The sequence below is a fragment of the Amycolatopsis sp. NBC_00348 genome, assembly GCF_036114655.1.
Lineage (GTDB): Bacteria > Actinomycetota > Actinomycetes > Mycobacteriales > Pseudonocardiaceae > Amycolatopsis.
The window spans coordinates 341,100-562,675 of record NZ_CP107994.1 but is presented as its reverse complement, the minus strand read 5'-3'; the positions used below and the strand labels follow the sequence as shown (position 1 = coordinate 562,675).

Below are 221,576 nucleotides of genomic sequence, written 5' to 3'. Positions count from 1 at the left end.
TCGACGAGGCCCGTGAGCTCGGGCTCCGGCGGCTGTTCGTGCTGACCTTCGAGACCGGCTTCTTCGCCGGCCACGGTTTCGTGGAGATCGACGGCACCCCGGTGTCGCACGAGGTCTACGAGGAGATGCGGCGCTCGCACGACACCGGCGTCGCCGAGTTCCTCGACCTGCCGTATGTCAAGCCCAACACCCTGGGCAATTCACGCATGTTGCTCCAGCTCTGAGGGAAATTCACCGAACATCCTCCTTTCGGGCGGTGACGGCGGGACAAAGCGCACTCGAAGCTGGTCGGGCAAATCGTCCACTTGATCAGCAAGGGAACGCACACGATGCGCACGACACTCCGGAACCTGGGGGCCACCATGACGGTGGCCGTGACTGTCGGCTTGGGGGCCCTGCTGGGCACCGGCACCGCCGCGGCCGTCGACATCCCGACGGTCACCGACCAGTACCTCTTCCACACCTCGCTGTCCGGCTTCGAGTCCACCCGGGCGCAGAAGCCCTACAACGGCCAGCTCGACTGGTCGTCCGACGGCTGCTCGTGGTCGCCGGACACCCCGTTCGGCTTCCAGTTCCTGCCGGGCTGCCACCGGCACGACTTCGGGTACCGCAACTACAAGAAGCAGGGCCGGTTCACCTCGGCGAACCGCCTGAAGATCGACGACAACCTCTACAGCGACCTGAAGAGCGTCTGCGGGTCGAACGTGGTGTGCAAGGGCGCGGCCTGGACGTACTACCAGGCCGTCCGCAAGTTCGGCGGCTGAGCCGGTGGTCTGACCGCCTTCCTGGCCCGGACTGTCGCGGTCCGGGCCAGGATGGGGGCATGGAGATCGATCACCTGCTCAGCACCACCCGCGCCGTCCGCCGCAAGCTCGACCTCGATCGCCCGGTCGAGGCGGCGGTCCTCGAGGAGTGCCTGAACCTCGCGCTGCAGGCACCGACCCCGGGCAACGCCCAGGCGTGGCGCTGGCTCGTGGTGCGCGACCAGCGGGTGAAGGACCGGCTCGGCGGGCTGTTCCGCGAGGTCGGCGCGGCCTACCTGGCGGACCGCGAGGCGGGCGACGCCGCCACCCGGCGGGGCCTGGCGTCCGGGCAGCACCTGATCGACGTCATCGAGCGGGTGCCGGTGTTCGTCATCCCCTGCCTCAAGGGCCGCCCGAGCGGCGAGAACGCGACGGACGCGGCCTTCTACGGCGGCATCTTCCCGGCGGTCTGGAACTTCCAGCTGGCCCTGCGCTCCCGCGGCCTCGGCTCGACGCTCACGACGTACCACCTGTCCCGCGAGACGGCGGCCGCCGAGATCCTCGGCGTCCCGGCCGGCTTCACCCAGGTCGGCCTGCTGCCGGTGGCGTACACGACGGTCCCGGACTTCAAACCGGCCGCGCGCGTCCCGCTGGCCGAGGTCGCCTACCTGGACCACTGGGGCGCGCCGCTCAGCTGATCCGGACCGTCGCCTCACCGGCGTCCTGGCTCACCGACACCAGCTCGACGCGGCTCGCGGCGAAGCTCGTCGCCTGCGGGCCCGTGCGCGGGCCGGTGTGCAGCTCGGCCGTGGTGCTCTCGCCGCGGCCCGGCTCGCTCAGCAGGAAGGCCACCGAGGCCTCGCCCTGCCAGAAGCACTGCATGCCGGGGCGGCACCGGGAGTCCGAGACCAGGCGGGTGTACCGCACGGTCAGGTCCCGCCCCTGCACGGCGGCCTCCTGGCCGAGCCGCAGGGTGACGTCCCGGCCGAGCGCGGTCCCGACGGTCGAGGGAGCCGACGCCGCCGGCGTGGACGCGGGTGCGGCCTGCCCGGAGGCGACCGAACTCCCGGCGCTCACCGCGACGACGGCGAAAGCGAACAGTCCGGCTGCGAATCGCTGTGTGTCCACGTGCTCAGGACGGAACGGGCCCGGCCGCGGGTTGCACCGGCGCTAGCTCATCTCGTCGACGAGCCGGCCCACCTGGGTGGACGGGTTGCGGGCGTGTCCGGCGTCAGGGTGCCGAGCTCGCTCGACCGCCTTGTCGACGCCATGGGCGAAGTCATCGAATCGCAGTGCCGACTTGTGGTAACCGGGAACGTGCCGCCGCAGCCTCTTCTCGACGTCGCTGTAACAGGTCAGCGGAGCTGCGCATGCCTCGAAGTGGAGCAACAGCCAGTATTCGAAGCAGGGGTTCGAGATGGCCAGGTTCACCTGAAGGCGCCGAGCGGTGGCCGCTGTCCGGTCCAGGTCGAACTCATCCACGTCGACTACGCACCAGACGGCGTCGTACGTACCTTGAGCGCGGCGCCGAAGCTCCGCTCCGTACTTCACGACCGTTTCAGGATCCGCCGGCTTGGCTTTGATCTTGATCGTGACGGCCGGATTTCGCCGAGCCCGCTTGAGTCCGTCGAAATACGCCGGTTCGGTCGCCTTCGCACCACAAACGACCAGGAGGGACGAGCGTTGCTCACGGAACGCCGGACGGCGTCGCCCGGTGTTTTCGCGCCGGCTCATCGGTCCTGCACAGCCTCGGAGAAGTCCCCCAGGACGGGCACCGCCCCGTAGCTGCCCGCTAGGTAACGCCGTTCGGTGTTCTGGTCTTTCCGCGGCTTGAAGTCCGTAAGGGGGTAGAGGTCGCTTTTGCCTTCGGCGTCCCGGTCGACGAACCAGATCTGGTCCCGTTCGAGCACCTGCTCGCCGAGCATGGTGCCGAGCAGGCTGGTGTCATGCGTGGTGAAGATCAGCTGAGCACCCTTGGCGTTGATCTCACTGTCCTGGAAGAGACCGACCAGCTTCGCGGTCAGCAACGGGTGGAGGCTGGCGTCGATTTCATCGACCAAGAGGAGCCGCCCGGCGTCCAGCGTGCTCAATACCAAAGGCAGGAGGCCGACCCAGTTGCGCGTTCCCGACGACTCGTCGTCGAAGTCGAACGGCTCACGACCGGCCCCGTGAAGGAGTTTGACCTCCAGGCCGAAACTCTCGCCGGCCAGCCGGCGACTGTGCGAGTCCTGCCGCTCCTTCACGATCATGTCCACGATCCCGACATCGGCAACTCCGAGCAGGGAGACCATCCGCTGCCGATGCTCGGGGTTGCGTCGCAGGTAATCACCGACTACGTACTGACTGTAATCCGGATCGGGTTGTCGGCCACCGACACCACTCGCCAGGACGCCGGTCGAGAACCACCGGTACGCGGGCATCAGGGCACCGAGTTCGAGGCGGTCGCACACGCTCAGGAGCAGCGCGGTCGGACGGATCAGTTCTTCGAGGAGTTCCAGCTTCTGCCTGAGATCAGCCATGGTGCTGCCGAATTTGATCGTGGCCCGATCACGCTCGAAGATGACCCGCTTGCGCTTCTCCGGGTACGAGTACAGCCACTCTTCGAGGATCTCGTGCTCCTGCAGAATGAAGCCGTAGGTGTACGGAACACCTTCCGCGATCAGCTCGAAGACGAACGTCGAAGGCCGCCGCTCCATGCCCGGATCGAGCCGGAACGGGTCTTGCACGGCCACGATGTCGTGCCGACCGGCTTCGTTCGACACGTGGACGTTCATCACCGCCCGCTTCACGAAGGTGATCCCTTTGAACAAGTTGGACTTGCCCGAGGCATTCGCGCCGTAGATGGCGGCTACCGGCACCGCCGGACGCTCGTCACCGGGCGCGGCGGGCATGAGCAGGAGCTCTCGCTCGTCGCGGAACGAGCGGTGGTTGCCCAAACGGAAGCTCCGCAACATCCCGACCGCCTCCTTCGTGGTGCTTCGAGCCGTTCTGTACCAGTAAACCGTACAGAACGGCTCGAAGCATCAACCAGGGGCTTACTCGTCGTCCGGGTCGGCCGGGACCGGGTCGCCGCCGCGGATCATGAACAGGACCGACTCCAGCTCCTCCGGCTTGATCAGCACGTCGCGGGCCTTCGAGCCCTCCGACGGGCCGACCACGCCGCGGCTCTCCAGCAGGTCCATCAGCCGGCCGGCCTTGGCGAACCCGACCCGCAGCTTGCGCTGCAGCATCGACGTCGAGCCGAACTGCGAGGTGACGATCAGCTCGGTCGCCTGGATCAGCACGTCGAGGTCGTCGCCGATGTCGGCGTCGATCTCCTTCTTCTCGCCGGCCTTCTGCGCGGTGACGCCGTCCTGGTAGTCCGGCTGCGCCTGCTCCTTGGCGTAGTTGACGACCGCGGAGATCTCTTCGTCCCCGACGAACGCGCCCTGGATGCGGACCGGCTTGCCGGCGCCCATCGGCAGGTAGAGCGCGTCGCCCATGCCGATCAGCTTCTCCGCGCCCGGCTGGTCGAGGATGACCCGCGAGTCCGTCAGCGACGACGTCGCGAACGCGAGCCGCGACGGCACGTTGGTCTTGATCAGGCCGGTGACGACGTCGACCGACGGCCGCTGCGTGGCCAGGACCAGGTGGATCCCGGCGGCGCGCGCCTTCTGCGTGATCCGGACGATGGCGTCCTCGACGTCACGCGGGGCGGTCATCATCAGGTCGGCGAGCTCGTCGACGATCGCCATGATGTACGGGTACGGCCGGTACTCGCGCTCGGACCCGGGCGGCGCCGTGATCTCGCCGGACTTCACCTTCTTGTTGTAGTCGTCGATGTGGCGGACCTTGTTGACCTGCATGTCCTGGTAGCGCTGCTCCATCTCCTCCACCAGCCAGGCCAGCGCGGCGGCGGCCTTCTTCGGCTGGGTGATGATGGGCGTGATCAGGTGCGGGATGCCCTCGTACGGCGTCAGCTCGACCATCTTCGGGTCGATCAGGATCATCCGGCACTCGTCGGGCGTCGCCCGCGCGAGCAGCGAGACGAGCATCGAGTTGACGAAGCTCGACTTACCGGAACCGGTGGAACCGGCGACCAGCAGGTGAGGCATCTTCGTGAGGTTCGCGGTGACGAAGTGGCCCTCGATGTCCTTGCCGAGGCCGATCACCATCGGGTGGTTGTCCTTGACGGTGGTCGGCGCGCGCAGGACGTCACCCAGGCGGACCATCTCGCGGTCGGAGTTCGGCACCTCGATGCCGACCGCGGACTTGCCGGGGATCGGCGCCAGCAGCCGGACGTTGTCCGTGGCCACGGCGTAGGCGATGTTCTTGGTCAGCGCGGTGATCTTCTCGACCTTGACGCCCGGGCCGAGCTCGACCTCGTACCGGGTGACCGTCGGGCCGCGGGTGAAGCCGGTGACCTGCGCGTCGATGCTGAACTGCTCCAGGACGCCGGTGATCGCCTCGATCATGGCGTCGTTGGCCTTGCTGCGGGACTTCGGCGCGTCGCCGAGCTTCAGCAGGTCCGGCGGCGGCAGCTTGTAGTCGCCCTCCACCGTCCGGGTGACCGCCATCGCGGGCTCGGGGGCCTTCTTCGGCTTCTTTTCGGGCACCTCCGCCGCCGGCGGTTTGGGCAGCGCCTTCGGCGGCTTGATCGGCGTCGGCATCTCGGCGAGGGCGGCCTCGATGTCGAGCTGCTCGGGGTTCGCGTCGGCGGCCTGCCGGCGGCGGGACGGCTTGCGCAGCCGCGCGGCCTTCGGATCGGCCTCGGTGACGTCGTCTTCGTCGGTCGCGAAGATGGAGCCCTCGTCGCCCTCGGCGAGGTCTTCTTCGTCGAGACCCCAGTTGCGCAGGCGGTGCGGGATCTCGCGCACGGGCGTGCCGGTGAACACGAGGATGCCGAAGACGAGGGCGAGGATCAGCAGCGGCACGGCGACCCAGGTGGTGACGCCCATGGTCAGCAGCCCGCCGGAGAAGGCGCCGACGATACCGCCGGCGTACATCCGGCCGTCGTTGGTGCCCGGGAGCGCGGTGAAGATGTGCAGCATCCCGAGCACGGACAGCACGACCATGATGGTCCCGACGACCATCCGCGGCCGCGTCTCCGGATGCGGTTCGGACCGCATCAGGGCGACGGCGATGACCACGAGCACCAGCGGCAGTGTCACGGCCCCGGCGCCCAGCACGGTCCGAGTCGCGATCTCCACACCCGCACCGATCGGCCCGGCGGCCCGCCACCAGACCCCGACGGCGGCGATGATGGCGAGCGCGATCAGCCCGAGCGCGAGCCCGTCACGACGGTGCTCGGCCTCGAGTTCCCGGGTGCGCCCGACGGTGCGGGCCAGCGTCCCGATGCCCCGGGCCAGCAGGTTCCAGGTCCCCCGGACACCCTTGCCGAAGACACCGGGAGTCTTCCGCCGAGGAGCCGGCTTGCGAGCGGCCGGCTTCCGGGAGGTCCGGGTGCTCCGGGTGGCGCCGGAACTCGGCTTCGCCGGAGTACGGGGCTTGCGCGCCGCTGCTCCCTTCGCGCCGCTTCCCGTACTTCGCTTCCTCGTCGCCGACCCAGCCATGCTCCAACGGTAACCGCCGACGCCGTTTCGTCACATGCGCCACTCTCAGCGCATCGTGAACTTCTGCCTCACGGCGGGCGCGGTGGGGCCATTCGGGTGAGTGGGATGGGGTTGGTGGCGGTGTTGTCGGGCCGGTGGGGCGGGGTTTCCGGGTTGGGTGCGCGCGAGCGGCCCTTTCGCGCCGGGTCTCCGGGATTGGGGCGGCGCGAACGGCCCTTTCGTGCGGGGGTGTCTGGGGTTGGGCGCGCGAACGGCTCCTTTCGCGCCCGGTTTCCGAGGTTGGACGGCGCGAACGGCCCTTTCGTGCCCAACATCCGCCGGGCTGCGGCGCTGCGAACGGCCCTTTCGCACCCTTGACCAGGGGTGGCAGCGGCGCGAACGGGCCGGTCGCGACGACACCCGCTGCCCAACCGTCACGAACGGACCGTTCGTGACCAGTTGGGCGCGAACGGTCCGCTCGCAACACGCGCCCCGCGTCACGAATGGACCGTTGGTGACACAGGTCAGGGCCTCGGCGGCGCGAACGGACCGCTCGTGTCGCACTTCAGCAGGCCGAGGCAGCACGAAAGGGCCATTCGCGCCGCTCGCCTCCGGCCTCAACCGGTGTGAAAGGGCCGTTCGTGCCGCACGCACCTCCCCGACCTGCGCGAACGGACCATTCGCGCATCCACCTGGCCGACTGAGTCGCGAAAGGGCCGTTCGCGGCGCACAACCCGCGAGCGCAACCGTACGAACGGCCCGTTCGCGCCCGAACCGTCGCCAACGGACCCTTCGCCCCCACCCGACCGGCCGACCCGACCGGCCGGCCGGCCGGTCGGTCGGTCGGTCGGTCGATCCCGGTCAAGAACGTCACCGACGGCCCGTTCGTGACGCAGCCGAGCAGCCATCCGGGTGAAATCCGGCGTCTGCCATGCTCTGCGCATGTTCGCGCTGCGCACCGACGACTCGTCCCGCCGTGCCCCGGCCATCTGGCGGACCATGCTGAACATCGACCGCGGGCTGGTGAACCTCGTCGGGCGGCTGACCGTGTCCGGCCGGGTTCCGGCGCAGCTTCGGGGGCGGCCGTTGCTGATGGCCGCCAACCACATCGGTGTGTTCGATGCCTTCGTCCTGATGGCCGCGTGCAAGCGGATCGGGATCAACCCGCGTTTCATGCTGGCCGGCGGCATCCTGGACGCGCCCGTCATCGGGCCGGCGCTGCGGGTCAGCGGGCACCTGCGCGTGGACCGCAAGCACGCCGGCACCGCCGTCGGGCAGTTCGCCGAGGCCGTCGAGGCGATGAAGACCACCCGTGAGCCGATCATCGTCTACCCCGAAGGCCGGATCAGCCACGACCCGGGCCTGTGGCCGGAGCGCGGCAAGACCGGTGCCGCCCGCTTGGCGCTGGCCGCGGGCGTCCCCGTGATCCCGATCAGCCAGTGGGGCGCGCACGAGGCCGTCTACTGGGGCACCGAGACCGTCAACGGCCCGGCCGACCTGCTCCCGCTGGCCCGCTCCGGGCTCAGCGCGCCGCTGCGCCGGCCGAAGTTCCGGGTGCACTTCGGCGACCCCGTCGACCTGGCGGACGTCGAGCCGGAACGCCCCGGCGCCGGCGTGCGGGCGCACGCGAAGATCATGCAGGCGATCACCGACGGCCTGATCCCGCTGCGCACCGGCGAGCTCGACCGGCCGCGCTTCCACGACCCGACGCGGCCGACCGACACCGTCAGCCCGTGGAAGCCCCGGTAGCCGCGGTAGGCCCCAGTAGCACCGCCAGCCGCCGTCCGGATTCTGGGACACGTGACCATCAGCCCCTAGAGTCGGCGGACGTGAGCACACGGATACTCGTCGTCTACTACAGCGCGACCGGGAACACCGCCGCCCTCGCCGAGTCCCTCGCCTCGGGGGCCAAGGAGACCGGGGCCGAGGTGCGGGTGCGGACCGTGCCGGAGACGGTGCCGCCGGCCGCGATCGCCACCAACCCCCGCTGGCAGACCTGGGTCGACTCCGGCCCGCACCACGACCTCGCCACGCTCGACGACCTCCTGTGGGCCGACGGCCTCGCAGTGGGCAGCCCGACCCGCTTCGGCGGCCCGGCCGCCCAGCTCAAGTCCTATTTGGACAGCACGGGTGGCCTGTGGGCGCAGGGAAAGCTCGCGGACAAGGTCGCGACGTCGTTCACCACGGCGTCGACCGCGCACGGCGGCCTCGAGTCGACGCTGCTGGCGATCAACAACGTCTTCTACCACTGGGGCGCGATCGTCGTGCCGCTCGGCTACACCGACCCGCACCTGAAGGAGTCCGGCAACCCGTACGGCGGCTCGTTCGTCTCGCGCAAGTCGGCCGCGCCGGACGACCTCGCGCTCGGCGCGCTGCGCCTCCAGGGGCGGCGGCTGGCCACGATCACGACGCATGTCGCGACCGGCCTCAAGCAGCCGGAGTAACCGGGAAAACTCTTTTGGTGGTGACGCCCGCGGCCCCTAGAGTCGCGAGGGTGACCACCGAACTGCCCGTCGTCGCGCCGCCGCGGGTCACCTCCCGCGCCCGCGGGACCACGCTCGTCCTGCTCGCCGCGCTGTTCTTCAGCACGTCGGGCACGCTGGGCAAGTCGGCGATGTCCGCCGGCGTCACCCCGGAACAGGTCGCCGCGGCGCGGATCACGCTCGCCGGGGTCGTGCTGCTCGCCGGCGTGGCGCTGTTCGCGCCGCGGAAGCTGAAGGTGCGCCGGGAGCACCTCCCGGTGCTGCTCGGGTACGGCCTGCTCGGCGTGGCCGGTGTGCAGCTGCTGTACTTCGTCGCCGCCGGCCGGATCCCGGTCGGCATCGCGATCCTGCTGGAGTTCGTCTCGCCGGTGCTCATCGCGCTGTGGGTCCGGTTCGTGCGGCGCCACCGGCTGCCGCGGGCCGTCTGGGGCGGCATCGCCCTCGCGATGGCCGGGCTCGCGATGGTCGCGCAGGTCTGGCAGGGCGTGACGCTGGACGTCACCGGCCTGCTCGCCGGCGTCGGCGCGGCCCTCTGCTCGGCCGGGTACTTCCTGCTCGGCGAGCGCGCGGTGGCCGACATCGACCCGCTGGGCCTGGTCACCTGGGGCATGGTGCTCGGCGCGGTCGCGGTGTGCGTCGTCGCGCCGCCGTGGACGTGGCCGGTGCGCCTGCTCGACGTCGACGTCGAGTTCGGGGCCTGGCACCCGCCCGTGTGGCTGCTGCTGACCCTGCTGGTCCTGGTGGCGACGGTGCTCGCCTACGTCTTCGGCATCTCGTCGCTGCGGCACCTGCCGGCGTCGGTGGCGAGCGTGCTCGGGCTGGTCGAACCGGTGATCACGACGGTCGCGGCGTGGCTGCTGCTGGGCGAGGAGCTCGCCTGGCCGCAGCTGCTCGGCGCGGCGATCCTGCTGGCCGGCGCCTACGTCGTGCAACGCAACTCGGAGATCCTCACGGCCTGACAGTGTCCACTGTGGAGGGTCAGCCGCCGCCGGCTATGCGGCTCAAGGCTCCGAAGAACACTTCCGTGATCTTCGTCGGGTCGGTGGCCACGAACGCGCTGCCGCCCGTGGCTTTCGTGATGTCGTCCAGCTCCGTCTTGTCCGCGTCCGGGCCGACGCCGACGCCGATCAGCGGGATCGGGCGTCTCGCGTCCTGCAGTTTTCCCAGCTCCGTCAGCAGGTCCGCGCGGTTGATGCCCTTCGGGTCCTCGTTGCGGCCGTCCGTCACGACGATCACCAGGTTCAGCCGGCCGGGCTCCCACTCGCGACGCGCGGTGCGGTAGGTCTCCAGCACGCTGTCGTAGAGGCCCGTCCCGCCGTCGGCGGTGGCCTTCAGCTGGTTCAGCTTGTCGAGCGCGCCGCTGGCCAGGTGCTGGGCGACCGGCGCCATCGGGAGGATCTCGCGGTAGTCCTTGTCGCCGTCCAAGCGGGTCGAGAACTCCAGCATCCGCAGCTGGGTCGTCGGCTTGAACAGGTGCAATGCCTTCGCCGTGGCCTCGGTGGTCAGCTGCATCCGGTTCAGGCCGGTGCCCGGCACCTGCGCGTTCATCGAACCGGAGACGTCGAGCAGCACCTGCACCCGCGCGCTCAGGTTGATGCCGGCCCACTGGTTGAGCAGGTAGTCGACGTCAACGGCGTCCGGCATGCCGAGCGTCCGGAAGCCCGTCGGTGACACGCGCGGGTCGTCCGCGTGCCCGCGGAGCGCCTGGCCGCCCGCGGCGCGCAGGCCCGTCTTCGCGATGGCGTCGCCGCCCGAGCCGTTGAGCATCGCCTCGCGCAGCTTGTCGACGATCGGGCGCTGCTCCGGCGTGATCCCGCCCAGCTCGGCGAACGGGTAGTCCAGCGTGGGCACCGCGGCCGAGTAGACGGCGACCAGCGGCGACGCCGCGTCCTCGACGTTGTGGCGCAGCAAGGAGTTCTCCGACACCGGGAACGCCGTCACCGAGCCCGTGCCGGCGCCGTCGCTCGACCCCGGCAGCCGCGCGATGAGGTCGTTCCCCTCGCCGAGCGTGTTCGTCGAGAACCGCCGCAGTTGTGCGACGTACGCCGCCGCGGCGTCGGGGTTCGACCGCACGGTGGCCCGGATCCCGAACAGGGCCGCCGCGCCGACGGCGTCACGCGCCGGGTCGGGCATGCCGGTGACGATCCCCGCCGCGTCCGGCGCGAGGACGTCGGCCCAGCTCAAGGTGCGCGACGGCCAGCCGAGGCCCTTCGCCGCCGCTTCCGCGACCGCCAGCACCACCGGCGAGCTGGCCACCGACGCGCCGGTCTCCGGGACGTCGGCGGCGCCGAGCTGGTGGGCGCGGCGCAGCGCGAGGGTGGAGTCGGGCACCCAGACCTGCGGTCGCGGGGTGCCGTCGGACATCGCGAGCCGTTCGGCGGCCAGCGTCGCCTCACGGGTCTGGACCTCGATGGAATCGCAGCCGAGGTCGAGGCCCTGGACGACCAGCGACAGCGCGGGCGCGATGTCCGGGGACGCGGTGACCAGGACCTTCGCCGGGTGCTCGCAGGCCGGCGCGGATCGCACCACCGAGACGGTCACCCAGGCCGCGGCACCGAGGACGACCACGAGCCCGGTCGCCAGGGCGGGCACGAGCAAGCGGCGTCGTCGCCCGTCCGGCGAATGACGTCCCATCGGCGCGGCCTCTCTTCCCGAGGCGGGTGAGACTCAAGGCTAGTCCGCAGTCCACTGGCCGCACGTGGTCCGGACGGGCTAAGAAACGCAGAACGCCTTCGCACTCCCGGAGGAGGCGAAGGCGTTCTGCGTACTTTCGAAGGGTCTAGACCGGGATGACCGTCGGGACGATCATCGGACGGCGGCGGTAGGTGTCGGCCACCCAGCGGCCGACCACGCGGCGGACCGCCTGGGCGATGCGGTGGGTGTCGGTGATGCCCTCGGCCTCCGTGCGCGCCAGCTCCATCTCCACCAGCGGCACGACGGCGGCGAGCGCCTTCGGGTCGTCGGAGAAGCCGCGGCCGGACACCGTCGGGGCGCTGACCGGGCGGCCGGTGGCGGATTCGATCGCGACGCTGATCGAGATGAACCCGCCTTCGCCCAGCACCAGCCGGTCGGACAGGGTCGACTCGCCGACGTCGCCGACCGAGAGGCCGTCGACGTAGACGTGCCCGACCTCGACCCGGCCGGTGCGGGAGGCCTTGCCGTCGACCAGGTCGACGACCACGCCGTCTTCGGCGATCACCACGTTGTCCGCCGCGACGCCGGTGCGGATCGCCAGCTCGGCGTTGGCCTTCAGGTGCTTCCACTCGCCGTGGACCGGCATCACGTTGCTCGGCCGGACCGCGTTGTACAGGTACAGCAGCTCGCCCGCCGACGCGTGGCCGGAGACGTGCACCTTGGCGTTGCCCTGGTGCACGACGTTCGCGCCGAGCCGGGTCAGGCCGTTGACCACGCCGAACACCGCGGTCTCGTTGCCCGGGATCATCGAGCTGGCCAGCACGACGGTGTCACCCGCGCGGATCGAGATCTGCCGGTGCTCGCCGCGCGCCATCCGCGACAGCGCCGAGAGCGGCTCGCCCTGGGACCCGGTGGAGACGAACAGGACCTTGCTCTCCGGCAGGCCGCTCGCCTGGTCGAGGTCGACCAGCAGGCCGTCCGGCACGTTGAGCAGGCCCAGGTCGGCGGCGATGCCCATGTTGCGGACCATCGACCGGCCGACGAACGCGATCCGGCGGCCGTGCCGCTGCGCGGCGTCGAGCACCTGCTGGACGCGGTGCACGTGGCTGGCGAAGCAGGCCACGATGACCCGCTGGCCGACGCGGCGGACGACGTCGTCGAGGACCGGGCCGATGTCGCGCTCGGGCATCACGAACCCGGGGACCTCGGCGTTGGTCGAGTCGACGCAGAACAGGTCGACGCCCTCGTCGCCGAGCCGCGAGAAGCCGGCCAGGTCGGTGAGGCGCCCGTCGAGCGGGAGCTGGTCGAGCTTGATGTCACCGGTGTGCAGGACGACACCCGCCGGGGTGCGGATGGCGACGGCCAGCGCGTCCGGGATCGAGTGGTTCACCGCGAAGAACTCGAGGTTGAACACGCCGACGTCGCGGCGCTCCCCCTCGCGGACCTCGATCAGCTTCGGCCGCTGCCGGTGCTCCTTGGCCTTGGCCGCGAGCAGGGCGTTGGTGAACCTCGAGCCGTAGATCGGCAGGTCCGGCCGCAGGCGCAGGAGGAACGGGACGGCACCGATGTGGTCCTCGTGCCCGTGGGTGAGCACCAGTCCTTCGATGTCGTCGAGGCGGTCCTCGATCGCGCGGAAGTCGGGCAGGATCAGGTCGACGCCGGGCTGGTCGTCTTCGGGGAAGAGCACCCCGCAGTCGACGATGAGCAGCCGGCCGGCGAACTCGAAGACGGTCATGTTGCGCCCGACCTCGCCGATACCGCCCAGCGCGACAACGCGCAGGGCCCCGGCGGGCAGTTCGGGCGGGGCGTTGGTGGGGCCTGGACCTGGGGGAAGTGAGCTCACCGAGGCAGGGTCCCAACGCTGGTGTGCGAGGTCGGCGCCACGTAGGCGGCCCTCGAGTCTGCTTGTGCCACCCGCTCACCATGCCAGTCCTGGGCCGCCGTGTCGCCCAGCGGCACGCCGCCCTGGGCCAGATCGGCGGCGATCAGGGCGGTTTGCTCGGCGGTGGCGGCCACGATCGGGAGCCGCGGCTCGCCGATGTCGAAGCCCCGCAGCTTCAGCGCGGCCTTGCTGAACGCGACCCCGCCGACCCGCGACATCGCGCGCAGCACCGGCAGCATGCCGCGGTGGTTGGTGCGCGCGGTGGACGTGTCGCCGTTCTCGTAGGCGTCGATCATCGCGCGGATCCGGCCCGCGACGACGTGACCGATCACACTCACCACGCCGGTGCCGCCGACGGAGATCCAGGGCAGGTTCAGCCCGTCGTCGCCCGAGTAGTAGGCGAGGTGGGTGTTGGCGATGACCTCGGAGCCGGCGATCAGGTCGCCCTTGGCGTCCTTGACCGCGACGATCCGCGAGTGCTCGGCCAGCCGCAGCAGCGTGTCGACCTCGATCGGGACGACCGAGCGCGGCGGGATGTCGTAGAGCATCACCGGCAGGCCGGTGCTGTCGGCGACGGTGGTGAAGTGCGCGTACAGCCCGGCTTGGCTGGGGCGTGAGTAGTACGGGGTGACGACCAGCAGCCCGTGCGCGCCCGCCGCTTCGGCCAGCTTGGCCTGCTCGATGCTGTGCGCGGTGTTGTTGGTGCCCGCGCCGGCCACGACGGTCGCGCGGTCGCCGACGGCCTCGACCACGGCGCGGACGAGTTCCTGCTTCTCCGCGTCGGTCGTGGTCGGGCTCTCGCCGGTGGTGCCGTTGATGACGAGGCCGTCGTTGCCCAGCTCCACGAGGTGCTCGGCCAGCTCCTGCGCCCGCTTCAGGTCCAGCGCGCCGTCGGCGTCGAAGGGGGTGGCCATCGCGGTGAGCACGCGCCCGAACGGCCGTCCGGGCGCGGCGGTTGGTGGGTTGGACATGCTGAGACGGTACCTCCTCCCCCCGACGAAAACCGCGCCGACCTGGTCGGGTGCGGGAAAGTGCGGAGGATTTCCGGGGTCCGGCCGTTCGTCCCGGAACTTCTACTTGACCTTGGTCACGATCGGCGCGGTGATCGGGCCGCCGTCGGCCTTGGTGAGGACGCAGTAGAAGTCGCGGCTGGGTTCCTCGCCCTTCACCGGCGTGCCCGTCCACTCGGCCGCGGTGGGCACGAGCGCGCGGTAGGTGAGGCCGGTGCGCTTGGCCTCCGGCACGATCGAGGAGCGGAACGCCGTCGCGCAGGCGGCTTCGGCGCTCGCCTTCACCGCGTCCAGGCCGGGGTAGGCGGCCACCGCGACGTCCTCGGTGTTCCAGTTCTCGACCGACAGCAGGCCGCCGATCTCGTAGACCTCCAGCGAGTGGCTCTTGTCGCACTCGGACTTGTTGTCGTCCTCGCTGATGATCGCGCCGTCCTGCACCGGGGCGTTGAAGCACCGGTAGTAGCTGCCGATGGCCGCGCGGATCTGGCCACCGATGCCGTAGGTCATCGTCGGCTGCTTCTGCGCGTCGACCGCGGGCTTCTCGAAGGCCTTGCCGGCGAAGAACCCGCCGACCAGGGCGGCCACCACGAGCACCGCGGCGAGCGCGATCCACAGCCCGCGCAGGTTCTTCTTCGGCGGCTGCGGCGCCATCCGGGTCGGCGGGCCGCCCTGCAGCATCGCCGTGCCGCCCGGCGGGGTCGGCCGCGCGCCCTGGGCCGTGGCCAGCAGGTTCTGGGCCTGGGCCGTGGTCAGCCGGGCCTCCGGCTTGGCGACCAGCAGCCCGAGGATCACCGCGGCGATCGGGCCGTGGCCGCGGGTCAGGTACGGGATCTCGGTCATGATCGCGTGCAGCGTCGCCGCCGTGGTCGCCCGCTCGAACGGCATCGTGCCCTCGACGGCGTAGAACAGCGTCGCGCCGAGCGACCACAGGTCGGACTCGGGCATGGCTTCCCGGCCTTCGACGCGCTCCGGCGCCATGAACGCGGGCGAGCCGACGATCATCCCGCTGGTGGTCAGGCGCGGGTCGTCGATGGCGTGGGCGATGCCGAAGTCCGTCAGCTTCACCCGGCCGTCCGGCGCGACCAGGATGTTCGCCGGCTTGACGTCGCGGTGCACGATCCCGGCCTTGTGCGCGGCCTGCAGCGCGGTGAGCACGCGCTCCCCCAGCTGCGCGGCCTGCGCCGCGTGCATCGGGCCGCGCTGGCGCACGAGGTCGGCCAGCGACGGCGCCTCGACGAGCTCCATCACGATGAACGTGGTGCCGCCGTCGGTGACGACGTCGTAGACCGTGACGATCGACGGGTCGTTGAGCCGGCCGCCGGTGCGCACCTCGCGCAGCGCGCGCTCGGAGAAGACGGCGGCGGACTCGGCGTCGGGCAGCCGCAGCTCCTTGACCGCCACCTGGCGGCCGATCACCTGGTCCTGGGCCCGCCACACGACGCCCATGCCGCCCCGCCCGAGCTCGCCGAGCAGGACGTAACGGCCCGCGACAACCCGCTGACCAGGCGTGGCGGGCGCCCGCGGCGGGTACGGACGGGTCTGTTCGTCGGTCACGGTGCTCCTTCAGGCGGCGGTCGCGCAGATGCTAGTCGGACCGCCGCGGAGCGCCTCGGGTTCCGCGCAATTCGTGACTCAGCGAGCCGGGGCGTACCTTTCGCCGTGGTACGGGATCCAGCGGTAGCCCGGGGCGAAGTCGCTGAAGTCGGACCGCCGACCGGTCGCGAACCAGATGTCCTCGCTGACCACGAGACCGGGCACGAGCGTCAGGTCCTGGGCCATGAGCTGGTCGTAGCTGCGGAGTTCGTCGGTCTTCGGACCGGCGAGGGCGTAGCGGTAGACCGGCGGCGCGGTCCGGAGCTGCCAGTAGAGCCGGCGCCCGGCCGCGGTGACGGCCGTCGCGTCCTCGTCGGACTCGACGCCGCGCTCGCCCACCCCCTCGGGTGCCACTCCGCACCACCAGCCGCCGTTGGCGGTGAAGATGCGCGAAGGCCAGCCCTCGAAGTGGCGCGCGAGATCCCGGGCGTGGGTCTCACGCCCCCCGCATTCGGCGTTGAGGGCGAAGATCCAGGCCATGGTCGCGGCCTCCCTGCTCGTGGGGTGTCAGCCGGTGAAGGTCAAGTAGATCAACACCAGGTTCAACGCGATGATGACCGCCGCGATCAGCGACGCCGCCACCGTTGTCAGGCGATGGTTGGCGTCCGCGCCCATCAGCTCGCGGTCGGCCGTCAGGCGGATCAGCGGTACCAGTGCGAACGGGATCCCGAACGACAGCACCACCTGCGAGACGACCAGCGCCGCGCTCGGGTCGGCACCGAGCGCGAGCACCACGATAGCCGGGGTGAGCGTGACCAGGCGGCGCAGGACCAGCGGAACCCGCTTGTGGAGCAGGCCCTGCATGATCATCGCACCCGCGTACGCCCCGACGGACGTCGACGCGAGGCCGGATGCGAGCAGGCCGATCGCGAACATCAGCGCGATGCCGGGGCCGAGGGCGTGGGCGACGGCGCCGTGCGCGCCCTCGATGCTGTCGACCCCCTCCTGGCCCTGCAGGTTCGTGGCCGCGAGCAGCAGCATGCCGAGGTTGACCGCGCCGGCCAGGAGCATCGCCAGGCCGACGTCGGCGCGGGTGGCGCGCAGCAGCCGGCGGCGGCTGCCGGCGTCCGCCCGGCCGTGGCGGTCGCGGACCAGGCCGGAGTGCAGGTAGACGGCGTGCGGCATGACCGTCGCGCCGAGCATCGCGGCGGCGATCAGCACGCTGCCGGAGCCCTCGAAGCGCGGGACCAGCCCGCCGAGCGTGCCCGACGCCGACGGCGGCTCGACGAACAGGCTGGCCAGGAAGCCGATCGCGATGACCAGCAGCAGGCCGGTGACGACGCGCTCGAACGTCCGCTGGCCGCCGCGGTCCTGCACGGCCAGCAGCGTCAGCGACACCGCGCCGGTGATCAGGCCGCCCACGACGAGCGGCAGGTCGAACAGCAGGTTGAGCGCGATGGCGCCGCCGACGACCTCGGCCAGGTCGGTGGCGATGGCGACGACCTCGGCCTGCAGCCAGTACCCGATCCGGGCCGGGCGGGACAGCCGGGCGCGCAGGGCCTCCGGCAGGGACATCCCGCTGACCAGGCCGAGCTTCGCGGACAGGTACTGGACGAGCACGGCCATCAGGTTCGCGACGACGATCACCCAGACCAGCAGGTAGCCGTAGCGGGCGCCGGCGCTGATGTTGGCCGCGACGTTCCCGGGGTCGACGTAGGCGATCGCCGCGACGAACGCCGGGCCGAGCAGGGCCGAGCCCGTGCGCAGGCGCGACACCAGTTTCGGCCGGGCGGCCTCGGTCACAGCCATGGCGCCTGCCTCTCGAACCGGATGTCGGGGACCCAAAACCGAAGTTTAGGCATGCCGAACTTTGCCTGACAAGGGTGATCGCTCCCACCTCGGTCACCCCCGGGTACCCCGAAAAGCCGTGAAGGCCTCCTTACCGGCCCTAAGAGCCGGTAAGGAGGCCTTCACGGACAACGAGTCAGGGGTGGGCGACCTCGTGGCCGGACTCGCGCAGCGCCTTGACGGCGTGGTCGAGCTCGGTCGCGCGGACCAGGATGTGGTCGGTGTCGAACGTGGACATCGAGAACAGCGCGACACCGGCCGCGGCCAGCTCCGAGGCCAGCGCGGCGATGATGCCGGTGAGGGTGAACTCGAGCGGGCCGCGGACCGACAGCAGCCGCCAGCCGTCCTCCGCGGCCGAGCTGCCGGCCGGTTCGCGCCCGGCCGGGCAGATCACCGACAGTTCTTCGGGCGTCCGGGTCACCGAGACGAACGCGGGTTCGCCGGGAGCGAGCAGCTCCGCCGGCACCGGGGCGTCCGCGGGCAGCCGGACGACGGCGTACTCGCCGGGCCGGACGTCGATCGCGAGGCGTTTCATCAGCCTTCGAGGACCTTCGGGCTCGTGGCGATCTCGGTGCCGTCGGGCAGCGTCGAGATGGTGAAGTCCGCGAAGATGTTCGCCGCGGCCTTCTGCAGCTGCCGCAGGCACTCCACGGCCAGCTCGCGGATCTCGACGTCGGCGTGCTCGGTGGCGCGCATCGCGACGAAGTGGCGCCACGCGCGGTAGTTCCCGGTGACGACGATGCGGGTCTCGGTCGCGTTCGGCAGCACGGCGCGCGCGGCCTGGCGGGCCTGCTTGCGGCGCAGGGTCGCGCTCGGCACGTCGGCGAACTTCTCCTCGAGCCCGGCGAGCAGCTCGGTGTAGGCGTCGACGCTCGCCTGGGCCGCGGCGAGGAACTTCTCATGCAGCGCCGGGTCGTTCGCGATCACCTCGGGCTCGACGAAGGCCGCGTTGCGCTCGGGCACGTACCGCTGTGACAGCTGCGAGTACGAGAAGTGGCGGTGGCGGATCAGCTCGTGGGTCAGCGATCGCGAGATGCCGCTGATGTAGAAGCTGACGGAACCGTGCTCCAGCACCGAAAGGTGGCCGACGTCGATGATGTGCTCGATGTAGCCGGCGTTGGTCGCGGTGACCGGGTTCGGCTTCTTCCACGACTGGTAGCAGGCGCGCCCGGCGAACTCGGCGAGCGCCTGGCCGCCGTCCGCGTCGGTCGACCACGGCACGTCCTCAGGCGGGAAGAACTCCGTCTTCGCGATCAGCTGCACCTTGGGTGACACGGTTTCGGCCACGTCCGCACTCCTTCTCCCGGCCCTACTCCACGACTCCAGCGCAGCCTAACCGCGTGAGGGCGGCCACTCCCGGGCGACACATGACACCAGCCTTGACACCGCGATCGCCTTGACCGATGTCAGAAGTGACGTCATAGTGGTGTCATGGACCTGACGCCGTACATCGCCAACCTCCGCGAGGACCTCGCGAACACGGCCTCCGCCGGGGATGAGCACACCCGGCGTGCGGCCGCCCTGCTGTCGGCCGCGCTCGAACCGGCGGTCCGCCTGACGCTGATGAACGCGCTCGCGGACCTCGCCGCCGAGGTCACCGCCAGCCTACCCGGCCAAGTCGTCGACGTCCGGCTCGACGGCCGGGACGTCCGCGTGGTCGTCACCGGCGCCGCGGAGGAACCGGCACCACGGGCGACACCACGTGACACCACACCACCACCACCGATCGACACCGGTGACATCACGCGCATCACGCTGCGGCTGGTCGACCAGATCAAGGGCCAGGCCGAGCGGGCCGCGCAGGCGCAGGGCGTCTCGCTGAACACCTTCGTCTCCCAGGCGGTCCAGGGCGCGCTGGGCCACGGCGGGCTGGGCGGCAGCGGCCTCGGCGGGCTGGGCGGCGGGCGCAAGCACCACTCCAAGAGCGACCAGAGCGGCTCCCGCCTGCACGGCTGGGTCGAGGGCTGAGGGGAAACGACCATGAGCGAAGAGCAGACGACACCGAACGAGACACCGCCCGCCTCGGAGGTTCCGGCCGACGAGACTCCCACCGAGCAGGCTTCCGCTGAAGAAACCCACGCCGAAGAGGCCCGCACCGACGAGACCACGGCCGACGGCTTGGTGCGCGTCCAGGAGTTCGAGGCCGGCGGGCCGCTCGAGCTGGACGTCGCCGTGACGATCGGGCGCGTGGAGCTGGTGCTGGACCGCGAGTCCGGCGCCCGCGTCGAGCTGCGGCACGACCAGGGCGAGCAGCAGCCGTGGGTGGAGGGCGTCAACAACCTGCTGTCCTGGGTCGGCGAGCGCTTCGGCGACCAGCTGGGCGTCGACCCGACGGCCTCCCCCGCCGAAGCGGTCAAGCAGAGCCGGATCGAGAAGCTGGGGAACCGCCTGGTCGTCCAGGCGCCGAAGGCCTGGCAGCTGCGCAACGTCGCGCTGTCGGTGACCGTGCACGCGCCGGCGGGTTCGCACGTCGAGGTGCGGGCGGGCGCGGCGGACGTCACCGTCGCCGGCTCGGCCGGGCGCGTCGACGTGCTGACCGGCTCCGGCGAGGTGAAGCTCGACCGGGCCGACGGCGCGGCGACCGTGCGCACCGGCAGCGGCGCCATCAAGCTCGGCCCGACACTCGGCGGCCTGCAGCTGCGCAGCGGCAGCGGCAACGTCGAGGCGACGTCCCTGGCCGGCTCGGCGACCCTGGCGACCGGCACGGGCGACGTCTGGCTGGGCGCGGTGACCGGCGAGGTGATGGCCCGCACTGGCAGCGGCGACCTCTCGGTGGCCGACGCCGGCGCCGGCACGCTCGACCTGATCACCGGCTCCGGTGAGGTCCGCATCGGCATCCGCGGCGGCACGACCGCCGAGGTCGACCTGACCTCCAGCGGCGGCCGCGTCTCCAGCGAGCTGGACGTCGCCGGCGCCGCCCCCGCGGGCGGCGTGACGCTGAAGGTCCGCGCCCGCACGGGCTCCGGCAACGCCGTGGTGACGCGCGCGGCCGGCTGAATGAGGGGGTGACGGGCCGTTCCCGGTGGGGGTACCGGGAACGGCCCGTTCTTCACGTCCGGGTGCCAGGATGGCGGCATGACGGTGGAGACCGAGCGCGCGGTGTACCGGGCGCGGCTGCGCGGGTGCCTGCTGGGCGGCGCGATCGGTGACGCGCTGGGCAACCCGGTCGAGTTCCAGGCCCTCGCGGCGATCCGGCGGCCGGTCGGCCTCGTGGCGAACGCCGAGGGCGTCGCGGAGATCACCGACGACACGCAGATGACGCTGTTCAGCCTCGAAGGCTTCCACCGCGGCTGGGTCCGCGCGCAGGCGAAAGGCATCGGCGGCGCGATGGCGCAGCTGGTGCACGACGCGTACCTTCGCTGGCTCGACACGCAGGAGCACCCGGCACCGCCGCCCGCGGAAGGCCGGCGGCACCGGGCCGGGCAGCTGCGGCTGGAGCCGTGGCTCTACGCGCGGCGAGCGCCGGGTTCGGCGTGCCTCTCCGGCCTTCGCGCGGCCTACACCCCGGACACCTACGCCGAGCCGGACGGCCGGCCGGGTCCGGTGAACCCGGACTCGAAGGGCTGCGGCACGGTGATGCGCTCGGCGCCGTTCGGGTTCGCCGGCGACGCGCGGCACGCCTACGTCGTCGCGGCGAACTGCGCGCGGATCACCCACGGCCACCCGACCGGCTACCACGCGGCGGGCGCGTTCGCGGCGATGATCGCGTACCTGCTCGAAGGCGAGTCCCTGGAAGCGGCGGTGCTGCGGTCGATGCGGCTGCTCGCGCGCTACCCGGCGCACGAGGAGACGCTGGCCGCGTTGCGTCAGGCATTGGATCTGGCCTTTTCGGGCGATCCCTCGCCCGAGAAGGTCGAGTCCCTCGGCGGTGGCTGGGTGGCCGAAGAGGCGCTGGCGATCGCCGTCTACGCGGCGCTGGCACCGGTGAGCGTCCCGGACGCGCACCCGGAGACGACGTTCCGCGCCCGGCTCCGGCTGGCCGTCACGCACTCCGGCGACAGCGACTCGACGGGGTCGATCTGCGGGAACCTGCTCGGCGCATGGCACGGCGACGACGTGCTGCCGTGGGACTGGGTGTCCCTTGTGGAGGGTCGCGCGACGATCGCGCGGCTGGCGGACGACTTCGCGACGGAATCGGCGCAGACGCGCGGGTACTAGGCGAGGAACCCCGCGACCTCCAGCCGGTGCAGCTCGCTCACCACAGCGGCCGGCTTCGATGCTGCGCAGCAGGTTCATGGCTCACACTGCTCCGGCCGCGCGGATCGCACGCCACCGCAACCCCGCTCACCCAGCTCAAGCTTCGAACCCGCGCCGCTGGCCGGACGAATCCAGCTCCACTGAAGCCCACGCAGCTCCAGCCGCGCGCCACCACAACCCCGCCCACCGCCAGGCCGAGCGGATCGGCCACCAAGACCGCCGCGCCCTCGGCGCCCCCGGATCCCGATCAGCCGCCGGGCTCGCCCACCACCCCGGCCGGTCCGATGCGCGGGTTCAGCCCCGGCCGGACCGGGACAGGCCGGCCGGCATCAGCGCACCAGCTTCGCCAGTGCCGGGGCCAGGTCTCCTCGGGCGCCCACCGCCACTCCCGACAGGCCCAGCCACTCCGCCATGTGCCTCAGTTCCGCCGCCAGCTCCGGGAGCAGCCGCGCCAGGTCTGCGCCCTCCTCGGCGAAGGCGCCCTGGACGCGCAGGACGCCCGTCGCGCGGTCGGACTTCAGGTCCACCCTGGCCGCCAGCTCGCCGTCCAGCAGGAACGGGAACACGTAATACCCGTACACCCGCTTCGGCTCCGGGACGTAGATCTCGATGCGGTAGCGGAACCCGAACAGCCGCTCCGTGCGGGCGCGTTCCCAGATCAGCGGGTCGAACGGGCACAGCAGCGCGCGGCCGGTGACCGCTCGGGGGGTCCGCGCCTCGAAGTGCCGGTACGCCGGGGCCTTCCAGCCCCGGACCGCCACCGGCTCCAGCACGCCGGACTCGACCAGCTCCGCCACCGCCTGGCGCGCCGGAGCTGGGCCGAGGCGGTAGTAGTCGCGCAGGTCCGTCTCCGTCGCGACGCCCAACGCGCGCGCCGAACGCTCGATCAGGCCGCGCGCTCCCTCGTCGGCCGATACCGAGACGGCCAGGATCTCCGGTGGGACCACCCGCTCCGTCAGGTCGTACAGCCGCTCGAACGACCGGCGCGTGCCCGTGGTCAGCTGGCCGACGCCGAAGAGGTACTCGCAGACGCGCTTGACCTCCGAGCGCTCCCACCACGACCCCGGGCCGCGCCGCTGCGCGTCCGCCTCCACCTGGCGCTCGATGCCGCCCGCGCCGATCGGGCCCAGCTCCTTGACCACCGACAGGATCTCGTCGACCAGGCCCGGCGACTTCTCGATCAGCGGCCCGTAGTGCTTCCACCAGCCGTCCCGCTTCGCGCCCGACCGGATCAGCGGCCAGTCCTCGACCGGCAGCAGGCTCGCCTCGTGCGCCCACGTCTCCACCAGCAGCCGCGGCTGCTTCGCCGAGTGCGACCACGCCGCGCTGTCCAGCAGCGCGGGGTCGTAGGAACCCAGGCGCGAGAACACCGGCATGTAGTGCGCCCGGACCGCGACGTTCACCGAGTCCAGCTGCAGCAGCTGGACGCGCGAAAGCACGCGTTTCAGGTGCCGCCGCGACGGCACACCGGAGGGACGCGGGTCGGCGAAGCCCTGCGCGGCCAGGAACGTCTTCCGGGCCGTCGCGACACTGATCGTCTGCATGATGACGTCATCGTGCCAGCCACCACCGACAGTTTTCGGCGACCCGATAGATTCGGGTCCATGAGCGACGCCGCCGTCCGCCCCGCCGACCTGTCCGACGCCGCGGAGATCGCCCGCATCCAGCGCGAGACCTGGCACGCCGCCTACGAAGACCTCCTGGGCAAGCAGGCCCTGGCCGAGCTGGACGGCACCGACCTGGTCGGCACCTGGACCGAGGCCATCGACTACCCGGACAGCCAGGTCTACGTCGCCACCGAAGGCGAGTTCACCGTCGGGTTCTGCGTCGCCGGCCTGGCCCCGGACGTCGAGGTCGCCGCGGCCGACGGGTCCCTGCCCGCGGACGCCGACGTCACCGGGCTGATCGCCAACCTGCTCGTCGAGCCGCGCTGGGGACGGCGCGGGCACGCCGGGCGGCTACTCGGGACCGCCGCGGCGGGGCTGCGGGCCGACGGCGCCGTGCGCGGCATCGCCTGGGTCGGCCAAGGAGACCACGCCTCGCTCGGCTTCTACCGCCGGGCCGGCTGGAATCCCGACGGCACGGTCCGCACCCTCGACACCGGCGAGCGCATGCTGCGCGAGGTCCGGCTCACCGGAACCCTCGAGCTCTCCCTCGTCTGAGTCCCGGAAGAGCACCCACCGCATCACGGCGTACATGAAGACGCCCTCGCCGGCGCCCGCCAGCACCCGCGCGAGGTGGTATTCGACGCCGAGCGCGCTCAGTCCCGCGCCCACACCCAGCAGGAACACCGCGTAATTGACGGCGATCGCCCCGATGTAAAGCACGAGCTGGATTCCGACGGCGGCGTGGGAATGGAAGTTGAACGTCCGGTTCAGCACGAAGCTGACCACGAACGCGCAGCCGTACGCCAGCGTGATGCCGAGCCACACCGGCCAGCCCAGCAGCCCGTGGAAAACGGTCAGCAGGCCCAGGTCGAGGCCGAAGGTGAAGCCGTTGATCAGGCAGAAGCCGAGAAACGTCGGTGCCACGATCCGCGACAGACCCCAGGGGAGAAACCGCACGACGGTCCGGCACAGGGCGCCGAATCGGTCAGCGGGCGTACGAGGTTGCTCGGCGGCCACGCCGTCAGCGTTCCAGCGGGAGGTGGCCGGAAACGGTCCGGCAGGTGATCTTCTGGTGCGGACCACCGGCCGAAGAGTAGGGCCAACCCCAGTGCGCGGAGATTTCGAACTGATAACTTGGAAGACCGGGAGCAAATCAGGAGGTGACACGATGAGCTGGATCCTGCTGACGCTGGGCGTCGCGTTCGGTTCGGCCCTCGTGCCGCTGATCAACGCCGAGGTGTTCCTGATCGGGCTGTGCGCGAGTCACCCGGGCCTGCACTGGCTGTGGCTCGGCGCGGCCGTCGCGGTGGGCCAGATCGCCGGGAAGACGCTCTACTACCTGGCCGCGCGCGGCACCATCAAGCTACCGAAACCACTGCACGACCGGCTGCACCGCGAGCGCCCGATGACGGCCCGCAAGGTGCGCTGGGAGCTGCGGACGAAGAAGATCCGCGCGCGGGTCGACGCGCTGCGCGAGCGCTGCCACCGCCACCCGCACTGGATGGCCGGCACGTACGGCGTGAGCTCCCTGGTCGGCCTGCCGCCGTTCATGGCGACGAGCGTCCTGGCGGGGCTGGTCCGGATGCGCCTGGCGACGTTCCTGACGGCCGGCCTGACCGGACGTTGGATCCGCTTCAGCCTGATCGCCGCCGCACCCGCCGTGTTCGCGGGCTGGATGCACCACTGACGCCTGCCCGGCCGCGAGTGAAATCCGCGTGAGGCGATGCATCTTTCCTAGGGAAAGTGACGGCTCACGGGCGGCGCAGCGCAGCTTTCCTGGGGAAAGTGATGGGTCAGTGGTCGGCGGCTTCCAGCTCGAGGGCCTTCTTCATCGTCTCGCGGGCCCGGCGGCGGTCGCCCGCGATGTCGTAGGCGTACGCGAGCTTGTACCAGGCGCGCCAGTTCTCCTGATCGGCCTGGACCTCGGCGCGGCGCTGGTCGAACCAGGCGTCGGCCGCGTCGCGGTCGACCCGGCCCGACGGGCGGCGGGGCAGGTCGGAGACGTCCGGGAGCTCGCCCTCGCTGTCCAGCCGGCGGGACAGCCGCTGGATCTGCAGGCCGTTGCGCCAGGTCACCACGACGATCCAGACGCCCAGGATCGGCAGCAGCAGCACGCCGATCCCGAGCGCGATGCCCAGGCCGGTGCCCGACGCGAACAGCGCGAACGCCCGGTCCGCGAGCAGGACCAGGTAGACGACCAGCGCCGCCGTCATCAGCAGCGCGACGTTGCGCGCCTTCACAGCTCGAGCACGTTCTCCAGGCCGACCGTCAGGCCGGGGCGCGTGAGCACCGTGCGCACGCCGAGCAGCACGCCCGGCATGAACGACGTCCGGTCCAGGGAGTCGTGGCGGATGGTCAGGGTCTCCCCCTCGCCGCCGAACAGGATCTCCTCGTGCGCGACGAGCCCCGGCAGCCGGACCGAGTGGACGCGGACGTCCTCGACCGTGGCGCCGCGGGCACCGTCCAGTTCGGACGTCGTCGCGTCCGGGCCCGGCGTCACGCCGGCCTCCGCGCGCGCCGCGGCGATCATCCGGGCGGTGTGCGCGGCGGTGCCCGAGGGCGCGTCGGCCTTGCGGTTGTGGTGCAGCTCGATGATCTCGGCCGAGGCGTAGAACTTCGCCGCCTGCGCCGCGAAGCGCATCGCCAGCACCGCGCCCAGCGCGAAGTTCGGCGCGATCAGCACACCCAGCGACGGCTTCGGTTCGAGCAGGCCGCGCAGCGACGCGAGCCGCTCCTCGCTGAAGCCGGTGGTGCCGACGACCGCGTGGATGTCGTGCGCCACCAGGTACTTCAGGTTGTCCATCACGGCGTCGGGGTGGGTGAAGTCGACGACGACCTGGGCCTCGGCCAGCGCCGCGAAGTCGTCACCGTCGTCCAAAGCGGCGACGACCTTCATGTCTTCGGCGCCTTCGACGGCCTTCACCACCGTCGCGCCCATCCGGCCGCGCGCGCCGAGCACACCGACGTTGATGGTCATGAAGCGATCACCTCGTGCAAGTCATCGGGCAGGTCGTCGGCGTGAGCGTACGGCCCGACGACCGCCGCCGCCGTGACCCCGCCCGGCCGTGCGAACAAAGTGCGAGCGAGGGCACACACCTCGTCGGTGGTGACGGCGTCGATGCGCGCGATCGTGTCGTCGACGCCCAGGTAGTGGGCGTAGTTGAGCTCGTTCTTGCCGATCCGCGACATCCGCGACGACGTGTCCTCCAGGCCCAGCACGATCCCGCCGCGCAGCTGGCCCTTGGCGCGGGCCACCTCGGCGTCGGTCAGGCCGTCGACGCCGACCTTGTCGAGGACCTCGCGGATCACGCCCGCGACGTCGCCGAGTTTCTCCGGCTGGCAGCCCGCGTAGACGGACATGTGACCGGTGTCGGAGTAGCTCGCGACGGACGAGTACACCTGGTAGGCCAGGCCACGCTGTTCGCGGATCTCCTGGAACAGCCGCGAGCTCATGCCGCCGCCGAGCGCCGCGTTGAGCACCGACAAGGCGAACCGGCGTTCGTCGTGACGCGACAGCGACCGCAGGCCGAGCATGACGTGCGCCTGCTCGGTGTCGTCGGTGTGCAGGGCCAGCTTCGGCACGGTCTTGATCCGCGCCCGGCCCTCGCGCGGCGCCACCGGCGTGGCGTCGCCCGCCAACCGGTCGCGAAGAGCCTTGCGCACCAGGCGAAGCACCTGGTTGTGGTCGACGTTCCCGGCCACCGCCAGCACCATCCGCGGCAGTGTGTAGCGGCGCTTGTAGAACCCGCGCAACGCGGCCGGCGACATCTCGATGATCGACTTCTCGGTGCCGAGCACCGGGCGGCCGAGCACGTGGTCGCCGAGGATCGCGCTGACGAACGTCTCGTGCAGCAGGTCTTCCGGGTCGTCGTCGCGCATCGAGATCTCTTCGAGGACGACGCTGCGTTCCATGTCCATGTCGCGGTCGGTGCAGAGCGCGTCGAACACGACGTCGGTGACCAGGTCCACGGCCAGCGGCAGGTCCGCGTCGAGCACCTGCGCGTAGTAGCAGGTGTGCTCCTTCGCGGTGAAGGCGTTGAACTCGCCGCCGACCGCGTCGATCTCCTCGGCGATCTGCTTGGCGTCGCGGTGCGCGGTTCCCTTGAACAGCAGGTGTTCGAGGTAGTGCGCGGCCCCGGCGACGGCGACCGGCTCGTCGCGCGAGCCGATGCCGACCCACAGCCCGACCGTCGCCGAGCGGGACGCCGGCACGTGCTCGGTGATCACGCGCAGGCCACCGGGCAGAACGCTGCGCTTGACGACCGCACCGTCCGGAGTGGACTCCAGCGTGCGGGTGGTGCCGACGGGCTGCTCGTGCCCGGAAACCTGCCGTGCCATGGGTTCCTTACTCACGATGCCGTGAAGGCCCCCTGCCGCCGACGGTCGTGAGTGGTAATGAGGGTTAGAACCCGCATTACCACTCACGACCCGCACCGAGCGGATCAGGAGGCCTTCACGCTGACTGGTTCTGCTTAGGCGTCGGCCTTCTCGGCGTCGGCGTCTGCGGCGGGAGTGGCGGCCGGGGCCTCCTCCTCCTGGACGACGATCAGGCTGATCTTGCCGCGGTTGTCGATGTCGGCGATCTCGACGCGGAGCTTGTCGCCCACGTTGACGACGTCCTCGACCTTGGCGATCCGCTTGCCGTTGCCCAGCTTGGAGATGTGCACCAAGCCGTCCTTGCCCGGCAGCAGCGAGACGAACGCGCCGAACGCGGCCGTCTTCACCACGGTGCCGAGGAAGCGCTCCCCGACCTTGGGCAGCTGCGGGTTGGCGATGGCGTTGATCAGGTCGATCGCCGCCTCCGCCGACGGGCCGTCGGCCGCGCCCACGTAGATCGTGCCGTCGTCCTCGATGGAGATGTCGGCACCGGTCTGCTCGGTGATCGAGTTGATCATCTTGCCCTTCGGGCCGATGACCTCGCCGATCTTGTCCACCGGGATCTTCACGCTGGTGACGCGCGGCGAGTACGGGCTCATCTCGTCCGGGCCGTCGATCGCCTCGGCGATGACCTCCAGGATGGTGAGACGGGCGTCCTTCGCCTGCTTCAGCGCGGCGGCGAGCACCTCGGAGGGGATGCCGTCGAGCTTGGTGTCCAGCTGCAGGGCGGTGATGATGTCCTTGGTGCCGGCGACCTTGAAGTCCATGTCGCCCATGGCGTCCTCGGCCCCGAGGATGTCGGTCAGCGCGACGTAGCGCGTCTCGCCGTCGACCTCGTCGGAGATGAGGCCCATCGCGATGCCCGCGACCGGCGCCTTCAGCGGCACACCGGCGTTGTACAGGCCCATGGTGGACGCGCAGACCGAGCCCATCGAAGTCGAGCCGTTGGAGCCCAGCGCCTCGGAGACCTGGCGGATCGCGTACGGGAACTCGTCACGCTTCGGCAGCACCGGGACCAGGGCGCGCTCGGCGAGCATGCCGTGGCCGATCTCGCGCCGCTTCGGCGAACCGACGCGGCCGGTCTCGCCGGTGGAGAACGGCGGGAAGTTGTAGTGGTGCATGTAGCGCTTGTGCGTCTCCGGGGACAGCGAGTCGATCTGCTGCTCCAGGCGAAGCATGTTCAGCGTGGTGACGCCCAGGATCTGCGTTTCTCCACGCTCGAAGAGTGCCGAACCGTGGGCCCGCGGGATCACGGCGACCTCGGCCGAGAGCGACCGGATGTCGGTCAGGCCACGGCCGTCCATGCGGATCTTGTCCGTGAGGACGCGCTTGCGCATGACCTTCTTGGACAGCGCCTTGAACGCGGCGCCGATCTCCTTCTCGCGGCCCTCGAAGGCTTCGCCCTCGTTGATGCCGACCTTCTCCAGCACGGCGGCCTTGACCTGGTCGGTCGCGGCGTCGCGGTCCTGCTTGCCGGCGATCTGCAGCGCGTTCGCCAGGTCGTCGGTCGCGATCGCGGCGACGGCGTCGAAGGCGTCCTGCTCGTAGGCCAGGAAGACCGGGAACTCGCCGGTCGGCTTGGCGGCCACGTCGGCCAGCTTCTGCTGGGCTTCGCACAGCACCTTGATGAACGGCTTGGACGCTTCGAGACCCTGCGCGACCGAGACCTCGTCCGGCGCCTTGCCGCCGTCGGCGATCAGGTCGAGCGTGTTCTCGGTGCCCTCGGCCTCGACCATCATGATCGCGACGTCGTCACCGACGATGCGGCCGGCGACGACCATGTTGAAGGTGGCCTTCGCGAGCTGCGACCAGGTCGGGAACGCGACCCACTGGTCCTCGATCAGGGCGACGCGCACGCCGCCGACCGGGCCCGAGAACGGCAGGCCGGCGATCTGGGTCGACGCCGACGCGGCGTTGATGGCCAGCACGTCGTACGGGTCGTCCGGGTTCAGGCTCTGGACCGTGATGACGACCTGGATCTCGTTGCGCAGACCGTCGGTGAACGATGGGCGCAGCGGCCGGTCGATCAGGCGGCAGGTCAGGATCGCGTCGGTCGAGGGGCGGCCCTCGCGGCGGAAGAACGCGCCGGGGATGCGGCCGGCCGCGTACATGCGCTCCTCGACGTCCACCGTCAGGGGGAAGAAGTCGAAGTGGTCCTTCGGGTGCTTCGACGCGGTCGTCGCCGAGAGCAGCATGGTCTCTTCGTCGAGGTACGCGACGACGGCGCCGGCGGCCTGCTTGGCCAGGCGGCCCGTCTCGAAGCGGACGGTGCGGGTGCCGAAACGGCCGTTGTCGATCACGGCTTCTGCTTCGTGCACGGTGACTCCGGTGGAGTCGGTCATAGGGTGTTTCTCCTCTTTAGTTCCTTCGTACGACGCGAGTCTCCCACCCTGGGACCCGTTTCGCTCAAGGACGCTCGAGGAGTGATGCCGGTCTTCGATCGAAGTCCCCGGGACTCTTCCCGGGAACCACTACCGAGGACCGGCGGACGGTTCCCCGTGCGCGCTCGCGCCGTTGTTCTCTTAAACCGAAGGGGAGCGACCGGCGGCCACTCCCCTTCGGGTTCAAGCTATCGGCGCAGGCCGAGGCGCTGGATCAGCGCACGGTAACGCTCGATGTCCACCTTCATCACGTAGTTCAGCAGCCGGCGGCGACGGCCGACCAGCAGCAGGAGCCCGCGACGCGAGTGGTGGTCGTGCTTGTGAGCCTTGAGGTGCTCGGTGAGGCCGACGATCCGCTTGGTCAGCAGCGCGACCTGGGCCTCGGGGGATCCCGTGTCCGAGTCGTGCACGCCGTACTCGGCCAGGATCGACTTCTTCTCTTCGGTGGACAGCGCCACTTGTATAACTCCTCGAGATGATCAGTGCCGTGCGGCCCCGGTCGCGGAATGAACGCCGGGAAGTCGGTCACGGCCGCCACGGACTGCAGCCGGACCCGATCATTGACGTTACCATTCTGGCCGCGTGTCACTCTGAGCAGGGCCTTCAGGCGCCCTTCAGCTCGAACTCGCGGGCCACCCGGTAGCGGGTTCCGCCCGGTTCGCGCTCGCTGGTCATCAGCGCCACGCGCGTGGCCTGCCAGTTCCGGCTCGTGAAACCGGCCAGCCGAGCTGTCCAACGCTCGGCGAGCCCGGGTTCTTCCCGGGGGAACCGCGCCAGCGTCAGGTGGGCCCGGTACGGCCTCGCCTCGGCGTCGGCGCCCGCGGCGTGCGCGAGCGGCGTCAGCTCCGATCCGGCGACAGTCAACCACAGCACCCCGGGGAACGTCGCGGCCTTTTCCAGCCGGACGTCGACGGCGCGGCGGCCGGCCAGCCGGTCCGCGAGCCACGCTCCCCGGGTGCCGGCGTCGTCCCGGCCGTAGTAGGCGAGCGTGACGTGCCACCTCTCCGGTGGCTCCCAGGCCAGTCCGTCACCTGGGTCGCCCAGGGCCCCGGCGACCGCGTCGACGACGTCGCCGGGCGGGAGCAGGGCGCTGAACAGGGCCGGCATCAGCCGCCGTGACCGGCCCGGCGGAGCAGGTCGGCGATCGCCGGGAAGTCGTCGTCGAGCCGCTTGGCGGCCTCGCCGAGGTCCTCGTCCTCGGCCAGGTCGCGCAGGTAGGCCAGGACGGCCTGGTCCTCGTTGACCACCGGGATGTTGTCGCGCCCGACGGTGGGCCGGGAGTCACGGACGTCCTCCATCGCGGCCAGCATCGCGTCGCGGTTGCCGGCGGCGACCTCGGGGACCAGGATCTTGCGTTCGAGCATGATCATCCTGGCCAGCACGACCGGGTTGCCGATCTTCGCGCGCCGCCCGCTCATCACCTGGCTGAGCATGGGGGCGCTGATGCCGAGGACCTCGGCCAGGAACGCCTGCGAAACGTCGAAGGCGACGACGAGCCGGCGCACGCGGTCGCCCAGGGGCTCCCCGTACCACTCGCGCTGCAGCGCGATGTTCCGCTGGACGATCTTGTGGTCCTCCACCAGTTCCGCTCCCCTAAACCGCTTCTTCGCCCGCTCAGTCTGCACGCACACTGTCCGTGAGCATCTTGCCATCACGATCACGTCCGTGAACGCGAAATCCCCCTTTTCGCCCCGGTCGAGGCGCTACCCCGCGTCCGGGAGGGCCTTTCTGGTCTCGACGACGTCCTCGTCGATCTGGGCGACCAGCCCGGCCGAGTCGGCGAACCGCACCTGGTCGCGCAGCCGGGTGCCGAAGTCGATCGCGACGTGCTGGCCGTAGAAGTCCTCGTCGACGTCGAGGACGAACGCCTCGACGGTCCGCTCGCGCCCGGAGAACGTCGGGTTGGTGCCCACCGAGACCGCGGCGCGCAGCCGGCGCGACGGGTCGGCCGAGCGGGTGAACCAGGCGCTGTAGACGCCGTCGGCCGGGACGGCGGCGAACCGCGGGGTCGACAGGTTCGCCGTCGGGTAGCCGAGCTCGTGGCCCCGGCCGTCGCCGCGCACGACGATGCCTTCGAGCCGGTGCGGGCGGCCGAGCGCCTCGGCGGCGGCCACGACGTCCCCGGCGTCGATGCAGGAGCGGACGTACGTGCTCGAGAACGTGATGGCCGACTGGTCCTCTTCGGACAGTTCCTTGCCCTGCAGTTCGGCGCCGTAGGCGGCGAAGCCGAAGCGGCGGCCGAGGGTGCGCAGCAGCTCGACGGTGCCGGCGGCCTTGGCCCCGAAGGTGAAGTTGTCGCCGACGATCACCGCGGCCGCGTGCAGCCGGTCGACCAGCACCTCGTGCACGAACTCCTCCGGCTGCAGCCGGGACAGCTCCAAGGTGAACGGCAGCACGCAGAAGACGTCGACGCCGAGGCCTTCGACGAGCTCCGCCTTGCGCCGCAACGTGGTCAGCTGCGCCGGGTGGCTCCCCGGGCGCAGCACCTCCGACGGGTGCGGGTCGAACGTCAGCACCACGCTCGGCACGTCGCGCTCCGCGGCCGCGGCCACGGTCCGGTTGATCAGCTCCTGGTGCCCGCGGTGCACGCCGTCGAACACGCCGATGGTGACCACGCACCGTCCCCAGCCGCCGGGAAGGTCCCCCAGCCCACGCCACCGCAGCACGTCACACTCCCGTCTTCTCGGACCACCCTAGGCGGGCAGCAACACGACCACTGCTCGGGACACGCCTTCTTCGTCGGCGGCCAGCGCCAGCACCTTGCCGTCGGGGCCGAACAGGCCGTAGGTGCCCTCGACCCCGGCCGCCGGGATCCGCTGGCCGTGGCGGACCGCCTTGGCCGTCGCGGCGTCGAGGTCGCGCCGCGGGAAGGCGGCGGCGACGGCGGCGTCGAGGTCCAGGCTCAGCTCGGGCGCCTCTTCCAGCTGGTCCAGCGTGCGCGCCTTCGCGAGCGAGAACGGGCCGACCGTGGTGCGCCGCAGTGCCATCAGGTGACCGCCGACGCCGAGGTCGGCGCCCAGGTCGCGGGCCAGCGCGCGGACGTAGGTGCCCGACGAGCACTCGACGACGGCGTCGACCTCGACGTGGTCGTCCTCGTGGCGGATGCCCAGGACGTCGAAGCGGTAGATCGTGACCGGGCGCGGCGGGATGACGACCTCCTCCCCCGCGCGGACCCGGGCGTAGGCGCGCTTGCCGTCGATCTTGACGGCGCTGACAGCGCTGGGCACCTGCTGGATGGGGCCGGTGAGCTTCGCGATCCCGGCGGCGATCGCCGCGTCGGTGACGCCGCCGGTCTCCGCGGTGGTGAGGATCTCGCCCTCGGCGTCGTCGGTCGTGGTGCTGCTGCCCAGCGACAGCGTCGCGAGGTAGGTCTTGCGGTCGAGCGCCAGGTGGCCGAGCAGCTTGGTGGCGCGCTCGATGCCGAGCACCAGCACGCCGGTCGCCATCGGGTCGAGCGTGCCGGCGTGCCCGACCTTGCGGGTGCCCATGATCCGGCGGGCGCGGGCGACGACGTCGTGCGACGTCATCCCGGCGGGCTTGTCGACGATCAGGAGACCGGGCGGCGGGGCGGGACGGCGGGGCGGTTTGGGGCTCGACACGCGGCAAACCCTAGCGGCCGCTGATCGTCGGCCGATCGGGTGCGTTCGGGCGGCGCGATCGGCGTCCCCGGTAGGGCAGCCGGGTGCTTGAGCGGCGGCGCGGCACAGGGCCAGGATGAGGGGCGTGGCGAAGATCGAAGTCCGGCCCGCGAGGGCCGCCGAGTTCGAAGCCGTCGCCGGGCTGCGGTGGCGGTGGGTCGCCGAGCGGGACGGCCTGCCCGGCGCCGCGCGCGCCGGGTTCGTGCGGGAGTTCGCCGCCTGGGCGCGGGACCACACGGCCAGCCACCGGTGCCTGGTCGTGGTGCGCGAGGACCAGGTGATCGGGATGGCGTTCCTGGCGATCACCGCGCGCGTGCCGACGCCGACGGCGTTCACCCGGGCGGCCGGCGACGTGCAGAGCGTGTACGTCTCGCCGGAGGCGCGCGACGGCGGTCTCGGCGGCCTGCTCATCAACGCGATCCTGCGCCTGGCCGCGGATCTCGGGCTCGAGCGCGTCACCGTGCACTCGTCGAAACGCGCCGTGCCGGCCTACGAGCGGCGCGGGTTCGCCGTGGCCCGGCACCTCATGCAGGCCGAGGTGCCGCCGGGCCGGTCAAGCGGCCACGATCGGCGTCTCCGGTAGGGCGGCGTCCCAGCGGCGGCGGGTGATCCGGACCGGGATCTCCTCGCCGCGGGCCGCGGCGAGGAACAGGTGGGTGCGGGTGCGGCGCCACCACACGAGCATCCGGGACGTCCCGACCGCCAGGAGCACCACGATCGCCAGCAGCGACCACCGGAAGTTCCCGCCGGTCCACTGCAGCAGCACGCCGACCGCGAGCGCGGCGATCGTCGTCGCCACGAAGCCGCCGACGTTGACCACGCCGGTCGCCGTGCCGACGCGGCTGAGCGGGTTGTAGTCGCGGGCCAGCGCGAAGCCGATCATCGACGCCGGGCCGCCGAGCGCGAGGAAGGCGAACGCGGGCACCAGCAGCCCCACCGGGACCTGACCGGGCCAGCTCAGCAGCACCGCCCACAGCACCGCGGCGCCGCCGATGTAGCCGCCGACCAGCGGCATCCGCAGCTCCGGGCGGCGGCCGATCAGGCCGCCGAGCAGCGGGCCGCCGGCCATCGAGCCGAAGACGAACACCGTGAGCAGCGCGCTCGCGGCGGCCTTCGACTGCCCCTGGCCCTGCACCAGCCACGGCACGCCCCACAGCAGCGTCAGCGCGTTCGGCGCGAACATCGTGCTGAAGTGCACCCAGAACCCCAGGCGTGTCCCCGGCGTCCGCCACGCCTCGGCGACCTGGTGCCCGAGCTCGCGCGGGCGGACGGCTTCGCGGACCGGCACCTCGACGCCGGCCGGGACGTCGCGCACCCGCAGCGTCACGACCAGGGTGTAGAGCACGGTCAGCGCGCCGACCGCGAGGAAGGTGGGCGTCCAGCCGGCGCTGTCGAGGACGAGGGACAGCGGGACGGTGGCCGCGAGGTTGCCGATGTAGCCGACGGCCGCGGTGAACGACGTCAGCAGCGCGTACTGGCGGCCCGGGAAGTGGGCCGCGACCAGGCGCAGCACGCTGACGAAGGTGAGCGCGTCGCCGAGGCCCAGCACACCGCGGGCGAGCAGGCCGAGGCCGTAGGAGTGCGCGACGCCGAGCAGGATCTGGCCGGCCCCGAGGATCAGCACGGCGACGGTGAGCACGCGGCGCGGGCCGTAGCGGTCGACCAGGACGCCGGTCGGGATCTGCATCGCGGCGTAGACGCCGACCTGCAGCACGGTGAACGTGCCGAGCGCGGCCGCGCCGACGCCGAAGCGCTCGGCCGCCTGCAGCCCGGCGACGCCGAAGGAGGTGCGGTGGAACACCGCGAGCAGGTAGACGGTGACGGCGGCGGACCAGATGAGCCAGGACCGGGCGGTGGCGCGGCCGGTGGCGGGCGGCACGGGGACCTCCAGTGACTAGGGGCTTTCGGTACGGGACGCCCGCACTGCCGTCCCCACTACTTGTAGCGCCTGAGCAACGGCGAAACCTAGCCGTTACCCCGGTGGCGTTCACCACAGGTCACGGGCGTCACACCCGCTGGGCGGGTATCACGCGGGGCGGATCGCGCCGGTCACCGCCCAGGTGCCCGAGCGCCAGCGGACCAGCACCGCCACCAGGCGCAGGACCATGAAGAGCGAGAGCCCGGTCCAGATGCCGGTGAGGCCCCAGCCGAAGCCGAGGGACGCCCAGATCAGCGGGAGGAACCCCAGGGCCGCGCTGCCGAGCGTCGCGTTGCGGAGGAACGCCGCGTCGCCCGCGCCCAGCAGCACGCCGTCCAGGGCGAACACCACGCCCGCGATCGGTTGCAGAGCCACGAAGAACCACCACGCGTGCGGGACTTCGGCCAGCACGCCCGGGTCGGCCGTGAACGCGCGCGGCAGCACCCACGACAGAGCCGCGAACAGCACGCCCAGGACGCACCCCATCAGCAGCCCGTAGCGCGTGATCTGCGTGGCGACGCCGCGCGCCTGCCGGGCCGAGCCCGCGCCGAGGGCGGCCCCGACCAGGGATTGCGCCGCGATCGCGACCGAGTCCAGGATCAGCGAGAGGAACACCCACAGCTGCAGCACCACCTGGTGCGCGCCGACCGCCTCGGTCGACGTCCGGGCCGCGACGGCCGCCGCCGAGACGAAGCACAGCTGGAACCCGAGGCTGCGCAGCACCAGGTCGCGGCCGAGGCTCAGCTGGGCGCGCATCACCCGGAAGTCGGGCCGCAGCCCGGCCTTCTCCTTCACCAGCGCGGCGAAGAACAGCGAGGCGGAGATCACCTGCGCGACGACGTTCGCGATCGCCGAGCCCTCCAGGCCGAGCCCGGCCCCGTAGACGAGCACCGGGCACAGCACGGCCGAGATCCCGTTGCCCGCCAGCACGTACCGCAGCGGCCGGACGGCGTCCTGCACCCCGCGCATCCAGCCGTTGCCGGCCATGGTGACCAGGATCAGCGGCGCCCCGAACAACGCGATCCGCAGCCACGACACGGCCGCGCTCGTGATCTCGTCGCTGCCCGAGAGCACCCGCGCGATCGGCCAGGCCAGCAGCTGCCCGGCGACCAGCACGAAGAGCCCGACGAACAGCGCCAGCCACGTCGCCTGGACGCCTTCGCGGACGGCGTCGGCCCGGCGGCCGGCCCCGTGCAGGCGGGCGGTGCGCGAGGTCGTGCCGTAGGACAGGAACGTCAGCTGGCTCGACACCTGGGACAGCACGACGCCGCCGAGCGCGAGCCCGGCCAGCGACAGCGCGTCGAGGTGGCCGACGACCGCCGTGTCGACCAGCACGTACAGCGGCTCGGCGGCCAGCACGCCCAGCGCCGGCACGGCCAGCCCCAGGACCCGCTTCGCCGGGACCCGCTCGTTCTCCGCCACGTTCACCACGAACCGGACTCTAACCGCCGGCACCGACAGTTTCCGGTCGGCGGGAATCGCGACCCTAGAGCAGCGGCGCCCGTTCCAGCGCGGCGCGCAGGCCGGCCAGGACGTCTTCGGCGGGACCCGCGATCGTGCACCCCGCGGCCTGCCGGTGCCCGCCGCCGCCGAACTCCGCGGCCACCGCGGAGACGTCGATCCCGATGGAGCGCAACGAGATCTGCCACTGGCCGGGGTTCGCCGGGTCCTGCTTGAGCACCGCCGCGACGGCGGCCTCGCGCACCGAGCGGACGACGTCGATGACCGACTCGACCTCCTCGGCCCGCACCGTGCTCGCGGCGTCGACGCCGACGATCGTGTGCACGAAACCCTTGCCCTGCGCGGCTTCCGGCTCGAGCTCGGCGTCCGCCAGCACCGAGGACAGCATCGGCAGCCACGCGAACGGCCGCTCGTCGACGATCCGCCGCACCACGGCCTCGGGGTCGACGCCCGCCGCCAGCAGCCGCGCCGCCATCCGGTGCGTCTCCGGGCTCGCCCGGCGGAACCCGCTGGTGTCGGTGACGATCCCGGCGTAGAGCCCGCGCGCGATCGGCTCGTCCGGCTCGACGCCCAGCGCGTCCAGGACCCGGAACACCAGGATCGCGCTGGCCTCGGCGCTCTCGTCGACGACGTGGTGGGTGCCGTAGAACGTGTTGGTCGCGTGGTGGTCGATCACCAGCACCTGCCCGGCCGCCTCGACGCGCCCGGCGAGCCGGCCCAGCCGCTGCGGCACCGGCGTGTCGACGCACACCAGCAGCGCCTCGGTCGGGGGCAGGTCGTCCGGGTGGGTGAGCAGGCCGTCCTCGTCGAGCCAGCGGAGCGTCTCGGGGGCCTCGTCGGGCTCGCCGAAGGACACGCGCACCCGGGCGCCGCGCTGGAGCAGGGCCCGGCCGAGGGCGAGCGCGCTGCCCAGCGCGTCCGCGTCGGGGCGGACGTGCCCGAGCACCGTCACGTCGGTGGCCGTCGCGAGCAGTGCGGCCGCGGCCTCGATGTCCTGCGCCAAAGTGGAGGTCACGGTGCGTCACGCTACGCTCTGCGGGATGTCCGAGTACGTGATCCTGGTCCACCCGTCCGCCAACCGGGTCTACGCCGCCTCCTCCCCCGCGCTGCTGCGCGCCGAGCTGGCGGTGTTCGGCACGGCCCTGGCGGCCGAGCTGTCCGGCATCGAGGACGTCGAGCTCGGCGGCGTCGGCTACGTCCGCTTCACCAGCTCCGCGCCGCTCGGCGAGCGCGACCTCGCGCTGCTGTCGAACCTGTCGTCGTTGTACGCGCTGTTCGAGCTGGACGGCGACGTGCTGCGCCCGGTGAAGGTGACGCCGCTCGCGAAGGCCGACTCGGACCTGCTGACCATCCAGAAGTACGCGGGCAAGACCAACGAGTCGTTCACCAAGCTGCTGCTGAACATCACGCTGCTGGCCACCGCGGACCCCGCCTCGGACAGGCCGCGCTACCTCCTCGACCCGCTGTGCGGCCGCGGCACCACGCTCAACCACGCGATCATGTACGGCCTGCACGCCACCGGCCTGGACGTCGACGCCAAGGACTTCGAGGCGTACGAGGCGTTCATCAAGACGTGGCTGCGGAACAAGCGCGTGAAGCACACCGCCGAGTCGGGCGTGCTGCGCCGCAACAAGGCCCGGCTCGGGCGCCGTCTCGACATCGAGTACGCGTTCACCAAAGAGGACTACAAGGCGGGCGAAACCCGCAAGCTCGTGTACTTCAACGCGGACACGCTGACGACGGACGAGGTCCTGCGCGCGAACTCCGCCGACGTGATCGTCACGGACGCCCCGTACGGCGTCCAGCACGGCAGCCACCGCGACACGGGCCTGCAGCGCAGCCCGCGCGACCTGCTGGCCGCGGCGATCCCGGTGTGGACCCGCGTCCTCAAGCCCGGCGGCGCGCTCGGCATCTCCTGGAACACCACCGTGCTGCCGCGCGAAGAGCTGGTCGCGATCCTGGAGAAGGCCGGCCTCGACGTCCGCGAAGGCGGGCCGTATGAAGAGTTCGCCCACCGGGTGGACCAAGCCATCCTGCGCGACCTCGTCGTAGCCGCCAAGCCCGCTTCCTGAAAGCCGCCGTCCAGGATCTGGAACCGGACGGCGGCTCGTTGACCCGGCTCGGCCCGGGTTCCTAAAGTCGACGACGTCAACGGAAAGCGCCCCCTCGTCGGGGCAGGCGCTTTTCCTCCTCGTTCTTTTCCCCGAACAGGTGTCGTCATGCCCGAATCCGTCTGGGTCGCCCAGTCAGATCCGCGGGTCCGGCCGTTGCTCGCCGACCTGGCCCGTGAATATTCGACGCGTTACCACCGCGTGCTCGCCGACGTCCATTTCGAACTGCGGGAATACCCGGCGGAGCATTTCGCGCCGCCGAATGGCGGATTGCTGGTGCTGCTCCACGACCAGCGCGCCGTCGCGGGCGGGGCGTTCCAGCGCTACGACGACGACACCGCCGAGCTCAAGCGGATCTGGACGGACCGCGCGCACCGCGGCCACGGGCTCGGCCGCCGCGTCGTCGCCGAGCTGGAGGCCGAGATCGCGCTCCGCGGGTACCGCCGGATCCACCTGACCACCGGCCCGAGCCAGCCCGAGGCCCGGGCGCTCTACCTGGCCACCGGGTACACGCCGCACTTCGACGTCGACGCCGTGCCGGTCACCCGGCTGCGGTTCTCGAAAGCGCTTCCCGCGCCCGTGGGATCGCGGTGACCAGCGACGTCGGCACCCGGCCCGCACCGCTGACGGCGCCGGAAGAGTCGCTGAAGATCGTGCCCGCGCGGCACCCGCTGACCTGGGTGGCCGCCGCGATCGTCGCGGTGCTGGTCGCGATGGCGGGCCACGCGCTGGTGACCAACACGGCGTTCGACTGGCCGACCTTCTCGAAGTACCTGTTCCAGAAATCGGTGCTCGACGCCGTGCTGCTCACCCTGGAACTGACGGCGTTCGGCGTGGTCGCCGGATTCCTGCTCGGCACCGTGCTCGCGCTCATGCGCATTTCCCGGAATCCGCTGCTGCGCGCGGTCGCCTGGACCTACACGTGGATCTTCCGGTCCGTCCCGCTCATTCTCCAGCTGCTGTTCTGGTACAACCTCGCGATCCTCTACAACGAGATCTCCTTCGGCGTCCCGTTCGGGCCGTCGTTCGTCTCGGTCGGCACGATGAGCCTCATCCCGCCGTTCCTCGCGGCCGGGCTAGGGCTCGCGCTGCACCAGGGCGCGTACGCCTCGGAGATCGTCCGCGCCGGGTTCCTCTCGGTGGACGCCGGCCAGCGCGAGGCCGCCGCGGCGCTCGGCATCCCGGCCGGGCGGCAGTTCCGCCGGATCGTGCTGCCGCAGGCGATGCGCACGATCGTGCCGACCGCCGCCAACGAGATCGTCGGCCTGCTGAAGGCCACCTCGCAGGTCTACGTGATGGCGTTGCCGGAGCTGTTCTACCAGGTCCAGGTCATCTACACCCGCAGCGGCCGGGTCATCCCGCTGCTGCTGGTGGCCACCTTCTGGTACCTGGCGCTGACGTCGGTGCTCTCGGTCGCCCAGTTCTACGTCGAGCGCTACTACGCCCGCGGGGCGCTCCGCACGTTGCCGCCGACCCCGCTGCAGCGCCTGCGCGCGGTCTGGGGGCGGGCATGAGCGCGGAGTTCATGGTGGACGTCCGGGGCGTGCACAAGAGTTTCGGCCCGCTGACCGTGCTCGACGGCGTCGATCTCCAGGTGCGCCAAGGCGAAGTGACCGTCCTGTTGGGACCGTCGGGATCCGGCAAGTCGACGCTGCTGCGGCTGATCAACCACCTGGAGCGGGCCGACCGCGGGTTCATCAGCGTCGGCGGCGAGCTCATGGGCTACCGCCGGGCCGGCGACCGGCTCCACGAGCTCAAGGAACGCGAGATCCTCAAGCAGCGCACCCGGATCGGGTTCGTCTTCCAGAACTTCAACCTGTTCGGCCACCTGACCGTGCTGGAGAACGTCGTCGAGGCGCCGATCTCGGCGCAACGCCGGCCGCGCGGCGAGGCCGAGGTCCGCGCCCGGGAGCTGCTGGACCGGGTCGGCCTCGCCGACAAGGCGGGCCAGTACCCGCGCCGGCTCTCCGGCGGCCAGCAGCAGCGCGTCGCGATCGCGCGGGCGCTGGCCCTAGAACCGGACGTCCTGCTGTTCGACGAACCGACGTCGGCGCTGGACCCCGAGCTCGTCGGCGAGGTCCTCGCGGTCATCCGGGACCTCGCGAAAGCGGGGACGACGATGGTCGTCGTCACCCACGAACTGGGCTTCGCCCGCGAAGTCGCCGACACCGTCGTGTTCCTCGACGCCGGCCGCGTCGTCGAACAGGGCTCGCCCGAAGCCGTCCTCGACCACCCCCAGCACGCCCGCACCCGGGCCTTCGTGGAGAAAGTCCTTTGATGAAAACGATGAAACTGCGCGTCCTCCTGCTCGCGTCGGCCTTCGCGCTCACCGCGTGCGGCAGTCCCGAAGCGGCCACGGAACCGGCGGCCCAGCCCGGCGGCGTCAACATCACCGCGAACCAGAACCGCGTCCACGCCGACAAGGTGGACGCGATCGCCGCGCTCGTCCCGGCGGCGATCCGGGCCCGCGGCACGCTGGTCGTCGGCACCACCGGCAACGGCACGCCGCCGCTGTCGTTCCGCGCGGACGACGACAAGACGGTCATCGGCGTCGAGCCGGACGTCGCGTCGCTCGTCGCCGACGTCCTCGGGCTGAAGCTCGACCTGCAGGCGACGTCGTGGGAGAACCTGTTCCTCTCCGTCGACAACGGCCAGTACGACAGCGGGTTCTCGAACATCACCGTGACCGAGGAGCGCAAGGACAAGTACGACTTCGCGACCTACCGCAAGGACACCATCGCCTTCGAGGTGCGCAACGACAAGAACACCACGGTGCGGGAGGCGAAGGACATCGCCGGGCTCACCATCGGGGTCGGCGCCGGGACGAACCAGGAGCAGATCCTGCTGCGCTGGGACCAGCAGAACAAGTCCGCCGGGCTGGCCCCGGTGAAGTTCCAGTACTACCAGGCGACCTCGGACTACTACCTGGCGCTGCAGTCGGGCCGGATCGACGCCTACGTCGGGCCCAACCCGACCTCGGCCTACCACGTGGCCGTCGAGGGCAAGACGAAGATCGTCGGCTCGGTGTCCGGCGGCGGCACGATCGAGGCCGACATCGCGGCGATGACCAAGAAGGGCAACGGCCTCGTGAACGCCCTGCAGCAGGCGCTGGACACGGTGATCAAGAACGGCCGGTACGCCGAGGTCCTCAAGCGCTGGAACCTGACGTCGGAAGGGCTGCCGGCGTCGGAGATCAACCCGCAGGGGCTGCCCCGCAAGTGACCCGGGTGCCGCGGGCCCGTCGCCGCTCGGGCCCGCGGCACCGGTCAGGAATGGTTCAGGACTGCGTTACTTCGCCCGGCTTCGCGGTGATGGCTTTTCCGTTGCTCTCCGGGGAAGCCGCGGGCGCGGGGGCCGGCGAGGCGCTCAGCCCGCGCTTCACCGAGTCCAGGATGGACAGTCCCTGGCCGACGAGGCCCGCGGCCATCTCGCCCAGGCCGTCGGCGCCGTTGAGGATGTTGACGTTCGCGCCGGCCAGGCCGCGCCCGGCCTCCTTGACGATCAGCGGCAGCTGGTCGATGAGCATCCGGTCGAGCGCGACGCGGTTGTTCGACGCCGCCGCTTCCGCCTGCACGCGCATCTTCTCGGCGTCGGCCACGGCCAGGATGCGGATCCGCTCGGCCTCCGCGTCGGCCGGCTTGATGACTTCGGCCACCAGCTGCTGCTGGCGCAGCTCGGCCTCGCGCTCGGCCAGCACGGTCCGCGCGTCGATGACCTCCTGCTGCGCCTTCGCCTGCGCGAGCGGCCCCGCCTGAGCCGCCTCGGCCTGCGCCGCCTCGACCTCGGCGCGGTACTGCGCCTGCACGATCGACGTCTGCCGGACGTACGCCGCCTGGGTCCGCTGCGACTCCTGCTCGGCCTCCGCCGCCCTCTTGTTCGCCACGGCCTGGGCGATCTGGGCGTCCCGCTGGATGGCGGCGTTGTGCGGCGCGGCCATCGCGGCGATGTAGCCGAGCTTCATGTCGTCGATCGACTGGATCTGCAGCGCGTCGACCGAAAGGCCGATCTTCGCCATTTCCACCGCCGAGCCGTCCAGCACCTCGGTGGCCAGCTTCTGCCGCTCGGTGATGATCTCCTCGACCGTCATCGACCCGATGATCGAGCGCAGGTGGCCGGAGAAGATCCGGCCGGTCAGCACGGACATCTGGTCCTGGTCGGAGAGGAACCGCTGGCCGGCGTTGACGATGCTTTCGGTGTCGTTGCCGACCTTGAACGCGATCACCGCCCGCACGGTCAGGGCGATGGCCTGTTTCGTCACGCACACTTCGGTCACTTCGGCTTCACACATCGAAAGCGTCAGGAACCGGACTTTCCGGAACACCGGCATGACAAAAGCGCCGTGCCCCGTGACGACCCGGAACGGCGACGCGCCCTTGCTGCTCTTGCCGCCCGAAATGAGCATCGCCTCGTTGGGGGCCGGCACGCGATAACCGAACATCGACTGTCCTTAGACGAACACTAGGAAGTGGTTTCCGGCGCGGGTTCCGCGGAGCTTTCCGGGACGTCCCACGCCACGACGTCGACCGTGCGCCGGCCGCGGGTTTCGACGACCAGCACGGTCGTCCCCTTCGGCAGCGCCGTGTCGGACCAGGCCAGGAAGGTTTCCAGCCCGCCCCGGATCCGGATCAGCACCTCCCCGGGACCGTGCGGCCCGCGGGTGCCGACGAGGAGGACCCCGGTGCGGCCCGACGGGGTCAGATCGGAGTGCATGTACCGACCTCCCTCGTCTGCCCGCCTCGGCGCGGACCGAGCCCGCTCACCCCATTGTGCTCCCGGTGGCCCCCGGGCGTGGGCTGTGCGAGGTTCCGATCGGGAAGCGGCGCCGGCGGCTACACTCACCAACCGTGACGGTGGAGGAGCGCCCCCTGCGCGCGGACGCCCGGCGCAACCGCGAGGCGCTGGTCGCGGCCGCGCGGGCGGTGTTCGGCGCCAAGGGCGTCGACGCCCCGCTGGACGAGATCGCCCGCCGCGCCGAGGTCGCGATCGGCACGCTCTACAACCGCTTCCCGACCCGCGCCGACCTCGTCGAAGCCGCGTTCCTGCCGACGCTGGAAGAAGCGCAGGCGATCAGCGACGAGGCCCTCGCGTGCGCGGACCCGTGGGACGGCTTCGTGCTCTACCTCGAGCGCTCGGTGCGGATGCAGGTGACCGACCGCGGCTTCACCGAGGTGTGCTCGCGGACGTTCGACCCGGCCTCGGGTCTCGAAAAAGCCAAGCGCGCCAACGGTTCCCGGATGGACCGGATCGTCAAGCGGGCGCAGGACGCCGGCGCGCTGCGGCCGGACTTCCGCACGATGGACCTCGCCGTGGTGTTCGCGGCGGCGACGGCGACCCCGGACTGGCGGCGCGGGCTCGCCCTGGTCCTCGACGGCCTGCGGGCCCCGGCCGCCCACCCGCTGCCGTGACCGGCTGGCTCGCGGACACCCGCACGTCGTACGACACCGTGGCGTCGAGCTACGCCGGCATCGTGCGCGACGCCGTCACGACCCAGCCGTACCTGCGGGCGGCGCTCGCGCTGTTCGCCGCGCGGGCCGACGGCCCGGTCGTGGACGTCGGCTGCGGCCCGGGGCACTTCACCGCCCACCTGGTGTCCCTCGGCGTCGACGCGTCCGGCGTCGACCTCTCGCCGTCGATGATCGAGCTGGCCCGCGCGGCCTACGCGGGCGTCGGGTTCGAGGTGGGCTCGATGACGGACCTGCCCCGCCCGGACGCCTCCGTCGCGGGGGTGCTGGCGTTCTGGTCACTGATCCACGTCCCGGACGACGCGGTTCCCGGCGTGCTGGGCCACTTCCACCGGGTGCTGCGCCCGGGTGGCCGGCTGGTGATCGGCTACCACGTCGGCGACTCGGCCACGCTGAAGACCCAGGGCTACGGCGGCCACCCGATGAAGGTCCACGTTCACCGCCGGCGCCCGGAACGAGTGGGCGCGCTCGTTCGCGACGCGGGGTTCGAGATCGAGGCGGAGTGGCTGCTGGACCCCGATGATGACGTTCCGCAAGCGATCCTGTTCGCTCGGCGGCCGCCTTTGCGGTGACGTGATCGAGCGGGCATGCTGACTGCGTGACCGGCAAATCGGACGCGCGCCTGCGCGAACTCGTGCTGCTGCGCCGCGTCCGCGACCGGATCGACCGGGACTACGCACAGCCGCTGGACGTCGAGGCGCTGGCGCGCGGCGTCCACCTCTCGACGGGCCACCTGAGCCGGGAGTTCCGCGCCGCCTTCGGCGAGTCGCCCTACAGCTACCTGATGACCCGGCGCATCGAGCGGGCCATGACCCTGCTGCGGCGGGGTGATCTCTCGGTGACGGAGGTCTGCTTCGCGGTCGGCTGCTCGTCGCTCGGGACGTTCAGCACGCGGTTCTCCGAGCTGGTCGGCATCTCGCCGAGCGCCTACAAGCGCCTGGCGGCCGGCGACGGCGAGGGCATCCCGACCTGCCTGGCCAAGCAGGTCATGCGGCCGATCAGGAATCGAGAAGCGACGCCCACCCGCTCGCACCTATCGTGAGCAGCATGAACCTCATCATCCAGCACACGTTCCTCCCCGCCGAAGACCCGGAGAAGTCGCTCGCGTTCTACCGCGACGCGCTGGGTTTCGAGGTGCGCAACGACGTGGGGTACGGGGACATGCGCTGGATCACGGTCGGCCCGGCCGACCAGCCGCACACGTCGATCGTGCTGCACCCGCCGGCCGCCGACCCGGGCCTGACCGACGACGAGCGCCGCACGATCGCCGAGCTGATGGCCAAGGGCAGCTACGCGTCGATCGTGCCCGCGTCCTCGGACCTGGCGGGCACGTTCGACCAGGTCCAGGCGAGCGGCGCCGACGTCGTCCAGGAGCCGATGGACCAGCCCTACGGCGTCCGCGACTGCGCGTTCCGCGACCCGGCGGGCAACATGGTCCGCATCAGCCAGCTGGGGTGATCCGCCGCCCGGCGAACTCGAGCACGTCGGGCAGGACACCGCGCCAGTAGGCGTCTTCGTGCTTCCCCGGCGAAAACCGCGCCACGGCCGGCGAGACCGCGTTCACCAGCTTGCGGTCGGCGCCCAGGAACGGGTCGGACTCGCCGCACCACACACCCAGGTTCGCGCCCCGGATGTCGGCCGGGTGCAGCAGCGGTTCCTCCGCGCGCCAGCCGGCCTCGTCGGCGAACACCTTGCGGGCGCGGGCGTCCGGCCAGCTGACGAACAGGGCCGCGCTCGCCACGGCCGTCGCCTTCAGGTCCGGGTGGGCGCGGGCGAAGCGGAGGGCGCCGAAGCCGCCCATCGAGATGCCGAACACCGCCGCGGGCGCCTTGAGGTCGCGCTGGGTGAGCCAGGTGGGGAGTTCGTCGGACAGCATCCGCTGCGGGTCGTCGTTCTTCCCGACGTTCACCCAGTAGTGGTCACCGTCGGGGGCGGCGATCGCGAACGGCGGGACACCCGCGTGCACGGCCTTGGTCAGCGCCTCGGGGACGCCGAGATCGAGGAACGTCCGGGCGCGGGCGCCACGGCCGTGCAGGGCCAGGCACACCGGCAGGCCCGAGGCCGGGACACCGTCGGGGGTGATCAGGACCAGCTCGACGTCGGTGCCGCGGGCCGCGGAGTGCATCCGCTGCACGGTGACGGGCGCGCTCAGTGGCGTCGGGCCGGTCGGGGGTGACGTCGCGGGCGGGCCGGGCGGCGGGCCGGAGGGGGCCGACGAGCAGCCCGCCAGCAGCGCGAGTGCACTGCCGGCGAGCAGGCCGCGACGGGAGAGCACCGGGTCAGCCCCGGCTCTCCTCCGCCGCCGGCTCGTCTTCGTCCTCGGTTTCGCGGGGGGCCTTGTACGGGTCGGGTTCGCCCGCGTGCTGGGCTCCCGCCGACCGCCGGGCGACCTCCGCGTCGGCCTCACGGGCCTTTTCGAGCAGGGCCTCGATGCGCTTCGACTCTTCGGGGATCGTGTCGGCCACGAACGTCAGGGTCGGGGTGTAGCGCACCCCGGTGCCCTGCCCGACCATCGTGCGGAGCATGCCGCGCGCCGATTCGAGCGCGGCGGCGGCACCGGCGAAGTCCGGCGGGATGTCCAGCTTTTCGCCGAGCACCGTGTAGTACACCGTGGCGTCGTGCAGGTCGCCGGTGACCTTCGTGTCCGTGACGGTCACGTAGTCCAGCCGGGAGTCCTTGACCTCGTGCTCGATCGCGGACGCCACGATCTGCGAGATCCGCTTGGCGAGCTTGCGGGCCCGAGCAGGATCAGCCATGTCTTTCTCCTCGAGAAAATCAGTCGTCTGGGCCGAGCAGCCGGCGGTGGGCGGAGAGCAGTTCGAACTCCGGCCTGCTCGCCACGTAGCGCTCGCACGAGTCGAGCACGTCACGGACGTGCTCGCCACCTTCGGCGACCACGGCCACCCCGATGAGGGTCCGCCGGTGCAGGTCGGTGTGACCGGCTTCGGCCACCGACACGGCGAAGCGCTTGCGCACCTCGGCCAGCACCGGCCGGACCACGGATCGCTTCTGCTTCAGCGAATGGACGTCGCCGAGCAGGATGTCGAGCTCAAGAGCTCCGACGTACATAGGCAAGTGAGGTGGTGTTGTAGGGATGGGGAAGCGAAAGCCCCGGGGTGCAGCCGAAACCGCACCCCGGGACCGGACGCCTTACGCGCGGGGCTTCTCGCGCTGCTCGTACGTCTCGATCGAGTCGCCGACCTTGAGGTCGCCGTACGAACCGAGCGTCAGACCGCACTCGTAGCCCTCGCGGACCTCGACCACGTCGTCCTTGAACCGCCGCAGCGAGCTGACCGGCAGGTTCTCCGCGACGACAGTGCCGTCGCGCAGCAGCCGGGCGCGCGCGTTGCGCCGGATCTCGCCGGACATGACCAGGCAACCCGCGATCGTGCCGATCTTGGAGGACTTGAAGACCTCGCGAACCTCCGCGCGGCCCAGCTCGACCTCTTCGTACTCGGGCTTGAGCATGCCCTTGAGGGCCTGCTCGATCTCGTCGATCGCCTGGTAGATGACCGTGTAGTACCGGACGTCGACGCCCTCGCGGGTGGCCCGCTCGGTCGCCTTGCCCTGGGCGCGGACGTTGAACCCGAGGACGATCGCGTCGGACGCGGTCGCCAGGTCGATGTCCGACTCGGTCACGCCACCGACACCGCGGTGCACCACGTTCAGCTCGACGTCGTCGCCGACGTCCAGCTGCAGCAGCGATGCCTCGAGGGCCTCGACGGTACCCGAGTTGTCACCCTTGATGATCAGGTTGAGGCTGTTCGTCTCCTTCAAGGCGGAGTCGAGGTCCTCGAGGCTGACCCGCTTGCGGCGCGACGCGTTGAGCGCGTTGCGCGTACGAGCGGAACGGCGCTCGGCGATCTGCCGGGCGACGCGGTCCTCGTCGACCACCAGGAAGGTGTCGCCCGCACCCGGCACCGAGGTGAACCCGATGACCTGGACGGGACGCGACGGCAGCGCCTCGGTGACGTCGACGTTGTGCTCGTCGACCATCCGGCGGACGCGGCCGTAGGCGTCACCCGCCACGACCGAGTCACCGACGCGCAGCGTGCCGCGCTGGACCAGGACGGTGGCCACCGGGCCGCGGCCGCGGTCGAGGTGCGCCTCGATCGCGACACCCTGGGCCTCCATGTCCGGGTTGGCCCGGAGGTCCAGAGCGGCGTCGGCGGTCAGCAGGATCGCCTCGAGCAGACCGTCGATGTTGATGTTCTGCCGCGCGGAGATCTCGACGAACATCGTGTCGCCGCCGTACTCCTCGGCCACGAGGTTGTACTCGGTCAGCTGCTGCCGGATCTTGTCCGGGTTCGCGCCTTCCTTGTCGATCTTGTTGATCGCGACCACGATCGGGGCCTTGGCGGCCTGCGCGTGGTTGATCGCCTCGACCGTCTGCGGCATCACACCGTCGTCGGCCGCCACCACGATCACCGCGATGTCGGTCGAGTTGGCACCACGGGCACGCATGGCGGTGAACGCCTCGTGGCCCGGGGTGTCGATGAAGGTGATCAGGCGCGGGTTGCCTTCGAGCTCGGTCTCGATCTGGTACGCACCGATGTGCTGCGTGATGCCGCCGGCCTCGCTCTCGCGGACCTTCGTCTTCCGGATCGTGTCGAGCAGCCGGGTCTTACCGTGGTCGACGTGACCCATGATGGTCACGACCGGCGGCCTGACCTGCAGATCCTCTTCGCCACCCGCGTCGTCGCCGTAGGTGATGTCGAAGGTCTCCAGCAGCTCGCGGTCCTCCTCCTCGGGGCTGACGACCTGAACGTGGTAGTTCATTTCGCCGCCGAGCAGCTCGAGGATGTCGTCCGACACGGACTGCGTCGCGGTGACCATCTCGCCGAGGTGGAAGAGCACCTGCACCAGCGAAGCCGGGTTGGCGTCGATCTTCTCGGCGAAGTCGGTCAGCGAAGCGCCACGCGGCAGCCGGATCGTCTCGCCCTGCCCCTTGGGCAAGCGGACGCCGCCGACGCTGGGCGCCTGCATGTTGTCCATGTACTCCTGGCGCTTCTGCCGCTTCGACTTGCGACCCTTGCGCGAGGGACCACCCGGACGCCCGAAGGCACCCGCCGTGCCGCCACGGCCACCGGGGCCACCACGGCCGCCGCCACCGCGGAAACCGCCGCCGCCACCGGCCGGGGCACCGGCACCGGGGCCGCCGCCACCGGGACGGAAACCACCGCCGCCACCGCCGCCGCCACCGGGACGGAAGCCGCCACCGGCGCCGCCGCCGCCACCGGGGCCGCCGCGGAAACCGCCGCCGCCGCCACCGGGACCGCCACGAGCGCCGCCGCCGGGGCCGCCACGGGCACCGCCACCGGGACCACCGCGAGCGCCGCCACCGGGACCGGCCGGGCGCTGCGTGCGGCCCGGCATCATGCCGGGGTTCGGCCGCGGGGGCATGTTGCCCGGGCTCGGCCGGTTGCCACCGGCGCCGCCACCGGGACGCGGAGCCGGACGGTCACCGCCGCCACCGGTCCCACCGGGACGCGGCGGGCGGGTGTCGCCGCCCTGGCCGCCGCCACCGGGCCGCGGGCCCTGCGGGCGCGGCGGGGCGCCGGAACCGACACCGAACGGGTTGTTGCCGACCCGCGGGGTGCGCGGACCGGGCTTGGGACCGCCGGGCTTGGGGCCCTGCGGCTTCGGCGGGACGACCGAACCGGTGTTGCCCTGCGGAGCGGGCGCGGCCGGGGTCTCCTGCTTGGGGGGTGCGGCCGGCGCTTCGGCCTTCGCGGCCGGGACCTGCTCCACCGGAGCGGGCGCGGCCGGCTGCTGACGCGGGCCGGGCCGGGGGCCGGGACCGGCCGGGCGGTTGCCCGGTGCGGCGGCCGGCTTCGAGGCCGGGGCCTGCTGCTGCGGGGCCGCCGCGGGGGCGGCCTGCACGACGGGTGCCTGCTGCTGGGGAGCGGGCGTCGCGGGCTTCGGCGCGGGAGCGCCCGGCTTGGCGGCCGGGGGTCCCGGGCGCGCCGACGGACCGGGGGTCGGGCCGGGCTTCTTGGCGCCCTTGGGCGCATACGCGTCGCGCAACCGGCGGGCGACGGGCGCCTCGACCGTGGACGACGCGGATTTGACGAATTCGCCCTGTTCCTTCAACTTGGCGAGCACGTCCTTGCTGGTGATGCCGAGCTCCTTAGCGAGCTCGTGTACGCGGGCCTTGCCTGGCACAGCTCTCCTCATCTAGGGGAGGCCAGGCGGGGAACCCGCTGACCTCGTCCTTATTGTCTCGCGTTCATGGCTTCAGCTTCACGGCTGACTCATGACGGGTCGACCTGCTTCCTTCGTTCCTCGCGGAGCCGGGGACGTCCCGGCTTCGTGATGCGTGGCGTGCTCGACGTACCCGCGGACCTCCCGGACGTCGAGCGCTCCCGGGGCCCGCAAGGCCCTCGGGAAAGCCCGCCGCCGTTCGGCTTTGGCCAGACAGTCCGCGTCGGGGTGCAACCACGCCCCCCGACCCGGGAGCCGACGACGTCCGTCGACGACCACCCGTCCGGCCACCGCGACCACGCGCAGCAGCTCACCGATCAAGGCCCGCCGCTTGCAACCGACACAAGTCCGCACCGGGGATTCTCGGTGGGGCTGGCGCTCGGCTACCCGCCGCGGGCTTCGAACCACTCCGGAGTCTACCGCTTCGACCTTCACTCAGCCGAACCGGTTGTCGCGGCGGGCCGCGACGGACCGGCGTGGTCTTGATCACCCTCGTCGTCCACCGGCGCGGCATCGCTGCGGATGTCGATCCGCCAGCCGGTCAGACGGGCGGCGAGGCGGGCGTTCTGGCCCTCCTTGCCGATCGCCAGCGACAGCTGGAAGTCCGGCACCACGACGCGGGCGGTCTTGCCCCGCTCGTCCATGACCCGTACGGAAACAACCTTCGCCGGGGACAGGGCATTCCCCACGAACCGGGCCGGGTCCTCCGAGTAGTCGATGATGTCGATCTTCTCGCCGGCCAGCTCGCTCATCACGTTGCGCACGCGCGCGCCGACCGGGCCGATGCAGGCGCCCTTGGCGTTCACGCCCGCCACGGTGGACTTCACCGCGATCTTCGTGCGGTGTCCCGGCTCGCGCGCCACGGCGGCGATCTCGACGGTCCCGTCGGCGATCTCCGGGACCTCCAGCGCGAACAGCTTGCGCACGAGGTTGGGGTGCGAGCGCGAGAGCGTGATCTGCGGGCCGCGGTTGCCGCGCGCGACGGTGACCACGTACGCCTTGATCCGGCTGCCGTGCTCGTAGGACTCCCCGGCCACCTGCTCCGCCGACGGCAGCACGCCCTCGGTGTCACCCACCTGGACCACGACCATGCCGCGCGCGTTGGCGCGGGCGTCGCGCTGGATGACGCCGGCGACGATCTCGCCCTCCTTGGTGGAGAACTCGCCGAAGGTCTTCTCGTGCTCGGCGTCACGCAGCCGCTGCAGGATGACCTGGCGCGCGGTGGTGGCGGCGATCCGGCCGAACCCCTCGGGGGTGTCGTCCCACTCCTCGTCGGTCTCGCCGTCGTGGGTCAGCGTGCGCGCGAGCACGCGCACCAGGCCGGACTTGTGGTCGATGTCGATGCGGGCGTGCGGCTGGTGCCCTTCGGTGTGCTTGTACGCGGTGAGCAAGGCCGTCTCGATGGCCTCGATCACCGTTTCGAAGGGGATGTCCTTGTCCCGTTCGATCGCCCTCAGTGCGGCGATGTCGACGTTCACTTCGACCCCTTCTCCGTTTTCTCGGTCTCGGCCTGACCGGCGCCGGTCAGGCCGGACGCGTCGTCGTCGAGCAGTTTCAGATCCTCGGCGGGCGGCTGCTTGAACTCGATCTCGACGACCGCCTTCGCCACCTGGGCGTAGCGGACGTCGCGGAGCTCGCCGTCGGCGAGGAGGCGAGCGGCGTCCGCGCCCGCGTGACCGACCCGGCCCACGAAGGCGTCACCTTCGACCGGGGTGACCTTGACCAAGCGGAACCGCGCGCGCCGCCAGTGCCGCTGCTGGGTCAGCGGGCGCTCGATGCCCGGCGAGGTGACCTCCAGCGTGTACGCGCTCGCGAGCACGTGCTCGTTCTCGTCGAGCGCCGCCGCCACCTTGCGGCTGACCTCGGCGACCTCGTCCAGCCCGATGCCGTCGTCGGAGTCGACGACGACCTTGACCAGCTGCCGCCGGCCGGCCTGCTGGACCTCGAACGAATCGAGGTCGAAACCCGCGGCGGTGACGGCTTCGGCCACGATCGGCTGAAGCCGGCTGGCGAGTTCTCCTGGCACGTGGGGCTCTCCTCGGTCGGGGTGGGGGTTGGGGAACGGGTCGGTGGTGGACCAGCTTATCCGGTCGCCTTGTCACCACGCGCGAGCGGCGGGCCCGCCCCGGGGCCTGGCAGGATGGGCCGACGTGACCGGAAGACCGACCGAGCTGACCCGCCGTGCCGCCCTCCGCTTCGGGGCGGTGGCCGCTTTGGCCGTGCCGCTGGCCGCCTGCGGGCCCGGCTACGACGAAAGCCCCGACCCGCTGCAGCCGCTCCTGGCCGCCGCCGACGCGGACGCCGCGGCGGCGCGTGCCCTGGCCAAGGGCAAGGACGCCGACGCCGCCGGCCAGCTCGCCGACGCGCGCGCGGCGCACGCGGCCGCCCTGAAGTCCGAAGTGGACCGCCTGAACCGGCCGAAACCGTCGTCCTCGGCGACGCCGCCGGCCGCGGCGGCGCTGGGCGACCTGAAGGAGCGGCTGGCCACCGCGCGCAAGCAGGCCGAGGACCTCGTCGGCGGCCTGCCGCGCTACCGCGCCGGGATGGTCGCGGCGATCGCCGCGGGCTGCGCGGCGCTGCAGCGCATCACCCCGGCGCTGGGCCCGGGCGAGGACGCCCCCGCCGCGGCCGCCCCGCCCGGCGGCGTCCCCGCCGAAGCCGTCGACCCGCTGCAGCAGGCGCTCGCCGCCGAGCACGCCGCGGTCTGGGTCTACGGCCTGGTCGGCGCGTTCCTCCCGGCAGACTTCGGGGAGGCGGAGAAGGGCGGCGTCGCGGAACACGCGCTGCGTCGCGACCTGCTGCAGACGATGCTCGCCGGCGCCGGGGCGACCCCGGTCGCGCCGGAGGCCGCGTACAACCCGAAGAAGCCGGTGACCGACACGGCGTCGGCCGCGCTGGTCGTCGCGACGGCGGAGGCCGACTGCGCGTCGGCGTGGCTGGCCGTGGTGAACCACACCGACGACGCCGGCCTGCGCAAGACGGCGCTGCACGCGCTGGTGGCGGCTTCGCGGCGCGGGACGCCGTGGCGTTCCGAGGCCGGCGAGAAGCCGGTGGCGGTGGCCATGCCCGGCCAGGCGAGCTGACCCGGTAAAGCCGTGAAGGCCTCCTTACCGGCTCTTATGGCCGGTAAGGAGGCCTTCACGGCTTTCGAGCGGGGCTCAGCCGAAGTCGGCCGACAGGCGCAGCGCGTCCTCGGCGATCTTGTCGATCAGCGCCTTGTCCTGGTGCTTGTCGTAGAAGTCGCCCAGCACGATCGTCACGTTCGTGCCCTCGACGCGGGACGCGTACGCCGCGTCGGCGCCGCTCACGCTCGGGGTGCCGGCGCCGGCGAACGTCTTGTCCCGGACCAGGTCGGTGACGTTGCCGGTGCCGTCCTGCTCGGTCAGCGCCTTCAGCGCCTTCGCCTTCGTCGAGTCCGGCAATCCCACCAGCACCACCGACACCAGCGCCTTCGCGCCGCCCGACTCCGTCGTGTACAGCGCGCGGACCAGCGACTGGCACGGGCTGTCCTGGAAGAAGTCCTTGGTCTTGCCGTAGGACTTCGCGACGCAGTCGGTGGAGCGCACCGGCCCGGCGACGGGCGTGAACGTGTACTTCCCGGTGCTGTGGGCCGGCGGCTGCGCCGTCGGCTCGTCCGGCGTCGAGTCGTGCCGGATCAGGAACCAGAGCAGCCCGGAGATCACGGCGATCGCGACCAGCCCGGCGCCCCTGAGTGCCAGGGTCCGGGTGTCACGCTTCGGTGGGCCGGGCACGGGCGGGCGGGGCTGCGGGGGAACCGCGCCCAGCGGGGCCGTGTCGGACGGGCCTGGGGTGAAATGCGCACCAACCACGACGCCATACGGTAGTTCACGCCCGCTGAGCTGTTCACTCGAATGCGTGTAAGACGCGTTCGACGTCGTCAGCGGTGTTGTAGAGGTGGAAGCCGACCCGCACCTTGCCGTTGCGCAACCCGGAGACGATCCCGGCCGCGGCCACCCGTCCGGGGTCGGCCTCGAGCGACACGATCGCACTCCCCCGCGGCGGCCGGCCGAGCTTCTCCAGCAGCGTGTCGGCCAGGCCGATGTCGTGGGCCGCGACCTGCGCGAGGTCGAGCCCGCCGAGGTACTCCAGCGCGGCGGCCGCACCCACCTGGGCCAGCCAGACGGGTGAGAGGTCGAACGCGCGGGCGTCGCCGGCCAGCCGCAGCGGGAGGCCGTAGACGGTGGCCCACGGGTCCTCCCCCGCGTACCAGTTGGCCGCGACCGCGCGAGTGCGGTCCTGGGCGTCCGGGCGCACCGCCAGCCACGCGCAGCCGCGCGGCGCGAGCAGCCACTTGTAGCCCGCCGCGACCACCCAGTCGGCCCAGGCGACGTCCAAGGGCAGCCAGCCCGCGGCCTGGGTCGCGTCGAGCAGCACCGCCGCGCCGGCGGCCTCGGCCGCGGCCCGCAGCGCGGGGAGGTCGGCGATCCGGCCGTCGGCGGACTGGACGACGCTCACCGCGACGACGTCGTGCCCCTCGACCCGCGCGGCGAGGTCGTCGAGCGGCACCTCGGTGACGGTGACGCCCGGGTTCGCCGCGAACGGGAAGGTCACGCTGGTGAAGTCGCCCTCGGCGGCGAGCACGCGGGTGCCGGCGGGCAGCGCGGCGGCGACGTTGGCGATCAGCTGCGAGGCCGACGCGCCGATGGCGACGCGCCCGGCGTCGACCCCGAGCAGCCGGGCGAACCCGGCCCGCGACCGCGCGACGGCCTCGTCGAAGTCCGCCGGCCGGCTCGCGCCGGTCCGCCAGTTCTCGACCGACCCGGCCACGGCCGCGGCGACCGGCGCGGGCGGGATGCCCATGCTCGGCGTGTTCAGGTACCCGGACGGGACGGCGAAGTCGGCTCCGAAGGCGTGCATGCCTCCGAGCCAAGCAGATCCGGAACTCACAGGAACGCGGTGACGTCGGCGTAGGACGGCGGGGTGAGGGGAAGATCACGGCCGTCGCGCACCGCGAGCGCCGTCTCGGCCGCCGCGGCCAGGGCCATCCGGTAGGGCAGCGAGCCCAGGCTGACCCGCGCGACGCCCAGCTCCGCCAGCCCGGCCAGGGTGACCTTGCCGGGCAGGAACAGCAGGTTGAGCGGGACCCCGACGGCGACGATCCGCTCGACGTCGGCCGGCGCGGCGAGACCGGGCACGAAGACGCCGTCCGCGCCCGCCGCGACGTACGCCCGCGCCCGCGTCTCGGCTTCGGCCACCGAGCGGTCACCCGCCCAGTGGGTGTCGGTGCGGGCGTTGACGAACAGCCGCGGCGCCCGCTCCTTCACGGCCGCGACCAGGGCGGCCTGGACGTCGACCGGGGCGAGGGAGCCGTCGGCGCGGCCGTCCTCGAGGTTGACGCCGACCGCGCCCGCCGCGGCGAGCTCTTCGGCCAGGTCGGCGACGGCGGCCGGGTCCGCGCTGAAGCCGTCGGCGATGTCGACGCTGACCAGCGCGTCGAGCCGGGCCAGCCGGGCGGCCAGCGCGACGGTCGCGTCTCGCGTCGACGGCGCGCCGTCGGGCTCCCCCGCCGCCGCGGACACACCGAGGCTGGTCGTCCCGAGCGCGCGGAACCCCTGCGCGACGAGGTGGGCGCCGACGCCGAACTCCCAGGCGTTCGGCAGCAGGAGCGGGGTACCGGGGACGTGCAGCGCACGGAATTCGTCCATGCCCCGAACCTAGGTCCGCAACACTTCGGCCGCCGCCGAAGCCGTGTCGACCCTCCAATCACGCGTGTCGGCTCCCGAATCACGCGTGTCGGCTCCCTGATCACGTGTGTCGGCTCCCTGATCACGTGTGTCGGCTCCCTGATCACGTGTGTCGGCTCCCTGATCACGTGTGTCGGCCGTTCGATCACACCCCTCGAGTGATCGAACGGCCGACACGCGTGACTGGGAGGTCGACTCGCGTGATTGCCGGGTCGACACGCGTGATCAGGGGGTCGACACGGCGTCAGCCGCTGCTGCCGGACGAGGCCGCCGCCGAGATCGCCGCGGCGCGGGCCGCCTTCAGCTCGCGGACCACCTTGCGCAGTGCGGGGACCGCCGCTCCCGCGCGCTCCTCCAGCTCCGCGAGCCGGGCCTTGTGGTGGCGGGCGTCGCGGCGCGAGACGACCGTGCGCAGCTCCACCGCCGCGGCCAGCGACGTCAGCGCCGCCGCGCCCGGGTCGACCCGCGACGCCGGTTCGCGGCCCCGCAGGGCGGCCGCCACGACCTCGTGCAGCCGGGCCGCTTCCGCGCGGTCGCGGACCACCGGGCGGCGGCGCGGGAACAACCCCAGCACGTGCGACGTCTTCAGCGTGATCGTGCCCGCCGCGTCGAGCTGGGCCTCCAGGGACTGGAGCGTGGCCCGGGCGTCGCGGCGGACCCAGCCGCGCCACTTGCGGTGCGGGTCCGCGGCGAGGTCGCCCAGCAGGTCGTCGAGCACGAGGTGGCCGGTGCCGGCCGCGCCGGTGACCACGGGCCGCCCGTCGCCGTCGACGACCAGCCCGCGCAGGACCAGGTCCGTCAACGCCGCCGCGCGCACCAGCAGCGCGACCCCCTGCCGGCGCGGCAGCCGGTCGCGGCCGGTGTCACACGCGAGCAGGTAAGCCTGGGCGGGCAAGGACAAAGTGCTCATCATTTCCTCTCACTGCCGTTTCAGCTGGGGCCAGATCCGCGACCACGGCGCGTTCCGGCCGTCGTAGAGCCACAGCAGCCCGTCGACCACCTGGGTCTCGTGCGCGAAGCGGGGCCGCAGCAGCGCCGGGTCGAACCCGGCGAACAGCACCGCGTCGGCCGACTCCGGCGGCGGCCCGAAGTACCAGTACGCCCGGTGTCCACTGTAGACGGTGCGGATACCGTACGGCGCCCCGTAGAACTCGGTCACCGCCGCGAACGGGTAGATCTCGGCGTACACCGCCGTCCGGGCCCGGGTCGCCGGCGGCAGCGCGGCGTACGTCTGCCCGATCACCTTCGCCAGCTCCTGCTGCGGCAGCTCCCCCTGCGCGAAAGCGCTGCCGAGCGAGAACGGCCCGACCGACGTCCGCGCCGAAGCCGGCCACACCGGCAGCGCGACCAGCGTGACGACGGCCGAGAGCACGAACACCGGCCACGCCACGACCTTCCACCACCGCACCAGGTTCCGCCGGGTCAGCTCGGTCGCGGCGGCCGCGAACGGAACGGCGTAGCAGCCCATCAGGTAGTAGGACCGCCCCTGCGTCGCGACCACGGCCAGCGCCACGAGGACCAGCGCGACGCCGAGGTACCGGTACGGCCGCAGCTCCGCCGACCGCAGCAGCCGCCAGACGCCGTAGAGCAGGGCCACCACGCCGACCCCGATGCCGGCGCCGAGCAGCCCGTCGCGCACCCACGGGCCGTAGCCCGGGAACTCCGCGGCGACGACGTCACTCATGTGGGTGTAGGGCCAGCCGTGGGTCGCCTGCCAGATCAGCGTCGGCACCGTGACCACGGCGGCGATCGCCGCGCCCAGCCAGAGCTTCGGGCGCCGGAGCAGGTCCCGCGGCCCGACCACCAGCGCGGCGAGCAGCACCGCCGCCCACAGGGCCGGGATCAGGAACTTCGTCTCCAGCGACACCGCCGTGACGACGCCGGCCCAGACGAGCAGGCCGTCGCGGCGGGTGCGGGTCCAGCGGACGAGCAGCCAGGCCACGACCGTCCACAGGAACGGGTCCAGCACGTAGGTCCCGATCCAGTGGCTGACGATCACGATGCCGGACGTCGCGTAGCAGGCAGCCGCCATCGCCTGCGCGCCGCGCCCGCCGCCGAACTCCCGCGCGATCAGCGCCGTGACGACCACCCCGGCGGCCGCGGCGAGCGTCATCGGCAGCCGCAACACGACGAGGGAGTCCGGCGCGAGCCAGTCCATCGCCGCCGCCAGCGCCGGGATGAGCGGTGGCTGGTCGAAATACCCCCAGCTCAGGTGATTTCGACCGGCCACCAGGAAGTAGAGCTCGTCGAACCCGCCGGCGTAGCGCCCGCTGGTCAGCAGCAGCGCGAGCCCGGCGACGCCGGCGATCGCCAGCACCGGGGCGCGGGCGAACACCACGCTCGTCGTCTGTCGCGTTTGGACGGTCACCACGGTTGCCTCCCTCGCTGTGGTCCGCCCACTCCACCGGATCGGGGACGCGGGCGAAACGGGGCAAGGAAGGTGATCACGGCGACGAAAGTTGCGGCCCGCGGACCGGTGCGCAACTTTGGTTGCGCATCCGGCGCAGCGGCCTCCGCGAGCGGTTACCGTGGCCGCGTGACCAGCACCAGGCGGCCGTGGTGGCCGAGCCGCGCCGACGTCTTCTGGCTGTTCGTGGCGGCGTTCGCGTTCGCGGGCCTGAACGTCCTGCTCTACGCGCTGGGCGAGGTCACGACCGGGCCGCTCGGCCCGACCGCCGGGCTGGCGCTGCAGCTGGTCTGCGACTTCTCCCTGGTGCTGGTGTTCCGGTTCCCGCGGCAGGTCGCCTGGTTCGTCGTCGCGGCGGCGGGCCTGATGCTGGCGTCCGACCTGTTCACCCCCGGCCTGCTCGTGCCGGTGCGCCAGCTCGCCCTGACGACGGTGCCGACCATCAGCCCGGTCCTGCTGTCGCAGCTGCCGCGGCTGCTGGACCGGCGGACCGTCCTCTGGCTGGCCGGGATCCTCACGCTGATCGCCGCGCGGCCGTGGGTGCCGAGCTGGAGCACCACGCCGTTCGCCCTGCTCAGCACCACGCTGCCGGCGATGCTCGGGCTCTACGGCGAGGCGCGGCGCCAGCTGCTGCGGTCGCTGCGGGACCGCGCGGAACGCGCCGAGCGCGAGCAGCACCTGCTCGCCGAGCAGGCCCGTGCGGAGGAACGGCGGCGGCTGGCGGGCGAGATGCACGACGTCGTCACGCACCGGCTCAGCCTGATGGTGCTGCACGCGGGGGCGCTCGGCGTGACGTCGCACGAGGAGCCGGTGCGGGCGGCGGCCGAGGACATCCGCCGCGAAGGCGTCTTCGCGCTGGACGAGCTGCGCGACCTCGTCGGCGTGCTGCGCAACGGCTCCGAGCTGAGCCCGCGGACGCTCGGCCAAGAGCAGCCCGGCGATCCGGCCCGGCTGGTCGAGGAGTCCCGCTCGGTCGGCATCGAGACGGCGTTCGCGGTGGACGGCGACCCGGCGCAGGTGTCGCCGACCGTCGCGCGGACCGCGTACCGGCTGGTGCAGGAGGCGCTGACGAACGTCCGCAAGCACGCGCCGGGCGCGTCGGTGACGGTGTCGCTGCGCTACCACCCGGGCGGCCTCGACGTCTCGGTCGCCAGCACCGCGGCCGGGCAGCGGCTCGATCCGGCCCTGGCGGCCAGCGGTTCCGGGGCCGGGCTGGCCGGGCTGCGGCAGCGCGTCGAACTCGTCGGCGGGCGGTTCGACGCGGGCCCGGTGCGCGGCGGCGGGTTCCGGGTCGGTGCGATACTGCCCGCTTACGTCCCGACGGCGGAAGGCACGCAGAGTGATCCCGGTGCTCGTGGTCGATGACGAGCCGATGGTGTGCGCGCACCTGCGCACGATCCTCGGTTCGGCCGACGACATCGACGTCGTGGCCCAGGCCGCCGACGGCGCCGAAGCCGTCGAGGCCGTGGTCCGGCACCGGCCGCGGGTCGTGCTGATGGACCTGCGCATGCCGGGCGTCGACGGCCTGACGGCGATCGCCCGGATCGCAGCGCTCCCGGATCCGCCGGCGGTGGTCGCGCTGACGACGTTCGACGCGGACACGTACGTGATCCGCGCGCTGCGCGCGGGCGCGGCGGGCTTCCTGGTGAAGTCGACGCCGCCGGAAGACCTGATCGGCCTGGTCCGCGTCGCGGCGGACGGCCACACGGTGCTCTCGCCGTCGGCGGCCCGCCGCCTGGTGGCACTGTCGTCGGACAGCCGCGAACGCGGTGACGACGCCCGCCGCCGGACGTCCGGCCTCACGGACCGGGAGCGGGATGTCCTGGCGTGCTTGGGCGAAGGACTGTCCAATGCGGACATCGCGACCCGGCTGCACCTCGCCGAGGCGACGGTGAAGAGCTACGTGTCACGGATGCTCGTGAAGCTGGACTGCACGAACCGGACCCAGGCGGGCCTGCTGGCCCACGAAGCGGGTCTGGTCGCCCGCTGAAGCGCCACTTTCGCCAGGAAAGTGACGCGACCTCACACGAAACTCACGCCACTTTCGCCGTGAAAGATGCGCGGCCTCACGCCGATTTCACACCGGCCACAGCAACGGGACCGCGCGCCACACCGCCCAGGTGATGAGGGCGAACCACGCGGCGATCCACACGAAACCGGGGATCCCCGTGCTCCGGGCCAGCATGGCGGCGTCGTCCTCTTGACCGCCGAAGCCGTCCTGGAACCGGTTGGAGACGATCGCGCGCAGCCCGCCGATCTCACTGGTCAGCAACAGCCACGCTTCGGCGTACGCGACGCCGTTCTTCAGCCAGGGCGGCGCCCAGCGCAACGCGCCGAACACGATCGCCCCGACCGCGACGACCACCACGAAGGTGAGCACGTCCCGGGTGAACAGCAGGAGGAACACCATCGCGGCCAGGGTCAGGGTGAGCACGGCGGGGACGAGCCCGCGGTGCAGCAGGGCCGCCGCGCCCAGCCCGGCCAGCGGCGGCATCGCGTAGCCGGCGGCGATGGTCAGGATCGCGGCGAGCGCCGACGGCTCCCGGCTCCAGGTACCGCCGGATTCCGGGCTGTCGATGGCGACACGGAGGACGCCGCCGCCGGTCAGGATGCTCACCAGCGCGTGGCCGCCTTCGTGGAAGAGCGTGCCGAGGAAGTTGGCCCGGTAGAAGACACTCCGCCGGCCGTCGGCGGGCACCGCGAACGCCGTCACCACGACCGCGGCGGCCACCAGCGCGGTGATCCCGACGAGTTCCGGCCCCGGCGGCGGCAGGGTTTCGTTGAGCACGGCAAAAGCGGACGCCATGGATTCCCTCCCCGGAGCCGTGGAGCCGTCCTCCACAGTGTCACCGGGGCCGCGGGCCAGGCGGTATCCCCGCCGGGAATTGTCCTTGAGCTGTCCAGCGTCACGCGGACGCGGGTGTGTGCTCCGCGTCGTAGGCGTCGCGGGCGTCCTGGACCGACGTCATGTGCCGGCGGGCCCACCGGTCCAGCATCTCCAGCGGCTCGGAAAGGTTGCGCCCCAGCGACGTCAGCTCGTACTCGACCTTCGGCGGGATGACCGCGTACGCCGTGCGGGTGAGGATGCCGTCGCGGACCAGGCTGCGCAGGGTCTGCGTCAGGACCTTCTGGGAGATGCCGTCCACGCGGCGGGCGATCTCGGTGAACCGCAGCGGGCCGTCGGTGAGCGCGCCGACGATGAGGACCGTCCACTGGTCGCCGATGCGGTCGAGCAGCTGGCGGGTCGGGCAGTCGCGGTCGTACGGGTCCGGGTGCACAGCGCGTCTCCTCACTTTCCCAAAGAGAGTAACACGCGATTCAGGCGGTGGGAGCCATCAACGTGGCGAAGAGGATCCGCAGGTGGCGGCGCCCGCGTTCCCAGCGCGCGTCCAGCTCGCCCTGGTCGCGGGTGGCCCAGCTGGCGATGAGGATGCCGCGCACGACGTCCATCGCGGTGTACACCGCGTGCAGGAACTCGTGGTGCCCCGCGTGCTCCGGCAGCAGGGCCTTGCCGAACTCGACCAGGCTGGACGTCGCGATCGGCTCGACCACGGCCATCTGGCGGCGCAGCTCGGCGTCGGTCCGCGACGCGACCCACAGCTCCACCGTCGCCGAGAACACCGGCCCCTGGTGCATCTCCCACATCAGCTGCAGCGCGTCGCCGACCGGGTCGGTGGACGCGCGCAGCCGGTCCAGTTCGGCCATCGCGACCTCGGTGCGTTTCGCCGCCAGGTGCCGGATCGCCGAGGTGACCAGGTCGGCCTTCGTCGGGAAGTGGTGCACCTGCGCGCCGCGCGTGACGCCGGCGCGGTCGGCGACGCGGGTGGTCGTCGTGCCCGCGTAGCCGTACTCGACCAGGCAGTCGATCGTCGCGTCGAGCAGCCGGACGCGCATCGCCGCGCTGCGCTCCTCCTGGGTGCGGCCGGTCGATCCCCGTCGTGGCGCTGACATATGCCCACTTTATGGGGCGACGCGTGCCTCGGTCGCGGCGACCAGCCCGGCGACCACCCGCTTGATGAACACGCCCAGGATCCGCCGGTAGAACCAGCCGGTGCCGGGGATCTTCGCGGTGAACGTCGAATGCCAGTGGATCTCGGTGCCGCCGTCGGCCGGCGACAGGTCGACGTAGGCGACGTAGTCCCGCAGCGGCAGGCCGTGCTCCAGCGCGTAACCGAACCGGCGGCCGGGCTCCAGCGCGACGATCCGCTCGTACGAGCGGGTGCGGCCGGTGCGGAACAGCCGGACCGCGCCGAGCCCTTCCGGCTCCCCTTCCCCCTCGCTGACCAGCTCGAACGACTCCAGCGGCGACCACGTCGGCCAGCTCGCGCCGTCGCGGAGGAGGGCGTAGACGGTGCCGGCCGACGCGGACGTCCGGCCACGGACGGAAATGCTCTGTACCATTTGGTACGTGTACCATCTGGTACATGATCGACACAAGCCCGCGCGCCAAGCTGCTGGACGCGGCGATCGACCACATCGCCCACCACGGCGGCGCGAGCAAGAGCCTGCGCGCCCTCGCCGCCGGCCTCGGCACCAGCCACCGCATGCTCATCTACCACTTCGGCTCGAAGGAAGGCCTGCTCACGGCCGTCGCGCGCGAGGTCGAGGCCCGGCAGCGCACGGCCCTGGCCGACGTCGGCGAGGGCCGCGAGTTCTGGCGGCGGCTGACCGACGAGGACCTGCGCGCCAACGAGAAGCTCTTCTTCCAGCTCTACGGCCAGGCCCTCGGCGGCACCCCGGGCACGACCGAGTTCCTGGACGGCGTCGTCGACGACTGGCTCGGCCCGATCGAGGCCCTGCTCGCGCACTACGGCGTCCCCGAGGCCGACCGGCCGGCGCACGCCCGGCTCGGCCTCGCCGTCACCCGCGGCCTGCTGCTGGACCTCGTCACGACCGGCGACCGCGAGGCCGTCGACGCCGCGATGGAGCTTTTCCTGGCGGCGTACCAGAAGTGATACTGGCGCCATGCGGCTGACACTGGGGTTCCTGCTCGCGCTGGTCACGACGGCGGTCCTCGCGCCCGCGGCGGCGGCCGAAACCGGCCCGGTCCGCGCGACGGCGTGGGTCGAAACCGGCGCCGACCTCGACCACGACGGCAGGCCCGACCGCGTCGCCGCCGACGTCGTCCGGCCCGCCGGGCGCGAGCGCGTCCCGGTGATCCTCGACGTCAGCCCGTACTTCGCGTGCTGCGGCCGCGGCAACGAGTCCCAGAAGAAAACGTTTGCGCCGGACGGCACCCCCGAGCAGTTCCCGCTGTTCCTCGACAACTACTTCGTGCCGCGCGGGTACGCGGTGGTGCTGGCCGACGTCGGCGGCACGAACCGCTCGTCCGGCTGCTTCGACGACGTCGCCGACGGCAACGCCGTCGTGAACTGGCTCAACGGCCGGGCGAAGGCCTTCGACGCGCCCGACGGCGGCCGCCCGGTGACGGCGGACTGGGCCACCGGGGACGTCGGCGCGATCGGCAAGTCCCAGGACGGTGCCACCGCGATCGGCATGGCCGCGTCCGGGATCCCCGGGCTGAAGACGATCGTGCCGATCGAAGGCGTCGCCGACAACTACGCCCAGCTCGTCGCGAACGGCGCGCCCTTGGCGACGCCGGACAACACCGGGTCGGCCTTCACCTACAACGACCGCGCGGCGCGGTTGTGTCAGCCGTTCGAGGCGGACGTCAAGGCGCGCATGGGCACGGACGGTGACTACAACGCCTATTGGCAGAGCGTGAACTACGTCCCGCAGGCCGGGCGGGTGCGCGCGAGCGTGCTGATCGCGCAGGGGTTCGGGGACAGCGTCGTCGGCCCGGACCAGTTCGCCGCCTACTGGGCCGCGCTCGGCCGGGCGGGAGTGCCGCGCCAGGCGTGGCTGAGCCAGGCCGGCCACGTCGACCCGTTCGACCTGCAGCGGGCGCGGTGGGTGGACACGCTGGGCCGCTGGTTCGACCGCTGGCTGCGGGGCGTCCGCAACGGCGTCGAGCACGAGCCCGCCGTGCACCTGGAAACCACGCCGGACCGGTGGACGGACGTCCGGGCCTGGCCGCCCGCGACCGCCGCCACGACGTTCCGGCCGGCGGCCGACGGCACGCTCGGCCGGCGTGGTTCCGGCACGGCCACAGTCGTCGACGATCCGGCGGTCGGCCGCGAGCAGTGGGCGGCCGGGACGTCGGCCGCGCGGTTCACCGGCGCTCCCCTGACGGCGCCGGTACGGCTGGCCGGGACGCCGTCGGTGACGATCACCGCGTCGTCGGACAAGCCCGCCGCGCGGCTCGGCGTCGCGCTCGTCGACTACGGCCCCGCGGACGTGCGGAACACCGCGAACTACGGCAGCGGGATCAAGACCCTGACCACCCGGTCGTGCTGGGGCGTGAGCCGGCCCGGTGACAGCGCGTGCTTCCTGGACACCGCCACCGACCTCGTTCACGTCGACCACCAGATCGTCGCCACCGGCTGGGCCGACCTCGGGCACCACGCGTCGCTGCGCCACGGCGAGCCGCTCGTGCCGGGGCGGGCGTACCCGATGACGTTCACGCTGAGCGGCCTCGATCACGTCGTCCCGGCCGGGCACCGGCTCGGGCTGCTGCTCGGCGGCACCGACGGGCAGCTGTTCGACCCGGCGCTGCCGGTGCTGGGCGACACCCTGACGTTCGACCTCGCGCGGACGTCGATCACCGTGGGCCTTACACAGCCCGAACATGAGGCGCACGCCGCCCGAACACCGGCCCGCCAGAGTTCTCCTCGTACCCGGAAACCTTCCTGAGGGAGACACCATGCGCGGACCCATCTGGACGCGGCGGCTGGCACTGGCGGGCGCCGGGAGCGCGGCCTGCCTGCTGGCGCTGGCGCCGCTGGCCTCGGCCCAGACGACGTCCCCGGCGCCGGTCGCGCCGATCACGCTCAGCCCCGAGGAGTCGCAGCAGGTCTGCGGCGACTGGGTGCCGAAGCTGCAGAAGCGGGCCGACAACCTGGAGAAGCGGATCAACGGCGGCGCCGAGGTCGCCGGCTCGGTCGCCAACCTCAAGGCCCGCGCCCAAGACCAGCGCACGGCGGGGCACAACGATCGCGCCACCAAGCTCGACGAGCGCGCCACCAAGCGGCAGGGCAAGGTCGGCGAGCTGAACACGGCGAAGCAGAAGCTCGACGCCTTCGCGTCCGCCCACTGCAAGCCCGCGGCCCCGGCGCCGACCAAGTGAGGGCGGCGAGGATCGCGGCCGCGGTCGGGGCGGCCGCGCTCATCACGCTCGGCTGCTCGGCCTGCCGCGACAACCTGATGGGCTCGCCCGGCTCCGGGACTTCCCCGGCGTCGTCCGAGCTGAGCGGCATCGAGTCGACGCTCAACGGCGTCGAGTCCGACATGAACGACGACGGCTCCCCCTGACCGGCTAGCGTCTCCCCGGGGGCGACGGCGGAGACGGGAGCAGCAATGGGGTCACCGGGGCGCGGCCTCGTCCTCGTGGTCGAGGACGAGGCCGCGATCGCCGAGCTGGCGGCGCTCTACCTCAAGCGGGACGGCTTCGGCGTGCACGTCGAGGCGGACGGCGGCCGCGCGCTCGACGCCGTCCGGCGGCTCAAGCCGGTGGCGATCGTGCTCGACATCGGACTGTCCGGAATGGACGGTATCGAGATCTGCAAGACGCTGCGCGCGGCCGGCGACTGGACGCCGGTGCTGTTCGTCACCGCCCGCGACGACGAGCTGGATCGCTTGCTGGGCCTGGAGATCGGCGCCGACGACTACCTGACCAAGCCGTTCAGCCCGCGTGAGCTGGCCGCCCGGGTCCGGACCGTGCTGCGACGCGCGTCCGGCGCGGCGCCGGCCCCCTCGGCGTTCACCGTCGGCGCGGCGCGCGTCGACCTCACGAGCCGCCGCGCCTGGGCCGGCGAGACGGAGATTTCCCTGACGTCCACGGAGTTCGACCTGCTCACGCACCTGCTCCGGCACCCGGGGCAGGTGCTTTCGCGCGACCAGCTGCTCAGCGCCGTCTGGGGCTACGCCGCCGCGGCGGGCACGCGCACGGTCGACGTCCACGTCGCGCAGCTGCGGGCGAAACTCGGCGCGGCCAGTCCGATCAGGACGGTCCGCGGCATCGGCTACGCGGCGGACCCGGCGTGAGGTACCGCGGGACGCTCGCCGGGCGGATCACGCTCGTCTGCCTCGCCGTCGCCGGGATCGCGGTGATCGTGGCCGGGTTCGTGGCGGCACGGCTGATCCGGACCACGGCGGACAACGTGCTGCAGTCGTCGCTGTCCGCGCAGGCCGACGTCGTCGCGTCGCAGCTCGACGAAAGCGGCATCGGCAACCGGCTCGGCGTCGGCAAGGTCGCCGACGTCGTCCGCGGCCAGGGCATCTCGGTCGTGGTGCGGCGCGCGGGCGGCCAGGCCGTCGGGGACGCCGTGTCGGTGCAGGCGGCGGCGAAGGCGGGACTCGGCGCCGCGCACTCGGAGCGGGTGCTGGTCGCGGGCGCGCAGTACCTGGTGGAGACGCGGGCGGTCGGGACGCGCGGGGCGGCGTTCGCGCTGGTCCTGCCGGCGCGCAACGCGGAGACGACGCAGCGCGCGCTGGTCCGGAACATCGCGTTCGCGCTGGGGATCGGGCTGCTGGTGGCGGCCGCGGCCGGGTTCGTGTCCGGCCGGCTGCTGGGCCGTCCGCTGCGCCGGGCGGCCGCGGCCGCGGGGTCGTTGCGGGCCGGCCGGCGGGACGTCCGGGTGCCGGTCGAGGGACCGCGGGAGGTCGCGGAGGTGGCGGGTTCGCTGAACTCGCTGGCCGACGCGCTCGCCCACAGCGAGGCGCGGCAGCGGGACTTCCTGCTGTCGGTGTCGCACGAGCTGCGGACGCCGTTGACGGCGGTGACGGGCTTCGCCGAGGCGATCGCGGACGGCGTCGCGTCGGGCGACGACGCCCAGCGCGCCGGGCAGACGATCCAGCGCGAGGCCGCGCGGCTGGAACGCCTGGTCACGGACCTGCTGGAGCTGGCCCGGCTGGGCGCCGACGAGTTCAGGTTGGACGTCACGACCCTGGACCTGGGCGCGCTGCTGCGCGACTGCGCCGAGGTCTGGCAGCTGCGGTGCGCCCGAGAAAACGTACAGCTGTCCATTACAGCGCCGTCTTCCCCGGTCCCGGTGCGGGCCGACGCCCGGCGCCTGCACCAGGTCGTCGACGGCCTGGCGGAGAACGCCCTCCGAGTCACCCCCTCAGGCGCCCCCATGGTCTTCTCGCTGTCTTTGTCCGGCCCCAACGCCCAGCTTTCCGTCCGCGACGGCGGCCCGGGCTTGGCCCCGGAGGACTACCCGGTCGCCTTCGAGCGCGGCGTGCTGAACGCCCGCTACCGCGACCGCCGCCCGGTCGGCTCGGGCATCGGCCTGGCCTTGGTCCACGCCCTGGTCACCCGCATGGGCGGAGACCTGACAGCCGGCCCGGCCCCCGAAGGCGGCGCCGCGTTCACCATCACCCTCCCCCTGGCCGGCCCCGTCTGACCCGACCCTCCAAGTACGCGAGATCCGCCTTCAATCACGTGAGTCGCGCGCTCGATCACGCGAGATCCGCGTCCAAGCACGCGAGATCCGCGTCAGGACGGCGGTGCCAGCTGGGCCGCGCGGTCGGTCACGTCCATCACGGCCCAGTGCTCGACGACCCGGCCGTCGCGGACGCGGATCATGTCCATGCTGGTCACGGCGTAACTGCGGCCGGTCGAGAGCTGCGTTCCCGTGCTCGTGTAGCGGTTGACCGAGAACTCGCCGTCGGCGACGTTGCGCTCGACCCGCACGCCCACGTCGCGGAAGTCGGCGAAGAACTCGCCGTCCAGCATGGCTTCCCACTTCGCGCGCCAGGCGTCGATGCCGTGGTGGTCACCGCCCGCGCCGCCGCGGTGGTCGACCACGTCCGGGTCGATGTAGCGCAGGCCTTCGGCGACGCTCTCGGCCGTGAACGGCGTCAGCGCGATCAGCCGGCGGTGGACTTCGGCGGCGTCCATGGACACTCCTTAAATGGGGACTTCCCCGGTTAGGGTTCGGCTACGCTAACCGGGGATATCCCCACTTGGCAAGGGAGCAGCATGACGGCACGGGCCCGCAGGTCGGACGCGCGGGACAACCAGGCGCTGCTGCTCGCCGCCGCGAAAGACGTCTTCGCCGAGGACGGGCCGGACACGCCGCTCGACCGCGTCGCCCGCCGCGCCGGCGTCGGCAACGCGACGATGTACCGGCACTTCCCCAACCGGCGCGAACTGGTCGTCGCGGTGTACGCCGACGAAGTCGCGGAGCTGCGAAGCCGCGCGGACCTCGACGCGGACGAGCCCGGCGAAGCGCTCTTCGCGTGGCTCGGGCTGTTCGTCGAGCACGTCCGGACGAAGCGCGCCCTCGCGCTGTCGCTCGCCGATCCCGTGGGCGAGCACGAGAGCCTGTTCGCCGGCTGGCACGCCGCGATGAACACGACCGCCGCCGCCCTGCTCGGCCGCGCCCGCGCCGCCGGCGCCGTCGCCCCCGACGTCACCGAGCTGGACCTCCTCCTGCTCGCGACCGGCATCGCCCTCTCCGGCGGCGACCCCGCCCGGCTGCTCGCCTTGGTCCGCCGCGGCGCATCGGCCGACTGAACGCGTACCGGGACGGCGAACTCGCGTACCTGGACAGTCGGTTCGCGTACCCAGACGGTCGGCTCGCGTGCCTGGAGGGTCGGCTCGCGTGATCCGACGCGTGACTCGCGTGATCCGACGCGGAACTCGCGTGATCGGGGGCGGAACTCGCGTGATTGGGCGCGTGACTCGTGTGATTGGAGGGGGATCTCGTGTGGTTGGGGGCGTGGCACGTGATGGGAGGGGTGGCGGCGTGGGTCGTTAGGGTCTGGGGATGGAGATGCTGCACCTGCGCTACTTCGTCGCGGTCGCCGAGGAGCTGAACTTCTCGGCCGCGGCTCGGAAGCTGCACATGGCCGCGTCCCCGTTGAGCCAGCGGATCAAGGACCTCGAACACGAACTGGGCCAGCAGCTGTTCGACCGCAGCACCCACCACGTCACGCTCACCGCCGCCGGGACCGCCCTGCTGCCGCTCGCGCGGGACGTCCTCGAGCAGGTCGGCGCGATCCCCTGGAAACTGAAGGAGGCGACGCGGCCGCAGCGCAGCACCGTCTTCCTCGGCATGCCCGCCGGGGTGCACCCGGACCTGCGGGACCGCGTCAACGCCCTCGCCGAGCTGGTCAAGGCGCGCTACGAGGTCAAGCGCTGGCCCGGCACCACCGCCGACCTCGTGCAGGGCGTGCACGACGGGAAGCTCGCGCTCACCCTCGCCCGGCTGCCGGTCACCGATCCGGCCCTGGAGCAGCTGCCGGTGATGTCGGAGCGGCTCGGCGCGGTCGTCCCGGCCGACATGTTCGCCGGGCGGGACTCGGTGACGCTGGCCGAGCTGGCCGAATTCCCGTACGTCGCCTCACCCGGGGACATCACGCCCGCGTACTTCGACCAGCTCGACCACCAGTTGAGTGAATTGGGCGTCAAGAACCGCATTCGCCTCACCAACACCGGTTACGGCGGAACGTCCGAAATCATTTCCAGCGGCGAGGCCTTTTCCATTTCCATGCTGGACGACCGGAGCCCGATGCACGGTTACCGCCTCGACAACGTCATCGTGCTGCCGTTCACCGACTTCCGGCCCCAGCTGGACACCGGCCTGCTCTGGCGCCGCGACCGCGCCGACGGCGACCTGCGGGAACTCGTCGAAGCCGCGACAGACGTCTTCAAGGAACCGATCGCCACCTAAACCACAATGGTATGATCGCCGCGGTCACACCATTGTGCGCATCATGATCATTCCCTTTCATCGCCATCGCGCCTAGCTTCGTAAGTAGAGCAACGAAGCAAGGCGCGAAAGGACGAATGATGACGGACATCACCCCGACCGCCGCCGGCCCGCTGGACGGCGTGCGCGTGATCGACCTCTCGACCGTGGTCATGGGCCCGTACGCGGCCCAGATCCTCGGTGACCTGGGCGCCGACGTGATCAAGATCGAGTCCCCCGCGGACACCGTGCGGGTGGGCCAGTACCGCACCACGCCGGGCATGACCCCGCTGAACCTGAACGTCAACCGCAACAAGCGCAGCGTGGCCCTCAACTTGAAGGACGACGCCGAGCGCGAGCAGGCCCTGAAGCTGATCGACACGGCCGACATCCTGATCACCAACATGCGCCCCGGCGCGCTGGCCCGCCTGGGGCTGAACTACGCCGACGTCGCCGAACGCAACCCCCGCCTGGTCTACGCCCACGCGCAGGGCTTCCGCGGCGACTCCGCGCAGGCCGGCAACGCCGCCTACGACGAGACCGTGCAGGCCTCCTCCGGCCTGGTCGACGTCGCGAACCGCGCCCTGGGCAAGCCCGTCTACCTGCCGACGATCATCGGCGACAAGGTGTCGTCGCTGACCATCGCCTACAGCGTGCTCGCCGCGCTGGTCCACCGCGACAGGACCGGCCAGGGCCAGCAGATCGAGATCCCGATGACGGACACGCTGCTCGCGTTCAACCTGGTCGAGCACCTCGCCGGGCACACCTACGAGCCGGCCGAGGGCCCCACCGGCTTCGCGCTGTCGATGACGAAGGGCCACGCCGCGGTCCCCACCAAGGACGGCCTCGCCTGCGTGATCCCCTACAACCCCAAGAACTTCCGCGACTTCTTCGCCGCGGCGGGCCGGCCGGAGCTGGCCGCGGACCCGCGCGTCAACGGCGAGGCCATCGACCGCGCCGACAACGAGTGGCTGACCCGGCAGATCGCCGCGTGCGCCCCGGCGCTGACCACCGAGGAGTGGGCCGAGGTCTGCGCGAAGCACAGCATCCCGATGGCGCCGGTGCTGGAGCTGGACCGGGCGCACGAGGACCCGTACGTCCGCGACGGCCACCTGCTCGACGCCGTCGAGCACCCGAGCGAGGGCACCATCCGCACGGTCGGCATCCCGGTGAAGTTCTCCGCGACGCCCGGCTCGATCCGCCGCCTGGCCCCGCTGGCCGGCCAGGACACCGCCGACGTCCTCGCGGAACTCTGAGAAAGAAGCAGGACCATGACCGAAGTACGCACCGAGCGGATCGGCAGCACCCTGCTGATCACCATCGACCGGCCGCAGGCCCGCAACGCGGTCAACGCCGCCGTCGCCGCCGGGCTGGCCGCCGCGCTGGACGAGCTGGAAGCCGACCCGGCGCTGCGGGCGGGTGTCCTCACCGGCGCCGAGAACACCTTCAGCGCCGGCATGGACCTCAAGGCCGCGTTGAAGGGCGAGTCGCCGGAGATCCCGGGACGCGGGTTCGGCGGCCTCACCGAGGCCGAGCTGACCAAGCCGCTGATCGCCGCCGTCGAAGGGTTCGCCATGGGCGGCGGGTTCGAACTGGCCCTGGGCTGCGACCTGATCGTCGCCAGTGAGGACAGCCGCCTCGGCCTGCCCGAGGTCAAGCGCGGGCTGATCGCCGCCGGCGGTGGCGTGATCCGGCTGCCGAAGCGGATCCCGCACCACCTGGCGATGGAGTTCCTGCTCACCGGCGAGCCCGTCACCGGCCGCCGCGCGGGCGAGCTGGGCCTGGTCAACCGTGTGACGCCGAGCGGGGACGCCGCCGCCGTCGCGCTGCAGCTGGCCGAGAAGCTGGCGGAGAACGCGCCGCTGGCGCTCGCCGCCGTCAAGAAGATCATGCGAGCCGCGGATCCCGCGGCCGTGCAGGGCGAAGAAATCAAGAAACTGATGCAGTCCGCCGACGTCCGCGAGGGCATGACCGCCTTCGCCGAGCGCCGCGCTCCGAAGTGGACCGGTGAGTGACATGAAGATCGACGAAGTCCGCAAGCACGTGACGACTCCCCTGACCGCCCCGGCGTTCGCGCCCGTGGTCCCGAGGTTCACCAATCGCGAGTACCTGAACATCGTCTACCGGACCGACGCCGACGCCCTGCGCGCCGTCGTGCCCGAGCCGCTTCAGGTCGAAGAACCGTTGGTGCGCTTCGAGGTCATGAAGATGGGCGACGTCTCCGGTTACGGCCCGTACACCGAGTCCGGCCAGGCGATCGAGGTCAGCTTCGACGGCGAGCGCGGCGAGTACCTGCACGCGATGTACCTCGACAACTTCCCGGCGACGGCGTCCGGGCGCGAGGTGAGCGCGTACCCGAAGACCGTCGGCAGCCCGAGTCTGTATGTCGACAACGGCGTTCTCGTGGGCACGTTGGACTACGGGACGCTCCGGGTGGCGACCGCGACCATGGGCTACAAGCACCACGAGCTGGACGTCCGCGAAGCGGAGAAGCAGATCACCGTCCCGACGTTCATGCTCAAGACCGTCCCGGACTACGACGGCACGCCGCGCGTGCAGGAGCTGGTCCGCACCGAGATCACCGACGTCGTGGTCAAGCAGGCCTACACCGGTCCCGCGCGGCTGCAGCTGTTCCAGCACGTCCTGGCCCCGCTGGCCGACCTGCCCGTGCTGGAGGTCGTGTCCGCCAGCCACATCCTCACCGACCTGACGCTCGCTCCGGTCAAGCCGGTCTTCGACTACCTCAAGGGAGCCCAATCATGAAGAACGCGGCAATCATCGGCGCCGGCACCATCGGCCTGTCCTGGACGGCGCTGTTCGCCCACCACGGCCTGACCGTCCGCGTCAGCGACCCGCGCCCCGACCTCGCCGACGCCATCACCGACGCACTCGAGACGTTCGCACCGCACCTCGGCACGACCGCCGGCGAACTGGCGAGCCGGGTGCACATCGCCGCCGACGTCGCCGAAGCCGTGAAGGACGCGGATGTCGTGCAGGAGAACGGACCCGAGAACGTCGAGTTCAAAAAGGACCTGTTCGCGACGCTCGTGAAGGAGGCCCCGCAGCACGCGTTGCTGCTGAGCTCGTCGAGCGCCATCCCCTCGACGGCGTTCACCGGTGACCTGGGAGACGCGTCCAGGGTCCTCATCGGACACCCGTTCAACCCGCCGCACCTGCTCCCGCTGGTCGAGGTCGTCCCCGGCGAGCGCACCAGCGACGAATCCGTGCAGCAGGCCGTCGATTTCTACACCTTCCTCGGCCGGACGCCGGTCGTCGAACACCAGGAAGTGCCCGGCTTCGTCGGCAACCGGCTGCAGAACGCGCTGAGCCGCGAGGCGATCTACCTCGTCGAGCAGGGCGTCGTGACGCCGGAGGACCTCGACAAGGTGATCACGAATTCGCTCGGCATCCGCTGGGCCACGGTCGGGCCGTTCCTCGGCTCGCACCTGGGCGGCGGCCCCGGCGGTTACCGGCACATGTCCGAGCACATCGGCAAGTCGATGAAGCAGATGTGGGCCGGGCTGGGCAACCCCAGCCAGAGTCCCGAAGAGCAGGAACGGCTGATCGAAGCCGTCGAAAAGGCTTACGGCTCCTCCACGTACTCGGAGCTTTCCGAGACGCGCGACCGCAAGCAGCTCGCAGTGTTGAAAGCAGTGGAGGAGAACTGACATGGAACCGCTCAAGGACAAGCTGACCGCCGACTTCTACGACTTCGAGGCGCTGCTGCCGGACGACGAGCGCAAGCTGCTCGTGAGTGCGCGCGAGTTCATGCAGAACGACGTCAAGCCGCTGGTGAACGAGAACTGGGAGAAGGGCACCTTCCCGAAGGAACTGATCGGGATGTTCCGCGAGAGCGGTCTCGCGGGCCTGCCCTACGAGGGTTACGGCGCGCACAAGCCCGCGGTCAGCCACCTGCTCACCGGCATGATGGCGATGGAGATGAGCCGCACGGACGCGTCGGTCGCGACGTTCTTCGGTGTCCACAACGGACTCGCGATGTACTCGATCTACTCCGGCGGCAGCCAGGAGCAGCGTGACCGCTGGCTCCCCGAGATGGCCGCGATGGACAAGATCGGCGCGTTCGCGATGACCGAGCCGCTCGGCGGATCGGACGTCGCGGGCGGCATGCGCACGACAGCCAAGCGGGACGGCGACGCCTGGATCCTCAACGGCGCCAAGAAGTGGATCGGCAACGCGACCTTCGCCGACTACATCGTCGTGTGGGCGCGCGACGTCGACGACAACCACGTCAAGGGGTTTGTCGTCGAGAAGGACATGCCGGGCTTCGTGGCGGAGAAGATCGAGGGCAAGATCGCGTTCCGGATCGTCGAGAACGCCGAGATCACCCTGACCGACGTCCGCGTGCCGGAGGCGAACCGCCTGCAGGGCATCAACTCCTTCCGCGACGTCGCGGAGATCCTGCGCGCCACCCGCGGCGGCGTCGCGTGGCAGGCGCTCGGCGTGGCGATCGGCGCCTACGAAGCCGCGCTCGCCTACGCGCAGGAGCGGCAGCAGTTCGGCCGGCCGATCGCCCGCTTCCAGCTGGTGCAGGACCTGCTCGTGAAGAGCCTCGGGAACATCACGGCGTCGTGGGGCATGCTCGTGCAGCTGGCCCGCCTGCAGGACGCCGGGATCTTCAAGGACGAGCACTCGTCGCTGGCCAAGGCGTTCGTGACGTCGCGGATGCGCGAGGTCGTCGCCTGGAGCCGCGAGATCTTCGGCGGCAACGGGATCGTGCTCGGCTACGACGTCGCGCGCTTCTTCGCCGACGCCGAGGCGATCTACTCCTTCGAGGGCACGCGTGAGATGAACACCCTGATCGTCGGCAAGGCGATCACCGGGCAGTCCGCGTTCGTCTGATCGCTCAGTTCACGCAGCCGGCGGCCGTCGAGGTCGCCGGCTGCTTCGTGCTGCCCGAGGTGTCCGGCGTCTTGCCCGGGTCCGGCGTCGACGTGCCGGTCGCGGCCACCGGCTTGACGCCGCCCGCCACCTCGTCACCGGACGCCTGCACCGCCGGCGTGCTGATCGCCGTGCGGACGAACTGCTGGACCTGGCCCGGGTCGACCTTCACCGCGTCGCCGTCGGACGGCGTCGCCAGCGAGAGGCTCTGCACCGGGATCGTGGCGAAGCCGATCGCGCCCGACGTCATCCCCCGCAGCTGCTGCGCGAAGCTCAGGACGTCCCACCCCTTGTCCAGGACGACCGAGCCCTGCACCGCGCTGACCAGCGCGTTCAGCTTCGACGGGCTGGTGAACGTGCCGGCGTTGAGGACGGTCTTCGCCATCGCGGACAGGAACGCCTGCTGCCGCGCGATCCGGTCGAGGTCGCCGTTGAGCAGCCCGTGGCGCTGCCGGACGAACGCGAGCGCCTGGGCGCCGGACAGCGTCTGCGGCCCGGCCGGGAAGTCCGCGCCGGAGTAGGTGTCGTGCACCGGCGCCTTGAGGCAGACCTCGACGCCGCCGACGGCCTGCGACAGCGCGTCGAACCCGGCGAGGTTGATCGACGCGTAGTGGTTGACGGTCAGGCCGGTGAACTTCTCGACGGTCTGGATCGCGGTCTTCGCGCCGGCCTCGTTCGCCGCCACCTCCAGCTGCGCGCCCGAGAGGCCCTGGGCGCGCAACCCGGACATCGCGGCGTTCTTGCCGCGGCTGTAGGCCGAGTTGATCTTGTGCTTGCCGTAGCCGCCCGCGATGTCCACATAGGAGTCACGCGGGATCGAGATCGCGGTCGCCGCGGCGCCGCCGGCCGGGATGTGCACCACGATCATCGTGTCCGTGGTGTCCCCGCCGTCGTCGCCGCTGCCCGCGTGCAGGGCGTCGAGAACGCTCTGCGGCAACGGGTTGCCGTACGCGTCGGTGCGGGCGTCGATCCCGACGAGCAGGATGTTCTGGGCGATCTTCAGCGGTTCGCCATTTGCGACAGTGTCACCGTCGATCTGCGCGGCGGGTGGGATGACGTTCGCCGTGACGATGCCGTCGTCCAGCTTGCTCAGCTGCGACCACGCGTACCCGGTGGCCGCGAGCACCAGCGTCGACACGACGCCGAGCGCGACTCGGCCGCCGATGCGGCGCCCCCGGGACGACAACAGCACGACAAGTTTCCCCTTGCTTCCCTCGATGGAACCCCTGTGTTCGAGGATCACCGCGTTAGCTGGGAATTACCTGAGAAACTTGTTGAAAGCTTGTGACGCTGCCCGAACGGCCGAGCAAAGCCGGGCCCATCGGCCGATTTCGCGACGCACCGTGCCGGAGCGCGCACGGGAATGGGCTGTGGCGGCCGACACACGCGTCCCGGCTAGCGGGTCACCGCGGCATCCGGCGCCAGATCGCGCGCGGCAGCAAGCGCATCGCGAAGAAGACCGGACGGAGTACGCCGGGCACCCAGACGACCCCGCGGCCGCGGCGCAGCGCGGCGACGGTCGCGTCGGCGACCTGGTCCGGCGTGCTCGAGAACGGCGCCGGCGCCATGCCCTCGGTCATCCGCCCGATCACGAAGCCCGGGCGGACCAGCAGCAGGTGGACGCCGGAGCCGTGCAGCGCGTCGGCGAGGCCGCTCGCGAAGCCGTCGAGACCGGCCTTCGCCGAGCCGTAGACGTAGTTCGCGCGGCGCACCCGCACCCCGGCCACCGAGGAGAACACGACGAGCCGGCCGCGGCCCTGCGCGCGCAGGAGGTTCGCGGCGTGGGTCAGGACGCCGACCTGGGCGACGTAGTCGGTGTGGACGATCGCCGCGGCGTGGGCGGCGTCGGACTCGGCCCGCTCCTGGTCGCCGAGGATGCCGAAGGCGAGCACGACGACGTCCAGCGGCCCGTGGTCGGCCGCGACCTTCTCCAGGAATGCGCCGTGCGCGGCGAGGTCGTCGGCGTCGAAGTCCGCGGTTTCGACGGTTTCGGCGCCGGCTTCACGCAGCGCGGCGACCTCCCCGGCGAGGTCCGCGCCCGGCCGCGCAGCCAGGACGAACCGTCGCGCGTCCCCGCTGACCAGGCGTTTCGCCACGGCCAGCCCGATCTCACTGCGTCCGCCGAGCACCAGCACCGTTCCACTCACCCCGGCAGTCTCCCAGCCGCGGCCGCCGCCTGCGGAGGCAGGTCGGTGCACGAAATGCAACTTTGCATGACGTGCAAGTTCCGCTACCGTGGTCGACGTGCCCCCACCACCCGGCCTGCGTGAGCGCAAGAAGTACGAGACGCACCGCGCGCTGGCCGTCGCCGCCGTCGAGCTCGTCGCCGAGCGCGGCCTCGACGCGGTCACGGTGGAGGACATCGCCGCGACGGCCGGCGTCTCGGTCCGCACCTTCTTCAACTACTTCGCGTCCAAAGAGGACGCCGTCGTGATCGCCTACCCGGACCACCTCGAACGCACCGAACGCGCCATCGGGCGGTTCCTCGCGCAGCCGGCCGGAGTGTCCACTTTGGACGCGCTGGTCACCGTCATGCGCGAGGAGGTCGCCGACGTCGGGGCGAACCCGCGGGAGTGGCTGGCGCGGATGACCGCGGTGAAGCAGAACCCGGCCCTGTTCCACCGGGCCGTGACGATGAACGCCCAGCAGGCCGAGCCGCTGACCGCGGCGATCGCCCGGCGTGCCGGCTGCGACCCGGGCGACCTGTACCCCTCGCTGCTGCTGGCCGTGGTCGGCGGCGCGATGAACGCCGCGATGCTGCGGTGGCGCGAACGAGGCGGCGAAGAGACCGTCTCGGCCCTGTTCGACGAGGCCGTGGCGAGCATCGCCGCCGGCCTGCCCGACCCGCAGCGGACCCGCTGACCCGGTCCGCGTCCGACACCCAGGGGGGGACACCCGTGTCCACGACCGCCGACCCGCCGCAGACGACGACGTCCGGCCCGATGAACCGCAGACAGGTGCTCGAAGCCATGTCCGGGCTGATGATGGGCATCTTCGTGGCCATCCTCGCCTCGACCGTGGTGGCCAACGCGCTGCCGCGGATCGTCAGCGAGCTGGGCGGCTCGCAGTCGTCCTACACGTGGGTGGTCACCACCGAGCTGCTGGCGATGACGGCCACGGTTCCGTTGTGGGGCAAGCTTTCCGACCTCTACAACAAGAAGCTGCTGATCCAGGCCTCGCTGGCGCTGTTCGTGGTCGGCTCGCTCGTGGCCGGGTTCGCCGGCAACATCGAGGTGCTGATCGCCAGCCGCGTCGCCCAGGGCATCGGCGGCGGCGGGCTCACCGCGCTCGCGCAGGTGATCATGGCGGCCATCGTCTCCCCGCGCGAGCTGGGCAAGTTCTCCGGGATCTTCGGCGGCGTCTTCGCCGTCGGCACCGTCGCCGGCCCGCTGATCGGCGGCGTCATGGTCGACACGTCGTGGCTCGGCTGGCGCTGGTGCTTCTTCCTCGGCGTCCCGTTCGCCGTCGCCGCGATCCTGTTGCTGCAGCGGACGTTGAAGCTGCCGACGGTCCGCCGGGACGTCAAGGTCGACTACCTCGGAGCGTTCCTGATCATGGCCGGGGTGTCGACGCTGCTGGTCTGGTCGTCGCTGGCCGGGCACCAGTTCGCCTGGGGCTCCTGGCCGACCGCCGTGCTGGTGACCACCGGCCTGGTCGTGCTGGCGCTGGCGGTGTTCGTCGAGTCGCGGGTGCGCGAGCCGATCCTGCCGCTGGGCCTGTTCCGCAACCGCACGATCACCCTGACGACGGTGGCCAGCTTCCTGGTCGGTGTCGCGATGTTCGGCGGCACGGTGTTCCTGTCGCAGTACTTCCAGCTGGCGCTGGGCAAGTCGCCGACGGTGGCCGGGCTGATGAGCCTGCCGATGATCTTCGGCCTGCTGATCTCCTCGACGGTGTCGGGCCAGCTGATCAGCCGGACCGGCAAGTGGAAGGCGCACCTGGTCATCGGCGCGATCCTGCTGGCGGCCGGGCTCGGGCTGCTCGGCACGATCGACGCGCACACGAGCGTGGTCGTGCTCAGCCTGTTCATGCTGGTGCTCGGCACCGGCGTCGGCATGCTGATGCAGAACCTGGTGCTGGTGGCCCAGAACGACGTCCCCGCGCACGACCTCGGCGCGGCGACGTCCACGCTGTCGTTCTTCCGCAGCCTGGGCGGCTCGATCGGGGTGAGCGCGCTGGGCGCGGTGCTGGCCGACCGGGTGACGTCCTTGATCACCGCGGGCCTCGGCCCGCTGCCGGGCGGCGGCAGTTCGGAGACGGTGCCGAACCTGGCCACGCTGCCGGAGCCGGTGGCCAAGGTGATCCGCGAGGCCTACGGCACGGCGACCAGCGACCTGTTCCTGATCGCGGCACCGATCGCGCTGCTGGTGGTCGTCGCGGTGGCGTTCCTCAAGCACCTGCCCCTCAAGACCCAGAGCGGCCTGGAACGGCTGGCGGACGAGGAGACCGCGGCGGTTTAGCTCGGCGGCGCGAATCCTCGGTCTCTGACCTGCGGTGCGCTAGCGTGCCGGGGATGAGCGGGGACTTCGAGCGCGTCGTCGAGCGGCACCGGCGGGAGATCCAGGTGCACTGCTACCGGATGCTCGGCTCGCTCGGGGATGCCGAAGACCTGACGCAGGAGACCTTCCTGCGGGCGTGGAAGGGCCGCGACGGGTTCGAGGGGCGCGCGAGCGTGCGCACCTGGCTCTACCGGATCGCGACGAACGCCTGTCTCGACGCGCTCGCCCGGCGGCCGCGGCGGGTGCTGCCCGATCAGCTGGGGCCGTCCGGGGAGCCGGACGGGCCGCTCGCCGCCGTCGACCAGCCGTGGCTCGAGCCCTGCCCGGACCGGCTGCTCGACCTCGAGACACCGGACGCCGTCGTGGTCGAGCGGGAGACGATCGAGCTGGCCTACCTCGCCGCCGTGCAGTACCTGCCGCCGCGGCAGCGGGCGGTGCTCGTGCTGCGCGATGTGCTCGGCTGGTCGGCGAAGGAGACGGCGTCGCTGCTGGAGACGAGCGTCGCGTCGGCGAACAGCGCGCTGCAGCGGGCCCGCACGACGCTGCGTGAGCGGCTGCCCGCGCGCCGTTCCGAGTGGACCGCGGGTGATCCGACGGCGGCGGAGGCCGCGCTGCTCAAGCGGTTCATCGCCGCGTACGAGCAGGGTGACCCGAGCGCTGTGGCGAAGCTGCTGCACGAGGACGCCCAGGCCGTCATGCCGCCGTACCCGCTGTGGTTCGCCTCGCGCGCCGCGATCGTCCGGGCGCTGTCGCTCAGCATGGACCCGGCGGCGCCGACGTGCATTGGCCGGTTCCGGATGCTGCCGATCCGCGCCAACCGCCAGCCCGCGGTGGCCACCTACCTGCGACGCCCGGGCGAGGACGGCTACCGCTGGTTCGGCGTGACGCTCCTGACGATCGAACGCGGCCTGGTGGCGGCGATGGCGGCGTTCGAGCCGCCGTCGGCGGAGCCGTGGGGCCTGCCGGACGTCTGGCCCGCGGACGGCACGCCCCCGCCGCACTGAGCACGCACGCGGGTCCGGCGTGATCGAAGCCGTGACCCGCGTGATCGACGCCGTGACTCACGTGAGTGAAGGCGTGACTCGCGTGAGTGAGGACGGGACTCGCGGGATGCGGAAAGTACTCGGAAACGCGGCCGATAACACTCGAAGAATGCGTCACCCACATCAGGCAATGGAAATGCCCGGGTGGGTGATTCCACAAGGGTCACCCACCCGGGCACACACACGCCCGGAATTCGTTCTCCGGTTTCGGTGTTTCGCTCCAGGCCGCCGGGAAGAGGTCACCGGGCGGCGGTCACGCCACTCGGTCCCGCTGGGGCGCCGTGCGCACCAGCCGGCGGCGTTCGACCGCGGTGGTGCCGCCGAAGACGCCGTGGTCCAGGCCGTTGTCCAGCGCGTAGCCGAGGCACTCGGCGCGTACCGGGCAGCGACCGCACACCGCCTTCGCGTGGGACGTCTGCCGGGCGCCCGGACCGACCTCGGAGATCGGGAAGAACAGTTCCGGGTCCTCGTCCTTGCAGGCCGCGAGTTCCGCCCAGCCCGTCATCGTGGCTTCCATTTCCTTCGTTCACCTCCCTAGCTCTACTTGTTTCCCATTGTCGTGACGCGTCAACCGACTTGACCGCCGCGGGCGCGCAAGCGTATCCGCCTGGGTCAAGGGGTTTTGGCGTCGGTCCCCGGCTCACCCTCCGGGCAACCAAGACTGCAACACGTGAGAGTACGCCTTTCTTCCGGGGATCTCGATGTCGATCACGTCACCCGATCGACGGCATCGGTCTCGGCGCGTCCCCTTGCGCGACCACGCGCGGACCTGGTCGCCGACGCCGGGTTTGCCGGTCCGGCAAGGATTCCCGGCTCGGCCGCGGCGGACCGCGCACCGGGACGCGCGGTCGCCGGCCGGTGACCGGAAGTCACCGTTCGCGGGTGCGTCTCCGGCGCGAACCGGGACGCGTGGCCAGTTGCCCTTGGCTTCGCTCTCCGTGGCTCATCCCGCCCGGGTACCCAAGATCGTCGAGCCAACCCATCACTTTGCGTGACCCGGACGGCGTACCGCATTACTCCTACCGAGGAGTCGTGGCCGAATCGTTACACGTAGCGGTCACCTCACCGCACTTGTTCCTGTGGAGGCGAGGGGTGGTGAGGCGGCCGTGTGCGGTCGAGACGAGTTCGACGCGTTCTTCCGCGCCGATTTCCCGCCACTCGTGGCGTTCCTGTGCAAGGCCGGGTTCGAGGTCGAAACCGCGCGTGACGTCGCCGCCGAGGCGATGCTGCACGCGCTGGAGGCGTGGCCGACCATCGAGGAGCCGCGGGCCTGGGTCCGCCGCGTCGCCGGCCGGCTGCTCGACGCGCCGGGGGAAGCGCGCGTCGACTGGGCACCGGTCGCCGACCCGCGGGACGACGAGAAGCTGGCCGCTCTGGTGGAGCAGCACGGCGACCTCATCGAGCTGCTCGCGACGCTCCCCGGCCGGCAGCGGACGGTCCTCGCGTGGTCGCTCGACGGGTTCACCCCGGCGGAGATCGCGCAGGCGCTCCGGGTCGACCCGGCGACCGTCCGGTCCAACCTCCGCCACGTACGGGAACGCCTCCGGCGTCACCGGGCCGCACCACCCGACGATCAGCGGGACAGGGGAAGGTGAGCTGAAATGCCGGCAACCGAGTACGGGGATCGCGCGATCACCGAGCAGCTGCGGGAGTCCAACGCCGCGCTGCACGACTCGCTGCGCGTCGGCCTCGACGTGGAGGGCACTCTGCTGCGGGTGCGCGGCCGCGCGCTCGTGCGGGAGATCGCCGCGGCGCAACCCGCCGGGGACTTCCCGGACCACTGGCGCCGGCACGACGAGCCGGTCGCCGCCGCGATCGCCGGCGACGACGCCGCGACCGCGCGGCTGCTCGCCACGATCCGGCCGCTGGTGGTGCGCTACTGCCGGGCCCGCGTCGGGCGCACCGAGCGGACCTTCGCCTCGGCCGACGACGTCGCCCAGGAGGTCTGCCTCGCCGTGCTCACCGCGCTGCCGTCCTACCGCGACCAGGGCCGCCCGTTCCTGGCGTTCGTCTACGGCATCGCCCAGCACAAGGTCGCCGACGCGCACCGCGCCGCGGCCCGCAACCGGACCGACCCGGTGGCCGAGGTGCCCGACGGCGTCGCCGACACCGCCGGCCCGGAGCAGCGGGCCCTGCAGTTCGAGCTCAACGAGCGGCTCACCCGGCTGATGGAGATCCTGCCCGAGAAGCAGCGCGAGATCGTCGTGCTGCGGGTGGTCGTGGGGCTGTCCGCGGAGGAGACGGCGGGGGCGGTCGGCTCGACCCCGGGCGCGGTCCGCGTCGCCCAGCACCGGGCGCTGGCCCGGCTGCGGCGGCTGCTGAACGGCGACGAAGCGTGATCAGTCGGGTTTCCTGGGTCCGACCCGGTCCAGCACGAACTCCGCCAGCGCCGCGGCGGGTTCCTCCATCGACTCCCGCGCCAGCAGCATGAACTCGATGTCGCCGGGCTCGGGCAGGCCGTCGAGCTCGACGAGGTCGGCCGGGACGAGGCTGCGCGCGTGCAGGGTGACGCCGAGCCCGGCCGCCGCCGCGGCCCGCAGGCCGGTGAGGCTCGAGGTCTGGCACGCCGCCCGCCACTCCAGGCCGGCGCGTTCGAGGCACTCCACGGCGAGCTGCCGGGTGATCGACGGCATCGGGTACTGCACCAGCGGCACCGGCTGGCCCGGCTCCAGCACCGTCGCGGCCGAGCCGATCCACACGAGCGGTTCGCGCCACAGCAGCCGGCCGTGGTGCGCGCCCGGACGGCGTTTCCCGAGGACCAGGTCCAGCTGCCCGGCCCGCAGCCGCTGCGCCAGGACGTCCGAGAGCTCGACGGTCAGCTCGACGTCGACCAGCGGGTGACTGCGGCGCAGCCGGTGCAGGATCTCCGGCAGCTCGCCGAGCGCGAAGTCCTCGGACACCCCGAACCGGACGCGTCCGCGCAGCCCGGCGCCGCGGAAGTGCCGCTGCGCGCGCTCTTCGGTGTCCACGATGGTCTGCGCGAACCCCACCATCGCCTGCCCGCGCGCGGTGAGCTCGACCGTGTGGGTGTCGCGGGCGAACAGCAGCCCGCCGGCGTCCTTCTCGAGCCGGCGGACGTGCTGGCTGACCGTCGGCTGGCCGACGCCGAGCCGGCGCGCGGCCGCCGTGAAGCTGCGCGTCTCGGCGACGGCGAGGAACGACCGGCACAGCCGTGGGTCCAGCACCGGCCCACTCTATCGCGATCGGCGATAACAGTCAGTCCGGTCATCGGGGTTCACAATGAGCGGCGCGCGTCCGAGAATGGTCGTGGAAGGAGATCCATGTCCCGCTTGCGTCTCGACCCGTTCATCGTCGCCATCCTCGCCACCGTCGGCGTCGCCACGCTGCTGCCCGCTTCGGGCGCCGTGGCCAGTGGGTTCAGCACCGCCACGACGGTCGCCGTCGGGCTGCTGTTCTTCCTCTACGGCGCCCGGCTGTCCACGCAGGAGGCCCTCGAAGGCCTGCGGCACTGGCGGCTGCACTCGGTCGTGCTCGCCTCGACGTTCGTGCTGTTCCCGCTGCTCGGCCTGGCCGTCACGCTGCTGCCGTCGTCGGTGCTGCCCGGGCAGCTCGCCGCCGGCGTGCTGTTCCTGGCCGTGCTGCCCTCGACGGTGCAGTCCTCGATCGCGTTCACCTCGATCGCGCGGGGCAACGTCGCGGCCGCGATCTGCAGCGCGTCGCTGTCCAACCTGGCCGGCATCGTGCTGACGCCGATCCTGGTGGCGCTGCTGCTGTCCGGGGACGGCGCGGGCGTCGACGGCTCGGCCGTGCTCGGGATCGTGCTGCAGCTGCTCGCGCCGTTCGTCGCCGGGCAGCTGGCGCGGCGCTGGATCGGCGACTGGATCACGCGGAACTCCGCGCCGCTGAAGCTGTTCGACCGCGGCTCGATCCTGCTGGTCGTCTACACGGCGTTCAGCGCGGGCATGACCGAGGGCATCTGGCACCGCCTCGACGCCGGTCACCTGCTGGTGCTCGCGGCGGTCTGCGTCGTCGTGCTCGCGGCGGTGCTGACGGCGACCGGGTGGGGCGCGAAGGTGCTCGGGTTCGCCCGCGCCGACCGGATCACCATCGTCTTCTGCGGGTCGAAGAAGAGCCTGGCGAGCGGCCTGCCGATGGCGACGGTGCTGTTCGGGCACGCGCAGGTCGGGCTGATCGTGCTGCCGCTGATGCTGTTCCACCAGCTGCAGCTGATCGTCTGCGCGACGATGGCGCGCCGCTACGCCCGGGACGCTTCGGACGCCGAGGAGCTCGTCGCCGCCTGAGCGATGAGTTTTCCGGACCGCGCCGGTCAGTAGAGGTGAACCTCCACCGAAAGGCACGTCCATGGCCAAGCTGCTCTACCACATCACGATGTCCCTCGACGGCTTCGTCGCCGGGCCCGCCGACGACATGTCCTGGCTCGCGGGGCAGGCCACCGGGCCGAACCCGGTCGTCGAGCGGCTGCTCGGCGAGATCGGGGCGGTCCTGCTGGGCCACCGCACCTACGCCCCGGCGACGTCGGCCGAGGGCGAGGTCTACGGCGGCCGCTGGCAGGGCCCGAAGTTCGTGCTCACGCGCGACGACCCGGCGACGGCCCAGCCGGGCTTCACCTTTGTCGAGGACCTCGGGGCCGCCGTCGCGACGGCGTCGAAGGCCGCCGGTGACGGTTACATCGCGCTGCTCGGCCCGACGCTGGCCCGGCGGTGCCTGGACGCCGGGTTGCTCGACGAGGTGCTGGTGCACGTGGTGCCGGTCCTGCTCGGCGACGGCGTCCGGCTGTTCGAGCACCCGGGCGGCACGCAGGTGCGGCTCGACCCGATCGAGCTGAGCCACGCGGGGCGGATCAGCACCGTCTGGTGCCGGGTCGCCTGACGCTCCACTGTGGACGGTCCCGCTCAGCGGAAACCCGGTGACACAGGATCACCGCGAGCCCTACTGTTGATGTTCGTCGTGCGGGGGAGGCACGATCCGGGGGCTTCTTCGTGCTGCCCGGCTCCCTCGCGCGCATCCGGCGACGAGGGGACTCCGATGACAGGCACGAAACTCCGAAGAAGAGCCACCGTGGTGACCGCGCTCGGCGCGCTCGCCCTGGTCGCACCGCCGGCGCAGGCCGCCGAAACCGCCGTTCCCTGCGACGCGGCCGCGCTGGTCCAGGCGGTCGCCGCGGCGAGCGCCACCCCCGACGCGGACACGCTGTCGCTGGCACCGGGTTGCGACTACGCGCTCACCGCCGTGGCGGACACCGCCTGGGCGGCGGGGCTGCCGTCCGTCCGCGGGAAGCTCACCGTCCAGGGCAACCACGCGACGATCCGCCGGGCCACCGGCGCGCCGCAGTTCCGGCTCATCGCCAACTGGGGCGACCTGACCCTCACCGACGTCACGCTCACCGGCGGCCACGCGCCCGACGGCGTCGGCGCCGGCAGCGACGGGCGCGGGAACCCGGGCGAAAGCGGGGGCGCCATCGAGAACTGGGGGCCGCTGAGCATCGCCGGCAGCACGGTCACCGGCAACACGTCCGGCTCGGGCGGGCGCGGCATCGACGGCGTCTCGCCCGGCCGCGGCGGGCCGGCCGGCTTCGGCGGCGGGATCTCCTCCTACATCGGGAGCACGACCGCTCCCCTGACCATCACCGGCAGCGAGATCACCGGCAACACCACCGGCGACGGCGGCCGGGGCGGCGCCGCGACCGGGACGGCCACCGGCGGCGACGGCGGCTCGGGCGGGTTCGGCGGCGGGCTCTACACCTCCGTCGGCACGGTCCTGCGGATCACCGGCAGCACCGTCACGGGCAACACCGCCGGGGTGGGCGGCCCGGGCGGAACGGGTGGCCCGGGCACCGGTTCCGGAGCCGGGGGCAGCGGCGGCTCGGGTGGCGGGCTGTTCGTGTCCACCCGCCAGGGTGAGCACCTGAACCCGGTCGTCACGACGACCGAGCTGAGCGGGAACCACGCGGGCCGCGGCGGCGACGCGGGCGTCCCGGGCGCGGGCGGATACGTCGGCTGGGCGGGTTACGGCGGCAACGGCGGCGGGCTCGGCCTGTTCTACGACGCACTCACCTTCGACGGCGGGAGCGTCACGGGCAACACCGCGGGCGAACCGGGGGCGGGCTACTCGCCGCTGGCCGCCGACGCCGGCGGCGTCTACACGCTGGACGCCCGGGTGACGCTGGCCGACGGCGCCACGGTGACGGGCAACCGGCCGCGCAACTGCTCGTCGGTGGCGGACGTGCCCGGGTGCGTCAACGACGGGAATCCCTTGACCCACGCGGCCGTGGCCGGCTCCCGGGACGAGGCGGCCATCGCCGCGGTTTCGGCGTCGGCGCGTCGCTGACGGGTGCTCGGGTCCGGCCGGGTGTGTTCCGGCCGGGCCCGGGTTCCGGCGGGAAACGCTGGGAGCGCAACGGAAATCGATGCACGATGGGTGCGCGCCGGCGGGAATCCGCGGGACGGCGAGTGTGCCGCGCGAGCGGACCTCGCCCACGACCGAGTGGGGCGGGCGGGGCTCGAACCCGCGGCCAAGGGATTATGAGTCCCCTGCTCTAACCAACTGAGCTACCGCCCCCTGACCCCGGTGCGCGCAGGCGGCTCGGGGATTCACAAATGCAAAGAAGACCCAGTTCGTTTCAAGTTATCACAGCGGCCATCCGGGCCCACCCGGTAGGCCAAACAGGTTGTCGTGGCTGCCGACCGGAGCACGCTCGTCTAAGTTGCAAGGACGTTGCCGCCGAACGGCCCGGCGGGAGGTGAACGATGACCACCGCACTGCGAGCCGCACCGGCACAGCTGTTCCGGCTGGCGTTGCTCGACGCCGTGACCGCCGGCGCCGGCCTCGGCTACCTCGCGCACCAGTACCGGGAGGCGCTCGTGGCGAACTCCGCGGCCATCGGCCTGGCACTCCTGCTCCTGTTCGCGCTGGGCTACGGGATCCGCACGGCCGCCCGGGTGCTGTCCCGGGCGGGTTCGCGAGTGGACGCCATCTTCGCCGACGAGCTGCGGGACAAACCGTCACCCTGGCCTCGCTGACCTGAAGCCGTTGCCGAGCAAGGGTTTCGCCGCGGATTCCGCGACCCGGTTCAGCCCGCGGGCGGCGTCGTGGTCGGAGCCGGAGGGGTCATGGTCGGGGGCTGCGATGTCGTGGTAGGTGTCGTCGCCGCAGCACCGTAAGCCGCGTAGGTGAACCAGATCTGGCCGAACGTCTTCGGCGTCGTCTGAGCGAACATCGCGCGCACCTGGAACGTCGTCGCCGTGTACGAGCCCAGCACCGTGTTGAGCGTGAACGCGTTGAACGCGCTCGGCGTGTTCGGCGAGACCACCACCGCGCCCGCCGTCACCACCGAAGCGCCGGCCAGTGCCGCGAAAGCGATCCGTGCTCTGTTTCCCATGCTGGGCCTCCCCTGGTGAACGACGCACCCAGGGTCGTCGCCGGCCCGCGGCCCGTTACGCGCCCGCCAGCCACTGGACGCCGTATGCGTAACCCAGCTGGGGCGCCGCGAAGTCCTGCACCACCTCGGCCGTGCCGTCGAGTGGCAAGGGCTCGCCCGGCTGCGGCGGGTCGGACAGGACCGAGGTCGGCACCTTGTCCAGGCGCCAGACCGCGCGGGGCAGGTGGTCCGGGTCGAAGCGGACCCGGACCGTGAACGACTCGCACGTCACCAGCGGCACGAACGCGTACGACGGGCGGATCGGGCGGCCGTCGCGGACCTGGTACTCCAGCGAATACGTGTGGTCTTCGCCGGCGCCGAGGGGCCGCGGCAGGTCCAGCAGCCAGCGGAAGTGCCGCTGGCCCTGGCGGATCGGCTCGCCCAGGCGGACGCCGAACTGGGCGTCGGCGGTCACGTCGCGCTCGGCGTCGGTGCCGTCCTCGACGCGGGGCACCGTGAACTGCGCGGAGATGCGGCTCAGGCCGTCGCGGGTCGCGACGATCAGGCGTTCCTCGATCAGCGTCGGCACCGGGGTGTCCAGCCGGACGACGGCGGTGAGCCGCTTGACGAACCAGCCCTTGTCCGGGTCCTGCTCCCCGCGCTCGGGGTGCGTGCTCGCCTCGATCTCGGCGGCCAGCCGGGCGCAGGCCCGGTCGATCCGCCGGCGGGCGGTGCGCTCGGCGACCTGCAGCCGCTCCATCAGGACCGCGACCCGGTCGCTGAGCAGCGAGTGCTGCGCGCCCGGCTCGATGCACAGCGCGATGGTGACCGCGAGGCGGTCTTCCAGGGGGAACTCCTCGATCGCGGACTCGATCGCGGCCCGCAGGACGCGCCGCGCCTCCCGGTCGTTCTTCGCGCGGTGCAGCTCGCACCAGCCGGAGATCAGCGGGCCGACCCGGCTGAGCAGGCCCTCGGTCTCCAGGCCCCAGCCCCGCCGCAGCGTGGTCAGTTCGCGGCTCAACCCGCCGTCGTGTGCCATCGGAAACCGATTGTGGCACGCGGACTTCCGCGCGATCGGACGTATTCGCTCCACCGATCAGGTGATTCACCCGGTGGCCAGTTGCTGGCCAGTCGGCCCGGAACTCGGCCTGGCGCCGACCTTTTCCCCTCCCCCGAGGGGCCGACCATTTGCCCTGTCGGCGTATTCGCGCGAGGCATCTGGAGGAACGCTTGCCCGGCACCACGCACCCGATCCGCCCGGCCGACGTCGCCGGGGTCCGCGAGCTGGCGCGCGCCGGGCGGCTGGCCCGGTCGGCTTCGGCCGCGCCGCCCCGCGACCTCGCCCGGCTGCGCGGGGCCGTCTACACCGTGACCTGGCCGCTGGTGTTCGCGCGGATCACGAAGCCGCTGGAACTGCAGCGCCGGCACCCGGACTGCCTCCGCGGGCTCGAATGGATGCGGCCCGACTGCCTCGACGGCTTCCACGACGACGTCGAAGCCGTGGTGGAGCACGCGTTGCGGCGCGCGACGGACCCGATCCAGAACCTGGAGGGCTGGCTGGCCACCCGGCTCAGCCCGGCGACGGTCGACGCGCACCGGCGCCGGCGCGGCGAAATCGGGGCCCTGCAACGACCCCGGCTCCCGGCCTGGCTGGGCGACGCCCTCGGCGGCGACCCGTGGCTGGGCGAGCTGGCCGTGCGGATCCTGCTCTGGGTCGGCGTGCCGACGACCGCGGGCGGCGAGCTGTGGCCACTGGCCGGCTGGGCCGCGCGCCGCGCCGAGGTCACCGGCGAGCCGCCGGCCGGCCAGGACCACCGCGAGACGCTCGACCGCGAGGTGCGGACCGTGCTGGCGGCCATGCGGACCCGGCCGAAGTGGTACGCCGAGCACGTCGAGCGGCCGCTCGGCCACAAGCGCGCCCCGGTCGCGCCGATGCCGGCGGACAGCGCGTCCGAGCTCACCGCACTGGAACTGGTGCGCCCGCACGAGGTCGACGACGCCCGGCTCACCGGCCTCGCCGAGCAGGCGCTGCGCGCGATCGAGGCCCGCCTCGCCCGCGGCCAGGACCCGGCGGTCGCGATCACGGCGGTGGTGCGGGTGGTGTTCGGCACGGCCGCCCCGGCCACGCTGGACCGCTTGCTGCACAACGGTTCCACCCGCGACGACTGGCTGTCCACCGCCCTCGCCGACGACGCGCGCCTTGCACGGATCGTCGCCACGGCGCTGGCCATCCTCGACCACTGACCACTCCAGCCCCGGTCGTGAGTGGCAATGAGGGTTAGAACCCTCTTTGCCACTCACGACAAGCCGCGGCAGACCCGGAACGCCGTCACTCACGATCCCGGCCTCGGCTGTCCTCGGTCAGCGATCCTGAGCGGGCGTCGAGCAGTTCGGCCAGGACCTCGGGTGGGCAACCCGCGTCGCGGGCCCGGGTGCCGGCGGCGGCCAGTTCAGCTATCAGCAGCTCACGCAGGGACGACCGGGTCGCGTCGGCCAGTCTCACCCGATGCTCCTCTCGCCGGCGCCGGCTCCCGCCGGTCCCGCCTTCCCCTGACGGACACGCCTCAGCGCCACCACGGTGGCGGCGGTGCCGGGAGCCGCAGCGGGCAGCACGTGTGCCGGCCCACCCAGCAGTCGCCCAGCCAGCGGGTCAGCGCGACCGGGCCGAGGAGGCTGTCCTCCCACACCGGCCGCAGCTCGCCGGCCCGGCGCAGGACGCGCTCGGCCGTGCGGCAGAAGCGGATGATCGTCGCGACGGCGGCGTCGGCCCGCTCCGTCGTCCAGGCGACCGCGGCTCCGGGCAGCCGGGCCGGGACGGCCAGGCCGGGTGCGACGGTGCAGTCCCGGGCCAGCTGCACGGCGAGGTCGAACTCGACCGCTTCGGCGCAGCGCTGCCGCACCTGCCAGCCGGGCGACGCCGTGGCGGCGTGCAGGCCGGCCAGCCGCGCGGCGGCCAGCCCGTCCCACACCGTCAGGAGCACCGCTCGCGTGTCGGCCGGTGGCGCGTCGGCGAGCTCGCGAGTCGCGGCGCTGAGCCAGGCACACGGGTCCTTGACGAGACGATCAACGGTGATGGTCACGGCAGCCAGTTTTGCACCGGAAGCCGCGAAAGACAGCAAGATGATCATGGATCGCGGCGAGTCCACCCGGTCGGTGGCGCACCGTTGAGCGGCGTCGTCCCCCTTTTGAGCACTCTTCGTGACCGAATCGTCACAGGTGTGCGATCATGAGCGCGCTCAACGTCGAGCACGCCCTCCTGACCGTCCCGTGAAAGGGCCACCGACGAGTGATCAAGATCAGCAAGAGTCCCGCCGGCGCCAAGCGCGTCACCTTCAGCCTGCCGATCGGCGCGCCGCCGGGGCGGGTGAGCGTGGTGGGGTCGTTCAACGACTGGACCCCCGGCCGCCACCACCTGCTGCCGCGCTCGAACGGCCGCCGCTCGACGTCGGTCGAGGTGGTGCCGGGCACCGTGCTCCAGTTCCGCTACCTCGGTGAGGACGGCCACTGGTTCGACGACCCAGACCTCCAGGACCGCGTGAACGGCAACTGCGTCTGCGAAACGAACTAGCGCTAGGACCGGCGACGCGGCTTGCCGCGCTTCGCCACTCCGCCACCGCGTCGACCGGCTCCCGGCTTCCCGCCCGCGGACTTCCCGCCGGCGGGCTTGCGGGCCGGCGGCTTCCGCTCGGCGGGAGCCGGTGCCGGTGCCGACGCGGATGAGCGGCCGCGCGTGCTGTTGACCGTGCGGCCGCGGACGATGCCGATGAACTGCTCCATCAGGTCGCTCGTCTCGTCTTCGAGCCACGACAGCGCCACGCTCGACTGCGGCGCGTCCGCCACCGGCCGGTAGGTGAGGTCGCGGCGGTGGTGCAGCCGGGCGAGCGACTGCGGGACGACCAGCACCCCGACGCCCGCCGCCACCAGCTCGATCGCGTCCGCCGTCGTTTCCGGGCGGTCCACGGCCGGGCGGCCCGGGAGCGACTCCCACTCGATCGTGTCATCAAGGGGGTGCAGCACGACGTCGTCCGCCAAGTCCGCTGTGGACACTTCGTCGGCCGCCGCGACCACGTGGTCCTTGGGGACGAGGACGACCGTCGTCTCGGTGTAGAGCGGGATCGCGTGCAGGCCGTCGCGGTCCAGCGGCGAGCGCAGCAGGGCCGCGTCGGCGCCGTGCTCGCGCACGAGGGCGGTGGCGTCCGCCGCGGCGACGGGCACCAGCTGCAGCGGCACTTCGGGGACCCGCTCGGCCCAGGTCCGCACCCACTTGGCGGGCGTCGCTCCCGGGACGTACGCGAGCCGGAAGGAGGCGGGAACGTCCGGGCCGGTCACCGGGTCAGGTTACCGGTCGGGCGCTGGCTACCCTGGACGGCATGACGTCGCACAAGACCACCCAGACGATGAAGCCCGCGACAGCGGCGAAGAAACTGGGTGTGTACCTCGAAGCCACGCCCCCGGAGTTCCAGGAGGGCGTCGTCTCGCGCGACGAGCTGAACGCGCTGCAGACCGACCCGCCGGAGTGGCTGCGCGAGCTGCGCCGCACCGGCCCGCACCCGCGGCAGGTCGTCGCGGCGAAGCTGGGCGTGTCCATCGGCGGCCTCGCGCGCGGCGGTGTCACCGACGCGCTCACCACGGAGCAGATCGACGCGCTGAAGACGGAAAGCCCCGCGTGGCTGGAGCACGAGCGCGCCACGCAGGCCGAGGTGCGCAAGGAGGCCGAGCGCGTCAAGGAGAACGGCGTCAAGGAGAACGGCAAGGAGCAGGGGAACTGACCGCCGCCGGCACCTCCCTCGAGCGCGCCGAGGCGCTCGACGCCGCCGACGAGCTGGCCGCGTTCCGGGCCCGGTTCGTGCCGATCTCGGACCCCGGCGTCGTCGCCTACCTCGACGGGAACTCGCTCGGCCGTCCCCTGCTCGCCACGGCGGAGCGGCTGCAGGAAGTCGTCGTCCAAGAGTGGGGTTCGCGGCTCATCCGGTCGTGGGGCGAGCGCTGGCTCACGCTGCCTGAAGAAATCGGGGACGAGCTGGGCCGGGTCGCGCTCGGCGCCGCGCCCGGGCAGGCGATCGTCGCCGATTCGACGTCCGTGTGCCTCTACAAGACGATCCGGGCCGCCGTCGCGCTGCGGCCGGGCCGTGACGAGCTCGTCACGGACACCGCGAACTTCCCCACCGACCGGTTCCTCGTGGAGAGCATCGCCGCCGAGCTGGGCCTGACCGTGCGGTGGATCGAAGCCGACCCGTGGGCCGGCTTCGGTGCCGAGCAGGTCGCGGCCGTCGTCGGCCCGCGCACCGCGGCGGTCGTGCTGTCCCATGTGGACTACCGTTCCGCGGCGATCGCCGACCTGGCCGGGATCACCCGGCTGGCGCACGAGCACGGCGCGCTCGTCGTCTGGGACCTCTGCCACAGCGTGGGGTGCCTCCCGGTCGAGCTGGACGCCGCGGGCGCCGACTTCGCGGTCGGCTGTACGTACAAGTTCCTCAACGCCGGCCCCGGCGCGCCCGCGTTCCTCTACGTCGCCGCCCGGCACCAGGACGCCTTCGGCCAGCCGATCACCGGCTGGATCGGCGCGGCCGACACCTTCGCCATGGCGGCGCGCTACGAGCCGGCGCCGGGCATCCGCCGCGCACTGTCCGGCACCCCGCCCGTGCTCGGCATGATCGGCGTCCAGGACGGCGTCGCGCTGCTGGCCGAAGCCGGGATCACGCGCGTGCGCGCCAAGGCCGTCGAGCTGGGCCGGTGGGTCCTCGACCTCGCCGACGACTGGCTCGTGCCGCTCGGGTTCACCATCGCTTCGCCCCGCGACGACGACCGGCGCGGCGGGCACGTCACCCTCCGCCACCCGGACGCCGAACGGCTCTCGGCGCTGCTCATCGAGCACGGCGTCATCATCGACTTCCGCCGGCCCGACGGCATCCGCCTCGGGCTCAGCCCGCTGACCACCGGCTTCGCCGAAGTCCGGCGGGCGATGGCCCGGATCCGCGAACTGGCCGGCTGACCGCTCCCGCGTCTCCCCCGGGGCTGACCCGGCCAAAATAGTAGCCATGTATTTAGTAGCCATGTACTGTATCGACCGTGAGCAGCACATCGAACGGCGCGACGCCGGGTTACCTCGTCTGGCGACTGTCCATGAAGTGGCGCGTGGCCGTCGACCGCGCGCTGGCACCGCTGGGGCTGACGCACGCCCAGTACGTGCTGATGGCGTCGCTGTACGGCCTGGAGCGCACGGGTCGGCCGCCGAGCCAGCGCGAGCTGGCCGACCAGACCGGGCTCGAGGCGCTCTACGTCTCCAAGCTGGCCCGCGCCCTCGACGCCGACGGGCTCATCGCCCGCACCCGCGACCCCGCCGACACCCGGACCGTCCGGCTGACCCTCACCGGCCACGGCCGCGAGATCGTGCGGCCGGCGATCAGCACGGTCAGCGCCCTGCTCGACCGGCTCCTCGCCCCGCTCGGCGGCCGCGACGGCGACCGCACGGACGTGCTGGTCCGCGAGCTCACCCTCCTGATCGACACCCCACTGGATCCCTCCTGAAGGAACGGCCATGCCCGAAACCCCCGTCCTCGACTCGGTCCTGCACCACGAAGAGTCCGGTAGCGGTGCCCCGATCGTCTTCCTGCACGGCAACCCCGGTTCGTCGTACGGCTGGCGCCACGTCCTCCCGCACGTCGGCGCCGGGCGGCTGCTCGCCCCTGACCTGATCGGCATGGGCCGCTCGGGCAAGCCCGACGTCCCGTACGCCTTCGCCGACCACGCCCGCTACCTCGACGCCTGGTTCGACGCGCTCGGCCTGGACGACGTCGTCCTCGTCGGGCACGACTGGGGCGGCGCGCTCGCGTTCGACTTCGCCGCGCGCCACCCGGGCCGCGTCCGCGGGCTGGCGTTCTTCGAGACGATCGTCAAGCCGATGGCCTGGGAAGACCTCTCGCCGCAGGCGGCCGAGCGGTCGCGGAAGATCCGCACGCCGGGCGTCGGCGAAGAGCTGGTGCTGGAGCAGGACCTGTTCATCCGGCAGGCGTTCACCGGCGGGGTGCGCACGCCGGTCGCCGATCTCGACGCCTACCTGGCGCCGTTTCCGACGCCCGAGAGCCGCCGCCCGGTCCTCGCCTGGGCTCGCCAGCTGCCGCTCGGCGGCGACCCGGCCGGGCTCGTCACGCGCATCGAGGCCTACGACGAGTGGCTGGCGGGCAGCACTGGCGTCCCCAAGCTGCTGCTGACGTTCACGGGCTCGCCGACCCTGCTCATCGGGGAGGCGATGGCGCAGTGGTGCACGGAGCACATCGCGGCGCTGGACGTCGTGGCGTGCGGCGAAGCCGGGCACCACGCCCACGAGGACCGGCCGAAGGAGATCGCCACCGAGATCGCCGCGTGGGCGGACCGCCGCGGCCTCCGGTGACGAGGCGTCCGTCAGGCGTGGCGCAGGGGCGGGGTCGCCGCCTCGACGCCGAGGACACGCGCGGCCACCCAGGCCAGGGCGTCCGCGGTGCGGGCCGGGGTGTCCGACGGCTGCATGACGTGGCTGAGGACGGTGCGCACGACGACGTCGATCACCACCGTGACCTGCTCCGGCGTCAGCTCCGGGCGGTAGGACAGCACCCGCTCGACCAGCATGGTCTTCGCCCCGGTGAGGAGCATCCCCGCCTGCGTGGTCAGCAGCGGGAGCAGCTCGGTGTCCGTGCCGTGCGTCGCCGAGGCGATCGCGCGCAGCAGGATGTTGTCGTCGGCCAGCTCCAGGACCGCGCGGACGGCGTCGTACATCGCTTCGACGAGGTCGGCGGGGTGGCGCTCGAACGCCGCCGAGACGACCGAGAGGAAGCGGTCGAGCTCGTGCGCCACCATGGCCTCGGCCAGGGCGGTCTTGGAGCCGATCTCGTTGTAGACGGTCTGGCGGCTGACGCCCACCAGCTCGGCCAGCCGGGCCATCGTGACCGCCGACCAGCCGGCCCGCGCCGTCAGCTCGATCGCCGCGATGATGATCGGCCGCCGGTGCTGACCACCCTCGGGCGGCGCCAGTGCCCCGCTCATGATCGTCATTCTAGGCCGCGCCCCCGAAGACCGGCGCCGCGCCCGCGACGACGGACGTCATGTCAGTTTCAGCGCCAGCACGGGGCAGGAGCCGACGGCGGCGGCGACGTCCTGGCGGTGGTCCTCGCCGGGGCGCTCGTCGAGGACGACGACCGTGCCGTCGTCGCCCACCTCGAAGAAGCCAGGCGCCATCGCCTCGCACATGCCGATGCCGTCGCACTTGCCGCGGTCCGCTTCGATCCGCATCACGCGCCCACCCGGCCCGGCGCGACGAAGTCGACCTTCTCGCGCACGCCGCAGTCGGGGCAGCACCAGGAGTCCGGGATCGCGGACCACGGCGTGCCGGCCGGGAACCCCTCGCGCGGGTCGCCGCGCCGCTCGTCGTAGACGTAGCCACAGCCGGGGCACATGCCGCCTTCGGTGGCGTCGCCGTGGGTGTCCTGGGCCTGGTGAACCGCGGTGACGCGGGTGCCGTACCGCGCGAGGATCTTGTCCCGCTTGCCCGGCCGCAGGTTGGCGCGGGAGAGGTCGCCGTCGAAGTGGGCGAGCACGCGCGGGTCCATCACGCGGCGCCAGACCGGCGGGACGAGCGCCAGCACGATCATCCCGGCGTACCCGGTGGGCAGCACCGGCGACTCCGCGAAGTCGCGCAGGGTCTGGTAGCGGCGCGTCGGGTTGGCGTGGTGGTCGCTGTGGCGCTGCAGGTGGTAGAGCAGGACGTTGGTGGCGATGTTGTTGGAGTTCCAGCTGTGGCTGGGATCCACGCGCTCGTACCGGCGGCGGCCGGGCACGCCGACCCGCTGGCGCAGCATGCCGTAGTGCTCCATGTAGTTGACGACTTCGAGCAGCGAGAAGCCGACCACGGCCTGGATCACCAGGTAGGGCAGGATGCCGACGCCCAGCCACACGATCATCGCGGCCCACAGCACGGCCGACATCAGCCACGCGTTGAGGACGTCGTTGCCGATCCGGAACGGGTGCTTGTCGCGCCGGGCGTAGCGCTTGCGCTCCAGCCGCCACGCGGACTTCAGCGAGCCGAAGACCGTGCGCGGCCAGAAGCGGTAGAAGCTTTCGCCGACGCGGCTGCTGGCCGGGTCCTCCGGCGTCGCGACCCGGACGTGGTGGCCGCGGTTGTGCTCGATGTAGAAGTGGCCGTAGAAGCTTTGCGCCAGCGCGATCTTCGACAGCCAGCGCTCGTGGCTCTCCTTCTTGTGGCCCAGCTCGTGCGCGGTGTTGATGCCGATCCCGCCGATGCAGCCGATCGAGACGGCCAGGCCGACCTTGTCCACAATGGACAGTTCACCGTGGGCGACGAGCCAGAACGCCGCCACGAAGCCGACGTACTGGATGGGCAGGAAAGCGAAGGTGATCCAGCGGTAGTAGCGGTCTTTCTCCAGCCGTTCGAGCACGTCGTCGGGCGGGTTGCCGCGATCGAGCCCGGCGAGCAGGTCGATGAGCGGCACGACGACGAGGATCACGATCGGCCCGATCCAGAACCAGACCCCCCAGCCGGTGGCGGCGTGCAACCCGATGGCGAGGAACGCCAGCGACGGCACCACCAGCCCGATCAGCCACAGGTACCGCTTGCGATCGCGCCACACCTCGGTCGACCCGGCGGGCACGGTCCCGGTCACTTCGCTCATCACACCCTCCTCCGTTGGCTGGGTTTACAAAACGATAGTGGATGTACAGCGTGGTTGACAATAGGTGGGTTGATGTCAATCGGATGGCGGATCAGGCCAGGTCACGGCCCCGCGGCCAATCGGTACGGCGGCTGCGCGGCACGGCGACCGGTCGGCGCAGCGGTCGCACAGCACGGCGGCCGGTCTCAGCACGGCAGTCGGTCGGTACGGCGGCCACACGCCGGCCAACCTCGAGCACTGCGGCCCGCGCCGTACGCCAGTACTTGAAGTCCGTGAATGTCCCATCGAGGGACTTCACGTCCCTCGATGGGACATTCACGGACTTGCGGATAGCCGGACTCCGGTGTCGTCCGGTATTTTGGACTTGGGTGAGCACAGTTGGACGAACCGGTCATCGTGCCGAACTTCCGGGGCAGGCAAGCGCTCGACGCCTGGCTTTCCGGGCATGACGCGGGGCTCTTCGTGCAGGGTCCCGATCCCGACAGCCCCCATCCCCTCCTGAACGGCCGCGTCGTCGCGCAGGTACCCGCGGCCGGGACGCGGCTGACGCGCTGGGGCACCGTCACGGTCTGGATCACCGGCGGTGGCGACCCAGCCGGAGTCCGCGAACCACGGCGGCCGCTGCCGGTCCGCCGGGCCGATCAGGAGGAAGCGGACCGGGACCACTGACCCGTACTGGGGATTCGGCGACAGGCCACCCGCGGCGCGAGAGCCGTGACCGTTCCGCGGGACCGGCGACGATCACCCACGGCGCGAGAGTCACGACCGCCCTACAGGATTCGGCGACGACTGCCCCGCCGCGGGAGCCGTGGCTGTCCTGGCATGCCGACCCCGATCCTCGCGCGCCGGCGACGATCCAGCGGACCCAGCCGACGGATACCGGGCAGAGGCTGTCCGGTATCCGTGGCAGACTTCCCCGTGTGACGCGACCGACCGCCCGGGTGCTCGCCCTGCTGGAAATCCTGCAGGGCGGCGGGACCCGCACCGTCGCCGATCTTGCCGGGCGGCTTGGTGTGGACGAGCGCACCGTGCGCCGCTATGCAGCGCATCTGATCGACCTCGACGTCCCCGTTCGCACCGTTCGTGGGCGGTACGGCGGCTACCGGCTGGCGCCCGGGTTTCGGATGCCTCCGCTGATGCTCACCGATGAGGAAGCACTTGCCGTCCTTCTCGGGCTTGTCGCCGGGCAGCGGGCCGGACTGGTCACGGCCTCCGGCGTCGCGACGGAGAGCGCTGCCGCCAAGGTGCGGCGGGTGCTGCCCGAGGCCCTCGGGCGGAAGCTCGACGCGTTGCTCGACACCCTCGACTTCACCTCCCCCGCGCGGCCCGCGGCCAGTCCCGAGACGGCCGTGCTGCTGACGCTCGCCGAAGCCGCGCGGGATCGCCGGCCCGTCGCCGTCTCCTACACCGCTTGGGACGGGCGGCGCAGCGAGCGCACCGTGCACCCGTACGGGATCGTCGCGCACTCCGGGCGCTGGTACGTCACCGGCGAGGACTCCGCCAGCGGCGAGGTGCGCACGTTCCGGCTCGACCGGATCGCCGCCGCCACACCCGCCGCCGGGTCCTTCGCCGTGCCCGACGGCTTCGACCCCGGTGCGCACGTCCTGTCGAGGCTCGCGGAAGTGCCGCACCGGCACGAAGTCTCGGTGCGGGTGCGCGCGACGGCCGAGCAGGTGCGGCCGCGGCTCCCGGCGGGAATCGCCGCCGTGACGGCGATCGCGGGCGAACCGGGCTGGGTGCGGGTCCGGCTGCGGGCCGAGCGGCTGGACTGGGTCCCGTCGGTGCTCGCGTCCCTGGACCGCCCCTTCGTGATCGAGACGCCGGACGCGCTGCGTGATCAAGTTCGCACTTTCGCCCGCGGGCTCACCGCCGGCGCGGACGCCGATCCCGGTGAAATCGTCGAAGAACCCGAACGGCGGTAGCGCGCACCGGGGCAGTGCCCCTGCCCGTTCTTCCCGTTACCGGGAAGGCAACTGCGGACGAATTCACTTTCACCCGTTCGGCCCAATACACGGTAGTGCGAATTGGCGCCCGGCCCCGGTACCCGCGCAAATGGCGGTAACCTCCCCGCCGCAGACGGTAAACGGTGTTCGCGCGACGCCGGACAACGGTCCGCGGGCCGGGTCAGCTCCGCCGCGCGTCAGTGGTTCGTGGTAAAAAACGGACCCTGATCGATACTGCGGCAACACGGAGGGTGAGGCGAAGACGAGTGACGGCGGCCACAATGTCCCTTCGTCGTGTCTGCTTCCTCGACCGGGTCCCCACCTATCGCCGACCGTCACTCAGGAGTTCGTGAACCCCCGTGAAGAGCAAAGCCGACAAAGACGAGTCCGACAAGCCGTACGACAAGTCGATCCGCAAAAGGCTCACCAGGACCGTCCTCATTCCGAGTGTGACGCTCCTGGTGCTATGGACCGCGCTGTCTTCGTACTTCTTCGTGAACGGCCTTTACGTCCGCCTGGTCGCGGCTTCGGTGCGCGAAGTGTCGATCCCCGCCGCCACCGCGCTGGCCGCGTTCCAGCAGGAGCGCCAGGTCGCCCTGCAGTACCTGGACGACCCGGGTGTGGGCCAGACCCGGCTGCAGACGCAGCAGAAGGCGACCGACGAGAAGCTCGGCGCGCTGCAGAACGCGTTCGCCGCCACCATCTCCAGCGCGCCCGACGAGATCGCGACCAAGGTCAACGCGCTCAAGAACCAGTTCGACCAGCTGCCGGTGCTGCGCTCGCAGATCGGCTTCCGCAGCATCGACCGCAGCCAGGTCAACACCTACTACAACGGGGTGCTGGACACGGCGTCGAACCTGTTCGACACCCAGGCCCGCGTGGTGCCGGACGCCGCGGCCGCGTACGGCGGCATCACCGCGACGTCGGTCTTCCGCGCCGGTGACATGATGTCGCGGGAGACGTCGCTGGTCTCGACGGCGCTCGCGTCCGGGACGTTCGCCCCCGACGACTTCGTCCAGTTCACCCAGCTGTCCGGGTACTACAAGACGCAACTGGCGCAGGTCGCGCCGTTCCTCGACCCCGCCGTCCGCACCAAGTACCAGACGTTGACCACCGGCGTGGCCTGGAAGCAGCTGGCCGGCGCCGAAGACGCGATCGTCAAGCACGGCCCGTGGTCCGCCAGTGATCGCGACGGCCCGCCGGTCGGCGGGGCCGACTGGCAGAGTGCGACGAGCCAGGTCGCCCAGGGCCTCAACGACATGGCGATCGACCAGGCCGACAAGGTCTCCGCGGCGGCGATCGACTCCGGTGACTCCCAGCTGCGCAACGCGATCGTCGGCAGTGTGGTGGCCCTGCTCGCCTCGCTCGCGGCGATCATCGTCGCGATCCGGGTGTCCCGTTCGCTCGTCGACCGCGCGCTGATGACGCGCCTCGCGCGGCTGCGCAACGACTCCCTCGACCTCGCCCGCAACCGGCTGCCGAACATCGTGGACCGGCTCAAGAACGGCGAGTCCGTCGACCTGAACGAAGAGCTCCCGCAGCTCGACCACGGCCGGGACGAGATCGGGCAGGTGGCCGAGGCGTTCAACGTCGCCCAGCTGACCGCCGTCAACGCGGCGGCGAGCGAGGCGAAGGCCCGCAGCGGCGTGCACAACGTGTTCCTCGGCATCGCCCACCGCAACCAGGTCCTGGTCCACCAGCAGCTGCAGATCCTGGACGAGATGGAAGCCCGGGAAGAGAACTCGACGCAGCTGGCCTCGCTGTTCCAGCTCGACCACCTCGCCGCCCGGGCGCGGCGCACCACGGAGAACCTGATCATCCTCGGCGGCAAGCAGCCGGGCCGCCGCTGGCGCAAGCCGGTGGCGCTGATGGAGGTCCTGCGCGCGGCGGTGTCGGAAACCGAGCAGTACGCGCGGGTCCAGGTCGAGCAGGTCGCCGACGTCGCCGTCGCCGGCACCGCGGTGGCCGACACGATCCACCTGATCGCCGAGCTGGTCGACAACGCGACGACGTTCTCCCCGCCCGGTTCCCCGGTCGAGGTGACCAGCCGCGTGGTCGCCCGCGGTGTCGTGGTCGACGTCTCGGACCAGGGTCTGGGCATGAAGGAAGGGGTTCGTCAGTGGGCCAACGCGATGATGGCCGAAGCGCCCGAGTTCGACGCGATGGCGCTGCGGGCCGACTCCAGCCTCGGCCTGTTCGTGGTCGCGCGGCTCGCGGCCAAGCTCGGGATGACCGTCACCTTCGACCCGTCGCGCTACGGCGGCCTCCGCGCCACCGTGCTCGTCCCGACCCAGCACCTGGCCGGTGAGCAGCTCCCGGGCCAGGCCGAGGCCGAGTTCGTCGCCCCGGAGGACACCGCGATCCTCGCGCCGGTGGGCGGACCCGCGCCGCAGGAGCGGGAAAGCGCGCTCCGGTCGATGGACATGCCCAGCTCCTTCACCGGGCAGATCCCGATGAAGCGGGACGTCAAGCCGCGGCCGTACCCGGTGCGCGCCCCGCTCGACCCGCAGCCGCCGGCCGCCGCGCCGGCCGCGCTGGAGGAGCGGCTCGCCGCCCGCCCGGCGGAGCCGCCGAAGGAACGGGGCGACGACCGGCCGCGGCTGCCGCGGCGCGAGCCGCAGCAGAACCTCGTCGCCCAGCTGGAGAACGAGCCGGAGGAGGACGTCACACCCGACGTGGCTCCCGGTGAAGGCACCGCGCGCACGCTCGCGGCCTTCCACAAGGGCACCCGGCGAGGCCGCGACGGCGCCGAAGACTCCTGACCCGCACCGCATACCCGAACGTCCACACAGGAAAGTCGTCACAGGAAAGTCAAGGTCTCTGGAGCATGAACGAGTACGGGAACGCGAAGCCCGATCTCAACTGGCTGCTCGACGACGTCGTGAGCCGCGTCGTCGGCGCGCAGAACGCCATCGTGCTGTCCGCCGACGGGTTGCTGATCGGCAAGTCGGCCGGCATGAGCAAGGACGACTCGGACCAGCTGTCCGCCATCGCCTCCAGCCTGCAGAGCCTCGCCAAGGGCGTGAGCAAGCAGTTCAACCGGGGGCCGGTGCTGCAGAACATGATCGAGATGGAGCGGGGTTACCTGTTCGTCTCCGCGGCCGGCCTGGGCGCGTGCCTGGCCGTGCTGGCGGCGGACAGCGTCGACGTCGAGATGATCGCCTACGAGATGAACCGGTTGGTCAAGCGCGTCGGGGACTACTTGGCTTCCGCGCCGCGCGACGCCGCACGCGTACTACGGGAGGCCACATGAGCGGGGACGAGGGCTGGTACGACGAGGCCGCGGGGCCGCTGGTGCGGCCCTACACGATCACCAGCGGCCGGACGCCGGGCGAGAGCGCACGGCTCGACCTGTCCACCCAGGTGATGACCCTGCGCTCGGAGCAGGAGCCGCCGGGGCTGGGCCCGGAGCACCTGGCGATCGTGCAGCTGTGCCGCAACCCGGTGTCCATCGCCGAGATCGCGGTGTACGTGAAGATCCCGCTGGGGGTCGTCCGGGTGCTGTGCGGCGACCTGATCGAGCGCGGCCTCGTCATCACGCGGTCCCCCACCCACAATCCGGCCAAGGCGCCGGACCTCGAAACTCTCCAGGCGGTTCTCGATGGCCTCATCAAGTACTGACGGCTCCGGCGTGGACATGGTCCCCACCCCCGTCAAGATCATCATCGCCGGCGGGTTCGGCGCGGGGAAGACGACGATGGTCGGCTCGGTGAGCGAGATCCCGCCGCTGACGACCGAAGAGGTGCTGACCGAGGCCGGCGCGGGCGTCGACGACCTGTCCGGCGTGGAGCGCAAGAAAACCACGACGGTCGCGCTCGACTTCGGCCGCATCACGATCTCGCCGCGGCACGTGCTGTACCTGTTCGGCACGCCGGGGCAGGCCCGCTTCTGGTTCATGTGGGACGACCTGGCGCGCGGCGCGATCGGCACCATCGTGCTCATCGACACCCGGCGCCTGGAGACCAGCTTCGCCGCCATCGACTTCTTCGAACGCCGGAAGATCCCGTTCGTCGTCGCGGTCAACTGTTTCGACAACGCGCCGCGGTACACCCCGGACGAAATCCGGGAAGCGTTGGTCATTCCCGACCGGGTGCCCATCGTCATGTGTGACGCACGTGACCGGGATTCCAGCAAACTGGCCCTCATTCGTCTGGTCAAGCACGCGATGACCGTGATACCGGCAACGGTCTGATGTCTTGATCCTGTCCGGTCGAGACAGTGCCGTTTCCCTGCGTGGCCAGGGGGAACGCCGGCAAACCCACATGGCGCAATTGGTTGGACCACCCGGGTAGAGCTTTTTAGTTGAGGGTGCACTCAACTGATAGCATCCGGTCGTGACCAGTCGATTGCCGTGGTTTCCCGAATATATAAGGGAAAACTACCCCGCACGGGGACGGCTGTTCGGAGATTTCCTGGGTGGTCTCTGGGCGACGGCGTGCGACGCGCTCGAGGTCCCGGTCGAGCAGGCCGTCCGGACCACCCGGATGCTGCGCGGGTTGCTTCCTTCGTGGAGCGGCGACGCGATCGGCCTGAAGCCCGCCCAGCCGTCCTACGTGGCCGGAGACGGGTTCCCGGCCGAGCTGTCGGTGAACTGGTCCGGGGACCACCCGGAACTGCGCGTGCTGTTCGACACCCTCGGCGAGGAGGACGCGGATTCTCCTGTGGACACGGGGGAAACGCGGTACTGGGGACGGATCCACGAGCTCTTCACGACCCTCGCCGGCCGGCCGTCGACGGCGCCGCTGTGGCACTCGCTCGCCTGGCGGCCGCCGGCGCGGGTCGTCCACAAGTCCTACTTCGGCCTGTACGAGTGGCCGCCGGCCCACCGCTACGCGGCGGTCGGCGAGGCCATGGACCGGCTCGGCCTGACCACCGCGTGGGACGACGCGCGCCGCCGGGTGGAGAGCGCCGACGGCGAGCGGGAGATCGAGTTCTTCGCCGTGGACGTCGCCGACGGCGCCGACGCGCGGGTGAAGATCTACTACCGCAACCACGGCGCCGACGTCGCCGAGCTGAACCGCGTCGCGGCCGCGGCGGGCCGTCACGACGCCGAAAGCGCTCTCACCGCCTACCGGACGTTGGCCGGCGGCGCGGAAAGCGCCGGCGAAGCCGCGTTGAGCTGCCTGGCGTTCCGGCCCGGACTGGACCGGGCCGCCGAGGCCACGACCTACCTCCGCCTCCCCTCGCTCGCCGCCGGCGACGCCGAAGCCGTGGACCGCACGGCCGCGCTGCTGCGCGGCGAAGGCGTCGATCCCGGCCGGTTCCGCGCGCTCGCCGCCGCGCTGGCCCCCGGACCGCTCGAGGAGAGCCGCGGCCTGCTCGAGCTGGTCAGCCACCGCGCCGCGGGCCGGCGCGGCGACATCACGACGTACTTCCGGTTCCCCGTCTACGACCAGACGCTCGCGACTGTCGAGCTCGGGTAGTTCCCGCCGGAAGGACGATCACCCAGAGGGCCGCAGCACCACCGGAAGGAGCCGATCATGACCCAGCAGGACGTCGAGCGCGTCGCCGCCTACAACCAGGAGCGGCAGCGCGAGTACGAGTCGTCGGACCTGATCCGGCTGCTGACCGACGAGACCACGTCGGACGAGACCAAGAAGGCCGTGCTCACCTACCTGCAGCCGTGGTCGAACGCCTTCCAGCGGATGATCAGCGCGCGCGTCACCTTCGAGTCCGACCCGCAGCTGCGGGCGCTCGCCCTGGAGCACCAGGAGGAGGAGATCGGGCACGACAAGATCCTGGCCCGCAGCCGCGCGGACGACCGGGAGCTGGTCTGGGACCCGGTCATCGAGGCGGGCGCGTCGTGGTTCGTCGACCAGTTCGCGGTGCTGCCCGGCGTGCAGCGCGCCGTCCTCGCGCACCTCGCCCTCGAAGCCGGGAGCCTCGTGTTCAGCCAGGCGGGCACCCGGGCGTTCCCCGACGACGAGTACTTCGAGCTGCACGACGAGGCCGACGTCGAACACCTCGAAATGGGCTACGAAGTGTTGCGGCAGCGCAGCGACTGGACGGTCGAGGCGCTCGTGACCGTGCTGGACCGGGCCTGGCAGGTCATCGTCGTCGTCTCGAACCGCATCGCGGAGCGCGCGCTGCGCGATACCGTCGCGGCATGACCACGACCGATCCGGCCACGGCGGCCCGCGCCGTCGCCGTCGAAGCCGCGCGCACGTACCAGGAAGCCTTCGGGGAGCGCCTGATCGCCGCCTACCTCCTGGGCAGCCTGTCCTACGGCGGCTACTCGCCCGCCGTCAGCGACATCGACCTGGCCGTCGTCCTCGCCGACCGCCACGACGACGACCCGGCGACGTTCGAGGCGCTCGGCGAATCGCTGCGGGAGCGCAGTCCGTTGCACCGCAAGCTGTCCGTGTTCTGGGGCTCGCTGCCGGCCCTGAGCCGCGGCGAGCAGGACGGGCGCTTCCCGGCGATCGACCGGCTCGAGCTGGCCGAGCACGCCACGCTCCTGTTCGGCGAGGAGGTCACCGCGAAGGTGGCGCGCCCGGACAGCGAGCAGCTGCGGGTGGAGAGCGCGCGGTTCGCCGTCGCCGTCCTGGCGACCGACGAGGTGCTCGGCGAGTTCGCCCGCCCGAAGCGGCTGCTGGCCGACCCGGTGTGGTTCACGAAGGCGGTGTTCTTCCCGCTCCGCTTCGGTTACACGGGCACGACGGCGACCGGCCGCGCGGCGACCAACGACGAGGCGATCACGTGGTACCTCGGCCGTCCCGACGCCTCGGCGGCGCCGCTGGTCCACCTGGCCCGGCAGGTCCGCGAGGGCCGGCCGCTCAACCCCGCGGAGGCCGAGCCGGAGCTGCTGGCCCACCTGCGGCCGCTGTACCGCCAGTACGTCGAGGAGGAGACGGGCCGCCTGCGCGAGGCCGGCGCTCCCGAGGACCTCGTCGCGGCGTTCACCTCCTGGCACGAGCAGCTCTCGTCGTGACCGGGTGGGCCGGGGTGAGCACCGACCCGCTGGACGCGGTGCTCGACCAGGCCGTCACCGCGCAGCTGAACGCGGTCGGGGCGCGGGCCGGCTGATCTTCGCCGGCCACCCGGGACGGTTCGTCGTCGAGGTCTCGGCCGGCGCCTGATTTTCCGGGCCGCCGGGACCTGCCCCCGAACAGGTCCCGGCAGGCTCGGTGCCCTCAGGTCCGGTAGCGCGGGTTGGTGGCGTGCCACTCGTAGCCGCCGCCCATCCAGGATCGCACCCCCTTCAGGAAGCGGTGCAGTTCCGGCGCGGGCACCGCGAGCAGTTCCCGGTGCCCCGCCTCGAACTCGCGGACGAGCTTGTTGTGCAGCTCCACGGTGGCCTCGGTGGCCTCCTCGATCGAGCAGCCCCGGTCGGCCGCGATCTGCAGGACCATGTTGCACACCGGGTTCTCGTCGGCGGCGTCCTTCGCCACCGAGTACAGGTCGTTCACCAGCACGCAGGCGGTGCCGGCGCGCATCATCGCCCGGCGCACGCGCGGGTCGTAGTAGTGCGCGGCGGGCAGCTCGTAGCCGCCGACCGGGTCGCAGAGCGTCATCGACGTGTAGAAGCTGTCGTGCTGGCGCGCGGCGAGGTACTCCCACGCCGGCGGGTACTTCGCCGTGTAGCGCCAGGCCGCGTACGCGTCCCAGCTGACGAACATCGAGAACGTCGCGTAGCAGACGCGCTGGACCTGCGTCGGCGTGGCGTGCCGGCCCAGGTGCCCGATCGCCGAGTTCAGCCCGACCAGGATCGGGTCGGCCCGCAGGGCTTCGTCGAGCGCGGCGGTGAACTCGCCCGCCGGGGCGACCGGGTCCATCGCCGCCATCACCAGCGCCAGCCGCGGCGGGAGCTCGGTCGGGGACGCGCCGAGCGCGCTGTCGTCGGCGTAGTAGTCGTCCGCGGCCCACCAAACGGCGTTGAGCTGCGCGGCGATCAGCAGCAGGTCCGGGTCCGCGCTGTCGGGGTGGGCCAGCATCGCCAGGCGCCCGAAGCCCGCCTTGGCGATCTGCTCGAGCCCCGCCCCGGTGAACCCGCACTCCAGCGCCCACGCGACGAGCCGCCGGTCGACCTCCCCGGCCAGCGGCTCGTCGACGCGTTCGACCACCGGGACGTACAGCGGCGACGCCGTCCCGTCACCCCACTGCCGTTCGACGTACACCGGGTCGTCGGCGAGCTGCGCCGAGATCCGGGCCGCGGACGTGCCGATCCCCGACGGGCCCGCGGAGAACGCGAGCGCGTCGTCCAGCGTCCACAGAGGACACTCGGGAACGGTGCCGGTCATCGGGAATCCCCTCGCTCAGATCCGGTCGGCGGCGATGAGCAGGTAGTGGAAGCTGCCTTCGCGGTAGGCCGTGAGGAACGGGTCCTCGATCCCGGTGGCCACCGACGACTGCGCGCGCAGCTCCCAGTACGGGATCGTGGCCGCGGTGAGGTCGACGACGTTGATGGGCACGAAACCGTTGGCGGACAGGGCCTTGAAGTAGTCACCGCGGGCGTGGATGTTGCAGATGTAGTGCTGGTCGATCTGGCTCACCGCGCGCGACCGGCCGCCGGTCACGTCGTTGTAGCACCCGGTGATGGTGACGTACCGGCCGCCCGGCGCGAGCTGGCGGGCGTGCTCGGCGAAGAGCTGGTGCAGGTCGACGTACATCGTGCTCTCGTTGTTCCAGATACCCTTGAAGGCACCGGTTTCGAAGCCCGTGTCGAGCATGTTGCGCAGGTGGTACTGCACCTGGTCGGCGACCCCGCGCTTGGCCGCCTGCTCGTTGGCGAACGCGACCTGCTGCTCCGAAATGGACACGCCGTCGACCCGGCAGCCGAAGCGGTGGTTGGCCATGATGCTGCTGCCGCCGCGGCCGCAGCCGGCGTCGAGCAGCCGGTCGCCGGGACCGATCGCGCCGAGGTGGTCGAGGAGCACCTCGGCCTGCGCGGTTTCCAGCCGGTGCATTTCCGCGATGATCGTGGCGTCCCGGACGTCCTCGGGTGCCTCCAGCACCGCGGGGTCGTATTCGCCGATGCCGTAGTGGTGGTGGTAGAGCCCGTCGACGTCGCCCAGCCGGAGGTTCACCGGATCCTTTTCCCGGTTCCAGTAGTCGGCGATCGACTGCTGGTACGCGCTGCGGATCACGGGCTGGTCGGTGGAAATCACGGGCGGCTCCTTCTTTTCCCACGCCGGAAAGAAATGGGCCGGACGATTTCCCTCGGCCCGATGAGCAACGCTAGCGGCCCGTTGTCGGGGGTCACAAGAACGTTCACTCCGGTAAACGGAAGACGTCCGGTTCCGCGGCCTGATCGGCCTATTCGGCTCCCCGAGCGGACCGGATCGCGACGGCGGGAACAACCCGGGCGGCCGATTGCGTTCCCTGGTCGGATGACGCCGGACGACAGCGGGTGAACGCGCCGTCGTCGGCTTGACGGACGGCCAACACCGGTTTCGGGTTTCCCCCGCGCCGATGGTCCACTGTGGAGGAACCGGCCGCGGTGCTCGCGCCGCGCGATGCCCGCTCGGTAGGGTGGGCGGATGGTCACCCGAGCCGAGCCCACCGCGACGGACCCCGATCTGGGCGTCCTGGCGGGCCGGCTCCTGTTCGCGGTGCAGCGGGAGCTGTTCACCACGCTGGCCGCGCGGGGTTTCGGCGACCTGAACCCCCGCCACGGCGCTGTGCTCGCCTACCTGGACCCCGCCGGCGTGCGCGCGACCGAGCTGTCGCGCCTGTCCGGCCAGCACAAGCAGATCGTCGGCACGCTCGTCGACGAGCTGGAGGCCCTCGGCTACGTCGAGCGCCGGCCCGACCCGAGCGACCGCCGCGCGAAGCTGATCCGCCCCACGGTGCGCGGGCTCGACCAGATGCGCACGGCGGACGCGATCATGGCGGACATGCAGCGGCGGCACGCGCAGCGGCTCGGCGCCGAGGACTACGCGCGGTTCAAGCGGATGTTCACCGACATCACCGAAGAACAGCGCGCGTTCGTCGCCGAGTGACGCCTCACCGCGGCACCCGCAGCCCCGCGATGAGCAGCTCGACCAGCCGGCGCGCGTCGTAACCGGCGTCGGTGTCCGCGCCGATGCACAGGTTCCCGACGCCGCGCATGAGCTGCAGCGCCGCGACGTCGGCGCGGACCTCGCCGGCCGCCACCGCGGCGTCGAGCAGCTCGGTGCACACCGGCACGAGCCGGTCGAGGAAGTACGCGTGCAGCGTCTCGAAGCCGGCTTGGTCGGACTGCATCGCCCCCGCCAGGCCGTGCTTGGTCACCAGGAAGCCGACGAAGAGGTCGATCCACTGGGCCAGCGCGGCGTGCGGGCTTTCGGCGGCCGCGAGCAGGGCCGGGCCGGCCTCCGCGCAGGCTTCGACCTGGTGCCGGTAGACGGCGATGACCAGGTCCGCCCGGGTCGGGAAGTGGCGGTAGATCGTGCCCATCCCGACGCCGGCCTTGGCCGCGATGTCCCGCACCGGCGCGTCCACGCCGGAGGCGACGAAGACCGCCGCGGCCGCGTCGAGCAGCGTCTCCTGGTTGCGCCGGGCGTCGGCCCGCTTCGGCCGTGCCTGCTCCGGAGCCGGCCCCCGGGCGCCCTCGTCCACCACGCCGTTCCTCCCGTCGGTTGCGAAACGGAACATTGCTCCGTATCGTTAGTGGAGCAATGTTCCGCTTATCCATGATGCCATGGAGGACCAGTCTCATGCAGTACCGCACGATGGGCCGCACCGGTGTGCAGGTCAGCTCGCTCGCGCTCGGCGCGATGAACTTCGGTGCCATCGGGCGCACCACCCAGGACGAGGCCACCGCGATCGTCGACGCCGCGCTCGAGGGCGGGATCAACCTCGTCGACACCGCCGACATGTACGGCGACGGCGAGTCGGAGGTGATGGTCGGCAAGGCCATCGCCGGGCGCCGCGACGACCTCGTGCTCGCCACCAAGGCGACCATGCCGATCGGCGAGGAACGCAACCACCGGGGCAGCTCCCGGCGCTGGCTGGTCACCGAGCTGGACCACAGCCTGCGCCGGCTCGGCGTCGACCACGTCGACCTCTACCAGATGCACCGGTGGGACCCGGCCACCGGCGACGAGGAAACGCTGTCCGCGCTCACCGACCTGCAGCGCGCGGGCAAGATCCGCTACTTCGGCTCGTCGACCTTCCCCGCGTACCGGATCGTGCAGGCCCAGTGGGCCGCCCGCGAGCACCACCTGAGCCGCTACGTCACCGAGCAGCCCGGCTATTCGATCCTGCAGCGCGGGGTCGAGACCCACGTGCTGCCGGTGACCGAGGAGTACAGCCTCGGCGTGCTGGCGTGGAGCCCGCTCGCGTCGGGCTGGCTCTCGGGCGCGGTCCGCGAGGGCCGGGAGATCACCACCAGCCGGTCGCGGGTCCTGCCGCAGCGCTTCGACCTCGCCCTGCCCGCCAACCGGGCCCGGCTCGACGCCGTCGAGCGGCTGGTGAAGGTCGCCGACGAGGCCGGGCTGACGCTGATCCAGCTCGCGCTCGGGTTCGTCACCGCGCACCGCGCCGTGACCAGCGCGATCATCGGCCCCCGCACGCTCGACCACCTGCACTCGCAGCTCGCCGCCGCCGACACCGTGCTGGCCGCCGACGTGCTCGACGAGATCGACGCGATCGTCGCGCCGGGCCTCGACCTGGCGCCCGACGAGAAGTTCGACACCCCGCCCGCCCTGCTCGACCCGACCCTGAGGCGCCGCTGACATGTCCGCTCCGCGATTCGGCATCATGACCGCGCCTTCGCAGGTTTCCTACCCCGAAATCCTGCGCGTCTGGCGCGAGGCGGACGCGATCCCCGAGATCGAGCACGCCTGGCTGTTCGACCACCTCATGCCGATCTTCGGCGACCCGGACGGCCCGATCTTCGAGGGCTGGACGCTGCTTTCGGCGCTGGCCGCGCAGACGTCCCGGCTGCGCCTGGGCCTTTTGGTGACCAGCAACCGCTTCCGGCCGCCGGCCGTGCTGGCCAAGATCGCCACGACGGTCGACGTCGTGTCCGGTGGCCGGCTCGACTTCGGCATCGGCGTCGGCTCGCGGCCCAGCCATCCCCTGGCCCGGCGCGAGTACGCGGCCCACGGCCTGCCCTTCCTGGAGACCGCGGACGCCGTGGCGAGCTTCGCCGAGGCCTGCACGCTGATCAAGCGGCTGTGGACCGAGGACGAGCCGTTCGACTTCGACGGCGTCCACCACCGGCTGACCGGGGCGTTCGGCAGCCCGAAGCCGGTCCAGCGGCCGCACCCGCCGATCGTCGTCGGCGGGCGCGCGGCCGCGACGCTGCGCGTGGTCGCCGAGCACGCCGACGTGTGGAACATCCCCGGCGGCGACCTCGCGGACGTCGTGAGCCGCAGCGCGCTGCTGGACCGCTACTGCGGCGAGATCGGCCGCGACCCGGCGGCCATCACCCGCTCGATCCACCTGCCGGTGTCCTACGACGAGCCCGGCACCACCCGGGACGCGATCCGCGAAGCGCTCGACGCGGGCTTCGGGCACTTCGTCCTGAGCGTGGCGTCGCCGTACCCGGACGGCGTCGCGCAGTGGCTGGCCGACGAGGTGATCCGGCCGGCGACGTCGGCCTGACGGCCACGGCGGTGTCCACAGTGGACTTGTCGGGCACCGCCGCGGCCCTCAGTCCTTCGGGACGAAGTCGGCGAACATGCCGGCCTCGTAGGAGCCCGCCGGGGTGCGGGCGATCACGTTCATCCGGTTGGCCGCGTTGATCAGGCCGACCAGGCAGACGAGCGCGCCGAGCTGGTCGTCGTCGAAGTGCTTGCGCGCCCGGGCCCACGTCTCGTCGGACACGCCCTCGTGGGCGTCGGCGAGCCGGGTGCCCTCCTCGGTCAGCGCCAGCGCGGCGCGCTCGGCGTCGGTGAACACGGTGGCCTCGCGCCACGCCGCGACCAGGTTGAGCCGGACCGGGGTCTCGCCGTCGGCCGTGGCGTCCTTGGTGTGCATGTCGGTGCAGAAGCCGCAGCCGTTGATCTGGCTGGCGCGGATCTTGACCAGCTCCTGGACGACCTTCGGCAGCGGCGACCGGTCGATGAGCAGGCTGACGCCGGCGAACCGCTTGCCGAACTTGGCCGCGAACTCGTTGTCCAGCATGTCGAATCGGGCTTCCATGGTGTGTGTCCTCATCTCGTGATCGTGCGTTGACGACCACCAGATGCCGGTGCCCCCGGCCGTTGTGACAGTGACCCACGCCACAGCGGCGCCCTGTCACAGAACGGCGTCGCCCGGTATCTGATGGGGGACGCAGCCGACCGCGAAGGGGGACCACATGACCGGGAACGATCCCACCGAGGTGTTCCTCGCCCACCGCAACCTGCTGTTCACGGTGGCCTACGAGATGCTCGGCTCGGCCGCCGACGCGGAGGACGTCCTGCAGGAGACCTGGCTCAAGTGGGTCGGCGTCGACCTGGCGACCGTGCAGGCGCAGCGCGCGTACCTGGTCCGGATCACCACGCGCCAGGCGCTGCAGCGGCTGCGCACGCTCGGCCGCCGCAAGGAGTCCTACGTCGGCTCGTGGCTGCCCGAGCCGCTGCTGACCGCGCCCGACGTCGCCGAGGACGTCGAATTGGCCGACAGCGTCTCGATGGCGATGCTGCTGGTGCTGGAGACGCTGGCACCGACCGAACGGGCGGTGTTCGTGCTGCGTGACGTCTTCGACCTGCCCTACGACGAGATCGCGGACGCCGTCGGCAAGTCCGCGGCCGCCGTGCGCCAGATCGCGCACCGGGCCCGCTCGCACGTCACGGCGCGGCGGCCGCGCGGCGACGTCTCGCGCGCCGCCGCCCGCACCGCGCTCGAGGCGTTCCAGCGGGCGATCGAGACGGGTGACCTGCAGGGCCTGCTCGACGTCCTCGCCCCGGACGTCGTGCTGGTGGGCGACGGCGGCGGGGTCAAGCAGGCGGTGCTGCGGCCGGTGGTCGGCGCCGACCGCGTCGGCCGGGTGCTGGCCGGCGGGCTGGGCCGGGTCGAGGGCCGGGCGACGCTGCGCCCGGCGCAGGTCAACGGCCACCCGGCGCTGGTCATGTCGCTCGACGGCGAGCTCGACACCGTGCTGGCGCTGCGGATCGACGGCGGCCTCGTCACCGGCGTCTACGCCGTGCGCAACCCCGAGAAGCTGTCGCGGATGGCGGCGGAGACCACGCTCCGCCGCTGACCCCGGTCACCCATTCGTGGCGGACGGGGTCCCGAGACACTGGAGGTTCCTCGCCTCGTTCGAAGGGATCCCTCGATGGCCCAGACCGCGTCCGACCGGCAGCGCGTGCACGAGTTCCTCACCGGGCGCGGCTGGCGCGCCGACGAGCGCACCGCCGACGACCCGGGCTGGGAGTTCCCCGGCAGCTTCGGCGGCGTGCGGTGCAACGACGTCGCCGACGCCACGCCGGTCCCGCTGCAGGCCTACTTCAGCTACGACGACGGCGGCGCGGAGGTGTTCTGCGTCCTGCCCGCGGGCAACCTCCACGGGAGCGGCTGCGCCGACCACGACACGGCCGAGCGGGTCGTCTCCGTCGACGGCGTCGGCCCGTTGCTCGACGACCTCGAACCGCGCGCCGCGACGCTCGACCTCAGGGCGCTGATCGAGTGCCGCTACTTCGGGCCCTGCTGAGGTCTGTCAGCTCGACCCGGGACAGCGGCAGCCGGACGGCGGGCGGCAACGGCGTCAGGACGGGGTCCGCCCGGAACGACTGGATCATCAGGGCCGCGAACCGCCGGGACGCCGCCACCCGCAGCTCGGGCGTCTCGGCGCGGATGCCCTCGTTCGCCATCAGCGCGAGGCTGACGTCCTCCAGCACGAAGTCGTCGCGCAGGTCGCCGGCTTCCTTCGCCCGCCGGACCAGCCGGAGCAGCAGGCGCAGGGTCCGGTCGCGGTCGGCGGCGAAGTGCGTGATGCCGGGCAGCTGCGAGGTGAACGCGCGGGCGAAGCCGCGGTCGAGGGCGTGGACCTCCATGAGCCGTTCGATGACCAGGCAGAACCCGCGCCAGGGGTCGGCCGCCGCGAGGCCGTCTTCGACGACCGCCCGGCACGAGGCCAGCTGCTCGGCGAAGGCCTCGGCGAGCAGGGCTTCCTTGGTGCGGAAGTGCCGGTAGACGGTCGCGACGCCGACCCCGGCGCGCCGGGCGATCTCGCGGATCGGCACGTCCAGGCCCTCGGCGGCGAAGGCCGCGCGGGCGATCACCAGGATGCGCCCGCGGTTGTCGCGGGCGTCGGAGCGCAGGGGCGCTCTCACTTCGGCCGTCACCGCTCTCACTTTAGCCAACCGGACGGGGTGCTCCGTTACGTTCGCCCGTATGAGAGCTGTCCGGTTTTCCGCGTACGGCCCACCGAGCGTGGTGGAGGTCGCCGAGGTTCCGCCGCCACACGCCGGCGCGGGCGAGATCCGCATCGCCGTCCGGACGTCCGCGATCTCGCCGGGCGAGATCAGGTTGCGCTCGGGCGAGCTGCGGGACGTCGTGCCGGTGCGGTTCCCGTTCCGCACCGGGTTCGACGCCGCGGGGGTGGTCGACGAGATCGGCGCCGGCGTCTCTGGGGTCTCTGGGCTCTCGCTCGGTGATCCGGTGTTCGGCATGGCGCCGGCGGCCACGCGCGGGGCGAACGCCGACTTCGCGGTCTTGGCGGCGTGGGCCCCGAAGCCGCCGGCGTGGAGCTGGGCGGAGGCGGGCGGCGCGGCGGGAGCGGTCGAGACGGCCACCCGCGTCCTGGACCGGCTCGCGGTCCGCGCCGGCCAGACGGTGCTGATCCACGGCGCGGCGGGCGGCACGGGCTCGGTGGCCGTCCAGTTCGCGACCGCCCGCGGCGCGCGGGTCATCGGCACGGCGAGTGCGGCAAACCACGACTTCCTGCGCGCACTGGGCGCCGAGCCGACGACGTACGGCCCGGGACTGGTCGACCGGGTCTGGGCCCTGGCACCGTCCGGAGTGGACGCGGTGTTCGACTGCGCGGGCGGCGCGTTGCCGGACCTCGTGGCTCTTGCGGGCGCCCCTTCGGTGGTGACGATCGCCGATTTCGGCGCGGCGGCTCACGGGGTGCACATGTCGCACGGCGCCCCGAACACGCCGGGCGCGGATCCCTTGGCGCTGCACGGGCTTCCGGTCGCGGTCACGCTCGCTTCGGAGGGGCGGTTGCGGATCCCGGTGGCCGCGACGTTCCCGCTCGCCGAGGTCGCGGCCGCGCACGAACTCAGCGAAAGCCGCCATGCACGGGGGAAGATCGTGCTGCAGCACTGATCGCTGGGCGCTCCGGCCGCCGCGCCCGCTTGGTAGGCGGCGATTCCTGGGCGCGGCAAGGTCTTCCGCTCACGGGCACCCTCGCCACCCGTCCCGAGCGGACCGGCACTACTCGGCCAGGAGGTTGAAGTCTGCTCGGCCGCTTCTCACTCCGTTGATCTGTAGTTCCAGTGCGTGCGGGCCTGGGTGGTAGCGGCGGGTCGTGATCAGCCTGAACGAGTGCTCGCGGGTCAGCTCGTACGTCTCCCCCGGGGGCACCACCTGGGTGGTCAGCTTGAACGTCTTGGTCGTGGAGCCGCCGTTTGCCTTGCGGTGGTGGACCACGTAGTCGATCGCCAGGCGGGCCGGTTCCGGGGCCAGGTTGCGGATCGAGGCCGTGAACGCCAGGGCGTCGCCGATCAGGACCGTGTCCGAGACCAGCAGCGGGCCCGTCACGTCGACCCGCGCCGGGGTGAAGCCCAGCAGGGCCAGGGCACCCGGGTGGCCTTGTTTGACCAGCGTGCGCAGGGCGTGGCGGACCAGGCGGGTGGTGGCCGGCGGGTCGGCGCCCGGGGCGGCGAGCCACGCCGACGCCGTCTCGACCACCAGGTCCGGTTCGCGGCGGCTCAGGTCGTTGAGGTGGTTGGCCACCGAGCGGCGGACGTACTCGCTCTCGTCCTGGTAGAGGGCGTCCAGGATCGGCAGCGTCGACTTCGGCGACGCGAGGATGGCCGGTACGCGCACGGCCCACGGCAGCATCGGGCGGGTTCCTTCGGACGCGAGCCGGCGCACGTCGTGGTTGTCCGACGCTGTCCAGCCGGAAATCTTCGCCAGGGCGCGGTCCAGGTCGTGGTTGAGCAGCACGCGCAGCGCGAACTCGGCCGTCAGCCGTGGGGTCAGCTCCGCCAGCAGCGCGAGGGCGTCGTCGAAGGCCTTCGGGCCACCGTCGGAGACCGCCTTGACCGCGATTGCGCTGGTGACCGGCCAGATCAGCCAGCCGGTGAACGTGGGGGCCTCTGCCGCCGCCGTCCGCATCACCGCCGCCAGGGACGCGTAGTCGCCCGGCAGGTCTTCCAGCAGGGCGTCCCGCAGCAGGTCGCTGCGTTCGCGCAGGGACAGCGGCCCGAGTGCGGCCTCCGCCGCGCGCAACCTCGTCAGCCGCGCCTTCGGGGCGGCGACGTGCAGCGACGCGACCAGCGCGCGCACCGCGGGGGTGCCGATCAGTTCATCGGCGAAGGGCATGGGGTCCTCCGGTCTCGGTGATCGGCCGTCCTCGACCGATCACCGAGACCGTACGCAAGGGGACCGACAAAAACGGTCCTGGCCAATCCGGCCTCGGGGGACAAGGATCGGCGGATGCCCGATTTCAAAGGTTTCACCCTGATCGCCCGGATCGGGCTCACGTGCTACGCGATCGTGCACCTCGTCGTGGCCTGGCTGGCCGCCCAGGTGGCGCTGGGCGACAACGAGAAGGCCGACAAGGCCGGCGCCCTCCAGCTCGTCGCGGACGGCGCCGGTGTCTGGCTGTTGTGGCTGGTCACCGTGGGCACGACGGTGCTCGCGCTCTGGCAGGTGACCGAGGTCCTCACCGGCCACCGGCACGCCCCGCCCCGCCGCCGGCTGCTGCGCCGGGTGACCAGCGGGATCGAGGTCGTGCTGTACGGCCTCGTCGCCTACAGCGCCGGCAAGACCGCCCTCGGCGCGCCGAGCCAGGGCAAGTCCCTGGTCGCCGGCCTGCTCGCCCAGCCGTGGGGCGCGGTCGTGGTGATCGCGGCCGGGATCGCGGTGATCGGCGTCGCGGCCTTCCTCGTCCACCGGGGCGTCCGCAAGACGTTCCTGCGCGAACTGGAGTTCGGCAAGGCGCCCCGGACGGTCCGGCGCTCGACCGAACGCCTGGGTCAGATCGGCTGGTGCGCCGTCGCGGTGGCCTACGCCGCGGTGGGCGTGATGTTCGTGCTGGCCGCGGTGAACTACGACCCGGCCAAGGCGGCCGGCCTGGACCCCGCGTTGAAGACGCTGGCCGTGCAGCCCTACGGGCAACCACTGCTGCTCGTCCTCGCCGCGGGGATCGCCGCCTTCGGGGTGTTCGCGCTCTTCGACGCGCGGTTCCGCAAGATCTGACGCCCGGATCCGACGCTCAGATCTGGCTCAGAAGCCGGGGTGCTGCTGCTTGTTCACCACCCGCAGCACGAGCCACTGGTCGAACCAGGCCCCGGCGGTGGTCAGCACCAGCATGGTCAGCCCGAGGATCAGGTGCGTGTAGCTGTGCAACGGCGCCACGCGGTCGGTCAGCGCGGCCAGCCCCAGCTGGAGCAGCAGCCGCGCCGCGAACAGCACGGCGACCAGGCCGAGCGCCTGCTTGCTGCGCCACACCGCCCGCAAGTACTGCCGGCGCCGGGAAAGCATCGTGAACCACAGGACGACGTGCACCGCGACCAGCACCAGCGGCAGCAGCGACACCCACGAATAGCGGTCCGCGAACTGCTGGGTCAGGTCGTTGCTGGCCACCAGCAGGCCGACCAGCAGGAAGTACCAGCCCGGTAAGCCGACTACCTTCCCGTTCACGGGCCGCGGGCCGGGTACGAACGCGGTTTCCTGCATCGGATTCCCTCCGTCTCGCCTCGTCTTCCGTCCCGAGTCTGGCGAACTTCACCGCGGCCGCGATCAACCGGCGGTACGAGATTCGCCGGGCGTCTCGTACCTGAGGATGAGATGTCGCCGTGGCGGAGCGCGCCGACATCGGGTGAGGCACGATCGGGAGATGACTCCCGGAACGAGCACGTGATCCTCCTGCCGGGCCGGCGCGGGCTGCTCGTGGCCGAGTCGGTCGTCCTCGGCGCGCTGGTGGCGCTCGACATGACCCTCGCCGTCCGGCCCGGACCGGTGCAGGGGCAGCTCGCCACGATCACCCTGGAGTTCGCGCCCGGGCTCGGCCCGGTCGTCGCGCTCCTGGCCGTGCTGCGCCGGCGGTTCCCCGACCACACGGCCGCGCTGGCCGCCGCCGTGTCCGGGCTTTCCCTGCTGGGCACGGCGATCGCCGCCGTCATCGCGGCGACGGCGGGCCGGCAGCTCCCGCCGCAGCCCAGCGCGGCCGAGGCCCTCGCCATCGCGCTGATGGTCGGGGCCTGCTGCCACCGGCTCGCCCCGCGGGCGGCGGCCGCGCTGGCGATCCTCGGCGGCGCGGCCACCACGCTCGCCCCGATCCTGCGCTACGGCGCCGAAACCCCGGCCGCGCTCTTCGCCGCCGGGGCCGCGCTGCTCTGGGGCGGCGCGCTGGCCGTCGGGCTGATCCTGCGCGACGCCGAGGTCCGCAGCCGCGCCGACGTCCTCGAAATCCGCACCACCGAACGACTTCGGCTGGCGCGCGAGCTGCACGACCTCGTCGCCCACCAGATCACCGGCATCGTCGTGCGCGTCCAGGCGGCGCACCGCGTCGCCGAACGCAGTGGCGGCGACACCGAGACGTTCGCCGAGCTGGAAACCGCCGGTGCGGCGGCGCTTTCCGCGATGCGCCGGCTCGTCGGCGCGCTGCGGACCGACGGCGAGGACCTCTTCGTCCCGCCCGCCGACCTCGCCACCGCCGTCGACCGCGCGGTGCCCGACGACACCCGCATCCACCTCGACGTCAGCGACGACCTCGCGGTCCTCCCGGTCACGCCCGAGGTCGTGACGACCACGCACCGGCTGCTCACCGAGTCGCTCACCAACGTCCGCCGGCACGCGCCCGACGCCGTCGAGGTCCGGGTGCTCGTGCGCCACGAACCCCGCGGCGAGCTGCGCGTCGAGGTCGTCAACGACGGCGCCGCGCGGCCCGCCCGCCGCGGCGGTTACGGCCTGCTCGGGATGGCCGAGCGGGTGGCGGCGGTGGGCGGTACGGTGCAGGCCGGACCGGCCGCCGGACAGCGCTGGCGGGTGGCGGCGCGGCTGCCGCTCGACCCCGGCTGAGGAGGAGAACCCGTTGCCCACGCGAGTGTTGATCGCCGACGACCAGGCGATGGTCCGCGCGGGATTCCGGCTGATCCTCGAAGGCGAACCGGACATCGAGGTCGTCGGGGAGGCCGCCGACGGCGAGCAAGCCGTGCGCGCGGCCCGGGAACTGCGCCCGGACGTGACGCTGATGGACATCCGGATGCCCGGGGTGGACGGGCTGCGCGCGACGGAGCTGCTGGCCGGCCCGGACGTGCCCGACCCGCTGCACGTCGTGATGGTCACGACGTTCGGCCTCGACGAGAACGTCCACGCGGCGTTGCGCGCCGGCGCCTGCGGCTTCCTGCTCAAGGACGCCGGGCCGAACCTGCTCATCGAGGCGGTGCACGCGGCCGCCCACGGCGAAGCGCTCGTGTCGCCGGCGATCACGACCCGGCTGCTGGCGCACTACGCGCGGCGCGACCCGCGGCAGGCCGTCGCGCCCGAAAGCCCGCTGACACCCCGCGAACTCGACGTCGTGCGCGCGGTCGCCCGCGGCGCGACGAACGACGAGATCTGCCGCTCACTCGTGGTTTCGCTGCCCACCGTCAAGACGCACATCGGCGCGGCCAAGCGCAAGCTCGGGGCCCGCAACCGCACCGAGATAGCCATCTGGGCCTGGGAAAGCGGCCTCGTCCACTGAGTCAACAGAGTCCGCTGGGCTGCGTTTGGGCACCCGGACGACGACCGTGCGCGCCACGACGTCGCCGAACCGCTGACGCCGGCGGGTGCACAGCATCACGACGACCCCGGCGAGACCCCAGGCGAAACCGTCGATGAGCATCAGCACCTGGCGCACCAGGAACAGCCGCAACGGCGGGTGCGAGCCGTCGAGCATGACGACGCGCAGCCGCAGCCAGCGCATCGCCGGCGTCTGGCCGCCGTGCCGGTAGGGCCACCACGTCATGACGAACCACAGGCCGACGAGGTCCAGGGCCAGCATGGTGTAGACGACGACCTTGAGGAACGGCAGGAGTGACACCAGGCCGCTCGGGTGGAACAGCACGATCACCAGCACGGCGAGCAGCAGCATCGGCACGAAGACGAGCATCTCGTCCAGGAAGAACTGCACGAGCCTGCGCCCGATGATGCCGGGCCCGGGGCGACCTTCGGGCGGGGAACCGGTCATCACCCTATGATGTCGGCCCCGGCGGCCGGGCGCACGCCGGGTCGCGGTCCTTGTCTCATGTGGACAGTTCGGCGAGCACCGCCCGGATCGCCGGGCTGGCGTCGGCGCTGCGCCGCCACGCCGCGTGGACCTCGCGTTTCGGGGGCCGGCGCAGCGCCCGCGCGACGAGGTTCTCCCCCAGCGGCGGGCGGGCCAGCCGCGGAATCAACGCGAGGACGTCGCCCGCGGCGACCAGGGCCAGCTGCGTGGCGAAATCGTCGACGAGGTGCCGCACGTCGGGATCACCGGGCACGAGCCGCCGGAACCACTGGTGGCAGACCGTGCCGGGCGGGCTGGTCACCCACGCGTGCCCGGCGAGGTCGGCGTCGTCGAGCGGCCTTTCGAGGGTCGCGAGCGGGTGCGTGCCGCTCAGGACGACGTCGCCGACGTCGGTGTGCAGGTGGCGCCGGGTCAGGGACGGCGGCAGCGGGGCGGGCAGGCCGTCGGCGTCGTGGACGAGGGCGAGGTCGGCGGTCCCGGCGTCGACGCTGTGGAGGGCTTCGCCGGGGTCCTGTTCGGTGATCCTGACGCTCAAGTGCGGGTTTCTCTCGGACAGCCGCCGCAAGGCCGGCGCGAGCAGGCCGCGGATGCCGGTCGAGAAGGCCACCACGCGCAGGATCCCGCGCGGCGCGCCGGCCGAGACCGACTGGGCGGCCTCGGCGCAGCGTTCCAGGGCCTGGAACACGGCGGGCGCCGAGTCGACGAGCGCCTGCCCGGCCGGGGTGAGCACGACCCCGCGGCCGGCCGGCGCGAGCACGGGCACGCCGAGCTGCCGTTCGAGCCGCTTGAGCTGCTGCGACACGGCCGAGGCCGTGAACCCCAGCTCGTCGGCCGCGCGCGCGAGGGTCCCGAGTGCCGCCACCGACCGCAACGCCCGCAGGGCTCCGACGTCAACCATGAAGCCACGCTACGCAATATCGGCAAGAAAGCATCGCTGGACCGGGGCAGTCGGGCCGCGGCAGGCTCAGACCATGACGCTCTTCGGCACCAACCTCGTCGCCATGGTGACCCCGATGCACCCGGACGGCACGCTCAGTGACGCCGGCCTCGCCGGCCTGGTCGACCACCTGCTGGCCACCGGCTGCGACGGCCTGGTCGTCGGCGGGACCACCGGCGAGTCGCCCACCCTGACCGACGCCGAGCCGGCCCGGCTCGTCCGCGACGTCGCCGCGCGCGCGGCCGGTCGCGCCCGGGTGATCGCCGGGATCGGCACGTACGACACGGCCACGAGCGTCCGCCGCGCCCGCGAAGCCGAGGCGGCCGGGGCGGACGGGCTGCTGCTGGTCTGCCCGTACTACTCGCGGCCGACGCAGGCCGGGATCGTCGCCCACTGCACCGAGGTCGCCGACGCGACGTCGCTGCCGGTGATGCTCTACGACGTCCCCGCGCGCACCGGCGTCGCGCTGGAGCTGCCGACGCTGCTCGCACTGACCGAGCACCCCCGCATCCGCGCGGTGAAGGACGCGAAGGGCGACCTGTTCGAGGCGATGACGGTGATGACGCGGACGTCGCTGGCGTACTACTGCGGCATCGACGAGCTGAACCTGCCGTACCTCGCTTCCGGTGCGGCGGGGGTGGTGAGCGTGGTGGGCAACGCGTTCGCCGACCGCAACGCGTCGCTGATCGACGCGGTCCGCCGCGGCGACCTGGAGACGGCGCGGGCGATCCAGGGAGCGCTGCTTCCGTTGACGGAGGCCATCATGCGGACATCCCAGGGCGCGATCATGGCGAAGGCCGCGTTGGCGGCGCTGGGAGTCATCCCGAGCGCGGCCGTGCGCTCACCGTTGCTGCAGTCCCCGCCGGCCCACCTCCAGCGGCTCACGGACGCCTTGGCGAGCATGGCCGTGGCGGCCTGAGCGTCAGCCGATGGGGACTCCGGCGGCCACCTTTCCGAGGTTCGTCCAGCCTCCGTGGCCGTCGCCGCCTTGCCAGGCGTAGATCGTTGCCGCGTTGGTGGGCGGGTCGGCCAGGACGTAGTCCGCGTTGCCGCCGCCCGTGAAGTCGGCGAAGGCGACCTGGCTTGCCGTCGTGGTGAGGCCGGTGGCGATCTGGCCGTACGGGAGCCAGCCGCCGTGGCCGTCGCCTCCTCGGTTCAGGTACAGCGTCACCGCGCCCGAAGTGGCCAGTGCCGCGTAGTCCGCCGCGCCGTCGCCGTCGAAGTCGGCGAAGCGGACCAGCGCCGGGTCCGTGGTTGTGCCGGTGGCCACCTGGCCCTGGCTCAGCCAGCCGCCACGGCCGTCGCCGCCTCGGTTCAGGAACGCTGTCACCGCACCGTTCGCGGCGATCGTCAAGTAGTCCGCGCGGCCGTCGCCGTCCAGGTCGGCGAACCGGACCTGGGCCGGGTCCGTGGTCGTGCCCGTCGCCACCTGGCCGAGGCCCAACCAGCCGCCTCGGCCGTCGCCGCCTCGGTTCAGGAACGCTGTCACCGCACCGTTCGCGGCGATCGTCAGGTAGTCCGCGCGGCCGTCGCCGTCGAAGTCCGCGAACCTCGCCCGCGTCGGGTCCGTGGTCGTGCCCGTCGCCACCTGGCCCAGGACGGACCAGCCGCCACGGCCGTCGCCGCCGCGGTTCAGGATGGCTGACACCGCGCCGTTCGACGCCACCGTCAGGTAGTCCGCCCGGCCGTCGCCGTCGAAGTCGGCCCAGCGGACCTTGCCCGAGCCGCCGGCTTCGGTGGCCGCGCCGAGTGCGGGGTGCGTGGCGATCCAGCCGTCCGTGAACGCCTGGTCCAGCGGCCCGTACAGGCTCTGCGCCATCCGCTGGTAACCCGCGTCGTCCGGGTGCAGGTTGTCCGCCATCTCCGCCGACGTCAACGCCGGCGGGTCGACGTAGCGGAACCGGTGCCCCGCCTGCTGTTCACTCCCCTGCATCGCCTTCACACCGCTGTTGAACGACGCCGTCGCGCTCTCCAGCCCCGGCGTGGTCGGGATCAGGCCCAGAAACAGCACCGCCACCCCGGGCCGGTCCGCGAAGATCCGGTCGGCCAGCGTCCGCAACCGCTGCGGCGCACCGGCGACGTCGATGCCGCGGGCCAGGTCGTTGATCCCGACGTGCAGCAGCACCACGTCCGGCCGGTCGAACGCGAGCCAGCCGTCGACCCCCGCCGTCAGCTGGTCGATCGTGTAACCGCTGTGACCCTCGTTGGCCGGGCCGGGCAGGCTGCCCGACGCCTGCGTCCCGACGAACCGCGCCGAATACCGCGACTGCCCGGCCAGCAACCGGGCCAGCGGCGCGCGGTAGGACGACGTGGTGGCACTGCCCACGCCCCAGGTGATCGAGTCGCCGAGCGGCATGACCCGCACGGCGGGACCGAGCGCGGCGGCGGACGCCGCGGGCACCAGGAAGACGCCGGACACGAGCAGGGCGATGACGACGAAGAGACGGCGCAGCAAGGGAAACCTCCGTGAGAAACGCAGCGGGCGGCACCCAGCCGGTCTGGGTACGATCCCGATGACCCGGTCGTTCGTGCACTCATGATCCGGAGGCACCCGTGAACTTCAGGAAGATCCTCGTCACCGCGGCGGTCGTCGTCGCCGCGCTCGGCGGCCTGGCCGCGCCGGCCACCGCCGCCAACGCCAAGAAAGGCGTCAGCGCCGCTTCCTTCTCCGGCGTGACCACGGCGTTGAGCGACGTCGGCGCGAAGTGGTTCTACACCTGGGCCTCCGACAAGCAGGGCATCACCGCGCCCGCCGGGACCGAGTTCGTCCCGATGATCTGGGGCAGTGGTTCCGTCACCGCGGCGCAGCTCGCGCAGGCGAAAGCGAACGGCAGCACGCTGCTCGCGTTCAACGAGCCGGACCTGGCCGGGCAGGCGGCCATGTCCGTCGACACCGCGCTGAACCTGTGGCCGCAGCTGCAGAACACCGGGCTGCGGCTGAGCGCCCCCGCCGTGGCGTACGGCGGGGACGTCGCCGGCGGCTGGCTCGACCGGTTCATGAGCGGCGCGGCGGCGCGCGGCTACCGCGTCGACTTCATCCCGCTGCACTGGTACGGCGGCGACTTCTCGACGGCCGCCGCCGGGCAGCTGCAGTCCTACGTCCAGGCGGTCTACAACCGTTACCACCGCCCGATCTGGGTCACCGAATACGCCCTCATCGACTTCTCCGGTTCGACGCCGCGCTACCCGTCTCCGGCCCAGCAGGCCGACTTCGTCAGCCGGTCGACGGCGATGCTCAACGGCCTGTCGTTCGTCGAGCGCTACGCCTGGTTCTCGCTGTCGACGTCGACCACGCCGACCGGCCTCTACACCGGCACCTCGCCGAACGCGAGCGGTGTCGCCTACCGGGCCGCGTGAACCGTCCACTCAGGACGCCGCGTTGAGGACGTCCAGTGCGCTCTGCTGGCGGGCCGCGTCGAGCTTGTCCAGTGGGCCGTACCAGCGCAGGCCGTACTGGTCGAGGGGGTTGCGGTCGGCCGAGTACGCCCGATCCGCTTGGCGGCGCAGGTAAGCCGTGTACGGGTGGTCGCCCAGCGCCGCGTTGAGGGCGGCCAGGCCGCGGGCGTCGGCGCCCTTGAAGGACGGGCCGTCGCCGCCGCAGTCGCCGTTCTCGCACGGGTCGCGCAGGATGCCGTCGCTCGTGTTGAGCGACGTCGACGTGACGTTGGCGTCGCCCAGCCGGCGGGCGGTCGTGAGCAGCCCCGCGTCGCCCGTCGCCCGGTTCAGCTCGGTCAGCGCGTTGATGAGCACGCCCTGGTTGTACGACCAGACCGTGCTGCCGTTGTTGCGGCAGGAACCGAGGTCGACGCCGTCGTTGACCAGGGACGAGCCGTTCACCATGCCGGTGCCCTGGAACCACGTCCAGCCGCTCTTCGCCCGGTTCAGGTACGTGCTGTCGCCGGAGATCCGGTTGTGCAGGGCCGCGCTGAGCTGGATGTAGAGGGAGTTGGCGATCGCGTTCTTGTACGTCTTCGCCGTGCTCCACCAGACTCCGCCGCCGCACGTGCCGTCCCAGTACGCGGCCATGTGGTCGGCGTCGGCGCGGGCGGTGTTCAGGTAGCGGCTGTCGCCGGTGACGTCGTAGGCCAGTACCCAGGCGAGGCCCCACCAGCCGGTGTCGTCGATGTACTCGTTGCGGAACTGCCCCTGCGCGGCGTTGATGTTCTTGTCGTAGGTGCGCGCGATGGCGTAGCGGTAGCTGGGCATCCCGGTGACCTGGACGTTGCGGATCACCGCGGTGAGCGCGTTCGCCGAGTTCCACCAGCCGGTGGTGTCGAACAACCCGGTGGAGTTGTTGTAGAACATCATCTCCGCGGTGGCCGCGGCCGTCCGGCGCTCGCCGGCGTTCCAGGTGGTCCGGGCCCACGTCGTGCAGGCGATGTCCGCGCGGTCCACGGCCTTCCCGCACGCCCGCAGCGCGCCGACGCCGGTGTTGTTCCAGTCGTCCACGTTGTACATCAGGGTGCGCCAGCCGCGGTTGTTCGCGGGGACGGCGGTGGCCCCGAGCCTGCTGCCCGACGCCCACGACCGGCCGCCGTCGAAGGAGCGGTCGAGCCACACCTCGTCGCCCGGGCTGCCGTTCTCGATCGACGCCCAGCCCATCGCGTCGGAGTCGTCGAAGTGCAGGGCGATCGTCCGCGAGAACAGCGTCGAGGTCACCGGCCGGCGGTCGGCGGGCGAGCTCGCCGGATCGGCGGCGTCGCAGAGCTTGTTGCAGATGGTGGCGAGCGCGCTCGACGGCGTCGCGGACGGGGGTGGCGTCGCCGCCGGGGCCACGAGCGCGGCGGCGGTGAGGGCAGCGGAAATCCAGATACCGGGCATGACGAACTCCTCGCTGAACACGGGATCCGCGTGAAGATCACTGAGAGCAGGGAGAACCCGCCCGGGCCCGGCGGTGAACCGGTTTCAGGTTGAGCCCCGACCCGGGCGACTGTCAACAGGTTGTCCCGTTTTTGGTCCAGACAACTTTCGGCAAGACTCAGCTACGGGACCACCGCTGGCTGCCGGCGCCCGAGCAGGCCGTGATGACGAGCGGGCTGCTCGCGCTCGTCGCGCCGCCCGCGACGTCCAGGCACTTCCCCGAGCCGGTACCGACCACGGTGCCGTCGGAGCGGACCCGCCACTGCTGGCCGGGAACACCCGTGCAGTCCCAGATCTGCACCGGCGTGCCGTCCGCGGTCGCGCCGCCGACGACGTCCAGGCACTTCGTGTCGAAGACGGTCAGCCGGCCGGTGCTGGTGGACGTCCAGGCCTGGTTGCCGCCGCCGTTGCAGTCCCACAGCGCCGGGCGGGTGCCGTTGGTCTGGTTCGCGGCGGGGACGTCGGCGCAGCGGCCCGACGCCTGCCCCTTGAGGACGCCGGTGCTCGCGCCGCGGTCCCAGCGCTGGTTGAGCCCGCCGTTGCACGCCCAGGTCGTGAGCGCGGTGCCCGGTGACGTCCCGTGCGCGACGGCGTCCAGGCAGGTGCCGGAGCCGGTGTTGACGACGCTGCCGTCGGGGTCGAGCCGCCAGCTCTGGGCCGGGGTGCCCGCGCAGTCCTGGATCCGGACGGCGGTGCTGTCGGCCGCGTCGAGGCACTTGCCGCCGTAGACGGTCAGCTGCCCGGACGGGGTCGCCGTCCACTGCTGGTTCGCGCCGCCGTTGCAGTCCCACAGCGTGATCGCGGTGCCGTTGGCCTGGCTCAGCGCCGGGACGTCGGCGCAGAGCCCGGACTCCCGTCCTTTGAGGACACCGCCGAGGTTCCCGGGCGGGGCCGCGACGACGGACAGGTTGTCGAACATCGTGGTCTGGTAGCCGACGACGCCGAGGCCGACCTGACCCGCGGTGAACGACGTGTCGGTGACGGCGCCGAGCGGGGCGCCGTCGAGGGTCGCGGTGACGCTGTTGCCGGAGAAGCCCAGCCCGAGCCGGTGCCAGCTGTTCAGCCCCGGCGCGGTGGCCGTGCCGGACGCCAGCGTCGTCAGGACGCCGCCGCTGCTGTTCTTCGCGATCGCCCACCGGCCCCGGTCGTCCAGGCGCAGCTGGTAGGCGGCCTGCCGGCTCTGCGGCCGCGTCTGGGTGTTGGCCCGGCCGAGCAGCGTGACGGTGCCGGCCTGCTGCAGGTCGACGTCGACGCTGACGGTGTAGTCCCGCCAGGCCGGGTCGCCGAGGAGACCGTAGGCGTCGCTGTCGTCCTGCCACTCGATCGGCTTCACCGGCGCGACCTGCTGCAGGCACTGGCCGCTCCGGCCCGCCGCGCACGGGCGCGCTTCGTAGGAGCCCTGCATGTCGGCGAAGTACTTCGCCTCGGTGCGGCTCGGGTAGCCGTCGAAGTTGTCCGAGTACGGCAGCGCCAGCGCGTGCTCGGCCGGGCCGGCCGCGGTGCCCTTGCCCTGGCCGGACGTCGTGGTCACGGAGTAGATCCGGCCGGGCTGCAACGTCAGCGCGTACGCCCCGCCCTGCGGCGTGACGTCGGCCTGCCGCACGAAGGAGTCCGTGCCGCCGAGGTCGGTCGACCACACGTGCACCGTCCCGGTGCCGAGCCCGCCGGAGACCTTGACGTTCACCGTCTGCGCGGCCGTGGCGCCGGTCGTCTCGTAGATCGTCGAGTAGTCCGTGCCGGTAGCGGACTTCAGGCTGACGTAGCTGCCGTTCGCGCGGTTGCCGCCGAGGTAGCCGCTCGCGCTGCCCGTGAGGAACTTCCAGCCGGGCTGGGTGACCTGCGTGACCTGCGCGGTGGCCCAGAGGCTCTTCCCGAGCTGGTAGGACCCCGACCACGGCGACCCGGCCACCGCCAGCCCGACCGTGCTGTAGGGCAGGTTCGGGGTGATCGCGGCGAGCAGCGGCCAGTTCATGAACCCCGTCAGCTGTCCATCGAGGTAGCCGCGGGTGATGCTGCGGATCAGCGGGACGGCGCCCGCGTTGTCGTCCTGCGAGCCGAACTCGCTGGCCCACAGGGGTTTCCCGGTCGCGACGGCGTTGGCCGACGACCCGCACGACGTCGCGTCGGACAGGTAGCCGCACGGGTAGTGCGAGCCGACGACGCCGACCGCGCGGCCGAACGCCGGATCGGCCAGCATGTCGTCGGCGGTGTTCCAGCCGGTGTCGTCGCCGACGATCTGCACCGCGCCGTAGCCGTGGGAATCCAGGGCCGAGCGCAGGTTCTTGTACCAGGTCGTGTCGTGCCCGCGCTCGTTCCAGCCGCCGAGGTAGCCGATCGTCAGGCCGTGCTGCTTCGCGCAGCCGAGCCACGAGAGGTCGTAGTCGATCATGTCCTGCGACCAGAAGTTCCCGCCGCCGATCCAGCCCGGCGCGGCCCACGGCAGCGCGACCAGCTTGATCCCGGGGTTGCGCGCGACGGCCTGCTCCCCCAGCCAGAACTCGTAGCCGACGTCGCAGTTCACCTCGCCGCGCACGTGCTCGTGGCTGGGTTCGGCGCCGTCGGTGGAGTTCGCGTCGCCACCGATCTCCAGCTTCAGCAGCTGCACCGCGGCGCCGTAGCCGGGCTTGAAGAGGTAGTCGAGGATCTGCGCGCGCTGAGCGGGCGGGTAGTCGACGAGCAGCCGCGAGTTCCCGCCGCCACCGCTGATCGCCCCGACGCCGTCGAAGGTTCTCCCCGCCGCGGCGCCGTTGACCGCGACATCGGTCGTCACCGCCGACGCCGCCGTCGCCGGGACGACCAGCGCGGTGAGGACCAGGAACGGGACCACGAGCAACCGGGCGAGGCGGGCCATGTGTGCTCCTCCAGCCGAAGCCGGGCACCCCGCGACGGGGCGCCGCACCTCAGGGAAGCGGCTCACAGCAAGGAAAGTCAACGGACCGAAGTCGCGTGTGGCGAGATCCGTCCGATTCCTGTCCGGTTACCCTGGGCCCGTGACGCGCTTCGGCATCGACGCCCTGACCGCGCTGCGCCTGGCCGAAGACCAGGTCGTGGTGGCCCCCGAGCACAAGCTCGTCGCCCCGAGCGTGCTGCGGTCGCACGCGATGGCGAACCTCTACGAGAGCGTCCGCCGGGGCGAGCGGACGGACCGCGAAGGCCTGGTCCTGCTGGAGCGCCTGGCCGGCCTGAAGATCCGGCTGCTCGGCGACCGCGTCTCGCGCTCGACGGCGTGGCAGATCGCCGCTCGGCTGGACTGGCCCGATATCGGGATGGCCGAGTACCTGGCCGTCGCGAAGCTGCAGGCCGACCGGTTCGTCACCCTCGACCCGGCGCTCGCCGCGGTGGCGGCGGAGTTCGTCCCCACCGCGGCGATCACCGAGCTGCTTTCCCGGTGACTCAGCCGGTCGTCGAGATGTCGTCGAGCTGCTCGGCCGCGGGCCGGACCGGGTAGAGGTCACCGCCCGGCGGCGCCGGGACCTTCGGGAGCGCGGCCCGGGCCAGGCGGTCACCGGCGTCCGCGGCGGCGTGGACGCTGTCCAGGGCCGCGTACTGGGTGAAGTTCAGGTCCGGGTAGTGCCACTGCGCGGCGCCGCCGGTGGCCGCCGGGAGCAGGAAGTCGACGGCCTTGGTGATGCTGCCGCCCTGCGGGTTCCGGTAGCCCCACAGGTCGACGCCGGCGTGGCTGCCGATCTGCGCGAGCCGGGTCAGCGCGACCAGGTTGAACGTCGAGTAGTGGAACGTGCGGGTGCGCGCGATCTCCTCCGGCTGGCTGCCGTCCGCGGCGATCTGGTGGTCGATCCGGCCCGCCTTGGCCTTCTCGAGGATGTCCTTGGTGACGCCGCTCTGCCCGGTGTAGAGCGCGATCCCGGCCGTGAGCACGTCCATGAACGTGCCGTGGTTGTTCTGGGCCGCGGCCTCGTCCTGGCCGTACTGGCTGGTCCGCAGCCAGGTCAGGAACTCGCTCGACCAGCCCTTGAACGCGCCTTCGTCGGCCTTCGACCAGCCCGGCGCGCCGGTGCTGAGGATCGCGGCGGCGTCGAGCACCTGGGTGAAGGTGTAGGAGAACTCGATGATGCCGATCCCGCGCCCGTCGTTCTTGCACGGGATGCCCTGCGCGAAGTTCAGGTTCGGGTTCATCTTCGTGGCGGCGTCGAGGAACCAGGTGCGCAGGTCGAGCGCCGCGCGGCGCGCGTAGTCGGCCTTGCCGGTGTAGTACCAGGCCAGCGAGAGCTGGTAGATCGAGCTGAACGCCTTGAGCCGCTCGGCCTTGTCGGGCACGGCCGTCGTCTCGGGGTTGAGGACGCCGTCACGCTGCACGTACGGGCAGCCGAGCGGGTTCGCCGCGGTCTTCGGCTGGCTGGGCCACCAGTACGGGGCGAGGCTCAGGTAGTCGTGCTTGTCACCGCTGGGTGGTACCCGCTCCTTGTCGGCGACGGTCCACGGCCCGGCCGTGACCGCGACGTCGGCCTGCTTGACGAGGTTCCCGAGCGACGTCTTGACGGTCCGGTCCCCGAGCAGCAGGGCGAGCTTGTTCAGCAGGAGGCGGTTCCCGTCGAGGACGACGGTCTCGGGCGGGCAGAGCCGTTCGATCCCGGGTAGCGAGCACACCCCGGCGGTCGTGGCCGGCGCGGCCGCGGCGATCCCGGACAGCGACCCGCCGAGGGTCGCCGTCACCACGGCCAGGACACCGAGACGGCGAAGGTTTCTGAGTGGCGACACTGCGACTCCGTTCACGTACATGAACTAGTGACATACATGTGACGCTTGATTGGATACCTGAACGCCGGGCGATGCACAAGGGTCCCCGTGCCAGGGTGTGGCTCGGGTTCGCCGGAAGCTCGACACTGGAGCCATGGACGGACGACGGCAGCTCGGTGAGTTCCTGCAGACCCGGCGCGCCCGGCTGCGGCCCGAGGACGTCGGGCTGGCCGGGTACGGGGACCGGCGGCGGGTGCCGGGCCTGCGCCGGGAGGAGCTCGCGCTGCTGGCCGGCGTGAGCGCGTCGTACTACGCGCGGCTCGAGCAGGGCGCCTCGCTCAACGCCTCCGCCGAGGTGCTGGACGCGATCGCCGGGGCGCTCGGGCTGGACGACGCCGAGCGCCGGCACCTGCACAACCTGGCCGGCCCCCGCCGCCGGCCCGGGAGCCGCCGGCCGGCGCCCGAGCGGCTCACCGCCGCGACGCGCCAGCTGGTGGCCGCGCTCGCGGACGTGCCGGTCGTCGTGCTCGGCCGGCGCGGCGACGTCCTCGCCTGGACCCGGACCGGGCACGCGCTGCACGCCGGGCACCTCGGCCACGGCGACCCGGACCGGACGGGCGCCCGCCCCAACATGACGCGGCTGGTGTTCACCGACGCGCACACCCGCGAGCTGTACCCCGGCTGGGCGGCGAAGGCCCGCGACGTCGTCGGCAACCTGCGGCTGGCGGCCGGGCAGCACCCGGACGACCCGCTGCTGGCGTCGCTGATCGGCGAGCTCTCCATGAAGAGCCCGGAGTTCGCCGCGCTGTGGTCGGACCACCGCGTCCGCGCCTGCGACGTCGGCGTCTACGAGATGCACCACGCGATCGTGGGCGCCATGACGGTCACCCAGCAGACCCTGCACACCGAGCAGGGGCAACGGGTCGTGGTCGCGACGGCGGAACCGGATTCGGCGTCCGCGCACGCGTTGCAGCTGCTCGCCCGGGACGTCACGGCCCGGGAACCCGCCCGGCACTGAGTTCGCTTTTTCCCCGCACCGCACGGTTTTCACCCACCGCGCGTTCCTCGAACGCGCCGGAAAACGAAGGAACCATGAAGAAAACGCTCGTGACCCTCACCCTGCTGGCGACCCTCGCCACCGCCACTCCGGCCTTCGCCGCGTCGCGGAACGTCGTGCACTTCGACCTGGCCGCCGGGCAGCAGCCGGAGAACGTCGCCCTGGAACCCGACGGTGCCGCCGACGTCACCTTCGCCGGCGGGCGGCAGGTCGCCCGCGTCGACCGGGCGGGCCGGACCCGGATCCTGGCGACGCTGCCCGCGCCCGCGACCGGCGGCGGCGCCCCCGCACTGGGTTTCCCGCTGACGACCGGCCTGGTCCGGACGCCCGACGGGACCCTGTACGTCCTGTACGCGACCGGCACCGACGACCTGACCGGCCTGTGGCGGCTGCGCCCGGGCGGCACCCCGCAGCGGATCGCGGCCCTGCCCGGGAACGGGCTGCCCAACGGCCTGGCGTTCGACGGGCACCGCTTCTTCGTCACCGACTCGGTGCTCGGTACCGTGTGGACGGTGCCTTTCGCCGGTGGAGTGGCAAAATCCTGGTCTGCCGCGGCCGAACTGGCCCCGAACGGCTTTCTCGGCGCGAACGGCGCCAAGCTCCACGACGGCGCCCTCTGGGTGACCAACCTCGACCGCGGCACGGTGCTGCGCATCCCGATCCGGCCGGACGGCCGGGCGGGCACGCCGCGGATCACGGCCACCGGTCTCGCGGGCATCGACGACTTCACGTTCACCGGCCGCGGCGACGAGATCCTCGCCGCGCTCGACAGCCCGAACAAGGTCGTCCGGATCGGCGCGGACGGAACCGCGTCGACGGTGCTGGACGCGGCCGACGGACTGCAGAACCCGACGTCGATCGCGGTGCGGGACAACGAGGTCTACGTGCTGAGCGCGGCTTATCTCACGCAGACGGACCCGAACCTGCTGCGAACCGCGCTGCCGCGCTGCTGAGTTTCCTTTGCCGCGCCCCCGGTTCCCGGGGGCGCGGCCCGGCTACGCGATCGCCGCCATGGCGAGCCGGCGGGCCGCGACGTCCTTCGCCGTGCGCTCGAACGCCTTCGCCTCGGCGCTGACGTTCCCCGCCAGGCGCGCCAGCACCACCCGCGTCGGCGGGCAGTCCGCCACCGGCACGCCGACCACGGTGTCTCCGGCCCGGCTCACGGCGCCGTGGCCCACGACCGCCAGCAGCTGACCGACGGCGACCCGGTCCACGATCTCGTCGAGCGGCAGCTGCGGGCACTCTTGTCGGAACGCGTCCTCACGGCGGAGGTCGGCGATCGAGACCGCCGTCCGGCCGGCGAACGGGTGCGACACCGGGACCAGGGCCACCGGCAGCTCTTCGGCGACGTCCGTCGTGACGAACCCGGCGAGGTCGTTGCTCGCGCGGAGCAGGGCGACGTCGGCGGCGCCGCCGCGGACCGCGCCGACCTGGTCGGTGGTGAACAGCAGCTCCACCGGGTACGCGCGGGCGAACGCCTCGACCAGCTCGGCCAGCACGCCGGCGGCGGTGCCCGAGCGCACGGCGACCGTCAGCGGCGACGAGCGTCCCGCCCGCCGGGCGCGCCGGGCCGCCCGGTCGACCGCCGCCAGCGCCGACCGGCTGTCGGCCAGGAAGACGCGGCCGGCGTCGGTGAGCGACACGCGGCGGCTCGTCCGGTCGAACAACCGCACGCCGAGACGCCGTTCCAGCCGGGCGATCGCCCGCGACAGCGGCGGGGCCGCGATCCCGAGCCGCTCGGCCGCGCGGCCGAAGTGCAGCTCTTCGGCGACCGTCACGAAGTAGGCGAGCTCGCGGGTCTCCAGTCGATCCATACCTCCAAGGTAATGATCGGCGGCCCGGACGGCATCGTTCCGCCGGTCACGTCGCGGTTGGCTGGAAGCACAGCCACCACCGACGAAAGGTCACCCCCGTGTCCGACGAACGCGCGGTCCAGGAAGTCCTGGCCCGCTACGTCCGCGCCACCGACCGGCGCGACGGCGCCGCCCAGGGCGCCCTGTTCACCGACGACGCCGTCGTCCGGATCTTCCAGAAGGCCGGCCCCGACCGGTACGAGCCGGTCGGCGAGCCGCTGACCGGCGGCGCCGGCGTCCGGTACGCCGTCGAGAACTTCATGGCCCCGCACCCCGAAGGCGGGTCCAGCCACCACGTGACCGCCGACCACCTGATCACCGTCGACGGCGACGCCGCCCACCTCAACGCCCAGTTCGTCGTGTTCGAGGTCCGGACCACGCCCGAACGCACGATCCAGGCCGTCGAGTCGGGGTACTACGACACCGACTTGCGGCGCCTCGACGGCGAGTGGAAGATCGTCCGGCACCACGCGCTGGGCGACCTGCCGATGCTGGTCGTGCAGCCGTGAAAGCCGTGGTCCACCACCGGTACGGCGGTCCCGAGGTGCTGGAGATCGCCGAGCTGCCCGAGCCCGTGGTCGACCTCGACGGCGTGCTCGTGCGGGTGCGAGCCGCCGCGCTCAACCCGGCCGACCTCGGCGTCCGATCCGGAGCGCTGGCCGGGTTCCGCGCGTCCTACTTCCCGGTCGTGCCCGGCTGGGACGTCGCCGGGGTGGTCGAGCGCGCGGGCCCCGCGGCGCCCGAGTTCGCGCCCGGCGACGAGGTGATCGGCTACGTCCGCGGCGAGGTCGGGCACCGCAACGGCGCCTACGCGGAGCTGGTCGCCGCCGACGTCCGGACGCTGGTCCGCAAGCCCGCCGCGGTGCCCTGGGTCGAGGCGGCGGGCCTGCCGCTGGCCGGGCTGACCGCGTTGCAGGCCGTCAACACGCTCGCCCCGAAGCCCGGCGAGACGCTGCTGGTCCACGCGGCCGCGGGCGGCGCCGGCTCGCTGGCCGCACAGCTCGCCGTCAGCCGCGGCGTCCGGGTGCTGGGCACGGCGTCCGAGCCGAACCACGGCTACCTGCGCTCCCTCGGCGTGGAGCCGATCCGCTACGGCGACGGTCTCGCCGGCCGCGTCCACGCCCTCGCCTCCGACGGCATCGACGCCGTCCTGGACACGGCCGGCCGCGGAACGCTGAGGGCGACTCCGGGCCTCGGCAAGCGGGTCGCGTCGATCGCCGAGTTCGACGTCCCGGGCGTGACGCCGGTGTTCGCCCGCCTCGTCCCCGCCGACCTGCGCACGGTCGCCGACCTGACGGAGGCGGGAAAGCTCAAGGTGCGGGTGGCGCGGACGTTCCCGCTCGAGGAGGCCGAGGCCGCCCAGCGTCTGCTGGCGGACGGACACGCACCGGGCCGGATCGTCCTGCTGCCCTGACGTTGCTCCACTCGGGTTCTCTCCGCGGTCCGGCCTCAACCTCGGTCCGGTTCGGGCGTGAAGGCGGTGCAAGACCACAAACGAGGGAGAACCCATGATGTCGAAGGTGCGGAAAATCGCGATCGGTGCCGTCCTGGCCGCGGCCGGGCTCATCGCGGCCCCGGCCGCCCAGGCGGCGACCGTGAGCCCGGCGGCGAGCGCCGCCTGCCCGAGCGCCTATTTCTGCTTCTACTTCAACAGCGGCAACGCCGGCGCTCACGGCGACTACTTCTATTCGGACGGCAACCTCGGCGACGAGCTGTTCAACAAGGTCGGCACCACCAGCAACGGCTTGGGCGTCCAGGTGAAGAACCACGCCGCGTCGGTGACCAACAACTGGTCCTACACGGCGACGGTCTACTACAACAGCGGCTGCAACGGCAGTGTCGCGTCGCAGTCGTTCGCCCCGTACTCGTCCGGAAACTTCAACGCCACCATGAAGAACCAGAACGCGAGCTTCAGGTGGCCGGGGAGTGCCGGAGCGTCCTCCGACTGTGCGAACCGCGATCAGTTCTAGCCGCACCGGCCGGGACCGCGCCACACCGGCGCGGTCCCGGTCGCGAACCGGAGGTCCAGCCGTGGCCACATTCAGCCGCGTCATAACCTTCGCCGCGGTGCTGGCGATCGTCGCCGGTTGCTCGGCGGCGCCCGCCGCGACGTCCGACTTCGGTGCGGGCGACCTCGCCGTCGCGCTCGGGAAGGTGCCCCGCGACCTGTCGACGGTGCACGGCCTCGACCTCCCGCTCGACCGGTCGCAGCTGACGCCGGTCGAGGAGCTGGAGGTCATCAAGGCGCGCAACACCTTGATGGAACGCTGTCTCGCCGCCCACGGGCTCTCGTTCACCTTCCCGCCCGTCGATCCCGTGCGGGATGCCGCCAAGCCGCGGCGGCACGGTCTCGTCGACGCGGCCGAAGCGGCGGCGTACGGCTACCGTGACCCGGCGGTCTTCGCCCCGCACGGCGCCGACCGGCCGCCACCGCCGCCGGACGTCGTCGCGATGATCACCGGCACGCGCGAAGGACGTGACGTCCCGCCCGGTGGGTGCGCGGGCGAGGCGGACAGAGCCCTGGCACCCGACGGGAAACCCGGCCAGGAACCGGTGGGTTTCGCTCTGAGCCAACGGAGTTACGAGATCACCCGGACCATCCCGCCGGTGACGGCGGCCGCGGCGGCGTGGTCGCGGTGCATGGCGGAGACCGGGTTCCGTTACGCCGACCCGCAAGCCGCGATCGAGGATCCCGCGTTCGGCGCGGGGCGGGCGTCGGCGCACGAGATCGCCGTCGCCGTCCGGGACGTGCGGTGCAAGGAGCGCACCGGCTGGGTCCGGACGTGGGTCGCCCTCGAGCGCGCCGTGCAGGAGGGGCTCGTTCCGCACCACGCCGCCGACCTGGCCCGCGAGCAGCGGCACAAGGACCGGCAGCTGGCGGTGGCCCGCGGGATCGCCGGGTGACGGCGGGCCGGGGACCGGTCCCCGGACCGGTCGGCTACAACGGGGTGCACCGGTGCGCTCGCGGGTGGGGTTCCGACGGCGTGGGGGTCCGCCGGAGCCACGCCGCGGGGGGGGCACCCTGACCGGCGTGTCCCACCCTGTACCCCAGCGGGGCGGGACCGCCCGGCGCGGGACCGCCTGCCCTTCACCCGGCAGGCGGTCCCAGCGCGGACTCGGGCGGGCTCAGCCGCGCGGCGCGCCGCCCGCTTCCCGGAGCCGGCGCAGGCCCACGGTGACGACCGCCGTGGCGACGACCAGGTGCATGAGCATCAGCCCGACGACGTTGGCGGCCGTCGCGCCCGCGGTCAGCAGCAGGACGTCCGGGATCCAGGTCAGCACAAGCGCGCCCGGCACGATGACGCGCAGGGCCCGCGGGAACCGCTGGGCGAGGAAGGTCCAGCCCACGACGCCGAGCACGAACCCGACGATCGTCGCGGGCAGGTAGGCGGCCGGGGCGAGGCCCATGCCGATGCCGCCGTCGTCGAGGGCGGACGCCGTGAGCCCGATGGCCGTGTTGAGCGCCGCGGCGGCCAGCGCGGCGAGGCCGTACCGGAGAGCGACGGCCGAGGTCGGGGTGGCTGCGGTGGTGGTCATCGCTTCTCCTTGGGTTGCGTGTGCAACCCAAGGTAGGTTGGGTTGCGTGTTAAAGTCAAGCGGTGACCGAGGACGCGGTGGAGCCGCTCGACGAAGTCCAGCACCGCGCGTGGATCAACCTGGTGAAGGTGCTGCTGACGCTGCCGGGGGTGCTGGAGAGCCAGCTCCTGCGCGACGCCGATCTCACGCTGCTGGGCTACATGATCCTGGCCCGCTTGGAGGCCTGCCCCGGTCAGACGCTGCGGATGAGCGAGGTCGCGCAGATGGCCAACGGGTCGCTGCCGCGGATCTCGCACGCGGTCGCGCGGCTCGAGGACCGGGGCTGGGTGACGCGGACGGTGTGCACCGGTCAGGGCCGGCGCTTCACCGTCGCGAGCCTGACCGACGCGGGCCGCGCGCACCTGGGCGCGTCGGCCGCCGGGCACGTCGCCATGATCCGCCGGCTGGTCGTCGAGCCGCTGGGCGCGGACTTCGTGGGGGTGGGCGAGGCCGTCGAGCGGATCGTTCAGGTGCTCGGGCTGCCCACCACGTCACTGAAACCGTGATGGCGCATGGCGATCTTGTGCGGCCGCGGCCGGCCGGTCTCGCGGAAGCCGAGCCGCTCGTAGAACGCCCGGGCGCGCGGGTTGACGTCGAGGACCTCGAGCACCACGCCCCGGCCGCGCGACGCCGCTTCGGCGACCAGGGCCGCCACGACGTGCGCGCCGACGCCGCGGCCCTGGTGGTGCGGCTCGAGCTCGATCCGGCCGAGGACGACGTCGGGCCCGGTGTCGTCGACGACCAGCACGCCGGCGTCCTGCCCGTCGACGGTGATGATCTGCGTGCGGGCCGCGTCGAAGGTCTTCTCGTGGTAGGCGCGCTGGACCGGTTCGTCCCAGCCCCAGATCGCCTCGACGTACTCGCCGAGCGCGCCGCGGTGCAGCTGGTAGCAGAACTCGTCGTCGCCCGAGCGCAGCTGGCGCAGCCCGGCCTGGCGCGTCTTCCCGCCCATCACCGCTCCCCGAGGATCCGGCGGGCCCGGGCCAGCACCGGCTTGTCGACCATCTTTCCGTCCACAGTAGACACCGACTCGCCCGCGGTGACGACCCGGCGGGCCCAGTCCACCTCGTCGTCGGTCGGGGCGAACCCGGCGCGGACCGGGGCGATCTGCTTCGGGTGCACGCAGAGCTTGCCCGCGAAGCCCATGCGCCGCGCGTAGCGGACGTCGGCGGCGAGCCGCGCTTCGTCGTGCAGGTCCGTGGTGACGCCGTCGACCGGCGGCGCGAGCCCGGCCGCCGCCGACGCCACGACCAGCCGCGAGCGCGCGTAGGCGAACGGCTCCGGGTCCTCGGGCGCGACGCCCAGCTCGGCGGCCAGGTCGACACTGCCGAACGCCAGCCGCGTCACCGATCCGACGGCGGCCAGCTCACCCGCGCGTTCGACGCCGAGCGCCGTCTCGACCAGGGCGACCACCTCGCCGAGCCCGGCGAGCACCTCGGGCGTCTCGGCCTTCGGCACCATGACCGGAACACCGCGCGCGGCCACCAGGGCGGCGTCGGCGTCGAACCAGGACGTGCCGGGGGCGTTGATCCGCACCATCGCCCGGCCGCCGCCGGCGAGCCAGGCGGACACCGCGGCGCGGGCGTCGGCCTTGTCCGCCGGGGCCACCGCGTCCTCGAGGTCGAGGACGACGACGTCGGCGCCGCTCGCGACGGCCTTGCCGAAGCGGTCGGGCCGGTCGCCGGGCACGAACAGGAACGTCGTCGCGGCCACCTTCGCCTCCCATCCGGCGAAACCGGCGGACCCGGCGGAACCGACGTGTTTGACTGGTCGTGACGACGATATCCCGACCGCGGAGGACGGACGACTTGCGCATCGACGACGGCGCCACGACCGGGTGGATCCGCCGGTTCCACGACGCGACCGGCAGCACCGCCCGCCTGGTGTGCTTCCCGTACGCGGGCGGGTCGGCGAGCTTCTTCCACCCGGTTTCCGCGCGCTTCTCCCCCGGCACCGACGTCGTGGCGCTGCAGTACCCGGGCCGCCAGGACCGGCGGCGCGAGGCGTGCGTCGAGGACATCGGCGAGCTGGCCGACCAGCTCGCCGAAGCGCTCGCCGCGCTGAGCGCCAAGCCGACGGTGTTCTTCGGGCACAGCATGGGCGCGGTGCTCGCGTTCGAGACCGCGTACCGGCTGGAGCGGGCCGGTGCGAACGCGCCGGCCACGGTGGTCGCGTCGGGCCGGCGGGCGCCCTCGACCCGGCGCGACGAGCGCGTCCACGAGCGCGACGACCAGGGCCTCATCGCCGAGCTGCGGCGGCTCGACGGCACGGACTCGGCGGTGTTCGGCCACGAGGAGCTGCTGCAGCTGGCGCTGCCCGCGATCCGCGGCGACTACACCGCGATCGAGACCTACCGCTGCGAGCCGGGCCGCCGGATCGCGGCCCCCATCGCCGTGCTGACCGGCGAGGACGACCCGAAGACGACGCGGCCCGAGGCCGAGGCCTGGCGCGAGCACACTTCGGGCACCTTCACGCTGCGCGTCTTCCCGGGCGGGCACTTCTTCCTCGCCGACCACCAGGCCGGCGTCGACGCGGAGCTCGCCGGGCACCTCGACGCGCTGCGCGTCAGCTGACCGGCACGATCGTCGCCCCGGCCACCGGCGGGCACGTCAGCAGCCGGTGCACCGACGGGTCGGCCGCGGCCGGGTCGAGCAGGGACGCCAGCAGCCGCACCGCCGCCCGGCCCATCTCGCGGCGCGGTACCTCGAAGCCGCTGATCCCGGGGCCCGGCGGGTCGCCGGGCGGGCGGCCGAGCACCGCCAGGGAGACGTCGCCGGGGACGGAAACCCCGGCCTCGCGCAGGGCGCGCCACGTCGCGTGGAACACCGCGCCGGTGTCGGTCTCTTCGACGACCAGCGCCGTCACGCCGTCTTCGAGCCAGGTGGTGACGTCCGCCGCGGTGAGGTCCGTGCCGTCGGTGCGGACGACCGTCAGCGCCGCGCCCGCGTCGGCCGCCGCGGTGCGGACGCCGCGCTCGCGGTCGTCCGACGACGGGGCCTCGTCCGGCTCGCGCAGGTAGCGCAGGCGCCGGTGGCCCGCGCCGACCAGCCGCGTCACCACCTCGGCCGAGGCCGACACGTAATCCGCGCCCACGTACGGGATCGTGCCGCCCAGCTCGGTCCGGCGTCCGATGTAGACGATCGGGAAGCCGCTCGCCATCAGGTCGCCGACCGCGGCCACCGGGACGTGCCGGCCGAGGAACAGGCAGCCGTCGGCGAGCCGGGTGCGGCGGATCCGCGTGTGGTCGGGCACCGCGCTCGACGCGGTGAACATGATCAGGTCCTGGCCGAGCTCGGCCGCTTCCGCCTCGACGCCGGCCAGGATCGGGTAGTACGAGTCGGCGACGTCGATCGGGAACGCCGGGGTGAAGGTGTAGACCCCGAGCAGGTTGTTGCGCGCCGACGCCAGCCGCGTCGCCACCGGGTCCGGCACGTACCCCAGCCGTTCGGCGGCTTCCAGCACCCGCAGCCGGGTGCGCTCGGACAGCCGGACGCCGGTGCGGTTCCCGCCGAGCACCACCGAGACCGTCGCCTGCGAAACCCCGGCGACGCGCGCGATGTCGGCCTGCCTCGGCGTCCGCCGCGCCCTGCTCATCGGTACCTCGCTCGGTTCGCCTCACCTCGGGTCAACTGACTCGGTTCAGTTGCCAGCGTGCGACGCGCGCGAAGGCCCGTCAACGGTTTTGCCCGAAACTCCAGCGAACCTGTCCCGACCGTACTAATACGTATTACTCCATTGACTTCGCCGTTCGGCGCGTGCCACCGTCGCCGGACGCGAACACTTCGAAGGCGAAGGAGCGGCACCATGTCCCTCACTCGACGCGGCCTGCTGGCCGGTGCCGCCGCACTCGGCGCGGGCGCCCTGCTGCCGGCGTCCGCCCTCGCGGCGCCGGCCGGTTTCCCCGACTACCGCTACCAGCGGCTCGCACTGGTGAAGAGCAAGCTGAAGTACAACCCGACCGGCGAGCTGATCTTCCCGTGCATCCGCGGCACCGCGGGCCGCATCCCGAACGCGCTCGCCGCGTACTACCTCTACTACGCCCCGCACGACGCGCCGGGCGGGATCTGCCTGGCCTACGCGAACACCCTCGACGAGGAGTTCACCGAGTACGCGGGCAACCCGATCATCAAGAACTCGTGGCCCGGCGAGTACTCGGTCAGCCACGTCTCCTCGCCGCACGCCCTGTGGAACGACGACGTCAACCGGCTCTACCTGTACTTCCACGGCGAGAACACCGTGACCCGCCTGGCCAGCTCGGCCGACGGCATCCACTTCACCTACGAGAAGGAGGTCCTGTCCACGCGGCTGCAGCCCGCCGGCACGACCGAGACGTCCTACGCGCGGGTGTTCCGCCAGGACGTGCCGTCGAAGAACGCCCGCTACGTCATGGTCTTCATGCTCAACAACACCACCAACCACCGCGACATCGGCTGGGGCTGGTCACCCGACGCGCTGAACTGGACGTTTTCGCAGACGCCGCTGGTGAAGCACACGGACGTCGGCGCCAACGACATCGGCGGCCCGCACCTGCTGAACCGCAACAACAGCACGTACGTCGTCTACAACACCGACATCGCCCACGGCGGCAACCTGATGATCACGGAGGTGGGCAACGACTTCTCGAAGCGCAACCACCTGGGCGTCTTCCACGACTCGCTGAGCGGATCCCCGGACAACGGCCGCAGCGCGGCGCCGAGTTTCGGCACTTATCAGGGGCACGAATACATGATCTACGAGGCCGGCGAGCGCCTGGCGGGCAACATCGCCATCGCCCGCGCCATCTGACCCGAACCGCCGAACGCCGTCCACCACGGATGCGGTGGACGGCGTTCCCAGGCACCTAGCTCGGCTGTTGTTCCTTCTTGTCTTCCTCCGCCCACGCGGCCTCCGCCTGCATCTGGATGTCGGTGAGGCCGCGGTCGACCTGGACGATGTCCTTGCCCGCCCAGCCCACGAAGTTCTTCGAGCTCTTGGCGTCCGACAGCGCCTTCAGCATCGGGTAGTAGTCCGGTGCCTTCTTCTTCAGCCAGTCGTCGACGAACTTCATCTTGCTGTAGCTGTCGCCGAACTTGGTCTTCAGCCAGTCCTCGTGCTTCTTGATCGTCGAGATGTCCTGGTCGCTCAGCTTCGACTTCGGCGACGGCGGCTTGGGCGCGGGCGGCGGGTCCGCGGGCTTCGGCAGCGGCCGTGAGAAGTTCGGCGTGGTGCCGTCGCCCGGGGGCCGGGTGCTGGGCGTGGCGCCGCCTCCCGGCGGGCCGTCGTGGGTGACCGCGGTGCCCGGTGGCGGCAGCGGCCGCGAGAAGTTGGGGGTCGTGCCGTCACCCGGCGGCCGGGTGCTCGGTGTGGCGCCGCCTCCGGGCGGGCCGTTGTGCGTGACCGCGGTGCCCGGCGGCGGGGGCAACGGGCGCGAGAAGTTCGGGACGCCACCACCCGGGCGCGGCGGCAGGTTGCTCAGCTCGTGGCCCGCACCGGACGAGCCCGGCTTCCCCTTGACCAGCTTCGACAGCCCGGTGAGCCGGGCCAGCGTGCGCCCGGCGTAGGCGACGACCTTGGCGAGCTTCGCCGTCATCGCCGCCACCTGGATCGAGACCTGCGCGACGACCTTGCCCACGCCGACGGCGATCGACGCGCCGAAGGTGGGGATGGCCAGCGCCAGCGCGATCAGCATCGTGGAGATGATGTCGCCGAGGATCGTCGTGATGATGTCGCGCAGCAGCGAACGGACCGCGCCGATCAGGGCCCCGGTCGTCTCGACCATGTAGCCGGCGACGTCGGATGCCTTGGCGTTGGCGTCGATCCAGCCCTTCCGGTCGTTGATCGACTTCAGGAAGCTGTCGTAGCCCTTGCCTTCCCACTGCGTGATCGTGGCCTTGAGGGTGTCGTCCAGCTCGGTGCCGGTGTTGCGCAGCGACTCGCCGATCTTGTGCAGCTCGTTGGCGATCTTCGTGACCTCCGCGGGGTTGCCCGCGACCTGGTCCAGCGGCCACTTCAGGAACGAGACGTGCTCGATCAGCCAGCCCAGGCCCGCCGCGATCAGCTTCGCCAGCGGGTCCATCACGAACGCGACGGTGTCGAGCGCGGCGCTGATGACGTTGATGCCCAGCTCGACGCTGACGGCCGCGAGGTCGCCGCCGTGTTCCGTCTGGACCTTGCCGATCGAGTCGCCCACCTGCTTCCAGCTGTCGAAGACGCCGGCCCCGGTGGTGGAGTTCGATGCCGTGATGGGAACGGTCACTTGCCCAGCTCCGTTTCGAAGGTGCGCAGCCCCTGCGCCGTGTTCGCGTCGTGGGTCGCGTACGTTTCGGCGGCCTTCTTCACGTCGTCGGCGGACTTCCCGATGTCACCGACGAGCTTGGAGATCTCGCCCGTGATGACGCCCATCGTGATCCGTGAGGGCACGGCCAGCACCTGCGCGAGCAGGATGCCGAACGCGGCGTTGTCGAACCCGTTGGCCGCCTGCATCCGGTTCGCGGCGTCCTGCACCGCCGGCTGCGTGGTGCCCGACAGGAACTGGCTGAACTTCTGCAGCTCGGCCGGGTCGACCGAGAAACCTGCTCCGGAAACCACTGGTTCTCCTCCGTACTACCAGGGATTGCTTTCGCCGTCGTCCTCTTCCGGCGTGGACCGGGGACGACGACGCGGCGGACCTTGCTGCGGCGGCTGCGGTGGCGGCGGAGGTGGCGGCGACGGGCGCTGCGGCGGCGGGACCGGCCTCTGCGGGCGGGCGCCGGCTTCCGGCGGCGCCGCGAAGCCGTTGTCCGGTTGCGCGCCTTCGTCCGGTTCGGGCGACGGCAGGAACTCCGTCAGCAGCTCGCGGGCGGCCGAGTTCTCGCCCACCATGCCGCTGAACGCGTCGGCGACCTCGGCCGAGACCTTTTGCTGCGCGCGGCCGATCAGCTGCATCACCAGGCCGGAAAGGGCTTGCGGGGGACGCTCGTACGCGCGCGGGCCGAACCGGAGGTCCTGCAGCACCCCGCTCGGGCCGACGGTCACCGAGACCGCGCCGTCCGGCGACTGCACGGAAGCGACCGCGGCCTGGAGACGTTCCTGAGCCGCCGCGGCTTTGGCCTGGAGTTCCTCGAGATCGGCGGTGAACGCGGCCAGCGGGTCGCCGCCGCCGGGGGGCACTGACTGGGTCAATTTGTCCTCGTCGCGAGAAAGTTCGTGAACGAGTGAAGTCAATCAGTGCTCATTTAACGTCAGGTGACACGGACAGAGCCGCCAGCTGAACGCGGGAAGTGCGGCTCACTCAAGAAAACACGTGCCGCACCACCACGCCGACCAGCCGGTCCCGCGGCACGAACCCGTAGTGCCGGGAGTCCCAGCTGGTCGGCCGGTTGTCGCCCAGGACGACGGTGCAGCCGGGCGGCACCACCGTGCCGCCGAGGCCGTGGACGTCCGGGTCGGCCCAGCCGGCCGGGACGCGGTCGCCCGCCACCGCCACCACGCGCTTGAGCAGCAGCTGCTCGCCCGCCGGCGCGCCGCTCGGCAACCGCGGGTAGCGCAGCAGGGCCACCCGGCCACGCCGCGGACGGCGGGTCCGGCGCACCAGGACCCGGTCGCCGGACGCCAGTTCCGGGGCCATGCTCGCACCGTCCACTGTGGTCAGGATCAGCAGCCGGCGGGCGGCGACGGCACCGCCCGCGGCCAGCAGCACGGCGAGGACCAGCGCTTTCACGGCACGGCCTGGTAACCGTCGGCCTGCAGGCGGAACAGGCGCGCGTACCCACGGCCGTCGGCGAGCAGGCTCTCGTGCGTGCCCAGCTCGCCGACCCGGCCGTCTTCGAGCACCGCGATGCGGTCGGCGTCGCGCACCGCGCTCAGCCGGTGCGAGATGAGCAGGCTCGTGCGGCCGTGCCGGTGCTCGCGGATGCGCGCGTGCACCTCGTGTTCGGCCTCCGGGTCGAGCCCGGAGCTCGGCTCGTCGAGGATCATCAGGTCCCGGCCCTCCCGCACGAGCGAGCGGGCCAGCGCCAGGCGCTGCCACTGCCCGCCGGAGAGCACCACCCCGGTGGACGCGTCCCCGGTATCGGTGCCGATCTCGAAGATCCGGGTGAGCGGCGTGTCGTACCCGCGGGGCAGCGCGGCGATCCGGTCGTGCGCCCCCGCCCGCGTCGCGGCGGCCACCAGCCGGGCCCGGTCGGTCATCGCGGCCGGCTCGCCGAGCCCGATGTTCTCGGCCGCGGTCATGTCGTAGTTCATGTGGTCCTGGAACACGGCACTGATCCGCTCGCGCAGCGACGCCGGCGGGATGTCGCGCAGGTCGACGCCGTCCCAGAGGATCCGCCCGCGCGTCGGGTCGTACATGCGGCACAACAGCTTCACGAGCGTGCTCTTGCCCGCGCCGTTGAGGCCGACGAGCGCGACCGCCGCGCCGTGCGGGAGGGTGAGGTCCACCCCGCGCAGCACCCACGGGTGGTCGTCGCTGTAGCGGAACCAGACGTCGCGCAGCTCGATCCCCTGCCGCAACGCGGGTGCCGGGCCACCGGAACCGCTCGGCAGATCGGGTTCCGCGCGGACCACGGCGACGTAGTGCGCGAACGACAGCAGCCGCGCCTGGCCGTTGGCGATCGCCGACGCGAGCGTGCCCAGCGCGGCCTGCACCCCGGCGACGGCGGCCACGAACATCGAGACGTCGCCGGCGCTGAGCGACCCGTCGCGCGCCGACGTGATCGCCCACCAGAGCCCCGCCCCGGCGACCGCCGCGCTCAGCGCCGTCAGGCCGCCCATGGTCCGCAGCTCCCGTTCGTCCATCCGGCGCTGGGCGGCGTTGGCGCTGCGGCGCTCGTCCATCAGCCGGGCGCGCAGGAACGCGCCGATGCCGAAGAGCCGGATCTCGGTCGCGGCGGGGATCCCGGTGAGCAGCTGGCTGTAGAAGAACTCGCGCCGGGCGAACCGCTCGACGCGCCATTCCACCGCGGCGCGGCGCCGGGCCAGCAGCAGCTCGGCGAGCAGCGCGGGGATCGCGGCGGCCAGCACGACCCCGGTCATCGCCGGGCTCAGGATGAACAGCGAGCCGAGGAACCCGGCCAGCGAAAGGGTTCCGCTGAGCGTGCCGCCGACACCGTCGACGATCTCCGGCATCCGGCCGCAGCTCTCCTGCGCCAGCCGCAACCGGTCCTGGTAGGCGGGGTTCTCGAAGGTGCGCAACCCGACCTGACGGCCCAGTGCGGCGAACAGCCCGTCGGTGGCGACGGTGCTCGCCGCGCGGCCGATCTGCGCCCGGACGTAGTGGACGACCACGGGCAGCGCGGCGACGGCGAGCCCGGCGCACGCCAGCGCCACGGCGAGGCCGCCGACGGCGCCGGTGCGCGAGACGAGCCGGTCGAGGACGAGCTTGGTCAGCCAGGCGGTGGCGATCGGCGCGGTGGCCGCGGCCGCCGTCATGACCAGCAGCCCGGCCAGCCGCGCCGGGCCGGACCGCCACAGCAGCACGGCGGCGGCCGCGGCCGCGTCGCGCAGCCGGCCCGGTTCGCGCACCGTCACCGCCCGGCGGGGACGGTCAGCTCGGGCACCCGGCCCGCGGTCGCGACCACCCGCCCGTCGGCCACGACGTACAGCGCGGGCGTCCAGGTGTTGCGGAACGCGGCGGCGACCGGGCCGCCGTCGAGGTCCGCCGGCACCACCCGGGCGACCTCGGCGAGCGCGCGCACGGTGTCCGCGTCGTCCCCGCCGACCACGGCCAGGACGCGGTCGCGGCCCTGCTCGCGGGCGTAGGCGAGGAAGTCCGGCAGGGTGTCGTGGCAGGCGGGGCAGTCGGCGGAGAAGAACGCCACCGTGCCGTCCAGCGTGGCGGTGGTGAGCGGCTCGCCGTCGGTCGTCGTGGCGGCGAACTCGCCGACGGCCGAACCGGGGCGCAGCGCGAAGAGCGGCCCGGATCCCGCCGCGGCCTGGGCCCGCATCCGGCGCAGGATCCCGACGGTCAGGAGCAGGTTCACCAGGCACAGCAGGCCGAGCAGCACCAGAGCGGCGACGACGAAGGGCATCAGGAACTCCTTGCGAACACGACGGCGATGTCGTCCATCGCGATGACGAGGACGGCCGCCACCCCGCCCGCCGCGACCGCGAGGGCGGCCCCGGCGACGGGTGGCAGGTGCTCCGGCGCGAAGGCGCCGAGGACGGCGAAGCAGAGCAGCACGGTGTTGCGCGCCAGGTGCCGCGGGCCGACCGGGGTGTCGGCCGTGCCGAAGCAGCGGCACGACGCGGGCCGCCCACGACGCAGCGCCGTGCCGATGGAGGCGGCGAAAGCCAGTAGCAGCAACGAAGCGAGGACGAAGCCGGCCGTCGCGGTGGCCGGCACGACCACGAGCACCGCGGCGCCAGCTTCGGCCCCCACGACGGCCACCGACACCGGCACCACGGCGTTCGCGGGCATCGGCACCAGCGCGGGCACCGACCGCGCGAACCCGCGGAAGTCCCGGAGCTTCGACACCGACGAGGCGGCGAACACCACGGCGATCAGCGTCGCGCAGGCCGCACGGAGGTAGTCCACGGCACTCCTTTCCCACGGGCGGTGCCCGCTTCCGCGGACACCGCCCGGTACGTTCGGGACCGGTTCAGCAGGTGCTGCGGATCTTGGACCATTCGCAGCCGGTCTGCGGGCAACAGAACCGGTACCAGTACCCGGGGTGGCCCGCGCTGTTGCAGAAGTAGCCGCCAGCGCAGGCGGAGGCCTGGGCAGTGGGCACGATCCGGTCGAGCACGCGGTCAACGAGGCGCCGCATGGTGTCTCCCTTCGACGGTGGGTGTCCGACGTGGCACGGAACCGCAGTCCGCGATCCCGCACCGGCCGCGAGCATCGCCGCCACAGACGACCAGAGCAGCAATCCCGGACGAACCCGGACGCCCCGCTTCACCGACCGCCCGGCGCGTTGCGTCCGGGGCTTCACCGCTTCCCCCACCTGCAGCACCCCACGGCCGCCTTGACCGCCACCGCACGCCGACCGCGCCCCCGACCGACCCCCGGCACGGACCGGGAAGCCTGCCCACCGACGGTCACCAACCACCACACCCACCGCAGCCGGACACGGGCACCGCCGACGCCCGACCCCGCGAGCAGCGGAGAAGGCCCGAAACCTCACCCACCGGCAGCCAACTCTGGCCCCCAAGCCGACCCATGGGTGCGAGAGCCGACCCTCCGGGTACGCGAACCGACCCTTCGGCCCCCGAGCCGACCCCCTGGGCACGCAAGCCGACCCTCCGGGTACGCGAACCGACCCCGCAGGCACGCGAACCGACCTTGCCCCGGCGCATGTCTCGCGCGAGTGGGAACGCATCTCGCGTGATTGCGCGCGCATTTCACGTGTCTGGCCGCGCATCTCACGTGATCGAGCGCGCATCTCACGTGCCTGGCCGCGCATCACGTGATTGCGCGCGCATCTCGCGTGTCTCGCTTGCCTGGCCGAGTGCCTCGCGTAATCGAGCGCGTGTCTCGCGTGACTGGGCGCGTGACTCTCGTGACTCGGCGCGTGACTCGCGTGATTGGGCGCGTGACTCGTGATTGGGGGCGTGACTCGCGTGATTGGGGGCGGATCTCGACCGTCCCTCACCTCGGTGACCTCCGCCGCGAACGGTCGGCCGAGCCGCGGCGGCGGGTGGCGGGCGGGCGTCAGCCGCCGGTGGTTACCGTCCGGGCTGCGGGCTCCGGGATCTCCGCCGGCTCTGGCAAGCCCAGCTCGCGGTGGTGGTCGCGGGCCGCCAGCCAATGTTGCCGGGCACGCCGTGGGTCGCCCATTGCGGTCCATGCCCGGGCCAGGCCCAGGTGTGCGCGGGCGGCCTGGTGCAGGATGCCCAGGTCCACCGCCATCGCCAGCGCGGACTCGTGCGACGCCCTCGCCTGGCCGGTGCGGCCGAGGTCCAGGGAGACGTCCGCGAGGCACAGCAGCGCTTCCAGGTGCAGGTCGCGGTCGCCCGCCTGCTGGGCGATGGCCGTCGCGCGGCGGAAGAAACCGCAGGCCTCCTCCGCGCCCCGGCCGGACCTCAGGTGCGTGTCGCCGATGTTGAGCAGGGTGCGGCCCATGTCGCTCAGGTCGCCGGTCTGCTGGTCGATGGCCAGCGCCTTCAGGTGGCTCTCCAGCGCCTCGTCGTAGCGGCCCAGCCGGCCGTGGACGTAGCCGAGGTTGGTGAGCGCGGTGCGTTCGCCCGCCCGGGCGCCGATCTCGCGGGCCAGCGCCAAGGCCCCTTGCAGGAACCCGGCCGAGCGCGCGAAATCGGCGTTCCAGGAGGCGATCGCGCCCAGCGTGCCGAGCGCGCGGCACTCGCCGGAGCGGTCTTCGGCGCCGCGGAAGCAGTCCAGCGCCTGCTCGGCGAACCGGGTCGCCACCTCGTAGCGGCCGACCTGGCTGTGCGTGGCCCCGAGGCTCAGCAGGGCGTGCCCGCGGGCGACCGGGTCCGCCGACTCCGTCGCGCTCGTGTGCAGGGCCAGCGCTTCCCGGATGTGGCCGCCGGTCTGCAGGTACCGGAACAGGATCCGCGACAGCAGTCCCGCGTGGCCCGACGCCACCCCGTGGAGACCGGCGCTGACCAGGTTGGCCCGTTCGGCTTCCAGCCACGCCGCCGCCGACGCCCGGTCGGTCACCGGCGGGATCGGCAGGCCGGGGTCGGGGACGTGCGGCCGGTGGTCGCGCACGCGCGGCGCGTAGTGGTCCATCGCCGTGGCGGCGGCGAACGCGTAGTAGTCGAGCAACCGCGCCAACGCGGCCCGGCGGCCGGCGGAGACGTCCTCGTCCTCGGCCCGCGCCATCCCGAACGCGCGGATGAGGTCGTGCAGCTCGAACCGGTCCGCCTCGCGGCGCCGCACCAGGCTCGCGGCGGCGAGTCGGTCGGCGGTGCGGGTCGCCTCGTCCAGGCCGGTGCCGGTGAGCGCGGCGATGCCGTAGACGTCCAGGTCCGCGCCCGGGTGCAGGGCGAGCAGCCGCAGGGCCCGCTGTTCCGGCTCGCCGAGGTGGTCGTAGGACAGGCTGATCGACGCGTCCACGGCGTCGTCCAGGCGCAGGTGCGCCCGCCGCTGCTCGAGCCGCTCCAGGTGGTCGGCCAGCAGCCACGACCGGTGGGCCGGCGCGGTCATCCGCAACGCGGCCAGCGTCAGCGTGAGCGGCAGGTGGCCGAGCTCGGCGGTGATCCGCCGGGCCACGCCGGGTTCCTGGTCGATCCGCTGCGCGCCGACGGTGCGCCGCAGGTAGGCCAGCGCCTCGTCCGGGCTCAGCACGTCCAGCCGGACCTGCGCACCGGCCAGCCCGGGCAGGGCCAGCCGGCTGGTGACGAGCACCGGGCCGCCTCGCGCGTCGGGCAGCAGGGGCCGGACCTGGTCCTCGCTGTGGGCGTTGTCGAGCACGACCAGCAGGCGCCGCCCGGCCGAGCGCTCCCGGTAGACCCGCTCCTTGCCCGGCAGGTCGGCGGGGACGGCGTGCCCGGGCACGCCCAGCAGCCGCAGGAAGGAGTCGAGCACCGCGGCCGGGTCCACCGGCGGCCGGCCGAGGTCGGGGTGGAACCCGCGCAGGTTCACGAAGAGCGCGTCGTCGCACCGGCCGGTGCGCAGCAGTTCGTGGCCGACGTGCACGGCCAGCCCGGTCTTGCCGACCCCGGCCATGCCCGCGATCGCCGACGCCTGCCCGCCCGCGGCGTCGCCGAGCGCCGCGCACAGCCGCGCGAGCTCCGCGCGGCGCCCGGTGAAGTGCGGGATCGCCTCGGGCAGGCCGAGCTGGGCCTGCACGAAGGTCGCCGCCTCCGCGCGGCTGCGGACGACCCGCAGCATGTCCTGCCAGCCGGCGACGTACCCCGGGTCCGGGTGCAGCACCTCGACGACGGCCAGCACCAGGTCGGTGTTGGGCCGGGCGCGGCCGGTCTTGAAGCAGTCGGCGACGGTCGTGCGGGCGGTGCGCTCGGCGGGCGGGCGCCCGGCCGCCGTCCAGAGCCGGTTCACCCGCTCGGCGATCTGCGCGTACGACGGGTCGCCCGCCCACGTCTTGAGCAGCCGCAGCCGGGCGATGAGCTCGGCCAGCGTGCGCGCGTGGCCGGGATCAGGTGCTTCGGTGAACGCCATGACGCCCCATGGTGGCCGCGATCCGCGGCCACGACCATGGATTTGCCGCAGGGTGTCTGTCCGCAAGCGACCGGTTACACAGGCCCAGTGGCCCATTCGAGAACAGTGCTCACTTTTGTGAACACTGTTCTTGACTTCGGCGCGCACAGGCGGCACTCTGACCCCAGACCGAGAACAGTGTTCTCGCTTCTCCGGAGCTTGATGGCCTTCAACGCCGTGACCACCTTCGCGGTGTTCGTCCACGGGCTGTTCCTGATGGCGGCGACGACCGACGACCGCCTCATGGTGGAAGGCCGGCGGACCTTCGGCTACCTCGTCTTCACGGCGATGTGGACGATGCTCGCGTTGCGGCCGCGACAGGTGGGCGGCTCGTCCGGCGTGGACACTAAGGTCGGCCCATGGTGACCCCGCGGCAGTCGGCGCGTGAACAGATGATGCGCGACGTCGTGCGCGTCGGCCGGGAGCACCTGAAGACGTTGCTCCCGGCCGATCTTTCGCTGCGGGGGGTGGCCCGGGACGTCGGCGTCGTGCCCTCCGGGCTCTACCGCTACGTCCGCGACCGCGAAGCGCTCATCACGCTGCTGATCATCGACGCCTACGACGAACTGGCCGACGAGGTCGACGCCGCCATCGAGGCGGCGTCACGCCGGTCGCACCGGAAACGGCTCGAGGCGGCGGTGCTCGCCGCGCGGGCCTGGGCGGTGCGCGAACCGTCCCGGTTCGCCCTGCTCTACGGCACGCCGGTGCTCGGCTACCAGGTACCCGGCGAGCAGACGGTGGGGCCGGGCACGCGGGTCGTCGCCGCGCTCGGCCGGCTGGCCGAGGACGCGTGGCGAACGGGCAAGCTGCGCAAGGTGGACGCGACGCTCAGCCAGCCGGTCCGCGCGGACATGGAACGCCTGCGCCAGCAGCACGGCCTCGACATGCCGGCGAGCAACGTCGCCCGGGTCTACGGCCTGTGGTCGGCGGTCACCGGCGCCATCCTGTTCGACGCCTTCGGCCAGTACGCGGCGGACACGGTGAGCGACAAGGAAGCGTTCCTCCGCGATCACGTCGCGGGCCTCGCGGACACCATCGGCCTCTGACCGAACCCCGCCGCATCCGCCGGACCTGGCCACCGCGCCGCAGGTGAGGCACCATGGACGACGGCCGCGCCGCGCCGTGGCGGCCGGCCGTCGGCGAAGGAGCCCGCGATGGACGCCCGTGCGACGCTGCCCGGCAGACGCGGGGCCCCCGGGCGGCGGGTCCTGGTCGTCGACGACGACCCGCGGGTGCGGACGGTCGTGACGTGGCAGCTGGAGGCCGAGGGGTTCCGGGTGGCCGAGGCCCCTGACGGCCGGCGGGCCCTCGAGACCATCGAACGCGAGCACCTGGACCTCGTCATCCTCGACCTCGCGCTGCCCGGCGTCGGCGGCCTGGACGTGCTGCGGCGGCTGCGCGACGGCGAGCGCGCCGCCGGCGGTACCGCGCTGCCGGTGATCGTCCTGTCGGGCCGCAGCGGCGAGACCGACCGGATCGTCGGGCTCGACCTCGGCGCGGACGACTACCTCGTCAAGCCCTTCTCCCCCGGTGAGCTGGCCGCCCGCGTGCGCTCGGTGCTGCGGCGGGTCGCGCCCGCGCCGCCGGTGACCGCGACCGGGCTGCGGATCGACCACGCCGCACGCGAAGTCTTCTCCGACGGCCGCGAGATCACCATGACGGCCAAGGAGTTCGACCTGCTCGCCTTCCTCGCCGGGCACCCGCGGCAGGTGTTCACCCGCGCCCAGCTGCTCGAACGCGTCTGGGCCAGCGCCGCCGAGTGGCAGAGCGAAGCGACCGTCACCGAGCACGTCCACCGCCTGCGCCAGAAGCTCGGGCCGCGGCTCGTGCGGACCGTCCGCGGCGTCGGCTACCGGCTCGAGCCGTGACGGCCGTCCGCGACACCGTCGGCGACACCGAAGCGTTGCTGCGGGCGCAGTCCGGGGTACTGGAGCGCATCGCGGGCGGCGCGCCGCTGGCCGAGGTGCTCACCGAGGTCGCGACCACCCTCGAACGGCTGATGCCCGGCTGCCACTGCTCGATCCTGCTGCTCGACCTCGAGTCGGCGACGCTGCACCACGGCGCGGCGCCGTCGCTGCCCGCGGCGTACTCGGAGGGCATCGACGGCCTCCCCATCGGCCGCGACGCCGGGTCCTGCGGCGCGGCGGCCTACCTGGGCGTGCCGGTGATCGCCGAGGACGTCACGACCGACCCGCGCTGGGTGCGGTTCCGCGATCTCGCGGGCGCCCACCGGCTGCGGTCCTGCTGGTCGACGCCGATCCGCGGCCGGGCCGGCGTCGTCGGCACCTTCGCCGTCTACCACGAGCGGACCCACCAGCCCGCGCCCCGCGAACGCGACCTCGTCGACCGGCTCACCCACCTGGCGTCGGTGGCCATCGACCACGACACGCTCTTCGGCGCGCTGGCCGACAGCGAGGAGCGGTTCCGCCGGGCGTTCGACGACAACGTGACCGGCATGGCCATCACCGGGCCCGACGGTGCCGTCACCCGGACCAACGAAGCACTGCGGGACCTGCTCGGGCGCACGGAGTTCGAACTGCTCGGCGCCCGCCTCGACGAGCTGCTCACCCCGGCGGGTGAACCGGCCGCCCCGTACGAGGCGACCCTGCGCCACCCCGACGGGCGCACGCTGGACCTCGTCGTCTCGGTGTCGCCGGTCGCCGGGCCCGACGGCCGGCCCGTCCGGCTGATCGCGAACGTCCTCGACGTCACCCAGCGCCGCGCGGCCGAGCGGGAACGCCGCGGCCGGCGCGAGGCCGAGGTGGCGCGCCGGGCCGCGGAGCAGGCCAGCCGGGCCAAGACCGACTTCGTCGCCGCCCTCGGCCACGAGCTGCGCACACCGCTGCAGGCCGTCACCGGCTTCACCGAGCTGCTGGGCTCGCTCGACCTGCCGCCGGAACGCCGGCGCGCGGCACTGGAGCACATCAACGGCGCCGCCGGGCACATCCTGGCCATGGTCGACGACGTCCTCGACGTCGCCCGGATCGAGGCCCGCGCGTTGCCGCTGCACCCGGTGGACATCGACGTCACGGCGGTCGTCGCCGAGGTGCTGAGCCTGCTGGAACCGCTCGCCGGCGCCGAGGGCGTCCACCTCCGCGACGAGAGCGGCCCGGCCACGGTGCGCTGCGACGAGCGCCGGCTCAAGCAGGTCCTGCTCAACCTCGCGGGCAACGCCGTCCGCTACAACCGGACCGGCGGCACGGTCACGATCACGACCCGCACCGAGGCCGACGCCGTCGTCGTGACCGTCGCCGACCGCGGCCGGGGCATCGCACCGGAACACCTGGAGCGGCTGTTCACCCCGTTCGACCGGCTCGGCGTCGACACCGACCAGGGCGTCGGCCTCGGGCTGCCGCTCGCGAAGGGGCTCACCGAGGCGATGGGCGGCCGCCTCGCCGTGGCCAGCGTCGCCGGTGAGGGGACGACGGTCGAGGTGCGGCTGCCGCGTTAGGCCGCGTCGACCTTGGGCATGATCTCCTCGGTCAGCCGCTTGAGGTCGTCGAGCGTCTTCGACGTCGGCACGTCGCGGAACGGCGGCCACAGCAGCGGCATCGTCAGCCCGGCTTCCTTGTAGCGCTTGAGGATGTCCTCGATCTGCTGTGCGCTGCCGGCCAGCAGGTTCGTGCCCTTGCCCGCCGGGGTCCGGTCCATCGGCTCGTCGGTGATGACGAACCAGATCATGCTGCACATCTCGAACCCGCCGGGGAAGCCGCGGCCGAGCTCACCCAGCTCGCGCTCCATCTCGCCCTTCCAGCGCTTGATGTCCGCCGGGGTGTCCTGGATGCCGATCCAGCCCTGCAGGCCGTACTTCGCGATGCGCTTGGCCGAGCGTTTCGGGTCCTTGAGGCCGGAGAAGAAGATCGGCGGCGGCTGCTGGATCGGCTTGTGCCCGAAGCCCGACAGCGGAAAGTCGGCGAACTCGCCGTGGTACTCGAACAAGTCGTTGGCCCAGATGCCCTGCATGATCTCGATCGTCTCGCGCACGTGGGCGTGCCGGCGCGGAAACAGCTGCGGGACGCTGGCGGCGGCGAACTCCTCGGGCATCCAGCCGGAGCCGATGCCGACGTTGAGCCGGCCGCCCGACAGGTGGTCCTGGGTGGCGAGCTCGGCCGCGAGCACGCCGGGCGAGCGGTACGGCGTGTCGATGATGCTCATGCCGATCCGGACCTTCGTGGTCTTCGCCGCGAGCCACGGGATCAGCGTCATGCCCTGGAACCACTTGCCGCGCGAGACGACCGGCAACGCGTTGGGCAGGTCGGTCATCATGCCGAACGGGTACTGCAGCTCCGCGCGGTCGGACGCCTCCGGGACGACGATCCGGTCGAGCGTCCAGACGGAGTCGAAGTCGAGGTCCTCGGCCAGCGCCGTGAGGTCTTCGAGCTCCTTGAGCGTCACCTCGTCGCGGAAGTTGGGCAGGTACAGAGCGAGCTTCATGCGTCCGGCCTCCTCGTGACGTCGTCGTCGAAGGGAGAGCGTGCGCCGGCCGGCTCAACTCGATCACACGCGATTCTCAAATCCCCGTCAACGGCACCGCGGAGTACGGCGGACGGTCTCTATGTTTCCCGTATGGACGTGCTCTGGAGCCCCACGGCGGACCGCATCGCGAACTCCCCGCTGCGCGCGTACCTGGACTGGCTGGAGAAGCGCGAGGGGCGGCCGTTTCCCGGCCACGACGCGTTGTGGGCGTGGTCGGTCGAGGACCTGGACCGGTTCTGGCGCTCGATCGTCGACTACTACGAGGTCGCCTTCTCCACCTCGTGGACGCGCGTGCGCACCGCGGATCCCATGCCGCACACCCGCTGGTTCACCGGGGCGCGGCTGAACTGGGCGCAGCACGCGCTGCGCGCCGGGGCCGACGACGGCACCGCGCTGGTCTGCGTCCGGGAGGGCGGCGGGCCCGCACGCGAGATCACCTTCGGTGCCCTGCGCCGGTCGGTGGCGGCCGCGGCCGGCTGGCTGCGCCGGGCCGGTGTGCGCCCCGGCGACCGCGTCGGCGCCTACCTGCCCAACACCGAGCACGCGGTGATCGCCTGCCTCGCGACCGCCGCGGTCGGCGCGGTGTGGGCGTGCTGCTCCCCCGACTTCGGCGCCGACGGCGTCATCGGGCGCCTCGCGCAGCTCGAGCCCGCCGTGCTCATCGCGGCGGACGGCTACCACTGGAACGGCAAGGAGATCGACCGCGGCGACGTCGTCGCGCGGCTGCGCGAGGAGCTGCCGGCGCTGCGGCACGTCGTCCACGTCCCGTACGTCTTCGACCGGCCGCACCCGGCCGGTTCGACGCCGTGGGACGAGATCCTGGCCCAGGACGCGCCGCCGGAGTTCGAGCAGGTCGGGTTCTCCCACCCGCTGTGGGTGCTGTTCACCTCCGGCACCACGGGGCTGCCCAAGGGCCTGGTGCACGGCCACGGCGGCATCACCCTGGAGGCGCTGAAGTGGTCCGGGCTGTACTGCGGGCTGCACGGCGGCGAGCGGATGTTCACCTGCACCTCGACCGGCTGGGCGCTGTGGAACATGCAGCTCGGCGCGCTCACCCAGGGCGCGGCCATCACGCTGTACGAAGGCAGCCCCAACCACCCGGCGGGCGCGGTCTGGGAGGTCGCGGCCCGGACCCGGGCGGACGTCGTGCTGCTCGGCGCCGCGGTGATCACGGCGACGGCGAACACCGGCGTCTCACCCCGGCGGGACCACGACCTGAGCCGGCTGCGGCACGTGATGGTCAGCGGTTCGGCGCTGCCTTCGTCGGGCTACCACTGGGTCATGGAGCACGTCAGTCCGGACGTGCGGATCGATTCGACCAGCGGGGGCACCGACATCTCCGGCTCGTTCGTCGGCGCCAGCGAGTACGACCCGGTCCGCGTGGGCCGCATCGGCGGCCGGCTCGCCGGCGTCGACTGCGCGGCCTGGGACGACGACGGCGAGCCGGTCGTCGACGCGGTCGGCGACCTGGTGCTCACCCAGCCGATGCCGTCGATGCCGGTGTCCCTGTGGAACGACCCCGGCGACGTCCGCTACACGGAGTCCTACTTCGACACCTGGCCCGGCGTCTGGCGCCACGGCGACTGGGTGACGCTGCACGCCGACGGCAGCGTGTCCATCCACGGCCGGTCGGACTCGACGCTCAACCGCCAGGGCGTCCGCCTCGGCAGCAGCGACTTCTACGACGTGCTCGAGGCGCTGCCGGAGATCACCGAGACCCTGGTGATCGGGGTCGACCTGCCCGATGACGGGTACTGGCTGGGCCTGTTCGTCGTGCCGGCGTCCGGCCACGAGCTCGACGACGCGCTGAAGGGGAAGATCGTCACCACGCTCCGGACGCGGCTGACCGCCCGGCACGTCCCGGACGAGATCATCGAGGCGCCCGCCGTGCCGCACACCCTGAGCGGCAAGCGGCTGGAGGTCCCGATCAAGAAACTGTTGAGCGGCAAGGACTTGGCGAAGGCGGCGAACCTCGCGTCGGTCGACGATCCGGACGCGCTGCGCTGGTACGCGCGGTTCGCCGCGGACCGGGCGCGCTGACGTGCGCGTGGGCGCGACGCTCGCGCACCTGACGCCGGGGCCGCCGATCGCGGTCGCCGAGTGGGCGAAACGCTTGGTGGGTAACGGTTTCGAGAGCCTGTGGACACCGCAGGTCATCGGGCGCGGCTTCTTCGTCCCGGACCCGTTCGTCACTCTCGCCGTCGCCGCCACGGCCACCGAAGGCGTGGAACTGGGCACGGCCACCGTGCAGGTCCCGCTGCACCACCCCGCCGAGCTGGCCCACCGGATCCGGTCACTGAGGTCCGTCTGCGGCGACCGGCTGACCCTCGGCGTCAGCCCCGGCTCGACCGACCTCGACTACGCCCACCTCGACCGGGACTACACCGCGCTTCCGGACCTTCCGCGAGAACCTGCCGCTGCTGCGGAATCTGCTCGGCCCCGAGCGGCCCCCACTGCTCCTCGGCTCGTGGGGCACCAACGTCGAGCGGGCCGCCCACGAGTTCGACGGCTGGCTGGCGTCGGCGTACCGCCGCACCCCCGAGCCCGCCCGGGTCCGGGCCCTGTACCCGTGAGCTAGGTGAGCAGCTGCCGCAGGCCGGCGATGCCGCCGCCGTAGACGTCCTGGGCGAAGGTGCGGTCGAGCTCCGCCTCCTGGCCCGCGTCGGCGTCGTACTCCGCCCACCATTCGACGAAGGACTCGCCGGTGTCGGTGACCGGGCTGACCCGGATCGTCGAGACGTAGCGGCGCACGCCGAACGGGTTCGCCCCGGTGAACGCGTAGGTGAGGGTGCGAGCGGGGTCGTCCAGGACGAGCAGCCGTTCGTCGAAGGGCTCACCGCCGGCCGCGAGGGTCAGCCGCCGGACGGCCCCGACCTGCCCCTCGGCGCCCTCGACGATCTCGCAGTGCCCGATCGCCCCCAGGAAGTCGGGCAGATCGCCGAAGGCGCGGACCCGGGCCCAGACCTGGTCGACGGGCGCGGCGACGACTCCGCTGGCGTAAGGACGCGGCATGGTGACTCCAAGGTGTCAGGCGGCCCTCCACGATCACCGATCCACCTCACGCCGGGCACAACGGATCCTCAACGGGCCATCAACGCGCCTACTTGAGCACGCTGACCGCGCGGGCGATGACCAGCAACGACGTCAGCAGCGCCGCGACGCTCTGCACCGCCATCAGCACCTTCGCCCGCGAGGACAGCGGCATCGTGTCGGTGGGGCTGAACGCCGTCGAGTTGGTCACCGACACGTACAGGTAGTCCAGCAGCGCCGGCACCCAGTCGGACTTGACGCTGGAGCCCTCGGCGACCTCCTCGACGGTGTCGGCGTTCTCGTCCTGCGAGAACCGGAAGTCGGCCGGCGGCAGGTCGGCCCGGCCGGACTGGGTGCGCTTGACCGGGCCGCCCCGGTCCAGCTCCCAGTAGGCCAGGCCGAACGCGATCACGTTCGTCAGCCACACCTGCAACGCGCCCAGCAGCAACGCCTTGCCGTCGCCGGCCGCGCCGGCGACCAGGTCGTGGATGAGCAACCCCAGCGCGCCCAGGTTGCTGAGCGCGACGACCGCGACCAGCGCCAGCGACAGCACCCGGGAGAGCCGGGTCTGCCGCGTGACGCGCCGCGGGTTGATCGCGATCAGCGGCACCAGCAGCGCGATCTCCAGCGCGGGCACCACGAACCGGGGCGCGACCAGCAGCTGTTCCGGCAGCGCCAGGTAGAGCGCGATGGCCACGAGCGTCGCGACGGCGGCGGGCAGCCGGGCCTCACCGCGGCGCTGGTGGCGGGGATGACGGGTACGGGCCTCGGCACGGTCGGCTGACATGGCGGCGGCTGCTCCTCGCGGACGGCCGCTGACCGGCCCCGGTTCGTCGGGGCGCCAGCCTAACCTCCGGCGCGCCCGCACACCGCGCAGATCGCGAGGTCACCACACATAAGGGACGAGCCGGGCGCGATCGGCGGCGAACTGCCGGTAACGGCTGCCCAGCGCCTCGCCGAGAGCGTGTTCCTCGATCCGGATGCGGTGGATCAAGGCGATCAGCAGCACCACGACCGGGCCCGCCGCGCTGACCCAGTTGCCCGCGATCAGGCCGCCGCCGGCGAAGATCAGCAGCAGGCCGGTGTAGCTCGGGTGCCGCAGGACCCGGTAGGGACCCCGGTCCACGACGGGCTGGTCTTCGCTGGTCTGCACCGTCACGGTGAAGTACTTTCCCAGGCTGTAGAACGACCACCAGCGCAGGAGCAGGCCGAGCCACCCGAGCACGAGCCCGACCGTGACCAGCCCCGTACCGCCGCCGATGCCGGCGGCCGGGACGACCGCCCGCCCGATCGGCCACAGCAGAACCGCGCCGAGGAACAACACCCGGAAGCCGAGCTCCGCGGGCACGTTGACGAGTTTCGCGCCGCCGCGCGTGCGGAACGCCTGGACGAGCTCACCCGCCGCGAAGGCGGCGACGCTGACGACCAGGACGACCCGGGCCACGTCCGGCAGCTCTTCGAAAGGCGCGCGCACACCGCCATCATCCCCCCGGAGAACCCGTCGGAACCGACGGATTCCCGCGGCCGCGGACGGCTAGGGTGACCGCGTGAACCCGCCGCCGGACGGCCACCACCGACGTCCCCCGCCGATGGCCGACGCGGCGGACGCTCCCGGCCGGCTCACGCGCACCCTGCTCCGCGGTACCGGTGGCCGTCCCGGCGTGCTCGCCGAGCTGATCTTCCTGCTGCTCTGGTTCCTGCTCTTCACGCGTCTCGACGCCGTTGTGGGCCGGGACCTCGCGGCCGCCAACGCGCACGCGCTGGCCCTGCAGTCCGCGGAACACGCGCTGCACCTCGACGTCGAGCGGAGCGCGAACGGCTGGCTGGCCGGGCATCCCGTCCTCGCGCACCTCGCGGTGTACCTGTACCGGCTGTACTACGCGGTGGTCGCCGGCACCCTGCTGTGGGTGTTCGTCCGGCACGCCGAGGTCTACCGCAAGGTCCGCCGGACGATGGTCGCGATGACGGCCCTCGTGCTGCCGGTCTACTGGGCGGTGCCGATGTCGCCGCCGCGGTTCGCGCTGCCGGGGGCCGTCGACATCGTGGCCAGGTACGACATCCTGGGCCAGGCCGGCCGCGAAAGCTGGACGAGCCCCAGCCACTACACGGCCATGCCCAGCATGCACGTGGGCTGGGCGTTGTGGTGCGCCTACGCCGCGTGGACCGCGCTCCGGGGCACGCATCCCCGCCTGGCGCTGCTGTCGTGGTCGTTCCCGCTGCTCATGGTGGCGGACGTGCTCACCACGGGGAACCACTACGTCCTCGACGTCGCAGGCAGCGTGACGCTGCTGGCCGTCTCGATCGCCGCAGCGGCGCTGTGGGGCCGTCTCGCCGGAGCCCGGCAGCCGTACCGGACCTGAAGCCACCGGCGCCTCGATGAGGTGGACGAATGCCCCCTCGGCGTAGGCAACGGCCCTGATCGGCGTGCTCGACCTGCGCTCGACCGGCCGTCCGGATAGCTTCGGTTCCGTGCTCAGATTCGCTGCGGTAGGTGCGTTGTCGCTGATCTCCCTCGGCGTCGCCGCGCTCGCGGTGTCCGCCGGCGCGTGGTGGTGGTTCCTCGCCGTGCCGCTGCTCCTCGTCGCCGGTCTGGGGTGCTGGGATCTTCTCCAGCGCAGGCACTCGGTCCTGCGGAACTACCCCGTCCTCGGGCACCTGCGTTTCCTGCTCGAAGCACTGCGGCCCGAGCTGCAGCAGTACTTCATCGAGCGCAACTTCGACGGCCGCCCCTACGACCGCGACATCCGCAGCATCGTCTACCAGCGCGCGAAGGGCACCGACGCCGAAGCGCCGTTCGGCACCGAGCGCGACGTCTACTCCGACGGCTACGAGTCGCTGGTGCACTCGATGGCGCCGATCGCGACGCCGGACGACCCGCCGAAGATCCGGATCGGCGGTCCGGACTGCACCCAGCCGTACGACATGGCCTTGCTCAACGTGTCCGCGATGAGCTTCGGTTCGCTGTCCGCCAACGCGATCCTGGCGCTCAACAAAGGGGCCGCGCTCGGCGGGTTCGCCCACGACACCGGCGAAGGCGGCCTCTCGGAGTACCACCTGCGCCACGGCGGCGACCTCGTCTGGGAGATCGGCACCGGCTACTTCGGCTGCCGGACGGCCGACGGTGATTTCGACAAACCGGAATTCGCCGACAAGGCCGCTCACGACGCCGTCAAGTGCGTGTCCCTGAAGCTGTCCCAGGGCGCCAAGCCCGGGATCGGCGGCGTGCTGCCCGGCGGCAAGGTGAACGCCGAGATCGCGCGGGTCCGCGACGTCCCCCAGGGCGAGACCGTCATCTCCCCGCCCTACCACCGGGTTTTCGCCACCCCGCGGGAGCTGATCCGGTTCATCGCCGAGATGCGGCAGCTGGCGGGCGGCAAGCCGACCGGGTTCAAGCTGTGCGTCGGTTCGCGGCGCCAGTTCCTCGCCGTCTGCAAGGCCATGCTGGCCGAAGGCGTCACGCCCGACTTCATCATCGTCGACGGCGCCGAGGGCGGCACCGGCGCCGCACCCCTGGAGTTCGCCGACCACATCGGCACGCCGCTGACCGAGGGCCTCATCACCGTCCACAACGCACTCGTCGGCACCGGGCTGCGCGACCGGATCAAGATCGGCGCCAGCGGCAAGGTCGCCACCGGCGCCGACATCGTCAAGCGGCTCCTGCAGGGCGCCGACTACACGAACGCGGCGCGGGCGATGATGTTCGCGGTCGGCTGCATCCAAGCCCAGCGTTGCCACACGAACACCTGCCCGGTCGGCGTCACCACCCAGGACGCCCGCCGCGCCCGCGCGCTGGACGTCGCCGACAAATCCCTGCGCGTGGAACGGTTCCAGCGTTCCACCGTGACCGGCGCCCAGCAGATCATGGCGTCGATGGGCGTCCGGTTCCCCGCCGAGCTGCGGCCGCACATGCTGCGCCGGCGCGTCGATCCCCACCGGGTGCGGTCCTACGCCGAACTCTACGACTGGCTCGAGCCCGAGCAGCTGCTGTCCGGACCCCCGCGGGACTGGGCGCAGGACTGGGCCGCGGCCGACCCCGACCACTTCACCATCTGACCCACCCCAGGAGAGCTCCGTGACCCGCACCGTCGCCCAGGTCGTCATCGACAGCCTCGTCCAGCTGAACGTCACCCACGTGTTCGGCGTCGTCGGAGACGCGCTCAACCCGCTGACCGACGCGATCCGCCGGGCCGACGGCATCGAGTGGGTCGGCTGCCGGCACGAGGAGGTGGCCGCGTTCGCCGCCGGCGCCCAGGCCCAGCTCGGCGCCACCATCGGCGTCTGCATGGGCACCGTCGGCCCCGGGTCGGTGCACCTGCTCAACGGCCTCTACGACGCCGCGAAGAGCCACGCGCCCGTGCTCGCCATCGCCGGGCAGGTCCCGCTCGCCGACGTCGGCACCGACATGTTCCAGGAGGTCGACAACGACCTGCTGTTCAAGGACGTCGCCGTCTTCCGCGCCACCGTGACCTCCGCCGAGCAGATCCCCGGCCTGCTGGAGATCGCCGTCCGCACGGCCGTCAGCCGCGGCGGCCCCGCCGTGCTCACCGTGCCCGGCGACATCGGCGACAAGAAGGTCGACGCCGACCGCGAGCCGCGGTTCTCCCTCGCCGAGCGCAGCACCCGCCCCGACGACCCGGCGCTGGACGCCGCCGCGCAGCTGCTCAACGCGGCGGAGAAGGTCACCCTGCTGGTCGGACGCGGCGCCCGCCAAGGCCGTGACGACGTGCTGGCGCTGGCCGATCGCCTCGGTGCCCCGATGGTCCTCACCCTCAAGGCCAAGGAGGGCTTCGAGGACGACAACCGGTTCCAGGTCGGGCAGACCGGCCTGATCGGCAACCCCGCCGCCGCGCAGGCGATGGACGACGCCGACCTGTTGCTGTTGCTGGGCACCGACTTCCCGTACCGGGCCTGGTACCCGACCGGCAAGAAGGTCATCCAGGTGGACGCCGTCGCCGAGCACATCGGCCGCCGCGTCCCGGTCGAGCTCGGCCTGGTCGGCGACGTCGCCCCCACCGTGGCCGCGTTGCTGCCGCGGCTGGCGCCGCAGGCGTCCCGGAAGCACCTCGACGACACCCGCGCGCACTTCGAGCGCTGGCACGCCGGGCAGGCGCGGCTGGCCGCCCCCGGGCACGACAAGAGCCTGGTGGGGAAGGTCCGTTCGGTCTTCGACAACCAGGACCACCAGATCCGCCCCGAGGCGCTGGCCGCGCTGATCGACGAGCACGCCGCGCCCGACGCCGTGTTCACCTCCGACACCGGGATGGCCACGGTGTGGCTCTCGCGGTTCGTCCACATGACCGGATCGCGCCGGCTGCTCGGCTCGTACAACCTCGGGTCGATGGCCAACGCGATGCCGCAGGCGATCGGCGCCCAGCTGCGGGACCGCGACCGCCAGGTGGTCGCGTTCTGCGGCGACGGCGGCCTCAGCATGCTGCTCGGCGACCTGATGACCATCCGCACCTACCGGCTCCCGGTGAAGCTGGTGGTCTTCGACAACCGGCGCCTGGGCATGGTGAAGCTCGAGCAGGAACAGGCCGGGCTGCCCGAGTTCGGCACCGAGCTGGACAACCCGGACTTCGCAGCCGTCGCCACCGCGCTGGGCATCACGGGGATCCGGGTCACCGACCCGGACGAGCTGGCCGAGGCCGTCCGGCGCGCGCTGAGCACCGAAGGCCCGGTCCTGCTGGACGTCCTGACCAACCCCGAGGAGATGTCCGTGCCGCCGAAGCCGACGGTGGACCAGGGCTGGGGCTTCGCGATCGCCAAGGTGAAGGAGCACCTCCGCAGCACGGGCGACAACAGCTGACCTGCCCGGGCCGGCGCGGCGGCCGGCGGGTCCGCAACCCGCGAGACGTGACCGGGACCGCCCGGCGGCCACGATGGGCTGGAGCGCCGGACGCTCGCCCGGTCACGCGCACGATCTCCGGCAGGGAGCGTCGATGTCCACTGTGGACAACTGGCAGCTGTGGGTGCGGCGGGCCGACCTGACGGTCACCGGCCCGCGGGCGGCGGCGCACCCCGCGCTCGCGCCGGGTGCCGTGCGGCTCGAGGTCGAGAAGTTCGCGCTGACCATGAACGTGGTCACCTACGCCCGGCTCGGCGACCAGACATTGCCGTACTGGAACGCTTTTCCGGCCCCGGCGGGGTACGGACGGGTGCCGGTGTGGGCGTTCGTGCGGGTGATCGACTCGCGCAACCCCGCCATCCCGGTCGGCGGCCGGTACTTCGGCTTCGTGCCGATCGGGACCCACCACACGGTCGAGGCGCTGCCGACGTCCCGCGGGTTCGAGGACGCCGCTCCGGACCGGGCGTTCATGCCGGCCTGGTACCGGACGTTCCAGCCGGCGGCCGAACCGGACGACCTGGACGACCAGCGGGCGGTGTTCCGGCCGATCTTCCCGGCGTCGTTCACCCTCGCCGCGTTCGTCGCCGGGCTGGCGGCCGACGGGATCAAGTCGGCGCTGATCACGAGCGCGTCCAGCCGGACCGCGATCGGGCTGGCCCACCTGCTGGCCCGGGACACCGGCCTGCCGACGGCCGGGCTCACCTCCGCCGCCAACCACGGCTTCGCCGCCGGGATCGGCTGTTACGGCTCCGTGGCCCGGTATGACGAGCCGGCCGCGGTCTCGGTGCTCGCGCCGGCGGTGCTGGTCGACCTGACCGGCTCCCACCGGGTGATCACCGACGTCCACGAGCGGTTCGCCGGCGCGCTGGGGCACGTCGCGCTGGTCGGCTTCACCCATCCGGACTCGCAGCAGCACGGACCCGCGTTGACCGACCCGAAGCCGCAGTTCTTCTTCGCCCCGTGGGCGGAGAAGCGGATGGTGGCGGACGAGGGCGAGAGCCGGTTCTACGCCCGCTACCACGAGGCCGAGCAGCGGTTCCTCGAGTCGGCGACCGCGTGGCTCACCATCCGCCGGCAGCAGGGCCCGGAGGCGATCGCGAAGGCGTTCGGCGCGCTGCTCGCCGGGACGGTGCCGGCCGGCGTCACGGACGTCCTCAGCCCGTGACAGCCGGCTCGCTCTCGAGCGCCCGGCGGATCACCAGGTCACGAGCAGCTCGCGAGGACCGCGGAACATCCCGCCCGCGCGCCACGGGACGTCGCCGGCCGCGACGGCGAGCTCGAGCCCGCCGAACCGCCGCACCAGCGTGCTGAGCAGTACTTCGAGTTCCATCCTGGCCAGCTGCGCCCCGACGCAGTGGTGCGGCCCGTGGCCGAACGCGAGGTGCGCACCCGATTCGCCGTCCAGGTCGAGCACCTCCGGATCGGCGAAGACGTCCGGGTCCCGGTTCGCCGCGTGCACCAGCAGCAGCACCGCGTCACCCGCGGGGATCGTGACACCGCTCAGTTCCACGTCCTCGGTGGCGATCCGCGGGAAGGCGGCGGCGACACCGAGCGGGATGAAGCGCAGCAGTTCCTCTATCCGCGCGGTCAGCCGGTCGGGTTCGCGCACGACCGCGGTCCAGCGGTCCGGCTCGCTCAGCAGCGTCCACACCATGTTGCCGATCTGGTTGATCGTCGCGTCGTACCCCGCGACGAGGACGACCCAGGCGAGCTGCACCAGTTCCGCTTCGGACAGCCGGTCGCGCTCGTCGCGGGCCGCCACCAGGGTGCCGAGCAGATCGTCGGCCGGTTCGCGACGGCGTCGGCCGACCAGTTCGACGAGGTAGTCGTTCAGGTCCGCGCGGTGCGCGCGGCGCTCTTCCGGGCTCATCGCCGACGTCGACAACGCGGCCGCGGCCCCGGCGTGAAATCGCGGCCGGCCCGCTTCGGGAATGCCGAACAATTCGCTGATCGTCGTCACGGCCAGCGGCACCGAAACGTGCCGCACGAAATCGGCGGGCCGCCCGGCCGCGCACATTTTGTCCAGCAAATCGTTCACCACGCGCTCCATGCGCGGGCGCAGGGTGTCCACCCGGCGTTTGGTGAAGGCGTTGGCCACCAGCCGCCGCAACCGGCCGTGCGCCGGCGGATCCAGGGAGAGCAACGACCCGGCCTGATCGGTCAGCTCCGGACGCACCCGGGGAATGTCAACGCCCACAACGGCTTCCCTGCTGAACCGGCTGTCGGCCAGCACGGTCCGCGTGTCGGCGTACCTGGTGACCAGCCAGCCGTCCCGCCCGTACGGCAGCCGAACCCGGGCCACCGGATCGGCCGCGCGAAGCCGCGCGTAAGTCGGATCGAGGTCGAGCGCGTGCGGCGGGCTGAACGGATAAGCCTGTGCCACGGGACAGGAATCGTTTCCCGAGTCGCCCTCTGCCATGACCCCTCCACCAGTTAGCTCTGCCGATCCCTCGCAGTGAGCGTGCGCCTACAGGTCGTATCGCAACATCTCCCGCCATGCGCTGTCAGCAAGCCGGCGAAAGGCGGGTGAATCATGATTGCCAAAGCCTCTTCAGCCACGATTTCGGGAGCGAGATCGGCACATGCCTGCATGAGTCCGGCGCACTGGTGATCGCGCCGACCCGTGGACGTCACGCCGGGTGGATGAGGCGGCTTTCGTAGGCGAAGATCACGGCCTGGATCCGGTCGCGGAGCTCGAGCTTGTGCAGGATCCGCCCCAGGTGGGACTTCACGGTCGCCTCCGCGAGGTGCAGCGTGGCGGCGATCTCGGCGTTGGACAGGCCGGAGGCGCGCAGCACGAACGCGTCGTACACGTCGGAATCACGGAAAGCATGGCGGTCACGGGCAACCTGGCCGGCACGGTGACCTGGTACGAGCTGCCGACGGCAGCCACCGCGACGGTCCGCACCCACCGCCGCGTGGAGGCTCTGGCGGTGACGCCCACGACGACGGTGTCCGGCCACGCCGACGGCACGGCGATGATCTGGCGACCCACCCTGCCGCACGCGGCCGCCACGACGAACCTCGACCACGCCGACCGCGTCGCCCTCCAGACCAGGGCACCCGAAGCAACGGGTGCCGAGCGGGCCTGGACCGACTTGGTCCTGGCTCTCGACAAGCAACGGCCCCGCTGACACGGGTTCGACCGGGGCGGCGGTGACCGTCGTTCTCGACAGGCCGCCCGGTTCAGGCCGAGAACTTCCCGGACAGAATCCTGGACGGCGTCGAAGGTGCGCAGAGTGGCACCCCATCGCCGACCGATTCCGCCGCTTGGCTACATGTTCTCGGCTCCCGCCTGGATCGCCTCCCGAATCCTGGCGTAGGTGCCGCACCGGCAGATGTTGCGGATCTCGTCGAGGTCGGCATCGGTGATCGCGTGCCCCGCGGCGGTCGCCTGCTTGACCTTCGCCACGGCGGCCATGATCTGGCCCGGCTGGCAGTAACCGCACTGGGCGACGTCCATTTGCAGCCACGCCTCCTGCATGGGGTGCAGGTCCTTGCCGACCGTCGCGGGCAGCCCTTCGATCGTGGTGATCTCGTCCGTGTCCTTGATGTCGGCGACCCGCACCGAGCAGGGGTTGAACGCTTTCCCGTTGATGTGGCTGGTGCAGGCCTTGCAGACGTCGAGGCCGCAGCCGTACTTGGGGCCGGTGATCCCGAGCAGGTCGCGCAGGACCCAGAGGAGCCGGAGGTCGTCGTCGGCGTCGACGGTGACCTGCCGTCCGTTGACCTTGAAGGTGTGTTGAGGCACGGCTGGCTCCTAGAAGGCGTGGTCGAGACCGTCGGTGGGCGAGGGCGGGGTGGACGGCTGCAGCGGCAGCGGCTCGAAGCTGAGCGTGCCGTGGTTGACCGGGAACGAGGTCGGCATCTTGCCGACGGCCCGGGCGTAGGCGCACGCCACCGCGGCGAACGACGGCGCCACCGCGAGCTCACCGGCGCCGCTCGGATTGGCCGAGGTGTTCGGCATGACGACGACCTGCGTCTCGGGCGGGGTGTTCCACTCCCGGGTGTAGAAGTAGTTGTCCCAGCTGCCTTCCAGCGGGATGCCGTCCTTGATGTGCACGCTCGAGGTCAGGCACATCGCGATGCCGTCGTTGAGGCCGCCGATCATCTGCGCCTCCAGGCCACGCGGGTTGATCGCGAAACCCGGGTCGACGACCACGAGCGCCTTCGTCACCCGCGGCCCGGTGACCGCGTCGGGGATCTCGCGGTCGACCGTCTCGGGCCGGCAGTCGATCTCCACCAGCACGGCGATCGCGCCGCGGTACTCGGCGTGCAACGCGATGCCCTGCGCCGTACCGGCCGGCATCGCGCGGCCCCAGTTGCCGACCTGCGCGGCCTTGTCGAGGACCGCGCGCAGCCGGTCGTCCTTGAGGAACTCGCGACGGAACGCGACGGGGTCCTTGCCGAACTTCTTCGCCAGCTGGTCGACGACCAGTTCCTCGGCGGTCACCACGTTCGGCGAGTAGATGTTGCGCATGCTGCCGGTGTTGAACTTCAGCGGGATCTCGTTGAGCAGCTGGGTGGTCACGCCGAAGTTGTAGGGCGAGGACTGGCTCAGCAGGAAGATCGACTCGGCGAAGCTCAGGTTCCCGGCGATCGGCAGCCGGGACGCGAACGCCGTCAGCATCTCCCCCAGCCCGTGGCTGAACTCGGTCTGCACACTGGTGTGCCGCTGCTCGAAGCTGAGCACGTTGCCCAGCAGGTACGTCGCGCGCACCCGCGTCACGCACATCGGGTGGATCCGGCCCTGGCGGAAGTCGTCGGTGCGCGACCACATCAGCTTGACCGGCTTGCCCATCTTCTGCGACGCCTCCGCCGCTTCGGCGGCCGCGTCGTGGAACAGGTGCCGGCCGAACGAGCCACCGCCCTGGGTCACGTGCACCTTGACCGCGTCCTGGGGCAGTCCCAGCTGCTTGGCGATGTCCTCCTGCGCGACGATCGGCACCTTCAGGCACGACCAGATCTCCGCGCGGTCCGGCCGGACGTCGGCGATCGCGGCGCCGGTCTCCAGCGGGCTGTTGCTGGCGGCGGCGAAGGTGAACTCCGCGTCGATGTACTGGTCGAGCAGACCGGGCACGGCCATCGGCAGCTGCGCGGCCTTGAGCTTCTTGAACACGGTCGCGTCGGATTCGCCGTCCACCGTGCCGGGTCCCCAGGTGACCTTCAGCGCGCGGATCGCGTCGACGCACTGACCGAAGGTCCGGCCGCGCACCGCGACGCCGTGCGCGATCGCGACGACGTCGGTGATCCCGGGCATCGCCTTGACCTGCGCGGCGTTGGCGATCGTCCGCGGCGTGCCGTTGATCGTCGGCGGCCGGGCCACCATGGTCGGCAGCGCGTTCGGGACGTCGATGTCGAGGGTGAACTGCTTGGTCCCGGTGACCGAGGCGTGGGCGTCGAGCCGGTTCTGCGGTGTGCCGAGGACCTTGAACTCCGAGCGCGCCTTCAAGGTGGCGACCACGCTGATCGTCGTCGCGGACGCCGCGGCCTTCGACAACGAGCCGTAGCTCGCCTGGCGGCCGCTGGAGTGCCGGACCGTCCCGGCCGCCGTGGTCAGCTGCGACACCGGGACGCCCCACTGCGCGGCCGCTGCGGCGAGCAGCCGCTGCCGGGCGATCGCCGCGGCCGTGCGGACCGGGGTGTAGATGCTGCGCATCGAGTTCGAGCCGCCGGTGAGCTGGTTCATCAGCAGCTCGGGCCGGGCGTCGGCGAGGGTGACGTCGATCCGGTCCAGTGGCAGGTCGAGCTCTTCGGCGATCATCATCGCGACCGCGGTGGTCATCCCTTGTCCGACCTCGGCCCGCGGGACGGCGAAGGACGCGCGCCCGTCGGTGCCGACACCGACGGTGATCAGGCCCGAGGTCGGGAGGGCGGCGACGTTCTGCAGGTCACCGAGGTCGAAGATGTCCTCGGGCTGCGGCAGCGACGGAATGGACGCTTCGGCCTGGCCCGGCGCGAGTTCGGCGACGCCGATCTGCGCGGCGACGGCGAGCGTCGGCGCGGCGAGCACGAAGCCGAGAAAGCGGCGGCGACCGAGGGTGCGCGGTTCGGGTTCGGGTGGCTGCTCGGCGGGGACGTGGTGGGCCATGAGCGGCTGGTTCCTCTCGAACGACGGTGTCGGAGAAGTGCGGGGCTGGACGCCGCCGAGCCGGAGTGTTGCATGGATCACGCCGCCAAAAGAATGCCCTGACTGCCTACGTTTGGCCTAGCGTCGTTGTGCACGGTGCACAGCCGGTGCTTGTCAGGGCACGCGCGGTGGCGGGAGGAACGGCAGTGCGCGGACCACGAGAGCCAGCTCCAAGGAAAGGTCGCCACCGGTCAGGCGTTGCTCGATCAGCCCTTCGATCCGGTGGATCCGGTTGAGCACCGTGTTGCGGTGGCAGTGCAGGATCTGTGCCGAGCGGGTCGCCGACCCGCCGGTACCCACCCAGGTCGAGAGGGTCTCCAGGAGCAGTTCGCGTTCGTCGCCGCCCAGGTCGAGCAGGCCTCGCAGCCAGTTCTGCTGCAGGGACTCGGTCAGTTCGGGCGAGCTGAGCAACAGCGCCTCGGGCAGCCTTTCGGCGAGGCAGACGACCTCGGACCGGCCCGGTGGCACGGTCCTCATCGCCAGTACCGCCTGGCGGTAGGCCGCGTGCACCGCGGCCAGGCCGTCGACGACCAGGGACACCCCGGCCGGTACGGCCAGCACCGAGCCGACGGCCGCGACCACGCCGGCGACGTCGCGACCGGGTAGCGCCACCAGGCCGACGAGGACGTCGGCACGCGACTGCCAGGCCGACGGTGACCCGAGATCCTCCAGCGCGCTTCCCAGGGGTTCGGCGAAGTCGGCATCGGCGTCGCCGGGTCCGGCCGCCGCGACGACCACGTAGCGCCCGGAGATCGGCAGGCGGAGGGTGCGGGCGGCCTCGTAGGCGAACCCGGTGTCGGCAGCCCGCCCTTGCAGCAGGCCCTCCCACAGGGAGGCGCGGCGTTGCTCGTCCGCACGGACCATGCCGCGCTCGGTGGCGTGATAGGCCTGGGCGACCTGGGCCGAGATCGCGTCGACGACCTCCCACACCCGGGTCGCGAGGTCGAGCATGGCCTCGTTGTTCACCTCTCCGGTGGCCCGGGCCTGATCGGTCAGGGCCTGCCAGACCAGGCGCCCGCCGAGCCGGAAGGAGCGCAGCACGTCGTCGAGCGGCAGCTGCTGCTCGGCGCGGCGACGCCCGGTGGCGCGGGCCGCGTCGTAGAAGTCTTCGGCGTCGCCGGCGTGACCGATGAGCTGGAGCACGCGCCGGAGGTTGTCGTGGCACGAGTGCCACAGGTCGTCCCGCGGCACGACGTCGACCAGGCGGTAGCCGGGGTTCTGGTCGCCGATCACGGAGACCAGGCCGTCGGTCAGCTCGTCGAGGCCGCCCAGCACGCTGGCCGCGAGCGACCGCGCCGTGTCGCCGTCGTCCGCCCGCACGTCAGTCATCCGCACCCACCGTCGTCGCCCCGCGCCCGGGGATTCGGAGCCGGTGGCCGCGCGGATCGGATGAGCGGATGTGTGGTGGTCGTGGTCAACCCGATCCGCGCCATCCCTCGCGCGGGACATCGCCGTGCCGAACCGGACGCCCGCGAGGGCAGTATCGGCCGCCCGATGCGAATCCGCCAACCGCGAACCAGCGCCTTGCCGGATTGCCGGACAATCTGACAACCTGTGCGGCAGACTGCGTCAAAAGAGGAGGTCGGCTGGTGCGAACCCTTGACGGCGGTGACGTCGGACCTTCGGTCAGCATGACCGAGGCGATAGCGTCGGTGTACGAGGATGCCCCGCGGGGAGGCTGGTGACCGTGGCGGATCCGAGCACCGGCCTGGGTGCGAGCATCCGGCGGCAGAGCACCACCGAGCAGGCCGCCGAAGCCGTCCGGCAGGCCATCCTCTCCGGCCGGCTGCCGCCAGGCACTCCCCTGCGCGAAGCCGCCCTCGCCACCGAACTCGGCGTCTCCCGCAGCACCCTCCGCGAAGCCGCGCGAACCCTCGAAAGCGAAGGCCTCGTCCGCTACCAGATGAACCGCGGCATCGTCGTCGCCGACGTCACCGGGCCGGACATCACCGACATCTACGCCGCCCGCGCCGCCGTGGAACTGGCCGCGGCCGACGCCCTCACCGGGCACCGCGACCCGGAGATCTACCAAACCCTGGCCGACCTGGTCGATCAGATCGAACGCGCCTTCGACCGCGGCGACACGGCCGCCGCGCTCGACGGTGACCGGCTCTTCCACGCCACCCTGGTCGCGGCCACCGGCAGCCCCCGGTTGCGCCGCATCCACGAACAGCTCCAGCAAGAACAGCGCCTCGCCCTGGCACTGGCCGAACGCTCCCGCCGTGAACTCGGCCGCACCACCGACGACCACCGGCGGCTACTGGAAGCCCTGCACGGCAGCCCCGGGCAAGCCAGAGCGGAACTCACCGCACACCTGCACGCCGGCGCCGCCGAGCTGCGACGGCTGCTCGACCTGCTCACCCACCGGAACGAAGAAGAGGCACCTCGTGGCTGACCACCGCACCGACGGCGCGTGGGACCTGATCGTCACGCCCTGGCACCTCGACGAGCACATCCCGGCCTTTCCGATTCCCGCCACCGCGACTCAGGTCGTCCGTCCGCCCCTCCCCACCGGGCCCGTCCCCGCCCGGATGAACCTGCTACACCGAGCCGCCTTCGACGCGGTGACACAGGCCGCCAAGCCTCTGGTGCTCTCCGGCGATTGCCCCACCTCCCGCGCGTCGGTGGCGGCGCTGCAGCGCCGCCACCCCGACCTGGCCGTGCTGTGGCTCGACGCCCACGGCGACTTCAACACCCCCGCCATCTCGACCAGCGGCTACGTCGGCGGCATGGCACTGGCCATGCTGACCGGCCGCACACCCGGCCTGTTCGACGACACACTCGGCCTGCGACCCGTCCCCGACGCCGGCATCGTGCTCGCCGACGCCCGCGACCTCGACCCCGCCGAGCGCGACGCCCTCACCACCAGCCAGGTCCACCGCGTGCCCGCCGACCCCGCCGCGATCACCGCAGCTCTAGGCCGGCTCGGCCCGGTCCCCGTCTACCTCCACCTCGACATCGACGTCATCGACAGCGCCGAACTGCCCGGCGCACGCTTTCCCTCCGGCCCCGGACCCTCCCTCGCCCGGATCGAGGAATGCCTCGCCGCCGCCTGCGCCACAACCGACGTCACCGCCGCCTACATCGCCTGCGCCTGGCTACCCGAGCACGCCAACGACGAGACCAGCCGCCAGACGATCACCCGCCTCACCACAGCACTCGGCGCCGACCTGACCTGGCACGAACCCGCCGGCAGCTGACCGTCCAGCCAGGCGCTCGGCCGCCCACGCGAGACGGCCATCAGGCCCCGGAAATCGTCGTCGTCCTGTGGTCAGCTTGCATGCACGCCTCGGCCTTCCTTGATGCTCAACGCAGCCGGCGGCGGGGTCTGGGCCGGGACAAAACGCCACGGGTGTGTGCCCGCAGAACCGACAGCAGTGTCCGTCCACGGCGGGAACCGGCAACCGATCGGGCTTGCCTGGTCCGGGCGACCCCGCCAGATCCGCGTCGGTGATTCCCGCAGGAGACCGGGGTCACACGATCGGGCCGTGACGATTCACTACGACCCGGGTCGTAGTGACGTGGAAGTGCGGCGAACCCCGCGAACTTCCGCTCCAGGCAACGAAACTCGATCCGAGGAGCAGCCATGACGAACCCCGCCGTCACCAAGACCCCCGCCCACTCGACCGTGATCGAGCCGGCCGCCACCGGAGCGCTGGTGTCGAAGCAGGGCGTCACCACCATCGCCGACACCGTCGTGGCCAAGGTCGCCGGTCTGGCCACCCGCGAGGTCTCCGGGGTGTTCGCCCTCGGCGGCGGCGCTGCCCGGGCGTTCAGCGCGATCCGCGAGCGCATCCCCGGCGCCTCGGCCTCGGTCGCGCAAGGTGTGTCGGTCGAGGTCGGGGAGCGCCAGGCCGCCGTCGACCTGCAGATCCTCGTCGAGTACGGCGTCTCCATCTCCGACGTCGCCCGCTCGGTCCGCCGCAACGTCATCACCGCGGTCGAGCAGACCACCGGCCTGGAGGTCGTCGAGGTCAACATCAACGTCTCCGACGTGCACATCCCCGGTGACGGCAACGAGGACGACACCACGGTCGTCACCGGCCGCGTCCAGTGAACGCCGGCGTCGAGATCGACGCCGACCGCATCGCCGTCGCCGTGACGGCCCTCCCGAGCGTGGCGGGCCTGCACAGCGGCCGGTTCGGCGAGATCGCCACCCTGCTGCCCGGCCGCCGGATCCCCGGCGTCCGGATCCGGCCCGACGAGATCACCGTCGGCGTCACCGGCCGCTACCCGGCCACCGTCACCCGGATCTCCCTCGACGTCCGCGGCGCCGTCGGGCCGGTCGACCGCCCGGTGCACGTCCGGATCGGCGACTTCGCCGCCCCCACGGCCATCGAGGTCACGCTCGAGAGCCCGGACGCCGTGTCCGCGCCACCGCTTTCCTGAGCCGCCCGGGCCGATCGCCACAGCAAGGAGAACAACCATGACCGCCACCCACCTCGGCCTGCTCACCGGCCTGGCCCTCGGTCTCGCCGCGGCGTTCGGCGGCTTCGGCGCCTTCGTGATCGTGCTGATCCTCGCAGCGCTCGGCCTGCTCGTCGGCCGTGTGCTGGACGGCAAGCTCGACCTGTCCCAGCTGACCGGCCGCGACCGGGGCTGAGCCGCCGTGACCACCGCAACCTGCCGAGCCTCCCGTCCCGGACCGCGCCGGCGGACCTGGACGAACGCGGCAGGCTCACGATCACCGGCCGGACGCTCGAGCGGATCGCCGCCCGCGCGGCCACCGAGGCAGCGCCGCCAGGAGAACGGCGCCGAACACCGACGTCAGCCACGGCCCGCGCAGGGGGCTGCGCCAAGCGAACCGTCACCTGCCATCAGGTGACCCTACGTCCGTGGCGGCACCAGCGACGTCGTCGGCGTTCCCCGGTGAGGAAACCCGCAAGGATCTCTTGTGGACGTTCACTCGTCCGGGGTGCCTGGCCATCGGCACGGGACTGCTGACCCGGATCGCGTCACGCCCGGCACTGCTCGGGGGCCTGCGGCTCGTCCCGGCCGGCCGGGTCACCGAGCTCGACCACGCACCGGCCGCTCGCTTCGGCGCGCGTCGGACGTTCCGGCCGAACACCGCGGGGCCGCAATCGTGCGGCCTGTTCCGCATCACGACTCCGTGCGCGGCGGAAACCGGTGCAGCCGACGAGAAACTCCCGTCGATGAGGGACATTGCCCTCTCCTGTCGTGAGCCTGGCCTTGCGTGCCCCTCGCGAGCGCACCCGTCGACAGCCGCGGATACCCCGTTGTCCGGGGCCCTGACCGTGTCGGGAAACAGGAGTCGCTCTCGCCTTGGTCCATCCACAATGGACTTCCGGCGGTCTTACGAGAACACGAAGTACCGCAGCCACAGGTACGGCGCCGCGATCAGCACCGTCAGCAGCGTGACTTGCGCGCCCTTGCGGGTGAACTCCCAGAACGAGATCGGGCTCCCCGACCGCGCCGCGATCCCCAGCATCACCACGTTGGCACTGGCGCCGATCGCGGTCATGTTGCCGCCGAAGTCCGCGCCCAGCGCCAGCGACCACCACAGCGCGCCGGCATGCCCGGGGTCCGGGATGTCCTGCGTCAGCGCGAGCACCAGCGGGCTCATCGTGGCCACGTAAGGGATGTTGTCGATGACGCCGGACAGCAGCGTGGACACGACGAGGATCAGCATCACCGCCACCAGCGCGTCGCCGCCGGTGGCATCCGCGGCGAGCTTCGCCAGGTCGCCGATCACCCCGGTCTTCACCAGGGCACCGATCATCACGAACAGCCCGGCGAAGAACAGCAGCGTCTCCCACTCCACCCCGGCGAGGTAGGCCGACGGCTCGGTGCGGGAGATCAGCACGAGCACCCCGGCACCCAGCAGCGCGACCACCGAGGGCTCGATGTGGAACAGCGAGTGGCCGACGAAGCCCGTGAACACCGCCAGCAGCACGACGCCGCACTTGATCAGCAGGCCGCGGTCGCGGATCGCCTCGCGTTCGTTGAGCCGCATCACGTCGGCCACCCGGGCCGGGTCGACGTCGAACGAGCCGCGGAACACCCAGCGCAGCGCCAGCGCGAACGCGACCACCTCGATCGCCACGATCGGCGTCAGGTTCAGCAGGAAGTCGTTGAACGACAGCCCGGCCCGGCTGCCGATGATGATGTTGGGCGGGTCGCCGATCAGCGTTGCGGCCCCGCCGATGTTCGACGCCAGCACCTCGGCGATCAGGAACGGCGTCGGCTTGATGTCCAGGCGGTCGCAGACCAGCAGGGTGACCGGGGCGATCAGCAGCACCGTCGTGACGTTGTCCAGGAATGCCGACGCGACCGCGGTGATCACCACCAGCAGCACCATGATCCGCAGCGGCGAGCCCTTGGCCCGCTTCGCCGCCCAGATCGCGATGTACTCGAACACGCCGGTGCGGCGCAGCACCCCGACGATGATCATCATGCCGAGCAGCAGGAAGATGACGTCCCAGTCGATCCCGGTGTCGTGCGAGTAGAACGCGTCCTCGGAGCCGGTCACCCCGAGGGCGAGCACCACGCCGGCGCCGGCCAGCGCGGCGACCATCTTCGGGATCTTCTCGGTGGCGATGAAGACGTAGGCGACGACGAACACCACGACGGCGAGCACGGTGCTCATCGCGCCGCTCCCGGGTTCAGTGGTGCGCGAGCGCCAGTTCCAGCAGCCGTGACGCCGAGATCACGCCGAGCAGCTTCTTCTCCTCCATGACCGCGACCAGCGGGCAGCGCAGGCGGGCCATGATCGCCGCGACCTCCACCATCGTGTCGTCGGCCTGCACCCGCGCCAGCTCCGCCGGCTTGTCCGGCAGCAGCGAGCGGACCGTCTTGCCGCTCAGCTTGCCCGCGACCCGGTCGGCCATCGACTCGTCGAGCACCCCGGCCAGCGACGGGTCGTCCCGGACGTAGCCGGGCACCAGGAACTGGACCACTTCGGACGCGGGCAGGATCGACCGCGGGCAGCCCGCGGCGTCGGTCACGACGAGGCCCGGCAAGCGGCGTTCCGCCAGCAGCCGGGCCGCGTCCAGTGCGTCGGAGTCCAGATCGACGACCGGGTACTCCTCGGCCATCTCCACGGCGTGCATCTGCCCAGCTTACGACCGTCCGGGACGGTTCGCGATGACGCTTCACCGGTACGAGCGCCATGAAAATCCGTCCTCGAGCCGCGACCTCCGCCCGCGCCGGGCGAAGGGCCGACCAGACTTCCCGGCACACCTGAGCGTAAAGATGCCGCAAAGACCACCGGCGAGCAACTCGGATCCGCCGCGGGTGAACAACGCCGAACGTCCACTGTAGAACATCCGGGTGACCGCGGTCCGGGCCGCGCGAACCGGGAGTATCGTCGACGCCGGTGTGCCGGGAAGCCTGGTCGGCGTGATTCCGCCGACCCCGGGAGAGCACACCATGACCCCAGCCATCGACGCCGAAGGCCTGACCAAGCGCTACGGCGACGTCACCGCGGTGGAAGACCTTTCACTCACCGTCGCACCGGGCGAAATCCACGCGTTGCTCGGCCTCAACGGCGCCGGGAAGACGACCACGATCCGCATGCTGCTCGGCATGGTCCGCCCCACCGCCGGCCGGGTGGCACTCCTGGGCACCCGGGTCCGGCCGGGCACCCGGGCGATCTGGGCCCGCGTCGGATACCTCGTGGAAACCCCGGCGGCCTACCCCGAGCTGACCGTCACCGAAAACCTCCTGGTCGCCGCCCGGCTGCGCGGCCTGACCGGCCCCGGACCGGTGTCCGACGTGATCGCCCGGCTCGACCTCGGTACTTACGCGCACGTCCGCGCCCGGACACTCTCCCTCGGCAACGCGCAACGGCTCGGGCTCGCCAAGGCACTGATCCACCGGCCTGCGTTGCTCGTACTGGATGAACCCGCCAACGGCCTCGACCCGGCCGGGGTCGCCGAGATCCGTACCCTGCTGAGCGAACTCGCCCACGACGGCGTCGCGGTGCTGCTGTCCAGCCATATCTTGACCGAAGTGGCCCGCACCGCGGACCGCATCTCGGTGCTCGCCGACGGCCGGCTCGTCTGGGCGGGCGACACCGGCGACCTCGTGGCCCAGGCCCGGCCACGGCTGAGCGTCGGCGCGCGCGACCTGGGCGCCGCGTCGACGGCGCTGCGGGCGGCCGGACACCCCGCCGAACCGGGCCACGGCACCTGCCTGGTGCTCACCGGTGACCACGCGATCGGGCATCCCGACGAAATCGCGACGCTGCTCGTGGCCGCCGGCTGCCCGCCCACGCGTCTCGCGGTCGAGCAGGACGACCTGGAGACGTGCTTCCTGCGCCTGGTCGGCACCCGATGAGCGCCACAACCGCCGCGATCGGAACCGAACTGCTGAAAGCGCGCCGATCCCGCCTGCCGTGGGTCACCGTGAGCGCGTTCACCATCGCCGCCGCGTTCGGCGGCCTGGTGATGTTCATCCTCCAGGACCTGCGGCGAGCCCGGTCCCTGGGCCTGCTCGGCACGAAGGCCGCGCTGACCGGCGGCACCGCCGACTGGCCCGCGTACTTCGCGCTGCTCGCCCAGACCGTCGCGGTGGGCGGCGCGCTCCTGTTCGGCCTGATCGTGGTGTGGCTGTTCGGCCGCGAATTCAGCCAAGGCACGGTGAAGGACCTGCTGGCCCTTCCCACCGCGCGCACCACGATCGTCGGCGCGAAATTCGCCGTCGCCGCCGTGTGGTCCCTGCTGCTGGCCTGCTACCTGTTCGCCCTCGGCCTGCTCGCCGGCGCCGTCATCGGCCTGCCCGGCTGGTCCCCCGCGATCGCCCTCCACGGGCTGGCCGAACTGCTGGTCACCACGGTCCTGACCGTATTGCTGGTGACGCCGTTCGCGCTGGCCGCCAGCACCGGCCGCGGTTACCTCGCCGGTGTCGCCGCGATGATCGGCGCGGTCTTCTCCGCGCAGGTCGTCACCTTGCTCGGCTACGGGCGGTACTTCCCGTGGTCGGTGCCCGCGCTGTACACCCGGCTCGCCGGTCCCGGCGGCGACCCGCCCGGCGCACTCGGCTTCACCTTGGTCTCGCTGGTGGGCGTTGCGGGCATCGCGGCCACGACGGCCTGGTGGCGCCAAGCCGACCACGACCGCTGAGCGGCCGTCACACGTTCTCGGCGGCCCGGCCGAGGCCATCCGGCCCCATACCAGCCGGGCCGCTCCCGTCGGCGCTCGTTACGCCTCGAACCCCGCGAGCGGACGAACCTCGATCGGCACCGTGATCGCGGCGGTCACCCGGGCCGCCCAGCCCAGCGCAGCGTCGAGGTCCCCGGCCTCGATGAGGTAAAAGCCGCCGAGGTGCTCCCGTCCTTCGGCGAACGGGCCGTCGGTGGTCAGCACCTCTCCCCCGGACTCCCGCACCACCCGCGCGGCACCCGGATCGCTCAACCGGGCACTGAACAGCCACGCCCCAGTCGCCTTGAGTTCCTTCTCCACCTCGCCGAGCAGCTGCTGCAACCGATGCATCTGCTCCGCGGTGGACTCTTCACGAACTTCACCGTCGACACCGTGTACAGACAACAAGAACTGGGTCATGACCACTCCTCTCGACGGGCGGTTCCCGCCGCTCACCCGTCATACGAACGAGTGTGGCCCGAATCGACAGACCCAGCTTTGTTAACACTTCTTCGGATGAAGCGACATCTCGTGGACGGACGCGCCGCCGCGGCGACGACGTGGTCGTTCGCGTCATCGTGTTCGAAGGAGGCGGCGCTCATGGGCATCGGCAAGCGGCTGGCACGCAAGGCGGTGCGTCGCACCGTTCCCCGCTCGGTCCGGCGCGCGGCGCATCCCGTTCGAACGGTGAAACGCGCCGTGACACCTCGACCGGTGCGGCAGGTCAGCCGCGCGATCCACACCGTCACCAATCCCCTCGGCGCGGCCGAGAACCTGCTCATCAACAGCGTCACCGGCTCACGAAAGCGTGGCCGGCGGACGACCGGCACTCGTTCCCGCACCGCACCGACGCGCACTCGTTCGGCTGCGCCCGCCGTCACCGCCACCGATGTGAGGGCCGCCGAAGGCGCAGCGTCCCACCATCACCTCGCCGAGCTCATGGCCGTCCAACGTGAACGCTTCAGCCCGGCGCAACGGCCGGTCATCCCACTCCCGGCCCCGGCCGATCCTGCGGCCTTCCAGCAGCAGGAGTGGGCGAAGATCAAGCACGACGCCCGGCCCTGGCAACGCGCGCGGCGCCGGGAGCTGCGTCAGGTCTCGGACGGCCGAGGCGCGCAGCTGGCCGCGGAGTTCACCGCACGAGCTCAGGCGCACCACCGGACCCAGCAGACCCAGGCCGACGCGTGGTGGGCAGCGTTGCAGCAAGGACGGCCTCAGGTGCTGCGCGCCGCCCTGGACGCGGCGTTCGCGGACAACCCCGCCCCGGTGCGGATCGTCAACGCGGAACGGCACAGCGCCGATCTGGTCGTCCTGCTCCCCGGGTTCGAGGTGCTGCCCGCCAAGAAGGCACACGTCACACCCACCGGGCGCTTGTCGAGCAAGGCGTGGACCAAGACCGAACTCAACAACGTCTACGCCGAACTGCTCGGTGCCCACCTGCTCGCCACCGTCCGGGAAACGTGGGCCACCGGTCCCTCGCTGACCCATCTGAAGGTGACCGGCCTCCGCCGGGGCCCCGGCGGCGCCGACGAGCACCTGTTCGCCGTCGAGGTCGACCGCGCGGGCGTGACCTGGCACGACGACGGTGCCGGAGCGGCCATTCTCGATGCGGCTCCGCACGGCCTCAACCGGGTGGGCAAGACACGCGAAGTACGACCTCGGTCCGCGAGCGCGAGCGTATAGGCACGGCGCTCGAACGGGACGTGCTCGACGCCGGCGTGCGAAAACGAGTCCCGATGGCCCAGGATCAGGCGGGCCATCGGCTTTTGCGATCACTGCCTGGCCGACCTGATCGCGAAGTGCGACGCGACAGCGATCGCGCTCGGAGACGGACCCCGTGCGCGGTTCCGCACCCGGCACAAACCCTGCGGCGCGATCGTCGACGTCTCGCTGGCGATGATCCGGCGAGGAGGCTGGGTCTGCCAGATGTGCAAGTGGATCGAGCACGGCGCGGAGAACCGCCGGCTCGGGTACCCCAACCTCGTCGGTGATTGGCCCGTCGAACGACAAGAGCAGCTCCTCGCCGCGGCGGGAATGAGGTCCCTGCATCCACTCGGCGACCAGGACGGCAACGATCCGCTCAACGTCGAATGCCTGGAATGTGGCGCCGCCCAGGCCGACACGCTCTTCGGCGTCTCCGAAGGAATCCGTCTGTCCTGGCTTCCCTGCGCCGAATGCAACGCGAAGGGGTCAAGCCGACGCAGGAGACCATCCGAACACGAATGGAGTCGCTGGCCTCCGCCTCGTCGGCGAGTTCACCGGGGATCCCGGGCTGCCGCTGTCTGCGGTGTGCACCCGCTGCTCGACGCCAAGGACCGTGTCTTGGACCGCGATCTGCGGCGGGAGCCCACCGTGCTTGCGCTGCGACGGGTCCAAACTCGACCCGGACGCACCGCATCGCGTCTACTTGATCGACTTCCCGCACCTCGGGGACCGCGGCGTCTACAAGGTCGGCATCACACACTGCGCGAACGGCAATCGCTTACGCAGCCATGAGAAAGCAGGAGGGACGGTACTGGCGACGATCGAGGTTGCGTGACCTGCTTCCGCACGGCGGCACCACCGAGTGCTGGTCACGCCACGCCGGCTACCCGGACCTTGCCGAAGCCGCGGCCCGCTGACCAGTACGGAGGGTGTCACCGCGTCCTCGGCGTCTGCCTTCCACGGTGTCCAGACGCAAGACCGAGCCTCAAACTTCGGCCCAAGTCATCCAGTCGTCGCCCTCACGTTGCACGCCCCACGCCACCGCCAGTTCCTCGACCATCAGGCGGCCCAGTGCGGCAGCAGCGATGGCCGGCTCGACCCGCAGCGGAGAGGCCGCCGGAGTGCAAACCACCTCGATGTGAGCTGCAGCCGGCATGTCGAACCGGCACAAGTGGACCTCACGCAACCGGCTGCCGTGCCGTTCGGCGTCCGTCACCAGCTCATCCACCATGATGAGGAGGTCGGTCAACCGGGCCGGCGACATGTCCGCGAACACCTCGGCGGCCACCCGGCGTGCTTCGGCACCGGCCGGGACACCAGTCAGCAGGCCACCAGACGACGCGCAGAGAGTGACAATGGCGGGCGGGAAATGGCCCACGGTCACCACTCCTCGCGGTTGAAAGCCCTCCCACCCGTCTACCCGGCATCTGTGACGCGTACACCTGAATCAAGGCGCCGTGAACGACCATCGTGTCCTCAGAACGGCGCCGACCAAGGTCTTCTGACCGCGGGACCCGTCCGTCAACGAACAGCCCGGACCCGCTGCGGCGCATTTGACGTCGCGCCGGTTCCCGATGAGCCAGGGTGCCGGACGCCCTTCGTACGTTGCCAGCGCAAGGGCTTGGACTCTGTAGCTGCCGGCAGCGGCGAGCTGCCGCGCCAGTGGGCACCGCAACTTTGCGCTGCCGCCGACGACTGCATCGGTCACCGATCATCACGCCGGAGCACTTCAGCGTGTCGCGCCGACGGCGGCCAGCGTGCCGATGCGACGCACGGTTACGGATTCGTGACGAGCTGGCCCGTCCTACGGTCACGTCAGCCGCAGCGTCAGCGGTCGACGGGCTGCCGTTGGACGATCGTCAAAGTGGAGAGTAAATGGCCTCTTGACTCAGGACACAAAGAAGCCCAGGCCTCTGGCCTGGGCTTTTGCTCCCCCGCTTGGACTCGAACCAAGAACCCTCCGGTTAACAGCCGAATGCTCTGCCAGTTGAGCTACAGGGGAATGTCGCTCTTTCCGGTGCCGCGCTCTCGCCCGACAAGAAGAACTTTAGACCATCCCCGCAACCCGGTTCGCACCACCCCCCACTTAGCGCAACCGCCCCCCGCGGCCGGTTTTCCTGGACAATGGACAGTCGGACGACCTATCGACGAGAGGCGTGGACACGGATGAAGAAGTTCCTGCTGGGTGCGGGCCTGGGCTACATACTGGGCGCCAAGGCAGGCCGGGGGCGGTACGAGCAGCTCGTGCGCACCTACCGCCGGGTCGTCGACCATCCGATGGTCCAGGGTGCCGCCGGGGTCGCCCAGGCCAAGATCAGCGAAAAGGCGGGGCGCCGGCGTTAGACCTGCGCGACCACGAACACGCGGCGGAACTCGAACCACGTCGTGCCGTCGGTGCGCGTGGGGTACGCCTTGTCGAGCCGGGGGGCCAGTTCGGCGCGGAACTGGTCCCACGCCTCATCCTGGAGGACCGCGCGGATCGGGCGCAACGCCGTTCCGGTGATCCACTCCAGCACCGCTCGCGACCCGCGCAGCGGCTGGACGTACGTCGTTTCCCAGGCGTCGACGCCGCAGCCGGCGTCGGCCAGGAGGTTCGCGTACTCCAGCGGGGTCGAGACCGCGTCGTCCTCGCGCAGGACGACGTCGGCCAGCTGTGACGACCAGGCCGGGGACGCCGCCAGCTCGCGGGTCAGCGCGTGCGACGGGGCGTCGAAGTTGCCCGGGACCTGCACCGCCAGCCACGCGCCCGACGGCAGTTGCCCGGCCCAGCGGCGCAGCAGGTCGCGGTGCTCGGGCACCCACTGCAGGACGGCGTTCGACACGACGACGTCGGTGTCCGGCGCCGGTGTCCAGTCGTTGACGTCGAGCACCGCGGCGTCCAGGCCGCGGGCACGTGCGGCTGCCACCATTTCGGGTGAACTGTCGCTGCACTCCAACGCGGCACCGGGCCAGCGTTTGCCCAGATCGACCGTCAGGTTTCCGGGGCCGCAGCCCAGATCGACCACCCGCCTGGGTGAAACCGCGCCGATCCGGGACGTCAGGTCGTAGAACGGCCGGGCCCGCAGGTCGGCGTAGTCGAGGTACTTCTCCGGATCCCACACAGGCGCCTCCCGAACAAACAGTACGACCGTACTGAGTACGAGCGTACTGCTATTCGACGGCGGTAGCCAGCTTCGCGGCGACCTGCTCGGCGATGGCCGCCACCAGGGTGACGTCCGTGCCCGGGTCCGGCCGGACCTGCAGCACGCTGCCGTCGCGGCCGGGGACCTTGCGCTGGACGAACCACGCGCCGCCGTCGCCGATGTCCTGGCGGTGCCTTGAGCGCACCGAGCCGTCAACGCGCAGCCGCACGTGGTGCGGCACCCGGCTCGGCTCCGGCAGATTGAACCGCACGGGCGCGAGGTCGCTCAGCACGACGGCCGACCCGGCGGTGCCGGACTCGGCCGACTCGGTCAGCGTGAAGACGCCGTCCTTCCAGGCCGCTTTGCCGATCAGGTGCCAGCCGACGCGCCGCGCGCCGCCGGCACCGTCCGGGATCCACAGCCCGAGCGGCGTGACGACCAGGTGCCCGCCGCCCTCGACCGGGGCGCTGTCCACGACGTCTTCGCCGGCGTCCAGCGAACCGGCGAAACCGTCGGGGGTGCGGTCGCCGAGCAACCGGCGCAGGAAACTCACGTCAGCTCCACGAGCTGGCGGACGCCTGCTCGCCCAGCGACTTCTTGTACTGCTCCAGCGCGACGAGGTCGCCGAAGAGGGCGCGGTAGTCGTCCGGCGCCTCGACCGGCGAGAGCCGCTGCAGCTTCCCCTTGATCTCCGAGATCTGCCGCCCGACGAGGCTCTCCTGCAGCCGGGCGAGGATCGAGGAGATGTAGCGGGAGTCGACTTCGTCCTTGGCCTGCAACGGTTCCACGGCCAGCTCGGAGAGCACCCGGCGGACCGTCCCCTCCGGGCAGTGCGCGGCCGCCGCGTCCAGCAGCGACGGGCCGGTGAGGCCCGAACCGGCCCCACCCGCCTTCAGCACGGCCTCGTGCACCGCGATGTACACCGGGTGCGTGAACGCCTCCAGCGGCAGCGCGTCGTACTCCGGCCCGGCGATCGCGGGCTGCTGCAGCGCGGCCTTCAGCGCCTCGCGCTGGATCGCGAACCGCGGGTCCTTCGGGGCGGGGCGGGCGACGTCGGACTCCGGGGCCTTCACTTCGGGAGCGCCGACGCGGGCCGGCTGCTTCAAGGGCGCGCCGCCGCGCTTGTCGGTCGCGCCCGCGCTGCCGCGCACGCGGTTGACGACCTGGGCGACGTCCTGCCAGCCCACCCACCAGGCGAGCTTCGACGCGTAGCCGTCACGCGCGGCGCGGTCCTTGATCGCCGCGATCATCGGCACGGTCTTCTGCAGCGCCGAGACCTGGCCGTCGACCGAGTCGAGGTCGAAGTTCTTCAGCGTGCTGCGGATGGCGAACTCGAACAGCGGGATCCGGCGCGCGACGAGGTCCTTGACCGCGCTGTCGCCCTTGGCCAGGCGCAGTTCGCACGGGTCCATGCCGTCCGGCGCGACCGCGATGTAGGTCTGGCCGGCGAACGTCTGGTCGCCTTCGAACGCCTTCAGCGCGGCCTTCTGGCCCGCTTCGTCACCGTCGAAGGTGAAGATCACTTCGCCGCGGAAGGCGTCGTCGTCCATCATCAGCCGGCGAAGCACCTTCATGTGGTCTTCGCCGAACGCCGTGCCCGAGGACGCCACGGCCGTCGGGACGCCCGCCGCGTGCATCGCCATCACGTCCGTGTAGCCCTCGACCACGACGACCTGGTGCCGCTTCGCGATCTCGCGCTTGGCCAGGTCGAGGCCGAACATGACCTGGGACTTCTTGTAGATCGGCGACTCGGCTGTGTTGAGGTACTTGGCCGAGATCCGGTCGTCGTCGAACAGCCGCCGCGCGCCGAAGCCGACGACCTCGTTGCCGACGTCGCGGATCGGCCAGACGAGCCGCCGGTGGAAGCGGTCCATCGGGCCGCGCTGGCCCTCCTTGGACAACCCCGCCGTCAGCAGCTCCTTGACCTCGAACCCGCGGGTGAGCAGGTGCTTGGTCAGCTTGTCCCAGCCGCCGGGGGCGTACCCGCAGCCGAACGTCTTCGCCGCGGCGGCGTCGAACCCGCGCTCGGACAGGAAGTCCCGCGCGGTGCGCGCCTCGTCGGTGACCAGCTGCTCGGCGTAGAACTCCTGCGCGGCGCGGTGCGCCTCGATCAGCCGGCTGCGGCTGCCGCGGTCGCGCTGGATGGTCGCGCCGCCGCCTTCGTAGGTGAGCCGGATGCCGACCCGGTCGGCCAGCCGCTCGACGGCCTCCACGAAGGTGATCAGGTCGATCTTCTGGACGAACTTGATCACATCGCCGCCCTCGCCACAGCCGAAGCAGTGGAAGGTGCCGTGCGTCGGGCGGACGTTGAACGACGGGGTCTTCTCGTTGTGGAACGGGCAGAGGCCCTTCAGGCTGCCCCCACCGGCGCGGCGCAGCGCCACGTACTCCCCGACGACCTCGTCGATCCGGCTCCGCTCGCGCACCTCCGCGATGTCGCTGTCCCGAATCCGTCCTGCCACGCCACCCACTCTATCCCCGCCGGTTGCGGCACACTCGGGGCATGGCCTCCACGCCCACCGCCCAGGACACCCTCGCCGCGCGGTTCGCCGAGCACCGCGGCCACCTGATCGGGGTGGCCTACCGGCTCACCGGCACCCGCGCCGACGCCGAGGACGCCGTCCAGGAGTCGTGGCTGCGGCTGGCCGGGCTCGACGACGCCGGGCAGGACGCGATCCGCGACCTGCGCGGCTGGCTGACCACGGTCGTCGGCCGGATCTGCCTCGACCGGCTGAAGTCGGCCGCGGCGCAGCGGGAGCGCTACGTCGGCCAGTGGCTGCCGGAACCGGTCGTGACGCCGTTCGGGCAGCCGGTCAGCGAGGACCCGCTCGACCTCGCCGTCCGCGACGACGGCCTGCGGATGGCCGCGCTGGTCGTGCTCGACAAGCTGACTCCGGAGCAGCGCGTCGCGTTCGTGCTGCACGACGCGTTCTCGCTGCCCTTCGCCGAGATCGCGGACATCCTCGGCTGCTCGGTGGACGCCGCGCGCCAGCACGGCTCCCGCGGCCGCCGCGCGCTGGCCGACGCGGACCCGGCGCCGCGCGCGCCGCTGGACGAGCAGGCGAAGATCCTCGAGAAGTTCGTCACCGCGCTGCTCGCCGGCGACATCGGCGCGGTCGTCGAGCTGCTGCACCCGGACGCGGTGCTCATCGGCGACTCGGACGGCAAGGGCCGCACCACGCGCCAGCTCATGGTCGGCGCCGACAAGCTCGCCCGCTTCTTCGTCGGGCTCATGCGCAAGTACGCCCCGGAGAGCGTCACCCGCGGCGCGCCGGTGCTGGTCAACGGCGACCTCGGGTTCTACCTGCCGCCGCTGCCGGGGCGCGAGGGTTTCCTGGCGCTCGACGAGCACGTCCAGGCGATGAGCGTCCGCGACGGGAAGATCGTGGCGATCTACGACGTCGTCAACCCGGACAAGCTGACCCGGATCACGCGTCCCGGCGCCGCGCCTTCGTGATCCCGGCCACCAGCACGAGCACGGCGAAGGCACCGAAGTAGGCCAACGCCCAGCCCGGGCTCAACGGCGAGTCGGACAGGGTCGCCGCGTTACCGCCGTCGCGACCGGCGTTCGCCGCGCCGGAGCCGCTGAGGAACTTCGTGACGGCGTTCAGCGGCAGCCACCGGTGGATCGCCTGCCCGGCCCGCGGGATCAGCGTGATGACGTTCTCCGCCATGAGCGGGTAGCCGACGAGCAGCGCGACCGCGCCGGCGGTGTGGCGCACGAGCAGGCCGACGCCGACCCCGCAGACCGCGGCGAGCGCGAACACCGGACCGGTGCCGGCGACGATCGTCCAGTCCGCGACGCTGTCGAGCGCCAGATCGGCGTCCGGGGCGAGGATCCGCGCGACCAGCCAGGCGAGGAAGGCCGCGGCTTCGCCGAGGAGGAACGCGTACCCGGCGACGACCGCGGCCTTCGCGACCAGCGCCGGCCACCGGCTCGGGACGCCCTGGAAGGTGCCGTGGATCGTGCCCGACTGGTACTCGCTCGTCACGGAGAGGGCCGCGAGCACCAGGACGGCGACCAGGCCGAGCTGGAAGCCGAACTGGGTGCTCGCGACCGTGGGCGGCAACCGGGATTCGGTGGCCGTGAGCGCGGTGAGCACGGCCGGCGCGACCAGGGCGACGACCGCGAAGAGGCCGCACGCCCACGGCGTGGCGATGCTGAAGAGCTTGATCCGTTCACTGGCGACGAGGTGCATGCCGGAACGGTCCCGCGGCGGGCACCCCGGGCGCGTCCCACCGGGGTCTGGTTCCCGGAGTCCTACGGGAGCGGGACCCGGCAGGCGTCGCCCGAGGTGAAGCCCTGCTCGACGATGCCGAGCGCGCTGTTCATCCGGGCGCGGGAGTTCTCCAGGCCGATCTGGTAGGTCAGCTCGATGACGCCGTCGCGGCCGAACGCGCGCACCAGCTCGGCGACCTGCTCGTCGGTCACCGTGACGTGCTCGGCGGACATCGCGTCGGCGTAGGCGATCGCGAGCCGCTCCCGGGGGCTGAACGCGGGCGACGTCGCGTAGCCGTCGATCCCCTTCAGGCGTTCGACGTCCAGGCCGTCGTGCTTCTGCAGCATGGTGCCGAAGTCGACGCACCACGAGCAGCCGATCCGGGTGGCGACGCGGTAGACGGCCAGCTCGCGCACGTTCGCCGGCAGCTTCTTCGACGCGCGTTGCACCATCAGCTCGTGCACCGCGTTCGCGCGCAGCAGCCCGGGGTGGTGCGCGGCGACGGCCATCGGCTCGGGCACGGCGCCGTACTTCCGGCCGGCGACGCGGTAGAAGAGCTTGAGCAGCGGGCCGGCTTCGGTGGTCTTCTTCGCGGCGATGCGGGGCATGTCCGTCTCCATTCGTCTCGGTCGGGAGAGGAACGAGACGGCGGCCGGGGACGTGACACCCGGCGGGGTGAGCCACGCCACCGGCCTGCTCTCGGCCGGTCAGCCCATCGCGTTCAGCGCTTCCCAGGCGTGCCAAGCCCTCGTGACGCCGAACTGCGCCAGGAACCGCAGCGCGGCGCGGACGTCTTCCGGCGTCGCGCCGCCCCGCTGCGCGCGGCCGACGTGGATGCGGAACGTGTCGGCGAGCGTCTGGTAGCAGACGTCGACGCTCATGCTGACCAGGCCGCGTTCCCGCTCGGTGAGCGTGCCGGGGCCGTGCCCGGTCCGCATCCGCGACTGCAGGTCGAAGTACGCGGCGAAGTGCGGGTCCAGCTCGCTCAGCCGGGCGCGCACCGCGTCCGGGAGCGGGCTCGGCGCGGCGTCCGGGCCGGTCGACACCAGCTCGGCGGCCAGGGTTTCGACGTCCGGATGTGGGAGGCCCAGCTCGGTCTCGAGCTCGGTGATCCGCTCGACGCCCGCGGTCGCGGCGGGGTAACCGCAGTCGTAGGAGACGAAGCGCAGCAGTTCCCGGATGTCCGAAGTGGACACTCCGGCGGCCAGGCCGGCCCGCACGTGCGCGGTGAACGCCAGGCCCAGGCTCCCCTGGCAGACGTCGGCCGTGACGCACAGGAAGGTCTTCTCGCGGTCGGTCAGCTCCGGGATCGCCCGGACGAACTTCGCGGTGGCGCCGGCCAGTTGCGCGAAGGCGGGGTCGAGCGCGGCGAGCCGCTCGAGGCTCGTGGGTGCGGCAGCGGTGGTCAAGATCGTGCTCCCTCAGTTGATGAACGATCGTAGCGCTACAGCTGTAGTGCGAATTACGCTACACCTGTAGCGCAATGGGTGTCCAGCTATAGTGGGACGACCATGACCGAGACCCGTCGCCGTCCCAACGCCCGCGGCAAGGGCGAGCTGCTGCGCGAAGAGATCGTCACGGCCGCCGTCGGGATGCTCGACGAGCTGGCCGACGACGAGGCGCTCTCGCTGCGGGCCGTCGCGCGCGCGGTGTCGATCGCGGCGACATCGGTCTACCTGCACTTCCCGGACCGCGACGCGCTGGTCCTGGCCGCCATGCAGCGCTGCCACGAGGAGCTGGTGCGGACCGGCGACGACGCCTACGCGGCGGCGCCGGACCCGGCGGCCGCGTTGCGCGCGCGGATCCTGACGCAGGCCGCGTGGGCGCGCGAGCACCCCGGGCTCTACAAGGTGCTGCACGAGAGCAAGGTCCACCGACGGCTCGGGATGCCGTTCAAGGAGGTCATGGTCGCCCGCACGGTCGACGGCGTGCGGGCGTGCATGGACGCCGGCCTGGCCCCCGCGGACGACCCGGTCACGGTCGCCATCGACCTGCGCACCGCCGTCAACGGCATGCTGGCGCAACGGATCAACGAGCCCGACCTGCCGTGGTCACCCGCGGTCGAGCAGGTCGACCGGTTCCTGGCGAAGCTGGTCGGCCTCCCTTGTGTTCCGTGACGAAACGGACTTGGGTGGGCCGGTATGAGCCAGGACTACCAGACGGTGACCCCGCGGATGGTGGTGCGCGATCTCGTCGCCGCCGTCGCGTTCCTGCGCACGGTGTTCGGCGCGACCGGTGAGCTGGAGAGCGGCCGCCCCGCCGACCTCCGCATCGGCGGCTCGCGCGTCCTGGTCTCCGCCGAGGGCGAGCGGGAGCTGTTCCCCGCGTTCTTGTACGTGTACGTGCCCGACGCGGACGCGACGTACCGCCGCGCCCTCGACTGCGGCGCGACAAGCCTGGAGGAACCGGCGAACACCCCGTACGGCGACCGCCGGGCGATGATCCGCGACCCGTTCGGCAACGTCTTCCAGATCGCGCACGCCCGCGACTGAGCGGCGCTGCTGCACGTCTTCGTGACTTGATCTCCACCGGATTCCGCGTGGTGAACGGGAATCCCGGCTCGACCGGGTCGTGGCGTTGAAAGTGCTCTCGCCGCCGATCAGGGGGTCTCGCGAACGCTTCCGCCGCGAAGCCCACTCGGCGGCCCACCTGAACCAGGCCCCGCCCCGCCAAGCCTGGTGCGCCCGGGCACGCCCGCGGCGCTCGACGGCGTGGTGGCGCGAGGCATGGCGAAGAGCCCGGACGACCGCTACCCCACTGCCGCGGCGCTCGCGGCGGGCGCGCGTGCCGCGCTGGGCGCACCTCGTGTTTCACCGTTCCACCCGCCGAAACCCGGACGTTCACCCGGGTCGAACCGGCGGCGGACACCACCGTGCCGACGGCTCAGGAGAGCCGGCCGTCGACTCGGATTCGGTGACCCGGAACCACTGACCTATTCGCCGGTGCTGCCGTCCACCGACTCGCGGATGAGGTCGGCGTGGCCGTTGTGGCGGCTGTACTCCTCCACCATGTGGACCAGGATCCAGCGCAGGTTCGGCTTGCGGCCGTCCGGCCAGCCGCGGACGGCCGGCTGCGCGAGGTCGCCGTTCTCCATCGCCTTCGCGACCAGCTCGCGCGAGCGGGCGACTGTCGACTCCCACATTTCGCGGAGCTGCTCCGGGGTGTCTTCCGCGGCGGAATCCCAGTCCCAGTCCGGGCTTGCGGTCCAGTCGACCGAGTTCCACGGTTCCGCCCGCTCGTTGCCGAACAGGATGCGGGAGAACCAGTGGTCCTCCACGTAGGACAGGTGCTTGAGCATCCCGCCGAGGGTCAGCGGGGACGGGCCGACGGTCGCGCGCAGGCCCGCCTCGCCCAGGCCCGCGCTCTTCCACGCCAGCGTCGCGCGGTGGTACTCGAGGAACCCCAGCAGGGTCCCGGCTTCGTCGGCGTCGACCGGCGGTTCGGCCCGGCCCTGCTCGTCCACGATGGTCATGAGCGGGCACTCTACCGATTTTGTCGGTGGGCTCCGCTAGGTTTCCAGGCATGGCTGAATTCGTACTCGTAGCAGGTGCTTGGCTCGGCTCGTGGGCGTGGAGCGAGGTGGTGCCGGAGCTCACGGCGGCCGGGCACGGCGCCCACCCCGTGACGCTGTCCGGCGTCGCCGAGAAGAGCGCGGTGCCCGCCGGGCAGGCGACCCACGTCCAGGACATCGTCGACGCCGTCGAGGGCGCGGACCTGCGTGAGGTCGTGGTGGTGGGGCACAGCTACTCGGGCATCCCGGTCGGGCAGGCCGCCGAGCGGATCGGCGACCGGCTGGCGCGCGCGGTGTTCGTCGACTCCAACGTGCCGGCCGATGGCGAGTCGTTCACGTCCGTCTGGTCCGAGGCCCAGGTGGCCGCCCTCACCGAACGCGGCTTCTGGCCGCCGCTGACCGCGGAAGACTATGCGGGACAAGGCCTTTCCGGCGCCGAGATCGCCCGCATCGTCGGCGGCTCGACCCCGCACCCGGCCGCGTCGCTCACCGAACCGGCCGTCCTGAGCCGGCCGCTCGGCGAGCTGCCGGCGACTTACATCAAGTGCCTGCTCGACGGCGACACACCGAGCCCGGACGTCGTCGAGCTGCTCGAGAGCGACCGGTGGAACCTCGTGGAACTGAACACGGGCCACTGGCCGATGTTCTCGCAACCGAAGGAGCTCGCGACGATCCTGCTCGACGCCGTGAAGGCCTGACCGCCGCCGGTGGGGCTTCCGGGAGCAGCCCCACCGTGGCCGGTCACGCCATCGGCAGTCCGACCTGGCTCGTGCGGCCGGCGCCTACGCCGTCAGCGCGCGGACGTCCCAGACCCAGACCCCGCCGACGAACTCCGCCGGCTTGCGCAGCAGCAGCTCCACAGTGGACTTGAGCGCTTCCTGGTTCTGCCGCGGGCCGACCACCAGCACGTCGGCGTTCCACTTGCGCAGGTCCACCAGGGCCTGCGTGCGGTCGGCTTCGGTGACCTCCGCCGTCTGACCCGTACGCTCGACCTCGGCGAACAGGTCCGACGTCGGGAGCGGGACGGCGCCGTAACGGCCGCTGCGGTCCTCCGCGGACGTCGGGCCGACGAAGTAGCCCTCGGGCATCGGGTAGCCGAGGCCCGCGTCCACCTGCCAGTGCAACGGTTCCGCTTCGCCGGTGCTCGGCAGCGGCACCGGCACGAGCGAGCCGCCGGGGGCGATGTACTGGCGCCAGATGCCGTCGGCGAAGAACGGCGGCGACAGCGGGCGCTCGTGCGTCACCAGCTCCGTCGGCGCGATCGGGAGCAGCACCGCCACCACCGCGCCGACCCAGACCAGGCGCAGGGGGAAGCGCTGCTTGCCGTCCAGGGGTTCGGGCTGCTCGGCCGCGGCCGTCCAGACGCGGTGCGTCGCGATCGCCAGCAGCCCGCCGACCACCGGGATGCAACCCATCGCGAGCCGGGATTCGAGCAGCGAGTCCAGCAACGGCAGCTGCCCCAGCCACTTCCACAGCCCGGGGATGCCGGTGTCCTGGTGCGCCACCGTGATCTCGACACCCAGCGAGAGGAACGCCAGCACGTACGTGGTGATCGCGAGCGCGCGCGCCACGACGTCGCGCCACAGCCAGATCGTCAGCACCACCACGAGCACGATCAGCGGCCAGCCGAAGAACGCGTTCTCCTCGGTGCGGTTCATCGAGACGTCCGCGGCCGACTCCGGCCAGCCGGCGATCGACTGCGTCGCGAACCGGGTGAACGCCGCGGTGTCGTTGCCCGCCGGGCCGTGCAGCAGCGAATGGAAGCTCTGCGGCCCGAAGAACTGCCAGTACAACGGGAAGCCCGCGATCAGCAGCGCCACGACGGCACCGATGCCGACGCCCTTGGCCAGCGGCGCGAGCATGCCGCGGATCTCGGCGCGGTGCGGGACCAGGTAGGCGATCACGAACACCAGGAACGTGAGCCCGAAGATCGCCAGCGGCTCCTCGCCGAGCAGGATCTGCCACGCGACGAGCAGGCCGAGCACGACGCCGTTGCGCACCGGCCGAACGTTGCGCGCGATCTGGAACGCCTTCAGCGCGATGAACGGCAGCACGAACAGCACGACGAAGTTCGGGTGCGCGTTGCCGTGCGAGATCATCGGCGGGGCGAACCCGCAGAACGCGGCGCCGATCGCGGCGGCCGTGCGGTTCGGCACCAGGTGCCGGGAAAACACCCAATACCAGCCGATCGCGGTGCCGGCGAGCCCGGCGGTCAGCACGATCGCCCAGGTGAGCGTGGCGCCGAAGGTCAGCGTGATCGGGGCGAGCGGGATGTTCAGGCCGAACATCGCCGCGTTCGCCGCCATGTTCACGCCGTACGGGTAGTTCTGCAGGTCCGTGGTGAACGGGTTCTGGAAGTGCAGGACGGACTTCGCGACGACCGTCGAGTACCACTCCCACTGGCTCTGGTCCGACGCGCCGTTCCACAGGTAGCCGCGCTTGAGGTCGAACCACAGGCCGTTGTAGAGCAGGATCGTGAAGAGCAGGAACCCGCCCATGATGGCGGAGTCCGGCCACTGCCAGCGTTTCGGGCCTTCGGGTGGGGCTTCGGGAGCGGGTGGGACGAGCTCGGGGACGGCTTCGGACTTCAAGCTCACGGCTCGACCACCCTGGCGAAGAAGTAGAGCGCGCCGGTGCCGGCGTGCCGGACCAGCAGCAGGAACGGCCGGTCCACCGTCACGGCGACCGGGTCGGACGTGATCATCGAGGTGAGGCGCATGGTCAACGCCGTCGCCGCGGCCCCCTCGAAGCCCTGTTCGTCGACGCGCAGCACGGCCTGGTGCACCACCTCGGACACCGCGAGCCGCGGGTCCGGGGAGAGCCCGCTCAGGTCGGCGCGGTCGGTGAACATCGTTTGCACGCCCAGGCCGTTCAGCACGCCGGTGAGCGAGCTGGGCACGTCGAGCGAGACCTTGGGGAGCGCCAGTTCCACGCGCGTCGAGCGGATCTTGCCGAGCAGGCCGGTGAGCGCCGCTTCGTCGAACGACGCCTCCGCCTCGGCGAGGTCGCCGTCGGGCAGCAGCACCACGGCCTGCAGGCCACCCGCCGCGACCAGCTGAACCGCCTGCCAGCCGCCGGTGTGCGCGTAGCCGACGTTCTCGCCGAGCCACATCGTCGGCACGTCCCGGGTGCCGGACGGCGCGTGGAACGGCGCGTCGGCGGTGTTGGCCTCGCGGAACGGCAGCTTCCAGGCGGCCTTCAGGTACAGCGCGTTGACGAGCACGGCCGCGATGCCGGTGTCGATCGAGCCCGGCGGCAGCAGCTGCGGGATGAGGCCGTGCGTGGTGCGGCCGACGTCCTCGTTGATCAGGGCGCGGGCGCGTTCGGGGTCCTCCCCGAACGGCGCGCTCTCGACGTTCGCCCCGGGCCACCCGGCGAGTTCGGCCTTGAAGCCGTCCTCGAGCGGGAGGCTGTCGGCGGCCCACAGCGTGTTGGCCACGGCGATCTCGGGCGGTTCGGCGCCCCGGCCCTCCTCGACGAGCTGCGTGGCCGCCCGCAGCAGCTCGGCCTGCGCGGCCGGCTCGCCGAGCAGGGCGACCAGCTCATCACGGGTGGCCCCCCGGGCGGCGAGCGCGGCCAGCGTCAGCGCGCTGGCCACCGAATACGGCGAGAAACAGGAGTTCCCGCCCTCGGCGCCGAGGGCCCCATGGACGGCAAGGGCGAACCGGAGGTGGCTGTCCGTGGCCATGCGGGCGAGACTACCGGAACCCCTCACCCAGCCGGGCGGCCACGCGGAACTCCCCCACCGGGTGCCGAACCCGGCGGCGACCACCCCACGCCGGAAACGCCGGCCCGCGTGATCGAAGGGTCAACACGCGTGATCCAGAGGTCGACACGCGTGATGGGGAGGTCAACACGCGTGATTCGAGGGTCGACACGGTGAGGAGCAGGCCCCCGCGTCGTGTCGACCCTTCAATCACGAGTGTCGCCCCTTCAATCACGCGTGTTGGCGCCTCAATCACGGGTGTTGGCGCTTCCATCACGCCGGACCCGAGCTAGTGGTGGCGGGTCACGTGCCAGGAGTGCCAGGCGTGGGCCTGGGCGTCGGTCAGGGAGGCCACCTGGTCGACGACCACGCGTAGCAGGCCCGCGTCGTCTTTCGCGGCCTTCCACGCCGGGAGGAACAGCGGGTCCAGTGACTCCGGGGCGCGCCTCGCCAAGGCGTGGACCAGTTCGCCCAGCAGCTCGCGCTGGCCTTCCTGCATCGCCAGCCGTCGTCGGTCGCTCATCACGTAGCGCAGGGCCAGGGCCTTGAGCAGGGCCACCTCGGCGGCGACCTGCTCGGGCACGGCCAGCCGGGCCCGGTAGCGGCCCAGCGGGCCCTCGCCGAAGCGGGCTCGCGTTCCGGTGACGGCGGCCGTCGCGAAGCGGCCGACCAGCTCGCTCGTCAGCCGCTTCAGCGCTACCTGCGCGCCGGGTGAGCCGTCCGGTGCCGCCTCGGCCAGGGCCGCGACCACCGGCAGCGCCAGCAGTTCGTCGGCCGCACTCTCCAAAGTGGACACCGACTGGCCGGAGAAGTGCTTGGCCGCGGCCTCGGCGACGGCGGCGCGCTCGTCCGAGTAGGCCAGCACCCGCAGCCGGATCCGGCCGGCGAGCACGCCGTCCTCGACGTCGTGCACCGAGTACGCGACGTCGTCGGCCCAGTCCATGATCTGGGCCTCCAGGCACGTTTCCGCCGCCGCCGCGCCGTCGCGGAACCAGGTGAAGACCTCGGCGTCGTCGGCGTAGACGCCGTACTTCCCCCGGCCGGGCTTGCGCGGCCAGGGGTACTTCGTGGTCGCGTCGAGGCAGGCGCGGGTCAGGTTGAGCCCGGCCGTGGCGCCGTTCTCGTCGACCAGTTTCGGTTCCAGCCGGGTCAGGATGCGCAACGTCTGCGCGTTGCCCTCGAACCCGCCGCACGCGGCGGCCACCTCGTCGAGCGCGCGTTCGCCGTTGTGCCCGAACGGCGGGTGCCCGATGTCGTGCGCCAGCCCGGCGGTGTCCACCAGGTCCGGGTCGGCCCCCAGCTCCTCGGCGATGCCGCGGCCGATCTGGGCGACCTCCAGGGAGTGCGTCAGCCGGGTGCGCGGCGCGCCGGTGATCTCGGCGCCCTCCCCCGGGCCGACCACCTGGGTCTTGCCGGCCAGCCGCCGCAGGGCCGCGGAGTGCAGCACGCGGGCGCGGTCGCGGGAGAACGCGCTGCGCCCGTCCGCGCGCGCCCCGGCCAGCGCCGCGCCCTTCGCCGGTTCCGGCCGGAGGCGGGCGGTGTCGTGCTCGCTGTAACCGTGGTCCACCCGCCCAGCTTAAGCGGGCGGACCGACAAAACGCTCAGCCCAGGAAAGTGGCGAAGAGGTCGTCGGCGGGGGTCTTCGTGAGGCGGTAGTACAGCAGTGCGCCGGTTTCACGGACGATGTAGCGGACCTGCGTGACGCGCTCCTGGACGATCGGCCCGCTGTGCGTCGGCGCGGTCCAGGCGTCCATGCCGAGGTCGTCGGCCATGGTGCGGGCGCGGAAGGAGTGCCACGGATCGCTGACCAGCACCGCCGTGTGCCAGTCGCGCGCCTCGACCTGCTGGGCGACCGCGCGCAGGCTGCGCAGCGTGTCGCTGCCCTCCCCGACGGCCAGCGTCGCCGCCGCCGGCACACCGCGGCGGGTCAGCCACAGCTGGCCGGCCCGCGCCTCGGTGAAGTTGTCCTCGGCCTTCTTGCCGCCCGCGGTGACGATCATCTTCGCGACGCCCGCGTCGTAGAGCTGCTTCGCCTTGATCAGCCGCGCGGCGTAGATGTCCGACGGCTTGCCGTTGTACTGGGCCGCGCCCAGCACCACGATGACGTCGGCCTGCGTGCGGTCGTTCTCGCGGGCGACCTGCCAGATCCGGAACGCCGTGCCGCCGACGAGGGCGAGCAGCATGAGGGCCGTGCCGAAGGCGATCCGGCGCGCCCAGCTCGCGTGCGACGGTTTGGTGCGTTCAGCGGTACCCACCCCGCCCATCTTGTCAGAAGGTCACCGGCCGCTCACAGCCAGCCGCGCTCCTCGGCGACGCGCACCGCTTCGGCGCGGGTCCGGGCGCCGGTCTTGCCGATCGCGGCGGACAGGTGGTTGCGGACGGTCCCCTCCGACAGGTGCAGCGCGCGGGCGACGTCGGCGACCGTGCTGCCGTCCCTGGCCTCCCGCAGCACGTCCCGCTCGCGCCCGGTGAGCGGGCTGGCGCCGGTGGCGAGCGACTCCGCGGCCAGCGCCGGGTCCACCACCCGGAGTCCACTGTGGACTCGCCGGACGGCTTCGACGAGCTGCTCGGGCGGCGCGTCCTTGACGACGAACCCGGCGGCCCCCGCGGCCATCGCGCGGGCCAGGTAGCCGGGCCTGCCGAACGTGGTGCAGATGATCACCCGGCACGACGGCAGCGCGGCCCGCAGGTCGCCCGCCGCCTCCAGGCCGTCCTTGCCCGGCATCTGCACGTCCAGCAGCGCGACGTCGGGCTTCAGCTCGCGGGCGGCGGCGACCACCTCGTCGCCGGAGCCGACCTGCCCGACCACCTCGATGTCGGATTCGAGGCCCAGCACGGTGGCCAGGGCCCCGCGCACCATGGCCTGGTCGTCGGCCAGCAGCACCCGGATCAAGCGAGACCTCCCGCGGGTTCGGCGCGCACGGCCGGGGCGGCCGCGCGCGGTTCGGGCAGCGGGATCTCCGCTCGCACCGTCAATCCTCCCCCGGGCCGGACCGACGCGCGCACCGTGCCCCCGACCGCGGCGAGCCGCTCGGTGAGCCCGCGCAGGCCGTTGCCCGGGACGACGTCGGCGGCGGTGCCGTCGTCCTCGATCTCCAGCCAGTTGCCGCCCAGCTTCACCTTCACCTGCTTGGCGCCGGAGTGCCGCAGCACGTTCGTGACGGCCTCGCGCAGCACGTACCCGAAGGGGTTCTGGAACTCGGGCCGGACGTTGTCGACCGCGTGCGGCAGGTCGGCGTCGATCTCCGCGGCCCGCAGCGCCGCGCGGGCGCCGACCAGCTCCGCCGAGAGCGACACCTCGCGGTACTCCGACACGGTCGCGCGGACGTCCGACAGCGCGCTGCGGGTGAGGCTCTCGACCTCGCGGATCTCCTCGACCGCGCGCGGGATGTCGCCCGCGCTCTCCAGCACCCGCCGGGCCAGCCCCGCCTTGACGGTGATCGTGGTGAGGCTGTGCCCGAGCAGGTCGTGCAGGTCGCGGGCGACGCGCTGGCGTTCGTTCGTCACGGCGAGCGTGGCGATCTCCTTGTTGGCCAGCTCCAGCCGCCGGATGGCGCGGATGAGGTTGGCCATGAAGAACATCGCCAGCGTCACCGAGCCGACGGTGATCAGGTCGCCGTAGCCGTCGTGGAACCGGCCGCTCACCAGCAGGATCAGCGCCCCGAGCAGCAGCGCGACGACGTCGACGATCACCGACCACGCGGCCGGGGCCAGGAACACCATCACCGCCGTGCCGTAGAGCAGGATGAACGGGCTCGCCTCGACCGCCGCCACCACGCCGAGCCCCAGCGCGACCATCACGATCCCGAAGCCCAGCTTCAGCGGGCGCGCCTGGCGGAAGAAGTACGGGAACAGCAGGTAACAGACGGCGTAGGCGTAGACCAGGATCCAGATGAGCACGAGCGGCACGGTCACGACGGTCTCGGCCAGGAGCGACTTCGTGATGGGGATGAGGAACGGCAACAGGAAGACCGCGCCCATGATCGGCCAGCGCACGCTGTCCGGCCCCTGGTTCTTCGGGTCGGGCAGCGGGTCGTCCCACCACCCTTCCCGGGTGTTGAGCCCGAACCGGCGGTTCGTGTCGTCGTTCGCCATCGCCGTTCCTTCTCCCGTCCCCGGCCCTCAGACCCGGGCGCTGTCCTTACGGTAACGCCTGATCACCAGGGCCCCCAGCACGACCGTCCACCCCGCGAGCACGGCCACCGCGTGCGGCAGCGACACCACCATGTCGGTGGTCACCGCGGGCCGCGCCAGCTGCAGCACCCAGTACGTCGGCATCAGCTGGGCGACGTCGTGCATCCAGCCCGGCATGCTTTCGATCGGGATCCACAGCCCGCCGAGGAAGCCCATGCCCAGCGTGACGATCATGTTGACCGGCTGCATCGAGTCGGGCGTGCCGAACTGGCCGAGCAGCAGCCCGAGCAGCACCAGCGGGATCGTGCCGAGCCAGACGCCGGCGAAGATGCGGACCCAGCCGGCCGCGTCGAGGTGCACACCCTCGACGGCCACGGCGAGCACCGGCACGAGGATCAGCGCGGGCAGCCCGACGAGCAGGCCGGAGATGCCCTTTCCGGCCAGGTAGCCGGTGCCGGTCAGCGGGGTCAGGCGCAGCTGCCGCTGCCAGCCCGCGGCCCGCTCGAGTGCGAGCCGGGCGCCGCTGTTCGTCGCGGCGGCGAACGCGCCGAACGTCATCATGTTGATCATGATCACAGCGGCGATCTGCGCGTGGTCCGGATCGGAGGACTTCGTGAAGACGTTGGCCTGCAACAGGAACATCAGCACCGGGAACGCGACGACGAAGATCAGGAACCGCGGCGCCCGGAAGTTCCGGCGTATCTCGGTGACCAGGTAGGTGGCGTTCATCGGACGGACTCCGCGGTTTCGTCGGCGGTCAGGGAAAGGAAGGCGCCTTCGAGGCCGACGGCGCTGATCTCGATGTCGTAGACCGAAGGCACCGCGGCCTTCAGGGCCCAGAGCGTCGCGTCGGAGTCGCCGGTGGAGATGGCGACGCGGTCGCCGCGCAGCTCGAACTCCTTGACGCCGGGCAGGGCCGCGATCGCGGCTTCGGTGGCGCCCGGGACGGCGGCGCGCAGGCTGCGGCCCCCGGCCAGCGCGCGGACCTCGGCGACCGAACCGTCGGCGACGATCCGGCCGCGGCGCATCAGCACCACCCGGTCGGCGAACTCCTCGGCCTCTTCGAGGTAGTGCGTGGCGAACACGACCGTGCGGCCGGACTCGGTGAACGAGTACATCGACTGCCAGAACTCCCGGCGCGTGCCGACGTCCATGGCCGCGGTCGGCTCGTCGAGGATCAGCAGGTCGGGGTGGCTGACCAGGGCGACGGCGAAGCGCACACGCTGCTTCTGCCCACCGGAAAGCTTGTTCGCGCGGCGCCCGGCCAGCTCTTCCACCCCGGCGGCCTGCAGCGCCTCGGCGACCGGCATCGGCTTGCGGTGCAGTGCCGCGACCATGCCGACGGTCTCGGCGACGGTCAGGTCGTCCATCAGCGCGCCGCCCTGCAGCATCGCGCCGATCAGGCCCGCGCGGACGGCGTCGATCGGCTTCCGGCCGAAGACCCGCACCTCACCGCTGTCCGGTGTGCTGAGGCCGAGGATCATGTCGACGGTGGTGGACTTGCCCGCGCCGTTGGGGCCGAGCAGGGCGACGACCTCGCCCGGGGCGATGGTCAGGTCGACGCCGTCGACCGCGTGGACGTCGCCGTAGTGCTTCCGCAGGCCGGTGAGGTGGATCGCGGCCCCCGCCGCCACCGCCTGGATGTCTGTGTCTCGCATGCCCCCAGGCTGCCGCCTCGCGGGCCGCCGTCCCCAGACCGTGCGTCACGACCTGGGGGTGACAGGTGTCAGGGGTGCCGGTCCCCCGAAAGCCGTGAAGGCCTCCTTACCGGCCATAAGAGCCGGTAAGGAGGCCTTCACGGACCTCGAAAAGCGGGTCAGCAGCCGATCAGGCGGCCGGCCAGGTAGGACTCCAGCTTGTCGATCGCGACGCGCTCCTGGGCCATGGTGTCGCGCTCGCGCACGGTCACGGCCTGGTCCTCGAGCGAGTCGAAGTCGACCGTCACGCAGTACGGCGTGCCGATCTCGTCCTGGCGCCGGTAGCGGCGGCCGATCGCCTGGGCGTCGTCGAAGTCGACGTTCCAGTGCTTGCGCAGCCGGGCGGCGACGTCCTTCGCCTTCGGGGTCAGGTCGGCGTTGCGCGACAGCGGCAGCACCGCGACCTTGAACGGCGAGAGCCGCGGGTCGAGCTTGAGCACGATCCGCTTCTCGACGCCGCCCTTGGCGGTCGGGGCCTCTTCCTCGTGGTAGGCGTCGACCAGGAACGCCATCATCGAGCGGCCGACACCCGCCGCGGGCTCGATCACGAACGGCCGGTAGCGCTGGCCGGACGTCTGGTCGAAGAACGACAGGTCCACGCCCGAGTGGTTCGAGTGCGTGGTCAGGTCGAAGTCGGTGCGGTTGGCGATGCCCTCGAGCTCGCCCCACTCCTGCCCGGCGTTGAACGCGAACCGGTACTCGATGTCGACCGTGCGCTTCGCGTAGTGCGAGAGCTTTTCCTTCGGGTGCTCGAAGTGGCGCAGGTTCTCGGGCTTGATGCCGAGGTCCTTGTACCACTCCGTGCGCTGGTCGATCCAGTACTGGTGCCAGGTCTCGTCCTCGCCCGGCTCGACGAAGAACTCCATCTCCATCTGCTCGAACTCGCGCGTCCGGAAGATGAAGTTGCCCGGCGTGATCTCGTTGCGGAAGGACTTGCCGATCTGGCCGATGCCGAACGGCGGCTTCTTCCGCGACGTCGTCTGCACGTTGAGGAAGTTGACGAAGATGCCCTGCGCCGTCTCCGGGCGGAGGTAGTGCAGGCCCTCTTCGGTCTCGACCGGGCCGAGGTGGGTCTTCAGCATCATGTTGAAGGCCCGCGGCTCGGTGTACTGGCCGCGCGTGCCGCAGTTCGGGCACGGGACGTCGGACAGGTCTTCCTCCGACGTCTCCTTGCCGCTGCGCGCGGTGTAGTCCTCGGCCAGCTGGTCTGCGCGGAAGCGCTTGTGGCACGAGAGGCACTCGACCAGCGGGTCGGTGAACACCTTGACGTGCCCGGACGCCTCCCACACCTGGCGCGGCAGGATCACCGAGGAGTCGAGGCCGACGACGTCGTCGCGGCTCTGGACCACGGTCTTCCACCACTGGCGCTTGATGTTGTCCTTGAGCTCGACCCCGAGCGGCCCGTAGTCCCACGCCGAGCGGGTACCGCCGTAGATCTCTCCGCTGGGGAAGACGAAACCACGGCGCTTGCACAGGCTGACTACGGTATCGATGGTGTTCGTGGGCACTCCACGCTCCGGAAGCATGCGGGGACGGTTATCGGACTAGAACGTCAAGGGTATCCGCCGGGCCCACCGGGTTTCCGCGCAGGTGAGCCTCGTCAGGGCCGGGAGACCAGCGACGCCGTCACCACCCGGTTGTCCTCGTAGCCCTCGGTGCCGCCGACGTACTCGCCGCCGCAGGTCACCAGGAGCAGCTTGTGCGGGCCGTCCGGGGAGAACAGCTGCTCCGACCGCCCGGCCAGCTCGGACTTGTGGATGGTCTCGGTCGCGTCGACCCGGTACACCCAGGCGCCGCCGGCGGCGTCGGTCAGCTTGACGTCCTGCCCCTGCTTGACCTGCCACAGCTCGTCGAACGGCCCCTTCTTCCCCTTCCAGTTCACGTGCCCGGACAGCAGCGCGACGCCGTGGTCGGCGCCCAGCTTCGCGCCCCACCACGCGGCTTCGCCGAGACCTTCGGGGATCTTGAGCGCGCCGTTCGCGTCGAGGTCCTCCTGGACGAGCTTCGCGGCGCCGCCACCGGGCAGCGACAGCTGCGCCGGCGCCTGCCCGGTGTCCGGCGGGGTGCCCTGCGCGGCCGTGGCGGGTGCCGTCGGAACGGGCGCGGTCGCGCCGTTCGCGCTGGCAGGTTCATCCTTTCCGGTGAACACGAGCAGGGACGCGACGATTGCCGCGATCACGAACGCGCCGGCCGCGCCGACGATCCACCAGCGGCCGGGGCCCTTCTCGCGCTCCGCCGTCACCGGGTGCTGGTCCTGCATGTGCCTGTGCTCCTTCGCTCCGTGGGCAGTGCACAGACACACATGCCGCGACGGGCGGCGGAGGTTGCATCGAACTCGGTCAGCCGGTGGGACGGGTCACCAGGGTCGCGGTCACCAGGCGGTTCTCGTCGTAGCCCTCGGTGCCGCCGACGTAGTCACCACCGCAGGTCACCAGCACCAGCCGGTGCGGGCCGTCCTGGCCGAACCAGCGGGCGGCCTGCGCGGGCAGCGTCTCCTTGGGCAGCGTGACGACGTCGTCGACGCGGTAGACCCAGCGGCCGCCGCGCGCGTCGACGACGCTGACGTCCTCGCCGTCGCGCATCCGCCACAGCTCGTCGAACGGGCCGCGGTCGCCCTCCCAGTTCACGTGCCCGGACAGCAGCGCGGCCCCGTGGTCGGCGCCCAGCTTCGCGCCCCACCACGCGGCGTCGCCGAGACCGCGCGGGATGGGCAGCACGCCGGTGTCGGTGAGCTCGGTGCGGACCAGCCGGGCGGTGGCGCCGTCGGGCAGCCGGACCGTGCCCGGGCGCTGCTGCTCGGTGGACGAGCTGTCGGCGGGCAGCACGGCCGGGGCCGCGTTCTCCCCCGGCAGCGAGCCGGGCGCGGGCGCGGCAATCGACGTGGGCTCGGGCGGCAGCCAGGTCAGCACGACGACCCCGGCCGCGAAGGCGGCGACGGCCAGCGCCCCCGAGACGGCGGCCAGCCCGGTGCGCAGCACCTAGTCCGTCCCGGACTTGCGCCGCCTGCCCAGCAGCAGGGCGACGCTCCCGAAGAACACGCCGCCGAAGAGCAGGCCGATGCCGAGCGGGATGCGCGAGAGGTCGCTGCCGGTGTCCGGCGCGGCCGCGCCGAGGTACCCGGCCGGAACCTGCGTCGGCACCGCGGGCTGAGTCGCGCTGGTGCCGCCGCCGGTGGTGCCGGAGGCTTTCGCGACGAAGCCCTTCGGAACCGAGCAGCTGACCCCGCCGAGCACGACGTTCGTCTGGACGTCCTGCAGCGCGGCCCCCGCCGCGTCCTTGACGTGGGTGGTGATCTCGACCCGCCAGCCGGCGACGGCGGTGAAGTCGCCCCCGCGCCAGCCGTCCTGGCGGATCAGCTGGTCGAACGCGGCGACGCGGGTGAGCTTGAGGTCCGAGAGCGTGGTGTCCTTGCTCGCGTTCGTGATGTCGCCGGGCGGGCCCAGGCGCAGGTTCTGCAGCTGCAGGCCTGCGTTGCCGCCGGGCATCGGGACGATGCCGAGCGCGCCGCCGGCCTGGCGCACCCACAGCCGGGCCACCGAGGAGGTGCCGGTGAGCTTCGCCGGGGCGGTGCAGTCGACCGCGGTCTTGGCGCCTTCGAGCACGAGCACGGTGTCGTCGACCGGCTTGGCGCCGCCCTGCCACGTGTCGCGCAGCGCGTAGTTGGTCTCGGCGACGGCCGTGGGCACGGTGCTCGCCTGCAGCGCGGCGACGACGTTGTGGTCCCGGCTCGCGATCCCCGCGGGGTACGGGTCCTGCGACCCGCTGTAGCGGCCGAGGTCGATCGCGTAGTGCCCGCCGAACGTCGCGCGCTCGCCGTCGTCCTTGGGCACGGCGACCCGGTCGGTGCCGAGCTTCGACTGGCCGGGCAGCAGGGGCGAGCGCTGGGTCTCGGTGATCAGCGAGCCGCCGTGCTGGCCCTCGCCACCGATCCGGACCGACGCCACGTTCGCGAACGAAACCGGGCCGGTCTTCTCGTCGACCGCCTGGCTCTGTGCCCCGGCCACACCCACTCCGACCAGCGGAAACAGGACGGCCGTCACGACGGCTGCCTTCGTTGCGAATCGGGTCATGTCTCCCCACTGCGTTCTGCTCGGGCGGGCGCCGTCGTACGAGAAGCGACGCAACGCTCCGCGACAACCTTGCACCGTCGGCCACGACATGCGAAGCCGAAGAGCCAATATCCCACGAACTCACCCGAACGGGGTAATGCGTCCTGCAGTACCCCTCAGGACGCGGTGACCGGACGGGGCCCGTCCGGGGGAACACTAGGATGGGCCGGGCCGTTATCGGAAATGACTACGGAATTCATGGTCTCAGGCGGCGACGACGTGGAGGCAGTGATGGCGACGGTGACGGGGAGCGGCGTCGCGGACGAGGCCGGACCGCACACCCACGAGCTCGAACGGGACCGGGTGGCCCCCTCCCGGCACCCGGCGAGCGCGGTGCTGGCCGACGCCGGCGACCTGCTGCGGGCGCTGGCCGCGCCGGTCCGGATCGCGATCGTGCTGCAGCTGCGCGAGGCCGACCGGTGCGTGCACGAGCTGGTGGACGCCCTCGACGTCGCGCAGCCGCTGATCAGCCAGCACCTGCGGGTGCTGAAGACCGCCGGGGTGGTGCAGGGCGAGCGGCGCGGCCGCGAGGTGGTCTACCGGCTCGCCGACGACCACCTGGCGCACATCGTCGTCGACGCCGTCGCCCACGTGCAGGAAGGAAAGCAGTGATGACTCCCGTCGCGCCACGCAGCCAGGCTCCGGTGCCCGGCCGCCGATCGACCAAGCAACGGGCCGCGGTCGTCGAGCTGCTGAGCGCCGTCGACGACTTCCGCTCCGCCCAGGACCTGCACGACGAGCTGCGCAAACGCGGCGACGGCATCGGCCTGACAACGGTGTACCGCACCCTGCAGTCCCTGTCGGAGGCCGGCGAGATCGACGTCCTGCGCACCGACTCGGGCGAGGCGATCTACCGCCGCTGCTCGGCGCACCACCACCATCACCTGGTGTGCCGCCTGTGCGGCCGCACGGTGGAGGTCGAGGGGCCGGCGGTCGAGCGCTGGGCCGAGAAGATCGCGGCGGAGCACGGCTTCTCGGAGATCTCCCACACCGTGGAGATCACCGGCACCTGCGGGCAGCATTAACTAGTACTCATAGGGATCCTTCGGGGTCGGGACCGTCGCGACCGAGGCCGCGGTGAAGTCCGGCGTGTAGCTGTTGGCCTGGGTCGCCGTGCCGGGGACGACCTGGCCCGTCACCTCGATCCACGCGTCGCTCGCGTACCGGGCGGCGTCGGTGCCGGTGAGGCGGACCGTCACCGGGAAGGCGTCCGCCGCGCAGCAGCTGATCACCAGGCGGGCCAGCAGGGTCCGGCCTTCGGTGTGCACCACGAACCCGGTCAGCGAGACGGTGCGGCCGTCGAGGGTGCCGGCCTTGTCCCACCCCGCGCGGCTGACGAACTCGTTGACCGACAACGGAACGACGTTCCCAGCAGGCAACGGCGGGAAGGCCGCCGCGTTGGCCGCGGCCGCGCTCGCCGGAACGCGCGCTTCGGTGCGGATCACCGAGTCGGCGCCCAGCGCGGGTGGCGCGACGAGGAAGACGGCCAGCACGGGGACCAGCAGCAGCCAGGCGGGCCGGGCCGAATGGGAATGGCCGTCATCGTGGTCATGGCCGTGGTCGTGCTCGGCCTTCTCGGCCGCTTTCGCCCGCGCGGCCAGCAGGTCCCGCACGACGGCGACCGCGCCGAGCAGCACCATGACGGCCCCGCCGGCGATGATCCACGGCTGCTGCGCCGGTTTGACGTAGCGCAGGTAGTCGCCGTTGACGGCGATCTTGACCAGCGCGCCGCCGAGCAGGATCAGCAGGATGTTCTGGGTCTCCCGTTTCACGCCAGCCCCACCACCAGTCCGGTCACCACGGCGCAGGCGGCCGCCACCACGAACGTCACCGGGGCGAACCGCACCGCGAACGCCCGGCCGAACGTGCCCGCCTGCAAGGCGAACAGCTTGACGTCGACCGCCGGGCCGACGACCAGGAACACCAGCTTCGGCAGCAGCGGCAACGCCGTCAGGGACGCCGCCACGAAGGCGTCCGCCTCACTGCACAGCGCCAGGACCACCGCGAGCACCGCCATCACCACGATGCCCAGCACGAGCTGATCCCCCAGCACGCCGAACCACTTCGCCGGGACCAGCACGTTCAGCGCCGACGAGATCAGCGCGCCCAGCACCAGGAACCCGCCGGCCTCGACCAGGTCCGTGCGGGCCGTCTCGGCGAACACGCGCCACCGTTGCCCGCCCGCGACGTCCGGCAGCCGGCGCAACGCGCGCTCGGTGATCCACTCGAGCTTGCCCCAGCGGGCCCACAGCCAGCCCATCACCATCGCCGTGGCCAGCGAGCCGACGAACCGGGCCAGCACCATCTCCGGCTTGCCCGGGAACGCGACCGCGGTGGCCACCAGCACCACCGGGTTCACCGCCGGCGCGGCCAGCAGGAACGTCAGCGCCGCGGCCGGGGCCACGCCCTGGCCCATCAGCCGCCGCGCCACCGGTACGGACGCGCACTCGCAGCCCGGCAGGGCGACCCCGGCGAGCCCGGCGACGCCGACCGCGGCACCGGCGCGGCGCGGCAGCACCTTCTCCAGCACGCGCGCGGGCACGAACGCCGCGATCGCGCCGCTGATCAGCACACCCAGCACGAGGAACGGCAGTGCCTGCACGCAGACGGCGACGAACACGGTCGAGCCGGTGCGCAGCGCGGGCACGTCGAACAGCCGCTGCAGCCAGCCCTGGCCGAGGATCGCGACCAGCAGGATCGCGCACAGCACTTCGACCGAGCTGACCCGGAACCGGCGGGAACGCCGGCCGGGCTCGGTGGAAGTTTCGGAAAGGGTGTCCACGACGGCGATGATGCCAGGACGCCGGGACATCGCGTGATCCGCACAGGCCGCGAACGGCCGGACACGGTCCGTTTCGGACCGGAAAACGCCGTTCGCGGCGAAATCGCTACTGCGCGGGCAGGATCCCCGGCAGTTCGGTGCGCAGTTGCGACGCCGTCGACACCACGAGCATCAGCAGCGTCCCCAGCGCCGCCGCGTCCAGGCCCACGGCCGGGAACGCGTACCGCAGCGTGACGTCGACGCCGTTGTCGGAGTGCCCGACGCCGAGGGTGCCGAACAGCCCCTGGCCGGCCCGCTCGGCGACCGCGATCGACAGCTCGGGCGCGTCCGCCAGGTCCCAGCCGACCACGCAGGTCAGGGTCAGCACGGTGAGGCCCTCGCCGAGGCGGGTCGCCTGGATGACGCACGGGACGTCGCCGTGGGAGAACGTCAGCGCGCCGTCGTCGTCGACGTGCACCTCGAGGTAGCGCTCGAGGGCGCCCTTGGCGCTGGTCAGCAGTTCCGCGGTCTCGGCCGCCTCGGTCGAGCTCACGACGTGGCCTCCGAAGCCTGATCGACGGCCGCCTGATCGGCAGCAGCCTGGTCGACGGCAGCGCCGAACCGGCGGTCCCGCTTGGCGAACTCCAGGCAGGCCCGCCACAGGTGGGTCCGGTCGAAGTCCGGGAAGAGCGTGTCCTGGTAGACCATCTCGGCGTAGGCCGACTGCCACAGGAGGAAGTTCGACGTCCGCTGCTCGCCCGAGGGCCGCAGGAACAGGTCCACGTCGGGCATGTCCGGCTGGTACAGGTACTTGCCGATGGTCTTCTCGGTGACCTTGTCCGGGCTCAGCTTGCCGTCGGCGACGTCCCGCGCGATCCGCTGCATGGCGTCGCCCAGCTCGGCGCGGCCGCCGTAGTTGACGCACATCGTCATGTTCAGCGCGGTGTTGTGCTTGGTCTTCTCTTCGGCCGCCTGCAGTTCCTTGATCACCGACGCCCACAGCTTGGGCCGGCGCCCGGCCCAGCGGATGCGGACGCCGATCGAGCCGAGGTAGTCGACCTGACGGCGGATGGTGTCGCGGTTGAAGCCCATCAGGAACCGCACCTCTTCGGGGCTGCGCTTCCAGTTCTCCGTCGAGAACGCGTACACCGAGAGCCACTTGACGCCGATTTCGACCGCACCGGCGGCGACGTCGATCATCACCGCTTCGCCGCGCTTGTGGCCTTCGATCCGCGGCAGGCCACGCTGGTTGGCCCAGCGGCCGTTGCCGTCCATGACCAGCGCGACGTGCTTCGGGACCAGCTCACGCGGGATCTCCGGCGGCACCGCACCGGTCGGGTGCGGCTCCGGGACCCGCAGCTCCGATCGCGACGCCTTGTTCTCGCGTCCCCTGCGCAGCACGGCGAGCCTCCCTGGATGGGTGAAATCGATTCAGGCCCGACCCTACTGCCCGCGCACTCCCTATCCTGCGGGGGTCCGGGTGGCGGAGCCTTCGGCCCGGGGCGAAGCCCCGGATTTCACCGTGGTCTCCCGCGCGCGTCGCTCGACCAGGGGAAGGGACCGGAGCTGACGCTCCAGGTGCCACTGCAGGTGCGCCGCGACCAGGCCACTCGCGTCACGGCGGGTGCCGGGCAGGGTCGACTCGGCCATCGGCCATTCGCCGTGCAGCAGGGCGGTGAGCAGGTCCAGGACCTCGGGCGCGGGGTGCACCGAACCGGGCACGCGGCAGTCCTGGCACATCGAGCCGCCGGCGGCGACGCTGAACGCGACGTGCGGGCCCGGCAGGCCGCAGCGGGCGCACTCGGTGAGCGCGGGCGCCCAGCCGGCGTAGGACATCGCGCGCAGGAAGAAGGCGTCGAGCACCAGGGAGGCGTCGCGCTCCCCCGCGGCGAGCGAGCGCAGCGCGCCGCAGACGAGGAGGTAGAGCTTGAGCACCGGCTCGCCCTCTTCGGCCGAGAGCCGGTCCGCGGTTTCGGCGATCGCGCTGGCCGCGGTGTAGCGCTGGTAGTCGGCGACCAGCGGCAGCGCGAACGCGTCCACGGTCTCGACCTGGGTGATGACGTCGAGCGTGCGGCCGGTGTAGAACTGCACGTCCACGTGGCCGAACGGCTCCAGCCGGGCCCCGAAGCGGGACGAGGTGCGCCGCACGCCCTTCGCCACGGCGCGGACCTTGCCGTGCCGCCGGGTCAGCAGGGTGATGATCCGGTCGGCCTCACCCAGCTTGTGCGTGCGCAACACCACCCCGGTGTCGCGGTAGAGGTTCACCACCCCGACATCGTCCCACTATCGGACGACGCCGGGGTGGACCGACCCGGGTTCAGCAGTAGTAGCCGCTGCAGTACGTGCTCACCGCGGTGGCCGCGACGATGATCCAGATGATCGCGAACGCGCAACCGAGACCGCCGATGATGGAGGCGATGAGGCAGAGCGTCTTGGTCGTCTTCGACGCCTGCTCCGCCATCATGTAGTTGCCCTGCATCTTGTACGTCTGGACCTCGTTGGACTTCATGATCGCGAAGATCGCGAGGATCCAGCAGAGGAAGATGCAGCCGATCGCCCAGCCCTTGTAGTCCTTGATCTGGTTGATGTCGCCACCACCGGGCATGCCGTACCCCGGGGCGCCGAAACCGCCGGAGGGCGGCTGGCCGTAGGGCGCGGGCTGGCCGTACGGAGCGGGCATGCCCCCGGACGGCGGGCCGTAACCCGGCTGCTGCGGGAAACCGCCGGACTGCGGCTGCTGGCCGTAAGGCGGCTGCTGCTGACCGTAGGGATTGGTCATGAACGTCTACCCCAATTACTCGTGAACTTCCGCCGGCAATCCCGGCGGTGGTGCGGAAGTCAGGTGCCGCGGCTACTGCTGCGGCGGCTGGCCGGGCTGCTGCGGCGGCTGCTGCCCGAACTGGCCCGGCTGGATCTTCTGGGTCGCCTCGGCCTCACCCTGGGCCTCGGGACGCAGCATCTGGGTGCGCTCCGCACCTTCGTCGAACGGCGAAGCGCCGCTGCCGCCCGAATCGGGACGCAGCATCTGGGTGCGCTCGGCGCCTTCGTCGAAGGCACCCTGGCCCGGGGGCGGCGCGAGCGGCTGGCCCTGCTGCTGGCCGAAGCCACCGGACTGGGGCTGCTGCGGGAAACCGCCGGCCTGCGGCGGCTGGCCGAAGCCGCCACCCTGCGCGGGCTGCTGCGGGAAACCACCGGACTGCGGCTGGTCGAACCCGCCGGATTGCGGCTGCTGCGGGAAACCACCCGACGGCGGCTGACCGAAGCCACCGGACTGCGGCTGGCCGAACTGGCCGGGCTGCTGCCCCGCCGGCGGGTAACCGCCGCCGAACTGCTGCGCACCGGGCTGGCCGTGCGGCGCGGCGTCGTCGGCGTTGATGACGACGGTGCCGATGATCTTGTCGGAGAGGGTCTGGCTCTTGTCGTCCCACAGCGGCCACAGGTAACCGACGTAGCAGATGATGCCGTCGACGAAGTGCGCGAGGTCGCGCAGGAACGCCATGCCGGCGCCGATCGGCTGCCCGGTGGACTCGCCGACGAGCTTGATCTTCGTGATCCGCTTGCCGAGCGACTGGCCGGTGGTGCCCTGCTGCATCCACCGGTTGTAGACCGACCAGCCGATGCCGGCGAGCGCGCCGAGCAGGTACAGCATGGAGCCGAGGGTGTAGCTGCCGGCGATCGTCACGATCAACCCCAGCAGGTCGATGACGATCAGCGGGGCGATGTCGATCAGCAGAGCGCCGGCGCGCAGCCCCCAGGGCGCGTAGTTCTGGGGCGGGCCGAACGGAGCACCCTGCTGGCCGAACGGCGCGGGCTGCCCGAACGGGGCCTGCTGACCGTACGGCGCCTGCTGCCCGTAGGGCGGCGGCGCCTGTCCCGGCTGCGGCTGTCCGAACGGCTGCTGGCCGCCGGGCTGTTGCCCGAACGGCTGCTGACCGTAGGGATCGGTCATGTGGGTCTCCCCCTCGCTGGTCACTCCACCGCACACCTCATGCGGAACCGGCCCGAATGTACGGCACGGTCCGCGGGAGCGTACTCGGTTCGCGTTCGCCTGCGTGTGTCAGGCGTCCACTGTCCGAGTGAACGTCGTGGAGGTCCGACGCGTTACACGGCGCGCCGGTTCCGCTCCGTTGTCATTCAGACGCGCAAACCGGTGAACGGCGCGAACGGGAGGTTGCGGATGGCGAACCAGGCGACGAACACGACGCCGACGGCGAGTGGCGTCCAGCGCCAGTGCAGCCAGCTGTTCACCCACCGGCCCCGCAGCCGCCCGACCGCCCAGGCGACGGTGCTCCAGACGAAGAGCAGCACGAAGACGAGCGAGACGGCGTTGTAGTGCAGGGCCGCGGGGAGGTCGCCGTGCATCAGGCTGTAGGCCATCCGCATGCCGCCGCAGCCCGGGCAGTCGATGCCGAGCAGTGCCTTGGTGGGGCAGACCGGGAGCCAGCCGCCGGGGGTGGTGGGGTCGCCGAGCCAGACGGCCACGCAGCACGCGCCGAGCCCGCCCACCACGGCCATCGGCGCGCTCAAGGCACGCAGCCGGGCCTTGGCCCCCTGGGCCGGGAATCCCGTGTAGACGGTCGTCACGACGCCAGCCCCCAGAACGAGACGCCGGCGATCGCGAACATCACGAAGACGAACAGCAGGTAGAGGCCGATCAGGGCACCGAAGGCGATCGCCGACCACATCGCCCACTTGCGGGCTTCGTCGGCGGCCCGGCGCGCCTCGACGTGGTAGCCCTGGAACCACAGGGTGTTGACCTGGTTCGCCTTCACGATGGCGACGATACCCAACGGCAGGCAGCACATCACCGTCGACAGGATCGCCCAGACCAGGTTGTTCTCCGGGGGCGGCCCGTAGTTCGGCTGCCAGCCGTACGGGGGTTGCTGCGGGTACGGCTGGGTCACCGGTATCGCCTCCTGCTGCCGACGGTCGTCAGTGGGACGCGGCGTCGTCGAGCAGCGTTCCCAGCAGCAGCACACCACCGACGACCAGGGCCACCCAGAACACCACCCCGACGACACCGCCGATGATCGCCCAGCGCCGGGCGGCGCCGGCCGCGCCCCGGGCGGCGTCCGGCTCGCCCTGGGCCCAGAGCCGCTCCACCTTGGCCGCCTGGAAGATCGAGACGATGCCGAAGGGCAGGCAGAGGATCGCGGCGACGATGCCCCAGGCCAGGTTGCTCGACGGCGGGGGCCCAGGGTTGTAGTCGGCGGGCGGGCGCGGGCGCTCGGTCACGTCAGAACCCGAGCCGGCGCAGCTGGCGGGGGTCGCGCTGCCACTCTTTGGCCACCTTGACGTGCAGGTCGAGGTAGACCTTCGAGCCGAGCAGCGCCTCGATGTTCTTGCGGGCGGTGGCGCCGACCTCGCGCAGCCGCTCGCCCTTGTGCCCGAGGATGATGCCCTTCTGGCTGGGCCGCTCCACGTAGAGGAACGCGTGCACGTCGATGAGGTCGTCGCGGCCTTCGCGGGGCAACATCTCCTCGACGGTGACGGCGATCGAGTGCGGCAGCTCGTCGCGGACGCCTTCCAGCGCCGACTCGCGGATGAGCTCGGCGACCAGCGTCTGCTCGGGCTCGTCGGTGAGCTCGCCGCCCGGGTAGAGCTGCGGGCCCTCGGGAAGCCTCGTGACGAGCAGATCCGCGAGCGCGCCGACCTGAAAGCCGTCCACAGCGGACACCGGGATCAGCTCGGCGAAGTCCATCACGTTCTGCAGCGCCAGCAGCTGCTCGGCGACCTGCTGCGGCTGGACCAGGTCGGTCTTGGTGACGATGCCGATGACCGGCGTGCGCTTGGCGATCTTCTCCAGCTCGGCGGCGATGAACTTGTCGCCGGGCCCGATCTTCTCGTTGGCCGGCACGCACAGGCCGACGACGTCCACTTCGGACCACGTCGTGTGCACGATGTCGTTGAGCCGCTGGCCGAGCAGCGTGCGCGGGCGGTGCAGGCCGGGGGTGTCGATGAGGACTAGCTGGGCGTCCTCGCGGTGCACGATGCCGCGGATCGCGTGGCGGGTGGTCTGCGGCTTGCTCGACGTGATCGCGACCTTGGTGCCCACGAGCGCGTTGGTCAGCGTCGACTTGCCCGCGTTGGGCCGGCCGACGAAGCAGGCGAAGCCGGAACGGTGTTCGGTCATCGCTTCAGCACCTCGATGACGTCGCCTGCCGGGTCGGCCAGGATGATCGGCGCGTACTTGGCGATGTCGCGGATCGCGTGCCGGGACGCCTCTTTGAGCAGGCCCTCCCCGGTGACGACGGCGGCGGCTTCGATGCCTTCGGCGCCGCTGGAGAGCGCGGCGGCCACGGCGGCCTGCAGCGCGGTGAGCTTGAAGGACGGCTGGTCGACCGTGCCCGCGGTGTACGTGCGGCCGTCGGTGTCGCGGACGGCCGCGCCTTCCGAGGCCTGGATCCGGGCGCGCGAGGACCGGGCGAGGGTGACCAGCTTCTGGTCCTCCGCCTCGAGGTCAGGCATGTTCGACGCTCCTGTCGCGTTCGTCGGGGTGGGGCAGGCGCGTGCGGCGCCGGGTGGTCCGGTCGGCCGGGTCGGTCATCGCGTCGGCGTCGGCCGGGTGCACCACCACCGAGGTGATGCGCATGCGGCCGCGTCGATCCTTGCCGCCTTCGGCGAACAGCCGGAGGCCGGCGACCTCGGCTTCGGCCCCCGGTAGCGGGACCCTACCCAGTCGTTCCGCGAGCAGCCCGCCCACGGTCTCCACGTCGTGGTCTTCGAGGTCGATGCCGAACAGCTCGCCGAGGTCGTCGATGCCCATCCGGGACGAGACGCGGACCGCGCCGTCGTCGAGCTCTTCGACCTCGGGGCGCTCGTCGGCGTCGGACTCGTCGGTGATCTCGCCGACGATCTCCTCGAGGACGTCCTCGATGGTGAGCAGGCCCGCGGTGCCGCCGTACTCGTCGACCGCGATGGCCATGTGGTTGTGCGAGCGCTGCATCTCCTTGAGCAGCTCGTCGAGCCGCTTGGAGTCGGGGACGAAGCCGGCCTCGTTCATCAGCGTGTCGACGACGGTGCTCGGGCCGTCCGGGTCCATGTACCCGGCCATGAGGTCCTTGATGTTGACGACGCCGACGATGTCGTCGACGGACTCGTCGATCACCGGGAGCCGGGTGAAGCCGGTGCGCAGGGCCAGTGCGAGGGCCTGGCGGATGGTCTTGGTGCGCTCGATCCAGACGATCTCGGTGCGCGGCACCATGACCTCGCGGGCGACGGTGTCGCCGAGCTCGAACACCGAGTGGATCATCTCGCGCTCGGAGTCCTCGACGACGCCGCGTTCCTGGGCGAGGTCGACGAGCTCGCGCAGCTCGACCTCGGAGCTGAACGGGCCTTCCCGGAAGCCCTGGCCGGGGGTGATGGCGTTGCCGACGAGGATCAGCAGCCGGGACAGCGGGCCGAGGACCGAGCCGAGGACGCGGACGGGCCCGGCGACGTAGCGGCCGATGCGGTACGGGTGCTGGCGGCCGAGGGTGCGCGGGCCGACGCCGATGAGGACGTAGCTCACGACGATCATGACGACCGCCGTGACCAGCACGGCGAGGCCGAGCGGCCGCAGCCGCGTGCCGACGAAGACGGTGACCAGCACGGTGGCCGTGAGCTCGCAGCCGAGGCGCAGCAGGAGCAGCAGGTTGATGTGCCGGCGCCGCTCGGCGATGACCGCGGCGAGGTGCCCGGCGCCGGGCACGCCCATCCGGGCGAGGCCGTCGGCCCGGGCTTGCGAGACGGTGCTGACGGCGGCGTCGGCCGCCGCGAACACGCCCGCGAGGAGCACGAGCGCGATCGCGAAGAGGAGCTGGACCATGGCTGGCGCCTAGGACGTTTCCCCGGCGGCTGGCCCGGCGTCCACGGCCGGCTCGGCGTCCGCGTCGAGTCCGGCGATGCCGAGGACGCGGTCGTCGGTGTTGCGCTGGGCGTTGCGTTTCTCCAGGGCGGCGACGGCGTCCTGGTACTCGCCGAGGATGCGCTTCTGGAGGGCGAACATCTCGCGTTCCTCCGCGGGCTCGGCGTGGTCGTAGCCGAGGAGGTGGAGGCAGCCGTGGACGGTGAGCAGGTGCAGCTCGTCGATCAGGCGGTGGCCCGCGGTCTTGGCCTGGTCCTTCGCGAACGCCGGGCAGAGCACGATGTCCCCGAGCAGCGCCGGCGACGCGTCGGGCGCGTCGGGCCGGCGGGAGGAGTCGAGCTCGTCCATCGGGAAGGCCATGACGTCGGTGGGGCCGGGCAGGTCCATCCAGCGTTCGTGGAGGTCTTCCATGACTTCGAGGGTGACCAGGAGGATGGACAGCTCGGCGAGCGGGCTGACCTCCATCTTGTCGAGGGCGTAGCGGGCCGCTGAGACGATGGACGTCTCGTCGACGTCGACGCCGGACTCGTTGGCGATTTCGATGCTCAACGCCGGGTGCCCTTCCAGCCGTTGCTCTGCTGGTCCTGGGCGTCCTGCACGGCTTGCCACTTCTCGTAGGCGTCGACGATGTCGCCGACGAGCTTGTGCCGGACGACGTCCTGGCTGGTCAGTTCGGCGAAGTGCAGGCCTTCGACGCCGCCGAGGATGTCGCGCACGACGCGGAGGCCGCTGCGCTGCCCGTTGGGCAGGTCGACCTGGGTGATGTCACCGGTGACGACGATCTTGGAGCCCTGCCCGAGCCGGGTGAGGAACATCTTCATCTGCTCGGGCGTGGTGTTCTGCGCCTCGTCGAGGATGATGAAGGCGTCGTTCAACGTCCGGCCGCGCATGTAGGCGAGCGGCGCGATCTCGATGGTGCCCGCCTGCATGAGCCGCGGGATCGACTCGGGCTCGACCATGTCGTGCAGCGCGTCGTAGAGCGGCCGCAGGTAGGGGTCGATCTTCTCGTTGAGGGTGCCGGGCAGGTAGCCGAGGCGCTCGCCGGCTTCGACGGCCGGGCGGGTGAGCACGATGCGGGTGACGTGCTTCGCCTGGAGGGCCTGGACGGCCTTCGCCATGGCGAGGTAGGTCTTGCCGGTGCCTGCCGGGCCGATGCCGAAGACGACGGTGTGCTTGTCGATGGCGTCGACGTAGCGCTTCTGGTTGAGCGTCTTGGGCCGGATGGTCTTGCCGCGGCGGGAGACGATGTTGAGGCTGAGCACCTCGGCCGGGGACGCGTCCCCGGTGCTCAGCATCCCGATCGTGCGCCGGACGGTGTCCGGCCCGACCTGCTGCCCGCCGGTGGCGAGGGTGACGAGCTCGGCGAAGACGCGTTCGGCGAAGGCGACGTCGGCGGGGGTGCCGGTCAGGGTGACCTCGTTGCCGCGCACGTGCACGTCGGCGGCGAGGAGCTCCTCGGCGACACGCAGGTTCTCGTCGCGGGAGCCGAGCAGGCTGAGGGCGGCGGCGTCGGGAATCGGGAACCGGGACTGGGCCGCCTGGGTGGCAGCGCTGTCGTCGGTCTTGGGGACGTCTCCGGGGACGTCGGGTCGGGCGGCTCCACCCGGTGCGGTTCCGGCCACGTGGCCTCGGCCCTGCTTTCTCGGTGAGGGACTACTGACCCCTCGATGCTACTGGCACCCACCGACAGAACGCAGACGGGTTTCCGCTAATCAGCCCGCATGAGCCCCGAAGAACCCCAGCGGCTCCCCACCAAGCACATGAGCATGCACGTGGAACACAGTCTGCCCAGCATCCCCATCAGTGTTGAAAACCACCCGATACCCACTGTCAAGGATGCCCTCAAGCTCAGCAACCTTACGAGCAGTAGCAACAACCTCACTCAGGAGAGACGGATCACCAGCAGCAAGCTCCCCAAGGTTCCGATACCGCTTCTTGGGCACCACAAGCACATGAACCCGAGCCTGAGGCCGAATATCCCGGAACGCAAAGGTCGTCTCGTCCTCATAGACAACATCGGCAGGGATCTCACCAGCAATGATCCGCTCGAAGAGCGTCTCGTCCTCACTCATAGAACAAACCCTAGCCACCAACCCCGGAAGCCGCCCACACAAGCCGACCACACGAGCGATGCGAGTGAAGCGAGCGAGCAAGCAACCCGACCACACGAGGCGAGGGCCGAAGGCCCGAGCAAGGAACGCGCCTTTTGAACGAGAGAAACACAAAAGCCGCGGGGGTCCGGGGCTTGCCCCGGCTGGGGGTCTGGGGGTTTGACCCCCAGAGGGCATCGCGAACGCAGAAGCGGCGTTGGAACGAGCGAAGCGAGAGGAAACGCCGCGGCGCGGTAGATCCTGGGGGTCGATCTACCGCGTCCGCGGCTCCGCCGGACCGAGGGGGGAGGTGCCCGGCGGGGTCTGTGTTTTCCCAGTAGCGCGCCGAAACACTGTGTGGCGCGTTAGTAAACGAGAGTAACGGGTCGGAGCGTGATCGCGCCATAACTGGGCGCAAAAACCAGCCTTTTTTTCGGGGGTGATCTTTTCACTGCCACCGGGTGGTGAGGGCGCCCAGCGCGCCGAGGGCGACGGCCGCGGCGGTGGAGGTGCGCAGGACGGTGGTGCCGAGGCGGACGGCCCGGGCGCCGGCTTCCCGGAGGGTGTGGAGTTCGTCGTCGGTGATGCCGCCTTCGGGGCCGACGACGAGGAGGATGTCGCCGGCGTCGGGCAGCGTCAGGTCGGTGAGGCGGTCGGGGACGTCGGACTCGAGGACGATGACCAGGGACATCGTCGCGGCGAGGCCGGCGAGCTCGCGGGTGCCGACGGGTTCGGTGACGTCGGGGACGTGCGCGCGGCGGGCCTGTTTCGCGGCGGCGCGGGCGGTGGTGCGCCAGCGGGCGAGGGCCTTGTCGCCGCGGCCGCCGTCGTCCCACTTGGCGACGCTGCGGGCGGCGCGCCAGGGGACGATGGCGTCGGCGCCGGCCTCGGTGGCGAGTTCGACGGCGAGTTCGCCGCGGTCGCCCTTGGCGAGGGCCTGTGCCACCACGACGCGCAGTGCGGGTGGTTCCTCGGTCCAGCGTTCCTCGATCGTGAGGGTCAGCAGCGCGTCGCGGCCGGGCTGGACAGCGTCGACGACGCAGCGGGCCAGGCCGCCCGCGCCGTCGGAGAGGATCAGCCGCTCCCCCACGCGCAGCCGGCGGACGGTCGCCGCGTGCCGGGCTTCCTCGCCGTCGAGCACGGTGCGCCCGGACGCGGGCACCGATTCGGCGAGGAAGACCGGCAGGGTGGTGTCAGGCACAGCGCAGCTCAGCGGTGGTTCTTGGCGCGCAGCTTGGAGAACAGGCCGCCGTGCTTGTTGCCGTTGGACGCCAGGGTCGGGACTTCCTCACCGCGCTGCGTGGCGAGGTCCATGAGCAGCTCGCGCTGGGCCTCGTCGAGCTTGGTCGGGACGACGACGTCGATGTGGACGTGGAGGTCGCCGCGGCCGTCGACGCGGCCCGAGGACCGCAGCCGGGGCATGCCCTTGCCGGTGAGGACCAGCTCGGCGTTGGGCTGGGTGCCCGGT

The 221,576-nt window shown here is 72.0% G+C and carries 240 protein-coding genes, 2 tRNA genes and 2 pseudogenes (2 of these 244 cut by a window edge); 108 read left to right on the top strand and 136 right to left on the bottom strand.

Annotation, left to right across the window (positions count from 1 at the left end; translation table 11 throughout):
- From OHS58_RS02710 to OHS58_RS02700, 3 genes are all read left to right on the top strand, one after another.
- Positions 1-224, top strand: the 3' portion of a protein-coding gene (locus tag OHS58_RS02710; protein WP_371827714.1) for an amino-acid N-acetyltransferase. It extends 295 nt beyond the left edge of the window; only the last 224 of its 519 coding nucleotides appear in the window; its start codon lies off the left edge, out of view; its stop codon occupies positions 222-224.
- Positions 225-329: 105 nt separating this feature from the next.
- A complete protein-coding gene (locus OHS58_RS02705; protein WP_326943039.1) occupies positions 330-764 on the top strand; it encodes a phospholipase in 435 nt (144 codons plus the stop codon).
- A gap of 59 nt (positions 765-823) precedes the next feature.
- A complete protein-coding gene (locus tag OHS58_RS02700; protein WP_328647020.1) occupies positions 824-1,441 on the top strand; it encodes a nitroreductase family protein in 618 nt (205 codons plus the stop codon).
- On the opposite strand, the gene OHS58_RS02695 is transcribed toward OHS58_RS02700, so the two are convergent.
- The 4 genes from OHS58_RS02695 to OHS58_RS02680 all read right to left on the bottom strand — a co-directional run bounded on the left by OHS58_RS02695 (position 1,434) and on the right by OHS58_RS02680 (position 6,295).
- On the bottom strand, positions 1,434-1,871 hold the full coding sequence (locus OHS58_RS02695; protein WP_328647019.1) for a hypothetical protein: 438 nt from the start codon (positions 1,869-1,871) through the stop codon (positions 1,434-1,436). The two genes, OHS58_RS02700 and OHS58_RS02695, sit on opposite strands and share 8 nt — an antisense overlap.
- Positions 1,872-1,913: 42 nt before the next feature.
- Positions 1,914-2,477 (bottom strand): RloB family protein, encoded by a 564-nt coding sequence (locus OHS58_RS02690; protein WP_328647018.1) that lies wholly within the window; start codon positions 2,475-2,477, stop codon positions 1,914-1,916.
- Positions 2,474-3,697 carry an AAA family ATPase gene (locus OHS58_RS02685; protein WP_328647017.1) on the bottom strand — a complete coding sequence of 408 codons (1,224 nt, stop codon included), beginning with the start codon at positions 3,695-3,697 and terminating at the stop codon, positions 2,474-2,476. The genes OHS58_RS02690 and OHS58_RS02685 overlap by 4 nt, the downstream gene beginning before the upstream one ends.
- 81 nt (positions 3,698-3,778) lie before the next feature.
- Positions 3,779-6,295, bottom strand: coding sequence for an FtsK/SpoIIIE family DNA translocase (locus OHS58_RS02680; RefSeq protein ID WP_326943042.1), 2,517 nt, complete (start codon positions 6,293-6,295; stop codon positions 3,779-3,781).
- Positions 6,296-7,216: 921 nt separating this feature from the next.
- Here OHS58_RS02680 and OHS58_RS02675 point away from each other — a divergent pair.
- The 3 genes from OHS58_RS02675 to OHS58_RS02665 all read left to right on the top strand — a co-directional run bounded on the left by OHS58_RS02675 (position 7,217) and on the right by OHS58_RS02665 (position 9,716).
- Positions 7,217-8,023, top strand: a complete 807-nt coding sequence (locus OHS58_RS02675) for a lysophospholipid acyltransferase family protein (protein WP_328647016.1) — start codon at positions 7,217-7,219, stop codon at positions 8,021-8,023.
- Positions 8,024-8,103: 80 nt separating this feature from the next.
- Complete coding sequence (gene wrbA / locus OHS58_RS02670; protein ID WP_328647015.1) at positions 8,104-8,718, top strand: NAD(P)H:quinone oxidoreductase; 615 nt, start codon at positions 8,104-8,106, stop codon at positions 8,716-8,718.
- A 50-nt stretch (positions 8,719-8,768) separates the two neighbouring features.
- Entirely contained in the window at positions 8,769-9,716 is a 948-nt protein-coding gene (locus OHS58_RS02665) for an EamA family transporter (RefSeq protein WP_326951838.1), read from the top strand.
- Positions 9,717-9,735: 19 nt separating this feature from the next.
- On the opposite strand, the gene OHS58_RS02660 is transcribed toward OHS58_RS02665, so the two are convergent.
- From OHS58_RS02660 to thyX, 8 genes are all read right to left on the bottom strand, one after another.
- Positions 9,736-11,391, bottom strand: coding sequence for a VWA domain-containing protein (locus OHS58_RS02660; RefSeq protein ID WP_328647014.1), 1,656 nt, complete (start codon positions 11,389-11,391; stop codon positions 9,736-9,738).
- 145 nt (positions 11,392-11,536) lie between these two features.
- On the bottom strand, positions 11,537-13,234 hold the full coding sequence (locus tag OHS58_RS02655) for a ribonuclease J (protein ID WP_326943047.1): 1,698 nt from the start codon (positions 13,232-13,234) through the stop codon (positions 11,537-11,539).
- Positions 13,231-14,244 carry a 4-hydroxy-tetrahydrodipicolinate synthase gene (gene dapA / locus OHS58_RS02650; RefSeq protein WP_326959806.1) on the bottom strand — a complete coding sequence of 338 codons (1,014 nt, stop codon included), beginning with the start codon at positions 14,242-14,244 and terminating at the stop codon, positions 13,231-13,233. Before dapA (OHS58_RS02650) ends, OHS58_RS02655 begins: the two co-directional genes overlap by 4 nt.
- 102 nt (positions 14,245-14,346) lie before the next feature.
- Positions 14,347-15,837 carry a serine/threonine-protein kinase gene (locus OHS58_RS02645; RefSeq protein WP_326943049.1) on the bottom strand — a complete coding sequence of 497 codons (1,491 nt, stop codon included), beginning with the start codon at positions 15,835-15,837 and terminating at the stop codon, positions 14,347-14,349.
- A gap of 78 nt (positions 15,838-15,915) precedes the next feature.
- Entirely contained in the window at positions 15,916-16,356 is a 441-nt protein-coding gene (locus OHS58_RS02640) for a hypothetical protein (RefSeq protein WP_326943050.1), read from the bottom strand.
- A 27-nt stretch (positions 16,357-16,383) separates the two neighbouring features.
- Positions 16,384-17,625, bottom strand: a complete 1,242-nt coding sequence (locus tag OHS58_RS02635; RefSeq protein ID WP_326943051.1) for an Nramp family divalent metal transporter — start codon at positions 17,623-17,625, stop codon at positions 16,384-16,386.
- A 175-nt stretch (positions 17,626-17,800) separates the two neighbouring features.
- A complete protein-coding gene (locus OHS58_RS02630; protein ID WP_247054657.1) occupies positions 17,801-18,199 on the bottom strand; it encodes an ACT domain-containing protein in 399 nt (132 codons plus the stop codon).
- On the bottom strand, positions 18,199-18,951 hold the full coding sequence (gene thyX / locus OHS58_RS02625; protein ID WP_247054659.1) for an FAD-dependent thymidylate synthase: 753 nt from the start codon (positions 18,949-18,951) through the stop codon (positions 18,199-18,201). Before thyX ends, OHS58_RS02630 begins: the two co-directional genes overlap by 1 nt.
- A gap of 144 nt (positions 18,952-19,095) precedes the next feature.
- Between thyX and OHS58_RS02620 the strand changes: the two genes are divergently transcribed.
- The 3 genes from OHS58_RS02620 (at position 19,096) to OHS58_RS02610 (ending at position 21,822) form a co-directional block, all read left to right on the top strand.
- Positions 19,096-19,632 carry a toxin-antitoxin system HicB family antitoxin gene (locus OHS58_RS02620; RefSeq protein ID WP_247054661.1) on the top strand — a complete coding sequence of 179 codons (537 nt, stop codon included), beginning with the start codon at positions 19,096-19,098 and terminating at the stop codon, positions 19,630-19,632.
- A 12-nt stretch (positions 19,633-19,644) separates the two neighbouring features.
- Positions 19,645-20,661, top strand: a complete 1,017-nt coding sequence (locus tag OHS58_RS02615; protein ID WP_328647013.1) for a DUF4097 family beta strand repeat-containing protein — start codon at positions 19,645-19,647, stop codon at positions 20,659-20,661.
- A 78-nt stretch (positions 20,662-20,739) separates the two neighbouring features.
- Entirely contained in the window at positions 20,740-21,822 is a 1,083-nt protein-coding gene (locus OHS58_RS02610; RefSeq protein ID WP_328647012.1) for an ADP-ribosylglycohydrolase family protein, read from the top strand.
- A gap of 368 nt (positions 21,823-22,190) precedes the next feature.
- On the opposite strand, the gene OHS58_RS02605 is transcribed toward OHS58_RS02610, so the two are convergent.
- Positions 22,191-23,405, bottom strand: coding sequence for a winged helix-turn-helix domain-containing protein (locus tag OHS58_RS02605; protein WP_328647011.1), 1,215 nt, complete (start codon positions 23,403-23,405; stop codon positions 22,191-22,193).
- A 60-nt stretch (positions 23,406-23,465) separates the two neighbouring features.
- Here OHS58_RS02605 and OHS58_RS02600 point away from each other — a divergent pair, with 60 nt between their 5' ends.
- Positions 23,466-24,023: a GNAT family N-acetyltransferase gene (locus OHS58_RS02600; protein WP_326943055.1), complete on the top strand. Its 558-nt coding sequence runs from the start codon at positions 23,466-23,468 to the stop codon at positions 24,021-24,023.
- A gap of 18 nt (positions 24,024-24,041) precedes the next feature.
- On the opposite strand, the pseudogene OHS58_RS02595 reads toward OHS58_RS02600, so the two are convergent.
- Positions 24,042-24,392 (bottom strand): annotated as a pseudogene (locus OHS58_RS02595) (GtrA family protein); the annotation flags it as partial.
- A 244-nt stretch (positions 24,393-24,636) separates the two neighbouring features.
- Between OHS58_RS02595 and OHS58_RS02590 the strand changes: the two are divergent.
- On the top strand, positions 24,637-25,155 hold the full coding sequence (locus tag OHS58_RS02590) for a hypothetical protein (protein ID WP_247054675.1): 519 nt from the start codon (positions 24,637-24,639) through the stop codon (positions 25,153-25,155).
- A gap of 106 nt (positions 25,156-25,261) precedes the next feature.
- Here OHS58_RS02590 and OHS58_RS02585 read toward each other — a convergent pair whose 3' ends face one another.
- From OHS58_RS02585 to truB, 9 genes are all read right to left on the bottom strand, one after another.
- Positions 25,262-25,708, bottom strand: coding sequence for a tetratricopeptide repeat protein (locus OHS58_RS02585; RefSeq protein ID WP_247054677.1), 447 nt, complete (start codon positions 25,706-25,708; stop codon positions 25,262-25,264).
- Positions 25,705-26,445, bottom strand: coding sequence for a 4-hydroxy-tetrahydrodipicolinate reductase (dapB, locus tag OHS58_RS02580; protein WP_328647010.1), 741 nt, complete (start codon positions 26,443-26,445; stop codon positions 25,705-25,707). Before dapB ends, OHS58_RS02585 begins: the two co-directional genes overlap by 4 nt.
- A complete protein-coding gene (locus OHS58_RS02575) occupies positions 26,442-27,806 on the bottom strand; it encodes a M16 family metallopeptidase (protein WP_328647009.1) in 1,365 nt (454 codons plus the stop codon). Before OHS58_RS02575 ends, dapB begins: the two co-directional genes overlap by 4 nt.
- Before the next feature lie 134 nt (positions 27,807-27,940).
- Positions 27,941-30,187 carry a polyribonucleotide nucleotidyltransferase gene (locus tag OHS58_RS02570; RefSeq protein ID WP_326943058.1) on the bottom strand — a complete coding sequence of 749 codons (2,247 nt, stop codon included), beginning with the start codon at positions 30,185-30,187 and terminating at the stop codon, positions 27,941-27,943.
- A 227-nt stretch (positions 30,188-30,414) separates the two neighbouring features.
- Positions 30,415-30,684: a 30S ribosomal protein S15 gene (gene rpsO, locus OHS58_RS02565; protein ID WP_003084034.1), complete on the bottom strand. Its 270-nt coding sequence runs from the start codon at positions 30,682-30,684 to the stop codon at positions 30,415-30,417.
- Between the two features lie 145 nt (positions 30,685-30,829).
- On the bottom strand, positions 30,830-31,333 hold the full coding sequence (locus OHS58_RS02560; RefSeq protein ID WP_328647008.1) for a 2'-5' RNA ligase family protein: 504 nt from the start codon (positions 31,331-31,333) through the stop codon (positions 30,830-30,832).
- Positions 31,333-31,806, bottom strand: coding sequence for a helix-turn-helix domain-containing protein (locus OHS58_RS02555; RefSeq protein ID WP_247054687.1), 474 nt, complete (start codon positions 31,804-31,806; stop codon positions 31,333-31,335). The genes OHS58_RS02560 and OHS58_RS02555 overlap by 1 nt, the downstream gene beginning before the upstream one ends.
- Before the next feature lie 123 nt (positions 31,807-31,929).
- Positions 31,930-32,892 (bottom strand): bifunctional riboflavin kinase/FAD synthetase, encoded by a 963-nt coding sequence (locus OHS58_RS02550; protein ID WP_326943060.1) that lies wholly within the window; start codon positions 32,890-32,892, stop codon positions 31,930-31,932.
- Positions 32,893-32,919: 27 nt separating this feature from the next.
- The gene (gene truB / locus OHS58_RS02545) at positions 32,920-33,825 is read right to left on the bottom strand and encodes a tRNA pseudouridine(55) synthase TruB (protein ID WP_326943061.1); all 906 of its coding nucleotides are present in this window, start codon (positions 33,823-33,825) and stop codon (positions 32,920-32,922) included.
- Positions 33,826-33,940: 115 nt separating this feature from the next.
- On the opposite strand from truB, the gene OHS58_RS02540 reads away from it, so the two are divergent.
- Complete coding sequence (locus OHS58_RS02540) at positions 33,941-34,447, top strand: GNAT family N-acetyltransferase (RefSeq protein WP_410619834.1); 507 nt, start codon at positions 33,941-33,943, stop codon at positions 34,445-34,447.
- Here the strand turns inward: OHS58_RS02540 and OHS58_RS02535 are convergent.
- From OHS58_RS02535 to OHS58_RS02525, 3 genes are all read right to left on the bottom strand, one after another.
- On the bottom strand, positions 34,418-35,743 hold the full coding sequence (locus OHS58_RS02535) for an MFS transporter (RefSeq protein ID WP_326943063.1): 1,326 nt from the start codon (positions 35,741-35,743) through the stop codon (positions 34,418-34,420). The two genes, OHS58_RS02540 and OHS58_RS02535, sit on opposite strands and share 30 nt — an antisense overlap.
- A 147-nt stretch (positions 35,744-35,890) precedes the next feature.
- Entirely contained in the window at positions 35,891-37,210 is a 1,320-nt protein-coding gene (locus tag OHS58_RS02530) for an MATE family efflux transporter (protein WP_442875553.1), read from the bottom strand.
- A gap of 58 nt (positions 37,211-37,268) precedes the next feature.
- Positions 37,269-38,258 (bottom strand): DHH family phosphoesterase, encoded by a 990-nt coding sequence (locus tag OHS58_RS02525; RefSeq protein WP_328647006.1) that lies wholly within the window; start codon positions 38,256-38,258, stop codon positions 37,269-37,271.
- 25 nt (positions 38,259-38,283) lie between these two features.
- On the opposite strand from OHS58_RS02525, the gene OHS58_RS02520 reads away from it, so the two are divergent.
- From OHS58_RS02520 to OHS58_RS02500, 5 genes are all read left to right on the top strand, one after another.
- The gene (locus OHS58_RS02520; RefSeq protein ID WP_328647005.1) at positions 38,284-39,315 is read left to right on the top strand and encodes a TRM11 family SAM-dependent methyltransferase; all 1,032 of its coding nucleotides are present in this window, start codon (positions 38,284-38,286) and stop codon (positions 39,313-39,315) included.
- A 147-nt stretch (positions 39,316-39,462) separates the two neighbouring features.
- On the top strand, positions 39,463-39,948 hold the full coding sequence (locus OHS58_RS02515) for a GNAT family N-acetyltransferase (RefSeq protein ID WP_326959781.1): 486 nt from the start codon (positions 39,463-39,465) through the stop codon (positions 39,946-39,948).
- Positions 39,945-40,868 carry an amino acid ABC transporter permease gene (locus tag OHS58_RS02510; protein ID WP_326943068.1) on the top strand — a complete coding sequence of 308 codons (924 nt, stop codon included), beginning with the start codon at positions 39,945-39,947 and terminating at the stop codon, positions 40,866-40,868. Before OHS58_RS02515 ends, OHS58_RS02510 begins: the two co-directional genes overlap by 4 nt.
- Positions 40,865-41,632 (top strand): amino acid ABC transporter ATP-binding protein, encoded by a 768-nt coding sequence (locus tag OHS58_RS02505; protein WP_326943069.1) that lies wholly within the window; start codon positions 40,865-40,867, stop codon positions 41,630-41,632. Before OHS58_RS02510 ends, OHS58_RS02505 begins: the two co-directional genes overlap by 4 nt.
- Positions 41,632-42,576 carry an ABC transporter substrate-binding protein gene (locus OHS58_RS02500; RefSeq protein WP_328647004.1) on the top strand — a complete coding sequence of 315 codons (945 nt, stop codon included), beginning with the start codon at positions 41,632-41,634 and terminating at the stop codon, positions 42,574-42,576. Before OHS58_RS02505 ends, OHS58_RS02500 begins: the two co-directional genes overlap by 1 nt.
- A 55-nt stretch (positions 42,577-42,631) precedes the next feature.
- Here OHS58_RS02500 and OHS58_RS02495 read toward each other — a convergent pair whose 3' ends face one another.
- Positions 42,632-43,792, bottom strand: coding sequence for an SPFH domain-containing protein (locus OHS58_RS02495; RefSeq protein ID WP_326943071.1), 1,161 nt, complete (start codon positions 43,790-43,792; stop codon positions 42,632-42,634).
- 20 nt (positions 43,793-43,812) lie between these two features.
- The gene (locus OHS58_RS02490; protein WP_326943072.1) at positions 43,813-44,064 is read right to left on the bottom strand and encodes a hypothetical protein; all 252 of its coding nucleotides are present in this window, start codon (positions 44,062-44,064) and stop codon (positions 43,813-43,815) included.
- A 134-nt stretch (positions 44,065-44,198) separates the two neighbouring features.
- Here OHS58_RS02490 and OHS58_RS02485 point away from each other — a divergent pair, with 134 nt between their 5' ends.
- From OHS58_RS02485 to OHS58_RS02470, 4 genes are read left to right on the top strand one after another with little or no spacing between them, the layout of a single operon-like run.
- Positions 44,199-44,759 carry a TetR/AcrR family transcriptional regulator gene (locus OHS58_RS02485; RefSeq protein ID WP_328647003.1) on the top strand — a complete coding sequence of 187 codons (561 nt, stop codon included), beginning with the start codon at positions 44,199-44,201 and terminating at the stop codon, positions 44,757-44,759.
- Positions 44,756-45,388 carry a class I SAM-dependent methyltransferase gene (locus OHS58_RS02480; RefSeq protein WP_328647002.1) on the top strand — a complete coding sequence of 211 codons (633 nt, stop codon included), beginning with the start codon at positions 44,756-44,758 and terminating at the stop codon, positions 45,386-45,388. The genes OHS58_RS02485 and OHS58_RS02480 overlap by 4 nt, the downstream gene beginning before the upstream one ends.
- Before the next feature lie 26 nt (positions 45,389-45,414).
- Positions 45,415-45,858, top strand: a complete 444-nt coding sequence (locus OHS58_RS02475) for a helix-turn-helix transcriptional regulator (RefSeq protein ID WP_328647001.1) — start codon at positions 45,415-45,417, stop codon at positions 45,856-45,858.
- A 5-nt stretch (positions 45,859-45,863) separates the two neighbouring features.
- A complete protein-coding gene (locus OHS58_RS02470) occupies positions 45,864-46,274 on the top strand; it encodes a VOC family protein (RefSeq protein ID WP_328647000.1) in 411 nt (136 codons plus the stop codon).
- Here OHS58_RS02470 and OHS58_RS02465 read toward each other — a convergent pair.
- From OHS58_RS02465 to rimP, 7 genes are all read right to left on the bottom strand, one after another.
- Positions 46,258-47,091: an alpha/beta hydrolase gene (locus OHS58_RS02465; protein WP_328646999.1), complete on the bottom strand. Its 834-nt coding sequence runs from the start codon at positions 47,089-47,091 to the stop codon at positions 46,258-46,260. The two genes, OHS58_RS02470 and OHS58_RS02465, sit on opposite strands and share 17 nt — an antisense overlap.
- A gap of 4 nt (positions 47,092-47,095) precedes the next feature.
- Positions 47,096-47,572 (bottom strand): 30S ribosome-binding factor RbfA, encoded by a 477-nt coding sequence (rbfA, locus tag OHS58_RS02460; RefSeq protein ID WP_326943077.1) that lies wholly within the window; start codon positions 47,570-47,572, stop codon positions 47,096-47,098.
- A 19-nt stretch (positions 47,573-47,591) separates the two neighbouring features.
- Positions 47,592-47,885, bottom strand: coding sequence for a DUF503 domain-containing protein (locus OHS58_RS02455; RefSeq protein WP_247054723.1), 294 nt, complete (start codon positions 47,883-47,885; stop codon positions 47,592-47,594).
- Between the two features lie 81 nt (positions 47,886-47,966).
- Positions 47,967-50,981 carry a translation initiation factor IF-2 gene (gene infB, locus OHS58_RS02450; protein WP_328646998.1) on the bottom strand — a complete coding sequence of 1,005 codons (3,015 nt, stop codon included), beginning with the start codon at positions 50,979-50,981 and terminating at the stop codon, positions 47,967-47,969.
- Between the two features lie 78 nt (positions 50,982-51,059).
- On the bottom strand, positions 51,060-51,311 hold the full coding sequence (locus OHS58_RS02445; protein ID WP_247064467.1) for a YlxR family protein: 252 nt from the start codon (positions 51,309-51,311) through the stop codon (positions 51,060-51,062).
- Positions 51,312-51,451: 140 nt separating this feature from the next.
- Positions 51,452-52,498 carry a transcription termination factor NusA gene (gene nusA / locus OHS58_RS02440; protein WP_247054727.1) on the bottom strand — a complete coding sequence of 349 codons (1,047 nt, stop codon included), beginning with the start codon at positions 52,496-52,498 and terminating at the stop codon, positions 51,452-51,454.
- On the bottom strand, positions 52,495-53,046 hold the full coding sequence (gene rimP / locus OHS58_RS02435; RefSeq protein WP_326943080.1) for a ribosome maturation factor RimP: 552 nt from the start codon (positions 53,044-53,046) through the stop codon (positions 52,495-52,497). The genes nusA and rimP overlap by 4 nt, the downstream gene beginning before the upstream one ends.
- Before the next feature lie 124 nt (positions 53,047-53,170).
- Here rimP and OHS58_RS02430 point away from each other — a divergent pair, with 124 nt between their 5' ends.
- Positions 53,171-54,103, top strand: coding sequence for a ferritin-like domain-containing protein (locus OHS58_RS02430; RefSeq protein ID WP_328646997.1), 933 nt, complete (start codon positions 53,171-53,173; stop codon positions 54,101-54,103).
- Positions 54,104-54,178: 75 nt separating this feature from the next.
- On the opposite strand, the gene OHS58_RS02425 is transcribed toward OHS58_RS02430, so the two are convergent.
- From OHS58_RS02425 to OHS58_RS02405, 5 genes are all read right to left on the bottom strand, one after another.
- Complete coding sequence (locus OHS58_RS02425; protein WP_247064469.1) at positions 54,179-54,772, bottom strand: hypothetical protein; 594 nt, start codon at positions 54,770-54,772, stop codon at positions 54,179-54,181.
- 112 nt (positions 54,773-54,884) lie between these two features.
- Positions 54,885-55,898, bottom strand: a complete 1,014-nt coding sequence (locus OHS58_RS02420) for an aminotransferase class V-fold PLP-dependent enzyme (protein WP_328646996.1) — start codon at positions 55,896-55,898, stop codon at positions 54,885-54,887.
- Positions 55,899-55,924: 26 nt separating this feature from the next.
- Positions 55,925-56,686 carry an isocitrate lyase/PEP mutase family protein gene (locus tag OHS58_RS02415; RefSeq protein WP_328646995.1) on the bottom strand — a complete coding sequence of 254 codons (762 nt, stop codon included), beginning with the start codon at positions 56,684-56,686 and terminating at the stop codon, positions 55,925-55,927.
- A 283-nt stretch (positions 56,687-56,969) separates the two neighbouring features.
- Positions 56,970-57,635 (bottom strand): GOLPH3/VPS74 family protein, encoded by a 666-nt coding sequence (locus OHS58_RS02410; RefSeq protein WP_326959763.1) that lies wholly within the window; start codon positions 57,633-57,635, stop codon positions 56,970-56,972.
- A gap of 9 nt (positions 57,636-57,644) precedes the next feature.
- The gene (locus OHS58_RS02405; protein ID WP_328646994.1) at positions 57,645-59,096 is read right to left on the bottom strand and encodes an ArnT family glycosyltransferase; all 1,452 of its coding nucleotides are present in this window, start codon (positions 59,094-59,096) and stop codon (positions 57,645-57,647) included.
- 165 nt (positions 59,097-59,261) lie between these two features.
- On the opposite strand from OHS58_RS02405, the gene OHS58_RS02400 reads away from it, so the two are divergent.
- Positions 59,262-60,497: a sensor histidine kinase gene (locus tag OHS58_RS02400; RefSeq protein ID WP_328646993.1), complete on the top strand. Its 1,236-nt coding sequence runs from the start codon at positions 59,262-59,264 to the stop codon at positions 60,495-60,497.
- On the top strand, positions 60,472-61,122 hold the full coding sequence (locus OHS58_RS02395; RefSeq protein WP_247054746.1) for a response regulator: 651 nt from the start codon (positions 60,472-60,474) through the stop codon (positions 61,120-61,122). The genes OHS58_RS02400 and OHS58_RS02395 overlap by 26 nt, the downstream gene beginning before the upstream one ends.
- An 87-nt stretch (positions 61,123-61,209) precedes the next feature.
- Here OHS58_RS02395 and OHS58_RS02390 read toward each other — a convergent pair whose 3' ends face one another.
- From OHS58_RS02390 to OHS58_RS02375, 4 genes are all read right to left on the bottom strand, one after another.
- Positions 61,210-61,938, bottom strand: coding sequence for a M50 family metallopeptidase (locus tag OHS58_RS02390; protein WP_328646992.1), 729 nt, complete (start codon positions 61,936-61,938; stop codon positions 61,210-61,212).
- 100 nt (positions 61,939-62,038) lie between these two features.
- Positions 62,039-62,410, bottom strand: coding sequence for a winged helix-turn-helix transcriptional regulator (locus OHS58_RS02385; RefSeq protein WP_326943088.1), 372 nt, complete (start codon positions 62,408-62,410; stop codon positions 62,039-62,041).
- A gap of 40 nt (positions 62,411-62,450) precedes the next feature.
- Positions 62,451-63,026 (bottom strand): TetR/AcrR family transcriptional regulator, encoded by a 576-nt coding sequence (locus tag OHS58_RS02380; RefSeq protein ID WP_326951604.1) that lies wholly within the window; start codon positions 63,024-63,026, stop codon positions 62,451-62,453.
- A gap of 66 nt (positions 63,027-63,092) precedes the next feature.
- Positions 63,093-63,533 (bottom strand): SRPBCC family protein, encoded by a 441-nt coding sequence (locus OHS58_RS02375; RefSeq protein WP_328646991.1) that lies wholly within the window; start codon positions 63,531-63,533, stop codon positions 63,093-63,095.
- 23 nt (positions 63,534-63,556) lie between these two features.
- Between OHS58_RS02375 and OHS58_RS02370 the strand changes: the two genes are divergently transcribed.
- Genes OHS58_RS02370 through OHS58_RS02345 form a run of 6 tightly spaced genes read left to right on the top strand, consistent with a single transcriptional unit; the run spans position 63,557 to position 68,596 of the window.
- Positions 63,557-64,087 carry a TetR/AcrR family transcriptional regulator gene (locus OHS58_RS02370; RefSeq protein WP_326943090.1) on the top strand — a complete coding sequence of 177 codons (531 nt, stop codon included), beginning with the start codon at positions 63,557-63,559 and terminating at the stop codon, positions 64,085-64,087.
- Positions 64,088-64,097: 10 nt separating this feature from the next.
- Positions 64,098-65,885, top strand: coding sequence for a CocE/NonD family hydrolase (locus tag OHS58_RS02365; RefSeq protein WP_328646990.1), 1,788 nt, complete (start codon positions 64,098-64,100; stop codon positions 65,883-65,885).
- Positions 65,886-65,895: 10 nt separating this feature from the next.
- Positions 65,896-66,318: a hypothetical protein gene (locus OHS58_RS02360; protein ID WP_326943092.1), complete on the top strand. Its 423-nt coding sequence runs from the start codon at positions 65,896-65,898 to the stop codon at positions 66,316-66,318.
- Positions 66,315-66,503, top strand: a complete 189-nt coding sequence (locus tag OHS58_RS02355; RefSeq protein ID WP_326943093.1) for a hypothetical protein — start codon at positions 66,315-66,317, stop codon at positions 66,501-66,503. The genes OHS58_RS02360 and OHS58_RS02355 overlap by 4 nt, the downstream gene beginning before the upstream one ends.
- Positions 66,504-66,548: 45 nt before the next feature.
- Positions 66,549-67,235 carry a response regulator transcription factor gene (locus OHS58_RS02350; protein ID WP_326943094.1) on the top strand — a complete coding sequence of 229 codons (687 nt, stop codon included), beginning with the start codon at positions 66,549-66,551 and terminating at the stop codon, positions 67,233-67,235.
- On the top strand, positions 67,232-68,596 hold the full coding sequence (locus tag OHS58_RS02345) for a sensor histidine kinase (RefSeq protein ID WP_328646989.1): 1,365 nt from the start codon (positions 67,232-67,234) through the stop codon (positions 68,594-68,596). The genes OHS58_RS02350 and OHS58_RS02345 overlap by 4 nt, the downstream gene beginning before the upstream one ends.
- Before the next feature lie 92 nt (positions 68,597-68,688).
- On the opposite strand, the gene OHS58_RS02340 is transcribed toward OHS58_RS02345, so the two are convergent.
- Complete coding sequence (locus OHS58_RS02340; RefSeq protein WP_328646988.1) at positions 68,689-69,093, bottom strand: ester cyclase; 405 nt, start codon at positions 69,091-69,093, stop codon at positions 68,689-68,691.
- Positions 69,094-69,174: 81 nt separating this feature from the next.
- Between OHS58_RS02340 and OHS58_RS02335 the strand changes: the two genes are divergently transcribed.
- From OHS58_RS02335 to OHS58_RS02305, 7 genes are all read left to right on the top strand, one after another.
- The gene (locus OHS58_RS02335; RefSeq protein ID WP_328646987.1) at positions 69,175-69,711 is read left to right on the top strand and encodes a TetR/AcrR family transcriptional regulator; all 537 of its coding nucleotides are present in this window, start codon (positions 69,175-69,177) and stop codon (positions 69,709-69,711) included.
- Between the two features lie 253 nt (positions 69,712-69,964).
- On the top strand, positions 69,965-70,870 hold the full coding sequence (locus OHS58_RS02330) for a LysR family transcriptional regulator (protein ID WP_328646986.1): 906 nt from the start codon (positions 69,965-69,967) through the stop codon (positions 70,868-70,870).
- A 119-nt stretch (positions 70,871-70,989) separates the two neighbouring features.
- Positions 70,990-72,144 carry a CaiB/BaiF CoA transferase family protein gene (locus tag OHS58_RS02325; protein ID WP_328646985.1) on the top strand — a complete coding sequence of 385 codons (1,155 nt, stop codon included), beginning with the start codon at positions 70,990-70,992 and terminating at the stop codon, positions 72,142-72,144.
- A 15-nt stretch (positions 72,145-72,159) separates the two neighbouring features.
- Positions 72,160-72,903: a crotonase/enoyl-CoA hydratase family protein gene (locus tag OHS58_RS02320; protein ID WP_328646984.1), complete on the top strand. Its 744-nt coding sequence runs from the start codon at positions 72,160-72,162 to the stop codon at positions 72,901-72,903.
- A gap of 1 nt (position 72,904) precedes the next feature.
- Positions 72,905-73,651: an acetoacetate decarboxylase gene (locus OHS58_RS02315; RefSeq protein WP_328646983.1), complete on the top strand. Its 747-nt coding sequence runs from the start codon at positions 72,905-72,907 to the stop codon at positions 73,649-73,651.
- A complete protein-coding gene (locus OHS58_RS02310) occupies positions 73,648-74,556 on the top strand; it encodes a 3-hydroxyacyl-CoA dehydrogenase NAD-binding domain-containing protein (protein WP_328646982.1) in 909 nt (302 codons plus the stop codon). Before OHS58_RS02315 ends, OHS58_RS02310 begins: the two co-directional genes overlap by 4 nt.
- A gap of 1 nt (position 74,557) precedes the next feature.
- Positions 74,558-75,748, top strand: a complete 1,191-nt coding sequence (locus tag OHS58_RS02305) for an acyl-CoA dehydrogenase family protein (protein ID WP_328646981.1) — start codon at positions 74,558-74,560, stop codon at positions 75,746-75,748.
- A 4-nt stretch (positions 75,749-75,752) separates the two neighbouring features.
- Here the strand turns inward: OHS58_RS02305 and OHS58_RS02300 are convergent, their stop codons facing one another.
- On the bottom strand, positions 75,753-76,979 hold the full coding sequence (locus OHS58_RS02300) for an LCP family protein (RefSeq protein ID WP_328646980.1): 1,227 nt from the start codon (positions 76,977-76,979) through the stop codon (positions 75,753-75,755).
- A gap of 211 nt (positions 76,980-77,190) precedes the next feature.
- The gene (locus tag OHS58_RS02295) at positions 77,191-77,934 is read right to left on the bottom strand and encodes an SDR family NAD(P)-dependent oxidoreductase (RefSeq protein WP_328646979.1); all 744 of its coding nucleotides are present in this window, start codon (positions 77,932-77,934) and stop codon (positions 77,191-77,193) included.
- A gap of 97 nt (positions 77,935-78,031) precedes the next feature.
- On the opposite strand from OHS58_RS02295, the gene OHS58_RS02290 reads away from it, so the two are divergent.
- The 3 genes from OHS58_RS02290 to OHS58_RS02280 all read left to right on the top strand — a co-directional run bounded on the left by OHS58_RS02290 (position 78,032) and on the right by OHS58_RS02280 (position 81,290).
- Positions 78,032-78,649 (top strand): TetR/AcrR family transcriptional regulator, encoded by a 618-nt coding sequence (locus OHS58_RS02290; RefSeq protein ID WP_328646978.1) that lies wholly within the window; start codon positions 78,032-78,034, stop codon positions 78,647-78,649.
- A gap of 80 nt (positions 78,650-78,729) precedes the next feature.
- The gene (locus OHS58_RS02285; RefSeq protein WP_328649760.1) at positions 78,730-80,247 is read left to right on the top strand and encodes an MDR family MFS transporter; all 1,518 of its coding nucleotides are present in this window, start codon (positions 78,730-78,732) and stop codon (positions 80,245-80,247) included.
- A gap of 53 nt (positions 80,248-80,300) precedes the next feature.
- Positions 80,301-81,290, top strand: coding sequence for an RNA polymerase subunit sigma-70 (locus tag OHS58_RS02280; RefSeq protein WP_326943108.1), 990 nt, complete (start codon positions 80,301-80,303; stop codon positions 81,288-81,290).
- Positions 81,291-81,582: 292 nt separating this feature from the next.
- Here OHS58_RS02280 and OHS58_RS02275 read toward each other — a convergent pair whose 3' ends face one another.
- Positions 81,583-81,846, bottom strand: a complete 264-nt coding sequence (locus OHS58_RS02275) for a WhiB family transcriptional regulator (protein ID WP_247054803.1) — start codon at positions 81,844-81,846, stop codon at positions 81,583-81,585.
- 589 nt (positions 81,847-82,435) lie between these two features.
- Between OHS58_RS02275 and OHS58_RS02270 the strand changes: the two genes are divergently transcribed.
- The gene (locus OHS58_RS02270) at positions 82,436-82,924 is read left to right on the top strand and encodes an RNA polymerase sigma factor (RefSeq protein WP_328646977.1); all 489 of its coding nucleotides are present in this window, start codon (positions 82,436-82,438) and stop codon (positions 82,922-82,924) included.
- Positions 82,925-83,071: 147 nt separating this feature from the next.
- Complete coding sequence (shbA, locus tag OHS58_RS02265) at positions 83,072-83,668, top strand: RNA polymerase sigma factor ShbA (protein ID WP_326951605.1); 597 nt, start codon at positions 83,072-83,074, stop codon at positions 83,666-83,668.
- Here the strand turns inward: shbA and OHS58_RS02260 are convergent, their stop codons facing one another.
- A complete protein-coding gene (locus OHS58_RS02260) occupies positions 83,669-84,514 on the bottom strand; it encodes a LysR family transcriptional regulator (RefSeq protein WP_326943110.1) in 846 nt (281 codons plus the stop codon). It lies immediately after the preceding gene.
- 96 nt (positions 84,515-84,610) lie between these two features.
- Here OHS58_RS02260 and OHS58_RS02255 point away from each other — a divergent pair, with 96 nt between their 5' ends.
- From OHS58_RS02255 to OHS58_RS02245, 3 genes are all read left to right on the top strand, one after another.
- Positions 84,611-85,591: a bile acid:sodium symporter family protein gene (locus OHS58_RS02255; RefSeq protein WP_326959717.1), complete on the top strand. Its 981-nt coding sequence runs from the start codon at positions 84,611-84,613 to the stop codon at positions 85,589-85,591.
- Between the two features lie 61 nt (positions 85,592-85,652).
- Entirely contained in the window at positions 85,653-86,180 is a 528-nt protein-coding gene (locus OHS58_RS02250) for a dihydrofolate reductase family protein (protein ID WP_326959715.1), read from the top strand.
- A 189-nt stretch (positions 86,181-86,369) separates the two neighbouring features.
- Entirely contained in the window at positions 86,370-87,638 is a 1,269-nt protein-coding gene (locus OHS58_RS02245; protein ID WP_328646976.1) for a hypothetical protein, read from the top strand.
- Between the two features lie 157 nt (positions 87,639-87,795).
- On the opposite strand, the gene OHS58_RS02240 is transcribed toward OHS58_RS02245, so the two are convergent.
- Positions 87,796-87,869 (bottom strand) — tRNA-Ile (locus OHS58_RS02240).
- Positions 87,870-88,057: 188 nt separating this feature from the next.
- Between OHS58_RS02240 and OHS58_RS02235 the strand changes: the two genes are divergently transcribed.
- Positions 88,058-88,330 carry a hypothetical protein gene (locus OHS58_RS02235; protein ID WP_326943114.1) on the top strand — a complete coding sequence of 91 codons (273 nt, stop codon included), beginning with the start codon at positions 88,058-88,060 and terminating at the stop codon, positions 88,328-88,330.
- A 50-nt stretch (positions 88,331-88,380) separates the two neighbouring features.
- Here OHS58_RS02235 and OHS58_RS02230 read toward each other — a convergent pair whose 3' ends face one another.
- Positions 88,381-88,689 carry a hypothetical protein gene (locus OHS58_RS02230; RefSeq protein WP_328646975.1) on the bottom strand — a complete coding sequence of 103 codons (309 nt, stop codon included), beginning with the start codon at positions 88,687-88,689 and terminating at the stop codon, positions 88,381-88,383.
- Between the two features lie 55 nt (positions 88,690-88,744).
- Positions 88,745-89,707: a hypothetical protein gene (locus OHS58_RS02225; protein WP_328646974.1), complete on the bottom strand. Its 963-nt coding sequence runs from the start codon at positions 89,705-89,707 to the stop codon at positions 88,745-88,747.
- Positions 89,708-89,898: 191 nt separating this feature from the next.
- Here OHS58_RS02225 and OHS58_RS02220 point away from each other — a divergent pair, with 191 nt between their 5' ends.
- Positions 89,899-90,912, top strand: coding sequence for a hypothetical protein (locus OHS58_RS02220; RefSeq protein WP_328646973.1), 1,014 nt, complete (start codon positions 89,899-89,901; stop codon positions 90,910-90,912).
- Between the two features lie 85 nt (positions 90,913-90,997).
- Here OHS58_RS02220 and OHS58_RS02215 read toward each other — a convergent pair whose 3' ends face one another.
- Together OHS58_RS02215 and OHS58_RS02210 are read right to left on the bottom strand one after the other, a co-directional pair.
- Positions 90,998-91,171: a hypothetical protein gene (locus OHS58_RS02215; RefSeq protein ID WP_328646972.1), complete on the bottom strand. Its 174-nt coding sequence runs from the start codon at positions 91,169-91,171 to the stop codon at positions 90,998-91,000.
- 61 nt (positions 91,172-91,232) lie between these two features.
- Positions 91,233-91,748 carry a hypothetical protein gene (locus OHS58_RS02210; protein ID WP_247054820.1) on the bottom strand — a complete coding sequence of 172 codons (516 nt, stop codon included), beginning with the start codon at positions 91,746-91,748 and terminating at the stop codon, positions 91,233-91,235.
- Positions 91,749-91,954: 206 nt separating this feature from the next.
- Here OHS58_RS02210 and OHS58_RS02205 point away from each other — a divergent pair, with 206 nt between their 5' ends.
- Complete coding sequence (locus tag OHS58_RS02205; RefSeq protein ID WP_326943119.1) at positions 91,955-92,236, top strand: isoamylase; 282 nt, start codon at positions 91,955-91,957, stop codon at positions 92,234-92,236.
- A gap of 2 nt (positions 92,237-92,238) precedes the next feature.
- On the opposite strand, the gene OHS58_RS02200 is transcribed toward OHS58_RS02205, so the two are convergent.
- Positions 92,239-92,997, bottom strand: a complete 759-nt coding sequence (locus OHS58_RS02200) for a LysR substrate-binding domain-containing protein (RefSeq protein ID WP_328646971.1) — start codon at positions 92,995-92,997, stop codon at positions 92,239-92,241.
- Between the two features lie 41 nt (positions 92,998-93,038).
- Here OHS58_RS02200 and OHS58_RS02195 point away from each other — a divergent pair, with 41 nt between their 5' ends.
- The 4 genes from OHS58_RS02195 to OHS58_RS02180 all read left to right on the top strand — a co-directional run bounded on the left by OHS58_RS02195 (position 93,039) and on the right by OHS58_RS02180 (position 96,058).
- On the top strand, positions 93,039-93,437 hold the full coding sequence (locus tag OHS58_RS02195; RefSeq protein WP_326943121.1) for a DUF5997 family protein: 399 nt from the start codon (positions 93,039-93,041) through the stop codon (positions 93,435-93,437).
- Positions 93,434-94,660, top strand: coding sequence for a kynureninase (locus OHS58_RS02190; RefSeq protein ID WP_328649759.1), 1,227 nt, complete (start codon positions 93,434-93,436; stop codon positions 94,658-94,660). Before OHS58_RS02195 ends, OHS58_RS02190 begins: the two co-directional genes overlap by 4 nt.
- A 77-nt stretch (positions 94,661-94,737) precedes the next feature.
- A complete protein-coding gene (locus OHS58_RS02185; protein ID WP_326943122.1) occupies positions 94,738-95,196 on the top strand; it encodes a MarR family winged helix-turn-helix transcriptional regulator in 459 nt (152 codons plus the stop codon).
- A gap of 10 nt (positions 95,197-95,206) precedes the next feature.
- Positions 95,207-96,058, top strand: a complete 852-nt coding sequence (locus tag OHS58_RS02180) for a haloalkane dehalogenase (protein WP_328646970.1) — start codon at positions 95,207-95,209, stop codon at positions 96,056-96,058.
- An 11-nt stretch (positions 96,059-96,069) separates the two neighbouring features.
- On the opposite strand, the gene OHS58_RS02175 is transcribed toward OHS58_RS02180, so the two are convergent.
- From OHS58_RS02175 to OHS58_RS02165, 3 genes are read right to left on the bottom strand one after another with little or no spacing between them, the layout of a single operon-like run.
- The gene (locus OHS58_RS02175; RefSeq protein ID WP_326943124.1) at positions 96,070-96,696 is read right to left on the bottom strand and encodes a TetR/AcrR family transcriptional regulator; all 627 of its coding nucleotides are present in this window, start codon (positions 96,694-96,696) and stop codon (positions 96,070-96,072) included.
- Positions 96,697-96,744: 48 nt separating this feature from the next.
- Positions 96,745-96,933 (bottom strand): ferredoxin, encoded by a 189-nt coding sequence (locus tag OHS58_RS02170; protein WP_247054834.1) that lies wholly within the window; start codon positions 96,931-96,933, stop codon positions 96,745-96,747.
- A complete protein-coding gene (locus OHS58_RS02165) occupies positions 96,933-98,330 on the bottom strand; it encodes a fatty acid desaturase (RefSeq protein WP_328646969.1) in 1,398 nt (465 codons plus the stop codon). Before OHS58_RS02165 ends, OHS58_RS02170 begins: the two co-directional genes overlap by 1 nt.
- Positions 98,331-98,708: 378 nt before the next feature.
- Here OHS58_RS02165 and OHS58_RS02160 point away from each other — a divergent pair, with 378 nt between their 5' ends.
- From OHS58_RS02160 to OHS58_RS02120, 9 genes are all read left to right on the top strand, one after another.
- Entirely contained in the window at positions 98,709-98,999 is a 291-nt protein-coding gene (locus OHS58_RS02160; RefSeq protein WP_328646968.1) for a PASTA domain-containing protein, read from the top strand.
- A gap of 251 nt (positions 99,000-99,250) precedes the next feature.
- Entirely contained in the window at positions 99,251-100,252 is a 1,002-nt protein-coding gene (locus OHS58_RS02155) for a helix-turn-helix transcriptional regulator (RefSeq protein WP_328646967.1), read from the top strand.
- A gap of 380 nt (positions 100,253-100,632) precedes the next feature.
- Positions 100,633-103,035, top strand: coding sequence for a sensor histidine kinase (locus OHS58_RS02150; RefSeq protein ID WP_328646966.1), 2,403 nt, complete (start codon positions 100,633-100,635; stop codon positions 103,033-103,035).
- A gap of 65 nt (positions 103,036-103,100) precedes the next feature.
- Positions 103,101-103,526 carry a roadblock/LC7 domain-containing protein gene (locus tag OHS58_RS02145; protein ID WP_247054845.1) on the top strand — a complete coding sequence of 142 codons (426 nt, stop codon included), beginning with the start codon at positions 103,101-103,103 and terminating at the stop codon, positions 103,524-103,526.
- Complete coding sequence (locus OHS58_RS02140; protein ID WP_247054847.1) at positions 103,523-103,894, top strand: DUF742 domain-containing protein; 372 nt, start codon at positions 103,523-103,525, stop codon at positions 103,892-103,894. Before OHS58_RS02145 ends, OHS58_RS02140 begins: the two co-directional genes overlap by 4 nt.
- A gap of 16 nt (positions 103,895-103,910) precedes the next feature.
- On the top strand, positions 103,911-104,465 hold the full coding sequence (locus OHS58_RS02135; RefSeq protein ID WP_326959689.1) for a GTP-binding protein: 555 nt from the start codon (positions 103,911-103,913) through the stop codon (positions 104,463-104,465).
- A 304-nt stretch (positions 104,466-104,769) separates the two neighbouring features.
- Positions 104,770-105,696 carry a hypothetical protein gene (locus tag OHS58_RS02130; RefSeq protein WP_328646965.1) on the top strand — a complete coding sequence of 309 codons (927 nt, stop codon included), beginning with the start codon at positions 104,770-104,772 and terminating at the stop codon, positions 105,694-105,696.
- Positions 105,697-105,753: 57 nt separating this feature from the next.
- Positions 105,754-106,383 (top strand): hypothetical protein, encoded by a 630-nt coding sequence (locus OHS58_RS02125; RefSeq protein ID WP_247054853.1) that lies wholly within the window; start codon positions 105,754-105,756, stop codon positions 106,381-106,383.
- Entirely contained in the window at positions 106,380-107,204 is an 825-nt protein-coding gene (locus tag OHS58_RS02120) for a nucleotidyltransferase domain-containing protein (protein ID WP_326959685.1), read from the top strand. Before OHS58_RS02125 ends, OHS58_RS02120 begins: the two co-directional genes overlap by 4 nt.
- A gap of 202 nt (positions 107,205-107,406) precedes the next feature.
- Here OHS58_RS02120 and OHS58_RS02115 read toward each other — a convergent pair whose 3' ends face one another.
- Both OHS58_RS02115 and OHS58_RS02110 read right to left on the bottom strand, forming a co-directional pair.
- A complete protein-coding gene (locus OHS58_RS02115) occupies positions 107,407-108,513 on the bottom strand; it encodes a family 2 encapsulin nanocompartment cargo protein terpene cyclase (RefSeq protein ID WP_328646964.1) in 1,107 nt (368 codons plus the stop codon).
- Positions 108,514-108,528: 15 nt separating this feature from the next.
- On the bottom strand, positions 108,529-109,380 hold the full coding sequence (locus OHS58_RS02110; protein WP_247054861.1) for a geranyl diphosphate 2-C-methyltransferase: 852 nt from the start codon (positions 109,378-109,380) through the stop codon (positions 108,529-108,531).
- A gap of 372 nt (positions 109,381-109,752) precedes the next feature.
- On the opposite strand from OHS58_RS02110, the gene OHS58_RS02105 reads away from it, so the two are divergent.
- Positions 109,753-110,214 carry a MarR family winged helix-turn-helix transcriptional regulator gene (locus tag OHS58_RS02105; RefSeq protein ID WP_328646963.1) on the top strand — a complete coding sequence of 154 codons (462 nt, stop codon included), beginning with the start codon at positions 109,753-109,755 and terminating at the stop codon, positions 110,212-110,214.
- 4 nt (positions 110,215-110,218) lie between these two features.
- Here the strand turns inward: OHS58_RS02105 and OHS58_RS02100 are convergent, their stop codons facing one another.
- Positions 110,219-110,848, bottom strand: a complete 630-nt coding sequence (locus tag OHS58_RS02100) for a TetR/AcrR family transcriptional regulator (protein ID WP_328646962.1) — start codon at positions 110,846-110,848, stop codon at positions 110,219-110,221.
- 62 nt (positions 110,849-110,910) lie between these two features.
- Here OHS58_RS02100 and OHS58_RS02095 point away from each other — a divergent pair, with 62 nt between their 5' ends.
- Positions 110,911-111,930, top strand: coding sequence for an aldo/keto reductase (locus OHS58_RS02095; protein WP_328646961.1), 1,020 nt, complete (start codon positions 110,911-110,913; stop codon positions 111,928-111,930).
- A gap of 1 nt (position 111,931) precedes the next feature.
- Positions 111,932-112,804 (top strand): LLM class flavin-dependent oxidoreductase, encoded by an 873-nt coding sequence (locus tag OHS58_RS02090; RefSeq protein ID WP_328646960.1) that lies wholly within the window; start codon positions 111,932-111,934, stop codon positions 112,802-112,804.
- Positions 112,805-112,852: 48 nt separating this feature from the next.
- On the opposite strand, the gene OHS58_RS02085 is transcribed toward OHS58_RS02090, so the two are convergent.
- Complete coding sequence (locus OHS58_RS02085) at positions 112,853-113,344, bottom strand: carboxymuconolactone decarboxylase family protein (RefSeq protein ID WP_328646959.1); 492 nt, start codon at positions 113,342-113,344, stop codon at positions 112,853-112,855.
- 157 nt (positions 113,345-113,501) lie between these two features.
- Here OHS58_RS02085 and OHS58_RS02080 point away from each other — a divergent pair, with 157 nt between their 5' ends.
- Positions 113,502-114,386, top strand: a complete 885-nt coding sequence (locus OHS58_RS02080) for an RNA polymerase sigma-70 factor (RefSeq protein WP_328646958.1) — start codon at positions 113,502-113,504, stop codon at positions 114,384-114,386.
- A 75-nt stretch (positions 114,387-114,461) separates the two neighbouring features.
- Entirely contained in the window at positions 114,462-114,836 is a 375-nt protein-coding gene (locus OHS58_RS02075) for a hypothetical protein (protein WP_328646957.1), read from the top strand.
- Here OHS58_RS02075 and OHS58_RS02070 read toward each other — a convergent pair.
- A complete protein-coding gene (locus OHS58_RS02070) occupies positions 114,796-115,470 on the bottom strand; it encodes a TetR/AcrR family transcriptional regulator (RefSeq protein WP_328646956.1) in 675 nt (224 codons plus the stop codon). The two genes, OHS58_RS02075 and OHS58_RS02070, sit on opposite strands and share 41 nt — an antisense overlap.
- 49 nt (positions 115,471-115,519) lie before the next feature.
- Here OHS58_RS02070 and OHS58_RS02065 point away from each other — a divergent pair, with 49 nt between their 5' ends.
- Positions 115,520-116,455, top strand: a complete 936-nt coding sequence (locus OHS58_RS02065) for an NADP-dependent oxidoreductase (protein ID WP_328646955.1) — start codon at positions 115,520-115,522, stop codon at positions 116,453-116,455.
- Between the two features lie 108 nt (positions 116,456-116,563).
- On the opposite strand, the gene OHS58_RS02060 is transcribed toward OHS58_RS02065, so the two are convergent.
- The gene (locus OHS58_RS02060) at positions 116,564-117,676 is read right to left on the bottom strand and encodes a DNA alkylation repair protein (protein ID WP_328646954.1); all 1,113 of its coding nucleotides are present in this window, start codon (positions 117,674-117,676) and stop codon (positions 116,564-116,566) included.
- 114 nt (positions 117,677-117,790) lie between these two features.
- Here OHS58_RS02060 and OHS58_RS02055 point away from each other — a divergent pair, with 114 nt between their 5' ends.
- The gene (locus OHS58_RS02055) at positions 117,791-118,555 is read left to right on the top strand and encodes a DUF1206 domain-containing protein (RefSeq protein WP_326943142.1); all 765 of its coding nucleotides are present in this window, start codon (positions 117,791-117,793) and stop codon (positions 118,553-118,555) included.
- Between the two features lie 27 nt (positions 118,556-118,582).
- On the opposite strand, the gene OHS58_RS02050 is transcribed toward OHS58_RS02055, so the two are convergent.
- The gene (locus tag OHS58_RS02050) at positions 118,583-119,035 is read right to left on the bottom strand and encodes a hypothetical protein (protein WP_326943143.1); all 453 of its coding nucleotides are present in this window, start codon (positions 119,033-119,035) and stop codon (positions 118,583-118,585) included.
- A 180-nt stretch (positions 119,036-119,215) separates the two neighbouring features.
- On the opposite strand from OHS58_RS02050, the gene OHS58_RS02045 reads away from it, so the two are divergent.
- A complete protein-coding gene (locus tag OHS58_RS02045; protein ID WP_326943144.1) occupies positions 119,216-120,379 on the top strand; it encodes a sensor histidine kinase in 1,164 nt (387 codons plus the stop codon).
- A gap of 13 nt (positions 120,380-120,392) precedes the next feature.
- Complete coding sequence (locus OHS58_RS02040) at positions 120,393-121,043, top strand: response regulator (protein WP_256475199.1); 651 nt, start codon at positions 120,393-120,395, stop codon at positions 121,041-121,043.
- Here the strand turns inward: OHS58_RS02040 and OHS58_RS02035 are convergent.
- Together OHS58_RS02035 and OHS58_RS02030 are read right to left on the bottom strand one after the other, a co-directional pair.
- A complete protein-coding gene (locus OHS58_RS02035) occupies positions 120,924-121,529 on the bottom strand; it encodes an RDD family protein (protein WP_328646953.1) in 606 nt (201 codons plus the stop codon). The genes OHS58_RS02040 and OHS58_RS02035 overlap by 120 nt on opposite strands.
- Positions 121,530-121,584: 55 nt before the next feature.
- Positions 121,585-122,466, bottom strand: coding sequence for a LysR family transcriptional regulator (locus OHS58_RS02030; RefSeq protein ID WP_328646952.1), 882 nt, complete (start codon positions 122,464-122,466; stop codon positions 121,585-121,587).
- A 73-nt stretch (positions 122,467-122,539) separates the two neighbouring features.
- Between OHS58_RS02030 and dapA (OHS58_RS02025) the strand changes: the two genes are divergently transcribed.
- Positions 122,540-123,424, top strand: a complete 885-nt coding sequence (dapA, locus tag OHS58_RS02025; protein ID WP_328646951.1) for a 4-hydroxy-tetrahydrodipicolinate synthase — start codon at positions 122,540-122,542, stop codon at positions 123,422-123,424.
- A 3-nt stretch (positions 123,425-123,427) separates the two neighbouring features.
- Here dapA (OHS58_RS02025) and OHS58_RS02020 read toward each other — a convergent pair whose 3' ends face one another.
- Positions 123,428-124,960 carry an FG-GAP-like repeat-containing protein gene (locus tag OHS58_RS02020; RefSeq protein ID WP_328646950.1) on the bottom strand — a complete coding sequence of 511 codons (1,533 nt, stop codon included), beginning with the start codon at positions 124,958-124,960 and terminating at the stop codon, positions 123,428-123,430.
- Between the two features lie 98 nt (positions 124,961-125,058).
- Here OHS58_RS02020 and OHS58_RS02015 point away from each other — a divergent pair, with 98 nt between their 5' ends.
- Positions 125,059-125,862, top strand: a complete 804-nt coding sequence (locus OHS58_RS02015; protein WP_328646949.1) for a glycoside hydrolase family protein — start codon at positions 125,059-125,061, stop codon at positions 125,860-125,862.
- A 9-nt stretch (positions 125,863-125,871) separates the two neighbouring features.
- On the opposite strand, the gene OHS58_RS02010 is transcribed toward OHS58_RS02015, so the two are convergent.
- On the bottom strand, positions 125,872-127,326 hold the full coding sequence (locus OHS58_RS02010) for a glycoside hydrolase family 76 protein (RefSeq protein ID WP_328646948.1): 1,455 nt from the start codon (positions 127,324-127,326) through the stop codon (positions 125,872-125,874).
- Positions 127,327-127,483: 157 nt separating this feature from the next.
- On the bottom strand, positions 127,484-130,216 hold the full coding sequence (locus OHS58_RS02005; protein ID WP_328646947.1) for a ricin-type beta-trefoil lectin domain protein: 2,733 nt from the start codon (positions 130,214-130,216) through the stop codon (positions 127,484-127,486).
- Positions 130,217-130,355: 139 nt separating this feature from the next.
- Between OHS58_RS02005 and OHS58_RS02000 the strand changes: the two genes are divergently transcribed.
- Complete coding sequence (locus tag OHS58_RS02000) at positions 130,356-130,757, top strand: hypothetical protein (RefSeq protein ID WP_328646946.1); 402 nt, start codon at positions 130,356-130,358, stop codon at positions 130,755-130,757.
- 1 nt (position 130,758) lies between these two features.
- Here the strand turns inward: OHS58_RS02000 and OHS58_RS01995 are convergent, their stop codons facing one another.
- Entirely contained in the window at positions 130,759-132,081 is a 1,323-nt protein-coding gene (locus OHS58_RS01995) for an alginate lyase family protein (RefSeq protein ID WP_328646945.1), read from the bottom strand.
- Positions 132,082-132,214: 133 nt separating this feature from the next.
- Between OHS58_RS01995 and OHS58_RS01990 the strand changes: the two genes are divergently transcribed.
- Positions 132,215-133,078, top strand: coding sequence for a helix-turn-helix domain-containing protein (locus tag OHS58_RS01990; RefSeq protein ID WP_328646944.1), 864 nt, complete (start codon positions 132,215-132,217; stop codon positions 133,076-133,078).
- Positions 133,079-133,152: 74 nt separating this feature from the next.
- Positions 133,153-134,070 carry a hypothetical protein gene (locus OHS58_RS01985; protein WP_328646943.1) on the top strand — a complete coding sequence of 306 codons (918 nt, stop codon included), beginning with the start codon at positions 133,153-133,155 and terminating at the stop codon, positions 134,068-134,070.
- A 42-nt stretch (positions 134,071-134,112) separates the two neighbouring features.
- Here OHS58_RS01985 and OHS58_RS01980 read toward each other — a convergent pair whose 3' ends face one another.
- Positions 134,113-134,931 (bottom strand): LysR family transcriptional regulator, encoded by an 819-nt coding sequence (locus tag OHS58_RS01980; protein ID WP_328646942.1) that lies wholly within the window; start codon positions 134,929-134,931, stop codon positions 134,113-134,115.
- A gap of 98 nt (positions 134,932-135,029) precedes the next feature.
- Here OHS58_RS01980 and OHS58_RS01975 point away from each other — a divergent pair, with 98 nt between their 5' ends.
- The 4 genes from OHS58_RS01975 to OHS58_RS01960 all read left to right on the top strand — a co-directional run bounded on the left by OHS58_RS01975 (position 135,030) and on the right by OHS58_RS01960 (position 137,874).
- The gene (locus OHS58_RS01975) at positions 135,030-135,479 is read left to right on the top strand and encodes a nuclear transport factor 2 family protein (protein WP_328646941.1); all 450 of its coding nucleotides are present in this window, start codon (positions 135,030-135,032) and stop codon (positions 135,477-135,479) included.
- Complete coding sequence (locus OHS58_RS01970; RefSeq protein WP_328646940.1) at positions 135,476-136,384, top strand: NADP-dependent oxidoreductase; 909 nt, start codon at positions 135,476-135,478, stop codon at positions 136,382-136,384. Before OHS58_RS01975 ends, OHS58_RS01970 begins: the two co-directional genes overlap by 4 nt.
- 94 nt (positions 136,385-136,478) lie before the next feature.
- A complete protein-coding gene (locus OHS58_RS01965) occupies positions 136,479-136,940 on the top strand; it encodes a peptidase inhibitor family I36 protein (protein WP_326959635.1) in 462 nt (153 codons plus the stop codon).
- 61 nt (positions 136,941-137,001) lie between these two features.
- On the top strand, positions 137,002-137,874 hold the full coding sequence (locus OHS58_RS01960) for a hypothetical protein (protein ID WP_328646939.1): 873 nt from the start codon (positions 137,002-137,004) through the stop codon (positions 137,872-137,874).
- A gap of 222 nt (positions 137,875-138,096) precedes the next feature.
- Here OHS58_RS01960 and OHS58_RS01955 read toward each other — a convergent pair whose 3' ends face one another.
- Positions 138,097-138,507: a DUF6069 family protein gene (locus OHS58_RS01955; RefSeq protein ID WP_328646938.1), complete on the bottom strand. Its 411-nt coding sequence runs from the start codon at positions 138,505-138,507 to the stop codon at positions 138,097-138,099.
- A 62-nt stretch (positions 138,508-138,569) separates the two neighbouring features.
- Here OHS58_RS01955 and OHS58_RS01950 point away from each other — a divergent pair, with 62 nt between their 5' ends.
- Positions 138,570-139,052: a MarR family winged helix-turn-helix transcriptional regulator gene (locus OHS58_RS01950; protein ID WP_326959629.1), complete on the top strand. Its 483-nt coding sequence runs from the start codon at positions 138,570-138,572 to the stop codon at positions 139,050-139,052.
- Here the strand turns inward: OHS58_RS01950 and OHS58_RS01945 are convergent.
- Together OHS58_RS01945 and OHS58_RS01940 are read right to left on the bottom strand one after the other, a co-directional pair.
- Positions 139,013-139,498 carry a GNAT family N-acetyltransferase gene (locus OHS58_RS01945; protein WP_326959627.1) on the bottom strand — a complete coding sequence of 162 codons (486 nt, stop codon included), beginning with the start codon at positions 139,496-139,498 and terminating at the stop codon, positions 139,013-139,015. The genes OHS58_RS01950 and OHS58_RS01945 overlap by 40 nt on opposite strands.
- Positions 139,498-140,259 (bottom strand): HpcH/HpaI aldolase/citrate lyase family protein, encoded by a 762-nt coding sequence (locus OHS58_RS01940; protein WP_328646937.1) that lies wholly within the window; start codon positions 140,257-140,259, stop codon positions 139,498-139,500. The genes OHS58_RS01945 and OHS58_RS01940 overlap by 1 nt, the downstream gene beginning before the upstream one ends.
- Before the next feature lie 95 nt (positions 140,260-140,354).
- On the opposite strand from OHS58_RS01940, the gene OHS58_RS01935 reads away from it, so the two are divergent.
- Positions 140,355-141,119 (top strand): thioesterase II family protein, encoded by a 765-nt coding sequence (locus tag OHS58_RS01935; RefSeq protein WP_328646936.1) that lies wholly within the window; start codon positions 140,355-140,357, stop codon positions 141,117-141,119.
- On the opposite strand, the gene OHS58_RS01930 is transcribed toward OHS58_RS01935, so the two are convergent.
- Positions 141,112-142,140 carry a LacI family DNA-binding transcriptional regulator gene (locus OHS58_RS01930; RefSeq protein ID WP_328646935.1) on the bottom strand — a complete coding sequence of 343 codons (1,029 nt, stop codon included), beginning with the start codon at positions 142,138-142,140 and terminating at the stop codon, positions 141,112-141,114. The two genes, OHS58_RS01935 and OHS58_RS01930, sit on opposite strands and share 8 nt — an antisense overlap.
- 210 nt (positions 142,141-142,350) lie before the next feature.
- Here OHS58_RS01930 and OHS58_RS01925 point away from each other — a divergent pair, with 210 nt between their 5' ends.
- Positions 142,351-143,331: a hypothetical protein gene (locus OHS58_RS01925; protein WP_328646934.1), complete on the top strand. Its 981-nt coding sequence runs from the start codon at positions 142,351-142,353 to the stop codon at positions 143,329-143,331.
- A gap of 55 nt (positions 143,332-143,386) precedes the next feature.
- Here the strand turns inward: OHS58_RS01925 and OHS58_RS01920 are convergent, their stop codons facing one another.
- From OHS58_RS01920 to OHS58_RS01880, 9 genes are all read right to left on the bottom strand, one after another.
- Positions 143,387-144,781: a hypothetical protein gene (locus OHS58_RS01920; RefSeq protein ID WP_328646933.1), complete on the bottom strand. Its 1,395-nt coding sequence runs from the start codon at positions 144,779-144,781 to the stop codon at positions 143,387-143,389.
- Positions 144,778-145,113 carry a hypothetical protein gene (locus tag OHS58_RS01915; protein ID WP_326943170.1) on the bottom strand — a complete coding sequence of 112 codons (336 nt, stop codon included), beginning with the start codon at positions 145,111-145,113 and terminating at the stop codon, positions 144,778-144,780. The genes OHS58_RS01920 and OHS58_RS01915 overlap by 4 nt, the downstream gene beginning before the upstream one ends.
- Before the next feature lie 15 nt (positions 145,114-145,128).
- A complete protein-coding gene (locus OHS58_RS01910; RefSeq protein WP_328646932.1) occupies positions 145,129-145,686 on the bottom strand; it encodes a YbaB/EbfC family nucleoid-associated protein in 558 nt (185 codons plus the stop codon).
- 109 nt (positions 145,687-145,795) lie between these two features.
- Complete coding sequence (locus OHS58_RS01905) at positions 145,796-146,224, bottom strand: S26 family signal peptidase (RefSeq protein WP_328646931.1); 429 nt, start codon at positions 146,222-146,224, stop codon at positions 145,796-145,798.
- Positions 146,221-148,032, bottom strand: a complete 1,812-nt coding sequence (locus tag OHS58_RS01900; RefSeq protein WP_328646930.1) for an ABC transporter ATP-binding protein — start codon at positions 148,030-148,032, stop codon at positions 146,221-146,223. The genes OHS58_RS01905 and OHS58_RS01900 overlap by 4 nt, the downstream gene beginning before the upstream one ends.
- Positions 148,029-148,532, bottom strand: a complete 504-nt coding sequence (locus OHS58_RS01895) for a TlpA disulfide reductase family protein (RefSeq protein WP_326943174.1) — start codon at positions 148,530-148,532, stop codon at positions 148,029-148,031. The genes OHS58_RS01900 and OHS58_RS01895 overlap by 4 nt, the downstream gene beginning before the upstream one ends.
- Positions 148,532-149,038, bottom strand: coding sequence for a MauE/DoxX family redox-associated membrane protein (locus OHS58_RS01890; protein ID WP_326959611.1), 507 nt, complete (start codon positions 149,036-149,038; stop codon positions 148,532-148,534). The genes OHS58_RS01895 and OHS58_RS01890 overlap by 1 nt, the downstream gene beginning before the upstream one ends.
- Before the next feature lie 64 nt (positions 149,039-149,102).
- Complete coding sequence (locus OHS58_RS01885) at positions 149,103-149,270, bottom strand: hypothetical protein (protein WP_247054947.1); 168 nt, start codon at positions 149,268-149,270, stop codon at positions 149,103-149,105.
- Between the two features lie 884 nt (positions 149,271-150,154).
- Positions 150,155-152,587: a tetratricopeptide repeat protein gene (locus tag OHS58_RS01880; RefSeq protein ID WP_328646929.1), complete on the bottom strand. Its 2,433-nt coding sequence runs from the start codon at positions 152,585-152,587 to the stop codon at positions 150,155-150,157.
- 216 nt (positions 152,588-152,803) lie between these two features.
- On the opposite strand from OHS58_RS01880, the gene OHS58_RS01875 reads away from it, so the two are divergent.
- From OHS58_RS01875 to OHS58_RS01860, 4 genes are all read left to right on the top strand, one after another.
- Complete coding sequence (locus OHS58_RS01875) at positions 152,804-152,992, top strand: hypothetical protein (protein WP_328646928.1); 189 nt, start codon at positions 152,804-152,806, stop codon at positions 152,990-152,992.
- Positions 152,986-153,672 carry a TetR/AcrR family transcriptional regulator gene (locus OHS58_RS01870; RefSeq protein WP_328646927.1) on the top strand — a complete coding sequence of 229 codons (687 nt, stop codon included), beginning with the start codon at positions 152,986-152,988 and terminating at the stop codon, positions 153,670-153,672. Before OHS58_RS01875 ends, OHS58_RS01870 begins: the two co-directional genes overlap by 7 nt.
- Positions 153,673-153,780: 108 nt before the next feature.
- Positions 153,781-154,494 carry a response regulator transcription factor gene (locus OHS58_RS01865; RefSeq protein ID WP_328646926.1) on the top strand — a complete coding sequence of 238 codons (714 nt, stop codon included), beginning with the start codon at positions 153,781-153,783 and terminating at the stop codon, positions 154,492-154,494.
- On the top strand, positions 154,491-156,077 hold the full coding sequence (locus OHS58_RS01860; protein ID WP_328646925.1) for a sensor histidine kinase: 1,587 nt from the start codon (positions 154,491-154,493) through the stop codon (positions 156,075-156,077). The genes OHS58_RS01865 and OHS58_RS01860 overlap by 4 nt, the downstream gene beginning before the upstream one ends.
- Here OHS58_RS01860 and OHS58_RS01855 read toward each other — a convergent pair.
- Positions 156,074-157,060 carry an LLM class flavin-dependent oxidoreductase gene (locus OHS58_RS01855; RefSeq protein WP_328646924.1) on the bottom strand — a complete coding sequence of 329 codons (987 nt, stop codon included), beginning with the start codon at positions 157,058-157,060 and terminating at the stop codon, positions 156,074-156,076. The two genes, OHS58_RS01860 and OHS58_RS01855, sit on opposite strands and share 4 nt — an antisense overlap.
- A 132-nt stretch (positions 157,061-157,192) precedes the next feature.
- On the opposite strand from OHS58_RS01855, the gene OHS58_RS01850 reads away from it, so the two are divergent.
- Positions 157,193-159,142: an acetoacetate--CoA ligase gene (locus OHS58_RS01850; RefSeq protein ID WP_328646923.1), complete on the top strand. Its 1,950-nt coding sequence runs from the start codon at positions 157,193-157,195 to the stop codon at positions 159,140-159,142.
- Positions 159,143-159,149: 7 nt separating this feature from the next.
- On the top strand, positions 159,150-159,680 hold the full coding sequence (locus tag OHS58_RS01845; protein ID WP_328646922.1) for an LLM class flavin-dependent oxidoreductase: 531 nt from the start codon (positions 159,150-159,152) through the stop codon (positions 159,678-159,680).
- Here the strand turns inward: OHS58_RS01845 and OHS58_RS01840 are convergent.
- The 3 genes from OHS58_RS01840 to OHS58_RS01830 form a co-directional block, all read right to left on the bottom strand.
- On the bottom strand, positions 159,677-160,114 hold the full coding sequence (locus OHS58_RS01840) for an SRPBCC family protein (protein ID WP_328646921.1): 438 nt from the start codon (positions 160,112-160,114) through the stop codon (positions 159,677-159,679). The genes OHS58_RS01845 and OHS58_RS01840 overlap by 4 nt on opposite strands.
- Before the next feature lie 88 nt (positions 160,115-160,202).
- Positions 160,203-160,919, bottom strand: a complete 717-nt coding sequence (locus OHS58_RS01835; RefSeq protein WP_326943177.1) for a hypothetical protein — start codon at positions 160,917-160,919, stop codon at positions 160,203-160,205.
- A 99-nt stretch (positions 160,920-161,018) separates the two neighbouring features.
- On the bottom strand, positions 161,019-161,606 hold the full coding sequence (locus OHS58_RS01830; protein ID WP_328646920.1) for a methyltransferase family protein: 588 nt from the start codon (positions 161,604-161,606) through the stop codon (positions 161,019-161,021).
- A 73-nt stretch (positions 161,607-161,679) separates the two neighbouring features.
- Here OHS58_RS01830 and OHS58_RS01825 point away from each other — a divergent pair, with 73 nt between their 5' ends.
- From OHS58_RS01825 to OHS58_RS01810, 4 genes are all read left to right on the top strand, one after another.
- Positions 161,680-162,492, top strand: a complete 813-nt coding sequence (locus OHS58_RS01825) for a phosphatase PAP2 family protein (RefSeq protein ID WP_328646919.1) — start codon at positions 161,680-161,682, stop codon at positions 162,490-162,492.
- Positions 162,493-162,601: 109 nt separating this feature from the next.
- Positions 162,602-164,185, top strand: a complete 1,584-nt coding sequence (locus OHS58_RS01820) for an FMN-binding glutamate synthase family protein (RefSeq protein WP_328646918.1) — start codon at positions 162,602-162,604, stop codon at positions 164,183-164,185.
- Positions 164,186-164,204: 19 nt separating this feature from the next.
- A complete protein-coding gene (locus OHS58_RS01815; protein ID WP_328646917.1) occupies positions 164,205-165,938 on the top strand; it encodes a thiamine pyrophosphate-dependent enzyme in 1,734 nt (577 codons plus the stop codon).
- A 133-nt stretch (positions 165,939-166,071) separates the two neighbouring features.
- Positions 166,072-167,142 carry a DUF2855 family protein gene (locus OHS58_RS01810; RefSeq protein ID WP_328646916.1) on the top strand — a complete coding sequence of 357 codons (1,071 nt, stop codon included), beginning with the start codon at positions 166,072-166,074 and terminating at the stop codon, positions 167,140-167,142.
- A 30-nt stretch (positions 167,143-167,172) separates the two neighbouring features.
- On the opposite strand, the gene OHS58_RS01805 is transcribed toward OHS58_RS01810, so the two are convergent.
- Both OHS58_RS01805 and OHS58_RS01800 read right to left on the bottom strand, forming a co-directional pair.
- Positions 167,173-168,360 carry a cytochrome P450 gene (locus tag OHS58_RS01805; protein ID WP_326943183.1) on the bottom strand — a complete coding sequence of 396 codons (1,188 nt, stop codon included), beginning with the start codon at positions 168,358-168,360 and terminating at the stop codon, positions 167,173-167,175.
- 247 nt (positions 168,361-168,607) lie between these two features.
- A pseudogene (locus tag OHS58_RS01800) lies at positions 168,608-168,784 on the bottom strand (response regulator transcription factor); the annotation flags it as partial.
- 24 nt (positions 168,785-168,808) lie between these two features.
- Here OHS58_RS01800 and OHS58_RS01795 point away from each other — a divergent pair.
- The gene (locus tag OHS58_RS01795) at positions 168,809-169,111 is read left to right on the top strand and encodes a hypothetical protein (protein ID WP_328646915.1); all 303 of its coding nucleotides are present in this window, start codon (positions 168,809-168,811) and stop codon (positions 169,109-169,111) included.
- A gap of 140 nt (positions 169,112-169,251) precedes the next feature.
- Here the strand turns inward: OHS58_RS01795 and OHS58_RS01790 are convergent, their stop codons facing one another.
- The 3 genes from OHS58_RS01790 to OHS58_RS01780 all read right to left on the bottom strand — a co-directional run bounded on the left by OHS58_RS01790 (position 169,252) and on the right by OHS58_RS01780 (position 173,436).
- Positions 169,252-169,728, bottom strand: a complete 477-nt coding sequence (locus tag OHS58_RS01790) for a (2Fe-2S)-binding protein (RefSeq protein WP_326943185.1) — start codon at positions 169,726-169,728, stop codon at positions 169,252-169,254.
- Between the two features lie 9 nt (positions 169,729-169,737).
- Entirely contained in the window at positions 169,738-172,068 is a 2,331-nt protein-coding gene (locus OHS58_RS01785) for a molybdopterin cofactor-binding domain-containing protein (protein WP_328646914.1), read from the bottom strand.
- A 153-nt stretch (positions 172,069-172,221) separates the two neighbouring features.
- Positions 172,222-173,436: a PucR family transcriptional regulator gene (locus tag OHS58_RS01780; protein WP_326959573.1), complete on the bottom strand. Its 1,215-nt coding sequence runs from the start codon at positions 173,434-173,436 to the stop codon at positions 172,222-172,224.
- A 358-nt stretch (positions 173,437-173,794) separates the two neighbouring features.
- Here OHS58_RS01780 and OHS58_RS01775 point away from each other — a divergent pair, with 358 nt between their 5' ends.
- The 5 genes from OHS58_RS01775 (at position 173,795) to OHS58_RS01755 (ending at position 176,710) form a co-directional block, all read left to right on the top strand.
- A complete protein-coding gene (locus tag OHS58_RS01775) occupies positions 173,795-174,502 on the top strand; it encodes a GntR family transcriptional regulator (protein WP_328646913.1) in 708 nt (235 codons plus the stop codon).
- Positions 174,495-175,307 carry an arginase family protein gene (locus OHS58_RS01770; RefSeq protein WP_328646912.1) on the top strand — a complete coding sequence of 271 codons (813 nt, stop codon included), beginning with the start codon at positions 174,495-174,497 and terminating at the stop codon, positions 175,305-175,307. Before OHS58_RS01775 ends, OHS58_RS01770 begins: the two co-directional genes overlap by 8 nt.
- A gap of 386 nt (positions 175,308-175,693) precedes the next feature.
- On the top strand, positions 175,694-176,164 hold the full coding sequence (locus tag OHS58_RS01765; RefSeq protein WP_326943190.1) for an Asp23/Gls24 family envelope stress response protein: 471 nt from the start codon (positions 175,694-175,696) through the stop codon (positions 176,162-176,164).
- The gene (locus OHS58_RS01760; protein WP_326943191.1) at positions 176,161-176,496 is read left to right on the top strand and encodes a hypothetical protein; all 336 of its coding nucleotides are present in this window, start codon (positions 176,161-176,163) and stop codon (positions 176,494-176,496) included. Before OHS58_RS01765 ends, OHS58_RS01760 begins: the two co-directional genes overlap by 4 nt.
- Before the next feature lie 37 nt (positions 176,497-176,533).
- Positions 176,534-176,710, top strand: coding sequence for a hypothetical protein (locus tag OHS58_RS01755; protein ID WP_326959566.1), 177 nt, complete (start codon positions 176,534-176,536; stop codon positions 176,708-176,710).
- 711 nt (positions 176,711-177,421) lie between these two features.
- Here OHS58_RS01755 and OHS58_RS01750 read toward each other — a convergent pair.
- Entirely contained in the window at positions 177,422-178,714 is a 1,293-nt protein-coding gene (locus OHS58_RS01750) for an ArsB/NhaD family transporter (protein WP_328646911.1), read from the bottom strand.
- A 16-nt stretch (positions 178,715-178,730) separates the two neighbouring features.
- The gene (locus OHS58_RS01745; protein ID WP_326943194.1) at positions 178,731-179,177 is read right to left on the bottom strand and encodes a CBS domain-containing protein; all 447 of its coding nucleotides are present in this window, start codon (positions 179,175-179,177) and stop codon (positions 178,731-178,733) included.
- A gap of 319 nt (positions 179,178-179,496) precedes the next feature.
- Here OHS58_RS01745 and OHS58_RS01740 point away from each other — a divergent pair, with 319 nt between their 5' ends.
- Complete coding sequence (locus tag OHS58_RS01740; protein WP_328646910.1) at positions 179,497-180,405, top strand: ABC transporter ATP-binding protein; 909 nt, start codon at positions 179,497-179,499, stop codon at positions 180,403-180,405.
- On the top strand, positions 180,402-181,190 hold the full coding sequence (locus OHS58_RS01735) for an ABC transporter permease (RefSeq protein ID WP_328646909.1): 789 nt from the start codon (positions 180,402-180,404) through the stop codon (positions 181,188-181,190). The genes OHS58_RS01740 and OHS58_RS01735 overlap by 4 nt, the downstream gene beginning before the upstream one ends.
- Before the next feature lie 78 nt (positions 181,191-181,268).
- Here OHS58_RS01735 and OHS58_RS01730 read toward each other — a convergent pair whose 3' ends face one another.
- A complete protein-coding gene (locus OHS58_RS01730; RefSeq protein WP_328646908.1) occupies positions 181,269-181,628 on the bottom strand; it encodes a YciI family protein in 360 nt (119 codons plus the stop codon).
- A gap of 180 nt (positions 181,629-181,808) precedes the next feature.
- Here OHS58_RS01730 and OHS58_RS01725 point away from each other — a divergent pair, with 180 nt between their 5' ends.
- A complete protein-coding gene (locus tag OHS58_RS01725) occupies positions 181,809-182,891 on the top strand; it encodes a hypothetical protein (protein ID WP_328646907.1) in 1,083 nt (360 codons plus the stop codon).
- Between the two features lie 1,006 nt (positions 182,892-183,897).
- Here the strand turns inward: OHS58_RS01725 and OHS58_RS01720 are convergent.
- Positions 183,898-184,296, bottom strand: a complete 399-nt coding sequence (locus OHS58_RS01720; protein ID WP_328646906.1) for a hypothetical protein — start codon at positions 184,294-184,296, stop codon at positions 183,898-183,900.
- A gap of 545 nt (positions 184,297-184,841) precedes the next feature.
- Positions 184,842-184,914 (bottom strand) — tRNA-Asn (locus tag OHS58_RS01715).
- A 164-nt stretch (positions 184,915-185,078) separates the two neighbouring features.
- Between OHS58_RS01715 and OHS58_RS01710 the strand changes: the two genes are divergently transcribed.
- Positions 185,079-185,255, top strand: coding sequence for a hypothetical protein (locus OHS58_RS01710; RefSeq protein WP_328646905.1), 177 nt, complete (start codon positions 185,079-185,081; stop codon positions 185,253-185,255).
- On the opposite strand, the gene OHS58_RS01705 is transcribed toward OHS58_RS01710, so the two are convergent.
- From OHS58_RS01705 to dnaG, 3 genes are read right to left on the bottom strand one after another with little or no spacing between them, the layout of a single operon-like run.
- Complete coding sequence (locus OHS58_RS01705; RefSeq protein ID WP_328646904.1) at positions 185,252-186,013, bottom strand: trans-aconitate 2-methyltransferase; 762 nt, start codon at positions 186,011-186,013, stop codon at positions 185,252-185,254. The genes OHS58_RS01710 and OHS58_RS01705 overlap by 4 nt on opposite strands.
- Before the next feature lie 49 nt (positions 186,014-186,062).
- The gene (locus OHS58_RS01700; protein ID WP_328646903.1) at positions 186,063-186,587 is read right to left on the bottom strand and encodes a hypothetical protein; all 525 of its coding nucleotides are present in this window, start codon (positions 186,585-186,587) and stop codon (positions 186,063-186,065) included.
- Position 186,588: 1 nt separating this feature from the next.
- A complete protein-coding gene (dnaG, locus tag OHS58_RS01695; RefSeq protein WP_247054997.1) occupies positions 186,589-188,505 on the bottom strand; it encodes a DNA primase in 1,917 nt (638 codons plus the stop codon).
- Positions 188,506-188,537: 32 nt separating this feature from the next.
- Here dnaG and OHS58_RS01690 point away from each other — a divergent pair, with 32 nt between their 5' ends.
- Entirely contained in the window at positions 188,538-189,491 is a 954-nt protein-coding gene (locus tag OHS58_RS01690; protein ID WP_328646902.1) for a sigma-70 family RNA polymerase sigma factor, read from the top strand.
- On the opposite strand, the gene OHS58_RS01685 is transcribed toward OHS58_RS01690, so the two are convergent.
- The 3 genes from OHS58_RS01685 to OHS58_RS01675 all read right to left on the bottom strand — a co-directional run bounded on the left by OHS58_RS01685 (position 189,463) and on the right by OHS58_RS01675 (position 191,663).
- Positions 189,463-190,233, bottom strand: a complete 771-nt coding sequence (locus tag OHS58_RS01685) for a hypothetical protein (RefSeq protein ID WP_328646901.1) — start codon at positions 190,231-190,233, stop codon at positions 189,463-189,465. The two genes, OHS58_RS01690 and OHS58_RS01685, sit on opposite strands and share 29 nt — an antisense overlap.
- Positions 190,234-190,295: 62 nt before the next feature.
- Positions 190,296-190,862: a carboxymuconolactone decarboxylase family protein gene (locus tag OHS58_RS01680; protein ID WP_328646900.1), complete on the bottom strand. Its 567-nt coding sequence runs from the start codon at positions 190,860-190,862 to the stop codon at positions 190,296-190,298.
- A 99-nt stretch (positions 190,863-190,961) separates the two neighbouring features.
- Entirely contained in the window at positions 190,962-191,663 is a 702-nt protein-coding gene (locus OHS58_RS01675; protein WP_326959540.1) for a carboxymuconolactone decarboxylase family protein, read from the bottom strand.
- A gap of 102 nt (positions 191,664-191,765) precedes the next feature.
- Here OHS58_RS01675 and OHS58_RS01670 point away from each other — a divergent pair, with 102 nt between their 5' ends.
- Both OHS58_RS01670 and OHS58_RS01665 read left to right on the top strand, forming a co-directional pair.
- Positions 191,766-192,371: a TetR/AcrR family transcriptional regulator gene (locus OHS58_RS01670; RefSeq protein ID WP_247055007.1), complete on the top strand. Its 606-nt coding sequence runs from the start codon at positions 191,766-191,768 to the stop codon at positions 192,369-192,371.
- 24 nt (positions 192,372-192,395) lie between these two features.
- Positions 192,396-192,746, top strand: coding sequence for a VOC family protein (locus tag OHS58_RS01665; RefSeq protein ID WP_326943253.1), 351 nt, complete (start codon positions 192,396-192,398; stop codon positions 192,744-192,746).
- Positions 192,747-193,186: 440 nt separating this feature from the next.
- On the opposite strand, the gene OHS58_RS01660 is transcribed toward OHS58_RS01665, so the two are convergent.
- Positions 193,187-193,726 carry a DinB family protein gene (locus OHS58_RS01660; protein WP_328646899.1) on the bottom strand — a complete coding sequence of 180 codons (540 nt, stop codon included), beginning with the start codon at positions 193,724-193,726 and terminating at the stop codon, positions 193,187-193,189.
- 50 nt (positions 193,727-193,776) lie between these two features.
- Between OHS58_RS01660 and OHS58_RS01655 the strand changes: the two genes are divergently transcribed.
- A complete protein-coding gene (locus OHS58_RS01655) occupies positions 193,777-194,463 on the top strand; it encodes an alpha/beta fold hydrolase (RefSeq protein WP_328646898.1) in 687 nt (228 codons plus the stop codon).
- Between the two features lie 84 nt (positions 194,464-194,547).
- Here OHS58_RS01655 and OHS58_RS01650 read toward each other — a convergent pair whose 3' ends face one another.
- From OHS58_RS01650 to OHS58_RS01595, 12 genes are all read right to left on the bottom strand, one after another.
- Positions 194,548-196,263 (bottom strand): glycosyl transferase, encoded by a 1,716-nt coding sequence (locus tag OHS58_RS01650; RefSeq protein ID WP_442792346.1) that lies wholly within the window; start codon positions 196,261-196,263, stop codon positions 194,548-194,550.
- A gap of 95 nt (positions 196,264-196,358) precedes the next feature.
- Entirely contained in the window at positions 196,359-197,453 is a 1,095-nt protein-coding gene (locus OHS58_RS01645; protein WP_328646897.1) for a serpin family protein, read from the bottom strand.
- A 307-nt stretch (positions 197,454-197,760) separates the two neighbouring features.
- Entirely contained in the window at positions 197,761-199,038 is a 1,278-nt protein-coding gene (locus OHS58_RS01640) for a deoxyguanosinetriphosphate triphosphohydrolase (RefSeq protein WP_326943258.1), read from the bottom strand.
- A gap of 34 nt (positions 199,039-199,072) precedes the next feature.
- On the bottom strand, positions 199,073-199,726 hold the full coding sequence (locus tag OHS58_RS01635; protein WP_328646896.1) for a YdcF family protein: 654 nt from the start codon (positions 199,724-199,726) through the stop codon (positions 199,073-199,075).
- A 32-nt stretch (positions 199,727-199,758) separates the two neighbouring features.
- Positions 199,759-200,364: a response regulator transcription factor gene (locus OHS58_RS01630; RefSeq protein ID WP_247055024.1), complete on the bottom strand. Its 606-nt coding sequence runs from the start codon at positions 200,362-200,364 to the stop codon at positions 199,759-199,761.
- Positions 200,361-201,566, bottom strand: coding sequence for a sensor histidine kinase (locus tag OHS58_RS01625; protein WP_326943260.1), 1,206 nt, complete (start codon positions 201,564-201,566; stop codon positions 200,361-200,363). Before OHS58_RS01625 ends, OHS58_RS01630 begins: the two co-directional genes overlap by 4 nt.
- Positions 201,567-201,593: 27 nt before the next feature.
- Entirely contained in the window at positions 201,594-202,334 is a 741-nt protein-coding gene (locus tag OHS58_RS01620) for an ABC transporter permease (protein ID WP_328646895.1), read from the bottom strand.
- A complete protein-coding gene (locus tag OHS58_RS01615; RefSeq protein WP_326943262.1) occupies positions 202,331-203,263 on the bottom strand; it encodes an ABC transporter ATP-binding protein in 933 nt (310 codons plus the stop codon). Before OHS58_RS01615 ends, OHS58_RS01620 begins: the two co-directional genes overlap by 4 nt.
- A gap of 158 nt (positions 203,264-203,421) precedes the next feature.
- On the bottom strand, positions 203,422-204,810 hold the full coding sequence (locus tag OHS58_RS01610; RefSeq protein WP_328646894.1) for a glycine--tRNA ligase: 1,389 nt from the start codon (positions 204,808-204,810) through the stop codon (positions 203,422-203,424).
- Between the two features lie 92 nt (positions 204,811-204,902).
- Positions 204,903-205,562, bottom strand: a complete 660-nt coding sequence (locus tag OHS58_RS01605; RefSeq protein ID WP_328646893.1) for a class F sortase — start codon at positions 205,560-205,562, stop codon at positions 204,903-204,905.
- A 79-nt stretch (positions 205,563-205,641) separates the two neighbouring features.
- Positions 205,642-206,280: a class F sortase gene (locus tag OHS58_RS01600; protein ID WP_247055036.1), complete on the bottom strand. Its 639-nt coding sequence runs from the start codon at positions 206,278-206,280 to the stop codon at positions 205,642-205,644.
- Complete coding sequence (locus tag OHS58_RS01595) at positions 206,281-207,372, bottom strand: hypothetical protein (protein ID WP_326943265.1); 1,092 nt, start codon at positions 207,370-207,372, stop codon at positions 206,281-206,283.
- A 270-nt stretch (positions 207,373-207,642) separates the two neighbouring features.
- Between OHS58_RS01595 and OHS58_RS01590 the strand changes: the two genes are divergently transcribed.
- Complete coding sequence (locus OHS58_RS01590; protein WP_442792217.1) at positions 207,643-208,023, top strand: ArsR/SmtB family transcription factor; 381 nt, start codon at positions 207,643-207,645, stop codon at positions 208,021-208,023.
- Complete coding sequence (locus OHS58_RS01585) at positions 208,023-208,436, top strand: Fur family transcriptional regulator (RefSeq protein ID WP_328646892.1); 414 nt, start codon at positions 208,023-208,025, stop codon at positions 208,434-208,436. The genes OHS58_RS01590 and OHS58_RS01585 overlap by 1 nt, the downstream gene beginning before the upstream one ends.
- Here the strand turns inward: OHS58_RS01585 and OHS58_RS01580 are convergent, their stop codons facing one another.
- From OHS58_RS01580 to dnaJ, 18 genes are all read right to left on the bottom strand, one after another.
- Complete coding sequence (locus tag OHS58_RS01580) at positions 208,437-209,183, bottom strand: TIGR03943 family putative permease subunit (protein ID WP_328646891.1); 747 nt, start codon at positions 209,181-209,183, stop codon at positions 208,437-208,439.
- Complete coding sequence (locus OHS58_RS01575; RefSeq protein ID WP_328646890.1) at positions 209,180-210,223, bottom strand: permease; 1,044 nt, start codon at positions 210,221-210,223, stop codon at positions 209,180-209,182. The genes OHS58_RS01580 and OHS58_RS01575 overlap by 4 nt, the downstream gene beginning before the upstream one ends.
- A 76-nt stretch (positions 210,224-210,299) precedes the next feature.
- A complete protein-coding gene (locus OHS58_RS01570) occupies positions 210,300-210,725 on the bottom strand; it encodes a YbjN domain-containing protein (RefSeq protein WP_247055048.1) in 426 nt (141 codons plus the stop codon).
- On the bottom strand, positions 210,722-211,573 hold the full coding sequence (locus OHS58_RS01565; RefSeq protein ID WP_247055050.1) for an isoprenyl transferase: 852 nt from the start codon (positions 211,571-211,573) through the stop codon (positions 210,722-210,724). The genes OHS58_RS01570 and OHS58_RS01565 overlap by 4 nt, the downstream gene beginning before the upstream one ends.
- 60 nt (positions 211,574-211,633) lie before the next feature.
- The gene (gene recO / locus OHS58_RS01560; RefSeq protein ID WP_326951612.1) at positions 211,634-212,437 is read right to left on the bottom strand and encodes a DNA repair protein RecO; all 804 of its coding nucleotides are present in this window, start codon (positions 212,435-212,437) and stop codon (positions 211,634-211,636) included.
- Positions 212,438-212,489: 52 nt separating this feature from the next.
- Positions 212,490-212,951, bottom strand: a complete 462-nt coding sequence (locus OHS58_RS01555; RefSeq protein WP_247055052.1) for a CD225/dispanin family protein — start codon at positions 212,949-212,951, stop codon at positions 212,490-212,492.
- A gap of 72 nt (positions 212,952-213,023) precedes the next feature.
- Positions 213,024-214,121, bottom strand: a complete 1,098-nt coding sequence (locus OHS58_RS01550) for an RDD family protein (protein WP_326943270.1) — start codon at positions 214,119-214,121, stop codon at positions 213,024-213,026.
- Positions 214,122-214,306: 185 nt separating this feature from the next.
- Complete coding sequence (locus tag OHS58_RS01545) at positions 214,307-214,756, bottom strand: DUF2752 domain-containing protein (RefSeq protein ID WP_326959517.1); 450 nt, start codon at positions 214,754-214,756, stop codon at positions 214,307-214,309.
- Positions 214,753-215,076 (bottom strand): CD225/dispanin family protein, encoded by a 324-nt coding sequence (locus tag OHS58_RS01540; RefSeq protein WP_247055059.1) that lies wholly within the window; start codon positions 215,074-215,076, stop codon positions 214,753-214,755. The genes OHS58_RS01545 and OHS58_RS01540 overlap by 4 nt, the downstream gene beginning before the upstream one ends.
- Before the next feature lie 28 nt (positions 215,077-215,104).
- Positions 215,105-215,407, bottom strand: a complete 303-nt coding sequence (locus OHS58_RS01535; protein ID WP_247055060.1) for a CD225/dispanin family protein — start codon at positions 215,405-215,407, stop codon at positions 215,105-215,107.
- Position 215,408: 1 nt separating this feature from the next.
- Entirely contained in the window at positions 215,409-216,305 is an 897-nt protein-coding gene (era, locus tag OHS58_RS01530; RefSeq protein WP_326943272.1) for a GTPase Era, read from the bottom strand.
- The gene (locus OHS58_RS01525; protein ID WP_247055064.1) at positions 216,302-216,640 is read right to left on the bottom strand and encodes a cytidine deaminase; all 339 of its coding nucleotides are present in this window, start codon (positions 216,638-216,640) and stop codon (positions 216,302-216,304) included. Before OHS58_RS01525 ends, era begins: the two co-directional genes overlap by 4 nt.
- On the bottom strand, positions 216,633-217,979 hold the full coding sequence (locus tag OHS58_RS01520; RefSeq protein WP_326943273.1) for a hemolysin family protein: 1,347 nt from the start codon (positions 217,977-217,979) through the stop codon (positions 216,633-216,635). The genes OHS58_RS01525 and OHS58_RS01520 overlap by 8 nt, the downstream gene beginning before the upstream one ends.
- A 9-nt stretch (positions 217,980-217,988) precedes the next feature.
- On the bottom strand, positions 217,989-218,567 hold the full coding sequence (gene ybeY / locus OHS58_RS01515) for an rRNA maturation RNase YbeY (RefSeq protein WP_326959515.1): 579 nt from the start codon (positions 218,565-218,567) through the stop codon (positions 217,989-217,991).
- The gene (locus tag OHS58_RS01510) at positions 218,564-219,640 is read right to left on the bottom strand and encodes a PhoH family protein (RefSeq protein ID WP_247055070.1); all 1,077 of its coding nucleotides are present in this window, start codon (positions 219,638-219,640) and stop codon (positions 218,564-218,566) included. The genes ybeY and OHS58_RS01510 overlap by 4 nt, the downstream gene beginning before the upstream one ends.
- Before the next feature lie 90 nt (positions 219,641-219,730).
- On the bottom strand, positions 219,731-220,090 hold the full coding sequence (locus OHS58_RS01505) for a histidine triad nucleotide-binding protein (protein WP_328646889.1): 360 nt from the start codon (positions 220,088-220,090) through the stop codon (positions 219,731-219,733).
- Between the two features lie 466 nt (positions 220,091-220,556).
- A complete protein-coding gene (locus tag OHS58_RS01500; RefSeq protein WP_328646888.1) occupies positions 220,557-221,309 on the bottom strand; it encodes a 16S rRNA (uracil(1498)-N(3))-methyltransferase in 753 nt (250 codons plus the stop codon).
- Positions 221,310-221,317: 8 nt separating this feature from the next.
- Positions 221,318-221,576, bottom strand: the final stretch of a protein-coding gene (gene dnaJ, locus OHS58_RS01495) for a molecular chaperone DnaJ (RefSeq protein WP_247055076.1). The gene runs 914 nt beyond the window's last position; only the last 259 of its 1,173 coding nucleotides appear in the window; its start codon lies off the right edge, out of view; its stop codon occupies positions 221,318-221,320.

What these genes read in the sequence shown, in the direction of transcription:
- OHS58_RS02705 (WP_326943039.1), top strand. Translation starts at nt 330, where the DNA reads ATGCGCACGACACTCCGGAACCTGGGGGCCACCATGACGGTGGCCGTG.
- OHS58_RS02700 (WP_328647020.1), top strand. Translation starts at nt 824, where the DNA reads ATGGAGATCGATCACCTGCTCAGCACCACCCGCGCCGTCCGCCGCAAG.
- OHS58_RS02690 (WP_328647018.1), bottom strand. Translation starts at nt 2,477, where the DNA reads ATGAGCCGGCGCGAAAACACCGGGCGACGCCGTCCGGCGTTCCGTGAG.
- OHS58_RS02685 (WP_328647017.1), bottom strand. Translation starts at nt 3,697, where the DNA reads ATGTTGCGGAGCTTCCGTTTGGGCAACCACCGCTCGTTCCGCGACGAG.
- OHS58_RS02680 (WP_326943042.1), bottom strand. Translation starts at nt 6,295, where the DNA reads ATGGCTGGGTCGGCGACGAGGAAGCGAAGTACGGGAAGCGGCGCGAAG.
- OHS58_RS02675 (WP_328647016.1), top strand. Translation starts at nt 7,217, where the DNA reads ATGTTCGCGCTGCGCACCGACGACTCGTCCCGCCGTGCCCCGGCCATC.
- OHS58_RS02660 (WP_328647014.1), bottom strand. Translation starts at nt 11,391, where the DNA reads ATGGGACGTCATTCGCCGGACGGGCGACGACGCCGCTTGCTCGTGCCC.
- dapA (WP_326959806.1), bottom strand. Translation starts at nt 14,244, where the DNA reads ATGTCCAACCCACCAACCGCCGCGCCCGGACGGCCGTTCGGGCGCGTG.
- OHS58_RS02640 (WP_326943050.1), bottom strand. Translation starts at nt 16,356, where the DNA reads ATGGCCTGGATCTTCGCCCTCAACGCCGAATGCGGGGGGCGTGAGACC.
- OHS58_RS02635 (WP_326943051.1), bottom strand. Translation starts at nt 17,625, where the DNA reads ATGGCTGTGACCGAGGCCGCCCGGCCGAAACTGGTGTCGCGCCTGCGC.
- OHS58_RS02630 (WP_247054657.1), bottom strand. Translation starts at nt 18,199, where the DNA reads ATGAAACGCCTCGCGATCGACGTCCGGCCCGGCGAGTACGCCGTCGTC.
- OHS58_RS02620 (WP_247054661.1), top strand. Translation starts at nt 19,096, where the DNA reads ATGGACCTGACGCCGTACATCGCCAACCTCCGCGAGGACCTCGCGAAC.
- OHS58_RS02615 (WP_328647013.1), top strand. Translation starts at nt 19,645, where the DNA reads ATGAGCGAAGAGCAGACGACACCGAACGAGACACCGCCCGCCTCGGAG.
- OHS58_RS02610 (WP_328647012.1), top strand. Translation starts at nt 20,740, where the DNA reads ATGACGGTGGAGACCGAGCGCGCGGTGTACCGGGCGCGGCTGCGCGGG.
- OHS58_RS02605 (WP_328647011.1), bottom strand. Translation starts at nt 23,405, where the DNA reads ATGCAGACGATCAGTGTCGCGACGGCCCGGAAGACGTTCCTGGCCGCG.
- OHS58_RS02600 (WP_326943055.1), top strand. Translation starts at nt 23,466, where the DNA reads ATGAGCGACGCCGCCGTCCGCCCCGCCGACCTGTCCGACGCCGCGGAG.
- OHS58_RS02590 (WP_247054675.1), top strand. Translation starts at nt 24,637, where the DNA reads ATGAGCTGGATCCTGCTGACGCTGGGCGTCGCGTTCGGTTCGGCCCTC.
- dapB (WP_328647010.1), bottom strand. Translation starts at nt 26,445, where the DNA reads ATGACCATCAACGTCGGTGTGCTCGGCGCGCGCGGCCGGATGGGCGCG.
- OHS58_RS02575 (WP_328647009.1), bottom strand. Translation starts at nt 27,806, where the DNA reads ATGGCACGGCAGGTTTCCGGGCACGAGCAGCCCGTCGGCACCACCCGC.
- OHS58_RS02570 (WP_326943058.1), bottom strand. Translation starts at nt 30,187, where the DNA reads ATGACCGACTCCACCGGAGTCACCGTGCACGAAGCAGAAGCCGTGATC.
- OHS58_RS02560 (WP_328647008.1), bottom strand. Translation starts at nt 31,333, where the DNA reads ATGCCGGCCCTGTTCAGCGCCCTGCTCCCGCCCGGCGACGTCGTCGAC.
- OHS58_RS02540 (WP_410619834.1), top strand. Translation starts at nt 33,941, where the DNA reads ATGAGGGGCGTGGCGAAGATCGAAGTCCGGCCCGCGAGGGCCGCCGAG.
- OHS58_RS02520 (WP_328647005.1), top strand. Translation starts at nt 38,284, where the DNA reads ATGTCCGAGTACGTGATCCTGGTCCACCCGTCCGCCAACCGGGTCTAC.
- OHS58_RS02515 (WP_326959781.1), top strand. Translation starts at nt 39,463, where the DNA reads ATGCCCGAATCCGTCTGGGTCGCCCAGTCAGATCCGCGGGTCCGGCCG.
- OHS58_RS02505 (WP_326943069.1), top strand. Translation starts at nt 40,865, where the DNA reads ATGAGCGCGGAGTTCATGGTGGACGTCCGGGGCGTGCACAAGAGTTTC.
- OHS58_RS02500 (WP_328647004.1), top strand. Translation starts at nt 41,632, where the DNA reads ATGAAAACGATGAAACTGCGCGTCCTCCTGCTCGCGTCGGCCTTCGCG.
- OHS58_RS02495 (WP_326943071.1), bottom strand. Translation starts at nt 43,792, where the DNA reads ATGTTCGGTTATCGCGTGCCGGCCCCCAACGAGGCGATGCTCATTTCG.
- OHS58_RS02490 (WP_326943072.1), bottom strand. Translation starts at nt 44,064, where the DNA reads ATGCACTCCGATCTGACCCCGTCGGGCCGCACCGGGGTCCTCCTCGTC.
- OHS58_RS02470 (WP_328647000.1), top strand. Translation starts at nt 45,864, where the DNA reads ATGAACCTCATCATCCAGCACACGTTCCTCCCCGCCGAAGACCCGGAG.
- rbfA (WP_326943077.1), bottom strand. Translation starts at nt 47,572, where the DNA reads ATGGCTGATCCTGCTCGGGCCCGCAAGCTCGCCAAGCGGATCTCGCAG.
- OHS58_RS02455 (WP_247054723.1), bottom strand. Translation starts at nt 47,885, where the DNA reads ATGTACGTCGGAGCTCTTGAGCTCGACATCCTGCTCGGCGACGTCCAT.
- OHS58_RS02420 (WP_328646996.1), bottom strand. Translation starts at nt 55,898, where the DNA reads ATGCACGCCTTCGGAGCCGACTTCGCCGTCCCGTCCGGGTACCTGAAC.
- OHS58_RS02415 (WP_328646995.1), bottom strand. Translation starts at nt 56,686, where the DNA reads ATGGACGAATTCCGTGCGCTGCACGTCCCCGGTACCCCGCTCCTGCTG.
- OHS58_RS02410 (WP_326959763.1), bottom strand. Translation starts at nt 57,635, where the DNA reads ATGAGCACTTTGTCCTTGCCCGCCCAGGCTTACCTGCTCGCGTGTGAC.
- OHS58_RS02390 (WP_328646992.1), bottom strand. Translation starts at nt 61,938, where the DNA reads ATGGCGTCCGCTTTTGCCGTGCTCAACGAAACCCTGCCGCCGCCGGGG.
- OHS58_RS02380 (WP_326951604.1), bottom strand. Translation starts at nt 63,026, where the DNA reads ATGCGCGTCCGGCTGCTCGACGCGACGATCGACTGCCTGGTCGAGTAC.
- OHS58_RS02375 (WP_328646991.1), bottom strand. Translation starts at nt 63,533, where the DNA reads ATGGTACAGAGCATTTCCGTCCGTGGCCGGACGTCCGCGTCGGCCGGC.
- OHS58_RS02370 (WP_326943090.1), top strand. Translation starts at nt 63,557, where the DNA reads ATGATCGACACAAGCCCGCGCGCCAAGCTGCTGGACGCGGCGATCGAC.
- OHS58_RS02365 (WP_328646990.1), top strand. Translation starts at nt 64,098, where the DNA reads ATGCGGCTGACACTGGGGTTCCTGCTCGCGCTGGTCACGACGGCGGTC.
- OHS58_RS02360 (WP_326943092.1), top strand. Translation starts at nt 65,896, where the DNA reads ATGCGCGGACCCATCTGGACGCGGCGGCTGGCACTGGCGGGCGCCGGG.
- OHS58_RS02350 (WP_326943094.1), top strand. Translation starts at nt 66,549, where the DNA reads ATGGGGTCACCGGGGCGCGGCCTCGTCCTCGTGGTCGAGGACGAGGCC.
- OHS58_RS02340 (WP_328646988.1), bottom strand. Translation starts at nt 69,093, where the DNA reads ATGGACGCCGCCGAAGTCCACCGCCGGCTGATCGCGCTGACGCCGTTC.
- OHS58_RS02335 (WP_328646987.1), top strand. Translation starts at nt 69,175, where the DNA reads ATGACGGCACGGGCCCGCAGGTCGGACGCGCGGGACAACCAGGCGCTG.
- OHS58_RS02330 (WP_328646986.1), top strand. Translation starts at nt 69,965, where the DNA reads ATGGAGATGCTGCACCTGCGCTACTTCGTCGCGGTCGCCGAGGAGCTG.
- OHS58_RS02325 (WP_328646985.1), top strand. Translation starts at nt 70,990, where the DNA reads ATGACGGACATCACCCCGACCGCCGCCGGCCCGCTGGACGGCGTGCGC.
- OHS58_RS02320 (WP_328646984.1), top strand. Translation starts at nt 72,160, where the DNA reads ATGACCGAAGTACGCACCGAGCGGATCGGCAGCACCCTGCTGATCACC.
- OHS58_RS02315 (WP_328646983.1), top strand. Translation starts at nt 72,905, where the DNA reads ATGAAGATCGACGAAGTCCGCAAGCACGTGACGACTCCCCTGACCGCC.
- OHS58_RS02310 (WP_328646982.1), top strand. Translation starts at nt 73,648, where the DNA reads ATGAAGAACGCGGCAATCATCGGCGCCGGCACCATCGGCCTGTCCTGG.
- OHS58_RS02305 (WP_328646981.1), top strand. Translation starts at nt 74,558, where the DNA reads ATGGAACCGCTCAAGGACAAGCTGACCGCCGACTTCTACGACTTCGAG.
- OHS58_RS02285 (WP_328649760.1), top strand. Translation starts at nt 78,730, where the DNA reads ATGAACCGCAGACAGGTGCTCGAAGCCATGTCCGGGCTGATGATGGGC.
- OHS58_RS02280 (WP_326943108.1), top strand. Translation starts at nt 80,301, where the DNA reads ATGAGCGGGGACTTCGAGCGCGTCGTCGAGCGGCACCGGCGGGAGATC.
- OHS58_RS02275 (WP_247054803.1), bottom strand. Translation starts at nt 81,846, where the DNA reads ATGGAAGCCACGATGACGGGCTGGGCGGAACTCGCGGCCTGCAAGGAC.
- OHS58_RS02255 (WP_326959717.1), top strand. Translation starts at nt 84,611, where the DNA reads ATGTCCCGCTTGCGTCTCGACCCGTTCATCGTCGCCATCCTCGCCACC.
- OHS58_RS02250 (WP_326959715.1), top strand. Translation starts at nt 85,653, where the DNA reads ATGGCCAAGCTGCTCTACCACATCACGATGTCCCTCGACGGCTTCGTC.
- OHS58_RS02235 (WP_326943114.1), top strand. Translation starts at nt 88,058, where the DNA reads ATGACCACCGCACTGCGAGCCGCACCGGCACAGCTGTTCCGGCTGGCG.
- OHS58_RS02230 (WP_328646975.1), bottom strand. Translation starts at nt 88,689, where the DNA reads ATGGGAAACAGAGCACGGATCGCTTTCGCGGCACTGGCCGGCGCTTCG.
- OHS58_RS02225 (WP_328646974.1), bottom strand. Translation starts at nt 89,707, where the DNA reads ATGGCACACGACGGCGGGTTGAGCCGCGAACTGACCACGCTGCGGCGG.
- OHS58_RS02195 (WP_326943121.1), top strand. Translation starts at nt 93,039, where the DNA reads ATGACGTCGCACAAGACCACCCAGACGATGAAGCCCGCGACAGCGGCG.
- OHS58_RS02180 (WP_328646970.1), top strand. Translation starts at nt 95,207, where the DNA reads ATGCCCGAAACCCCCGTCCTCGACTCGGTCCTGCACCACGAAGAGTCC.
- OHS58_RS02175 (WP_326943124.1), bottom strand. Translation starts at nt 96,696, where the DNA reads ATGACGATCATGAGCGGGGCACTGGCGCCGCCCGAGGGTGGTCAGCAC.
- OHS58_RS02170 (WP_247054834.1), bottom strand. Translation starts at nt 96,933, where the DNA reads ATGCGGATCGAAGCGGACCGCGGCAAGTGCGACGGCATCGGCATGTGC.
- OHS58_RS02165 (WP_328646969.1), bottom strand. Translation starts at nt 98,330, where the DNA reads ATGAGCGAAGTGACCGGGACCGTGCCCGCCGGGTCGACCGAGGTGTGG.
- OHS58_RS02145 (WP_247054845.1), top strand. Translation starts at nt 103,101, where the DNA reads ATGAACGAGTACGGGAACGCGAAGCCCGATCTCAACTGGCTGCTCGAC.
- OHS58_RS02140 (WP_247054847.1), top strand. Translation starts at nt 103,523, where the DNA reads ATGAGCGGGGACGAGGGCTGGTACGACGAGGCCGCGGGGCCGCTGGTG.
- OHS58_RS02135 (WP_326959689.1), top strand. Translation starts at nt 103,911, where the DNA reads ATGGTCCCCACCCCCGTCAAGATCATCATCGCCGGCGGGTTCGGCGCG.
- OHS58_RS02125 (WP_247054853.1), top strand. Translation starts at nt 105,754, where the DNA reads ATGACCCAGCAGGACGTCGAGCGCGTCGCCGCCTACAACCAGGAGCGG.
- OHS58_RS02120 (WP_326959685.1), top strand. Translation starts at nt 106,380, where the DNA reads ATGACCACGACCGATCCGGCCACGGCGGCCCGCGCCGTCGCCGTCGAA.
- OHS58_RS02115 (WP_328646964.1), bottom strand. Translation starts at nt 108,513, where the DNA reads ATGACCGGCACCGTTCCCGAGTGTCCTCTGTGGACGCTGGACGACGCG.
- OHS58_RS02105 (WP_328646963.1), top strand. Translation starts at nt 109,753, where the DNA reads ATGGTCACCCGAGCCGAGCCCACCGCGACGGACCCCGATCTGGGCGTC.
- OHS58_RS02100 (WP_328646962.1), bottom strand. Translation starts at nt 110,848, where the DNA reads ATGTTCCGTTTCGCAACCGACGGGAGGAACGGCGTGGTGGACGAGGGC.
- OHS58_RS02095 (WP_328646961.1), top strand. Translation starts at nt 110,911, where the DNA reads ATGCAGTACCGCACGATGGGCCGCACCGGTGTGCAGGTCAGCTCGCTC.
- OHS58_RS02090 (WP_328646960.1), top strand. Translation starts at nt 111,932, where the DNA reads ATGTCCGCTCCGCGATTCGGCATCATGACCGCGCCTTCGCAGGTTTCC.
- OHS58_RS02085 (WP_328646959.1), bottom strand. Translation starts at nt 113,344, where the DNA reads ATGGAAGCCCGATTCGACATGCTGGACAACGAGTTCGCGGCCAAGTTC.
- OHS58_RS02080 (WP_328646958.1), top strand. Translation starts at nt 113,502, where the DNA reads ATGACCGGGAACGATCCCACCGAGGTGTTCCTCGCCCACCGCAACCTG.
- OHS58_RS02075 (WP_328646957.1), top strand. Translation starts at nt 114,462, where the DNA reads ATGGCCCAGACCGCGTCCGACCGGCAGCGCGTGCACGAGTTCCTCACC.
- OHS58_RS02065 (WP_328646955.1), top strand. Translation starts at nt 115,520, where the DNA reads ATGAGAGCTGTCCGGTTTTCCGCGTACGGCCCACCGAGCGTGGTGGAG.
- OHS58_RS02060 (WP_328646954.1), bottom strand. Translation starts at nt 117,676, where the DNA reads ATGCCCTTCGCCGATGAACTGATCGGCACCCCCGCGGTGCGCGCGCTG.
- OHS58_RS02055 (WP_326943142.1), top strand. Translation starts at nt 117,791, where the DNA reads ATGCCCGATTTCAAAGGTTTCACCCTGATCGCCCGGATCGGGCTCACG.
- OHS58_RS02050 (WP_326943143.1), bottom strand. Translation starts at nt 119,035, where the DNA reads ATGCAGGAAACCGCGTTCGTACCCGGCCCGCGGCCCGTGAACGGGAAG.
- OHS58_RS02035 (WP_328646953.1), bottom strand. Translation starts at nt 121,529, where the DNA reads ATGACCGGTTCCCCGCCCGAAGGTCGCCCCGGGCCCGGCATCATCGGG.
- OHS58_RS02030 (WP_328646952.1), bottom strand. Translation starts at nt 122,466, where the DNA reads ATGGTTGACGTCGGAGCCCTGCGGGCGTTGCGGTCGGTGGCGGCACTC.
- dapA (WP_328646951.1), top strand. Translation starts at nt 122,540, where the DNA reads ATGACGCTCTTCGGCACCAACCTCGTCGCCATGGTGACCCCGATGCAC.
- OHS58_RS02010 (WP_328646948.1), bottom strand. Translation starts at nt 127,326, where the DNA reads ATGCCCGGTATCTGGATTTCCGCTGCCCTCACCGCCGCCGCGCTCGTG.
- OHS58_RS02005 (WP_328646947.1), bottom strand. Translation starts at nt 130,216, where the DNA reads ATGGCCCGCCTCGCCCGGTTGCTCGTGGTCCCGTTCCTGGTCCTCACC.
- OHS58_RS01990 (WP_328646944.1), top strand. Translation starts at nt 132,215, where the DNA reads ATGGACGGACGACGGCAGCTCGGTGAGTTCCTGCAGACCCGGCGCGCC.
- OHS58_RS01985 (WP_328646943.1), top strand. Translation starts at nt 133,153, where the DNA reads ATGAAGAAAACGCTCGTGACCCTCACCCTGCTGGCGACCCTCGCCACC.
- OHS58_RS01980 (WP_328646942.1), bottom strand. Translation starts at nt 134,931, where the DNA reads ATGGATCGACTGGAGACCCGCGAGCTCGCCTACTTCGTGACGGTCGCC.
- OHS58_RS01965 (WP_326959635.1), top strand. Translation starts at nt 136,479, where the DNA reads ATGATGTCGAAGGTGCGGAAAATCGCGATCGGTGCCGTCCTGGCCGCG.
- OHS58_RS01955 (WP_328646938.1), bottom strand. Translation starts at nt 138,507, where the DNA reads ATGACCACCACCGCAGCCACCCCGACCTCGGCCGTCGCTCTCCGGTAC.
- OHS58_RS01945 (WP_326959627.1), bottom strand. Translation starts at nt 139,498, where the DNA reads ATGGGCGGGAAGACGCGCCAGGCCGGGCTGCGCCAGCTGCGCTCGGGC.
- OHS58_RS01930 (WP_328646935.1), bottom strand. Translation starts at nt 142,140, where the DNA reads ATGAGCAGGGCGCGGCGGACGCCGAGGCAGGCCGACATCGCGCGCGTC.
- OHS58_RS01925 (WP_328646934.1), top strand. Translation starts at nt 142,351, where the DNA reads ATGTCCCTCACTCGACGCGGCCTGCTGGCCGGTGCCGCCGCACTCGGC.
- OHS58_RS01895 (WP_326943174.1), bottom strand. Translation starts at nt 148,532, where the DNA reads ATGCCCTTCGTCGTCGCCGCTCTGGTGCTGCTCGGCCTGCTGTGCCTG.
- OHS58_RS01885 (WP_247054947.1), bottom strand. Translation starts at nt 149,270, where the DNA reads ATGCGGCGCCTCGTTGACCGCGTGCTCGACCGGATCGTGCCCACTGCC.
- OHS58_RS01880 (WP_328646929.1), bottom strand. Translation starts at nt 152,587, where the DNA reads ATGGCGTTCACCGAAGCACCTGATCCCGGCCACGCGCGCACGCTGGCC.
- OHS58_RS01870 (WP_328646927.1), top strand. Translation starts at nt 152,986, where the DNA reads ATGGTGACCCCGCGGCAGTCGGCGCGTGAACAGATGATGCGCGACGTC.
- OHS58_RS01865 (WP_328646926.1), top strand. Translation starts at nt 153,781, where the DNA reads ATGGACGCCCGTGCGACGCTGCCCGGCAGACGCGGGGCCCCCGGGCGG.
- OHS58_RS01855 (WP_328646924.1), bottom strand. Translation starts at nt 157,060, where the DNA reads ATGAAGCTCGCTCTGTACCTGCCCAACTTCCGCGACGAGGTGACGCTC.
- OHS58_RS01850 (WP_328646923.1), top strand. Translation starts at nt 157,193, where the DNA reads ATGGACGTGCTCTGGAGCCCCACGGCGGACCGCATCGCGAACTCCCCG.
- OHS58_RS01840 (WP_328646921.1), bottom strand. Translation starts at nt 160,114, where the DNA reads ATGCCGCGTCCTTACGCCAGCGGAGTCGTCGCCGCGCCCGTCGACCAG.
- OHS58_RS01835 (WP_326943177.1), bottom strand. Translation starts at nt 160,919, where the DNA reads ATGTCAGCCGACCGTGCCGAGGCCCGTACCCGTCATCCCCGCCACCAG.
- OHS58_RS01810 (WP_328646916.1), top strand. Translation starts at nt 166,072, where the DNA reads ATGTCCACTGTGGACAACTGGCAGCTGTGGGTGCGGCGGGCCGACCTG.
- OHS58_RS01795 (WP_328646915.1), top strand. Translation starts at nt 168,809, where the DNA reads ATGGCGGTCACGGGCAACCTGGCCGGCACGGTGACCTGGTACGAGCTG.
- OHS58_RS01785 (WP_328646914.1), bottom strand. Translation starts at nt 172,068, where the DNA reads ATGGCCCACCACGTCCCCGCCGAGCAGCCACCCGAACCCGAACCGCGC.
- OHS58_RS01780 (WP_326959573.1), bottom strand. Translation starts at nt 173,436, where the DNA reads ATGACTGACGTGCGGGCGGACGACGGCGACACGGCGCGGTCGCTCGCG.
- OHS58_RS01765 (WP_326943190.1), top strand. Translation starts at nt 175,694, where the DNA reads ATGACGAACCCCGCCGTCACCAAGACCCCCGCCCACTCGACCGTGATC.
- OHS58_RS01755 (WP_326959566.1), top strand. Translation starts at nt 176,534, where the DNA reads ATGACCGCCACCCACCTCGGCCTGCTCACCGGCCTGGCCCTCGGTCTC.
- OHS58_RS01750 (WP_328646911.1), bottom strand. Translation starts at nt 178,714, where the DNA reads ATGAGCACCGTGCTCGCCGTCGTGGTGTTCGTCGTCGCCTACGTCTTC.
- OHS58_RS01745 (WP_326943194.1), bottom strand. Translation starts at nt 179,177, where the DNA reads ATGCACGCCGTGGAGATGGCCGAGGAGTACCCGGTCGTCGATCTGGAC.
- OHS58_RS01740 (WP_328646910.1), top strand. Translation starts at nt 179,497, where the DNA reads ATGACCCCAGCCATCGACGCCGAAGGCCTGACCAAGCGCTACGGCGAC.
- OHS58_RS01735 (WP_328646909.1), top strand. Translation starts at nt 180,402, where the DNA reads ATGAGCGCCACAACCGCCGCGATCGGAACCGAACTGCTGAAAGCGCGC.
- OHS58_RS01730 (WP_328646908.1), bottom strand. Translation starts at nt 181,628, where the DNA reads ATGACCCAGTTCTTGTTGTCTGTACACGGTGTCGACGGTGAAGTTCGT.
- OHS58_RS01725 (WP_328646907.1), top strand. Translation starts at nt 181,809, where the DNA reads ATGGGCATCGGCAAGCGGCTGGCACGCAAGGCGGTGCGTCGCACCGTT.
- OHS58_RS01710 (WP_328646905.1), top strand. Translation starts at nt 185,079, where the DNA reads ATGAAGAAGTTCCTGCTGGGTGCGGGCCTGGGCTACATACTGGGCGCC.
- OHS58_RS01690 (WP_328646902.1), top strand. Translation starts at nt 188,538, where the DNA reads ATGGCCTCCACGCCCACCGCCCAGGACACCCTCGCCGCGCGGTTCGCC.
- OHS58_RS01685 (WP_328646901.1), bottom strand. Translation starts at nt 190,233, where the DNA reads ATGCACCTCGTCGCCAGTGAACGGATCAAGCTCTTCAGCATCGCCACG.
- OHS58_RS01680 (WP_328646900.1), bottom strand. Translation starts at nt 190,862, where the DNA reads ATGCCCCGCATCGCCGCGAAGAAGACCACCGAAGCCGGCCCGCTGCTC.
- OHS58_RS01670 (WP_247055007.1), top strand. Translation starts at nt 191,766, where the DNA reads ATGACCGAGACCCGTCGCCGTCCCAACGCCCGCGGCAAGGGCGAGCTG.
- OHS58_RS01665 (WP_326943253.1), top strand. Translation starts at nt 192,396, where the DNA reads ATGAGCCAGGACTACCAGACGGTGACCCCGCGGATGGTGGTGCGCGAT.
- OHS58_RS01660 (WP_328646899.1), bottom strand. Translation starts at nt 193,726, where the DNA reads ATGACCATCGTGGACGAGCAGGGCCGGGCCGAACCGCCGGTCGACGCC.
- OHS58_RS01655 (WP_328646898.1), top strand. Translation starts at nt 193,777, where the DNA reads ATGGCTGAATTCGTACTCGTAGCAGGTGCTTGGCTCGGCTCGTGGGCG.
- OHS58_RS01650 (WP_442792346.1), bottom strand. Translation starts at nt 196,263, where the DNA reads ATGGGCGGGTTCCTGCTCTTCACGATCCTGCTCTACAACGGCCTGTGG.
- OHS58_RS01645 (WP_328646897.1), bottom strand. Translation starts at nt 197,453, where the DNA reads ATGGCCACGGACAGCCACCTCCGGTTCGCCCTTGCCGTCCATGGGGCC.
- OHS58_RS01625 (WP_326943260.1), bottom strand. Translation starts at nt 201,566, where the DNA reads ATGGCGAACGACGACACGAACCGCCGGTTCGGGCTCAACACCCGGGAA.
- OHS58_RS01620 (WP_328646895.1), bottom strand. Translation starts at nt 202,334, where the DNA reads ATGAACGCCACCTACCTGGTCACCGAGATACGCCGGAACTTCCGGGCG.
- OHS58_RS01615 (WP_326943262.1), bottom strand. Translation starts at nt 203,263, where the DNA reads ATGCGAGACACAGACATCCAGGCGGTGGCGGCGGGGGCCGCGATCCAC.
- OHS58_RS01605 (WP_328646893.1), bottom strand. Translation starts at nt 205,562, where the DNA reads ATGCAGGACCAGCACCCGGTGACGGCGGAGCGCGAGAAGGGCCCCGGC.
- OHS58_RS01595 (WP_326943265.1), bottom strand. Translation starts at nt 207,372, where the DNA reads ATGACCCGATTCGCAACGAAGGCAGCCGTCGTGACGGCCGTCCTGTTT.
- OHS58_RS01590 (WP_442792217.1), top strand. Translation starts at nt 207,643, where the DNA reads ATGGCGACGGTGACGGGGAGCGGCGTCGCGGACGAGGCCGGACCGCAC.
- OHS58_RS01585 (WP_328646892.1), top strand. Translation starts at nt 208,023, where the DNA reads ATGACTCCCGTCGCGCCACGCAGCCAGGCTCCGGTGCCCGGCCGCCGA.
- OHS58_RS01575 (WP_328646890.1), bottom strand. Translation starts at nt 210,223, where the DNA reads ATGTCCCGGCGTCCTGGCATCATCGCCGTCGTGGACACCCTTTCCGAA.
- OHS58_RS01555 (WP_247055052.1), bottom strand. Translation starts at nt 212,951, where the DNA reads ATGACCAATCCCTACGGTCAGCAGCAGCCGCCTTACGGCCAGCAGCCG.
- OHS58_RS01550 (WP_326943270.1), bottom strand. Translation starts at nt 214,121, where the DNA reads ATGACCGATCCCTACGGTCAGCAGCCGTTCGGGCAACAGCCCGGCGGC.
- era (WP_326943272.1), bottom strand. Translation starts at nt 216,305, where the DNA reads ATGACCGAACACCGTTCCGGCTTCGCCTGCTTCGTCGGCCGGCCCAAC.
- OHS58_RS01525 (WP_247055064.1), bottom strand. Translation starts at nt 216,640, where the DNA reads ATGCCTGACCTCGAGGCGGAGGACCAGAAGCTGGTCACCCTCGCCCGG.
- OHS58_RS01520 (WP_326943273.1), bottom strand. Translation starts at nt 217,979, where the DNA reads ATGGTCCAGCTCCTCTTCGCGATCGCGCTCGTGCTCCTCGCGGGCGTG.
- OHS58_RS01505 (WP_328646889.1), bottom strand. Translation starts at nt 220,090, where the DNA reads ATGAGTGAGGACGAGACGCTCTTCGAGCGGATCATTGCTGGTGAGATC.